Source organism: Paenibacillus germinis, assembly GCF_013141785.1.
Taxonomy (GTDB): domain Bacteria; phylum Bacillota; class Bacilli; order Paenibacillales; family NBRC-103111; genus Paenibacillus_E; species Paenibacillus_E phytorum.
Map to the genome: position 1 here is coordinate 1 of NZ_WHOC01000089.1, position 200151 is coordinate 200151.

At 45.7% G+C, this 200151-nt stretch carries 166 protein-coding genes, 2 pseudogenes, 2 riboswitches and 1 other annotated feature; of the genes and pseudogenes, 30 read left to right on the top strand and 138 right to left on the bottom strand.

Annotated elements, in window-relative coordinates:
* Positions 1–69 precede the first annotated feature (69 nt).
* The 5 genes from GC102_RS17855 to GC102_RS17875 form a co-directional block, all read right to left on the bottom strand.
* Positions 70–2172 (bottom strand): alpha/beta hydrolase, encoded by a 2103-nt coding sequence (locus GC102_RS17855; RefSeq protein WP_246320978.1) that lies wholly within the window; start codon positions 2170–2172, stop codon positions 70–72.
* A 24-nt stretch (positions 2173–2196) separates the two neighbouring features.
* The gene (locus tag GC102_RS17860; RefSeq protein ID WP_171690743.1) at positions 2197–3759 is read right to left on the bottom strand and encodes an extracellular solute-binding protein; all 1563 of its coding nucleotides are present in this window, start codon (positions 3757–3759) and stop codon (positions 2197–2199) included.
* Positions 3760–3771: 12 nt separating this feature from the next.
* Positions 3772–4833, bottom strand: coding sequence for an SGNH/GDSL hydrolase family protein (locus GC102_RS17865; RefSeq protein ID WP_171690744.1), 1062 nt, complete (start codon positions 4831–4833; stop codon positions 3772–3774).
* Positions 4834–5021: 188 nt separating this feature from the next.
* A complete protein-coding gene (locus GC102_RS17870; protein WP_171690745.1) occupies positions 5022–6422 on the bottom strand; it encodes an extracellular solute-binding protein in 1401 nt (466 codons plus the stop codon).
* Between the two features lie 168 nt (positions 6423–6590).
* Positions 6591–8075 (bottom strand): tagaturonate epimerase family protein, encoded by a 1485-nt coding sequence (locus GC102_RS17875; protein ID WP_171690746.1) that lies wholly within the window; start codon positions 8073–8075, stop codon positions 6591–6593.
* A 176-nt stretch (positions 8076–8251) separates the two neighbouring features.
* Here GC102_RS17875 and GC102_RS17880 point away from each other — a divergent pair, with 176 nt between their 5' ends.
* Positions 8252–9097, top strand: a complete 846-nt coding sequence (locus tag GC102_RS17880) for an AraC family transcriptional regulator (protein ID WP_171690747.1) — start codon at positions 8252–8254, stop codon at positions 9095–9097.
* 137 nt (positions 9098–9234) lie between these two features.
* Here GC102_RS17880 and GC102_RS17885 read toward each other — a convergent pair whose 3' ends face one another.
* The 7 genes from GC102_RS17885 to GC102_RS17915 form a co-directional block, all read right to left on the bottom strand.
* The gene (locus tag GC102_RS17885; protein WP_171690748.1) at positions 9235–10110 is read right to left on the bottom strand and encodes an AraC family transcriptional regulator; all 876 of its coding nucleotides are present in this window, start codon (positions 10108–10110) and stop codon (positions 9235–9237) included.
* A 35-nt stretch (positions 10111–10145) separates the two neighbouring features.
* Entirely contained in the window at positions 10146–10520 is a 375-nt protein-coding gene (locus GC102_RS17890) for a Rieske (2Fe-2S) protein (protein WP_171690749.1), read from the bottom strand.
* On the bottom strand, positions 10520–11647 hold the full coding sequence (locus GC102_RS17895; RefSeq protein ID WP_171690750.1) for an amidohydrolase family protein: 1128 nt from the start codon (positions 11645–11647) through the stop codon (positions 10520–10522). Before GC102_RS17895 ends, GC102_RS17890 begins: the two co-directional genes overlap by 1 nt.
* 217 nt (positions 11648–11864) lie before the next feature.
* Positions 11865–17834 (bottom strand): OmpL47-type beta-barrel domain-containing protein, encoded by a 5970-nt coding sequence (locus GC102_RS17900; protein ID WP_171690751.1) that lies wholly within the window; start codon positions 17832–17834, stop codon positions 11865–11867.
* A gap of 164 nt (positions 17835–17998) precedes the next feature.
* Positions 17999–19396, bottom strand: a complete 1398-nt coding sequence (locus tag GC102_RS17905) for an ABC transporter substrate-binding protein (protein ID WP_171690752.1) — start codon at positions 19394–19396, stop codon at positions 17999–18001.
* A 137-nt stretch (positions 19397–19533) separates the two neighbouring features.
* Entirely contained in the window at positions 19534–20403 is an 870-nt protein-coding gene (locus GC102_RS17910) for a carbohydrate ABC transporter permease (protein ID WP_171690753.1), read from the bottom strand.
* Positions 20404–20414: 11 nt separating this feature from the next.
* Positions 20415–21326: a carbohydrate ABC transporter permease gene (locus tag GC102_RS17915; protein ID WP_171690754.1), complete on the bottom strand. Its 912-nt coding sequence runs from the start codon at positions 21324–21326 to the stop codon at positions 20415–20417.
* A gap of 233 nt (positions 21327–21559) precedes the next feature.
* Between GC102_RS17915 and GC102_RS17920 the strand changes: the two genes are divergently transcribed.
* The 3 genes from GC102_RS17920 (at position 21560) to GC102_RS17930 (ending at position 26954) form a co-directional block, all read left to right on the top strand.
* Positions 21560–24016 (top strand): glycoside hydrolase family 2 TIM barrel-domain containing protein, encoded by a 2457-nt coding sequence (locus tag GC102_RS17920; RefSeq protein ID WP_171690755.1) that lies wholly within the window; start codon positions 21560–21562, stop codon positions 24014–24016.
* Positions 24017–24078: 62 nt separating this feature from the next.
* The gene (locus GC102_RS17925; RefSeq protein ID WP_171690756.1) at positions 24079–25893 is read left to right on the top strand and encodes a sensor histidine kinase; all 1815 of its coding nucleotides are present in this window, start codon (positions 24079–24081) and stop codon (positions 25891–25893) included.
* A gap of 5 nt (positions 25894–25898) precedes the next feature.
* Positions 25899–26954, top strand: coding sequence for a response regulator transcription factor (locus tag GC102_RS17930; protein WP_246320986.1), 1056 nt, complete (start codon positions 25899–25901; stop codon positions 26952–26954).
* A gap of 287 nt (positions 26955–27241) precedes the next feature.
* Here the strand turns inward: GC102_RS17930 and GC102_RS17935 are convergent, their stop codons facing one another.
* The 17 genes and pseudogenes from GC102_RS17935 to GC102_RS18010 all read right to left on the bottom strand — a co-directional run bounded on the left by GC102_RS17935 (position 27242) and on the right by GC102_RS18010 (position 52664).
* Positions 27242–32617 carry a polysaccharide lyase family 8 super-sandwich domain-containing protein gene (locus tag GC102_RS17935; RefSeq protein WP_171690758.1) on the bottom strand — a complete coding sequence of 1792 codons (5376 nt, stop codon included), beginning with the start codon at positions 32615–32617 and terminating at the stop codon, positions 27242–27244.
* A gap of 57 nt (positions 32618–32674) precedes the next feature.
* Positions 32675–32776, bottom strand: a pseudogene (locus tag GC102_RS17940) (FAD-dependent oxidoreductase); the annotation flags it as partial.
* A gap of 308 nt (positions 32777–33084) precedes the next feature.
* Complete coding sequence (locus GC102_RS17945; RefSeq protein ID WP_171690759.1) at positions 33085–34464, bottom strand: extracellular solute-binding protein; 1380 nt, start codon at positions 34462–34464, stop codon at positions 33085–33087.
* A gap of 324 nt (positions 34465–34788) precedes the next feature.
* Positions 34789–35709, bottom strand: coding sequence for an ROK family protein (locus GC102_RS17950; RefSeq protein WP_171690760.1), 921 nt, complete (start codon positions 35707–35709; stop codon positions 34789–34791).
* A gap of 2 nt (positions 35710–35711) precedes the next feature.
* Positions 35712–36392, bottom strand: a complete 681-nt coding sequence (locus GC102_RS17955) for an N-acetylmannosamine-6-phosphate 2-epimerase (protein WP_171690761.1) — start codon at positions 36390–36392, stop codon at positions 35712–35714.
* Between the two features lie 33 nt (positions 36393–36425).
* Positions 36426–38000, bottom strand: coding sequence for an FAD-dependent oxidoreductase (locus GC102_RS17960; protein WP_171690762.1), 1575 nt, complete (start codon positions 37998–38000; stop codon positions 36426–36428).
* Positions 38001–38092: 92 nt separating this feature from the next.
* On the bottom strand, positions 38093–38218 hold the full coding sequence (locus GC102_RS40075; protein ID WP_281367674.1) for a hypothetical protein: 126 nt from the start codon (positions 38216–38218) through the stop codon (positions 38093–38095).
* 34 nt (positions 38219–38252) lie between these two features.
* A complete protein-coding gene (locus GC102_RS17965; protein WP_171690763.1) occupies positions 38253–39554 on the bottom strand; it encodes an AGE family epimerase/isomerase in 1302 nt (433 codons plus the stop codon).
* A 178-nt stretch (positions 39555–39732) separates the two neighbouring features.
* Positions 39733–40740 (bottom strand): zinc-dependent alcohol dehydrogenase, encoded by a 1008-nt coding sequence (locus GC102_RS17970; RefSeq protein WP_171690764.1) that lies wholly within the window; start codon positions 40738–40740, stop codon positions 39733–39735.
* Positions 40741–40768: 28 nt separating this feature from the next.
* Complete coding sequence (locus GC102_RS17975; protein WP_171690765.1) at positions 40769–43018, bottom strand: helix-turn-helix transcriptional regulator; 2250 nt, start codon at positions 43016–43018, stop codon at positions 40769–40771.
* 73 nt (positions 43019–43091) lie between these two features.
* Positions 43092–43967, bottom strand: coding sequence for a carbohydrate ABC transporter permease (locus GC102_RS17980; protein ID WP_171646538.1), 876 nt, complete (start codon positions 43965–43967; stop codon positions 43092–43094).
* Entirely contained in the window at positions 43961–44926 is a 966-nt protein-coding gene (locus GC102_RS17985) for an ABC transporter permease (RefSeq protein ID WP_376769382.1), read from the bottom strand. The genes GC102_RS17980 and GC102_RS17985 overlap by 7 nt, the downstream gene beginning before the upstream one ends.
* A 91-nt stretch (positions 44927–45017) precedes the next feature.
* The gene (locus tag GC102_RS17990) at positions 45018–46622 is read right to left on the bottom strand and encodes an extracellular solute-binding protein (protein ID WP_171690766.1); all 1605 of its coding nucleotides are present in this window, start codon (positions 46620–46622) and stop codon (positions 45018–45020) included.
* 608 nt (positions 46623–47230) lie between these two features.
* Complete coding sequence (locus GC102_RS17995; RefSeq protein WP_171690767.1) at positions 47231–48175, bottom strand: 5'-3' exonuclease; 945 nt, start codon at positions 48173–48175, stop codon at positions 47231–47233.
* Between the two features lie 299 nt (positions 48176–48474).
* Positions 48475–49017: an NADPH-dependent FMN reductase gene (gene ssuE / locus GC102_RS18000; RefSeq protein ID WP_171690768.1), complete on the bottom strand. Its 543-nt coding sequence runs from the start codon at positions 49015–49017 to the stop codon at positions 48475–48477.
* A 160-nt stretch (positions 49018–49177) separates the two neighbouring features.
* Entirely contained in the window at positions 49178–52351 is a 3174-nt protein-coding gene (locus tag GC102_RS18005; RefSeq protein ID WP_171690769.1) for a glycosyltransferase family 39 protein, read from the bottom strand.
* Positions 52352–52436: 85 nt separating this feature from the next.
* Entirely contained in the window at positions 52437–52664 is a 228-nt protein-coding gene (locus GC102_RS18010) for a DUF7667 family protein (protein ID WP_029194101.1), read from the bottom strand.
* 55 nt (positions 52665–52719) lie between these two features.
* Between GC102_RS18010 and GC102_RS40610 the strand changes: the two genes are divergently transcribed.
* Positions 52720–52836 carry an alpha-amylase family glycosyl hydrolase gene (locus GC102_RS40610; RefSeq protein ID WP_376769383.1) on the top strand — a complete coding sequence of 39 codons (117 nt, stop codon included), beginning with the start codon at positions 52720–52722 and terminating at the stop codon, positions 52834–52836.
* On the opposite strand, the gene GC102_RS18015 is transcribed toward GC102_RS40610, so the two are convergent.
* The 29 genes from GC102_RS18015 to GC102_RS18155 all read right to left on the bottom strand — a co-directional run bounded on the left by GC102_RS18015 (position 52830) and on the right by GC102_RS18155 (position 80605).
* Complete coding sequence (locus GC102_RS18015; RefSeq protein ID WP_029194100.1) at positions 52830–53180, bottom strand: spore coat protein; 351 nt, start codon at positions 53178–53180, stop codon at positions 52830–52832. The two genes, GC102_RS40610 and GC102_RS18015, sit on opposite strands and share 7 nt — an antisense overlap.
* 13 nt (positions 53181–53193) lie before the next feature.
* Positions 53194–53472 carry a hypothetical protein gene (locus GC102_RS18020; RefSeq protein WP_029194099.1) on the bottom strand — a complete coding sequence of 93 codons (279 nt, stop codon included), beginning with the start codon at positions 53470–53472 and terminating at the stop codon, positions 53194–53196.
* Positions 53473–53854: 382 nt separating this feature from the next.
* Positions 53855–55039, bottom strand: coding sequence for a DNA sulfur modification protein DndB (locus GC102_RS18025; protein ID WP_171690770.1), 1185 nt, complete (start codon positions 55037–55039; stop codon positions 53855–53857).
* Positions 55039–56193, bottom strand: coding sequence for a DNA sulfur modification protein DndB (locus tag GC102_RS18030; protein WP_171690771.1), 1155 nt, complete (start codon positions 56191–56193; stop codon positions 55039–55041). Before GC102_RS18030 ends, GC102_RS18025 begins: the two co-directional genes overlap by 1 nt.
* Positions 56194–56284: 91 nt before the next feature.
* A complete protein-coding gene (locus tag GC102_RS18035) occupies positions 56285–57460 on the bottom strand; it encodes an aminotransferase class I/II-fold pyridoxal phosphate-dependent enzyme (protein ID WP_171690772.1) in 1176 nt (391 codons plus the stop codon).
* A gap of 67 nt (positions 57461–57527) precedes the next feature.
* A complete protein-coding gene (locus GC102_RS18040; RefSeq protein WP_171690773.1) occupies positions 57528–58625 on the bottom strand; it encodes a site-2 protease family protein in 1098 nt (365 codons plus the stop codon).
* Between the two features lie 7 nt (positions 58626–58632).
* The gene (locus GC102_RS18045) at positions 58633–58998 is read right to left on the bottom strand and encodes an arsenate reductase family protein (RefSeq protein WP_216628092.1); all 366 of its coding nucleotides are present in this window, start codon (positions 58996–58998) and stop codon (positions 58633–58635) included.
* Between the two features lie 127 nt (positions 58999–59125).
* Positions 59126–60067, bottom strand: a complete 942-nt coding sequence (locus tag GC102_RS18050; protein WP_171690774.1) for an RluA family pseudouridine synthase — start codon at positions 60065–60067, stop codon at positions 59126–59128.
* Positions 60064–60633 (bottom strand): cob(I)yrinic acid a,c-diamide adenosyltransferase, encoded by a 570-nt coding sequence (locus GC102_RS18055; protein WP_171646524.1) that lies wholly within the window; start codon positions 60631–60633, stop codon positions 60064–60066. Before GC102_RS18055 ends, GC102_RS18050 begins: the two co-directional genes overlap by 4 nt.
* A gap of 2 nt (positions 60634–60635) precedes the next feature.
* On the bottom strand, positions 60636–62240 hold the full coding sequence (locus tag GC102_RS18060) for a cobyric acid synthase (RefSeq protein WP_171690775.1): 1605 nt from the start codon (positions 62238–62240) through the stop codon (positions 60636–60638).
* Positions 62230–63339, bottom strand: a complete 1110-nt coding sequence (gene cobD, locus GC102_RS18065; protein ID WP_171690776.1) for a threonine-phosphate decarboxylase CobD — start codon at positions 63337–63339, stop codon at positions 62230–62232. Before cobD ends, GC102_RS18060 begins: the two co-directional genes overlap by 11 nt.
* Before the next feature lie 387 nt (positions 63340–63726).
* Positions 63727–64578, bottom strand: a complete 852-nt coding sequence (gene cobS, locus GC102_RS18070; protein ID WP_171690777.1) for an adenosylcobinamide-GDP ribazoletransferase — start codon at positions 64576–64578, stop codon at positions 63727–63729.
* Positions 64551–65540, bottom strand: coding sequence for an adenosylcobinamide-phosphate synthase CbiB (gene cbiB, locus GC102_RS18075; RefSeq protein ID WP_171690778.1), 990 nt, complete (start codon positions 65538–65540; stop codon positions 64551–64553). Before cbiB ends, cobS begins: the two co-directional genes overlap by 28 nt.
* Positions 65541–65567: 27 nt before the next feature.
* A complete protein-coding gene (gene cobU, locus GC102_RS18080; RefSeq protein WP_171690779.1) occupies positions 65568–66131 on the bottom strand; it encodes a bifunctional adenosylcobinamide kinase/adenosylcobinamide-phosphate guanylyltransferase in 564 nt (187 codons plus the stop codon).
* Positions 66132–66198: 67 nt separating this feature from the next.
* The gene (gene cobT, locus GC102_RS18085; protein WP_171690780.1) at positions 66199–67272 is read right to left on the bottom strand and encodes a nicotinate-nucleotide--dimethylbenzimidazole phosphoribosyltransferase; all 1074 of its coding nucleotides are present in this window, start codon (positions 67270–67272) and stop codon (positions 66199–66201) included.
* 23 nt (positions 67273–67295) lie between these two features.
* Positions 67296–68072, bottom strand: coding sequence for an ABC transporter ATP-binding protein (locus GC102_RS18090; protein WP_171690781.1), 777 nt, complete (start codon positions 68070–68072; stop codon positions 67296–67298).
* A 5-nt stretch (positions 68073–68077) separates the two neighbouring features.
* A complete protein-coding gene (locus tag GC102_RS18095) occupies positions 68078–69115 on the bottom strand; it encodes a FecCD family ABC transporter permease (protein ID WP_171690782.1) in 1038 nt (345 codons plus the stop codon).
* 1 nt (position 69116) lies between these two features.
* Complete coding sequence (locus tag GC102_RS18100) at positions 69117–70130, bottom strand: ABC transporter substrate-binding protein (protein ID WP_171690783.1); 1014 nt, start codon at positions 70128–70130, stop codon at positions 69117–69119.
* Between the two features lie 243 nt (positions 70131–70373).
* Positions 70374–70527: riboswitch (cobalamin riboswitch) on the bottom strand.
* Positions 70528–70559: 32 nt separating this feature from the next.
* Positions 70560–71087 (bottom strand): hypothetical protein, encoded by a 528-nt coding sequence (locus GC102_RS18105; protein WP_171690784.1) that lies wholly within the window; start codon positions 71085–71087, stop codon positions 70560–70562.
* A 61-nt stretch (positions 71088–71148) separates the two neighbouring features.
* Entirely contained in the window at positions 71149–71415 is a 267-nt protein-coding gene (locus GC102_RS18110; RefSeq protein WP_171690785.1) for an aspartyl-phosphate phosphatase Spo0E family protein, read from the bottom strand.
* A 68-nt stretch (positions 71416–71483) separates the two neighbouring features.
* Positions 71484–72689, bottom strand: coding sequence for an aminotransferase class I/II-fold pyridoxal phosphate-dependent enzyme (locus GC102_RS18115; RefSeq protein ID WP_171690786.1), 1206 nt, complete (start codon positions 72687–72689; stop codon positions 71484–71486).
* A 15-nt stretch (positions 72690–72704) separates the two neighbouring features.
* A complete protein-coding gene (locus tag GC102_RS18120) occupies positions 72705–73196 on the bottom strand; it encodes an Lrp/AsnC family transcriptional regulator (RefSeq protein ID WP_171690787.1) in 492 nt (163 codons plus the stop codon).
* 183 nt (positions 73197–73379) lie between these two features.
* Positions 73380–73676, bottom strand: a complete 297-nt coding sequence (locus GC102_RS18125) for a hypothetical protein (RefSeq protein ID WP_171690788.1) — start codon at positions 73674–73676, stop codon at positions 73380–73382.
* A gap of 180 nt (positions 73677–73856) precedes the next feature.
* Positions 73857–74768, bottom strand: a complete 912-nt coding sequence (gene cysK / locus GC102_RS18130) for a cysteine synthase A (protein ID WP_171690874.1) — start codon at positions 74766–74768, stop codon at positions 73857–73859.
* 83 nt (positions 74769–74851) lie between these two features.
* Positions 74852–76165, bottom strand: a complete 1314-nt coding sequence (locus GC102_RS18135; RefSeq protein WP_171690789.1) for an MFS transporter — start codon at positions 76163–76165, stop codon at positions 74852–74854.
* 118 nt (positions 76166–76283) lie between these two features.
* Positions 76284–76784 (bottom strand): hypothetical protein, encoded by a 501-nt coding sequence (locus GC102_RS18140; RefSeq protein WP_171646511.1) that lies wholly within the window; start codon positions 76782–76784, stop codon positions 76284–76286.
* Positions 76785–76922: 138 nt separating this feature from the next.
* On the bottom strand, positions 76923–77342 hold the full coding sequence (locus GC102_RS18145; RefSeq protein ID WP_057304794.1) for a DUF350 domain-containing protein: 420 nt from the start codon (positions 77340–77342) through the stop codon (positions 76923–76925).
* 79 nt (positions 77343–77421) lie between these two features.
* Positions 77422–78102 carry a PspA/IM30 family protein gene (locus GC102_RS18150; RefSeq protein ID WP_171646510.1) on the bottom strand — a complete coding sequence of 227 codons (681 nt, stop codon included), beginning with the start codon at positions 78100–78102 and terminating at the stop codon, positions 77422–77424.
* 142 nt (positions 78103–78244) lie between these two features.
* Positions 78245–80605 (bottom strand): endonuclease MutS2, encoded by a 2361-nt coding sequence (locus GC102_RS18155; RefSeq protein WP_171690790.1) that lies wholly within the window; start codon positions 80603–80605, stop codon positions 78245–78247.
* A 245-nt stretch (positions 80606–80850) separates the two neighbouring features.
* On the opposite strand from GC102_RS18155, the gene GC102_RS18160 reads away from it, so the two are divergent.
* Both GC102_RS18160 and GC102_RS18165 read left to right on the top strand, forming a co-directional pair.
* The gene (locus tag GC102_RS18160) at positions 80851–81219 is read left to right on the top strand and encodes a phage holin family protein (RefSeq protein WP_171646508.1); all 369 of its coding nucleotides are present in this window, start codon (positions 80851–80853) and stop codon (positions 81217–81219) included.
* Between the two features lie 182 nt (positions 81220–81401).
* Entirely contained in the window at positions 81402–81788 is a 387-nt protein-coding gene (locus GC102_RS18165) for a cupredoxin domain-containing protein (protein ID WP_171690791.1), read from the top strand.
* A gap of 304 nt (positions 81789–82092) precedes the next feature.
* Here GC102_RS18165 and GC102_RS18170 read toward each other — a convergent pair whose 3' ends face one another.
* The 5 genes from GC102_RS18170 to pheS form a co-directional block, all read right to left on the bottom strand.
* Entirely contained in the window at positions 82093–82494 is a 402-nt protein-coding gene (locus GC102_RS18170) for a transposase (protein ID WP_171690792.1), read from the bottom strand.
* Positions 82495–83108: 614 nt separating this feature from the next.
* Entirely contained in the window at positions 83109–83663 is a 555-nt protein-coding gene (locus GC102_RS18175; RefSeq protein WP_312883314.1) for a CvpA family protein, read from the bottom strand.
* A 6-nt stretch (positions 83664–83669) separates the two neighbouring features.
* The gene (locus tag GC102_RS18180; protein WP_171690793.1) at positions 83670–85262 is read right to left on the bottom strand and encodes a cell division protein ZapA; all 1593 of its coding nucleotides are present in this window, start codon (positions 85260–85262) and stop codon (positions 83670–83672) included.
* Positions 85263–85356: 94 nt separating this feature from the next.
* Positions 85357–87810, bottom strand: a complete 2454-nt coding sequence (gene pheT / locus GC102_RS18185) for a phenylalanine--tRNA ligase subunit beta (RefSeq protein ID WP_171690794.1) — start codon at positions 87808–87810, stop codon at positions 85357–85359.
* Between the two features lie 25 nt (positions 87811–87835).
* On the bottom strand, positions 87836–88870 hold the full coding sequence (gene pheS, locus GC102_RS18190) for a phenylalanine--tRNA ligase subunit alpha (protein ID WP_171690795.1): 1035 nt from the start codon (positions 88868–88870) through the stop codon (positions 87836–87838).
* Between the two features lie 70 nt (positions 88871–88940).
* Positions 88941–89196: a binding site (T-box leader), on the bottom strand.
* Between the two features lie 195 nt (positions 89197–89391).
* On the opposite strand from pheS, the gene GC102_RS18195 reads away from it, so the two are divergent.
* From GC102_RS18195 to glsA, 4 genes are all read left to right on the top strand, one after another.
* Entirely contained in the window at positions 89392–89820 is a 429-nt protein-coding gene (locus tag GC102_RS18195) for a MarR family winged helix-turn-helix transcriptional regulator (protein ID WP_171690796.1), read from the top strand.
* 63 nt (positions 89821–89883) lie between these two features.
* Positions 89884–91506 (top strand): MDR family MFS transporter, encoded by a 1623-nt coding sequence (locus tag GC102_RS18200; RefSeq protein WP_312883317.1) that lies wholly within the window; start codon positions 89884–89886, stop codon positions 91504–91506.
* Positions 91507–91619: 113 nt separating this feature from the next.
* Positions 91620–92540 (top strand): aldo/keto reductase, encoded by a 921-nt coding sequence (locus tag GC102_RS18205; RefSeq protein ID WP_171690797.1) that lies wholly within the window; start codon positions 91620–91622, stop codon positions 92538–92540.
* A gap of 26 nt (positions 92541–92566) precedes the next feature.
* Positions 92567–93520 (top strand): glutaminase A, encoded by a 954-nt coding sequence (gene glsA, locus GC102_RS18210; RefSeq protein WP_171690798.1) that lies wholly within the window; start codon positions 92567–92569, stop codon positions 93518–93520.
* 458 nt (positions 93521–93978) lie between these two features.
* Here the strand turns inward: glsA and GC102_RS18215 are convergent, their stop codons facing one another.
* From GC102_RS18215 to GC102_RS18250, 8 genes and pseudogenes are all read right to left on the bottom strand, one after another.
* Positions 93979–94158, bottom strand: coding sequence for a carbohydrate-binding protein (locus GC102_RS18215; protein ID WP_171690799.1), 180 nt, complete (start codon positions 94156–94158; stop codon positions 93979–93981).
* 119 nt (positions 94159–94277) lie between these two features.
* Complete coding sequence (locus GC102_RS18220; protein ID WP_171690800.1) at positions 94278–95309, bottom strand: glycoside hydrolase family 76 protein; 1032 nt, start codon at positions 95307–95309, stop codon at positions 94278–94280.
* Positions 95310–95381: 72 nt separating this feature from the next.
* The gene (locus tag GC102_RS18225) at positions 95382–96560 is read right to left on the bottom strand and encodes a glycoside hydrolase family 76 protein (RefSeq protein ID WP_246320980.1); all 1179 of its coding nucleotides are present in this window, start codon (positions 96558–96560) and stop codon (positions 95382–95384) included.
* Between the two features lie 30 nt (positions 96561–96590).
* Complete coding sequence (locus tag GC102_RS18230; RefSeq protein ID WP_171690878.1) at positions 96591–97427, bottom strand: carbohydrate ABC transporter permease; 837 nt, start codon at positions 97425–97427, stop codon at positions 96591–96593.
* A 45-nt stretch (positions 97428–97472) separates the two neighbouring features.
* Positions 97473–98318 carry a carbohydrate ABC transporter permease gene (locus GC102_RS18235; RefSeq protein WP_171646564.1) on the bottom strand — a complete coding sequence of 282 codons (846 nt, stop codon included), beginning with the start codon at positions 98316–98318 and terminating at the stop codon, positions 97473–97475.
* A 92-nt stretch (positions 98319–98410) separates the two neighbouring features.
* A complete protein-coding gene (locus GC102_RS18240) occupies positions 98411–99739 on the bottom strand; it encodes an ABC transporter substrate-binding protein (protein WP_171690801.1) in 1329 nt (442 codons plus the stop codon).
* A 167-nt stretch (positions 99740–99906) separates the two neighbouring features.
* A pseudogene (locus tag GC102_RS18245) lies at positions 99907–101241 on the bottom strand (glycoside hydrolase family 125 protein).
* Positions 101242–101431: 190 nt separating this feature from the next.
* On the bottom strand, positions 101432–102562 hold the full coding sequence (locus GC102_RS18250; RefSeq protein WP_171690802.1) for a GntR family transcriptional regulator: 1131 nt from the start codon (positions 102560–102562) through the stop codon (positions 101432–101434).
* Between the two features lie 281 nt (positions 102563–102843).
* Here GC102_RS18250 and GC102_RS18255 point away from each other — a divergent pair, with 281 nt between their 5' ends.
* Positions 102844–103587, top strand: a complete 744-nt coding sequence (locus GC102_RS18255; protein WP_171690803.1) for an SDR family oxidoreductase — start codon at positions 102844–102846, stop codon at positions 103585–103587.
* A gap of 57 nt (positions 103588–103644) precedes the next feature.
* On the opposite strand, the gene GC102_RS18260 is transcribed toward GC102_RS18255, so the two are convergent.
* The 4 genes from GC102_RS18260 to nikR are packed head-to-tail and all read right to left on the bottom strand — an operon-like array spanning position 103645 to position 106447.
* Positions 103645–103830 carry a hypothetical protein gene (locus GC102_RS18260; RefSeq protein WP_171690804.1) on the bottom strand — a complete coding sequence of 62 codons (186 nt, stop codon included), beginning with the start codon at positions 103828–103830 and terminating at the stop codon, positions 103645–103647.
* 40 nt (positions 103831–103870) lie between these two features.
* Entirely contained in the window at positions 103871–105523 is a 1653-nt protein-coding gene (locus tag GC102_RS18265) for a copper resistance CopC/CopD family protein (protein ID WP_171690805.1), read from the bottom strand.
* A gap of 12 nt (positions 105524–105535) precedes the next feature.
* On the bottom strand, positions 105536–105940 hold the full coding sequence (locus tag GC102_RS18270) for a DUF2203 domain-containing protein (protein ID WP_171690806.1): 405 nt from the start codon (positions 105938–105940) through the stop codon (positions 105536–105538).
* Positions 105941–105991: 51 nt separating this feature from the next.
* On the bottom strand, positions 105992–106447 hold the full coding sequence (gene nikR / locus GC102_RS18275; RefSeq protein WP_171690807.1) for a nickel-responsive transcriptional regulator NikR: 456 nt from the start codon (positions 106445–106447) through the stop codon (positions 105992–105994).
* 156 nt (positions 106448–106603) lie between these two features.
* Between nikR and GC102_RS18280 the strand changes: the two genes are divergently transcribed.
* Positions 106604–107485 carry a PhzF family protein gene (locus GC102_RS18280; protein ID WP_171690879.1) on the top strand — a complete coding sequence of 294 codons (882 nt, stop codon included), beginning with the start codon at positions 106604–106606 and terminating at the stop codon, positions 107483–107485.
* 77 nt (positions 107486–107562) lie between these two features.
* On the opposite strand, the gene GC102_RS18285 is transcribed toward GC102_RS18280, so the two are convergent.
* From GC102_RS18285 to GC102_RS18330, 10 genes are all read right to left on the bottom strand, one after another.
* Complete coding sequence (locus tag GC102_RS18285; RefSeq protein WP_246320981.1) at positions 107563–107901, bottom strand: DoxX family protein; 339 nt, start codon at positions 107899–107901, stop codon at positions 107563–107565.
* 242 nt (positions 107902–108143) lie between these two features.
* Positions 108144–108602: a MarR family winged helix-turn-helix transcriptional regulator gene (locus GC102_RS18290; protein WP_171690808.1), complete on the bottom strand. Its 459-nt coding sequence runs from the start codon at positions 108600–108602 to the stop codon at positions 108144–108146.
* 116 nt (positions 108603–108718) lie between these two features.
* Positions 108719–110350, bottom strand: a complete 1632-nt coding sequence (locus GC102_RS18295) for a PAS domain-containing sensor histidine kinase (protein ID WP_171690809.1) — start codon at positions 110348–110350, stop codon at positions 108719–108721.
* 264 nt (positions 110351–110614) lie between these two features.
* Positions 110615–112018: a M56 family metallopeptidase gene (locus GC102_RS18300; RefSeq protein WP_171690810.1), complete on the bottom strand. Its 1404-nt coding sequence runs from the start codon at positions 112016–112018 to the stop codon at positions 110615–110617.
* Between the two features lie 62 nt (positions 112019–112080).
* The gene (gene blaI / locus GC102_RS18305) at positions 112081–112455 is read right to left on the bottom strand and encodes a penicillinase repressor BlaI (protein ID WP_171690811.1); all 375 of its coding nucleotides are present in this window, start codon (positions 112453–112455) and stop codon (positions 112081–112083) included.
* A gap of 151 nt (positions 112456–112606) precedes the next feature.
* Positions 112607–114364, bottom strand: a complete 1758-nt coding sequence (locus tag GC102_RS18310) for a response regulator (RefSeq protein ID WP_171690812.1) — start codon at positions 114362–114364, stop codon at positions 112607–112609.
* A gap of 51 nt (positions 114365–114415) precedes the next feature.
* Complete coding sequence (locus tag GC102_RS18315) at positions 114416–114790, bottom strand: response regulator (RefSeq protein ID WP_171690813.1); 375 nt, start codon at positions 114788–114790, stop codon at positions 114416–114418.
* An 88-nt stretch (positions 114791–114878) separates the two neighbouring features.
* Positions 114879–115259: a gamma-glutamylcyclotransferase family protein gene (locus GC102_RS18320; protein ID WP_171690814.1), complete on the bottom strand. Its 381-nt coding sequence runs from the start codon at positions 115257–115259 to the stop codon at positions 114879–114881.
* A gap of 354 nt (positions 115260–115613) precedes the next feature.
* On the bottom strand, positions 115614–117644 hold the full coding sequence (locus GC102_RS18325; RefSeq protein WP_171690815.1) for an S-layer homology domain-containing protein: 2031 nt from the start codon (positions 117642–117644) through the stop codon (positions 115614–115616).
* Positions 117626–118915 carry an NHL repeat-containing protein gene (locus GC102_RS18330; RefSeq protein WP_171690816.1) on the bottom strand — a complete coding sequence of 430 codons (1290 nt, stop codon included), beginning with the start codon at positions 118913–118915 and terminating at the stop codon, positions 117626–117628. The genes GC102_RS18325 and GC102_RS18330 overlap by 19 nt, the downstream gene beginning before the upstream one ends.
* Positions 118916–119355: 440 nt before the next feature.
* Here GC102_RS18330 and GC102_RS18335 point away from each other — a divergent pair, with 440 nt between their 5' ends.
* Positions 119356–119709 carry a hypothetical protein gene (locus tag GC102_RS18335; protein WP_171690817.1) on the top strand — a complete coding sequence of 118 codons (354 nt, stop codon included), beginning with the start codon at positions 119356–119358 and terminating at the stop codon, positions 119707–119709.
* A gap of 75 nt (positions 119710–119784) precedes the next feature.
* Here the strand turns inward: GC102_RS18335 and GC102_RS18340 are convergent, their stop codons facing one another.
* The 4 genes from GC102_RS18340 to GC102_RS18355 form a co-directional block, all read right to left on the bottom strand.
* Positions 119785–120615: a sugar phosphate isomerase/epimerase family protein gene (locus GC102_RS18340; RefSeq protein ID WP_171690818.1), complete on the bottom strand. Its 831-nt coding sequence runs from the start codon at positions 120613–120615 to the stop codon at positions 119785–119787.
* A gap of 45 nt (positions 120616–120660) precedes the next feature.
* The gene (locus tag GC102_RS18345; protein ID WP_171690819.1) at positions 120661–121638 is read right to left on the bottom strand and encodes a Gfo/Idh/MocA family protein; all 978 of its coding nucleotides are present in this window, start codon (positions 121636–121638) and stop codon (positions 120661–120663) included.
* Positions 121639–121740: 102 nt separating this feature from the next.
* Positions 121741–122571 (bottom strand): AraC family transcriptional regulator, encoded by an 831-nt coding sequence (locus tag GC102_RS18350; RefSeq protein ID WP_171690820.1) that lies wholly within the window; start codon positions 122569–122571, stop codon positions 121741–121743.
* Positions 122572–122722: 151 nt separating this feature from the next.
* A complete protein-coding gene (locus GC102_RS18355) occupies positions 122723–123010 on the bottom strand; it encodes a CD3324 family protein (RefSeq protein WP_029194044.1) in 288 nt (95 codons plus the stop codon).
* 895 nt (positions 123011–123905) lie between these two features.
* Between GC102_RS18355 and GC102_RS18360 the strand changes: the two genes are divergently transcribed.
* Positions 123906–124865, top strand: coding sequence for a C40 family peptidase (locus GC102_RS18360; protein ID WP_171690821.1), 960 nt, complete (start codon positions 123906–123908; stop codon positions 124863–124865).
* A gap of 236 nt (positions 124866–125101) precedes the next feature.
* Here the strand turns inward: GC102_RS18360 and GC102_RS18365 are convergent, their stop codons facing one another.
* From GC102_RS18365 to GC102_RS18385, 5 genes are all read right to left on the bottom strand, one after another.
* Complete coding sequence (locus GC102_RS18365) at positions 125102–125545, bottom strand: hypothetical protein (protein ID WP_171690822.1); 444 nt, start codon at positions 125543–125545, stop codon at positions 125102–125104.
* An 847-nt stretch (positions 125546–126392) separates the two neighbouring features.
* Positions 126393–127154: a LamB/YcsF family protein gene (locus tag GC102_RS18370; RefSeq protein ID WP_171690881.1), complete on the bottom strand. Its 762-nt coding sequence runs from the start codon at positions 127152–127154 to the stop codon at positions 126393–126395.
* Positions 127155–127453: 299 nt separating this feature from the next.
* Positions 127454–128428, bottom strand: coding sequence for a 5-oxoprolinase subunit C family protein (locus GC102_RS18375; protein WP_171690823.1), 975 nt, complete (start codon positions 128426–128428; stop codon positions 127454–127456).
* Positions 128418–129239, bottom strand: a complete 822-nt coding sequence (gene pxpB, locus GC102_RS18380; protein WP_446686379.1) for a 5-oxoprolinase subunit PxpB — start codon at positions 129237–129239, stop codon at positions 128418–128420. The genes GC102_RS18375 and pxpB overlap by 11 nt, the downstream gene beginning before the upstream one ends.
* Positions 129203–130003 carry an alpha/beta hydrolase gene (locus GC102_RS18385; protein WP_171690882.1) on the bottom strand — a complete coding sequence of 267 codons (801 nt, stop codon included), beginning with the start codon at positions 130001–130003 and terminating at the stop codon, positions 129203–129205. The genes pxpB and GC102_RS18385 overlap by 37 nt, the downstream gene beginning before the upstream one ends.
* Positions 130004–130106: 103 nt before the next feature.
* Between GC102_RS18385 and GC102_RS18390 the strand changes: the two genes are divergently transcribed.
* Positions 130107–130427, top strand: a complete 321-nt coding sequence (locus GC102_RS18390; protein WP_029194039.1) for a heavy metal-binding domain-containing protein — start codon at positions 130107–130109, stop codon at positions 130425–130427.
* Positions 130424–130669 (top strand): hypothetical protein, encoded by a 246-nt coding sequence (locus GC102_RS18395; protein ID WP_051253192.1) that lies wholly within the window; start codon positions 130424–130426, stop codon positions 130667–130669. The genes GC102_RS18390 and GC102_RS18395 overlap by 4 nt, the downstream gene beginning before the upstream one ends.
* A 174-nt stretch (positions 130670–130843) precedes the next feature.
* Here the strand turns inward: GC102_RS18395 and GC102_RS18400 are convergent, their stop codons facing one another.
* Positions 130844–132421, bottom strand: a complete 1578-nt coding sequence (locus GC102_RS18400; RefSeq protein ID WP_171690883.1) for a bifunctional metallophosphatase/5'-nucleotidase — start codon at positions 132419–132421, stop codon at positions 130844–130846.
* A gap of 166 nt (positions 132422–132587) precedes the next feature.
* On the opposite strand from GC102_RS18400, the gene GC102_RS18405 reads away from it, so the two are divergent.
* Positions 132588–133556: a phosphate/phosphite/phosphonate ABC transporter substrate-binding protein gene (locus GC102_RS18405; protein WP_171690825.1), complete on the top strand. Its 969-nt coding sequence runs from the start codon at positions 132588–132590 to the stop codon at positions 133554–133556.
* A 967-nt stretch (positions 133557–134523) separates the two neighbouring features.
* Here the strand turns inward: GC102_RS18405 and phnE are convergent.
* The 3 genes from phnE to GC102_RS18425 all read right to left on the bottom strand — a co-directional run bounded on the left by phnE (position 134524) and on the right by GC102_RS18425 (position 138070).
* Positions 134524–136098, bottom strand: coding sequence for a phosphonate ABC transporter, permease protein PhnE (gene phnE / locus GC102_RS40615; protein WP_376769384.1), 1575 nt, complete (start codon positions 136096–136098; stop codon positions 134524–134526).
* On the bottom strand, positions 136095–136868 hold the full coding sequence (gene phnC, locus GC102_RS18420; protein ID WP_029198595.1) for a phosphonate ABC transporter ATP-binding protein: 774 nt from the start codon (positions 136866–136868) through the stop codon (positions 136095–136097). The genes phnE and phnC overlap by 4 nt, the downstream gene beginning before the upstream one ends.
* A 173-nt stretch (positions 136869–137041) precedes the next feature.
* Positions 137042–138070 carry a HoxN/HupN/NixA family nickel/cobalt transporter gene (locus tag GC102_RS18425; RefSeq protein WP_246320982.1) on the bottom strand — a complete coding sequence of 343 codons (1029 nt, stop codon included), beginning with the start codon at positions 138068–138070 and terminating at the stop codon, positions 137042–137044.
* 165 nt (positions 138071–138235) lie between these two features.
* Here GC102_RS18425 and GC102_RS18430 point away from each other — a divergent pair, with 165 nt between their 5' ends.
* The 3 genes from GC102_RS18430 to GC102_RS18440 all read left to right on the top strand — a co-directional run bounded on the left by GC102_RS18430 (position 138236) and on the right by GC102_RS18440 (position 140442).
* Positions 138236–139048, top strand: coding sequence for a sensor histidine kinase (locus tag GC102_RS18430; RefSeq protein ID WP_171690826.1), 813 nt, complete (start codon positions 138236–138238; stop codon positions 139046–139048).
* Positions 139048–139719, top strand: a complete 672-nt coding sequence (locus GC102_RS18435) for a response regulator (RefSeq protein WP_171690827.1) — start codon at positions 139048–139050, stop codon at positions 139717–139719. Before GC102_RS18430 ends, GC102_RS18435 begins: the two co-directional genes overlap by 1 nt.
* A gap of 96 nt (positions 139720–139815) precedes the next feature.
* A complete protein-coding gene (locus GC102_RS18440; RefSeq protein ID WP_171690828.1) occupies positions 139816–140442 on the top strand; it encodes a YcnI family copper-binding membrane protein in 627 nt (208 codons plus the stop codon).
* A gap of 60 nt (positions 140443–140502) precedes the next feature.
* Here GC102_RS18440 and GC102_RS18445 read toward each other — a convergent pair whose 3' ends face one another.
* Together GC102_RS18445 and GC102_RS18450 are read right to left on the bottom strand one after the other, a co-directional pair.
* Entirely contained in the window at positions 140503–140991 is a 489-nt protein-coding gene (locus GC102_RS18445) for a dihydrofolate reductase (RefSeq protein WP_171690829.1), read from the bottom strand.
* Between the two features lie 30 nt (positions 140992–141021).
* Positions 141022–141966 carry a thymidylate synthase gene (locus tag GC102_RS18450; RefSeq protein ID WP_171690830.1) on the bottom strand — a complete coding sequence of 315 codons (945 nt, stop codon included), beginning with the start codon at positions 141964–141966 and terminating at the stop codon, positions 141022–141024.
* A 188-nt stretch (positions 141967–142154) separates the two neighbouring features.
* Positions 142155–142198, top strand: a riboswitch (PreQ1 riboswitch).
* Positions 142199–142209: 11 nt separating this feature from the next.
* Here GC102_RS18450 and queF point away from each other — a divergent pair.
* On the top strand, positions 142210–142710 hold the full coding sequence (gene queF, locus GC102_RS18455; protein WP_029198588.1) for a preQ(1) synthase: 501 nt from the start codon (positions 142210–142212) through the stop codon (positions 142708–142710).
* 63 nt (positions 142711–142773) lie between these two features.
* On the opposite strand, the gene GC102_RS18460 is transcribed toward queF, so the two are convergent.
* From GC102_RS18460 to GC102_RS18485, 6 genes are all read right to left on the bottom strand, one after another.
* Positions 142774–143475: a DUF421 domain-containing protein gene (locus GC102_RS18460; protein ID WP_312883318.1), complete on the bottom strand. Its 702-nt coding sequence runs from the start codon at positions 143473–143475 to the stop codon at positions 142774–142776.
* Positions 143476–143585: 110 nt separating this feature from the next.
* A complete protein-coding gene (locus GC102_RS18465; RefSeq protein WP_171690831.1) occupies positions 143586–144830 on the bottom strand; it encodes an ATP-binding protein in 1245 nt (414 codons plus the stop codon).
* 153 nt (positions 144831–144983) lie between these two features.
* Complete coding sequence (locus GC102_RS18470) at positions 144984–145691, bottom strand: DNA alkylation repair protein (protein ID WP_171690832.1); 708 nt, start codon at positions 145689–145691, stop codon at positions 144984–144986.
* A 59-nt stretch (positions 145692–145750) separates the two neighbouring features.
* Positions 145751–149149, bottom strand: coding sequence for a cadherin-like beta sandwich domain-containing protein (locus GC102_RS18475; RefSeq protein WP_171690833.1), 3399 nt, complete (start codon positions 149147–149149; stop codon positions 145751–145753).
* Between the two features lie 1023 nt (positions 149150–150172).
* A complete protein-coding gene (locus GC102_RS18480) occupies positions 150173–152224 on the bottom strand; it encodes a molybdopterin-containing oxidoreductase family protein (RefSeq protein WP_171690834.1) in 2052 nt (683 codons plus the stop codon).
* A 74-nt stretch (positions 152225–152298) separates the two neighbouring features.
* Positions 152299–153486, bottom strand: coding sequence for a helix-turn-helix domain-containing protein (locus GC102_RS18485; protein WP_171690835.1), 1188 nt, complete (start codon positions 153484–153486; stop codon positions 152299–152301).
* A 217-nt stretch (positions 153487–153703) separates the two neighbouring features.
* On the opposite strand from GC102_RS18485, the gene GC102_RS18490 reads away from it, so the two are divergent.
* From GC102_RS18490 to GC102_RS18510, 5 genes are read left to right on the top strand one after another with little or no spacing between them, the layout of a single operon-like run.
* Positions 153704–154744, top strand: coding sequence for an ABC transporter substrate-binding protein (locus GC102_RS18490; protein WP_171690836.1), 1041 nt, complete (start codon positions 153704–153706; stop codon positions 154742–154744).
* A gap of 52 nt (positions 154745–154796) precedes the next feature.
* Complete coding sequence (locus GC102_RS18495) at positions 154797–155675, top strand: ABC transporter ATP-binding protein (RefSeq protein ID WP_171690837.1); 879 nt, start codon at positions 154797–154799, stop codon at positions 155673–155675.
* Complete coding sequence (locus GC102_RS18500; protein WP_171690838.1) at positions 155668–156504, top strand: ABC transporter permease; 837 nt, start codon at positions 155668–155670, stop codon at positions 156502–156504. Before GC102_RS18495 ends, GC102_RS18500 begins: the two co-directional genes overlap by 8 nt.
* A gap of 26 nt (positions 156505–156530) precedes the next feature.
* Positions 156531–157874, top strand: coding sequence for an LLM class flavin-dependent oxidoreductase (locus tag GC102_RS18505; protein WP_171690839.1), 1344 nt, complete (start codon positions 156531–156533; stop codon positions 157872–157874).
* A gap of 25 nt (positions 157875–157899) precedes the next feature.
* Positions 157900–158832, top strand: coding sequence for a TauD/TfdA dioxygenase family protein (locus tag GC102_RS18510; RefSeq protein ID WP_171690840.1), 933 nt, complete (start codon positions 157900–157902; stop codon positions 158830–158832).
* Positions 158833–158883: 51 nt separating this feature from the next.
* Here the strand turns inward: GC102_RS18510 and GC102_RS18515 are convergent, their stop codons facing one another.
* The 21 genes from GC102_RS18515 to GC102_RS18615 all read right to left on the bottom strand — a co-directional run bounded on the left by GC102_RS18515 (position 158884) and on the right by GC102_RS18615 (position 184131).
* Positions 158884–159675 carry a C40 family peptidase gene (locus tag GC102_RS18515; RefSeq protein WP_246320984.1) on the bottom strand — a complete coding sequence of 264 codons (792 nt, stop codon included), beginning with the start codon at positions 159673–159675 and terminating at the stop codon, positions 158884–158886.
* Between the two features lie 114 nt (positions 159676–159789).
* Positions 159790–160008: a hypothetical protein gene (locus GC102_RS18520; protein WP_171690841.1), complete on the bottom strand. Its 219-nt coding sequence runs from the start codon at positions 160006–160008 to the stop codon at positions 159790–159792.
* 483 nt (positions 160009–160491) lie between these two features.
* Complete coding sequence (sdaAA, locus tag GC102_RS18525) at positions 160492–161379, bottom strand: L-serine ammonia-lyase, iron-sulfur-dependent, subunit alpha (protein ID WP_171690842.1); 888 nt, start codon at positions 161377–161379, stop codon at positions 160492–160494.
* The gene (gene sdaAB / locus GC102_RS18530; RefSeq protein ID WP_171690888.1) at positions 161380–162057 is read right to left on the bottom strand and encodes an L-serine ammonia-lyase, iron-sulfur-dependent subunit beta; all 678 of its coding nucleotides are present in this window, start codon (positions 162055–162057) and stop codon (positions 161380–161382) included.
* Between the two features lie 231 nt (positions 162058–162288).
* The gene (locus tag GC102_RS18535; protein ID WP_171690843.1) at positions 162289–163164 is read right to left on the bottom strand and encodes an SMP-30/gluconolactonase/LRE family protein; all 876 of its coding nucleotides are present in this window, start codon (positions 163162–163164) and stop codon (positions 162289–162291) included.
* A 7-nt stretch (positions 163165–163171) separates the two neighbouring features.
* Entirely contained in the window at positions 163172–164074 is a 903-nt protein-coding gene (locus GC102_RS18540; RefSeq protein ID WP_171690844.1) for a fumarylacetoacetate hydrolase family protein, read from the bottom strand.
* A gap of 20 nt (positions 164075–164094) precedes the next feature.
* Positions 164095–165384, bottom strand: a complete 1290-nt coding sequence (locus GC102_RS18545; protein ID WP_171690845.1) for an aspartate aminotransferase family protein — start codon at positions 165382–165384, stop codon at positions 164095–164097.
* A 27-nt stretch (positions 165385–165411) separates the two neighbouring features.
* Complete coding sequence (locus GC102_RS18550) at positions 165412–166263, bottom strand: amidohydrolase family protein (RefSeq protein WP_171690846.1); 852 nt, start codon at positions 166261–166263, stop codon at positions 165412–165414.
* 20 nt (positions 166264–166283) lie between these two features.
* Entirely contained in the window at positions 166284–167057 is a 774-nt protein-coding gene (locus GC102_RS18555) for an IclR family transcriptional regulator (protein ID WP_171690847.1), read from the bottom strand.
* A 370-nt stretch (positions 167058–167427) separates the two neighbouring features.
* On the bottom strand, positions 167428–167640 hold the full coding sequence (locus GC102_RS18560; RefSeq protein ID WP_312883316.1) for a twin-arginine translocase TatA/TatE family subunit: 213 nt from the start codon (positions 167638–167640) through the stop codon (positions 167428–167430).
* 34 nt (positions 167641–167674) lie between these two features.
* On the bottom strand, positions 167675–169054 hold the full coding sequence (locus GC102_RS18565; RefSeq protein WP_171690849.1) for an extracellular solute-binding protein: 1380 nt from the start codon (positions 169052–169054) through the stop codon (positions 167675–167677).
* Positions 169055–169219: 165 nt separating this feature from the next.
* Entirely contained in the window at positions 169220–171631 is a 2412-nt protein-coding gene (locus tag GC102_RS18570) for a putative phage tail protein (RefSeq protein WP_171690850.1), read from the bottom strand.
* 52 nt (positions 171632–171683) lie between these two features.
* The gene (locus tag GC102_RS18575) at positions 171684–173411 is read right to left on the bottom strand and encodes an IlvD/Edd family dehydratase (RefSeq protein ID WP_171690851.1); all 1728 of its coding nucleotides are present in this window, start codon (positions 173409–173411) and stop codon (positions 171684–171686) included.
* 36 nt (positions 173412–173447) lie between these two features.
* Positions 173448–174284 carry an SDR family NAD(P)-dependent oxidoreductase gene (locus GC102_RS18580; RefSeq protein ID WP_171690852.1) on the bottom strand — a complete coding sequence of 279 codons (837 nt, stop codon included), beginning with the start codon at positions 174282–174284 and terminating at the stop codon, positions 173448–173450.
* Between the two features lie 516 nt (positions 174285–174800).
* Positions 174801–176402: a type 2 periplasmic-binding domain-containing protein gene (locus tag GC102_RS18585; RefSeq protein WP_171690853.1), complete on the bottom strand. Its 1602-nt coding sequence runs from the start codon at positions 176400–176402 to the stop codon at positions 174801–174803.
* Positions 176403–176590: 188 nt separating this feature from the next.
* A complete protein-coding gene (locus tag GC102_RS18590) occupies positions 176591–177478 on the bottom strand; it encodes a carbohydrate ABC transporter permease (protein WP_171690854.1) in 888 nt (295 codons plus the stop codon).
* 13 nt (positions 177479–177491) lie between these two features.
* A complete protein-coding gene (locus tag GC102_RS18595) occupies positions 177492–178451 on the bottom strand; it encodes an ABC transporter permease (protein ID WP_246320985.1) in 960 nt (319 codons plus the stop codon).
* 15 nt (positions 178452–178466) lie between these two features.
* Entirely contained in the window at positions 178467–179495 is a 1029-nt protein-coding gene (locus GC102_RS18600) for a zinc-dependent alcohol dehydrogenase (protein WP_171690855.1), read from the bottom strand.
* 270 nt (positions 179496–179765) lie between these two features.
* Positions 179766–181880 carry a putative phage tail protein gene (locus GC102_RS18605; RefSeq protein WP_171690856.1) on the bottom strand — a complete coding sequence of 705 codons (2115 nt, stop codon included), beginning with the start codon at positions 181878–181880 and terminating at the stop codon, positions 179766–179768.
* A gap of 44 nt (positions 181881–181924) precedes the next feature.
* Positions 181925–183070: a GNAT family N-acetyltransferase gene (locus tag GC102_RS18610; protein WP_171690857.1), complete on the bottom strand. Its 1146-nt coding sequence runs from the start codon at positions 183068–183070 to the stop codon at positions 181925–181927.
* Between the two features lie 170 nt (positions 183071–183240).
* On the bottom strand, positions 183241–184131 hold the full coding sequence (locus tag GC102_RS18615) for a helix-turn-helix domain-containing protein (protein WP_171690858.1): 891 nt from the start codon (positions 184129–184131) through the stop codon (positions 183241–183243).
* A 140-nt stretch (positions 184132–184271) separates the two neighbouring features.
* Between GC102_RS18615 and GC102_RS18620 the strand changes: the two genes are divergently transcribed.
* Positions 184272–185282, top strand: a complete 1011-nt coding sequence (locus GC102_RS18620; RefSeq protein WP_171690859.1) for a Gfo/Idh/MocA family protein — start codon at positions 184272–184274, stop codon at positions 185280–185282.
* Positions 185279–186265 (top strand): Gfo/Idh/MocA family protein, encoded by a 987-nt coding sequence (locus GC102_RS18625; protein WP_171690860.1) that lies wholly within the window; start codon positions 185279–185281, stop codon positions 186263–186265. Before GC102_RS18620 ends, GC102_RS18625 begins: the two co-directional genes overlap by 4 nt.
* 82 nt (positions 186266–186347) lie before the next feature.
* Here GC102_RS18625 and GC102_RS39105 read toward each other — a convergent pair whose 3' ends face one another.
* The 10 genes from GC102_RS39105 to GC102_RS18680 all read right to left on the bottom strand — a co-directional run bounded on the left by GC102_RS39105 (position 186348) and on the right by GC102_RS18680 (position 198797).
* Positions 186348–187682, bottom strand: a complete 1335-nt coding sequence (locus GC102_RS39105; protein ID WP_216628095.1) for a redoxin domain-containing protein — start codon at positions 187680–187682, stop codon at positions 186348–186350.
* A 168-nt stretch (positions 187683–187850) separates the two neighbouring features.
* Positions 187851–188063: a hypothetical protein gene (locus GC102_RS18640; RefSeq protein ID WP_171690861.1), complete on the bottom strand. Its 213-nt coding sequence runs from the start codon at positions 188061–188063 to the stop codon at positions 187851–187853.
* Complete coding sequence (locus GC102_RS18645) at positions 188060–189910, bottom strand: glycosyl hydrolase (RefSeq protein ID WP_171690862.1); 1851 nt, start codon at positions 189908–189910, stop codon at positions 188060–188062. Before GC102_RS18645 ends, GC102_RS18640 begins: the two co-directional genes overlap by 4 nt.
* On the bottom strand, positions 189907–190869 hold the full coding sequence (locus GC102_RS18650) for a glycosyl hydrolase (RefSeq protein ID WP_171690863.1): 963 nt from the start codon (positions 190867–190869) through the stop codon (positions 189907–189909). Before GC102_RS18650 ends, GC102_RS18645 begins: the two co-directional genes overlap by 4 nt.
* 12 nt (positions 190870–190881) lie before the next feature.
* Positions 190882–191883 carry a glycoside hydrolase family 130 protein gene (locus GC102_RS18655; protein WP_171690864.1) on the bottom strand — a complete coding sequence of 334 codons (1002 nt, stop codon included), beginning with the start codon at positions 191881–191883 and terminating at the stop codon, positions 190882–190884.
* 30 nt (positions 191884–191913) lie between these two features.
* Positions 191914–192804: a carbohydrate ABC transporter permease gene (locus GC102_RS18660; protein WP_171690865.1), complete on the bottom strand. Its 891-nt coding sequence runs from the start codon at positions 192802–192804 to the stop codon at positions 191914–191916.
* Between the two features lie 17 nt (positions 192805–192821).
* Positions 192822–193718, bottom strand: a complete 897-nt coding sequence (locus GC102_RS18665) for a carbohydrate ABC transporter permease (protein ID WP_171690866.1) — start codon at positions 193716–193718, stop codon at positions 192822–192824.
* Positions 193719–193796: 78 nt separating this feature from the next.
* A complete protein-coding gene (locus GC102_RS18670) occupies positions 193797–195194 on the bottom strand; it encodes an ABC transporter substrate-binding protein (protein WP_171690867.1) in 1398 nt (465 codons plus the stop codon).
* 167 nt (positions 195195–195361) lie between these two features.
* The gene (locus GC102_RS18675; protein WP_171690868.1) at positions 195362–196993 is read right to left on the bottom strand and encodes a response regulator; all 1632 of its coding nucleotides are present in this window, start codon (positions 196991–196993) and stop codon (positions 195362–195364) included.
* Positions 196971–198797: a sensor histidine kinase gene (locus GC102_RS18680; protein WP_171690869.1), complete on the bottom strand. Its 1827-nt coding sequence runs from the start codon at positions 198795–198797 to the stop codon at positions 196971–196973. Before GC102_RS18680 ends, GC102_RS18675 begins: the two co-directional genes overlap by 23 nt.
* A 236-nt stretch (positions 198798–199033) precedes the next feature.
* Between GC102_RS18680 and GC102_RS18685 the strand changes: the two genes are divergently transcribed.
* Positions 199034–199465, top strand: a complete 432-nt coding sequence (locus tag GC102_RS18685) for a VOC family protein (protein ID WP_171690870.1) — start codon at positions 199034–199036, stop codon at positions 199463–199465.
* Positions 199466–199521: 56 nt separating this feature from the next.
* Here GC102_RS18685 and GC102_RS18690 read toward each other — a convergent pair whose 3' ends face one another.
* Positions 199522–200022, bottom strand: coding sequence for a DinB family protein (locus GC102_RS18690; RefSeq protein ID WP_171690871.1), 501 nt, complete (start codon positions 200020–200022; stop codon positions 199522–199524).
* Positions 200023–200151: the final 129 nt, after the last annotated feature.

Genomic DNA, 200151 nt, shown 5'->3' on the forward strand with positions numbered 1-200151 from the left:
CTACAACATTCTCACCTATTTTACTTAGAAAAAGGGATAGTGCTGATATGCGGCGCCGGGCCAGGGGGATTAGGATCCATTGGATCCGCCCGGGTCGTAACCATTTTTGTATAAAATGTGTTCTGTCACGGTTCTATTCTTAACATACTGATCCATGAATGCCCATGCCTCCGCATTGGCTGTTTCTGATGCTGTTCCTGTGAACCCGTGGCCCTGCCCAGGGACAGCTTTGAAGTCAACAACAGGAACACCCGCGGCTGTTAGTTGATTGGCAAATGTAACGCTATCTGTATAGGGAATCGTAGAATCCGCGTCCCCGTGCCGGATCCAGAAAGGCGGATCATCCGGAGAGGCATACGTACCGGGCATGGCGAGTCTTGCCTGATCTGGCACCATGAAGGCTTGGTTCCCGCCTAGAAGCGCTGTTACAGAGCTATAATTATTCGCAAAAGCAGTTGTGAAATCAGCAGGCCCAAACCAGTCAGCCACTGCTTGCACTTTATCTGAATATTCATGCCAGCCTCCTAAGCCTTCCAGATCTGGCACATTTACCGTATTTTCATTATCGAGAACCACCTGATCACTCGTTAAGAGATCCCCTGAAGTACCGAGCAGCGAAGCAAGATGGCCTCCCGCCGAAGAGCCCCATACACCGATACGGTCAGGATCAATATGATACTCAGCGGCATGTGCTCGCAAATAGCGAATGGCCAGTTTCACATCCTGAATCTGGGCCGGATAAGGCGCTTCAGGAGTGAGGCGGTAGTCTAGCGAAACGCCGATATATCCTCTCTTGGTCACATATCCGCATATGTTAGCTAGCGCTTGTTTCCTGTCCCCGTGATTCCAGCCTCCACCATGAATATAAACTACGACAGGCAATGGAGCAGCAGGCAAAGTTTCGGGCACTGCAATCGACGTATATAGGGGGCGGTTGCCCGCTGTTCCTATTTCAACATCTTCATACAAAGTAACACCATCTGGTACGGGAAAAGGTACCGGGTCCGTGGATGGTGGAGGTGCGGGTACCGGTGTGACAGCAGGCGGGATCCCCGGAATAGCTTGCCCTGCAATTGATACACTGTCCATGTACATATTCGCCTGCATAGGATCTCCCACTCTGAATCTTATCTTAAGGTTAGCGTTGTTGTTGGCATCCGCTCCTAATGTCCACGTTTTCAGTTTGTTGGATTCGTTGTTTTTTTGCTCAGCAGTGCCTTGGGTTAGCTTGAATTCTTCTAAAGTCGTCCAACTGCTTCCTCCGTTCCCTGACCACTCCACAACCATACTTCCGCTAATATAAGAGGATGCTCTTGTAAAATAGCTCAGCTTAATGTTTCCATATCCAGTCGTATTGAGCGGTAAAGCTAGTGCATCGTTAGAATCAATTTTGACAAAATTGGGTAGCGATGGAGCACTCGTTGACGTTGAAGTTTTGGCGGCGCTTCCCACAGCACCTTCCTGTAACCAAGGGGACGGTATGGATACACTGCCCTCTGAACCGTAATTATCAGGATCATCGAAATTGTCGGAGAAAAATTCGATTTCCGGTCCTACGGGCTGTGGGGTTGAAGGCTCTTCCGGTGTACTGGAAATAGCTGTACCACTAACTACCACATCATCGATATAGATGTTGCCTGTTAGTGCTGAGTCCACGCTGAATCTCACTCTAACATCCGGAAGATTATCAATAGGTGTGTACGTTGCTGCCGTAATGGTGTACATTCTTTGTGCGAAAGAGCCCTGCGCTTTATTAATGGGATCCAAAGCAAACCAATCGGAACCTCCGTTTGCGGAATACTCCACCTTTACGCTACCTGCTGTAACACTTGATTTGTACCAGTAACTCAACTGAATATTTTGGTATCCAACCGTACTAAGACGTAGGCTTAGCGAATCAGTGGCATCTATTTTTATACCATAGGTACCTGAATGCATGCCGCTAGTTGTCGTCTTCACCAAACTTCCATTCAGACCTTCTTGTGACCACTGGGATGGCGAAGTTGTTGGGACTGCAACGCCGTTACCATATTCAAAGCTGTCATAAAAGAGCTGTGTGTCTACCGGGTCAGCCGAAAGCGATTTCATTTCAAATATTGGTGAAACAACGGTCAACAACAGCATGATACATAGAGCTATACGTATCTCAATACTTCGCAGAAAGTACTTCATTTATCTCCCTCGCTTTCCTAGTTATCAGTTCTTCGTTCTCGATAGATTAACGCCATCATTTTTGTTAAATCTTTCCGTAGCTTCTTTGATGACATCATTGCCGCCTTTTTGCTTCCACTCTTCTAAAACTTTCGGATAGTCAGAGATCGGTTCCTTTCCATAAACCATTTTCAAAACATGAGTAAGAATAACAGGCGGAAGCTTATCTCCCGTTGGCGCAAGATCAGGATTCTTCAAATATCCCTTCAGCTGAGGATCGAACTGGATACCGTCACGTCCTTCTTTGGCCAACACTGTATCATACAGTTTCATCAGATCTTGCCCCTCAGGCGTAAGACTCAAAGTTCCTTTGTTATAAGTCGTATCCTGAACTAACCAGAGTAAAATTTGTCTATAAGTCTCCTCATCTACATCCTTAGCGTTCGTTGGCGCTTTATAATTGAGTTTGCCATTCTCTTCCGTGTAATTCTCACCTTTAATACCAAAGGTAAAAAATTTCTCTGCCTCGTCACTAACCATCCAATCGAAAAATTTAATGATACCCGCTGGATCCTTTGCACTTTTATTAATCAAATAAGCTCTAGTCACGTTACCGACAAGCCGCAATCCGCCCTTGCCGTCAGGTCCAGTTGGAGATGAAATCAATTTCATCTTCCCGGTTGCCACGTTTTCTCTCAACTGCTGATCCCATTGAATCAACAAGTTGGCATTCATGTTCCATATCCCTGCTTTTCCGGCTAAAATATCGTTTTTGAACTTGGTCGGATTGATGGTTTCAAACTCTTTATTCATCAAGCCTTCATCCACCATCGTTTTATAGGTTTGAATGGCCTTTTGCATATTTTCTACATTAAAGAACTTAGGAACGATTTGATCACCCTGCTTCATAAAGAAGTTACCGAAAACATCATAAGCCCCGAAGAAAGCATCCGCATACACGAAATCTTCTCGTCCCATATATGGATTCTCAACACCTAGTTTCTTGAACGCACGCATAACGTTGAGGTAATCATCAACCGTTTTGGGCTCTGGCAGGCCTGTTTTTTCTAATAAATCTGTACGGATCCAAGTCGCTCTTCTGGACGGATTCGATAACCACTCTGGTATCGCGTAGATATTCCCTTTGGCGTCCGTTTCTTTTTCCCATGCTTCTTTCGGTATTTTTTTCAAAAGGTTCTTGCCGTGCTTTTCTAATAAATCGTTTAGAGGTAGAAATACACCAGCCTGCACCGACCCTGCCAATTGCGGATTCGTCAAGCCCGAGCTCGCCTGAACAACATCGGGTATATCATGGATGGCGAACATCTGGATCATCTTTTGATCGAATTCTTTGTGAGACATTAAGCGAATGTCCAAATCTGTATTCGTTAGCTCCTCCAGCTTCTTTACCCATTTCTCTTCGTTAATGTTCGGGTGATTTTCCGCATACGAAATATTCCCGGACCGGAAGGATATCGAGAAGGCCGCCTTCCCACCCTCAGGCTTGCCTGCGGTTGCCGTTTCCTGTTTCCCTGCCTGCGAGCATCCTGCTGCGGTTGTGGCAAGCAAAGATGCACTGATTATGGATAAAAGCCACTTCTTTCTCATATCAATCTCCTCCTATTTGGAAATAACGCCATGTTTCACTTGCCGTTCTCGCAGCTTATTTACAGTTGGAAGCATGAAGCCTGCCAACTTCTCCCCCATTCGAATATGGCCATAATCAGAAGGATGAATGAGATCGCTAGTCAACGAAGTAAAGTCATCCACGATCTTGCTCCCGTCCAACAAGTGCAGGAAAGGGTGGCTTCTATTTGCCGTATATTGCGCTAAGATTTCGTTATAGCGTCTTTCAGCCTCGCTGTAATCATGGTTATAATCACTGAAATACGTAGCCCGATTTGGATAAATATAGGTCAGAAATACAGGCTTCTCCGGATGCCGTTCAATGATACGGTCCAGTAAATAAGATGAGCGTTGTTCAAATTCCTCCGTAGAAACTACCGCTCGCATGTTGACACCGATCTCAAGATAGACCATATCCCAGTCATTGCGTTCCGCAATATGATCTGACAACTCTTTTTCGCAAAAGCAGGATCCGCTAAGTCCCAAGTTACATGCATCAATTTCTAGACGTCGGGCAGCTTGCTGTATATAGCCGTTGTAATGGCTTAAAGCTCCTGCCCCTTGCGTTATCGATGAGCCGTAAGCTAGAAGTGTCAACTGAGGCATCTCATGCTTATGAGGAGGCCTCACTTCAAACCCGAACGCATCAATATCATAGAATACAGCGCTAAACCGTTCAAAGAAAATGCGCCATACATTAGAAGAGAACGCCCTATTGTTCAGTTTCTCCGGGATTACTTGAGCAAACCTTTCTGGCTCTTCCAGCTGGATGGTTGTTGCAACCGCCGGCTCTAACTGATGAGAAGAATGGAAAAAGTCGCCTTTGAACACCAGCACTTTACCGCTCGTATCCTGCGAAGCCAGCACCACTTGTACATACTTCGCTTCTGTAACAAATCGAAGCTCGCAGCCGTTCGACTGCACCGCCTTCGTTCTGCCCTTCTCCGTTAAACTGTGACGAACCTGCTTCGGAAACCGGTGTAATCGAAGTCCTGGCAGGTATGGCAGCTGTTCAAGTTCCGTGACATTGTGAAAATAAACACCATTATGCTGCATGTTAGTCACCCCGCCTATCATTTCACTTTGTTTCTGACTCGTATCTAACTCATATATTTATGATATCATCAATGTAAGCGCAGCCAATATGGTTTTCTTTGGTTCGACTTGTGATTTTATGGGGTGGAAATAAAAAAAGCACAAGCTCTTTGGATGAGCCTGCACCTGTGTTTACCTATGAAAAACCATTAGGAGGAATGAATGATGTTGCTTTCTTTAGCTTCGATCAACAATTGTTCCAATCTGGAGCTAAGCGCTGCACTATTTTGCAGACCCGATAAAAATAACATAATATCACGCTGGATGCTTTTTAATTGGTAATTGCTGAGGCCCAATTCCGTAATTAGCCGGAATGTCGGGAATATGTCCCTGTATAAAAAAAATCTAGATGGACGATACCCTGACTCCTCTCCCTCCCACTCCATAGCACGTCGATGAGCGGTAATATTCAACGTTTTGCGGCGAAGCAGTAATTGAATCTCGTAGGAGGTCAGAAAGTCGACCAGCAGCTTTGCTGCCTCTTTGTTAGAAGACCGGCTGTTAACAGCCAGTCCATTAATAATGAGCAGCGTACTCGAATCCTGCAAACCTGGCAATGGGGAAACCTCGAAGGGAATATTAGAATCTCGAAGCTGATTTAAGAAAAAATAGGTTGTCATAATAACTGAAACTTTTTCTTCCAGAAAAAGCGCTTCCGCATCGGCATTGCTTTCCGAAAGAATTCTTGGAAATACATCCAGCAGATCTCTGCATGCTTCTAAACTTTCTATGATTTTGCTTCCATGCAATCGGTAGTTTCCGCTGTCATCGGTTTGAAAGCTCGTTCCACTCTGCAGCATGAAGATCGGCCAGCGGTTACGGGAGGGCAAATAAAAATAAAAGCCAAACCGTTCATTCTTCACAGATAATTGTTGACCATATGTAAAAAGATCACGCCATGCCCAACTGCTATCCGGCAGTGGAACTTGGGACTGCTCGAAATGCTTTTTGTTATAGCACAAAACGACAGGCGAATAATTAAACGGACGAACGAGCGTGTGACCTCCTTGTTGAAACGGTTCCGTCAAAAACGGATACAAATCATCCATTTGCTCGATCGGCTCCAATAAATGGGTACAGTCATTTTCCACGAAATCCTGAAAATTATTATTATTAATCATTACACAATCGAGGAGCTCCGCTTCCATATATTGCTTCAATGACTTGGAGTAGCTGCCCGAAGGCAGTTCTATCGGATGGACAACGATATGCGGATATTGCTTAGCGAACTCTTCCAGCAGCTCTTCCATCTCGACAAGTCCAGCAAATGAATGGACATAACCAAATTTGATAACCGTCTTTTGCTCGGAAGAGGGACTTATTATCCTATTTCCTACCCTGGCAATTTTCTCAATAAATCCTTCCTCTACGAGAACTTTCAGACCGTTGCGAACGGATGCATTGCTGAGCTCGAATCGCTTTTCCAGATCACTTTCGGAAGGCAAGTAGCTGCCGATAGCCGCTTTACCAGACAAGATTTCTTGACGCAGCGTAACAATCATATCTTCCAGCCGAACCCGAAAATGTTTGCGGCTTAATCTCTTTTGCATGCAGCTACCTCACTATCTTACTGTCTAACACTCACTTGTTTAATCATACTTAAATCCTTACGGGTCTACAAGCGATGGACGAATATGTCTCACTCCGATTAACGGCATCTTCCCTAACAACTCACCAAATAAAAAGCCGACCTCCTCATCTGGAGATCGACTCTATAATTATTTACCCAGTAGCTCTAAATGTCTGCCAATATGATAGCGGAGACCTTCTGCGAAGGTGTCTTCTTGCTCAGCCAGCGTTTGGAAGAATTCATCCGCAAATTGTTTGCTGCCATCCGCATTCTTCGCTTGCAGAAGCAAGCCGTACGTGATGTGCAGCAGTTGGCGAGCATTGTTTTCTTCCATATAATCCGGCAGACCAGCATCCGTCACCTCAGCAAGTGGAGCGATAGCCCCGATGTCTGTCGTAACATGGTAATAGGCCGTTGCTTCTGCAAAATGATCAAGCGCATACTGATGCATGCGGCGGTATAGAGATGGATAAACCTTCGCTACGACGCGTACCGCTTCGAGCCAGTTCGTTCCTGCTGTTTTGATATGGAATAGGCCGTTCGTGTACTGTCCGATGAGCGGGAATACGCTGAATTTATCGCTGCCGGAATGGATGCTAAGCTTGTATTCGAAATGCACAGCAATCGCGGCATGGCTAGCTAATTCACGTTCAAACTGAGCGATATCACCGATATAGTCAATTCCTTTCTGGAATTCACCACAGAAGCGCGGAGCCATACTGAAAATTGTAACCCCGCGATCGCGAAGCTCGTTAGCTACCAAGTAGTGTGCTTCTGGAGATGTCGGTGTAGCCGTTTCATCGATAGAGATTTCAAAATCGACAGCGCGATCAAGCGTCGCGATATACTTACGGAAGATAGCTTCCATGAAATTAATCGCTGCGTCGTAGATCAGGACATCTTTCTGTAAAGCTTGACGTGTATAGTTAAGCGTTGCTCCAGGAACATTAGCTGCTGTCTCTAGGTAACGCTTTTCATAATGATTACGCAAGCTAGCTGGCAGCTGTTCATATTTTGCAGCGATTTCAGCTTCGGACATAGATTCAATGGTATTGTCGATATTTTCCGAGCAATCCAGTGTCAGCATCGTAAAACCAAGACGCAGCGCATACTCGATGTCTTCTTCTTTCTTCAAATGATCTCCGTCTGCGCCATACCCATCTTTGTAGCCCTCTTGGAATACAGCATAAGCAGCCGCGTCCAAAACATCCTCATACGTTCGTCCTGTTAGCGCGAGTTCACGAATACTTTGCTGTGCAAGTACAGGGCGAATCTCTTTGCCGCGAATCGTTTGAATATGTCCAGGGCTTGCAATCCCAAGTCGATCCCCTAAACCCATTGTAGCTACTTGTGTACCAAATGCTTGTGGAGCCGTATATGGAAGGAATTGATTAAGTGTTAGACGGTTTTCGTGAGATAACGAAGCCACTTTGCCGCCGTCCACGTTTTCCCCAATGAGTTGGTCGTATAGTTCTCCCTCGCCTGCGGCGATAAGCTTCTTACCTGCCGCTGTTCGCACCATTAGAAGAGAAGTGTTACCTACTTGCGTATAGGATGATACATACACTTTCACATCGGGTGAAGTAAATGTTGTTATATTTCCTGATTTAATAGCTTCGATAAGCTGTTTCATTGTGTAAATCCTCCCTTGTTTTGCAAGCGTTTACTCATTTCTCATAGCTTAATCATATCGCAAGGTACGAAAACTTTCTCATCATCTCTTCTTATTTTTCGTTAAAACTATTCATATTTTTCACAAAAATCATGCTATACTTCAAATAATCATAGAGAACCAAAGGAGTCCTACCTATGTCACGAACTGTCACCTTCGGCAATGAAGAAGAAGGCCCATTTTATATCCAACATATTCATCGTTCTGGTTCCTTCGAGAGGACTCAACACATGCATGACATGTACGAGCTTTACTATTTGTACGAAGGTGAGCGTATGTACTTCATTCGTGATCGTTCATATCTCATTCTTCCTGGAGACCTTGTGCTCATTAATCGGCGTGAGCTTCATGCGACATCAGACTCTGACAACTTAGGACATGCGCGTGTAGTGATTAATTTCGATGACAGCTTTTTAGCGAATACCAAAGAGGATGCTCCATTTCTTCTCGATGCTTTCACGTATGCTACGCCCGTTTTGCGACTGGATTTGCCTACTCGCCGGTTGGTCGAAGACATTCTTGGTAAATTGATTCATGAAGCGAAGGAGCCGCAGCTTGGGCAAACTTTCGCATTGCGGCAATATTTAACTGAGCTTCTGCTATTCACGGCACGTTTCGTCCTTATGCATCCGTCCACATCTCCCGAACACGTTTCCCCTCTGCATCGGAAAATTTCCACCATCGTGAGATTTATCAATATTCATTATCCTGAACCAATCCGTCTGGAAGAGCTGTCTGAGCGATTCGAAATCAGCCCGGCCTATTTAAGCCGGATGTTCAAGGAAATCACTGGATTTTCACTTGTTGAATATGTGAATCTCGTTCGTGTGCAAGAAGCGCAGCGACTGCTGACAACTACGAAACTAAAAGTGATTTTGATCGCTGAGCAGGTAGGCTTCGGTTCACTTGTGCAGTTCGGACGTGTTTTCCGTCAAATGACCAAAACGACACCTCTTCGCTATCGGCAATCGGCGGTTACTTAAGTGTGAAAGCCGTTGACATTGAGCTTGGAACCGAGACACTGGAACCAATCGAAGTCATCCTCAAACAGGTTGCCAATTTCTCGCCTGCACGTTAAAAAAGAAGGGACAAGATGCGAAACTCGCACTTGTCCCTTCTTTCACAATTGCTCACTAATCACTTTTCTAGCTTCTCCGTGCATTGACCTCCGCCAATTTCCTGGAGGGGTACCATGATAATTACGGAAAGCATGCGTAAAGGCGTAAGGATCAGAGTAGCCGAGCATCAACGAAATTTCACTGATCGTATAACTCGATTTAAGCAGCTCCTCTGCTTTGTTCATGCGCAGCTTTTGCAAATAGTGTACAGGGGATATCCCCATCTGCCCAGAAAATAGCTTGGAGAAATATGCCCGATGAACGGACAGATAATCCGCAACATCTCGTACTGAAATTTTCTCCATATAGTGGGTATCCATGTAATCGACGCTTCTGGAAATCCAATTTTCTCTGCCTTGTTTATGCTTGTCGGATTCGTCTAAAGGAATCATAAGACTAAACACCCGATAGATGATGGAACATAACTCAGTATGGCGCTTTAGATCGTACTTCTTAGAAAGGAACAGTTGACGAAGCGTGACTTCCAACTCTTTAGACATCACTCCAAACAGGTAAGGAGACAACTTGCTAAAACCAGCCGAAGCAAATAGATCGGATGCTTGCGCGCCGTCCATGGAAATCCAAATCATCTGCAAAGGTGTTTCACTTGGGGCAAGGCGATAACGGAAAGTACTACCTGGAAACATACTGAACGCATCGCCCTTGGACAGCACGATATTCTCCTTGTCAAAGGTGAACTCAACCTTCCCCTCCATGATAAAATGCATATTGTAATACTCGAGGACAACAGGCCCTGATTGATAATTAGGCTTAGCTATATTTCGTCCGAGACGAAGCGGCCAGACTCCACCTCTTCGGGCAAATTCGTCAGGAATAAATAGCTTCGATTCGAAAAATTCGTTTGCAGTCTCCTGCATCCCTAACACCATCCCATTTGAGAAAGGTTTTTACTCTATTGCATATGAATCAGAACATAGTCGTTATCAATCGAGACTCCGAATTTCTCCACCGTTACATCATACGTTTTCGTGCGCATGGATGAGTCGATGATCATGCAGCCTGTCTGGATGTCAAATTCCCATTGATGCCATGGACAGCGCACGATTTCGCCTTCCCTCTCGAACTGAAAGTCACCGGGCCCCGAGGAGACGACGGCTGCTGTTACCATCCCTTTGCACAGTTCTGCTCCCTGATGCGGGCAAATGTTGCGCAGCGCATGAAATCCCCCATTGATATTGTAAATACCAACACTGCGCCCTTCTACCTCCACAATTTTATGGGTGCCGGGTGGAATATCCCCTACGATTGCTACAATATGCTTCTTCATTAAAGTCCCTCCTTTCTGCGTGGAGGCAGACCGTATAGCTTTGCTGCATTCTGATAATAAATGTTATCCCACAGCTCATTAGCTAGCTTGGGAAGAGCTTGACTCGGTGAATCATAATCCCAATGCGGGTAATCACTGCAAAACATCAACGTCTCTTTGGCATAGATACTCTCAAGCAGATGATCGAATATCTCACGGCTTGGCGTCTCCTCAATCGGCTGTGTGGTAACACGGACATGCTCGCGGAAATACTCACTCGGTTTTTTGCGGACCCACGGTGTTTGTACACGCAGCCCTTTCCACTCTTGGTCAAGCTTCCACAAGTAAGGGGCAAGCCAGAGTACGCCGGACTCCTGTAAGACGACCTTCAACGTGGGAAAACGCTCGAATACCCCTTCGAAGATGAAACTGGCCAAATGTGCGGCCATCACCGCCGGACGCGCACAGCGTGTCTCAATGTAGTGAGTCACATAACCTGCCCCTGTAGGAGGACTATTGATGCCTTCGCCTTCCAATCCGACATGAATAGTGAATGGTAAGTTATGGCGAACGCATGCTGCATAAATCGGATCATAATAGCGATTTCCGTAAGGAAGCGTGGCTCCGTTCGACACGATGACTTGCACCATATCGGATCGTCCTCCGACACGGTCAATTTCTTTAGCCGAAAGATTGGGCTCCTGTTTCGGAATAAACACCGAGCCTCTCAGCCTACTGTCTCGTGAGAGCCAATGGTCAATCGTACAATCATTAATCGCGCTGCAAAGTGCCGCAGCATAATCATAATTGATGGTAGTGTGCACGGCATATCCTTCACCGGTCAAGATGCCGTATTCAATATTGTAGCGATCCAGATGCTGCTTCCGCATCAAATCCAGATCACTGCCAGCAGAGCCCCCTTCTTCTGGGAACGCATCGACCATTCGGCCGCCTAACCCTCCATTAAAATGCATGCCGCTTGGCAGAGCAAGCCCGTATAACTTCACTAACTCCTGATAAGCTCGTGGTAAATACGGCTTTAAGATATCAATTCCCGTACTTTGATGAATGTCGCAATCAATAATCGATCGTTTCAGCTTCGGGCGTTTGTCCGCCGGTAACTTCGTGTCGGTATTTGTAGTCTGCATATGATTACCCCTCCAAAGTTTCACATTGGATAGCCGGATGACGGGATTATTGGTTCTAGCCATCCTTGTTACTTAACTTTAATGTTAAGGATCCGGCGTGGAAACAACAATGCTGTCGTGTCTTCTGTGATTTGCGATTTTGTAACAAATAGGAAAAGGGGAGCGGCAAATTCCCGCTCCCCCTTCCCTATGCCGGTCGTGGAGCATCAGCCCGAGATCACTGTTGGAACACGACGACGGGATCCGTTCCGATGTTCTGAAATTTCTCCTGGTAGGTCCCAGTGTAGGTCATGGCGAACATGTAGGAGCCAGGCAGCAATTCCTTACCGATTTCTCCGCCGCTTGTATGTCCAATCGGTCTCCAGCTCTCTGCATAGTAGGTTGCCGTCCCGTTGTCCAGCGGGTTGCCTTGACTGTCCTTCAACTGCACTTTGGCGTTGACTGTCTGGAAGACGACGGCGGGGTCCGTTTCGATGTTTTGAACCTTCTCCTGGTAGGTCCCCGCATAGGTCATGGCGAACGTGTAAGAGCCAGGCAGCAATTCCTTGCTAATTTTTCCGCCGTTTGTATTTCCGATCGTTCTCCAGCTCCCTGCGTAATAGGTCGCCGCCCCGTTGTCTAGCGGGTTGCCATGACTGTCTTTCAGCTGCACTTTGGTGTTGACCGTCTGGAACGTAACGACGGAGTCCGTTCCGGTGTTTTGCGCCTTCTCCTGGTAGGTCCCAGCATAGGTCATGGCGAACGTATAGCCTTTATCCGGCAGCGACTTGCTTGCCGTTCCGGAAGCATCAGTTACGCCAAAGTCCTTCCATCCGCCGTCATAGTATTTGATTGCTCCGCCGGTGAGCGGATTACCGCTGCTGTCTTTCAGCTGCAAATTGACGGATGTCGCAGCGATCGTAAAGCCAATGCTTTGCGGAGGCTCAGCGTTGCCCGCAAGGTCCGTCGATTTGTATTTCATCGTGTACTGGCCTTTTTTGTTGAACGAGGCCGGGCCCGTATAAAGCTGCCACGTCGTCCCGTTATCGAGGCTGGTTTCGGTTTTGGCCGCTCCCGATAAAGGGTCGGCTGCACTCACCGTCACTGTGACGGGATTTGCGTAGGCTCCATCCGGCCCATCCGGTTGCTCAGGCGACAGTATTGACGTGGATACCGGAGCCGTCGTATCAATCCGAACCGTCGTGCTACGCGCAGCCTCAAGATTGCCCGCCGTATCGGTCGAGCGATAACGAATCGTTTGTACGCCCTCTTGCTCCAAGTGAAACGACTGAACATAGGGGAGCCAACTCGTTCCGTCGTCGAGACTATATTCTGTTTGGGCTACGGCAGTCAATTCGTCCGCAGCGGCAAGCGTAATGAATAGCGGATGCGTGTACCAACCGTTGATAGGCGTCCCATCGATGGAAATCGATGTCACAGGAGGAACTGTATCCGTAACCTGCTGATCAAGAGTGAAACTTGGCCCGTCCGTCGACCAGAATCCAGCTGCATTTCCCGCCTCCACTTTGAATATATACTTGTGGCCCGTTTGAAGATTGCTGACTTCGTATGAGGTTATGTTCCCAGAAACAGTGCCGACGAGTACGCCGTCTTGATAGATACGGTAATTTTGCACGATGAGTTCGTCGTTTGCCCCGCTCCAGGTCAGCGTCATTTTTCCCGCCTGCAGTGCCGATGGCGTCAAGCTGCCGCTCATCCAGCGCTGCGCCGTTGCATTATTCACCATCACGTTATCAAACTTCACTTTTTGTAAATGCGCGTACAGCCCCATTTTTCCGTTTGCAAAGGCTGTATCCGTTGTAGATAAGATCATTGCACCATCTACAAAACCGTATAATGAGCTGCCATTGGCCGCAATCGAAAAACGGTGATATGTTCCTGAGGCAAGAGGAGTTGCAAACGACTTGTTTTTCAATATGGTTTGCACGCCGTTTTGTATCCGGGCGATTTGCAAAAGCTTGTAGGTCGAATTATAGGACAGGTAATAATAATTTTGGCTATCCTTATACCTGGCGATCAACCCCACTTCCGACTTCCAAGCGTCCACTTTCACATCCGCGCTTACGCTGTAGTCCGTCCATCCGCTTTGGCCGGCGACCAGTTTCAGTCCGCCCTTCGTATCGTCACCGTTGTCATACGTATGGTTGGTGCCGCCGTCTGATACGATGCTCCACGTGTGATAGCCATTGATATCTTGCCAGTTGTGGAGGTTGCCATGTTCGAAGTCGTCCTGTAAGAGCGAACTGTATGTCGCTGCGGTAACCGTACCGCCTGAAGCCGACAGTTTGCCCGCCGTATCCACCGCTTTCACCTCATAGGCATAAGTCGTTCTTGGCGACAATGCACTGTCCAAATACGTTAGTGTCTTCGCGTTGACTGTGGCAATTTGCGCATTGTCTCTGTATACCGCATAACTGACGACACCCGTATCGTCCGACGATGGTCCCCACGACAAGTACGTTTGCGAACCGCTGAGCGGAATTGCGGTCAATGCGCTTGGTGTTGTTGGCGCTTCACTGTCTTCTTTTACCTTCACATTGTCGAAACTGACTTTTTGCATGTGCGCATAAAAGCCTATCTTCCCTTTTGCGAAGCTCGTATCCGTTGCGGATACAACAAGTTCGCCGTCCAAAAACGCGAATAGGGAGCTGCCCTGAACTGTAAATGAAACCTGATGATACATCCCAACTGTTGGTGAAGAAGCAAGCGTCTTGTTCGCCAGTACGGTCTGTGTGCCGTTCTGCACGCGGCAAATTTGCAAAATGTTGTATTGCGAATTATAGGAGACATAATAGTAGTTTAGACTGTCCTTGTACCTGGCGATTAGCCCAGCTTCAGATTTCCAAGCGTCTACTTTCACATCCGCGCTCACACTGTAGTCATTCCATTCACTTTGGCCGGCAACAAGCTTCAGTGCGCCCTTCGTGTCATCACTGTTGTAATACGCATGGTTAGCGCCGCCATCCTCTACAATGTTCCAAGTCTTCCAGCCGTTGATATCTTTCCATTCGTTCAAATTCCCAAGCTCGAAATCGTCATTCAGCAGCGCGTTGAACGTTGTGACGCTGATCTCATTACTGGCCGCCGACAAATTGCCCGCCATATCGGCCGCTTTGATCGTATACGTATACGTAGTCCCTCGCGACAAACCGCTGTCTGTATACGTCAGCGACATCGAACCGCTGGAGGCGATTAGCGTACCATTCCGGTATATTTGGTATTGCGTCACGCCCACGTTGTCCGTCGACGGACCCCATGATAAATTCACTTGCGAGCTATTCAAAGATTGGCCGGCGACATTGACTGGCGCCGTTGGTGGCGTAGCATCCATGTCAACCACAACAAAGTTGTCAAAACTCACCTTCTGCAGGTGTGCGAACAGCCCCGTTTTTCCGCTTGTAAAGGCTGTATCGGTTGTGGACAGCTTCTGCACCCCATCCAAGTACCCGATAAGTGAATTCCCTTTCACCTCAAGCTTTAACCGATGATAGTCCGCAGCAGTAGGCGGCGATACAAACCAAACCGTCTTGAGCACCGTCTGCGTGCCGTTAAGCATGCGACAGATTTGCAGTATGCTGTATTGCGAATTATAGGACATATAGTAATAATTTTGCGAGTCCTGGTACCTGGCGATTATGCCTGCTTCTGCTGTCCATGTACCCGCCCGGACATCTGCACTCACGCTATAGTCAGTCCATGCACTTTGTCCGGCAACCAGCTTCAACCCGCCCTTGGTGTTATCATTGTTGGCATACACATGATTGTTTGCGCTTTCATTTATGATGCTCCATGTTCCAAAGCCGTTAACATCCTGCCAACCATGGACGTTGCCCTGTTCATAATCGTCCTCCATCAGAGGCGCATAAACAAGTTCAAAAGCAAATCCTTTATCCGTCGTTAACTGCACCTTGACGCCATCCGCTGCTGCTAATACGGGCAGTTCTTCAAGTCGCTCGCTATTCATGGCAAGCTTGTATGCCTTGAATCCCTCTGCTTCCCTTGTGGTTTTAAGGTTAAATTGGACCGAGTTCATTTTGCCCAAAGTAGGCAACGTACCCATATAATATTTAACTGTTCCATCTGGCTGTGGTACCGTCTGCTCTCCAGTAGCCTTCACATCTGTTGTATAGCTCGCTAAGATTCGATTGCTGTTTGCGAGTGCTTTATCATCTAATGATGCTGCAAAGAAGGTCCCTTTATCGACATCGCCTTTAACAGAGCCTTGATCAAAATTGAAGGTATTGTTATTAAGCACTCCAGCCGCTGCAATTGCTTTAGGGGTGTTAACCAAATAGGTATTTAAGTTTAAGTCAAAAACAAGCTCTCCCGTATCGGAAATCAATTTATTCTGATTCAGATTTGTAAGCATTTTATTCTTTAAAATGGCATCGTCCAAAGAATTAATCAGGACTTCAGCAGCTTGCTTGAACGTCATGGCATCTGTGATGTTGAGCTTATTCTCTAGCGGAATATCGCCGCTCACAATTTGCTGTGCAGTCAATTCTGGTGTGATCTTATAGATCGCAAAGGGCTGTCCAGGCTTGTCAGCAAATACCGTTTGCGTATTAAACAAATGCGGAATATAGGACAAATTGACGATGTTTTCTACAAATTGATTAGCCTGCCCAGTCGTATGTGACCAGGTTGTGTCGCGTACAATCACAAAAGTAGGATTGCTTGGTGTTAGCATGTTGCTGCGGAACAACAGAGTAGCTTCGATTTCTGATAATATGCCTAGGGGATCTCCTGTCATCTTCAGCCAATTATTAGCGTAGGGAACGTTATCTATTAAATCTCGTACATCTACTTCCCCGCCATATTCAAACCTGTTCATCACATCCCAATTCTGATAAGCGGCTGTTGCACTTGCGATAACGCCAATCTCCTCTCTGCCTTTTACGGGAAGCCCGTCATTAAACTCCGTTAATTCAAAAGGCTTCTTATCCTGCTGTCTCAACGACAAGGTTGGATAATAATAGAAGAATGGGCTGTCGGTGTCAAAATCCTTCTTGTAACTGGTTGCTGTCTCCTGTGAAAAAGTGGAACTGAGCCTAGGGTATTTCAGCGGATTATAAACGAAGCCTTTACCGAGGCTATCACTGAATTTTGTTTGCACTAAGGCATGGTACATATGTGTTTCATAGGCATCGGCATGGGTCCGCCAATAGCCTTCCAGGGGAGCGTCTCCCATGTTCATGCCACCGATGGGAGCCTTGACACCCAATTGAATTTTCAAGTAATTTTTCATTTGGTCATAGGCAGTTAATGTTTTCAGCGTCAAGTATTCAGCCAGAGAGTTCTGGACATCTCCCGATACGGACCAATAGGCAGTAGGGAATGCACTTACCGGCATCCGGCCTTTACTAGTTAAAAACAGATTGAAATCGGTTAGCAGCCAATTTTTAAGTTCGGGTTTGAACATCGTGTCATTCAGGTTTAGGTTTGAAAGTATGCTTTCGTTCCACGGACTTACACCAATCAGTACAGGATCGTTTTTCAAAGCCATTTGGGTATAGGGATTGACGTGGCTCAACCACTTATCAACGGCTGATTGCCAAACCTGATAGGCCGAAGGCATCAGCTGAATCAACGTATTTGAGGCTTGATCCCTATTCATGTAAGGCGCTATTTCCGGAATCTGCGACATGTCAAAAAAAGTCATACCATCAATTTTGACATAAATCCCACGCTGCTTCAGTTGAGCAATCAAATATTCCAGTTTATCTAACTTATCTGTATTCAACTCCACATTCATGGAGGTTGGCTTATTGAATATCCCTTGTCCCCAGTCATACATCCAGTCATGTGCATGTAAACGTATGACATTATAACCCATCTTCGCCATCCGGTCCGCAATCACAATAGCTTGTTCCTGAGTGCCAAATAATCCCGAGCTAACGAGGTTTGCTCCGTAGAAACGCACTTTTTTCCCAGGATCATTCTCAAAAAAGTAATCACCGTCTGTGTCGATTTTAATAAAACCATGTTTACCTGCTGGCGCATCATTCATGAAGGACAAATCAAGTGCGCTGTTTGGTGCAACAATCGGACTTGTATCGATGGCATTCCATACTTCATCTGAAGCATGGGCACTTTCCAAATGAAAACAGCCAATAACAAGTGAAAAAACGAAAACAAACACAGTCAAAAGAATTGAATGTTTAACTATTTTTCTTGGTTCATTCATTATATTTTACCTCCTAATTGATGAATACGTGCCGTTCTCACACTCCGCCTGCCCTTCACCACACTTCTATACATGTAATTAAAAACAAAACGCAGCGTCTGACAGTTCAATGCCGCCGCTGCGTTGTAAATCATGAAACTTGAGATGCGTGGTCTTTGATGAATTTATCTTGTATAATCTTCTTTCTTAAATTTGCCTGCGGCAAGTGCCGTATCGTAAGCGCCATTATAGGTGTCGTTCAATTGCTGCAGAGCGGGCTCAATTGGCTTATCCGTCAGGAATAGCTCAATGATTGTGTCACGATATGTTTTGCCCTTTATCTCCATAAAAGAACTTGGCGGCCACATCATCGAACGCTCATTCGGCTTAACCAGGAAACCTACCGAGCCTTTGACGTTCGAGGCAAATTTAGGGTCAGCCGCTTCCGGATTCAGCGCAATAATTTTCCCCGACTTTTGCAAAACCTGGCTCATTTGAGAGCCGTTAAAAAACTCGAAGACTTTCGCCGCTTCTTTCGGATGTTTGTTTCCGGACCAGATCGACCAGGAACCGCCGGTTGATGCTACGCCCCCTGAATGAACCGTCCCGTCAGGTACTGGCAGCGGCGCTACGCCCCAATCCGCTTTGCTCTTGAACTGATCGTTCAACACGCCGACATCCCAGGTTTGGGCAATGAACATACCGATTTTCCCATCGGCAAATGCGGAGCGCATCGGATCGTTGTCCAGGCTGCTCGCACCCGGAAAAGCCCATTTGTTTTTGATGATCTCACGAACCATTTCTACTGCCGGCTTGTATTTGTCCATTTCAAACTTGCCGGTTTTTACATTGTACGTAGAGGACGAGAGATCACCGTTCCCTGCTGCGATAAGCGGGTCAATCCCCCAATCGACATAGCCGACATATTTAAGCGGAATGCCTATTCCATAGGACACACCTTTACCCGCTTCCGTAATCTTTTGGGCCGCTGCCTTCATTTCACTGAAGGTAACAGGCGGTTTTTCCGGATCAAGTCCGGCACTTCGGAATAAATCCTTATTGTAAATCAGACGCGAGGTGATAGCCGTCGTTGGCAGCGAGTACAACTTCCCATCAGGACTCTTGCCAGAGGTGAAAGGTTTGAGCGTGCTAATCAGCTTCTGGTCAACGAGCCCTTCAATCGGAAGCACCCACTTATTCTTGACATAGTCGATGCCGCCGACTCTGGTGAACACATCCGGAGCTTGATTGGTTTGCAGAGCAAGCGTAAGCACCTTGGCATAATCATCGCTTTGCACGACGTAGTTTATCTGAACATCTTTATTTGCGCTATTAAATTGCTTAACTTGTTCGGTCACGACATCCATGGCCGATCTGTCGTTGGACCAGGCCGTTATCGTAACCGGTTCTTTGGCAGGAGCTGTTGCGACGGGTTGACCGCTAGCTGTCGGGGAAGCGCTTGCATTTCCACCCTTATTGTTTGTAGTTGAATTGCCGCAAGCGCCAAGTACACTGACCATCATAACGCCAACAACGATTACGGGTAACACCGACTTCATTTTCCTGTTGCCATTAGTTAACATTGTTTCGTATCCCCCTACGGATTAATAGATATTGCTTGAATAATTGAAACAACCTGTCAACTTCATATGACTTACTTCTTCAACGTAGTTACCAGCTATCCCTTTACACGGGGACCACCTCCTTTTCCTCATCCTACTCACCCCTTAATCGCTCCACCCGATAACGATGTGATAAATTGCTTCTGCAACAAGAGAAACAACAGAACAATCGGCGTTAAAGCAATCATGGAACCCGCCATCATAAAATGCCAGGATGTAGCACCTGCTGCGCTGCTTCTGAGCGAGTAAACACCAATAATAACAGTCCGCCAATCCGGATTGGCGAGCGTAAAGACAAGCGGTAGCAGAAAATCATTCCACGAAGCCTGAAAAGAAAACAACGCAACACTAGCCAGCATTGGTCGCATAATCGGCAGGGCTATCAAACGGTAAATTTGAAAGAAGCTTGCACCGTCAATGACCGCCGCTTCGTCAATTTCCTTGCTGATCGTCTGCATGAACGATTTGATCAAGAAGGTATTAACTAGCAATCCACCGGCAGCTTGCACGATAACAACGCCAGAGAGATTCAGAATGTGAAACTGCAAGGCAATTTTCATAATCGGAAATAGAAGCGCCGAGCCGAAGCTGGCAAATATGGTGGCTGAGAATAAGCCTTCCACGATCCGCGTTGCCAGCAACCTTTTTCTAGCAAGCACGAATCCAAACATCGAAGAGTTAATCATAATAATAACGACGCTAAAGAAGGTAACGAAAATACTGTTCTTGAAATACCTTGCAAAATTGGACAGCTCCCACACTTCACGATAGTTCGCCCAACGCCACGTTTTCGGGAGAAGTGAAGATCCATCCGACATGAGCTCGTGAAGCGGTTTAAAGGAAGCAAAGAAAGCATACACAATTGGAAATAGTGTGATAACAGCTACAATGACCAGAAAGCTTATTTTCAAAAAAGACGGGAATAGGAGTTTTAGCCTCACTCTTTGAACTTTGGTTGTTGCGTTCATGTCGGTACCTCTCATTCTTGGTGCTGTGTTTTGCGCTGCATTCGGAAATATAAGATGGAGATAACGCCAATAATGACGGTTGCCATAATGCTGAGAGCTGAACCGTAGCCTTGCTGCTGTGAGGTCGTCGAATCACTGAAAAAATAACGATATATGTATGTAAACATAATTTCGGTCTTTCCGTACGGTCCGCCATCCGTGAGTACTTTGACGATATCGAATGTTTTCAGCGTGTAAACGATCATCATCATCACAACAATGGAGAAGATTGGGCCTAGCATTGGAATGGTGATACTGATCAATTTTCTAGACTCGCTAGCTCCCTCCAGATCTGCGCACTCATAGAGCTCTTTCGGAATCGTTTGCAGTCCAATCAGAAAATAAATCATATTGACGCCAAAACCGCTCCAGATCCCAATCAGAATCAGACTTGTCATTGACCAGAAGGGTGAACCCAAATAATCGACAGGTGCCCCAATCACATGAAGCATCTGCAAAACACCGTTGATAACGCCATCAACCGGACGCAGCAGAAAATAAAAAATGACACCCATAACAGCCATGCTCACCAAATGCGGTAAAAAGAAGATCGTTCGAAACCAATTGGCTGCGAATACTTTTTTGTTCAAAATGACCGCTAGAATAAGCGCAAGCGGCGCTTCAATCAAAATTTTAAACAATGCGAAAATGAATGTATTCCATACCGCATTCCACCATACCCGATCTTTTAACGCATAAGCGAAATTGTCTATCCCGACCCACCGAGGCGTCCCTGCGCCGTCATAGCTTGTAAAACTGATATAGAGCACCCACATCATGGGGAGAAAGACAAACACGACGTACAACACAAATCCAGGCGTCATCATCATATAAGCAGATAGATTGTCTGTTCTTCGCCACTTCGAGCTTGCAGTTCTATTCATTTCCTTCTATCCCTTCCCTCGTTTTCTCTCTGTTGATTGGAGTACACGTTTATCATATTGGACGTCCACTTAACGGTCGATGTCATCCAACGACATCTCTTGTGCTACAAAAATCAATACAGACTAAGCCTGAAGACGTCGTTAATTAAGCGTGATATTCTTTAGTTATTCCGGCACATTCGCGGAGAATTGGTGATTTCAAATAAACACGCACAGGGGAAGGGGCTCGCATTATGCTAACAGGAAGAAACAAAGAAATCTTCGATTCGGGTTGGATGTTTGTTCAGGAGGATATTCATGAAGGGCAGCGGCCAGACCTGGACGATTCAGGTTGGCGAACAATCGGTTTGCCTCATGATTGGAGTATTGAAGGCTCATTCGACGAGAAACATCCTGCTGGAGGTGACGGCGCCTATTTGCCAACGGGAATCGGTTGGTATCGGAAAACTTTTCTGATCCCGGACGATTATCGCGCCAAAAAGGTGTACATCATCTTTGATGGTATTTATATGAATAGCGATGTATGGGTGAACGGTCATCACCTCTGCCGACACATAAACGGTTACACCGGATTTATTTGCGACCTTACTCCTTACTTAAATAACAGCCAGAGCAATACCTTAGCTGTAAGGGTCGACAATTCCCAGCAGCCCAACTCCAGATGGTATAGCGGCTCAGGCATTTACAGACATACATGGCTGCTGGTCGCAGACAAGCTTCACATTCCTAACTGGGGGACATTTGTCACCACGCCCGAGATATCCGGACAATCAGCGACCGTTGCGATTAGCACGAAAGTCACCAATGAGCATGATGAGAAAAGAGACGTCCTCCTGGTGACTACGATCGTCGACGAGCATGACGCCATCGTCAGCCAAACCAATAGTCGACTATATCTTGAAGCGAACGGTAAAGCCGAATCAAACGAACAATTGTATATTCAGGAACCCCATCTGTGGACTGTCGATCAGCCCTATCTATACAAAGCCTATACGCAGATTCAATGCAATGATCATGTCATCGATACCGTGGAAACGCTATTTGGCATCAGAAGCATCCGTTTTGACTGTGACAACGGCTTTTTCCTCAACGATGTTTCCCTTAAATTGAATGGTGTTTGTCTGCACCATGATGGCGGATGTGTAGGAGCTTCCGTTCCAGAACGAGTACTTCAAAGGAGACTGGACATACTCAAGACCATGGGTTGCAACGCCATCCGGATGAGTCATAATCCTCCGTCTCCGGAAATGTTGGATATGTGTGACCGTATGGGCTTTCTCGTCATGAACGAAGCGTTCGACGAATGGACGATCAGCAAAGAAAAAAATTTCACCCATGATGATCCGGGGGACACGCGCTTCGGCTACTATCAGCATTTCCCAAGCTGTGCAGAGGATGATCTGATAAGCATGATCCATCGAGACCGGAATCATCCCAGTATTATTCTGTGGAGTGTCGGCAATGAAATTCGTGATCAGATGACGGAGGAAGGGGCTGAGACGCTTAAACGTCTGGCGGACATCTGCCATCGGGAAGATCCTACCCGTCTGGTCACTTCCGCCTGCGACTGTATCGAGGCGCAGCCCGTGGCTACGACGGAATCTTTTCTGACAGCGCTCGATGTCGTAGGTTATAATTACATCGATCGTTGGGGAACTCGTAGAGAAACCTTATATGCGGATGACAGACATCGCAATCCAGAGCGTATTATCATTGGCAGTGAAAACGCCGCCATTTATGGGGCAAGAGGCGAATACGAGCTGAATAATCCTCCATCTCATTTGGCACGGAGAAACTATAGAAGCAATATGCTGCAAGCCGAGCATTTATGGAAATTCACACGAATGCATGACTACGTTGCCGGTGACTTCATGTGGACAGGCATTGATTATCTCGGCGAAGCGCGTTGGCCAGACAAAAATGCGAGCTTTGCTCCAATCGACACATGCGGCTTTCCCAAAGATGCGTATTATTTCTACCAAAGCCAATGGAGCCAGTCCGATGTTCTCCATCTGTTTCCCCATTGGACCTGGTCGGGCAAAGAAGGCACTGTTATACCCGTGCTATGTTATACAAACTGCGACAGCGTAGAGCTGTTCGTTAACGGTAAATCCTATGGCCAAAAAAGCTATCAGTTTCCATATCCGGGGATGTCAGGAAACTACGGTCATTACGACCCGCTGCGCCTACAGACAGTAACGTCCGATTTACATCTCTCTTGGGACGTGATTTATGAGCCGGGTGTTCTTCGGGCAGTTGGCAAACGTCAAGGAAATATAGTAAGTGTGAAGGAAATTCGTACAGCGGGACTACCAAACCGAATTGAACTTATTCCTGACCGTGAAGCCATTACGGCTGATGGAAGGGATGTCGTCCATGTCGTTGTATCCATTAAAGATGAAGATGGCAACACCGTACCCGATGCCGAATCTCTCGTATCCTTCGTTATTGAAGGGGAAGGCCGCTTAATTGGCGTTGATAACGGTAAACCAGATAGCCATGAAAGCTTCAAAGCTACGGAGCGTCACGCATTTCACGGGCTATGTATGGCAATTGTTCAATCTTCCTCCAGTTCCGGTGAAATACGGATAACTGCTGCATCTTCGGGTATACGTCCGGATACGGTATCCATTCGTACATTAGCTGAATCCAGTGAACCGTTGATTCCAGCATTATTTTCACCAAAATGAATCAATTCTGATTACAAACAAACCTGTTCTCAATCTTGTTTAGTAAGGATGTGTCGCCTTCCATGCAGCTCATCGTACAACTATGGATGAATCGATCGTTGCGAACCAAGCTATTTGTACTGATGATTGTTGTTGCTGTTATTCCGAACATCATTACCAATATGATTACTCAGGTTTACTATCGGGACATAACCAAGGAAATTGAAATTGACCGCATGCAGCGATCGATTAATCAAACAAGCTCCAATCTGGATGCTACACTGAAGACGATTGTATCCGATATGTTTTATTTCATCGCTTACTCCGATCAAGGCGACGAACTCTTACAAGCAGATGCTGCTCCCGGAGGGCTGACTGAAGACATGCGCAAAGCTTCGAAGCAACTGGGCAATTTCCGTATGCGTTACCCCGGCGACGTAGACTCCGTCTTTTTCTACAGAGACGACGGCGTCTTCTTTCACGACTATGGATTATCCATGAATGAAAGCGTGGATCCATATCACATGCAGTGGTATTCCCACTTTCAGCAGAAATCAAGTGAAATCTGGGGGCAGCCTTCCAACGAATTGCTTTTTAATCAAGATAAATCCGCCAAAACCGTCTATATCATGATGGGCATGTATGGCTTACAGGGGCACGATGGCATGCTTGTCGTACGGCTTAATCCGGACATATTCGGCAAGTATTTTCAACATTTGACTAGCGTCAACACTGCGATCCAAATTCAAAATAAGCTTGGCGACACGCTTTACGTCTCGTCCAACGAATTTAAGAATGTTTCAGACGGACACCTCGTTCAGTTTCAAGAGCATGTGGCTGATGGTGAATTTCTGATCAATGTCAGCATAAGCGAGGAATTAATTTACAAGCGTATTAATCAAATCAAGAAGATCAACACAATCATTGTCAGCCTCTCGATCATTTTAGCTTTTATGCTGTCCCTTCTGTTTTCCTCAAAATTAACAAGGCAGCTGAGAAATTTGCTCCATGTTATGCGCAAAGTAGAGAAAGGCGACTTCCAGGTAGCCGCCCCTGTTCCTTATCAGGATGAAATCAGCAAGCTAAGTCTTGTCTTTAACCAAATGGTCAAGAAGATCTCCCTACTGATCGGAGAAGTGTATGATACGCGCATGGAGAAAATGGCTGCACAGCTTCGTCAGCGAGAAGCCGTTATTCTAGCCCTGCAAAACCAGATAAATCCACATTTTTTATACAATACCCTTGAAACCATAAACTGCCGTGCCATTATTCATCAGACGCCGGACATCAGCGTCATGTGTACGTCACTTGCCCAATTCTTTCGTTATGCCATCGAGAAGCGGCAAGTTATTGTACCGCTCCACAAAGAAATTGAACATGTAAGGACATATTTGCGCATACAGGAAGAAAGATTCGGCGAGCTGCTGGTCGATATCGAAATACCGGATGAACTGCTCCCTTGCCCAATCGTTAAGCTAACGTTGCAGCCATTGCTTGAGAACGCATTCAATTATGGCTTTACAGAGGAAGGAGAATATGGACTTCGAATATGGGGTGAAGAATGCGATGGAAACTGCGTACTCTTTGTTGAAGATAACGGGGTGGGAATATCGGAGGAGAAGCGTGAACATTTTAATCGTTTATTTGCCGATACCGGAAACGAAGAGACAGATATCCAGGAAGCTGGAGCAACGCCATTGTTAACTGACGAAGAGGAACCTTCCCCTTTAGCCAATTCCGCGATGCCCCGTACCACGGGAATCGGCCTGCTGAACGTCCATCGCCGCATCCGTCTATTATTTGGCAAGCCGTATGGGTTGTATCTTCTACCCACACCAGGCGGCGGGGTCACCGTCCAAATGACAGTGCCGTGGAAAAACAAGGAGGTGCCTCTGTGAATATCATGATTGTCGATGATGAGCCGACGATTCGTGCCGGTCTGCGTGTTTTACTTACCAACAGCTTCGAAAGCTTAGTCGTTACCGGTGAGGCCCGAAATGGCAAAGAAGCATTGCAATTGCTGGAAGGAACCCGCACAGATGTTATGCTGACAGATATCCGCATGCCGGTCATGGATGGTTTGCAGTTGATTCAAACGGTCAAGGAGCGTTATCCGCATATGGAATGCATCATATTGACCGGTCATTCCGATTTTGAGTATGCGAGACTTGCGCTGCAGTCCGGTGTTGCTGATTATCTGGTCAAACCGATCACACAAGAAAAAATGAATGAAGCTATTCTCAGAGTTATTGGTCGAAATCAGAATCACTGGATTACGCAATTATCAGCGAACATCATGCTCGATCTCAAAAGGACAGTCGATTCCATCGTCAAATTTATCGCATCCGGAGACCATATAAACCTTCTTCAAACAGTCACCAACTGGCAAAACAAATGTCAAGACTGGGATCTTAATCCCACCCTGCAAAAACATCTAATTGGCTATATCAAACTAGCCTACGAAACAGAACTACTCGCATCCTGGCCCTCCATGCCCGTTCTGGGAAGCACTTTTGGAAGCGCTGAGATGAATGATCAGCAAGCTTACGAGCGCTGGAAAATCGACCTAACTGACAAGGCAAGCTGGATTGCAGCGCGAACTTCCCCGCGCAATAGAAGAATCTATGAACAAGTCGTGACTTATTTGAATAAACATTATGCAAACCCGGCCTTAACGATCCATGACATCGCCGCTCATTGCGGCATTACAGCGGCCTATTTAAGCAAACTAATCCGTGATACCGCCAATCATCCGCTTACCGCACTGCTTTCTGAGCTTCGAATGGAAAAGGCAAAGGAACAATTACGGCAGAACGACGATAGTAAGCTTTCTGCCGTGGCCGAAAACTGCGGCTTTGGCGACTATCCTCACTTCTCCAAATTGTTCAAAAAAATGTACGGTATTTCTCCTCAAGAATTCAGGGATAAGCAGCGCAACAACTGGTCAACGGAAGAATAGACCCTAGGACAGGGGGATTCCGTGCAGAATCGAGTTAAAAAAGGGACAGGGCCATTGATAACGGCCTAAAAGGTTTGGACGCTTTCCGAAAAGAACACCGTAATAATATCCGCCCCCGCTGGGTATTTCTATATGCTCTTCAAGAAAGCGGTCGGCATCACGCCAACGCAATATCGACAAAAACAACCTCCCAAAGGCTAGACTGCCCACGAGAGGTTGTTTTTTCAAGATTCTAATATAAGTATCGATTTCGGATAGGCGTAATACGTCATAATTTGATACGGATATTACTTCTGAAATACAATCGTTGTATTCAAACTCATGTTCTGCGTTTTCTCCTGATAGGTGCCCAAGTAAGACAGGCTGAAGGTATAGTTGCCAGGCAATAATTCCTTGCTTGCCATTCCGCCAACCGTTGTCCCCAGGTCCTTCCACCCTCCGGCGTAATATTTCACCGTTCCTCCGTCGAGCGGGTTCCCCAAGCTATCCTTCAGCTGTACCGTCGTGTTCACCGTCTGGAATACAATAGTCGCTGTCAAACCCGTGTTCTGCGTTTTCTCCTGATAGGTGCCTAAGTAAGACATGCTGAAGGTGTAGTTGCCAGGCAATAACTCCTTGCTTGCCGTTCCGCCAACCGTAGTCCCCAGCTCCTTCCACCCTCCGGCGTAATATTTCACCGTTCCTCCGTCGAGCAGGTTCCCCAAGCTGTCCTTCAACTGTACCGTCGTGTTCACCGTCTGGAATACAACCATCTCAGTCAAACCCGTGTTCTGCGTTTTCTCCTGATAGGTGCCCAAGTAAGACATGCTGAAGGTGTAGTTGCCAGGCAATAATTCCTTGCTTGCCATTCCGCCAACCGTAGTCCCCAGGTCTTTCCACCCTCCGGCGTAATATTTTACCGTTCCTCCGTTGAGCGGATTCCCCGAACTGTCCTTCAACTGTACCGTCGTGTTCACCGTCTGGAATACAACGATGGGGCTAGTGCCTGTATTCTGTGCCTTTTCCATGTATGTTCCTTCGTATGACATGCTAAAGGTGTATACTTTATCAGGCAAGTCCTTACTAATTAATCCAAAAGCGTCGGTTACCCCAAAATCCTTCCATCCGCCATCGTAGTATTTAACGATTCCACCGCTTATCGGATTCCCGCTGCTGTCCTGCAACTTAACGACTGCGGCAGTCATATTTATTTTAAAACTAACATGGTTGTCAGGTTCAACATTCCCCGCTTTATCGGTCGATCGATACAAAATGCCGTAATTGCCGCTCTGATCAAACGTAACGGGTGCCGTATAAGGCTGCCACGTAGTCCCGTTATCCAGACTATACTCCGTCTTCTCCATACCCGATACATGATCGGTGGCGGTTAAAGTTACCGTTACCGGATTTACGTACCAACCATTTTGTCCATCCGGTTGTGCCGGAGACACGGAAGCTGTCGTAACTGGTGCAGCCTCGTCGCCTCCGCTGCAGTCCGAGCAAACATAGGGCAGCGTGCTGACCGACAGCTGTGGACCGTCCTCGCTCCACTGGCCGTAAGCGTCCATGGCATGCAGCTGAACCCGGTATGTGGCCCCTGCACTCAATCCGGTAATAGAGGTACCGTATACATCACCGCCAACCGTCTGTTTGCCTCCATCCCAGCGTACTTCATAAGTGCTGACCGGCGTTCCGTTCACTGCGGGATCCCAGCTCAGCTTCACCGAGCTTTGCGTCACGTCGGACGCCGTAAGCAAGCTGCCGGCCGGCCATTTGGGTCCGCTATGCAAGGTCGTAAACGAGGAGCCGGGTCCGTCCGTCGACCATAAGCCGGCGGCATTGCCTGCTTGAACACGTACGGTATAGGCACTTGCCGGCGTCAAGCTGGACAGTGCATATTCGTACACTTGGCCGCTCACGGTTTGATGCAGCTCTCCGTTCAGCCATACCGCGTATTCGGTAACTCCGACCGGATCGTCGGCCGCTGTCCACTGCAGCTTGGCCGCCGTTGAAGTCACGCTGTCCACGGTAAGCTCCGCATTCGTCCAAGCCGGCGATTGCGGCTCGTTCCCGGTTGCGGCGTCCGCCTTCTTGACCACGACCGTAAATGTCCGTTCAGCGCTTGCTTCTCCTTTGCGGATCGTCGCCGCCAAGACTACCTGTACGTCACCTTGTTCATTAGACGGCCGCGTTACCGAACCGTTCGAGGAGACGACGGCTTCGTCCCCCGATGTCCAGTCAATCGCCGTTCCGTTCGCTCCAGCTGCAGGCAAAATCAAATGCCTGGTAACCGATTCAGCCACATCGCCGACGGCAAAACCGATCGCGACGCTTTGACTGTCCAGCGTTACATCCGCCCGATCGCTTGCGTCCATCGGCCTTAATTTGGCGCTAAACGATTGCCCGTAAGACTGAGCCGCATCGATAGTCAATTGAACGGTCGGAGACAGCCGCTCGATACGGATACGCGGATCATTCGATATGACCCCCGCCGCCTCCCTGTCGAGTTCGATCCGGATGCTTCCGGCATTTTCTTGCGTAGGGTCGGAAACCGAAATTTCCAGCTCGTTCGCGTCCTCTTTAAGCAAAACGGAAGCTTTGCTGTCGCTCGTAATGCCGCCCGCCGTCGCCGTCGCATTCTCCCAAAAGTTCGCTCCCGTCAAATGCAGCGTACGATGCCGGGCGGCTTGTACCGAGGCCGTATTAGCAAGTATGGAAATAGCCGGATTGCTCGCATAGGCGCCGACTTCATCGCTCGTACGATTCGGTAGAATGACGTATGCATAGCTGCTGTCAGCAGGATTCGTCCCGTGGCCGAACCATATCGTTTCGTAGGTTGCCGTTTGAGTATCGTTTACGGACAACGGAACGTTGCCGATCGTGCTCCACGTACCGGTCCGCTGCTCGCGCAGCATATGAACGCCGGATGGCTCGGGGAAGTAATAGCCGACATCCGAGCCGGTTGCCGTATTGCCCGTTACGTGCACCCAGGAAACTTGCTCGAGGAGCTGCGGTCCTGCCGTCAGCGCATTCGGCTGTATGCTCCCGTCTACCGTAACGACGTTTGCATTATCATTGCGCAGCTTGCGGTTGTCGACGATCGTTTCGATCGTCCTCCCTTCGGAGCTGTTGATCCCCGCACCTATGGCGACGACTTCATCGTCGAACATGAACCATGATTTTCTGGCCTCCACCGCTTCTCCATTGCCGTCGGCATCGAAGCCGCGGTAATCCATCCCGGCTATGCCATACGCTCCGAGCGTCGTCCCTCCGGCCCAAGTCAAGGGGCTGATCTTCTTGAATCCCGAAGAATCGGTTCTCGCTTGCGTGTCGACCGTCGTTCCGGGCAGCCGGTAAGGGTCGACCGTCGGCCAGTAATTACCGTCGAATTGCCCATGATCCTCATTGTATAGATAGGTCATGCCGTCAGCGGTAAACCAGCCGCGCTTATTTTCCCCGACGGTGAATTCATAGTTCGGAATCCGCTTGGAATGCATGCTGATGCCGAAGCCGAAGTCCGGCCGAAGGTGAACGGCTCTATCCATCTTCGGGAATACCTTGCTCAGCATAAGTCCGTCGGCAGGAGCGACGGTCCCGTCCTCCAGCAAGCTTTTAACGCGTACCGCATTGTAAATGCTGCCCGTTTTGCTGATGTAAGACTGATACGTATCCTCCTGCACCCACTTTTTGATCATCCGCTTGTAGTTCTCCTTGTGCTGGGATGGCGCGGAATGGGAGAGAAGCGTCATTGCGTTAATCAGCGTCATACCCGAATCGTGACTGTTGGTGTCCCCTTTGGCAATAACCCTGCCTCTCGTCATGTCCATGAAACCGCCTTTGTGCATAAAGGGCTCGAAAGAATCGTATATCCATTGATACACGTTATCGACATCCGGATCGTCGATTGCCCACTCCGAATCGTTTACAAGATACAGCGCCGTACCCACCGTATACAGCAAGCTCAAGCCGTACCCGCCGTTATAAGGAATCGATTCGTGCTGAATGAAGGAGCCGTCAGGGTAAAAGCCATCCCCCTTCGAAACATACTTGAACAAGCTATATGTTCCGTTCCCTGAAGTCGGTTCCGCGCTCTTGTATGCGTCGCTCAGGAGAAGCTTGCCTGTCGCAACGATCCCGCTGTCCTTGTTCAAAATGCCCGCCAAAATATAAATCTGGCTCAACCACGCTCGATTGGCCCCTGTCGCGACCGTCTTGCCGGCGTTGTACTTATTCGGATCTTTTATATAGAAATACATGGCGTTCGACCAATCGGCAATCCGGGAACCGGGCAACTGGTCGTAAAGCAGCACCATGATGTCGTTCAGCAGCATCGGGATACCCATCTCCCAGTAATAAGGATTATCGGAGAGGGGGGAGACGCCATCGTACCAATTGCGGTGCAGCCAGCCAAGCGCATCGGTCATTTCCTTTAGAAGTTCGCTATCCCGATAATACGTCGAGCCTTTCGTGGAATAAGCTAGCGCCATCGACCGCAGCCGGGAATAAGAATTAGACATATTGACGGCGGTGTCCGATCCGCCCGGCACGTACATTAAATCTTCCCATACGGCTGCGTCCGGACGAACGAGGTTCACATAGTCGACGAAAAAGCCGAAGCCGGTGCTTTTATCGTTCTTGCCTACCGATTTTAGCCGAAGTTTATGCGTTCCCGCTTCCAGGAATCGCGTCCCCAAAGCCTGCATAACAACCGTTCCCGCAGCAGTGGAAATGTAATGGTCCTGAGGCGAGCCCTGAGGTACGCCGTCGATCTCCGCCTGAATGATCCCCCCGCTGGTCAAGGTTCTCGCTCTGACCCACACTCCATACGTCCCGGCAGCAGGAACCGTTATCGTATATTCGATATAGTCATCGGGCTTGTTCAGCGTAACCCGGTCCCCTTTTCCGCCGCTTAACCGCGCATCGTTAGCCGTCTGCCGCTTTACCCCGGCCGACATGACTGCCGTGAGACCTTCTCCCTCGAGGAACGGAGCCCGCTCGGTTCTTGCAGGCAAAGCGCCCTGCAGAGGTGTCTTGACCAATTGGATGCTATCGATCGCCAATTGGTAATTACTGCTCGCGTCATTGCGGTCTGTAATCGTAAAACGGAATTTGCTCTCGCCGGAAGCTGCGCTCAAGCTCCCCAAATTTAGTGTTTCCACGACTCCCGGCGCCGCGTTCGGGTAATACGTATCCTGCGGCTCGCTCTGCTCTTGCCCGTTCACGGAAAGCTGGAACCGGCCGTAGTTCGAAGCTTTTTTGACCCTTACAAGCACCTCATATAAGCCTGCTCTGGGAACGTTCAACGTGTACTCGATGTAATCCCCGACGGCATTGAGATTGACCTTATCCCCTTTGCCGTTGCTGAATCTGCCGTCTGCAAACACGACATGGGTATCGGCGGACGATAATTCCGCCTGCAGATCCTCCGCTTCGTAAATCGGCAAGGGCGGTTCTTCCCTAAGTATTTTGTCGTAATACCCCTTAGCCGTCCTATCGATATAGTCGATTTTGTCCCGAATGTCCGAATCGTCCGGATTGTACGACTCCCCTCCCGTCAGCAACTCGTACCAACGGCCGCGGAGCTCGTCAAACCGGTCGGCCGACGATGCCGAAGCCGGCAATGCAGCTAAATTCGAAAGAAGCAGCAAACATGCCAGCATGGCGCAAAGCGATTTTCTTTTCATCTCCTGGTTCCCCCTTCAAAAATCAATCTCTTAAGACAGCGCTTTCATTCGGCCCTACTCCAAGCAGTCCGCGGCTAAATAGCCCGCGGCCTCCCCGATAATCCATTCCACAGGATGCAGCCGGTAACAGCCGTTCGTAATATGCATTGTACCGATATTTTAATTGATTCCCTCCTAATTCCCTTGAACTAGAATTTCAAACATTTTTATTAAACTGATTCCTTTCTGATTTACTCAAAATTATAGCTAAAGCCGGAATAACTGTCAACCTTCATTCTGCCTGTCTCTCCGGACACGAGAAAGGCTCATCGACCCTCCATACAGCCCGATGTGAATGTATAGCGGCAGCTCTAAAACCTAGCAGGACATTCTCCTTCGATGTGACGCCGGACAAAATAAAAAGCAGAACAAGCGATTCGCTTGCCCTGCAGTGCTGTGTGCTGTGTGCTGTGCCGGTTTCCTTTTCTCTACAGTTTCATATCTTTACTCAAAAGCAAATCCGCCACACTGTCCTGGAACTGCCGTTCATCCAGCACGCCGGACCAGTAATATTTAATCTTCTGCTCGACGGCTTTAAGCGTTTGAATGGAAACGCCCAGATCGCGATGGTAGGCATACGTCGGGAAAAGCTCCCGGTACATCATATATCTGGATGGACGATTCAACCCGTTTGCGGCAGGCTTGTCCGCAATGCTTTTGAAAGCAGGTATGCTGACTGTCCGCTCATGAATCATGCGCTGCGCGTGCGGGGAGGAAAGAAACCGCAGAAGCTGGCGGCCCGCCTCCTTCGACCTCGAGTTTTTCATGATGGCCGTACCGAACGTAACGAGAAGCGATTTTTGCGAATCGCCGCGGCGAAATGTCGGCAAAGGCGCAATATCGTAATCCAAGGGAAGTTCGTTAAACTGGTTAAGGTTGTAATAGGTAGACAAGATCATCGAAACGTCGCCGCGAATAAACAACTGATTCGTTTCCTCGTTGCTGGCCGCAAAATATTTCGGAAAAATGTCCTGGTCGCCGATCATCCGGCAAAAGGTCCGAATGCTATCGACCAGCATCTCCCGGGACCCAGCCCGTTCTTCGCCATCCTTCAATACCTGAATTCCGGCTTGCAGCAAAAAGACCGGATACCGGTTTCGCGACAGAACCTGAAAGTAAAAACCGTGTTTATTGCGGTATTCCGCCAGGCTTCGCCCCGCAGCAATGACATCGTCCCACGTCCAATAGCTGTCCGGCTCCTGCAAGCCGACCTCTGCAAAATGCTGCCGGTTATAACAAAGGAGAACGGGCGACAGTGAAATCGGACTTGCGTACATGCGGTTATCGTATCGGAAGGCCTCATTCGCAATTGGATACAGCTCATCGTTCGTCTCTACCGGCTCGAGCAGGGAAAGCATGCCGGACTCCGCCATATCCTGCAGCATCGCACTATTAAGGCACACGACATCGAGCATGTCGTTCGCAGACATTTCTTTGATCGATTTAACGTAATGGTGGATATCGAGTGACACCTTTTTGATGTGGATGGACGGATGAAGACGGGTGAACTCGGCCAGCAATTCGTCCAAGAGAATGTCATTGTTCATGGAATAGCTGCATCCGAAATTGAGCGTGATCGTTTGCGCCTTGCTCTCGGCTACTACGCTTCCGACCCTGTCGATTTTGACAATCAGCCCTTCCTCGACCAATATATCCAGACCTTTGCGAACGGATTTATTGCTCATCTGAAAGTCTTTGGCCAACTGGCTCTCCGCGGGCAGGAAAGAGCCCGGCTTGCGCATGCCGCTCACGATTTCCGTACGCAGCTTGTCGACCATTGCCTCTAATTTTATTTGGAATGCATTCATAGTTAATTCCTCTCTAATGTATATGTAAATGATATTATTCTTAAATATACATCAATAGATACATTCTCTCTTTTCGAGGCAGTTTTGTCAACATTCTGCCAATTCGTCAGAGTGAGAGGATTTCATTCCGGGACGTTCACGAAAGCGACTGGTATTATGCTCCGGTTCGTGCCGCACTGCGTATGCTTCAACAACCGGTCGCAGAACCTCGTTCGTCCATCGTTCCATTTGCAAAGCCACTCCGTTAAATACAAAAAGGACACCACTTAAGGTGTTCCTTCTGATAAGTCATATGGAGCAGGGCTCATTATAACGCTAGAAGCCTTACTGCATTTTGTCAGCAAGCATCGCTAATCGGGCTGCTCCAATTATCCCAGCTCGGTTTCCTAACAACGCAGGCTGAAGACGCAGCTTTAAATTCGTATGTTCAGTTACAGCTTGCAATAAAGCATCCCACCAGCTGTTCCGAGCTTCAATTAAGCCACCGCCTAGTACAATGAGATCAGGATCCAACATTCTCTGTACGTTGATTAGACCTACAGCCAGATTGGCCACAAATCTGTCAATTACCTTCCGTGCCTGCGCGTCACCAAGCATGCTGGCTTCTACCAAACGTCGGCTATCCCAATCGGAAGCAATCTCCTGAGCATGCCGATTCAATGCAGTACCTGAAGCGTATTGCTCCAAGCAGCCTTTTTGCCCACAGTTACAGGCAGCTCCTCCAGGTATGATAATCAGATGGCCCAGATCGCCTTCGCCACCCTGATGACCATGAATCAAGGCTCCATCCACGACCACCGCGCCCCCCACACCTGTGCCAAGCGCCATCAATACAAAAGATTTCTGCTCGGTGGCTGCACCTATCCAGCTTTCGCCGACAGCAGCAGCATTAACGTCATTATCGACAACGACTGGATAGGGAAAGCGCTGCTCTATTTCCTTAGCAATCTGAGTCCCCGTCCAGCCTGGCAGGTTTTCTGTAGCGTACAATACAGAACCACTCATCGAATCTATTCTTCCAGCAGAGCCTATACCAATGCCAGCCACATTCAATTCCCCAGCCAGCTCAAGCAGGCTTGAAATCAGGTCCACTAGCGCTTGGATAATGCCATTCCTGCCAAGCTCAATGGGCGTTCTCACCATATGTATGGCAACAAGGCTGCCATCTATATGCACAAGGCTGCCCTTAATTGCCGTCCCCCCAAGGTCAATACCCAGATAAGCACGACTAGACTTATCGTCCATAGCTAAGCCTGCCTCCCTCGCTGTATCCCCGTTACAAAGCTGGCCGTGATCAACTGAGGTCTTGTTATAGCTCCCCCCACGACTACGAATTCGGCACCGGCCTCTAACGCTGCCCTCGCTTCGCCAGGCGTTCCGATACCACCTTCTGCTACAACAGGTACCTGAAGCGAGCCCGCAAGCTGTTGGACCAACTCGAGGTTCGGAAGCTTAACCTGTGAATATGGCGTATAGCCGGACAGCGTTGTCGATATGTAATCAGCTCCCCACTGGGCAGCCGAAACACCTTCCTCGTATGTCGAAATATCCGCCATAACCGTGACACCAGCCTTTTTAAGCATGCTTAAGGTCTGACGTAAACTCAGACCATCGGGTCTAGGACGCCCAGTAGCATCTATCGCTACAATATCAGCTCCTGCCTTTGCGATGGCAAGAGCATCTTCAAGGGTAGGTGTAATATAGATATCATAGCCTTCATAATCTTTCTTCCATAAGCCAATTACCGGCAGATCCACCGCCTGCTTGATCGCACGAACATCTTCTACGCTATTCGCTCGAATACCTTGGGCACCTCCTTCAGCGGCTGCACGAGCCATTACGGCCATATGGATCGATCCATGGAGCGGCTCATCGGAGAGTGCTTGACAGGAAACAACTAAGCTATGTTTTGGAATCCTACTTTTCATGATGAGCTTTCCTCCTTAACTTCCTTGTACGAGTTATACAGCATGGATCGATGGCCACTTCAGCTCGATACCCGCTTGAACAAGCTTAGCTTGATAAGCCGCCAGAAGCTCCCTGTTATCTCGTACTTCTTGAGGCTGCACTTGGCGCTCTAAACAAAATGCGGCTAAATACCCTGCTGATTCCCCAATATTCCACTCTACAGGGTGCAGACGGTAGCAGCCATTCGTAATATGAGTCGTTCCGATATTTTTACCAGCCGGCAATACGTTTTTGACCCGGATCGGGATTAAGCTTCCCAGTGGAATCTGAAAAGGCAGGCTCGACACGTCAATATAGGTGCGCAAGCTAGTGCTAGGATGTAGATCGATGCGGTAACAGCCAATACCGACCGAGTCAAAATAATCCTCGGCAGCACCATTCGGTCGACAGGCCGGATTTAAGTGCTGCTCCACAACCGTAAATTGTGCTCGTATTCGGCGGGATTCACGAATATAAGGGCTTTTGGCGAGTCCATCCTTCGTCCCTACAATATCTGGGCGTAACCGAAGCCCCGGGTACCCTTGCTTCCCGTCGGGTCTAGGCGCTTCCGTCTGCATCCAATACAGCAATGATAAGCTTAGCTGCTTCGCATTCTCTAGATGCCTCTCCCGCTCCTCCGCACTCACATCAATGACAGAGCCAAGCCAATAGTCGTTTTGCGGCCAATTGACGAGCGTGATATCGCTAGCATAAGTTCCTTCTATGAATTGTTTGCGGTCGATAATTCTACGATATTTCCAAAGTGAGAATGACTTACCGTCAGGAAATAGGCTGTAAAGGACTGGCTCCAAGGTGTGCGGTACAAGTCCTGACCAGCTTAGTTGCTGATCCGGCCAAAAATCGGCCTTGTACTGCTTCCAGAATTCATACTGCTCCGGCTTCGGGATCGTGTGATCCTCCCCATCGATGTAGTCCATGGCGAAGCAGTAGGTAAATGCCTGCATGTCCTGCGGATCGGCTTGCCCTGACATGGCATGTGGTTCTCCCGTATCCGCCATCGATTCCGCCCCGGTCACATATTCCACGCCTCCGAGCGGCAATAGCTCTCCTTCTTCCGTTGCATCCAGAAAGTAAGGCGCCGTTAATACAATCTTATCTGGAGAGGCCAATTCACGTACGGTAACAGACAGGATCTCATCACCAGACGTTTCCACACTTTCAGCCTTGTATCCGGTATATATATGCAGTCTTCCGCTATGCACATAAGGTGCCAGCATCTCATGCAGAACAGCAAGCGCTGTCCTTGGCTCATGAGCAATCAAACTCACAATGGCATTCCCCGGATCAAAGGGTTTAAGGGGATCTACCGTCTGCGCCAGTGGAAAATGGCGTTTATAATAATCCCGGACACCCGTTCGGAAGCTTCGAAAGCTCGCTGTACAGCCGAATTGCTCAATCCATGGATTTTCATCTGGCGGCACCGCTTGGCTTGTTAGCTGTCCCCCAATCCAATCGGTTTCTTCCGTCATGATCACAGTTTTCCCAGCTTTGGCAGCGGCTAGAGCGGCTGCACAACCTCCCGTTCCTCCCCCGATAATCACAACGTCTGCGTGAACCTTATTATTCATGTTCCTTATCCTCCTTAGTGTTTTGCTTTAACAAAACTAACATCGAAGCATTATCTTAGAGTTTTCATAAGAAAACTGGCATCGTAAGCATCTTATTGGTGCTTCTGTGTATCCTTGATATATTCATACAACAAGGTCAGCCGGTGCTCCGACTTTAATTCCTTCATGTGTAGGAAGTCGTAATCAATAGTTTTGGTGTGTAATGGCCGAATCGTCATGCTCAATCCCATCTCCCTCTTCGAATAATGGATCTTATACCCTAACGGCTTCCATTTGTTTTCTGATTTTATCCGCATACAATTCAATGATTAACAGTACGTTCCGAATAATATGAAAAGGATCTTTTACCGGTAGAGCAACCACTTTCTCCAGGGGAAAGCCTTTACGGTCTAGAATCTGAATCCACTCACCGATTTGCTTATCTGAATTTGGGAATTTCTCAAAAACGTACTGCTGTGTTTTTTCGTACAAGGTAACAAACTCTTTATCCTTAGAAAGCTCATAAGCCAATAAAGAACAGTATAATGCTTCCGAATGAGGCCACCACAGTTTAGAATCCCACGTGTCCAGGATTAAGGCTTCATATGTGTCCCCGGTTTCAAATCCTTTAGGCTTACCGCCCTCGCGATCCACAAAACGCAGCAGACCACCCTCATTAGAATCCCAGCCTAATTCATAGGCTTTCTTAATAACGGGAATGACTTTATCTATAAGATCCGCTCTGTTTAACTTGGCTGCCGTGTTCATAATAAACCACATGCATTCTAGGGTATGTCCAGGGTTTACGTGTCGGCATAGAACAGAGTCGGGGACTACTCCTTGAATGGGAAGGATCTCAGCAATCCGATGATCCGACATTGCGAACTCTCCCATAATCTGTTCCATATATAAGAGACAGTTATCCCTCATGCTACCATACTGAGGATGATCCATCGCTTCCAGAGTATCCATCAGTTGTTGAGATACATTTAATAAAATCATCGGCACAGAATGGGCTTTAAACCCTTCAGGAATGGGATACGGTTCACTACGAACATCGCTTGTTTGAAGTCTTTGTCTGACACGGTTGTAGAGTTGCAAAGCATCTTCCACAATATCGACTCGTCGACTTACGCGCCCAAACTCCGCAAATCCTAATACAACAAAACAGTCTGCATAGAAGCTCGTATCGTACCCTGCACCTGGAATGCTTTCTTTCTTGTCTCCAGACTCCGTTATTAGAAAGGCACAGTTTCCGCTTTCCATGATGGCATACTTCTTTAGAAAATGGACAGTTTTCTCGGCTTGATCCAAATAATCAACAGCATTTCCCCGCAGTATCCCTTGGCTAATCATGGATGCTATTCTTGCCCATAACCATACAAATCTGCCTTGAGACCACGTGTACTTGTCTGTACTGATCGATTCTGTTCCCGCATTGTTAAAGCATGTGAAGACGCCACCGTTTTTCTTGTCTAAAGCTCGATTCCAAAAAGGCAGCAAATCTTGAACCAAATGTTGTTCATAAAATTTAAGTAATGCCACATTATCTAGCTCGTCATCAGCGAAAATCATGGATATCCCCCTAAATATTATGTTCTATCCGGTTAACAGGCTGTGATCGTCAATCCTAAGGCTAGCCATCTCTCTACGAGTTTATATTTAACATTATTGTAATATAATTACATCTTTTCGCAAACGAAGTCCTCCTCATAACAGCAGAATTAATGCCGAATGCGCCTTCGTCTGTTATTTACTTGTATTTAGGATATTGAATCAGAGTCCCCATAGTCGAAGATGATATCGAGTAATTCTTGTAGGCCTCCGCAGCTTGCTCAATTGGGTATATACCACTGATCAGATGCTGTACGCTAATACGTTTCTCTGCCAGCAGTCGTATATATTCCCGAGTATTTCGTCCTTCTGTCCATCTCACATACCCGATTGGATAATCCTTGTTATCCTGCTCGTACTGCTTGTCATACCGTCCGGGGCCACCTGCTCGGGATATAAGCACCTGGGCTTCCTTTCGGAACATCTTATTTCTTGAAAAATTCGTGGATATATCTCCAACAATAATGATTTTCCCTCTATCGCGAATCCAGTCCAATGAGCTGTTAATCAACGACTCTCCATCTCCGCTTGCACATAATAGAACGCTATCTGCACCAATCCCTTCGGTTGCTGCCCATAGTCCTGCCTCCAGATCTGCTTGACTGACATAGGCATGGCGGAAGCCGCTTTGTCTTAGAATGGCAACACGGTCGGCATTCAAATCATAACCAAGGGTTGTATAAGCGGCAGCGGCAGCAATCTGGGCACTAATGTTACCCAAGATACCCAAACCGACGATGATCAATGACTCGCCGAATCTCAGATCGGCTATCCGTAACGCGTGAATGGCGATTGCCCCTAATCCAGCGAAGGCGGCCTCTTCCGGACTGACATGCTCGGGAACGAGCGCGGTCAGGTTAACAGGAACGGATAATACCTCCGCATGCCGAACATAAGGAGCTCCATAGCAGGCAACCCGTTGTCCTATCTTCAGCTCCGTTACATCGTCAGCCACCTGCTCAATGATACCAACCGCACTGTAACCTATTGCTAGCGGGTTATCCGCTGATTTCTTAGCCATACTCAGCTCAGTTCCTGGACTGATCGCTGAATATTCGGTACGTATCCGTACATGCCCTGCAAGGAGCTTAGGCTCGTCAGCATGTATCCAACCAATGGTCCCCTTTTGAGCGGCAACGGCTTTCATTATGATCTCCTCCTGAGGGAACGGGAAGTTAAGCCAAGATATTTTTACGATAGTCGCTTGGCGAAATCCCATGATATTTTTTAAATGTGCTCGTAAATGTAGATGAATTTAAATAACCGGTTTTTTCACCGATTTCAGCAACCGACAGCTCCGTCTTCTTCAACAGCTCTTTAGCATGAGACAAACGTACTCGATTTAAATATTCTACAAAATTAATATCGAATGTTTTTTTAAAATAACTCGAAAAATATTTAGGAGACGTCTCAAGCATTTCTGCCATATGGTCTAAATGTAAGTTTTTCATATAATTAAGCTCTATATAGGTAGCAATAGACGTTGGATTCAATTTGCTTTTTTGTTCGGTCTTATTGTGTTCCATGATGACTCTGATTGCTTGAACGAGTGCGCCCCGGATGCTCTCATAGCTGAAGGCGGCTTCTACCTTTTGGTTAAATTCCAGTTCCAGCGCAAGAATGTCCTTCGATTCAAAGTCACTCGTATCCAGATGCTTTACCATATAATAGAAGATGGTTTTGGCAATCGGCATCAGCTGATAGTGATGGATTTGGCGTTCCACATTCGTAGTAAAAACATGATCAATAATTTGAATACATTCGGCTTCATTGCCGCTCACAAGAAAATTAGATGCCCTCTCGATTTCGTCAAGCGGTACATAGACTTTCCAGGTATATCTGATCGCTTGAAAATCGGTAACTAGATCGTCTGCATGGATGTTGCGATACAGCAAGCATTCAGTTAGATCCCGATAGGCTTTATGACAGTTCACTGTTTTGGATGAATAGAGCCGACTGATTCCAGTCAACATAGAACTGCATAACCAACCATCCTCTTGTACCTGTTTCACAAAACTCTTCAATTGTTTAACGACATGCTCACGATCAGAAGGATGATGAATCGCAATTACCGCGATAAACCTCATGTTAGTCATATGAAAAACAAAGGTCTTTCCCACTCTTTCCTCTAGCCCCGTCTGGATGGCGTGAACAAATTCTTCGATCTGAAGCATCTCGGTCTGCTCACTGTTAGGATTAAGCCGCAGCTGAAAGTCTGCCATAAGGAAATATTTGTTTTGGAAAAATTCAGCAAAATATTGCTGCATCCGAAGCTCAGCTTCCTGGGAGCGTGAATCATCATCGAGCGTATTGAGAAAAGCGCTTCTCCTCATTTCCCAGTTGACCCCTGTTAATTGCGCTTTAATGAGTTCATTTTCATCTTGAATCTTAGCTATCCCCGTAAGGATGTTGCGAAAATCGGCGCCTCGCTGGTCCATAACACCCATCAGCTTGAGAATAACTCGTATTGGTTTATACAAATAAAGACTCAGGAAAGCCGACAACAGAACCGCACAGGCAATGGCAATCATAATGATTTGACGGTTCGCATCCGTGACCGATTGCAGATTGGTGAATTCGTATGGCGACTTGTTGATATAAATGAATTCATTAAAATCGGATTTATAAACATTATATTCAAAATCCTTTTTCTTCAGAGTTGCTTCAGGATCTGTCTTAATATTCAGATCGTTTAACACTTCAACGAGATTCCAGCTTTCTTCCGTATTCAGGAACATATTGCGATTCTCATCCATCACGATTAAAGTGCTTCCCTGCATCATAGCCGCTTGATTGACATGCTGCAGCAGCTTATTCACATTCAAAAAGATCAATATGTTCTGGTTATAGGTTTTATTGTTGCCGGTTAAGACAATAAGTTTCCTTTTCCCTTCACTGTCTGAGCCAGACCCGCTGTACCACTGAGCAGGAAATACCTGAAGCGGATGTGGTTTACTCATAAGGGTCTTCCAAAAATCAGCATTGTACGTTATATTATTAAACTTTTTTCGAAACAGCTCCTCCAGTGAAATTGTCCCCGCAGAGGTGACAGCAATGTCGAAATTATTATGGAATACGACGATCTCTTCGATATATTCATTAGAGGATATGAACGGGCGAATATCTTTGTACAACTTAGAGGCTTCACTGAAATCGACAGAATCACCTTCGAATGAACCCCATATATTGTTAGATGACTGCACCATATAAATAATATCGTTGATATCCTTGAAGACGTCGTCAAAGGAGCGTATCAGGTTTTTAACAACGAGCTTATTGTTTTCGCTAACCTGATGATAAATACTCGAAAGCGAGTTCTTGTACACCAAATAATTCGATACAAACATAATGGTCACTACCAATAGTAAAGCAGAAAAAATCTGCAGAAAACCTTTGTTCGCAACCATTTTCCATTTCGTCTTCATAGCTGCCCCACCCCACTAAAGTCACAGGGATATCCATTCGTCTGTGTTCAAGTCATATTCGACAAAGAATGGCCTACCCCTTCTCTGAACCGAGCATGATACCCTTAGCAAAATATTTTTGAGCGAATGGGTAAATCAGCAGTACAGGTATCATGGAGATGAAGATGGTAGCATTCTTCAGCGCCTGCGGAGCCAATGCAACCTGATCGACTAAACCAGTTCCTTTGGTGGTGTCAAAAAACAGCATATCCCTCAGGACAACCTGCAGCGGATACAGCTTGGCATCGTTTAAGTAGATCATCGGAATAAAGAAACTGTTCCAATGTCCCATGAAATAAAACAATCCAATAGACGCGAGTGCTGGCTTCGACAGAGGAATGATAATACTAAACAAAATCCGATACTCCGAAGCGCCGTCGATTACGGCAGATTCACGAAGAGAGCTTGACATAGCCTCGTAAAAACTTTTTAGAATTAACAGCTCAATCGTCCAGATTGCATTAGGTAAAACCAACGCCCACATCGAGTCAATAAGATGCAGCTGCTGTACGATTAGATAAGAAGGGATGATACCTCCTGAGAGAAACATGGTCAGCACGATGGCGATCATGAAATATTTTCTGCCGAAAAATCCAGGTCTGGATAAAGGATATGCGGCGACAGATGTCATCAATAGATTGATCCCCGTGCCCACAACGGTATAAATAATAGTGTTCATATAAGCTCTGGGAATACGAGGGCTTTCCAGAATGTTCTTGTAGGCATCCAGGTTAAAACCTTTGGGCCATAAAAACACTTTGTTTTGCACGATATAGACCGTATCACTGAAAGAGATAGCTACGATATAAACAACCGGATAAACAGTCACTATGGCGACTAGAGTTAGAACTACGGTAAGAATAATATCGAAGAGGGTCCATCTTGACTCTAATGATTTTGTTTTTACCATAGTCCCTTCCCTCCTGCCCTTCTACTCACGGTGTTGGAAATCAGCAGCATAATTAGAGCCACTATGGCTTCAAAAAAGCCTACCGCCGCTGCATAGCTGTAGTTCGTTTCCAACAACCCTTTCCGGTATACATAGGTGGAGAATACATCGGCTACCTCATAGGTCATTGGGTTGTAGAGCAAAAGCACCTTCTCATACCCGATTCTGAATATGGAGCCACTTTTGATAATGAACAAAATAAGAATGGTCGGCATGATACTGGGTATCGTGATGTAGCGCATCATTTGGAAACGCTTCGCGCCATCCACTTTGGCTGCCTCGTACAGGGTAGGATCAATACTGGCGACCGCAGCTAGATAAATAATCGCTTCATAGCCCATATGCTGCCAAATCTCGGTGGAGATGAAGATGGTACGGAACCATTCAGGTGCAGCCAAGAAGTATACACCATTGAAGCCCATGGCTTTAAGAACTTGATTGACTACTCCGTTGGTAGGCGAAAGAAAGTCAACAATCATACTGGTGACGATAACTACAGATAAAAAAGCGGGAAGATAACTGAAGGTCTGTACCATCTTTTTGAATCTTATGAATCGGGATTCATTCAGTAATAGGGCAAACATAATCGGGAATGGAAATGCCCACAGCATCGTGAACACACCTAATAAAAATGTATTCTTAAATAATAACCAAAAGTCAGGACTGTCAAAAAATCGTTGGAAATGCTTCAATCCGACCCAATCACTTTTCATAATCCCTTCGTATACACTGTAATCTTTGAAGGCAATAATCAAGCCATATAACGGGCCATAACGGAACAAAATATAAAAGATGATACAAGGGATAAATAGAATAAGCAGTTGCCGATCACGCTTGATATGTTTCAACATTGAAGCGAAGCGAGACATGGGAGCACGGTCGGTCTGTTTGGGTACGAGCTCTGTTGATGTTGACTGCAATGGACTTTCCTCCCATCTCAATATTGTAAGAATAGGGCACCCGGATATAGACACATCCAGGTGCCGCTGGCTCATCACATGATTGGCTTAATTATTTGGCTTCATTGAAACGTTTTTGTGCAGCGTTGTACGCATCGATGTATTTGGACGCACCCAGCTTTTCAGCATTTTGCTGCCATTCTTTCCACTGGCTTTCTCCAAATTCTTTCTTAATTACGTATTTGGTATTGAATTCATTAGAGGCTTTCTCAAGCTGCACTCTAAACTCAGCCAAAATTTTTGTTTCTTCGTCTGTAAATTTCAAAACGGGATCTGCCACTTCAAACTTGTTATTTTTAAGAATCTTATCCTGTGCTTCCTTCTCTTTTTCCGTAAAGTTGTAATAAACGCTGCTTTTGTTAGGACGCAGATACATGACTTCCAGCCACATGCCGTATTTTTTCTCAAGAACCTTAATGTCTACAAGTGGAAGTTCCTTCAGTTCAGGATACACGGGCTTGCCGTTCTCCATCTTGTAGGTTTCACCTTCTATCCCCATTGTTACAAGGGAAGACCCGGATGGACTGGTCAAATAATCAAGAAGCTTGAGTGCGGCTTCTTTTTTATCATTGTTGGATACCACAATACCGAATTGGTCAATTTTGGGCAGTGTGCGGATATTCCCTGTAGGACCTACAGGATTTCCATAACGTAGATTGTAATCTGGATTTTGTGATTTCACTTGATTCGCGAACGAATCCAATCTTCCAATCCAGTCGAAGGTAACAAACGATTTGTTATTCGTTGTCATTTTTGCTGTCCAAGAAGCATCTGTATCCGTAATGAATTCTGGATCCATAAGTCCTTCGTTGTAAAGCTTTTTCATAAAATCAAGCATCTCTTTAAATTCCGGTTGGGTATACGCAAGCTTCCAGGTCTTTGCTTTCTCGTCGAAATAAGCCGGATAACTTACTCCGCCCACTCCCCAGCCATAAGTCCAATCCTTGAAAATAACTTCCTTCGTTTTGGAAGCGTAAGGATAGGAGTCGGGATATGCTGCTTTCAGCTTTTTAAGCGCTTGGTAAAATTCTTCGTTATTCGTCCATTCTTTGATTCCAAGTTTATCAAATACATCCTTACGGTAAAGGAATCCGTGGTTCACATCACGCTGTAACCCGTAGACCGGCCAAGTATATAAATTATTTTTGTCATCGGACCATGATTTCATGACCCAATTGTTATCTTTATCATCCACATAAAGTTTTTTGAAGTTAGGAAGTTTATCCAGGTATTGGTTAATCGGTACTAAGGCTCCCTGTCCGCCCATCTTGTTCAGCTCTGGTATCGTTTGTGAGTGGAAAATATCAGGAAGCTTACCGGAGGCAAGTACAACTTTGAGCTTGTCCTTGTAGCTCTGAGAGGAATAAGCCTGAACCTCTACTTTAATACCTGTACGCTTCTCAATTTCTTTGATGACCATCGAATCTTGTAAGTTGGTATTTTCGCTAACCAGCATCCATGTAAGCGTTGTCGGTTTATCTACAATAGGAAGCTTGATTCCTCCTGTATCACCATATTGTTGGGGATTAGCCGAAGCACTTGCACTTGGTGTAGTAGAAGCATTTCCTGCATTTCCACCATTTCCCGCTCCACACCCTGCGAGAAGTGAACCTGCTAGGGTAAGAGATGAGAGTGCTACTAAAAGCTTTCGAGACATTTTTTTTCCTCCCTTTTTATGTTTAAGACTTGTGCTATCGCCGCTCTAATCTGGTTGGTAGGGGCTTGTAGTAGGATCGACACCAGCACTAACCCCATTATAGGAGACTTACAACAAGAGTAAATTAACCGTTTTCATTAAATTTCGTTATTTTTTATTTCGTCCAGAAATTTCCCGAAAAACCTTATAGATTAAGGATTTTTTCAGTGTGGAAAATGAACAACAGGTGGAAAATGATCAAATTTAACATGCTGATGATACACGCGAAAATGTCCTCATTTAGCTTTTTCTACAATTCCTAGTGCACTATTAATCTACATTTTACTGCTGGATTGTGAGTATCTTTTAATATCCTCAATCATCAAATGTGGCTGTGTCCAATCATCCGCTTCTGGATCTTCGAGTCTGAATATTTCCGAATGGCCCTCCGTGAAATAATTTAATTATAGTACGACAATGCCAACAGGAAATCTATGCATTTTATTCTTAAATATCAAATATAGTTAAACTTTATTACAGTTAGGTTTCAACTCGCATATTATCTAATATGGAAATTATGAAACAAATAAAGGAGGCCCTAATGGCCTCCTTTATTTGTTTCAAGCATACTAAGATTTAGAAACAGCTACCTCACTTGTCATTATCACAAACGGGTCCTCCGTTGATGAATCATCAATTTCACCTAGTAGTTTCGTAAGGCCTCCAAATTCTAACTCCATGAATTTTTTTGTTGCGGCCTCACGTCTCAAATCCCAAATACATTCATGTAATTCGCACTCAATTGGTACATCTAATCGTATCCGAGCTAAATCCCTTGATAGATGTAACATTTCCAAATTTTCTTTAATTTTGTTTTTAATGCTTTTTGGGAGAAGTTCAATATTTTCAAGACAACCTTCAATTGATTTATACTCAGCTAGTAACTTTTGTGCAGTTTTCTCTCCTATGCCTTTAACCCCTGGATAATTATCAGCAGTATCCCCCATGAATCCTTTCAAATCGATAATCTGCAAAGGTGTTAATTGCTTTTCGGAATAAAGCGTCTCGAGGTCATAAATAGAGTAATTTAATTTACCTTTTTTCATTATTATGACTTTTACTCGTTCAGTAATTAACTGAAGCATATCATGATCCCCAGTTAATATAAATACCTCAGAATCATTCTGAAGACTATTTGATAGAGTTCCAATACAATCGTCAGCTTCGTAGCCTACTAAGCCGATATTGGGGATCCCCATTTCTGCAACGACTTCTTTTACCAAATCAAACTGCGGCAAAAGCTCAAGAGGAGCTTCCGCACGATTTTGTTTATATTCGCTATAATTCTCATTTCGAAAAGTGCTACTACCCATATCCCAACAACAAATTACATGCGTTGGGTTAAAAGTGTTAATAGCATCAAAAAAATATTGAATAAATCCATATACAGCATTTGTTGGCAATCCATAGCTAGTTTTTCGAATATAACCTGAGTAAGAAGTCGCATAAAACGCTCTGAAAAGTATAGCCATTCCGTCAACTAAAAGCACTCTTTTTTTAATTTCATCATTCAACCTAAATCTCCCCAATCCAAACTTTATTTATTGCTGCCTCGGAATATTAAATACCCATGGAATTGAAAATTTATCCAAACTATAAAACAATAATATTAAACCTTTTGCAAATGCTCAATCATTTTCCTTAGCAAAATTATGAGTCATTTTCGATGTTTCGGACAAAATAATCGCTCCTATTCTATAAATCATAACGTATAAGTTCTACCAGTAGTATAGCATGGGAACGGTTGTTCAGGACACAAAAAACCACTACTAGTAAAAGGTACCAGCAGCGGTTTTCCATTATTTATTCGTTTTTAACGGCTCGTATGCCATTTAATTTCTTGAATAAATTCAGTCACGGATTCTTGCAGTCGATCTGCAATTTCGTCGTCCAATATGGCTTGTCCTTGATCGCCCCATGTTACTTGTTTATCGAGCACGTAAACCCCTTGCAGAATGTTCTGCGCGCCTAATGCAGACAGCACCGGTTTTAAAGCGTAATCGATAGCTAGCAAGTGAGATATCGTCCCTCCAACGGCTAACGGAAGCACGACTTTACGATCGAGGCCTTTTTGCGGGAGCAGGTCGAGGAAAGCTTTTAATACGCCTGTGTAAGAGGCTTTATAAACCGGCGTAGCGACGAATACGGCATCTGCCTCGGCAACATGCGCGTTCGCTTTCACAATAGCTTCGCTGTCAAATTTGGCATATAACAAATCCTCAGCCGGGATGTCGCGTACCTTAATCCATTCCACTTCCAAGCCCGCTTTCAATAGTTCACTTTTTGCCACTTCGATAACGCCATGCAAACGGGACGTAGGTGTTGGACTTCCAGAAATAATAACAACTTTAGCCATTTGATTCACTCTCCATTAGGGTTTGGATGAAAAAAAGACTCCGCTGCCTTTGCTCTGTACAAAGTGGGAGTCTCCTGTTGTTGGGTCGACTTTATTAATTCATAGTAATTTACTTGGGTTTATATTACCATTGCCTTTTATGAACGTCAATACTTTTTGTTTAAAAGAAATTCCATCCCGGCAGCCACCGGAGGAAGAAGGAATATTTGGATGGAATGATCATCCCCGAAAGAATCGGATAGAAGAGAACAAACAGAACGAATACGGCAATTAAATATCCGTAGACCCATCTTTTCTTATGAAGCGGTCCTTCTTCTAAATACTCTTTGATGTAATAGGTCAAGATCAGTACAAGGAATGGCACCATCGCGAAATAGTGATAAATAAATGTGAGCCTTGGTACTAAAATCCATGGTAAATACTGCGAGCAGTACGCGATTAGCAGCATCCGCAGTAACTTATCCTTACGTGTAACTGCTACATAAAACGAAAGAATGACGGCAATGAAGCCCGGCCACCATACTAGCGGATTCCCGAACGAGACGATGCTCGAAATCATGCCTTGCGGCATGAGCTTAGCTTGATAATACCATATCGGGCGGAGCATCATCGGCCACTCCCACCATGGGGAAGAGAAAGGATGCGTTGCGACCAAATCTTTATGATATTTGTACATGTGAACCTGATAGGTGACCACATCCTTCAGATTGTGCCCCGGTCCGGGAACCATCATGAACGGAATATAGGATAACGTATATACACCTAGCGGTACAATGACAAATGTGAGTACGCACCACAGTAAAGTAAGCAGCGTGTTTCGAATGAAAAGCTTCTCTACAAGCTGCAGTCGGCTGCGCTCCGGTTCTGTAAGTGGAGGCTCATTCTCCGCCTCCCGCAGCAAACTTCGTGCGAATCGATATTCACTGAACCGCTCTAATAAGGATAATAGCAGCAGTACCGCAAGTCCTGCACCGCCATAGATAACAATCCACTTGGATGCAGCTCCAATTCCGAAGAAAAGACCTGATAGCCCTAAGGGGATTAACGTAGTCCAAAGCTTTTCCCTATAAAAGCTAAGCGTTGTGTAACGATACATGAAATAGAACATCAGCATGATGAAGAATACGCCGTAAACATCTATCGTCGCAATTCGCGTCTGCGCAAAGTGCATGAAATCAAAGGTAAGCAGGAAAGCAGCGATAAAGGCATATTCTGAACGCCCGAACATTCGCTTAGCGAACACATACATGATTGGAATCATACCGACGCCGAACAGCGTTCCGATGATTCTCCAGCCAAACGGATTCAATCCAAACACATAAATGCCAATCGACATTAGAACTTTACCCAGCGGTGGATGCGTGCTTTCATAGGGCTCTATTTGATGAAGATGCTCATAGGCAGTTCTAGCATGATAGATCTCATCAAAGTACGCCCCATTCATATAGGTAGGCGTGTAAGGTACTGTAGCAGATTCATCGAACAAATTAGCTGTCGCACCTTCATCAGCCGCGTTTACATCTTGTTCCGATACCTTAGCAATCGGCAAAATAGCCGTGTTGCCATCTCCGAAAATACCAACTTCATGAAGATGCAGCGCCGCTCCTTCCTGCGTATCCATGACCATTTTAACGTAACGCGCATCTTTCTTAGGCTCGACTGTGTTCCAAGTGAATACCTTGGTGTGGTCGGATTTCACCGATATTTGATCCTGCCACTGCGTACCGTCCTGTGAAAACCAGAACGAATATGCCCCTTCACCTACACCTGCAAAGGTGTTAATTCTCGTAATGTTGTGCGAGCTGCCAAGGTCAGCAATGACCGCTTCTCCTGCGCTTGTTGGCTTCCAGAACGTTGTAGGAGCCTTATGCCCACCTAGATGGAACAAAGCAATGATCGTGTAAACCAACACTAAAGCGCCAAGATAAAGCGCATCCTTTTTCGTGAAAAAACGTCCCCTTGTGCTTCTTTCTACCTCATCCCTACTTGGTTTAAAAATCGCATTCCACCGTTCGGATTCTGTGTGAATTTCTTGCTCGGTTGGCAGCGGAACTAGCGGAACTGGCTCCTCCACCTTCTGTTCTTGTTGTGATTCCACGAAAAGCCTCCATCCCAATAAACATGCATAGGCAAACATCATAACATTGATGGCCGAAACGACCAACATCAAAGGATCATATCGCGGAATGTGATAATCCTGATGAAAACTGCGTAACAGCACATCGGCGATATTAATAAAATGAGTGATGCTAAAACCAATAAAGAGTCCTAGAATCCGGCGATCTTTTATGTAAATGAAGCTGGTTAGCGCTAGCAATAACCCATAGTGCAAATAGCGCTCGTGCATTTTGGTCATACATATGAAAACGGCCGTGATAAATAAGAAAGCCACATACAGTAAGGCGCCACGCTGTCCTTTGCTGCGAACATATAAATAGCAAACATAGACGATGGATAGCACCATAAGCACCCACCCAATCAATTGGTAAGAGATGTGCAGGATACTGCTATTCATATCGATAAAATTGCCACCTAAGAGTGCCATAAGATTGAACGCGTTCAAGGAGGCATACGGATATGAAGATAAGGTGCCTGAGTATAGAGCGATCAACCAGCCATACCCTCTGCCAACGGCAAAAGGGAGTGAAATCACGGCCATCGTTGCAGCTCCGCTTAGAACACTCAACAACAATACCATCATGCTGCGCTTTCGTAAAACGTCGATAAGCAGAAAAATACCGAAAAGAAGTGCCTGTGGCTTAAGAAGGAGAGCTAGTGCTATAAATACCGCGGCTTGTGGGAGTTTCCCCCGCTGTTGTAGTAACAAAGTTGCAAGAATAAATAACATAAAAAAGGAGTCAACCTGTCCCCATATCGCGGAGTTCGACCAAATCGCTGGATTGAAGGCAAATAAAGCAGCAATTAGAATGCCTTGTATCCATGTCCGTGCCCCGCCTCTACGACTAACCGCTAGCTGAAACAAGAGGTAAACCGTGACTAGGTCAGCCAGGATGGCAGGAAGCTTCAGAATGACCAGTGACCCTGCACTCTCCCAGGGGATCGACAGCTTGTGGTGCAGTAAGCCAACGAGATACAAGACATACATGTACCCAGGAGGATAATCGAGAAAGTAGTCTTTGGCGTTCGTGTACAATCCGGATAAACCTACTGAATATGCGCGATCTGCCCACGCTAGGAACGTTCGTACATCAGTATCATAGCCCACCCAGAGGGGAGCTAGATATAATCTTAGTAATAACGCGGTTAATAGCAGTAAACCCAGAAGAAAGAATTTATGGGGAGCCCCCCACAATTGCTTGAACCAGCTTACCATGTCACAGCTCCTTAGATTTAGACTACTACCATTATACCCGTCCACTCTCTTGCAGAAAAGGAAAAAAGCACCGACCGGAAATAGGTCAGTGCTTGGGTTCAAGCTTTTCGATGCGCTCGCAAATTTCATGCAGCCAATCATAGTCTCCAGTGAGCGAAGCACAGAGCGATAAATTTTCCAGCTTCAAACGGTTCCATACATATGTCGCGTTAGCTTCCATACACAGCAGTAATTCATCTTGCTCTGCACGTGTTAACTCTCGCGCTCTGCGTAATGTCCATAACTCCGCCATACGTTGATGAACGGCCAACATGGTCTGGGATACCCTCCTGCTAGTTAAGTAGCTACATTATGCAGTATGGTCAAAAATGGGAAGACTGAAACAATATGTGCAGCATCTTGATCATCTGGTCCAGCTTGGCATTACGGCAATTTATTTTACGCCATTTTTTGATTTAATTCCTGCCGCAAGCAACCTCTATTGAATGGTTGTGCCTTGATATGGGAATTGCGTTGAATAATTAGAAAACTGTTGAAAGGCTTGATCCAGTTTCGTTTGTTCTTCGGCCTCTAATTTGTAGTGCCCTTTTCTGAACATCATTTCAAATAGTTCATATTGACATTGATGTGTCTCGTTCAAAATCGTCATAATATCCTGGTGTAGGGAAGTGTGACTTGCTTCTCTGGCAGATACGTTAAAGCTATCCGTTAAGTATTTTTCCGTCGCCAAAATATCGTTTACCCGGTCACGATCATTCAATTCGGGACCTTTGACTTGCGGCTCATTGGCAGGTTTAGGATTCTTGATGACTTGTGGATTCTGATTCATATACGATCCTCCTTCATTGTTGCGTTTGAGGAACTTTTTTCATTTCCTCTGTATTATTGTTTTGCAGGTGTTTTAATAAGAGCATGTAATGTTTTTGATGCATTTGACCGGCCTTATCAATCAATTGTCTAATTTCTGAATCCGAGCACTCCTGTGCAAAATGGCGGCATTTTTTCATAGCTAAGAGCTCCCACGATAATTGGTCCTTTAAATACTGAGAGTCCTTGGTTGTAATTACCTGAGGTGGTACCTGCATAATGGCGTTTTGTTGTTGTTCTTGTTGAGTTTGCATGTTGTCTCCTTTGTTTTTTCGAGATTACGTATAGCATGTACATATTAATAAATTTTTATGACAAAGTTTGGATAATCAGGGAATGTTGTGTTTTGTACAACATTATTCAAGCTAATCAGCTCTATCCTAGGAGAATGTTGCAGGAAATACAACAATTACCCCAAAAATGTGCCGATTTGGATGAAAAATGGTTTAATTCTTGTACATAATACAACATCTTCGATTTTCCGGGAAAATATCAAGGAAATTGTTGTACGCCGTACAACTTCCAGGCAAACAAGCAGGAAAAATCAGTCACATTTGCATTCATTCTCCCCCCGCGTCCCTTAAACAAAAAAAAGACAAATGAGATCAATCTCTCATTTGTCTTTTTGCCTGCGTTTTATGAAGCTGAAGAAGCCACATCATCCTCATCCGCACTTGCGCTATCCGTGCCTTCAAGGAAGAATTGAACAAGCTTCACATGCTTTTTCAGCGATTTCTCGTGGATCAGATTGATCTTACCATTATCCAACGCGCCAAATACGTAGATCAATTCCTCATTGTCATGCGACCAATCGAAGCCTTCCAGAAGCTGCAAAGAATTCGTCCATTCCTCGTTATACTCACCGTTCGGGAATAAGAAGCGATTAGCATACAGCGCAATACTTTCTTGAATCACACGGTTGGCAGATGTATACTGCGCCAAGCCCGGTTGCTCTGGCATCATCGGCAGGACCGTATTAAAAAATTGGTGCAAAATTTCTACATACGTCGATGGATCGTGGCGAATTTTACGTTGAAGCTCATAGGATGGCTGCATTCTGCCTGAAAAGAGCATCGTCGCTGTCGCATATAACCAGCTGAAACAAGTAAAGTTACGATTGAACGAAGTCAAATTGTTGCGACGCTCAACACCAGCTGCTTTGAGATAGACATTATGATCGACAACCTGTTGTATAACCAGATTTAATGGATCAATGGAATCGAAGGAGTGACCAAGCTCTTTACTCACCAGCTGGACTTTAGAGTTAATGTCGCCGAACAACTGCTGCTCTTCTTCCTCCGTTAAGCCAATATAGATTTGCACAGCAAGCTGTGTTTCCATCAAATCTAGACGTCTTCCCTCAAGCTGATTAATTGTACCTTCTGTTTCCTCAACCTCTTGCCTAATTTCAGTATCCTCTGGAAACTTCCGTTGTTTGATCTTTAGCACGACTAATTTTTTCTCATACCGTCTAACTTCCTTTTGCATCTGATCATTCACATAGCCTAGTGCTAGGATACGATGCTGACCGTCCAGAATAGACAGCTTGGAGCCATGCTTCAAAAGGAATTCCTTCTCGCCCTTGGACAGTTGATTCACTTCGCGCAATGACAGCGTAACAGGTCCGAAGAACACATGATCGAGCTCCCGCTCCTGCAAATAGGTGGAGATTTTGCGTCTTTGCATATTACTCAGCTTACGCTGCACCATAGGGTCAATCATCGTATAATTCAACAGATCCTGAACGCGTAAAGCTACAGTTGAAAGTCCGAACTTATCGCAAAAAGGATGAATGGTCATCTTAAGGCGTAATCCTTCCATTAGCTCACGTCCTCCTTGGAATTGTAAGAATCGGCATCGCTGATTAGAAATGCATTCTGATCTTGATAAAAGTTTTTAATATGGTTGTAGGCTTTCATAATGCGAGTCCGTCTCGGCAACCGATCCTTCTCTTCACCCGCATAAATGCTGTTCCAATTCACATGAGGAAGTATTTTCAATACGTGCTCAAGTGCATAGCGATTAAATTTACCTGGTTTCGTAGCTTCTTCATGCATAAACATGGCTAGAGCAATTTGGATATTCTCAGACCATACGATTTCACCCTTAGCTGGCTCGGGCAAGTAATTCAGTAAGCCATTGAAATAGGTTCCCGCCAAGGATACAAGTTCCTGCAGCTCTTTATCCTCATATTGATAGCCATTATTACGCGCTGCTGATTTCATTCTGCCTTCAAACAAAGCAATCAATATTTCAATCAGCAAGTGATAGGAGAACAAATACTCTGGTGACTTCCCGCGTTCAGAGAACATATCTACGGTCAGCTTCTGCATAGCTGGCGCTTTGGCTGCAAGCTCCGACGCAGCAACGTGATAGAATCTGCGCTGATCGCGAAGCACCGCCAGGTTGCCGCCAAGCTTGCGCGGAAGCTTATTAATGTCAGAGAACAACTGACGCTCTTGACGAGCATTAATGTCCAAATAGGTCATGGTTGAGATAGGGAAAGCGTACAAACGGCGCAGCTTCTCTGTGATCTCTTCCATCTTGTCGTACTCACGACGATCCTTGGCACGAGCCATTTGACTTTGTAACGTCTCCATTATACGTTGGAAAGCGGCCAAGCGATGCTGACCATCAACTACATACAATTTCTCAATTGGCTGCAAACGAAGCGCTTGTTGATCTTCGTCATAGTGACCTGCACCTCTTGCCGAGAAAATGATTCCCGGGAAATAAATAGGTTGGCGATCTTCTAAATACAAATTAACGTAATCAATTAGTTTAGAAAGATTACGCGGAATAATCGCACGTTGAACTTCTAAATCTACTTCATAGATTGAAAATAGCTTGCTCATGGGCAGTGTAGCTGCAATTGTCGCTTGCCCAAATGTTTGCCCCAAAATTCCGGGAATTTCTACGAACGATGAAGGCTTCTGCTCAGCTAAAAGCTCCGATAATGAGGAAATGGCATCCATATGCTTACCCCTTTCAACAAATAAGTTTTATTTCATTACGTAAACATCTATATGTCTCTCATTCTCCTATTTTTACCAATATCTCTAATTTTCATTCTAACGTGCGAAGCCAATCTCCTATTCGCTTTGCCGCCTCAAGTAATCGACCCTCTTCTTGTACCAATGCGATTCGCACAAAGCCTTCTCCCTCGGCCCCGAAAGCGTCTCCAGGAATAACGACAACACCAGCATGAAATAACATTTCCCGGGAAATTTGTCGAGATGTCCATCCTTTTGGAATTGGAGCCCAGATAAACATAGTTGCCTTGGGTGGTGGTATGATCCAACCCGCTTCCGCTAGTGCCGAGATCAACACATTTCGTCTTCTTTCATACACATGGGCAACGGAGTGATTATGCTCCATGTCTTCCTCTAATGCTGCAATTCCAGCCGCTTGAATGGCGCTGAATACACCGTAATCGATATTGGATTTCAGCGTTTTAAGAGCATTCACTGCGCTTGCATTTCCGGTTAAAAAAGCGATTCGACAACCTGCCATATTAAAACTTTTTGACAGTGAATGAAACTCGACAGCAACCTCCTTAGCGCCTTCTATCTCCAAAATGCTTATAGGCCGGTAGCCGTCAAAAGCCATTTCGGAGTAGGCAAGATCGTGTACGACAAGCAAGTCGTGCTTCTTGGCATAAGTAATCAAATGCTCAAAGAAAGCGCGATCTGCAACAGCAGACAATGGATTGCTTGGATAGTTAAGCAGGATGAATTTAGCCTTAGCAGCCACGTCTACTGGGATGTCCTCTAATTGGGGTAAAAAGTTGTGTTCTGCGCGCAGCGGCAACAAGTAAGGTTCGACTCCCGCCAGCACGAGACTTGCCGAATATATGGGGTAACCTGGATCAGGGACAATGGCAATGTCCCCAGGATCACAGAGTGAAAGCGCTAAGTGAGCAAGACCATCTTGTGAGCCCATCAGAGTTAATATTTCACTTTCCGGACTCAGCTCCACACCGAATCTATAGCGGTACCATTTGGCAACCGTTTCTCGAAATGCTAAACTTCCTTCAGATGTTGGATACCCGTAATGCGCAGGGTTACGAACGGCTTCAGTAATTGCTTCAATAATTCGATCAGAAGGAGGTAGATCAGGACTTCCTATACCTAAATCTATGACGTCTACCCCTTGGTTCATAACCTCTCTCTTCCAATCTGCTACTTCTGAAAAAATAGCCGATCCTAGTTGACTAAGTCTCTTTGATCCTGTAATTTTCATGGTTTATATCCTCTTTATGATAAATTCACTTCATATCAGTAATTAATAGGGCGAGAACTCTAAAGCGTTAGTCGATAATTCCCACTTGATGAACAAGTCTTATCATATAAAGCAAAAACAAAACGAGCGCAAGATAAGCGATTCCGAATTTCCAACGTGTTTTCGCAGGGACATCATAATAAAGCTCCTGTATCCCTAGAGGTGAGTAATCCACTTTTATTTGTAACCCTAAATAAAAACCATTCTCTTTCTGCATACGTTCCACTTTAATTAACTGAACTCTTTTAATGATGGATTGTTGAGGTAATAAAGCATGGCCCTCGAATCCGATCCCTTGCCAGTACATCACAATGGTTTGTCTACTTTCCGCAGGGCCCTGCAAATCCGAGTAAGTCATATATTCTAGATCTCTTGTGTGATTCTCCCCCGGAATGATATATCCCTGCTGGAGCAAATGATCAGCCCCAAAATCAAACCGAGTGGAAACCGAAAGAAGCTCTTCTCGATTTCTGTATTTCACGTATTTTTTATACAAATCCCAAGCGAACATGGCCCATATCACAAAGAAAATCAATTGACTTACACGGCTATTTATATAATAAATAAATACCAAACCGCCTATTAAACCTAGAATCCATAACCAACGAGTTACTGCTGTAGAAATTCGCCCACCATCTAATGGATGAATAGGGAGTAAATTAATTAAATTTAAATAGAATGCGGCATAGGCAACCGAAACAATGACAGGAGAATCGGTATATACCCCCAAACCAAAAGCGGCAACACCACCAATGGTCCCAAGAATAGGGCCTCCAATTCCAATGAACGCTTCTGTTGCTGCATCGGTAGGATTCTTTTTCATTGTAATCAGTGCTCCAAGAAAAGGAATAAAAACTGGCGCTGACACTGGAAGCCCCTTCATCTTGGCAGCGAAAACATGACCGAGCTCATGTATGAGAATCATCAGAACAATGCCGATCGCAAAGGGCAATGGGGCAAGATAGGCATAAGCCCAAATTGTAATGAACATCGAGATGATGGCTCCGCCAGCTTTACCAAGCTTTAATAAGCCTAAAAGCAATTTCCCTTGTGATAATAGAACAGCTATAAAACCGCCAATGGCTAGTGGTGACTTTTTACCTGCTGGTTTCTTCTTCTCTTCCAACCTAAGATCACCCCTTCGCCCATACTTCGTCATATACTGCTTCCTTGAAGCCCACTGTTACTTTATGACCATCGGTTACGATCGGACGCTTAATCAACCTGCCGTTAGAAGCGAGCAATTCGAGCATTTGCTCTTGCGACATGCTGGGAAGTTTGTCTTTCAGGTTCATCTCTTTATATACTTCTCCGGAAGTATTAAAAAACTTTTTGATTTCCAAACCGCTATCACGAAGCAGCTTAGCCAATTCCTTGGCAGAGGGCGGCGTTTCGAATAAAGGGACATTTTCTGTAATATCTACATGATGCTCTTTCAACCACTTTACGGCACTACGGCATGTTCCGCATTTATCATAACAAAATATTTTTACTCCCATGATGTTTAAAGCTCCTTTAAGTCTAAGTTGAAATGAAACGAACTACTTAAAATTCTGAGGTAATTGATACGGAAAGTCAAGTTATAACAAAGAAAAACCATCCTAGAAAGGGATGGTTTCTGTTTATCTAGTTACTTTTCTGCAGCCATGCTTGCAAAACAGTTAAATCCGCAGGCAGAGGAGCATGAAACTCCGTCCATTCCCTTGTTCCTGGATGCACAAAACCCAGTTTATATGCATGCAAAGCCTGGCGACCCAGCCGTTCACTGGCTTCTACTGCTGATAAACTCTGCTCAAACTCTGGAAGTGTGTACATTTTATCTCCAAGCAGCGGATGACCCAAATGGCGCATATGCACACGAATTTGATGTGTCCGACCGGTTTCAAGCCATATCCGAACTAAAGCGGCATGCGCGAACTGTTCCACGACCTCATAATGAGTTACTGCCGAATATCCGTCAGGGGTAACGATACGAACATGCGGCTGTTCAGGATCGCGATCAATGGGTTCATTGATCGTTCCGCTTTTTGCTGTGATGACGCCCCACACAAAGGCTAGGTATTCTTTTTTCACCTGATGCTGAATCATCTGCTCTGATATTTGCTGGTGCACATAGGGCGTTTTTGCAATAGCAAGTACACCTGACGTTTCTTGGTCAAGCCTATGCACGGGACGGAAACGGCACGTAATACCCGCTTGCTGCCAGTGATACACAACGCCATTAGCGATCGTATTCAAATAATGCCCATGCGTCGGATGTACGATGATACCGGCATCCTTGGCTAGTATCAACAGATGCTCATCTTCATGCAGAATGTGCAGCGGAAGATCCTGAGGCAAGATATCCTCGGATTGCTCTTCTTCCATACGAATCTCTACACGATCGCCGGCCTTCACCTTAATGTTGATGTATTGTCTAACCCCATTCACCGTTATGCCCTGCTCGGTTAGTTTAATCCGGGATAGCAGTTTGCGAGAGACCATCAATCTTTTTTGCAGCACCGTCTTAAGTATAAAGCCCTCTTCCTCCGGCGGTACGATGTATACTAACGGTTCATAATAACTCATGATTTACGTCTAAACACCTCAGCGCTGCGCACATATTCCACATCCGTAATACCTTCACGGTGATTCGCAGTGCGGGCAATCGTGAAGAATAAATCGGACAGTCGGTTCAAGTATCTGCGCACTTCTGGATTAATCGCCTGTGTTCGCGCAAGCGTTACCACCCGGCGTTCTGCTCTACGACATACGGTACGGCAAACATGAAGTGTGGATGAAACAGTACCTCCGCCCGGCAAAATGAATCGTGTAATGTCCGGTGTTTCGGCATCGTATTTATCAATCCAAGTCTCCAGCATATCGACCATTTCCGCTGTTACTTTATAAGGGCGCAGCTCTTGCTTCAAGAGCGCAAGATCTGAACCGCAATCAAACAATTCATGCTGCACCTGCAGCAAATCCGGGAGTAAATCGGGGTACTTCGCAGGATCCATAAAGCTCATCGCCTGACCCACATAACAATTCAGTTCATCCGTTGTGCCATAAGCCTCAACACGATCATCATCTTTATCGACACGACCACCAATTACGCCTGTTTGCCCCGCATCTCCAGTTCGAGTATAAATTTTCATTTTTAAGCATCCTCCCTTTTCCAAGGCTTTGATAACTCCATCATCTCATAAACTCGATTCATATCCAAGTGACATCTAACGTGGTCAGCCAATCTATCGAAAGCAGCTTCTCGACGTTCTTTAAAACGAAGGCCATCCTCAATAAGAGATAATCCTTTATGCATGCGAATACGATTTAACCAGGCTCTGCGGAAGTCATCATTATGCAAAATCCCGTGTAAATACGTCCCCCAAACACGCCCATGATCCGAAGCTGCCCCGTCCCCGTGCAGAACGTTGTCAGAGCTTTCATCATCCAGGCTGGTAAGCGCCTTAATCTGGAAAGGCGTTACCATTTCTTGCAAATAACGCGTCCGCCCCATGTGGATTTCATAGCCATCAATGACAATCTCAGAATTATTTTCAGCAAAAAGTGTGCTGCTTCCCTGAACTTGAACGGTCCGTTTTTCGGAAGTAAAGATAGTCTCCGTTGGTAAAAGCCCTAGTCCCTCTAGCTCAGGATGATCTGATTCGTAGCCGTTTGGATCAAGCAGCTTGGCGCCTAACATCTGGTAGCCTGCACAAATACCGGCAACCCAACCATTCTCTGTTTGCGCGAAAACCTTCACCCGTTCTGCCAAACCAGATTCGTTCAAATACCGTAAATCGTCCATGGTATTCTTGCTGCCTGGGAGCAAAACGACATCAGGCTCCCCCCACTCGGAGAGGTGTGTAATATAGCGGAAATGGACATCTTTCTCCTCTTGCAGAGGATCGAAATCCGTAAAATTAGAGAGGCGTGGCAAGCGAATGACCGCGATATCCAGCTGATCTGCCCGTTTCCCTTGTGAGCTTTCATTCCGCTTATTCTGCATGCGCTTGGAATCTAGTGAAGCTGAGTCCTCATCCTCAATGCCTAACTGAGGCAGAAAAGGAATGACCCCAAGAACAGGTTTCCCCGTCTTCTCTTCTAGCCAATCCAAGCCCGGTTTCAGTAGACTAACATCTCCACGAAACTTATTAATAATAAAGCCTTTAACCCGGTCTCTTTCCTCCGGAGTCAAGATCTCCAGTGTCCCTACAATTGAGGCAAATACGCCTCCACGATCAATATCAGCAACGAGAAGCACAGGGGCGTCCGCCCAACCTGCTAGCCGCATATTTACAATATCGCGATCCTTCAGATTAACCTCAGCTGGACTTCCCGCCCCCTCTAGCACCACAACATCATATTGACTTCGCAGTCGGATTAAAGCTTCCTTCACAATGACTTCAGCCTGTGGCAAATAGGTCTCTCTATACGTCCTTGCATCTAGATCAGAGTATGGCTTCCCGTGAACAACAACCTGAGCAACCATGTCTTGCTTCGGCTTAAGCAGGATCGGATTCATATCCGTTGTGGCTAAAATACGACAGGCATCCGCCTGCACACCTTGTGCTCGGCCAATCTCTTTGCCATCAAAAGTAACATAAGAATTAAGGGACATATTTTGCGACTTAAATGGCGCCGTTTGCCAGCCGTCTTGAACTAGAATGCGGCACAGTGCGGCCGTTAAAATGCTTTTACCCACATCGGAAGCTGTGCCCTGGACCATTAATGTTGCAGCTTGCACAGTCTTATTCGTCATCAGCTTGCCCCCGGTTCTGCATGAATTCTGCCATCATGTGACGTAACCTAGCTATTAACCGTTCATTGTCTTCGCGAAGACGTATCGCAACCCGGCAATAGTGTTTATTGAGACCTTCAAAAAGGGAAGCATCTCGGATCAATATCCCTTGATGTCCCAAATGCTTCTGCGCCATCTTCACATCGATGCCCATCCGCTCAGGAAACGAAAAAAGCAAAAAATTCACATCACTAGGCACGACCTCAAGACCCAATTGCTGAAGCTGCTGGCTAAGCCATGGCTTCTCTTCCTCCAGCCACTGCCAGCTAGACTGCTCAAAATCCAAATCATCAAGCACGGCTGTTCCGATACGCTGCGCTAAATAGTTTACGCTCCACTGCACCTGAAGATGTTGGATTTGCCGAATACTATCGGGATGAGCCACCATGAAGCCTAAGCGTATACCCGGGATAGAATAAAATTTCGTCATCGATCGGATGACGACAAGCTGCTGACTGGTGGAAGCGAGTTTGAGTAAAGAGTGCTCATGCTCATTCGGTACAAAATCCATGAAGGCCTCATCAAGCACCAATCTACGGTTACTCTGCATAAGCATGTCCAACACTTGACGAGGAACCAGCTTCCCTGTTGGATTATTCGGATGTCCTAGAAAGAACAAGTCCACATCCGGATAGGCGGCTTCAATATCTTGCTTCTGCAAGTCAAAATAGTGCATTGGCGTAAGAGGGATGTTGTAAATACCGCCACCTGATTTATGAACCGCTTCCTCATATTCACTAAAAGAAGGCCTCGCTATTCCGGTAACAGTAGGCTTTAACACTCGCGCGGTCAGATCGATCAGTTCCGCTGCCCCGTTGCCAACCAGAATGCTTTCCACGCCGATATCATACTTCAATGATAGCTTGTTTCTCAGCTCACGCACGGCGGGGTCGGGATATTTGACCATATCGCGCCACCCGTCTCTGAGAATATGCTTAACAACCGAAGGAGGACCTAACGGATTCATATTCGAGCTGAAATCCAAGAATTGCTCCTTCGGACGGCCAAAGGCTTCTTCTGCCGTCCAGAGGTCGCCTCCATGCCCATAGCGTTCTAGCATGATATTCACTCCTTTCTCTGTGTTATAAATATTTGGAGATGCGATTATCTTAGATCCGTTGGAGACTGATTTCCCGATTGATGCTTGCCGGATGAATGAATCCTATTCTCGGGTGAATGATGTTGTAAAAAGTGCAACAATTGCGGCCTAGATCGCGCCATTCTCCCTTCATTGTTGCATGTTGTACAACAATTTGGCCCAATTCAGGCCATTTCGCAACAAATGGGGGAGAAATGTTGTACAAACTGCAACTTCAACATGCAAAATAGCCTTCAGGCGTGTGAATTGTTGTAGAAATTACAACATTGGTAACTACTGTAGCCCCTTTAACCTCATGAAACTGCTGATTTATCCCCAGGCATTTTTCTTATTCGGGATGTAACAAACTTACATGTGGTAAGCAGTGAAAATGGTAATGCCCAACAAAAGTAGTGTTTCGAGGAGTTCATTCAAGGCACCATATGTATCTCCAGTTAAACCGCCTAATTTACGGCTTATATACGTGGCCACAATCCAGCCTGTTAGAATCGTGCTTGTTGCAAAGCTAAAAGTGATAGTTAAACCATTGGTGAAGGAGAACAATGAAACGCTAGAGCCAGCTTGCCACATGGAAAAAATTTCAATAAAAAGCGTAGTTGTAAAAAGGGCTACTAATCCAGACAAAGTCACATGCCATATGGTAACTCCGCGAAAAAAACTCCCTAATCCTGAGTCTCGCCGGGCATAGGGCCAACCATGAATAGCTGCAACCATAAACCAACGGCTCCAGATGGGAACGATGGCAAGCAAGAAGTATCCACCGCCTATTCCACCAGTACCTAGCAAGGTGTAAAGAAGCGAAAATTTGAGAAGCAGGTGGAGAACACAAACGATGACCCCCATGGCTCCTACGCGACTGTCTTTCATGATTTCTAGCATTTGCTCACGGGGTCTGTGACTAAGGATACCATCAGCGGTATCCATTAACCCGTCTAGATGAAGGCCCCCTGTTAAGACGACCCAGAACCCAAGCAGCAGGACGGCTGCGGGCATCGCAGGCAGGATGAGGCTTAACCCCTCGCCTGCTAGGAGTAAAAGAAGACCGATGACGAAACCCGCTAGCGGATAGAATATCACGCTTCTTTGGAATACTCGGTCAGTATAGTCAATTTGCACAGGAATCGGCAAACGGGTTAAAAACTGAAAGGCTGCTATGCAAGCACGCAGCCAGTCTAGTAAAACAGTACGAGTAGTATGCACAGCAATCCTCCCATCACTACAAAGCTGACGCCGTAGAGCATCCTCACGCCGTAGACAATATCCTGCTGCGTCCGTGGACGCAGCGGCCAGCCCAGGCGGGCGCGCTCACTCGCAGCGCCGCCATAGACGTTCAGCCCGCCCAGCTCAATTCCGAGTGCCCCGGCTACCGCCGACTCCGGAATTCCGCTATTCGGGCTGGGGTGCAGGTGCGCGAAGCGGCGAATCGCTGCCGCTGCGCGCTTCGCCGAGAGGCCCGGCTGCAGCAGGGCGACGAGGATCAACAGGAGGCCGGTCAGCCGAGCCGGGATCCAGTTCATAACGTCGTCCCAGCGAGCCGACGCCCAGCCGAAATGACGGTATCTGTCATTTCGGTAGCCGACCATCGAATCCAGTGTATTCGATGCCCGGTACAACATCGCGAGCGGTGCTCCGCCGATCAGCGCATAGAACAAGGGCGCGATGACCGCGTCGACGATGTTCTCCGCCACGGTCTCCACGACCGCGCGCGTCAGTTCTTCCTCACCGAGCTCATCCGTATCGCGGCCTACGATGTAGCCCGTGTACTTACGAGCATCTGCGAGATTCCCTGTACGCAGCGGAATGTATACCAGATATGCGGCATCTTTTAATCCTTTTATAGCTATCGTTGTGGAAATGAACCACGTAGAAACCAAATATCCGAGCCACTCATGAATCGAGCGAGCAGTAAGAATGAGCAGCAGCATCACGCTAAAGCTAAGCACTACTGTAGAAACAGTAAGCACGACACCTTTCGTTCGCACCCATCCAGACGATATAACTGGCGTCTCTTTTCCTTTATGTAACTTGCCTTCTACCCACCGAATGAAGCGTCCAACGAGAATAACCGGATGTGTCGGCCACTTCGGATCACCAATCAGCCAATCCAGTACAATGGCAGCAGCCGTCATACTAACGATTTCCTGCCAAGAATATATCCACATAATGATCACCGTTCCATGCCTAAAGACTTATTGTTCCAGTCGATAAGCTCTGCTTTTTAACTCCATGGGTATGCCTACCGTGACAAGGAATACCTGCTCACATACCTCGGCTAAGCGTTGATTCATTCGTCCTGCCAAATCACGAAAATGGCGGCCAAGTGGATATTCCGGCACAATGCCGTCACCAACTTCATTCGTAACCAAGATGAGGTGTCCACGGTAAGAGGACACTGCTTCTACAAGCTCGTCAATTCGTTTCATTACCTGAGCAGAAGCACCTACTTCTCCTTCATGATGGAGTAACCAGTTGGACAGCCAAAGTGTTAAACAGTCGACCAAGACCACGGCATCCTCCCCGCTCTCCTGCAGCTGAAGCAGTAATTCCCTCAGTTGGAAAGGCTCCTCCCGAGTATCCCATGGATACCCCGAGGCAAGCCTCATCTGCTGATGCAGCTCAACCCGCTCCTTCATTTCCTCATCGTAGATGTGGGAAGTCGCGATATAAATCCCTCGCTCGCTGCCATGCATAGCGAGCTTCTCCGCGAAAGAACTCTTGCCGCTGCGCGCGCCGCCCGTAACCAAAACCGCCATGGCGCCTTCGCCTCCTTATCCATGCTTACTGCGTAAGATTGCCTTTTACCGGCATATCGCCAAGAGGCTAACCCCGAGACACGCCTGCGCTTTCGAATGTCGCCATTTCCTTCATGATCTTGCCTGCGGCATCGATCAAGTTAAAGGCAAGCACCGCGCCCGTTCCTTCGCCCAGGCGCATATCCATCTGCAGCATCGCTGCGAGGCCAACTGCTTCGAGCAGCTTCGCATGCCCCTGCTCCTGCGATAAGTGCGAGGCGAGCATGTAGGACGCGCTTAGCGGTGCTAATCGGCTCGCCACGAGTGCAGCTGCCGACGAAATAAAGCCGTCGACGACTACCGGACAGCGATTCTTCGCTGCGCCGAGAATCACACCAACAAGTCCGGCGATCTCCAATCCGCCGACCTTCATTAACACATCGAGCGCATACTCAGCGCTTGATCGATTCACCTCATCCACACGAAGCCCATTCACTTCCAGCGCCTTATTCACAACGGACACTTTATGCAACCATTTGCCATCATCAATGCCTGTTCCGCGGCCAACAGCAATGCTGGTATTCAAGCCCGTCAAAGCGCACAGAATCGCGGCGCTGGCCGTTGTATTGCCAATCCCCATCTCTCCCATAGCAAAGAGTCGGTAGCCCTTTTCCACCAACTCGTCCACAATTTCTACACCAGCTTGTATCGCTTGCACAGTCTCATCCAGCGTTAATGCCGCTTCTCGCGCCATATTGCGCGTCCCTTTTCTTACTTTGCGAGAAACGAGATCAGGATGCTCAAGGTCAGCATTTACCCCCATATCGACACAGAAAACTTCAGCACCAGCATGTCTGGCAAGAACGTTGACAGCAGCCCCACCATAAAGGAAGTTAAGCACCATTTGAGGCGTTACTTCCGCCGGAAATGCACTAATTCCTTCTTCACATACGCCGTGATCCCCGGCCATTACGATGACCGCTTTTTTATCAAAAATCGGCATCACTTCGCCCGTAATTCCGGCAACCTGACGCGCAATATCTTCCAGTTTCCCGAGGCTTCCCTGTGGTTTCGTCAACTGATTCAAATGCTCATTCGCTTGGTTCACTACCTCCTGATAAACAGGCCTAATGCTATCTATAATCTCTTGCATCCTATTCATGATTCTGTCCTCCGATAGCTCAACTATTTTCCTGGCTGTAATAAAATTTGCGGCGCATCGTTAACGGGGTGCTGTAGGACAATCGGTTCTGTTCCATATACTTCGCTGATTAATCCGCTAGTAATGATTTCATCAGGTGTTCCTATCGCTGCAAGTTCGCCATTATGTACAACCATTAATCTCGTGCAGTACTGCGCAGCCAAATTCAAGTCATGCAGGACAGCTACAACCGTCAACTCGGATTCTCGCTGCCATTCCTTGATGTAGTCCATCATCTGTACTTGATATCCGATATCCAAGAACGTTGTTGGTTCATCCAGCATAAGCAGCCGCGGCTGCTGCGCCATCACTTTAGCAAGAGCGACACGCTGTCGTTCACCGCCGCTGAGGCGCTCGATTGTTCGATCAATCAGCGGTTCCAAGTGCAGCTTCCGGACAATGCCATCAATTAAACCTTCCGCATCAGCCGACTCCTCACCAAGCCAATTCTGAAAAGGATATCGGCCCATTTCCACCACTTCACGGACTGTAAAGCCTACAGGAGGCAGCGCATCCTGCTGGAGGACAGCAAGCCATCTAGCTAGCTCTTTTCGTGAATAGGAGGATACTAGCCGGCCATCTAGGTCAACCTTTCCGTTTTTAACAGGATCAATCCCTGATACTAGACGGAGTAACGTCGACTTACCGCTGCCGTTTGGCCCAATAATGCCAAAAAATTCACCCTGCTTGATCTCAAAGCTGATGTTCTCCAGCACTTGCTGTTCCCTAAAGCTTTGGGAAAGGTGCTCCACTTTAATCATCTTGATCAACCTCTTAACGTTTTCTTATCCTTGTGGAGCAAATAAGCAAAAAATGGCGCGCCCAGAAATGCCGTGATAACCCCAAGTGGAATTTCGGTTGGACTCAGCAGGGTACGGGCAAGTGTATCTGCCCAGAGGACATAAATGCCGCCACCAATTGCGGACAATGGAATAATCAACCGATAATCCGGACCTACTAATAGTCGCACTAAATGTGGCACGATGAGCCCTACAAAACCGATTACACCAGCCACCGATACTGCAGCGGCAGTAAGGAATGTAGCCACAATAAGTACAATCAGCTTCGTACGCTCTACACTCACACCGAGATGTGATGCCTGACGCTCACCCAGAGCCAGTAAATTTAACGACCTCGCATAGCTAAGCAGCACGATAAAACCGATAATTAAATAGGGTGAAATGATATAGGTATACGACCAACCTCGCATGGCCAAGCTGCCCATTAGCCAGAAAATGATTTCATTTATGACTTGATTGGAAATAGACACCATAAAGGATACAATTGCCCCTAGAAATGCCTGCATGACCACGCCTGATAAAATAAGCGTCTCCATCTTCAGCTTCCCTTCGATCTGGGCCAGCTTTAGAACTAGAAATAAAGAAATAAGTCCGGTTACGAAGGCAACAATAGGGATCGACCATTGCCCAAACCACGCTACTTGCAGTCCAAAATAGATTAAAAATGCGGCTCCTACAGAAGCCCCCGAGGATACACCGAGTGCATAAGGATCCGCAAGCGGATTGCGCAGCACACCTTGAAAAGCTGCCCCTGCAATAGAGAGTGAGGCCCCTACAAGAATCCCCAGTAATACACGAGGAAATCGTACTTTATTAATGATTTGTTCCGACGACTGCGGCCAGGTGACATCGATGTGATCTCCCAGCCAAGGGATATGCTTGGCGAGAATACTGGCAATTTGCAGAACGGGGAGATTAGCGGTACCCAGCGACAAACTCGCCACAATAGAAAGAAGAAGGAGTATAACCCCTACTCCTCCCCATAGCATTAATTTTCTTTTCATTTTATTTCACCAGTTCGGGATAAATGCCTTTCGCCATTTCAAGCAGTCCATCGGTCATTCTTGGACCGGGACGACTGAGCATGTTCTGGTCGAGGCCAATCACCTGCTTGTTCTTCACGGCATCAATGGCATCCCAGCCGCTTCGCGTGCGGATAATTTCCTCTAGTGGTTTCTTGCTTTTAGTATCGACGACCCCATTGGCGAACAAAATTACACCTGGGTTTTGTTGAATGATTTTCTCTTCACTGATTTGATACCAGCCTTTTCCGTCTCCTGCGACGTTAATCCCGCCAGAAAGCTTGATCAATTCATCCATGTATTCGCCACTGCCCACTGTCCATCCCGGAGCAAATTCAATGTATACCTTTTTCTTGTTCTCTTGCTTGACGTCTTTCACTGCATTAACAACCTTTTGACGGTCCGCTTTCATCTTAGCAACCACTTTTTCCGCTTGCTCCTGATGATCTGTAATCAATCCGTAGGTTTGAATGTTAGCAATGGCATCATCCAAGGTTTTCGGCTCCACTTTAAACACGTTAATATTCAAAGTACGCAGCTTTTCTACCGTATCAGCTTTCATCGAAACCCCTGTGAATACGACATTCGCGTTAGCTGCAATAACTGCTTCTTGGTTAGGCTTCGTTATACTGCCAAGCTTCGGTTTTGTTTTAGCCGCTTCTGGATAATCATCAAAATCAGATACACCAACAATATTAGCCTCCAGCCCAATTGCAAAAAGAGCTTCAGTTTCCGCCGGGGACACGGATGCAATACGCTCAGGCGCTTTATCAAAGGTAAACTCCTTGCCCGTTGCATCCTTTATTTTCAAAGGATAGACCGTCTTTTTGGCTGCCGTTGATGGGGCCGTCGTTGCAGCAGGAGCTTTCGTCCCTTCCCCGCCAAGCTTAGACGGATTGGAAATTTCCGTTTCCTTTTTACCACAAGCTGCGAGACTAATTGCTGTTACTAGCGCTACTGTAAGAATAAATGCTTTTTTTACTGAATTCCTTTTCATCTAATAAACCCTCTCTCTGAACAATTATTTCGATTGACCCCAAGGATAAACGGCTGCGACGTCTCTCAGAGACGAGCGCGTTTGTCAAGGTTGATGTGGAGCAAAGTATAAAACTTATACTTTCTTATCAACTAACAAAAAAGCCCCTTTGTTCTCGAAGGAACAAAAGGGACGATAAATCGCGGTGCTCAGCAACCCTAAGGTTACTTCCTGATTTAACGCGATCCTTTTCCTCGAAGGATGTCGTAAACGGCACCATGGGCAGGTATCCTGACTCTCCCGGCAACTCAATGCCTGGATTACAGTGGCGGGACCGTGCCGGACTTTAACCGGCTTCCCTTTTAAGCGGCAATCTCTTCTTAATGAGCTTACCAGCACCTATGGCTGCATATTTTACTATCAATCTATTTGTCGATTATAGACTTCTTGTTACTTTTGTGCAATTACTTTGAGCACTTGCTTTGACTCATTCAACTTCGGAGCATTTTGAGGAATAAAAGCCACCAAGCCTTTTCCTTCAAAGCCTTGCTCTTTCATCCATTTGTTTCCTGTAAGAGGAATACCATAGAGATGCTTTTCAGCAGGCTTACCTTCTTCAGCGATTTGAATAACGCCATCCGGATAATCTTCCGGTTTGATCGTATCATCCAAAGAAACGAAACCCGCTTGATTACTTAGTGATTTGAATTGATCTTCGGCAAGTATGAAGATGCCGTTGCCTCCTGCAGCTAGCTCCACAATCATTTTTTCCAACGAAAATATAGGGGATGTATTGATTTTGACTGTAGGAACCTCGCCCACCTTGGACTTCAAGGAACTCTCCAGCTTGTCCCCCGCTTCACTTGGAAAACCATTAGAGCCCATCATAAATATAGAAACATCCGGCTTCGGCCCGCCGCAACCCGTAAGGAACACCATAAGTCCCATCATCATAACCAACAGCCATTTCACTTTCATGTTGTAAGCGTACCTCCGTTTGTTATCTGAATCCATCGATAGTCGCGAGAAAAGTCGGTTTTCACCGACTTTTTTTCCCATTATGCATATATTCATTTATTTTTTGGTCTAGGATTGTGCTTAATTCAACGACGGTATCAGATGTCATTTCTTCCCCATCAAAAACCATCTTTTCTAACCTTCGTCGCAGAGAATGAATCTCTTCTTCTAATAAGGTAAGGGAGTTTTGCTTCTTCGCACGCTTGGTCAACCAACTTTGTCCGAAATCCTGTTCACGAATTTGAAAATGTTTTTGATAGGTTGATAGTTGATATTCCATAAAAGCCATGCTCATCCCTCCTTACTACAAGAATACCAGTTTTCATCAATAATGAACATATTTATTTACGTTATTCTTTACAATTTTCTCATAAAATTTCCAATTCTCTCTAAAGCTTCATTTAGTTGAGAAACACTATAAGCATATGAACAACGTAAGAAGCCTTCTCCACCTAAACCAAACACATCTCCAGGCACAGCAGCAACCTTTGACTCAAATAATAGCCGCTGGGCAAACTCTTCTGAAGTTAATCCTGTAGCAACAATACTTGGAAATGCATAGAAAGCGCCTTGCGGCTCATGGCATTCTAGACCAATATCTCGGAACCCTTTTACAATTAGACGTCTGCGCTGGTTATAGGACTCGATCATCCGATCTTTTTCTTCCATGCCATTCGTCAACGCCTCGTGAGCAGCAACTTGACCCATGACAGGTGCGCACATCACGGTATATTGATGAATTTTGGTCATCGCCGAAATCAGTTCCTGGTGACCGCAGGCATATCCCATCCGCCAGCCTGTCATGGCAAAAGCTTTAGAGAAACCGCTAACCAAGATTGTCCGATCTTTCATACCAGGAATAGCCGCAAAGCTCACATGCTTCTGACCATAAGTCAGCTCTGCATATATCTCATCGGAAATGACAATAAGATCATTTTCTTCAATGACTTTGGCAATCGGCAGCCAATCCTCATAGGTCATAATACCGCCTGTTGGATTGCTAGGATAGCAGAGAATTAATATTTTAGAACGTGGCGTAATCGCGTCGCGAAGTGCTTTCTCAGTCAGCTTGAACTGGTCCTTCGCGAAGGTCTCGATCCCAACAGCTACACCGCCACTTATGCTCGTAATTGGGGAATACGAAATATAACAAGGTTCAGGTATAAGAATCTCGTCACCCGGCGTTATCAAAGCTCGGAGTGCTAAGTCAATCGCTTCACTGCCGCCTACCGTAACAAGAACCTCATTCGATGGCTCATATTTCACTTTAAACGACGTATGAAGGTAATCGGCAATCGCTTCACGAAGCTCAGGAATACCTGAGTTTGGCGTGTATTTCGTTCTACCGCGTTCCAAGGAATGCACAGCCGCTTCACGAACATGCCAAGGCGTTGAGAAATCCGGTTCCCCTACACCAAGAGAAATTATATCTTCCTTGCTGTTACTCACCAAATCAAAAAACTTCCGAATACCTGAAGGCTTCATTTCACGTACGGCAGGAGCGAGGTAGTCCTTCATCGATTTTCCCTTATTCTGCTGGATCGTTATCTCATCTTTGATCATGGCGTTCCCTCTTCTTTACGGCGAAACGAGCATTCGGTGATCATCTTCCTGATCCTCGAATATAATGCCGTCTTGTTTGTATTTTTTTAATATAAAATTCGTCTTTGTTGAAAGTACACGGTCAATCGGCGAAAGCTTGTTGGACACGAAAGAAGCGACTTGTTTGAGGGAACTGCCCTCAATTTCTACAAGCAAATCATAAGCGCCAGACATGAGATAAACCGATTTGACTTCTGGATATAAATAGATCCGTTCCGCGATAGCATCAAACCCGTGTCCGCGTTCCGGCGTAATTTGCACTTCAATTAGGGCGGTAACCTTTTCGTCATCCACTTTACTCCAGTTAACTACTGTCGCGTATTTGACGATGACCTTATCCGCTTCCATCTCGCTTATCGCTCGCGCCACCTCGGCCTCCGCCGTTCCTAGCATAGTGGCGATCAAGTCCGCACTCCTGCGGGCATCTTCCTTCAGTAGTTCGAGAATATTAAGCTTCAAAGCATCCATGGTTAAACCTACCTTTCTGAAATCTGATTCGTTCATCCTTTAATCTTACAATGAATTGCTGTCCTAATTCAATTACTGAGCTTGTTTTAGAGCGGAATATTTTTGTATAACCGAAATTTCCACCTCACAAATAAGAAAAAGGCCACCGGGACCTCCCGAGTAGCCTCTGCCTACAAGTAATTATCAGGATTGTCCGTGAACCAAACTAACCTTCGATTCGGCTTGCAGCAACTTGTTCATCATAGTTTCAATTTCACGATGCTCATACGTAGGACGCACATGGACATGATATTCTCCCGTCAAACAACCGATTCCGACAAGTTTATTCTCATCATAAACCGAGATAACATGCTCCGATTGGAAATCGTTCCAATTCACAATGGCTTGAGCTCCAAATGTTATGCATTCTTCTGTATATGTCTGTATAAATTCCTGGAATTGACCTTCTTCAGGAAACGCATTAATGTAGGCTAATTTCACTGTATTTCCACCTTTCACCCCAAACCTTCTTATACTTATAATTATACTCAAATATGAATTTTTATTCAATATTCTTTTATTATCTTTTTTTTAAGAAATAATGAAGAACGGCCCATCCGATCATTTGGATCCGGTGGGCCGCTCATATTTGCTAACTTATCCATGAATTTAATCATGTATTTAATCAAAAATGTCCATACTCAAATATCTTTCGCCCGTATCCGGTGCAATACAGAGCACTCTCTTGCCCACTCCTAGCTTACGAGCTACCTGCATACCTGTCCACACGGAGGCTCCGGCCGAAGGTCCCACAAGGATGCCTTCCTTGCTGGCCAGATCTTTCATGGTTCGAATTGCATCTTCGTCAGTCACCTGCACGATCTGATCGTATACGTTTGTGTTCAGAATAGCCGGTACGAAGCCTGGACTCGTACCAACGAGTTTATGCGGACCTGGACTTCCTCCAGACAGTACCGGTGAACCCTTCGGCTCCACCACATAAATCTGGATATCCGGCAGCTTTTCCCGGAGCACCTCGCCCGTTCCGGTGATCGTTCCGCCCGTGCCTGAAGTTGCTACGAAAGCATCCAGACGCCCGTCCATTTGCTCCAGAATTTCGGGAGCTGTTGTCGTCCGATGAATGCTCGGATTCGCTGGATTTTCGAACTGCTGCGGGATATAGCTGCCAGGTATCTGATCCCTCAGCTCCTTCGCTTTCTCAATCGCACCCGGCATCCGCAGCGCGGCGGGAGTGAGTACGACCTCTGCGCCATAGGCCTTGAGCAGATTAATCCGTTCTTTGGTCATATTGTCCGGCATGATTAGAATAGCCTTGTAGCCTCTAGCAGCTGCATTCATGGCAAGTCCAATGCCAGTATTACCGCTAGTCGGCTCAATAATCGTAGCGCCAGGACGAAGCAGTCCATCTTTCTCCGCCTGTTCGATTAAATTAAACGCAGCGCGGTCTTTTACACTGCCGCTTGGATTAAAGTATTCAAGCTTCACGTAGAGCTCCGCATCATTCGGACCTACCAATCGGTTAATCCGCACGGCCGGTGTATCACCAATCAGCTCTGTGATGCTATTCACCATTTTTTTATGTGTCAAGGGTTACCCCCTCCTCTTCCCAATAAAACAATCTATACCCACATTTTTATCGGGAAGCGTGAAAGATGTCAAGTTCTAATTACAGTTAACTGCTTCTTCATAAAGTACCAGCTGACCAGCGGAGAGCTGCCAATGATCAACAACAGTACGTTTATCACAAGAGGCGCCTTACTCCACGAAATGACACAAATGAATAAGAGCACCCCACACACACGCCCCACATTAAGGGAAAGCTCACGAAGTACAATGTACTCCTCCCGCTGCTTAGCGCTGGCTTCATTTGAACCAATAAGATCGAATACTGCCGATACCATAGGTACCGAATACATCGGAAAGAAGAGCGAAGCTCCTATGCCGAAGATAAGTAAAGTGCTATACCCCATTTTCCAGAAAAAAGGAATAATAACGGTTACGATCATAGCAGCGCCAATCAGCATACTGATCTTTCGAAAATGCGGCTTAATAAATCGTCCCGCCGCCCAGAAACTCACTAAAGATACCGCAGAAGTAATCAGTACGAAACTCCCTAAGCTAGCTTCACTTGATGTGGATATGTAGACGAGAAGTGCAATCATGAAACCAAAGACACCCTCTCGAACTCCTTGAAAAACCAAGGCTAAGCATACGCGCTTCCAGGGTGTTTCAGCTTGCCTAAGACAACGCAAGGGAAACAACCATTCGTAGGCACCTTGTACTTTCCTTTTTTTCAAGAAGAAACTGATAACCACACCTAGCAAAAAGATACCTAACGAGATGGAAAAGATTAATCGATACCCAGCTCCATCTCCCAGACTCACAATTAGTAAACCGGAGATCCATGGTGCTACTATTCCTGCGCCTGAGCCCAATAGCCCAATCCAGCCATTGAACCGATCTCGATTATCGGGGTCCGTCACTTCAAAATATACAACATTAAAAGCCACCCAGAATAAGCCAGCAGAAATTCCCTGGACCATACCTAACCAAACAAAATAGTGAAAGCTGTTTGCTCCAAGCCACAATACCAGCATATAAAAGCCCGCGGAAACTGCTACACCGAGCCGTAAGCAGTTCATTTTATTGTGTTCCTTCACCCATTTACCTGCCAACCAAAAGGTAAGCGCCATTGTCAAATGCGTCGTTAACGTAAACCAACCGATTAAAGCGTAGTCATTTTTGGCCTTCCACAAATACACTCCCACAAAAGTTCCTGACAAGGCATTTGCACTGCCAAATAACGTGTGAACGATCAGTAAAAGAATCGCCTGAGCATCTAGCCGACCTTTCTTCTGTGAACCCTTAACTTCTACGGCTCCACTTCCACGGTCTTCAAAATAATTGGTTTTAGTTGCTTCCTTTGCCCTACCTTGTTGAACAAAATGCTTACTCTGATCCTTTTGCATACTCCTCCTCACCTTTCCCCACAGATCGAAATAGTTCTTGTTAAGCTTCCCCAATCGAGTGAAAATATGAGGCAAGACATATAAAAAAACCGAATCCATAAGGGACTCGGTTCTACCGCTACTCCGATTTAATACGTTCAACCATGAGCAGTCGATCTGTATCAGATAAGATTTTCTCCACCTTAAAGCAAGACGGACATACAAAGACATTCGAAGTAAAGGGACCTGTTAGGAAAGCACTTCCTAACGTTTTGGGAATAACAGGCGTGAAAGAGGAGCCACTCGTGACCTCAGTACCTGCAAACAACAATAGTTCATGACAGCTCGAGCACTCAGGTGCCTCTTCTTGTTCGTCTGTTATATGCTGAACTTTTTCTCCGTATTTATCGAGAGGTTCATCCGAATCATCCCAAGCCAATGATAAATCTTCATCCGAATCGGCATATTCTTGTTCATCAAAGCGGAGCGGTTGACCTGTTTGTTTCACCTTTAAATCGATGCTCCTATAATCGTTCAGTTCATTAAAACAGTGCGGACATTCGTCCTCAGGTCCAATTTCCGGATCCCAAACGATCTCTGTTTGGCACCATGGACAAACTATTTCTTCATTGGTACTCATTACGTAATCCTCCAACCTAATGCATTCATGCATATTTCAATAAATAATAAACCCCTGCCGCCATAAATACAAACGCGATGGCAAACAAAGTGCCCCACAGGTATTTCATTGTTCAAGCCTCCAAGATTATGTATGGATCTAAGTTACACAAGCTCCGACCACGTAGGAAAGGGAGACAGACAGCGTCAAGGACAAGAAACCTACAGCGCGATTATCTTTCTTGATTTCCTCATCGATTTTGAAATAAGGCGTCAAGAATTCAAAAATGAAGTAGGCAGCCAGCAAAAGCAAGAATCCGTACCCTGCCCAGATGAGGGAATGAATCATCGTGTCATTGTTTAGGATAGCGAACCGGAACAGATTACAAATCCCAAAAATCTTCCCACCTGTAGCCATCGCTACAGATAAGTTGCCTTTTTTGATCTCTGCCCAGTCATCATATTTGGTGACCATTTCAAAAATCGTTAGAAATACAACTAACGCGATCACAGCAACTGCAAAAAAGGCAAGCGTCGATAAATACGGGTTACTTAGCAATACATCCACCTCTTCGTTCATATCGTCTCCTGCCTTCCTTCGCGAAAGATAGAAGAGACTGAGTTTGACTCAGTCTCTCGCAGGTACTATTAGTATAACATTAGGATTGTTTTTTTTCAGCAAGCTTTGCTCTCATAGCTGCTAATTCGTCATCAATTCCGCTGCTGCTTGCGCCAAGTCCGTCAAGCTCATCATCTAAGCTGCGGTTTTTAGCACGGATTTCACCGCTTGCTTGCGCTTCAGCTTCCATTTGAAGCACTTTCTCGCTCATACGGTCAAAACCTTTAGCTGCATTGTCTGTACCAAAACCAGACATCGCTTGATTGATTTGTTTTTGAGCTTTTGCTGTTTCAGCACGAGCAATCAACAAATCCTTCTTGTTCTTCATTTTGTTGAACTCGTCTTTCATTTCCGTCAATTGGCTGCGAAGTTGATCAGCATTCGTTTTCGCAAGATCATATTGGCGTTTCAATTCATCATAACGTCCTTGGTGCTCTTTCTTGTCTTCCAAAGCGCGGCGAGCCAGGTCTTCATTGCCTGATTCAAGGGCTTTCATAGCTTGCTCAGTACGTTTCGTAACCATCTCTTCGGATTCTTCAAACTGAAGCTTGAATTTCTTCTCAATTGCGATCTGCTTAGCTACTGCAGACTCAGCCTCCATGATATCTTCTTCCATGTCACGCAGAAACTGATTTAACATCTTAATAGGATCTTCTGCTTTGTCCAGCAAGTCATTAACCGAAGCCATTGTCATATCACGAAGTCTTTTAAAAATTCCCATTTTTGAATTCCTCCTAAGGTTTATAAACATGTATTTTAAAATTTGGGTATTGCGAATGCTAATTTTTTAATCACCGGTGCTTACACATATTACATACGCAGTCCCATAGAATGAGTTTCAAAAAGATGAAAAAATTTAAAAGTTATTTCAGTTCAACGATTGTAACTCCTGCTCCGCCTTCATTGTAATTCCCCATGCGGTAACTCTTCACATGCTTATGACGGCGCAAATATTCCTGCATTCCAGTACGGAGCACACCTGTTCCTTTACCGTGAATTAAATATACTTGACCCAGGTTGCCCAAGAAAGATTCATCCAGGAATCGATCAGCCTCTATCAGGGCGTCCTCCATGTTGAGACCGCGCATATCCAGTTCCATCCGAATGTTATCATCTCGGGTTCTTTTAACGGTTGTAGCCACCTGATGAGCTGGCTTTTTCTGAGCCGTGCTGCCGATCTTTTCGAGATTCGACAACTCGACTTTCATTTTCATAATTCCCAACTGCACCGTTGCTTCTGTGGCGCTAACAATCTCTACGACGTGACCCTTCTGACCCAGGGTCACGACACGCACTTCATCCCCGGCCTCGATTCTCTCTGGCCGCTTCTTCGCCGCGCGAACCTGCTTCTCGCGCAGTTCAGGCGCCGCCTGATCAAGGCGGCGCTTCGCTTCTACCAACCGGTGATCCTTGACTCCACCGGCTTCCTCCTGCGCCATGCGCCGCAGCTCGGCGATGATTTCATCTGCCTCGCGACGTGCCTTGGCGACAGCCTCACGCGCGTCGCGCTCGGCCTTCTCGAGCAGCTTATCGCGCTGCTCGTCGAACTTGGCCTGCTGAGCCTCTAACGTTAGGCGCATCTCTTCCGCCTCTCGTCGCATCCTCTCAGCGCTTTCGCGCTCAGCTTCCGCAATCAGGCGGTTTTCTTCAAGCGACGCGATCATTGATTCGACTCGCTTATCCTCCTCGCCAACCTGCGTACGTGCATGCTCAATAATGCGCTTTGATAAGCCCAGACGCTCTGCAATCGCAAACGCATTACTTCGACCAGGAACACCTACAAGCAAGCGGTAAGTCGGACTTAACGTTTGTATATCAAATTCCATGCTTGCGTTAATGGTGCCTTGCTTTTGGTAAGCATAAGCCTTTAACTCCGAATAGTGCGTTGTTGCAATGATTCGACAACCAATTTGATGAATATAATCCAAAATGGAGATCGCTAAAGCCGAACCTTCAGCAGGATCAGTACCTGCTCCAAGTTCATCAAGTAAAACCAAACTTTTTGGTGTCATATCCCTCAAAATGCTGATGATATTCGTCATATGACTCGAAAAAGTACTTAAATTCTGCTCAATGCTCTGCTCATCGCCAATATCCGCATAAATGGCATCGAACACACACAACTGACTGCCTTCCTCAGCTGGTACAAACAACCCTGACATCGCCATTAAGCTAAGGAGTCCCACTGTTTTGAGGGAAACTGTTTTACCACCTGTATTAGGCCCGGTCACAATGATTTGTGAGAAATCATTGCCCAACTCCAAATCAAGCGGCACAACGGAATCAGCCGCGATAAGCGGATGCCGGCCTCGCTTTATTTTAATGAAGCCTCGATCATTTAATCTAGGCATTGTAGCTTTCAGTTCTCTTGCTAAACCAGCTTTAGCAAAAGTAAAATCAAGCTCAGCCAATTGATCCACATCCAGCACAAGCAAATCCACTTGTTCGGCAACCAGCTCAGTGAGTGCGCGTAAAATCTTCTCAATCTCAACTTCTTCCTTAAACTTTAATTCACGAATTTTGTTATTTAATTGAACAATAGCATCTGGCTCAATATATAGCGTCGCACCTGATGCTGACTGATCGTGAATCATTCCGCCAAAGCTGGATCGATACTCCGATTTAACGGGAATCACAAAACGGTCATTACGAATAGTGATCAATACGTCCTGTAACATTTTCTGAACAGATGAATTGCGAAGCATTTGCTCTAACCTCTCGCGGACTCTTCCTTCACCTGTGCGTAGTTCGCTTCGCACACGCCCCAGTTCAGGGCTCGCACCGTCAACAACAACAGCATTCTCATCTATACAGCTATTAATTTTATCTTCTAATTGCTTATTTTCTGTGAGTAATTCAACCTGCTCTTTGAGCATTGGAATTGCGTATTCCTCATGAACCGCAAGAACAAATCGCTTTAACCTGCGCGTACCGAACATCGTCGTCGAAATATCGAGCAGCTCCGTAGGGTTTAACATCCCACCAATTCTAACCCGGTGCAAGGAAGATCTAATATCACGAATCCCACCAAAAGGGGCATTCCCTTTCAATCGTTCTACATTAACAGCCTCATCAGTTGCTTGCAGCCGAAGCTTGACGAGTTCAAAATCACCTTTAGGCTCAAGCTTTTCCACGGCATCCTTACCAAGCGAAGTTGACGCATGATGAGCAAGTTTATGTAAAATCTTCTGATAATCTAATGTTTTAATTATTTTCTTATTCAACTATCCCAACCTCATTTCTCTAACCTATATTATAAACCAAAACAAGCCTGATTAGCTACGGAGACAATCATTATATGGAAGATGCTGCCTACCATAATATTCACTCGAATTGGATACAATAAGCTGTGCACCTATCCTCCTGCCAAAAGGAATTGCAAGACTTAGACACACCAAGCAATAGTTCAAAAAATCACTTCTTGTTATGAGAACTTAATCTCATCACAAAAAGAAGGAGGTTTCACGAGATGCATCTTCTCGGACATCTGGTAAGGTTTATTGTTTCTGCCTTGGTTTTAATGTTTGTCAGCTGGTTAGTTCCAGGGTTTAAAGTCGGTGGTTTCTGGAGCGCATTTTTTCTAGCTTTGGTCATTGCTGTTGCTGCTTGGATCATTGAAGGGATCTTCGGCAAACAAATCACTCCCTTTGGCAGGGGAATCGTAGGCTTTCTGGTAAGCGCGCTTGTCATTTGGGCCGCCCAGTTTGTCGTAAGCAATGTATCTACGAGCATAATAGGTGCCGTTTTAGCTGCTTTAGTCATCGGAATCATCGACCTGTTCATCCCTGTGAAAACCCCTTTTGAACAAGGGATCTCAGGAAAAGAAAATCGTCGATAAAAACCTATCAGTTTCGATAACTGATACCCATGCTAAAGCCCAAAAAAGATCGGTCTGCCGCGTATCCACTCGCCGGACCGATCTTTTCTTTTAACAATTTCTTTCACGAGTTTGTCACTGTTTTTTCGGAAGCGGTCGTGTACAATGATGAGGGAAACCAATTCAATTCCGGAGGGATATACATGAAGAAATTACTCGTTCTTTTTATGGGAATAGTCTTAGTCATTGCGATAGCAGCTTGCGGAAACAAAGATACGAAATCAGCACAATCCTCTACATCTCCCGCCGCAACTACGCAAGCTACAGGCCAGCAAGTTTTATTGAAAGCCACTAACTTCAAATTTGACCAATCCGAATATCGTGTCAAAAAAGGAGAGCCCGTTACAATTACGCTTGATAATGCTCAAGGTGTTCATGGTGCTTCCATTAAAGAATTTAAAATAAACCTCGATAATAGCAACAAAACAGTTACCTTTACGCCAGATAAAGCGGGTTCTTTCCCAATTAACTGTTCCATCATGTGTGGCAGTGGTCACGCTAATATGAAAACAACATTGATTGTTGAATAGTTTAAATTATCAGTTCATAAGTCCTTATCGCGGCAATAAAGCGGTAAGGCTTTTTTGTATTTGGATGATGGTGTAACATTTCCTGTGAAGCAAGTTTATTTATGCTTCATAAGTGACAATAACGTTGCGTCAAAGCACTTGACAGTACCTTAAAAAGACAGGAAACAAATAAACGGATAAGAAAGCATCCATCCACTTTCTAAACAAAACATCCTCAACATACTTTATGTTCTTGGAATTTGTGAACATATACGCACAAAAGTTAGTGTTGATCTTTCGAGAGTTAAAAGTTGTATGCTTTCTTTTATTTTTGCTGGATACTACTTTTTGTTTGCGATTTCTGTCCGCATAATGCTAGTTGCAGCTTCTCCAGCATTAACTTAGCAGTTCGATAATTTACTCCAAGCAAGCTTGCAAACGCTGCAATTGAGTAGGTTTGACCATCTTGGATCAATGCTCGTATAGCTTTGAACCAAAGCATCAAGGAAAGCTTTGATTTATGCATAACCGTTCCAGCCGTTAATGAAATTTGCGTGCGGCATTCTTTACACTCCAATAAATTGCGAGTCTTAATTATATAAAATAAATGATAATCACAATTTGGGCAACAAAACCCACCCGCCCACCGTCTTTTCGTCAAAAATCTTACACAATCTTCCTCTGTCTTGAAAGTGTCATCCAACGATTCAAATAAATATGTTTCCATGAATTGACCCCTCTCGATTGCAAAGCGAGCTTAAATAATTTCCTATATTTGTATTATACAGAACGTTTGTTTGCATGTAAAGCAGTTTTTGTTTCCGAGATTAATATCATGAATATTCATTTTCTGTAGTATCTACATTGTTAAAAAGCAAGTATTCGACTAATCAATATCAACAATTTGAAGCTTTTTTGAGCTTTTGCTATAGTACTGCTCTCATCTCCGTCAGGGACATAGAATGTTTTAATGCATCAGCAAGGTTTTTTGGATGATTGTAGATACCACAGAAAACATAATTTTAAAGTGTAAGGATTCGAGTGAAGGTATTATTTTCGGATTTATAAAGCCAGTTGTTCTTGCCACTTCGTAAAGGGTTATTTGACTTGGATATCCCCTGTTAAAAAGCATGTTCCTAGCCTCAATTTCTGGAGTAATGTTTACGAAGCTCGTTAGTTGTAGTCGGTGTGGTTGTGGTTGTCGGTGTGGTTAAGGTATTTCGTGGCATTGTAGATACTACAGAACTCATATGTTTAGTGGATGAAAGTCGGGGAGTGCCGGTGCTGTGTGGTGGAAACTGATAAAAGCTGCCCTTTCTATATTAGAAAAGTAGGCAGCTTCTATAGGGGAATTCCTTGTTTCCAGAGTTCTTGGAGTTTTCCTGCTATATTGGGTAATTCGTTAATTAAATATGGAGCTATGGTTGAGCTTGAGAGCAGCTTTTGAAGTCCATCTGCGGGCATGATGGTGATAACATTGACAGCTATAATGATGATCAAAAGTGCTTCTGCTAAGCCCAACAATGCGCCGCTCCAACGGTTGATGAAGTTCAGGCCTGGGGTTTTTGCTAGAATATTAAGTGCTCTTCCTACGATGACTAGTGCAAATTTTACGCCAAAAAACAATATTGCAAAGGCTAAAGCGTTCAGGATATAGGTATCCAAATTAAGGCCTTTTACGATAAATTCGTATTTTTGGTAATTTTGATAGGTAGGCAATGCAACTGCATTTCGAAGCAGAGGGGCAAAATCCCTGTAGAAATAAAATGCAACGAGGTAGGCGAGAACAAAACCTGAGAGCGAAACAATCTGGGCAATAAATCCTCTAAAGTAACCAAGCAGCAGACCCAAAGCTACTATCGACAACATGACATAGTCTAGTGTATTCAGTGTCACTGTGGATTACCTGCCAGGACTGTCTGTTTCTACAAGCTCGATCCACTCATTGTATTCATTCTGCAGCTTAGCATATTCCTCGCGCAATTCTTTATACTCTTCTTTGATATTTTGAAGTTCTTTTTGCTGAGCTTCATCGTTCAAGCTTTGGTGCATTAACTCTTCTTTCTCTCTGCGGGCTTGGGCTAAAATCTGTTCTTTTTCTTCTTCAAAATGTTGAGCAAGGGTACTTCGTTCTAATTGCTGCTGCTCTAGTAAGGCATCAATTTGCGCTTGATATTGTGTAATAATGGTTGATTTTTGGTCTTCAAGCTGTTGAATAATGTTTGTTTGTCGTGCTTGGAATTCCCCAACTAGATTGCCTTTATCTTGCTCAAAACGTAGAACCTTAGCATCAGCCTCGTCCTGGTAAATGACGGTGAGTGTTTCTATTTCCTCTTGGTGTGCAGTTGTGAGTGTTTCTATTTCCTTCTGGTGTGCGGTTGTGAGTGTTTCTATTTCTTCTTGATGTTGATTTGTAATTATATTTAATTTCTCTTTATGTTGGTTTGAAATTGTATTTATTCTTTCTTGAAGTTGGTTCGTAATTGTATCTATTCTCTCTTGAAGTTGGTTTGTGATATTTTCTAGTTCCTCTTGATGTTGATTCGTGATGTTTTCTAGTTCCTCTTGATGTTGATTAACGAGTATTTCTTTTTCCGTTAGATACTGATTCGAAAGCTTAAAGATCTCTTCTTGATGTTGCATGTTTATGATTTCTTTATCCTGCAGATGTTGCTGCATTAGTGCTTCTTTGTCTTGTTGATATTGCTGATGTAACATTTCTTTGTCTTGCAAGTGGATTTCTGAGAGGGACTGTTTTTCGACTCTGTGTTGTTCGTTCAGCTTTTGAAGCTGATGTGCCTTTTGTTGTTTCTCTTGTTCGAATTGTTGCTTTGTTTGTTGGTGCTGTTGTTTTTCTTGGTCTAGCTGTTGTCTTACTTGTATTTGTTGACGTTTTTCCTGCTCTAGCTGTTGTTTGACTTGTTCTAGTTGTTGCTTGACTTGCTCCTGTTGCTGTTTAGCTTGTTCTTGCTGTTGTTTAGCCTGCTCATGTTGTTGTTGTTTAACTTGCTCTTGTTGTTGCTTAGCTTGCTCTTGCTGTTGTTTAGCTTGTTGTAGTTGTTGCCTCAATTGTTCTTGTTCTTGCTTTGCTTTCTGCACTTCTTGTTTCATTTGCTCTTGCGCTTGGTTAGCTTGTACTAGCTTAGCATTTTGTTCACTTATGGATGTCTGTTGTTGCTCGTATTCTTGTTTCAATTCGTTAAAGGTAACGTTTAATTTGTCATAGGCAGCTTTGGTCGCTTCTTGGTTCTTTTGGGTTTTGGTCAGTTCTTCCATGATTTCATTCATACGGAAGCACTCATCTGCCATGTTCACGGCAGCCAGAACGGCGATTTTCTGTGAATCTAGCCGCGGATAGCCCTTTGCAATACGAAACATTTGGTCGTTCACGTATTCAGCTACTCGCTTCATGTAATTGGTGCTTGTGCTTGCTTTTAATTTGTATTGGTGACCATATATATCAACGGTAATCCTCGTTTTATCTTCAGCGTTCACTTTTTTATATCCTCCCTTAGATGAAAGGCTGGCCCTATCGAGTGTAATTTCGATAAGACCAGCCTGTTTTCCTGCAACTTAAATGAAAGTTACACTATTTTCTTAACTCTGCCTCATATTGTTGTTCAAGGGTTTGAACAACTTTGGCATGAAGCTCTGTTACTTCTTCATCCAGCAGTGTTCTCTCTGCGTGACGGTATACTAAGGCAATGGCTACGCTTTTGCGATTTGCGCCTAAACGTTCTCCTGTATAGATATCGAATACTTGAATGGATTCTAACAAGTCTCCGGCAACTTCGGTGATGGTTTGCTCCATTAAACCTACTGGTACACTAGCATTCACTACTACAGCAAGATCGCGACCAATGGACGGATAACGCGGCAGCAATTTATATACAATTGCATCTCCAGCAGCTTCTAAGATTGGTGAAAGCTCAACCTCAAGTACGTAAGTGTCATCAAGATCACGCTGCTGTTGGACTGTAGGATGCAGTTGACCGATTCGACCTATTACTTGCTCACCTTCAGCTGTTTTTAGGAGGAGCTCGGCGGTTCGGCCCGGATGGAAACCATCTGGTGATGCAGATTGATAGCTGAGTCCTTTAACGCCTAGGTAGCTTACAAGACGGTCAAAAACGCCTTTGATATCATAAAAGTCGACAGCCTCGGACTTCTGTGCCCAATGTGCTTGACGGCGTTTGCCTGTCAATACAATGGAGAGGAGAAGCTTCTCTTGCGGCAAATCTGTTAGTGAAGACTCATCTGTAATGAATACTTTGCCGATTTCGAAAATAGCCACGTCATCCATCGTACGGTTACGATTGTAGCTAACAACGTCTAGCAGATGCGGCAGCAAGCTAGTACGCAGTTGGCTGCGATCCTCGCTCATTGGCATAGCGAGCGAGATTGGCTTTGCCGCTGGGTATAGACCCGGCAGCGAAACGGTTTGATCCGGCTGCGTGAAGGAATAAGTGATGACTTCATGCAGTCCGCTCTGAGTCAGGAGATTCCGTGTAATTCGACGGATCGACTGCTCTTTGGACAAGGAACCGGGCGTCGTCACGCCGGTCATTAAGGTTGTCGGGATGTTGTCGTAGCCGAATAGGCGAGCTACTTCTTCGATCAAATCGACATCCCGTGTGATGTCTCCGCGGCGGCTCGGCACATGCACGAGCAGCTTGCCTTCGCCTGCCTGCTCGAAGGTGAAGTGCAGGCGCTCTATGATTTGACCCATCTCGGCCAAGGAAAGTTCAGTGCCGAGATAATTGTTCACACGGTCAGCAGCAAGGTAGATAGCGACCGGCTTGTGTGTGCCCGCCTCGGCTTGGGCGATGCCGTCAGCGACTTGACCTGATGCGTACTGAGCCATTAACGCAGCAGCACGGTTTAATGCCGGAAGCACGGCTTCCGGGTTCACTTCTTTCTCGAAGCGAAGACTCGCTTCGGAGCGGAGCCCTAGCTGGCGCGACGTTCGGCGCACAGAGCTGCCTGCGAACTTAGCGGATTCAAGCAGAATCCGTGTTGTGCCTTCTGTTACTTCGGAGTTAGCGCCGCCCATAACACCAGCTATCCCTACTGGCTTCGTGCCGTCCGTGATAAGCAGCATGTGCGGCTCTAGTGAACGCTCTACATCGTCGAGCGTGACGAGCTTCTCGCCGGCCTCAGCAAGGCGTACATCGATGTGGCCATTGTTCAACTGCTCAGCATCGAAAGCGTGAAGCGGTTGGCCGTATTCAAGCATCACGAAATTCGTGATGTCTACGATGTTGTTGATCGGGCGGATACCAGCCGCCATCAAACGGTTCTGCATCCACAGCGGAGAAGTGCCGACGCGCACGCCTTCGATAAGGCGAGCCGCGTAGTGCGAGCACTGCTCCGTCGCTGTGATCTTCACACTGATGCGATCAGCAGCTTTCACTGCGGCTGTTCCAGCCGCTTGAATTGCTGTTTCCGCATCAGGCAGTTTGACGCCGCGTCCTAGGATCGCTGCGATCTCATAAGCAGCTCCGAGCATGCTCAAGCAATCGGAGCGGTTTGGTGTCAGATCAAGCTCTAATACCTTGTCGCTGATTGCAAGGACATCAAGAATTGAGCTGCCGATTTCGGTATCTTCAGGCAGAACTAGGATGCCTTCTTGAATTTCCTTCGGCAGCAGTTTGTCGTTCAGACCAAGCTCTTTGGCTGAACAAATCATGCCTTGTGATTCTACGCCGCGCAGCTTAGCGCGTTTGATTTGTAATCCGTCAGGTAGCACGGCCCCAATCATGGCGACTGGCACCTTTTGTCCCGCATCTATATTTTTAGCCCCGCAAACGATTTGTAAGTCTTCGCCTTGTCCGGCATCAATGATACACACGCTTAATTTATCTGCGTCTGGGTGTTTTTCGCGTGATTTTACAAATCCAACGACTACGTTCGTTACACCCTTATTGCGATCTTCCACGATATCCACTTCGATGCCGCTTCGGGTAAGTTTTTCTGCTAATTCCTCGGCTGTGAAGCCTGATACATCGACATATTCCGATAACCATTGATAAGAAACCTTCATGCTTAACCCCTCCTTTTCCTGATGCTTACAAGTGTAAGAATTGCTTTAAGAACCGCAAATCGTTCGTGTAGAAATGACGAATATCTTCAATTCCATATTTCAGCATCGCAATGCGCTCAACGCCCATTCCAAATGCAAATCCTGTGTATTCTTTCGGATCATATCCACCCATCTCCAGAACGCGCGGATGTACCATGCCCGCTCCGAGGATTTCTAACCAGCCAGTTTGTTTGCATGTACGGCAGCCAACGCCACCACACATCGCACAGCTCACGTCCACTTCAACGCTTGGCTCTGTGAACGGGAAAAAGCTTGGACGCAAGCGAATTCTCGTCTTTTTGCCGTACATTTCTTGAACGAATTGAAGCAAAGTTCCTTTCAGATCACTCATCCGTACATTACGGTCGATGACTAGACCCTCAATTTGGGTAAACATATGTGAATGTGTTGCATCATCGTCATCGCGGCGGTATACTTTGCCCGGACAAATGATTTTGATCGGAACTTCCCCTTTGCGTTTCTCCATCGTTCTAACTTGAACTGGGGAGGTTTGTGTACGCATTAGAATCTCATCCGTGATATAGAAAGAGTCCTGCATATCGCGAGCTGGATGATCCTTCGGAAGATTAAGCGCCTCAAAATTGTAGTAATCCTGCTCTACCTCTGGACCTTCAGCAACGGTGTACCCCATTCCAATGAAAATGTCTTCAATTTCTTGAATAACTTTGCTTAAAGGATGCACGGCACCTTGCTGCGATGGACGACCCGGCAGTGTTACGTCAATCATTTCTGCACGCAATCTGTTCTCGGTTTCTTGCTGTTGGTACGCTGCTTGCTTCTCTTCAATAACGGTCTCAATTGCTGCACGAACGTCGTTCGCTACTTGGCCGATGATCGGTCTCTCTTCCGCACTTAATGCGCCCATACCGCGTAGCACCTCGGTTAGAGGCCCTTTTTTACCCAAATACTTAATACGTAAATCGTTCAGCTCCTGCTGACTTTGTACGTCGCTCAGCTCCTGCAGCGCTTCCTGCTTTAAAGCTTCTAACCGCTCTTTCATCGAAATCCCTCCTGAATTAGGCCCCTGAATCACCCTAAATGAAAACACAAAAAAGACTTTCCGCTCCCTTACAAGGGACGAAAAGCCGTGGTACCACCCTAATTAGATTCGTTCACTGGCAAGGCCAAATAAACGATTCTCACTTCATTTCAGATAACGGACGATGTGTCCGGTTCCTTCTATTTAGAAGCCTTTGGTTAAGCTTCCGTTCAAAGGACTGCTCGGGAGTGAACTTCAGCAGCCTGATTCTCGGGGATAGCTCTCAATCATCGGCTTTCCCTCCCTGTCAAGAAGCACTGCGTACTCTTCTCCGTCAAAGCATTTTCACATATATGTACCAGTTATTATATGCAAGATATGCCTGATATGCAAGTGAACTAGCCTCGGGTACTGAATTTTCCTATTGACTTCGAATCCTCATCGGCGTATATTTTATTTAAACAGTTTAAACATTAATTCGTATAAACATTTTATTATTTAATTATTTGATACTTTAATAAAGTGGTAAGGAGGATTTCGATATGGAAGATGAATTGATAGCCTATACCAATCGTTTCCGAACAACATTTGAAACCGCACATCGAAAAATTAGTCACACCGTACTTACCCAGTTAGATTCGGAGTTAACAGGGCCACAATTATTCATGTTATTCATGATATCGAAAGAAGGCACGCCGAAACAAACTCATCTCGCTGAGAAACTGGGCGTTAAACCAAGTGCGATCACCGTTATGATTGATCGACTTGTCCAAAGTGGGCATGTTATTAGGAAACACCATGAGACAGATCGACGGATTGTGCTGGTTGAAATAACCGAAACCGGGAAAGCCATACTCAAACAAGCTGAAGATGTTCAGAAAGAAGTAATTGCTCGTGGACTTTCACAGCTCCCCCCGGAGGAAATGCGCATTCTTGTGAGTGCCTTTGAAAAGCTTACTAATTTTTATTAATTTCATCTTATTCAAGGAGTGGTACAAGTGGAAAACATACAAAAAACAGCTTCAGAGAAATCCATAGAAGCAGAAGGACCAGAACTCAAAAATCGAGGTCTCTTGCTCACCGGTCTTATCATTGCTATGCTATTTGGCGCTTTGGACGGTACAATTGTTGGAACGGCTATGCCGCGTATCGTTGGTGAATTCGGCGGTCTCGGTCTCATGGCTTGGTTGACTACTGCTTACATGTTGACATCAACAGTTGTCGTTCCAATTGCAGGTAAACTTGCTGATTTAATTGGTCGTCGAGTCATCTATGTAACAGGTTTAGTTATCTTTATCGCGGCTTCAGCCCTATGTGGGATGTCTCAAAACATGACCGAACTGATCCTGTTCCGCGGTTTGCAAGGTCTTGGCGGCGGTATTATGATGCCCATGGCGATGATTATTATCGGGGACTTATTTACGGGTAAACAACGTGCCAAATGGCAGGGCGTATTCGGTGCGATCTTCGGTTTATCATCAGTTATTGGCCCCCAAGTCGGTGGTTGGATCGTTGACGCATTGAACTGGCGTTGGGTATTCTACATCAACCTTCCTGTAGGTATCCTTGCTGTTGTCTTAATTGCAATTGCATTACCGAAGCACAAAGCAAACGGCAAAGTAAAGTTCGATATTCCGGGTATTGTCACCATGATTGTCGGGGTCGTCAGCTTACTGCTTGCCTTAACATTTGGCGGTAAAGATTTTGCTTGGTTCTCTTGGCAAATCATAGGGCTTTTTGTGCTGGCCATTGTATCCTTGGTTTCCTTCGTTATTATTGAAAGTAAAGCCGAAGAGCCGATCCTTCCTGTTCGGTTATTTAAAAATAGAACATTTACAACAATTAACGGTGTAGGGTTCCTTATGGCTGTCGGTATGTTCGGAGCTATTATGTTCGTTCCTCTCTTTATGCAAGGCATCGTCGGTATCAGTGCTTCAGCATCAGGTACAGTGATGACGCCACTTATGATTACGATGATTGCTGCTAGCGTTGTTTCCGGTCAATTCATTCAAAAAATCGGTGTTCGTAAACAAATGCTTGGTGGTATGATTATTATGGCTATTGGCTTCTATTTCCTTGGTACCATGGGCATAAGCACGACGAAGTTGATTGCTTCAAGTTATATGCTGATTCTTGGTCTGGGAATGGGTCTCGTCATGCCAATCCTAACACTTGCTTTACAAGAGAGCTTCCCGAAATCCGAGCTAGGTGTCGTTACGTCTTCCAGTCAATTCTTCCGCCAAATTGGCGGTACATTCGGTATGACGATTCTCGGAGCCATTATGAACCACAAGTCAACAGTGCTGTTAGAACAAGATTTAACTCCTGTTGTCAATCAGCTTCCCGCGGAAGCAAGTGGGCTGGCTACACAAATGACGGATATGATCCATACCAATCCACAAGCCTTATATTCCTCACTTCTAAGTCCTGAAACCTTGGCCAAAATGCCAAAAGAATTCGTGGAGCACATGCTGCCAATTCTAAAAAATGCCCTGGTTACATCGCTTCACCAAGTGTTTATTGTAGGCTTAGTGTTCGTTTTACTCGGAGCTGTTCTGACTCTCTTTATTGGTAACATTAAAGTATCCGACCGTAAATCTAAGAAATCAGATGACAAAAAAGAAAACGAAAATGAACTTTCGCCAGGAATCGCTTAATACAAAAAGGCTCTTTTCTCTAATTGGAGAGGAAAGAGTCTTTTTCTTTTTGACACGAAGCAAGCTATAGCGTTTAATAAACTTGGATACCTTAAAAAAGGAGAGTGCTCGCCATGAAATATCGCAGACTTGGTAAAACGGATTTGAAAGTTTCCATTGTAGGTGTTGGGACTTGGCAGTTCGGCGGAGAGTGGGGACTTACTTACACACAAGCTGAAGCAGATGCTATTCTCGATCAAGCAGCCGATCTTGGTATAAATTTGATCGATACAGCAGAATGCTATGGTGACCATCTATCGGAATCTCTTATCGGTAATTACTTATCCCGCCGCAATCGCGAGAACTGGATCGTGGCTACGAAATTTGGCCACCATTTCCACGATCTGTTCACCCGAACAGATGATTTCAGTTCCGAAGGCGTTGTCAAACAACTGGACGATTCTCTAAAAGCTTTACAAACGGACTATATTGACTTATATCAATTCCATTCCGGACCTGATGATTTATTTGATAATGATGTGCTTTGGACAACTTTGGACAAACAAGTTCAAGCCGGGAAAATCCGTCATTTGGGAACATCCATTGGTAGTAATGCTAATATTCATCAAACAGAAGCTTCCAGCAAGGTCAATTCCAAAGCCATTCAAGTCGTGTACAACCGATTGGATCGTGCCCCAGAAGAGCTTGTTTTCCCTTCCTGTGTGAATCAAGATCTTGGCGTATTAGCACGTGTCCCATTGGCTAGCGGCTATTTGAGCGGCAAGTATAAGCCTGGTGCAGTGTTCAGCAACACAGACGTTCGCCATCGTCATGATGCCGAGAGTGTGAAACAGAAGCTCGAGGACGTGCAGCGCATCCAGAAAGAAGAAGTTCCTGAAGGAATGGACATGGCCAAATGGGCATTAGCTTGGTGTTTGAAAAATGATGCCGTTACAACGGTCATTCCAGGCTGTAAAAACCCTGAACAGGTTATTGCGAATGCAAGCGCAACGGAGCTTATCAGCGATAACCACCCACAGGCTTGGAAAGCTTAAGAGAATGAGGAAGGAATGACTTCTGAATGAGTCATACACAACACGCAGAAACATGGAAGCAACTCAAAGATCACTTGCCTCAGTGGGTTACGGAGAGCAAGGCACATACATCAGACGGACATGTTGCTTCCTACATTCCTGAACTTGCTAACGCTCCAGCCGATGTTCTAGGTATCTGTATTATGGATACTGAAGGAAATATCTCTGTAGCAGGAGAATCTGATTTCCGTTTTACTTTGCAAAGTATTTCGAAAGTATTTACTTTAATTTTGGCGTTGATGGATAACGGTGAAGAGATTGTTTTCTCCAAGGTGGGAATGGAGCCAACCGGAGATGATTTCAACTCAATGCTGAAGCTCGAACTCGTCGAGCCCGGCATCCCCTTTAACCCGCTTATCAATGCTGGGGCAATTGCGATATCATCCTTGATTGCAGGTAGTAATCCTACGGAGCAGGTCGAGCGGATTCTCCATTTTTTCCGAGACATCGCTCATAATCCTTCACTTGAAATTAATCAAAGTGTGTTCCGATCTGAGTCGGATACTGCACACCGGAATCGTTCGTTAGCTTACTTCTTGAAAGATAACGGTGTGCTGGATCGCGAGGTTGACGACGTTCTCCACGTCTATTTCAGCCATTGTTCCGTTGAGGTGAACTGTACCGACTTGGCTAGAATGGCCCTCGTTCTTGCGCATAACGGCGTAGATCCGATTCGTAATCAACGCCTTATACCGCGGCGATTCGTGCAGATCGCTAAGACGTTCATGTTTACCTGTGGTATGTACAATGCCTCAGGTGAATTCGCCATGAACGTTGGGCTGCCTGCCAAAAGCGGCGTGTCTGGCAGCATTTTGACGATGGTGCCCGGACAATACGGGATCGGTTTGGTCGGCCCGGCGTTGAACCGCAAGGGTAACAGCACAGCTGGGGTTCACCTTCTAGGCACGCTATCGCAGGAATTTGACTGGAGCTTATTTTAGAAAGTGCCTAACATTCGCTTGTATATCCCTGTAAAGTTGTACGTTGTACAACTTTACGCAAGCTAATCCACATTTCCCCCGCGAATGTTGTAAAAACTACAACAATTCCTGCCAAAAGTAGCTCAAAAGCCTCTAAAAAGGCTAAATTGTTGTACAACATACAACATCCTGAGCTTATCAAGAAGAAATCAAGGAAATTGTTGTACGCAATACAACTTGCGCTTCTTTTTCTTCATTTTTTCAAAATTCACAAACACCAATGCAATACAGTCGCTACCGAATCATGCATCCACAATCTCACTCAGATGCTTAAAAAGAACCTTCCCATTTGTTAGGAAAGGTTCTTTGCCCTTTTTGAATATGTTAGAAAACGGAGCGTCATATTACCGCCGCGGATACAGCAACTGAATCATTTAACGCCAGCGACTAGCGAGTTATCGGCTACATTTATTTTGGCTTTACAAGCCATACAGTTGGTCCACATTCAGCCAGTTATTGTTTCCTTTCGAGGTGTCATAACCACGTTGTATCGTATTCGATCCTGCCTGAAGGGATACCGTCAAAGAAACGGTGTTCCAGCTGCTCCAGCCGGAGGTTCCAGAAAAGTTCAAATTGGCAGCGACGTCTACACCAACCATTTGACAGCTGATCTTCTTTGCATGATCACATAAAACAACTCCTTTTCTCTTTGAAATTAGTTAATATGAATGCGCTTTCAATTCTGTAACTTTCACCTCACTTCAGCTCCAATATGTCGCTACTTCGTTTGAAGTGATGCATACGCCTCCAGTAACATAACGCCACTTAGCATAATACTTAGCTGAATGGAACCTTCAGGGGGCTTTCTCCAATCTGTACCGACACGTCCGATGCCGTCTAGGCCATGCTCCATTAGCATTATCGCATTTTGTTCAATAATCTCAGCCGGCAGCTCAAATTCGGGGTAAATCTCTACCAACTTCAACAGATATCGGATTAGTATTCCTTTGAATAAACCTGTATCGTCGATTCCTTCATCGGGCAGCATCCCCGTAGCACTGTCGCACAATCGGCTCTTCACCGCAGTTGCCGTGCGGCAGGCATCCTCTAGATAAGTTGAATCCCTTGTGCAGGTGTATAATTCGAGTCCTGCCCCAATGAAGACGCCCTGACAATAAGTAAACTGCCAGTCCCTATCTATTTTCTCGTCCCCGAGTCGATTGATGCCATCCCACACGAACCCGTCGGCGGGATCGGTTAACATCCTTTTGTTCCAATCATAGATTTCTTGTGCCCACGCCAGATCAGCCTCATCGCCAAATCGTTGAAATAAGCGTGCAGCTAGGATAGCCGCTGGAGCGTTAGCTGGCGTGTTTTTGTAATCGAGTTGATTTTTTCGCCAAGCAATCCCTCCGCCCATATACGCATTCCATCCGCCTCGGATGTCTTCCCACAAGTCGGTAACGCTCTCCCGGTACATCTGAGCTCCTGTCATGTCATAAGCCCTTAGCCAAGCTAGCGCCATCCACTGCATATCATCATAGTATTGATGGCGAAACGTTCCTCCATTAGAGCGAAGAATGCCGTGGAACAGCTGCTCTAAACGGTTCGAATATGCCACATTACCGGTTCGCGCATAGCCGTCAAGGATGACATCCGCAGCATGTGCTTGCCACCAATAATAGTAATTTTCATCAGCGCGATTAACAGTTAAACTGTCGTCCCATTGATTCATAATCTGTGTATCCAGATTCCAATACAGCTTGTGCAAAGTCGTTTGCAGTTGTTCTGCCATCGCTGCTGCATTCATCTATCCCTCGACTCCTCTGTGCCTAAAAATAAAGGGGCAGATTTTCGGCTGCCCCTGAACTCACTTAATACTTTAGTTCTGTTTCAGCAATCCCTGTTTCTCCAGCTCAGCCATACGCTCCAGCAGCATAACGCCGCTCAGATTCACGCTCAAATCCTCAGCAGGCTCAGGTGTTGCCGCCCATGATTTACTAAACATGACGCGCTGCTCATCTCTACCGTACTTCCAGAGACTGTCTGCATTCGTTACAAGAAGCTCAAGCGACTCCTTCTGACCAGGGTCTGCAAGAACGAGCTCCGCCAAATAACGAACATATATCCCTTTGAACAAGCCTCCGTCTCCATTGCTTTCACTTGGCAGCATGCCTGTTGCCGGACTTGTCAGCCTGAGCTTCGATGCTTGTGCTGTCCGAGCCGCATCCGCTAGATAGCTCTTGTCCCCAGTCGCCTGATAAAGCGCTACTCCTGCTCCGATGTAAACACCTTGGCAATAGGAGAATTCCCACCCCTTATCAATCTTGCCGTCTCCCTCGCGGTTTTTCCCATCCCAGACAAAGCCCGTGTCCGGATCAACGAGATTAGCCTTCTGCCAATCGTAAATCTTTTTCGCCCAAGCTAGATCCTCTGACTTGCCGAACTGTTTATATAATCTAGCAGCTAGAATGACTGCTGGAGCATTCGCCGGCGTATTCTTATAATCAAGCTGCGGCTTGCGCCATGCAATGCCCCCGCCTTGCTCTTCGTTCCAGCCCGTCTTAATATCTTCCCAAAGCTCAAGCGCGGCTTCCTTGTATTTCTCTTCGCTTGTAGCGTTATAAGCACGGAGCCAAGCTAAAGCCAACCACTCCATATCATCGATAAAATCATTCGGCCATACGCCGCCATTGCGGTCTAACATACCCTGATACATGTTCGCCAGGTAGCCCTTATACGACGCATCACCGGTTCTTGCATAAGCGTCCACCAGCGTATCTACACCATGTGCTTGCCACCAGTAATGGAACTTCTCATTACATAGATCGTTGCAAGGCGACAAATTATCGAATAAGTTCAGCTTTCCGTTCCAATATTGCTTAAGCAGCCCCGCTTGCGCTAGATCCGCACGCTGCTCCCAGGTTTCTCTCTTTGTGCTCACTTGCACATCGGTCATTTTATTGTTTTTGTCCATTGTCTCCACTCCCCAGCTAGCAGCCACGATGATGCCTATCCCAACAATCATCAGGGCTATGATCATTTTTAATCGAATTGTCAATTCGCTTCACCTATCTGTCCGACTTGCGTACTATCCTTTCGTTCCTGTAAAAGCGATTCCTTGCACAAAATACTTCTGCAGCAGCAGGAACAAGATCAGTATCGGCACTACCGCAATTAAAGCACCTGCCATCAACGGGCCGAAGTCGACCTGTTTGTTATAAGTAAAAGCAGCTAAGCCTAGCTGAATCGTTTTCTTGGCAGGGTCGTTAAGCATAATGAGCGGGCCGAGAAAGCTGTTCCAGCCTGCTTGAAAGGTAAATATGCCGAGTGTAGCCAACGCCGGCTTCGCGAGCGGAATATAAATGTTCCAAAAGATACGAAGCTCACCGCTGCCTTCAATTCGAGCTACTTCTTGCAAATCACTTGGTAAAGAGACGAAAAATTGCCTCATAAAAAATACCGCAAAAGATCCCGACGCTCCTGGCAAAATAATCGCCCAAAATGAATTGAGCAAGCCGTTGCCGCCACCGCCAAGCCAATCATTTCCTCCCATGAAAGGAATGTGCTTCAGCACGAAAAATTGCGGGATCATCGTCACAACACCAGGTATCATCATGGCTGCGAGCAGAATTTTGAACATCGTATCTCTTCCACGGAAATGAAGCTTAGCGAAGGCATAGCCGCTCAAAGAGCCAAAAAGCAAGTTGAAGAGCACACCCATGAACGCAAGGTAAAAAGAATTCCAGAAATACAGAGCAAATGGAACGAGCTCAAACGCCTTGCGATAATGCTCCAACGTTATGCTGGAAGGAATCCATTGAATCGGCAGCATGAAAATCTCTTCATCCGGACGGATGGAAGTGATAAGACTCCATACAAACGGGACGACCATGACGATGCAGACGGCGATGGAAATGATATACATGATTGTCGTTTGCCAATAGGCTTGTTGTTTCACTTTCCATCCCTCCTAGATCACGGATTCCTCTTTGTTTAGTCTCATATTAATGAGCGAAAATACTAAAATAATGATAGACAGCGCAAATGCCATGGCATCGGCATAGCCCATTTGGAGCTGGTTGAAGCCCTGCTGATAAATATGATACACCGTTGTTTTCGTCGAGTTGGCGGGACCGCCCTTGGTCAATACGAACGCTTGGTCAAACAGCTGCAGCGCGCCAATAATGGCCATTGTACTTACGAAAAAGGTGGTCGGTCTCAGCACTGGCCAAGTAATATAACGAAAGGACTGCCAAGCATTAGCTCCGTCCAGCTTTGCAGATTCATACAGATGATCGGGAACTCCATTTAGTCCCGCTAAATAAATGATCATGTTCGCTCCAACGGATTGCCACAAGGTCACTAACACAATGGACAGCATGGCGTAAGGCATTTCAGCCAACCATGAAGGTCCAGTGATTCCAAACTTGCTCAGAATATCGTTCACGAGTCCGAACTCTGGGTTTAGCAGCCATATCCATACCGTAGCCGCAGCAACGCCAGAAGTTAGTGTTGGCAAATACCCAGCTGTACGAAACAGCTTTACACCGAACCGGCTGCGCATAAACAGCAAGGCCATCGATAAAGAGATGGCAATATTCAGCGGAATATAAAGGACGGAATAAAACAAAACGTTCTTCAGCGTCGTCCAAAAGATATTATCCTCGGCCAGGCGCTTATAGTTATCCAATCCAACGAAATCGTTTTTACTCACAATGTCATAATTCGTGAAGCTTAGATAGAACGCCATGATGACCGGAATGATTGTAAAAATAATAAATAGCAAAATCGTTGGCGTAATAAAGAGATAACCCATCCTAGCTTGATGTCGACCCAGCTTGGTTATCGATGCCAAGAGAATTCCCCCTTCCACAAAAAGGGAGGGATAACCCTCCCCCACATTTCTAGTTACTTCCCTGCTGCGTTCTGATCCAACAGCTTATCGCCCTGCTCTTGCCCCTTCTTGAGCGTCGTAGCCGCATCCTGCTTGCCTTGAATGAATAGCTCAATATTCGGCATCAGACCGTCGCCTTCCATAACCGAGTATCCTGGATGCTGCGGACGAATTTTCGCGAATTCCAATGTATCCATGAATGGCTTCCAGTTCGGATCGTCCTTGAAAAACGGATCCTGCAGCGCCGGTTTGAAACCCGGAAGATTTAAGCTTGTTTTTGCCCATAGCAGCGTGTTGTCTTTATTTGCTAACCACCACTTCTCAAATTCCCATGCCTCGTCTTTATGCTTGGAACCTGCTGGAATCACGAGACCGAAGCCGCCCATTACGCTTCCTTTGGCGCCGCCAGGTCCAGCTGGAGGAGGAACAACACCGAAATCAAGATCCTTGCCGTATTTCTTATAAGTCGATAGCATCCATGGACCTGTATATGTCATAGCTACTTTTCCGGTCACAAAAGCATCCGTGCCTTCGCCAAGACCTTTTTCAAACCCAACTTTATAAACCTTATCCTTATTGATCAATTTATCCCAGAAATCGAGGACCTGCTTACCCTGGTCATTATTGAAATTCGTTTTCTTCAGATCGCTGGTCATCATAGAACCGCCTGCTTGCTGCAGCCACATATTGAACAGACCATTATCCTGCATCGACATACCGGAACGAACCAGCTTATCGCCTTCCCATACCGTTAACTGCTTAGCTGCGTTTTCCAGCTCATCCCAAGTTTTCGGAGGTTGCAGTCCTTTCTCAGCAAACAATTTCTTATTATAAAACAATGCGCGCGCATCAACCGTCAAAGGAAGACCATACAATTTACCGCCAGAGGAAAGCTCCTTCAAGGCTTCATCGTAATAATCGCCACGGTTAATGTTGTCTTTTTTCAAATAATCATCGATCGGGTGAAGCACGTTCTTGGATGCATACAGCGAAGTCCGCCATCTGTCCCAGAACATAATATCAGGTGAGCCGCCAGAGGTAGCCGCTGTCAGAAACTTCGTGATCATATCTTCCTGCAGAACATATTTAACTTTAATCTTGTCTTGCGATTTATTAAAAGCATCAGCCATCATCACAAACTGCTTTTCGCCTTCTCCACCCCAGTCTCCCCAGAACGTAATTTCTACCGGTGCTCCTTTGGTGGCGGCTGTCGATGCTGCCGGTGCTGTCGTGGCCTCAGGCTTCTTGCTTTCTGCCGTTTGATCCCCGCCAGTTTTTGTGCTGCATGCTGCCAAACTGAACGTGAGCGAGAGAGCAGTTAAAACGGTCATCCATTTTTTCATGTTTCTTCCTCCCTTTTTAAGTAAATGTTACAAGTGCAGTTGCTACAAGATAAACGACTCCATCGTCCTTCAGGGACGAGTGCGTTTGTCAAGGTAGATGCGAAGCAAAAGTATAAAACTTATACTTTCTTATCTACTGTTAAAAGGGGTTCCACCCCCTGTATAACCTAAGATGAGTGCGATGCGTTCACGCGATCTTTCAGCAGCTTCTTAATCGATAGGCCACACGCGTCTAATACCAACTCACTGAACATGGAGTTTGCCCAAGAAAACCATGGCCGCGTATATTGCGACGGATCGTCTACGTGGAACCCCTCATGCATCAGACCCGTTCCTGCATCGGTGTCAGCCAATAAATCAAGGATACGCAGCTTTTCCTCCCGGCTTGAAGCAGTAAGACCTTGAACCGCAAGCGAAATATGCCAAATATAACGATCCGGCGTATGCGGACTGCCGATTCCCTGAGCTGTCTTTCCCTTATAAAAGTAAGGGTTTTCATCACTAAGTATAAAGCTGCGTGTATGCTGATAAATGGGATCGGATTCGGCGACATATCCCAAGTATGGAATCGAGAGCAAGCTGGGCACGTTGGCATCATCCATTAGATTGAAGTTGCCAAGTCCGTCCGTCTCATAGGCAAACATCGTACCGAGCTTGGGATGCTCAATCGTTCCGAAAGCTTCTATTCCCTGTTTAATTTCAGCGGCCAGCTTAAGCGATTCACGGCTAAGACTGGCATCCTGCCATACCTGCTCTGCGATTTCAGCGATATAACCGAGCACCACAACGGCAAACATATTTGCGGGAATCAAATATCCGTACGAACAAGCATCGTCGCTAGGGCGGAAACCTGACCATGTCATTCCTGTATAGCCTACTGGACTGCCCTTTCCATCACTCGTTAACGTGTCTGTCGGAGGACAATTCAATCGTTGGAAGCGATAAGGAGACTTCGTCTCATGTTCTTGTTCAACCCGCCAAAGATGAAGGATCGCACGAACAGCAGATCGATAGGCATCATTGAAATGTGTGATTCTCCCTGTTGCTTTCCAAAGTAAATAACTGAGCTGAATAGGATAACATAGCGAATCGATTTCGTATTTGCGCTCCCAGATCCATGGGCTCATTTGGGTCAAGTCCTGCTGATGCCCTGCACTGGTTGGGTCCATATTAAATGCATTGGCATACGGATCAAGTTGTATATATTGCATTTACCGCTTAACCACGCCTTCAATCATATCCGCCAAGCTGGAATCCTCATTCGCCAGAAGCAGATAAGCTCGAACCTGAGCCGATGAGTCACGGAGCCACATGGCTGGTATATCACCGGTGATTACGAAAGTTGATCCGTCCTCTAGTCTTTGAATCGTTGTTTGATACGTGTTGGAGAAGCAATCGCGGAACATGGCAGCTAATTTCGGCCGTTGTTCCTTCAGTAATTCGTCACTTACTTGCTCAATGAGTTTACTCATCGATGCAGGTAACTTAGCCTCATTCGTCATCGCGTTCGCTCCTCTCTATTCCGATAATAAACCGCTTACATTTACGATTATATTGGTATACACACAGTATGTCAATATATATTTATCATACTATTTACATATCATTTAAATCGTTTTATATACCAATCAAAAAGAGACTACTAGATTAGCAGTCTCAAGTTTTGATATCCATGATGATGTATCCACCGTGTCATTTGGAGGGTCCTGTTGACTCCCCAATGATTAGTTTGGCGTCCAGACTTATTTTATTGGCCACCTTCTCGCCTCGCTTCAGCTTTAACACATTCTCTACAGCAAGCTTGCCAATTTCGTCTTCCGCTTGGATCAGATGGGTAAAGCGATAGCCGCTGCCAAGCGTCGTAGGAGGGCTATCAAAACAAATAATTGATATATCCTCAGGTATCTGAAGTCCCATTTGTTCCACAGCAGCCTTAGCTAATAGTGCAATGTTATATTCCATAGCGAACAAGGCGGTAATTTGCGGATTGCTTCGCAGGTGCTCACTAATCATATGGATATCTTTATCAATATTAGGTGAATGAAATGAATTTGGCAGCGTTGAGGTAATTTCATCTAACCAAAGTGACCGGTCAACCATGACCCCTCGTTCCGCATGAGCTCGGACGAAGCCTTCAATACGGTCCTCAATAGCTGTTGTATCCATAGGCGGCGGCGTAAGTAAGCAAATCTGCTTATGCCCCAAATCAAGTAAATAGTCAGCACCCGTGCGAGCAGCGGTTATGTTATCTGTACTAATCGAAGCCGCGGCTACCCCTTTGAGATGACGGTCAACGAGAACTAAAGGAAATTGCTGTATGACCAACTTAAGAAGTTCATCATTATAGAACTCCCCTTGTGCAGGAAACACAATAATGCCATCTACGCCTAATTCAAGAAACGATCGAATAGCTTTTACTTCATTCTCAGGCACTCCAAACGATCTGCGCAGTACTAGGAAGCTATCGTGCTCAGCGGAAGCCTGCTCCATGCCATAAATCATCTCCGTACCGAAGGTATTGCCGAAATCCGTTATGACTAGGCCAATCAACGTATGCTTGGTTCTCTCACCCGTAGATGGTCCTTCAGATTGAATCCCCCCTCCTTCCATGACAAAGGAGCCTCTCCCCGGCTTTCGCACGATGAGACGTTCTTCTGCCAGCATTTCCAGCGCCTTCTTACTCGTAATACGGCTCACGTTATATTCATCCGCCAGTTCCTTCTCTGAAGGAACGCGGTCTCCAACGTTATATTTACGTTGTATAATTTCTTCACGCAGCGTTTCGAATATTCGCTCGTAAATCGGTCTCGAATCCGTTGACAATGCTACCTACCCCCTGCACCCAACCAAATGTTATATCATACAATACCATTAATATATCATGATATACGTTTTTTGGATAGAGTCCGAAGCTAAGCTACTATCTCTAAGATGACTTGATGGAATACTATCATCCAATCCTATTTATGGGCAGTAACATCTAACGTAATGACAAAAATATAATATTGTCACTTGAATTTTGTTTTTAACCTGTTATAATCAAATCAATATCAATCAAGTTTGAATCAACGGATCTGTATGACCCAATATGAGGAGGAATTACAATGGAGAAGAAATTAGAAGGTAAAGTAGCGTTAGTCACAGGAGCATCTAGAGGAATGGGTCGTGAGATCGCAGAGGAGTTGGCTCGAAATGGAGCCAAGGTTGTTGTAAACTACGCCAGTAATCCAGCGAAAGCTGCAGAGGTCGTTCATGGGATTGAACAGAATGGTGGTATCGCAACAGCCATTCACGCTGATATTAGCCGCATATCGGACATTGAACTGATGTTCCAGAAAACGATTGAAGCCTATGGTAAGGTTGATATTCTTGTTAATAACGCAGGCCTCTTGATCACTAAACCTATAGCTAACATCACAGAAGAAGATTTCGACAAGCAGTTTAATGTCAATGTCAAAGGTACCTTCTTTGCTTGCCAACAAGCAGCCAAATATTTGAGTAATAATGGCCGAATCATTAACTTCTCAACTTCTGTCCTCGGTAGTATGTTCCCGACTTACAGCGTTTATGCCGGCACCAAAGGAGCTGTTGAACAGTTCACTCGCCAACTCGCGAAGGAATTTGGCCCGAAAGGCATTACGATTAACGCAGTAGCTCCCGGTCCAGTTAATACAGAACTTTTTACTGCGGGTAAAACGGAAGAGCAAATTGAAGGTATGCGCAAAATGAACGCTTTCGGGCGAATCGGTGAGCCTGACGATATTTCAGGCGTTGTCTTATTCTTGGCAAGTGAAGAGTCCCAATGGATTACGGGTCAAACGATTCGCGCCAATGGCGGGTTTATCTAAACGGGAGTCAACGCAAAAAAGGGGCACAATGTGCCCCTTCTCCTACACAAACCATCACTATTGAATGGCTTGTTTAATTCGTTGTAAAGCCTCGATCAGATCATCAATCTCCGTTTCATTTAAACGAATGGTTACATAATTAGGCGAGATGCCGCCATCGTTAATCTCCAGCAATGCCACTTCATCCTTGTTATCAAATTTGACCGACAAATTTTCTTTATCGAGCACTTGAATCCATGCCATTATCGCCACCCACTTTCAACCATCATATATTCAAACCATGTTAATACACCATGAATTCTTTGTTGTACACCGTTTCATTATCATCGGCATCCATAACACGCATCTCTAATTCCCAATTGCCTCGGAACGGCAGGTAAGCCCCCTGCGCTTTGTAGCTGAATTTCACAAAGCCGTAAGATTCTTCTTGTGTGCTATCTTCGAACATGGTTATTGGCACAGAAATAGGCGCCATTTCTTTATCGTCTAAATAATGAAGCAGCATGAGCACTTGCTTCGGTTTCCCAGCTTTTTCTGGAAGCCATACTTTCGCCACAAAGGTATTGGTTCCCTGAACTTTAGGTGTAATATCAGCAGATACATGGACCTTTTCACCCATCTGATGCCACGCTAGCGGCTCGTTGACAGGAATTGGCGCCATATAAGTGATGAGCCCTACCAGCAGCACGATTATGACCATAAAGGTTAGATCAATCTTTACCCAGATAACAGATTGTTTGGCCTTCTGTTTGCGTAAATTGAGCCGAATAATAAAACCAATGAGTACAACAAGTGCAACAGCACCAATTTTCACAAGCATCAATATTCCCCACGAAGTGTAAAGCAAGTAACGTAAGTTCGGCAGGAACAATAAGACGGATAAAGATCCGGTTAGGGTAAGTACAAGGATGGAGACCAAAGCCATTTTAGAAAATTGCTGCATATAGGCACTGACATCATCACTTTTCTGACGCCATTTCGCATAAAGCAGCACCAAGCCCCCTACCCAACATGCCGCGCCGACCAAGTGAATAAAATCTAGCCCAATTGTTGCCCATAAGGGAGTGAATGAAGCCGCGTGACCGCTAAAGCTTTTCACCGCTAGGAAACTTAAAGGCCATAATAAATCTAGCCACTTTGCCCTACCTATAAGTACAAATCCAAGGAAGGATAGTACTAGCATAAGCGCCCAGGAAATACCGATACTGGTTGCACTAAATAGTTTCCAAATCTCCTCCACCCCACCGCCACCAAGCAGATCTTCGATGTGTGTGAAAATGAGCAGCAATAAGGCCACTAATTGTGCACGCTGGAGATTGAGAGTCCAAGCTGAAAGTGATTTCCGAGTCTCTGCCCTTCTAGCTCCCAATAACCTTAACCAGATTACCCATCCAGTCAACGCCAAAATCATCAAATACCAAAATCCGCGAGACGCATATTGCAGGATATCTTTCGTTGTCAACTGACCCGTCCCATGATCGTGCCCACCATATACAGAAGGCAGATCGAGAGCTTCTTCTTGCGGTGGATTGCCAATCGTTATCGGATAACTCCCTGCAACAGGGTGTCCGTCTGCGGAAATGACGTGATAGCTGATCAAATAAAAGCCCTCAGTTAACTTCGGCAGATCAAGAATTATACCCGTCTGCTCTTTGTTCATATATGCTTTATTACTCGTAATCTCGTCACCATTATGATCCAACACTTTGATATAGAAGAGTCCTGCATCTAACTGTTCATTAAAAGTAACGGCTACTTGAGGCGGTGAGTTTTCAAGCTTGGTGCCCGATTCAGGTTGTGCCTGAACTAATGACGCATGAGCAGAGGCTGTCTGAGGAACAACAACTGCACTCAAGAGAATTAAAGCGAGCATGCATACAAACAATGAAGGCATGAACAAAAAACGTTTGGCCGTGTATCGTAAAGATCTTTGCATCGTAAGTTTCCTCTATTCCGAAATCGGTTTACGTCCAGCAAAACCATCCTGATTGCCATGGTAAAAACGAATTCTATCCTCTCCTTGTTTCCAACAAAGCAGTACTTCTTGTCCTTCCATCAACGCCGGAAAATCAACAAGACCTGTATCAATATCCTTGAGTTCCACACCCGTAAGCTGAAAATTTTGAATAAGCCCGCGCGCTTCGATTTGAAGGAATTCCAGCTCTGCTTCCAGGACGAAAAACGGATCCTTCTCAGCGCCGGGTTTCTCTGCATGCTCGTTTTTCTTTATACGGAGCTCTGCATATTTTTCCTCAAAATTGTGCTTCAATGCTTGCATTTTCTTCAATTCCTGATCAACAAACGGTAGCATTTCATTTGCCTCTTCTAAACTGAACCATTTTTTAACCGACATATCGCACCTCCGTGCCCTAATTTTAACAAAAAAACATGACAACTACGAATTCTACAAATGAGAATGAGGATGCTCATGCGAGTGCCCCTGCTCGTCCACATGAGTGACAGATAACTCCGCATATCCTACACCTTTGAGTACTTGAATCCGCTGTTGAAGCTCTCTAAGCTTTTGTACCTTACCGCGAACAACTAATATTTCCAAGCATTGCTGATGGTTTAAATGGATATGCATCGTTGAAATAATCGCATGGTGATAATCATGTTGAAGATCCATCAATGTAATCGGCAAATCGCGAATATGATGGTCGTACACCATCACAATCGTTCCAGCTACGGTTTCGTCCAGCTGCATGCTGCTAGACGTTAACAGCGCTTTGCGCGTAAGATCACGTATGGCTTCAGATCGATTATCATAGCCCTGCAAGGCAATGAGCCGGTCATATTGCTCTATGAGAGATTGCGGCATGGAGATACCGAAGCGCACCAGATTTTCTTTGTCAGACATCCGCCCCACTCCTTTTCGTGTAACATTTCCTATACCCTTACTCTAGCAGAAAGCAGCTCTGTCGCAAACCTTACCCGGAGCGAATTCGCAAATTAAACACAATATGGTAAGGTGTATTCATCTATAATTTCATTCATAGGAGTGGGAATCATGTCTATACAGCCATTATCTTTTTCGATCGTTGATGTATTTGCCGAGCATAAATATGAAGGCAATCAGCTCGCCGTTTTTCGTCATGCTGCCCACCTATCCACAGAGGAGATGCTGGCCATTACTCGTGAGATGAACTTCTCCGAAACAACCTTTATCTTGTCTGAAGAGCCTGTTAATGGTGGATATGATGTGCGTATCTTCACCCCGAAAGAAGAGGTTGAATTCGCTGGACATCCAACTTTGGGGTCAGCGTACATCATTCAAAAAGATATCATAGGACACCCAGTCCAGCAAATTGTGCTTAACTTAAAAATCGGTCAAATACCGGTCACTTTTGATGAAAAGAATCCCGGCATGGCTTGGATGCAGCAGAAGCCGCCGATATTTGGAGAAATTATCGATCTAGATTCGATCGCAGCTGTTTTAGGAATTCCAGCATCGTCCATTGATCCGCGGTATCCCATTCAAGAGGTTTCCACTGGCCTGCCAGCCCTTATTGTCCCTCTAAAAAGCTTGAAAGACGTTCAGCGCTGTAAGGTGAATCGTGATCTATATTTCCAACTCATTGAGCCGCTTTCAGCTAAAATGATTTTAGTCTTTTGTCCAGAGACTTATCAGGCTGGTAACTCTTTAAATGCAAGGGTGTTCGGTGACTATTATGGTGCTCCCGAAGATCCAGCTACCGGTAGTGCCAATGGCGATTTGGCTGGATACTTAGTCAAATATCGCTATTTCGGCAATGAGTCCATCGATATCAGCGTTGAGCAAGGCTTTGAGATCATGCGTCCTTCCATTCTGTATCATCGGGCATCTCAGAAGGATGATCTCATCTCTATTCAGATCGGCGGTAAAACCATCTATACAGCAAAAGGCGAGTGGGTATAAGCAAAGTAACAATAAAATGCCGGATCCTATTGAATAGGACCCGGCATTTATTATTTCGAATATTACAGCAATACTTATCAATTTATGAATACGATAACCAACGTAAGGATTAATAAAATAATAGGCATACCTATTTTAGATATAGGATCCTTAATACGTAGATGCGTTATGACAGCTCCAGCCATAATAACAGCCAACAACAATCCGCCAATTGCAATAAGACTGTGGTTCCAAAATCCTGCAATCAGGAGTGAGGCACCGGCAATTTCGAGCAAGCCAGTGATTACCCTAAACCACAGAGGCATCCCGTAACGAGTAAATTCATCCACCATTTGCTTTGAACCGAGCTTAGAGGCTCCAAACATCAGAAACCCAAGTGCTAAAATGATTTGAATAATAATAGATACCATATTCATCTAACTCTCCCCTTTTTCACCTAATCATAAATAAACTATGATTATATATCCTAATATTATTATAATATACACTAACATTAGGATAATTATTTGTCAACCATTTTCAACAAGATGCCTAAACAAAATAAAGAATCTATGTTCCACTAAAATCTGGTGAAGTTGATTCCACCCAAATAAGAAAAACCGTCAGGGAAGATCACCCTGACGGCCCTTTTAGGTTTTAGCGGATATCCGTAATTTTCTTAACTATCCTTACTGAGTTCTTGTGCTCCAAACCCCAGTTTCTTAAATAGATCGATCATCTGAAGTTTATCTTCATTGCTTATAAAGGAGAAATTCTCAGATATAACGGCTACATGTTTCGGGAAAATCTCATTAAATAAGTTTTCCCCCTTCTCAGTAAGGGCGACATTGGAGGTTCTTCTATCGGTAGGACTTGATTGTCGTCTTACATAATCTTTCTGTTCAAGCTTATCTACCACATAGGTAATACTCCCGCTTGGAATACTAAATATTTCACTAATCCTTTGGATAGGATGAGGTCCTTTGTTATAGAGGAGCTCTAGAATCATAAAATGGTCCGGACTAATTCCATGACTTTCGATATCTCGTTTGGTATTATCAGCTATAGCTTTAGTAGCTCTACTCCAGATTCGGAATAATCTTAAATCAATCTGGCTTTGTTCGTCTCCCTGGTACATGATCGTTCCTCCTTTGGATAATAATACTATGCTAACTTTAGGCTAATTTATTTGTCAAGTCATCGTCTTTTTTTTATAAAAAATAAACTCCTCTTCAGGAGTTCATTATCGCAAGCCTATCTATTCGGATCTAATGGTAAAATAAGATCAACCGTTGTTCCTATATTGATCTGGCTCTTTATTTGAAGACTCCCGTGATGGGCTTCAATGATTTTTTGACTCACCATTAATCCTAATCCAGTCCCTTTTTCTTTTGTCGTATAAAAGGGTTCTCCTAACATCCCTATTCGTTCCTCAGGAATTCCACACCCCTGATCAATAAAACATATTACGATTTTATTGTCGTCTACCTTCATCAGAATTTCGATAGTACCGCCTTCTGTCATCGCTTCAATCGCATTTTTAAGAATATTAATTACGACCTGTTTTAATTGATTTTCTTCACAATTGATTAACGGAATGTCTGAATCAAACGTCGTATGAATTTGCACATCGCTAAGAATTGCTTGTGTGTCAAGCAGCGATATCACATCATGAAGAATTTTACGAAGATCCTTCATCTCAAAACTCACTGCCTGCGGCTTGGCAATAACCAAAAACTCGCTCACGATATAATTAATTCGGTCTAATTCAGTCAACATGATTTGAAAATACTCATTATAATTATCCATTTTGGTTTGTAATAATTGGACAAATCCTCTGAGAGAAGTTAATGGATTTCGAATCTCGTGAGCAACTCCGGCGGCTAGCTGCCCCACTACCGATAGCTTTTCTGATTTAATCAGAAGCTCATCTGTCCTTTTACGTTCGGTTATGTCTCTTGCAATGCCATAAACACCATCGATCCTATCATTTATGATAATAGGAACCGTCTTTAAATTTAAGTCGACACCGTAGCCTCGTTTATTCGTAATGGCGACTTCGATGTTGTTTGATTCACCTTTAGCCGACGCTTCAAACAGATTTGATGCTTTAAGGTGATCTTCGCCTACCATCAAATGACAAAAGGATTGATTCAGCAGCTCTTCCTGCTGATAGCCCGTAATCCTTTCAGTAGCAGGATTCATATTAAGTATTCGTCCATTTAGATCTAATTCAAATATAGCATCGGGGTTATTTTCAACAAGTGACTTATAACTCTGCTCTCTCTCTTCCAGCAAACGTTGGGCTCGTTTACGCTCAGTGATATCCTTACATATAAGCTGAACTGCCGGTTTACCTAAGTAAATAATAGGTACCGCTCTGACCTCTACATCAATAACTTGACGATCAACACGAAGAAATTTCTGCTGGGTGGGAGCAGTCGGAATCCTCTCTTCTTCGATCAGCCTAATTCGTTCCTTCGCAATGTCTATATAATCGGGATGCACCAAATTCATTATTGGATAATCAATAAGTTCCTCTGGGCTAGCTGCCCCAAATATCTCAGCACCGGCCGGATTGATATAGACTATTCTCCCTTTACTATGAACAACTAACGGTTCTGGTGAGTGTTCTACAAGTATTCGGTATCGTTCATCGCTTTCTGTAAGGGCTTTCTTCAAACGTGTTACCCACCAATATAGAACCAATGCCGTAAGTAATACATAAAATAGACCCTTAGTTGAATGAATAGTGATTGCCCCAGATAAGTTAAGAATGCCCATAACTCTATCGGACAGGATAATCCATAGACTTCCAACAAGCATATAGACCAAAGAAATTTTAAAAGGAGTTCTGAGATTTAGTGCCTTTGACCAATTATGCATATCATTCTTCCTTAACCTTCCTTTTTTCACTCTAACTGAACACAATGGATAATTAACTAGCCGTCATTATACACAGACGCTTCTGATTATAACATTTATTTTTCGAAATGATTATCGGTTTTTTATTCCACATAGAAAAAGACCTCGACCTCTAGCAAACAAAAAAAGGAGCCGCCAATTAGCAACTCCTCCACTTAACAATTATTTAAATTTGGTCGTTCTCTTCTTCATAATAAATCTTCTATCTTTATAAAAACAGTTAGATTAGTCAGTGGCAGCCGCGGCCGTTGGTTGTGGACCTACGGGTGACACCACTCTCGGTTTGTCTTGCACTGCTCTTGGCTCCGGACTTACCGGTGCCGTTCTCGGCTTGTCATCCAATACTCTTGGCTCCGGACTTACCGGCGCCGTTCTCGGCTTGTCATCCAATACTCTTGGCTCTGAACTTACCGGCGCCGTTCTCGGCTTGTCATCCGACACCGTTGGCTGCACGCCTTCGGAAGTCGCCGTTCTCGACTTCTCATCCGAGGGAGTTGCCTGCGGTACTACGGAAACGGCCACTTTCGACGTCTCTTGGGAAACTATTGTATTTGAGTCTACAGAATCCTGCTGTTTTACTTTTTCTTCGGAAACTGCCGAACTTTGCAATGGGGTAGCTGTTGAACTGTCCTTAGGATTCGTTAACGCGCATCCACTTATGAAGATGATGGTTGCTATCCCAAGAAACGACAAACGATATGAATTTGTTTTAAATTGTTTGATCATTTTAATTCTCCTTTGCAGTTGTATTTTGCTTCCAGCTAGATTTACGTTTCCAACAGTTTGAACAGGTTGCGAGAAATTTTCCAACAATTTGATAAGCGTATATCCATAGTCCTGGCTTTTATCAGATGTAAGGCAGCTGAGAGCGAGGGCATCACTGGCGATTTCCTGGTCTTCACGCATTCGGCGATAAGCATACCAAAGAACTGGATTAAACCAATGAATAATCAGCAAAGCATGCATGAACCAATTGACCCCAATATCATTACGTTTGCTATGAGCCAGTTCATGTAGGAACACATGCTGTAATTGATCGTCATTCAAGCTGTTTAAAATGGTTTTGGGCATAATCAATTGGGGTTTTACAAAACCGAATAGGGTTGGTGTTGCCAAATTGCATGATTCAACGAGAGCAATGGGTTTATGTATCGACATCATTTTTTTGCATTGATTGAAAAGCTCCAGTATTCTTTCATCGGTTATCGCAACCGTCTCATTTTTCATTTTTCGGGCAAATTTCCTGTTGATCCGGATTGTATATATCCCCAAAAAACACACGCCTACCAGCCATACAACAACTAAATTCCGATAAATAGATTGGGCAGCAGATTCCGATACAACAGCTCTTGTAAGTAGTTCTTCCTGATTAACTTGCACGGCCGAATGAACGGCATCGGTGTAGCCGATCCAATTATAAATACTGAATTCGCTCTCTGGGCCCCACGGCAAAATTAATCGAACAATAACCAGCAGCCACATCAAGTAGTGCCATCTTGGTTTTAAGCGATGCCTTAGCAAGTGCTGCATGACTACAATCAACACAACCAAAACACTTGCCATAGTCGAGACAGACCAAACCCAATCAAAGAGATCAATAAGGTGTTCCGTTAATCGTTTCACATTCACCCTGCCCTTTCCTTCACCATGTCAAAGAGATAACAGCTGGCACGATGCAAACCACAAATCCATCATTTTGTTTTGTCATCAAGGATATTTTTCAATTCCTTAATATCTTCCGCTGACAACTGTTCTTCCTTCAAAAAGTTAACAAGCAGCGGCTTAAAAGCACCGCCATAAATTCTCTTCAGGAAGGATTGCGTTTCTGATTTCACACATTCGTCTTCGGATACTAATGGAAAATAGGCATACACCCTGTTTTCTTGTGAATACGAAATAGCTTGTTTTTGGGCTAATCTGTTTAAAAGCGTTCTTACTGTTTTCGGTTTCCAATCCGTTCGGACTTCTAAAGCTTCAATCACTTCATTTGCCGTACATGGTGTCTTAGCCCAGAGAACTTTCATTACTTCCCATTCCGCATCGGATATTTGGGGAACACTTTTCACAGGCTTACCTCCTAACTTTTTCGAGGATTACATATGTAATACAATTGTTATATTACAACTGTAATCCACAGAAGTCAAATACAAGTTCAATTGACGAGAAAAAAGCTGCTCGCCATATAAATAGCAGAAGCAGCTTTGAGTTTTTTATTTATCACACTATATTCATTAACTGTCTCACGCGAACTTCCAACTCAACGAGTGAGAACGGCTTCGTCATATAGTCGTCAGCTCCCATTTGAAAGCCTTTGGCTAGATCATCTTCCTTCTTCTTGCCTGAAAGCATAAGTACCTTCATGTCCCGAACGGTTAGACGCGGATCCTTCTTTATCTGCGACAACAATGAAAACCCATCCAACTTCGGCATCATGCCATCGAGAATACAAGCATCATAGGTATTGTCATGCAGCAAGCCGAGTGCGATTTCACCATCTGAAGCATGAGTAATAGTAATCGGTAAATGCTCCAAATGTGAGGTGAGAATCGCTCGTAAAATCGGATCATCGTCCACGATGAGCAGATTTTTCTTGTCAATTTGCGGACTCGCCGCTAACTTACGATGCTCTGTTTCTTCATCCTCTTCCAAAGCGCTAACAATCCTATCCCTGCCTTGTTGCTTAGCATGGTACATCGCATCGTCAGCCTTAGCTACCCACTCCGCAACCGTCATCCCCTCATGCCACTCTGCAACACCTGCTGAAAAGGTGATCGAAAAGGTTTGGCCCTCGTACTGTGCAACAGCATTTAAACGAACTTTATTAAGTATGGACTGCATAGTTGCAAGTGCCTGTTCCACCGTAGTATTCGGAAGGGCAATAACAAACTCTTCGCCGCCAAAACGTGCTAGCAGGTCTGTCGAACGCAAGTTCACTTGCAGCAAATGAGCCAAGCCTTGGAGCACCAAGTCTCCCACGTGATGCCCATAACTATCATTGATCCGTTTAAAGCAATCAATATCTATAAAAACAAGTGAGATTGGTGCCGGATAGCGCTCAATACGCTGTAATTCCATACCAATCTGAAGATCGAAATAGCGGCGATTGAACACCCCGGTCAGCGGATCACGGAAGGCAAGCTGCTCGAAATTTTTGGTCCTTTTGAGCAGTCCATAGATTCTTGCGGCCAATTCCTCATACTGAAATGGCTTCGTCACATAATCATCGGCTCCCAAGTGAAAACAGCGGACTTTATCATTCAAATCGTTACGTCCCGACAATACAATAAGCGGTAACCATTTCAATGTCGGATCCTCTTTGAGAAATTCAAAGAGTTCATACCCAGACTGAGGATGCATCATGAGATCCAGCGTCACTAAATCATACGTATGTTCACGTAATAATTTCATGGCGCTCTCCACATCGGCTGCTTCATCAACAATACAATCATCGAGTTGAAGTCGACGGGTCAAATAATTGCGCAGCACCTCGTCATCATCCACAAGCAGCAATCGACTTTTCATGGACCCAAGCAGAGAGCCTCCTCCAGGATCCTGCTGTTCATCCATCTGGATTTCCGTCACACTGATTTCATATTCCATATTCATTTCTCGAAGTGAATGAATACTGCGTTCTGAGCTTTCAATAATCGGATTGATCGCCATGAGCAACTCTTCTCCGTCAATATCCATGGATTGCGTCCACTCCCAGGCTCGAACCATATCCTCAGCCAGCTTACCGATCCGGACATAACCAAAAATAGGCGCACTGCCTTTAAGCGTATGTACAATGCGATAAAACTGTTTTAAATCATCAGCTACAGCCGCCATCTGGATCGTATCAAGCAGCAAGTCAAGCTGTTTAAGCTGCTTTTCAAATTCACGAATAAACAGCTTTCTTCCTTGTCTAAGAATTCTTGCATCTCTATCCGATACTGACTTGGAGTCCTTCAACCCCTCTAGATTCGTATTACTCATGACAGCCAATCACCCTTTTTTATATATAAAATAATCTCTATATAGTTCGAATTAACGTTGTAATAATTGTCCGACCGTATCAATTAATTGAAGAGGGCTGAATGGTTTAACAATATAGGTTGTTACGCCTGCTGCTTTGGCTTTTTCTTTGTCCTTCTCTAAGGCTTTAGCTGTCAGTAAAATAACCGGTATATCCCGATTGGCATTATCGCTATGTCGCAGCCATTCACAGACTTCAACACCCGTCCGCTCCGGCATCATATAGTCAAGTATGATAAGATCGTAGGTTTCTTTTTGCAATTGCTCCATCGCTTGTTGACCATCTTCAGCTTCCGAGATGGCATAACCTTCATCAGAAAGAGTTTCAGTAAGCAGAAAACGCAGCGCGATTTCGTCATCTGCAAGTAATATTTTATAAACAGACATGGCGTTCTCCTCAACCTAAATAGATTAACTTAATTATAACATCATGCATTCTGGCAGGATAGAAATTTGTCGAAATAAACCGAACTTTTCACTTGTTTTTTTGGGCTGAGTAGGCTCTCCATGAGGAGCTATTAATCTCTTTGAGCCCGCTAATGGTTTCCCAGATATAAGCCCAGCCTTCACGCAAGCCATTAACATCGCTGACCCACACTCTTTCATACTCATTTGAGGCACCGGGACCGTTGTACCCCTCCAGAATATCCATCGCTTGCAGCCCTTCCTCTGTTACTTCGAACCACTCGCCAATCACTTTATGATCCCCTTCAGTAAGAGTAAGAGCTGGATATGGGCCTACATCATATAGACGACCAAATATCGAACCCGGTTGTACGGAGATTAAAAAAGGTGCAGCAACATGATGATTACTCTCTCCCGCAAGCAATGTTCCGTAAACGAATACGGAAATCATAATGACTCCTCCTACCTAACCGATGAATTCAGATGTTTCACATTTAATTCCATTAATTCGCTGAGACATGAAAACATCCCTTCTATCAAGTGCACAAAAGACATACTACATGACAGTATGTCTCATTAAGGCTAGGTTTGCACCCACACTTTTCAAAGATTTGCATAATGTCCACGCACGTCTTTTCTTACTAAAATAAAAAATAGCAATAAGAACTTTTGATTTATAGCAAAAAAAGGGACTATCCTCCGGCAATCATTATGCCTGCGAATAGTCCCTTTTCCATGCGTTTATCTGAAATTTTTGCTGCCGATCAGTTTGGCGCTCAACAGCAGCAGCCCCGCATCAGAAGCATTACGGTTTCGCTTGTAAAGCTCTGAGAATGACCGTGACCGCTTCGGCGCGGGTCGTGTTCACTTTCGGTTTCACTGTGCCGTCTCCATAACCGTTGATCAAGCCCTTGGCTGTCGCCGTTGCAAGAGCCGTACGCGCCCAGTCGGATATATTAGCGCTGTCCGGGAAGTTGACGCTCTTGTCCGTCGCAGCCAGCTTGGCGGCGCGAACGACGATCGCCGCCATTTGCTCGCGGGTAATGAGATCGTCCGGCCCGAAACTGTTGTCGTTATACCCGGCAACAATGCCTGCCGCTGCGGCAGTTGCAATCGCGCTCTTGGCCCAGTGGTTTTCTGTATCGGCAAAGGTTTTGCCTTCTTGCGCCCCAAGATGGAATGCTTTGACGATGACAGTCACGAATTCCGCTCTTGTGATGTTCGCATTCGGCTTAAACGTATTGTCCGCATAGCCGTTAATCGCGCCCAGCTTCACCAGTTCCCGCACGTTCGCTTCGGACCAATGTCCTTTGATATCGGCAAAGTCCGCTTCGTTCGTTTGCGGCTGCGCGATCTTCGCTTTATCCGATGCCAGAACGGCGAATTTCGTAAAATGGCTCACCGATCCGGATGCCGTCCCGTTCGCTTCATCGACTTTCGGGCTGTCGAGTGGCACCCATTTATGGGTTTGTTCGTTCAGCCAATATACGCCTGCCGTCGACTTCGTAAAGTCCACCTTCGTCTTGTCGAAAGGTAGTGTAATAACGACCGGCTTGCTAAAGTCGCCAACCTTGTCTTTCTTAATCTCGTACACCTCGCTGACCAATTGCAAAGCGTTCTCTTCGGGCAGGATCGAGGTATCGTTCACTTTATCTACCGTAACTTGAATGTTGCTAGCCATCGCTCCGGCTGGAACTTCGATGGTAGCTCCGTTCAACGTTACCGTTCCGCCGTTGGCGGCCGCAATCGTTGCGGAGTTGGTCGCGGCACCGCCGCCACTGGTTACGGTTGTGCCCGTAGTCGTACCCGTCGTATAGATGACAAATTGGGTAAAGTGTTTCGTCCAAACCACTAGGTCATTGCCCACCGTGTTTTTTTTGTCTCCGCCTGCGGCAATTTCGCTGTCTGCCGCTGCTTGGGTGTCTGTGGATACCGTCCCCGTGATCTCGGTAAATACGCCATTTCGTACAAAACCGACCTGTTTGCCCTTTTGGTCCGGGAGTAGCAATCGCACCGCCTTATCGAACGTTAACGATACATCCGTCGATCCGATTTCAATGACGGCGCTCACGTTGCCGCTATTGACCGTTACGCTGCTGTTGCTTTGCACTTGCGGCAGCTTGATCGCGCCGTCCCAATTGGCGGGAGCTGTAATTTTCGCTCCGTCTGGAATCGTTACGCTCACATTGCCCAGAGTGGTAGCCGCTTGCACTTCCACTAACGGGAGTGTCGCTTCTTTGTTCAATCCTGCCGTTGTTGTTGCGACCACAATCTCGGCATTCGTTACGCTCGCAGGGACGGTAATGGATACAGGTTTAGTCGTCACCTGAATCGGTGCAGTAGAACTGGCCGTTATCGCTTCTGCTCTAGTCACGATCACGGTGTAGGTTTGCGTGGTCTTTCCATCTTGAGCCGTCACTACCACGGTGATCGGATTGATACCCACGTTTAGGCTGATCGCCCCCGAAGATAGTCCGCTCGTCACTGCCGTTCTGTTCACCTTCACTGTCGCGTTGCTATCCGATATTGTTGGCGTCACTGTCACCAACGTTACACCATTCGCCACGCTCGCTGTGTAGGAAAATGTCCTCGTATCAAACGATGGACTCAACGTTAGCCCTGATACTGCCATGCTGCTCAGATTCGCATTACTGGATGCGCTCGGTATTGCGGCTTGAGGTGTTGCGACGACTTCGTTGGAGTAGCCGCTGTTTCCTCTTGCGTTGTTCGACTCTACCGCGAAATAATAAGTCGTGCCGTTCGTCAGGCCCGTTGCTGTGTAGCTGTAGGTCGCGCCGCTCACTGTCACTATGGGGGTTAAGTCATAGTGTTCCAACCCGCGAACGTGTAACCCGTCTTCACTAGGCCTCCCGTGTTGTCCTGAACCATGGCCGTCTTTCCAGACTGATAGTTGGTGCTGTCCGTCGGCGCGCTTCCGGACGCAGCGAAGTTGCCGTCATACGTCAACGTACATGTCATTGTAAGCTTCTTGACGGGTACTTTATAGTTGTTACCCACATCCGAATACACAACATAGGGCGTGCCACTACTGTCGATGGCTATACTTGTAGACTCGGCGCGATCTGCCGAAAAACCGACGGAGCCTACATTTACCCACGAGCTTCCGTTATATTTCATGACGGTTGCTTTACCACTGTTACCCCAATCCTGATACACAACATAGGGTGTGCTGCTGCTGTCGATGACTATACTAATTTGGTTTGCAGGACCTGCCGAAAAACCGGCGGAGCCTACATTCACCCATGAGCTTCCGTTATATTTCATGACGGTTGCTTTTTCGCTGTTCATATAATCCTTAAACACAACATAGAGTGTGCCGCTGCTGTCGATGGCTATCCTTGTAAAATTTGCATTACCTGCCGAAACACCGGCGGAGCCTACATTCACCCACGCGCTTCCGTTATATTTCTTGACGGTTGCTTTATAGCTATTACCAGCGTCCCAATACACAACATAGGGCGTGCCGCTGTTGTCGATGGCCATACTTGTATTACTTGCAACACCTGCCGTAAAACCGGCGGAGCCTACATTCACCCACGAGCTTCCGTCATATTTCATGACGGTTGCTTTATTGCTATTACCCCCATCACTATACACAACATAGGGCGTGCCGCTGCTGTCGATGGCTATACTAGTATAATTTGCAACACCTGCCGAAAAACCGGCGGATCCTACATTTACCCACGAGCTTCCGTTATATTTCTTGACGGTTACTTTTTCGCTGTAACCCCCATCCGCAAACGCAACATAGGGCGTGTCGCTGCTGTCGATGGCTATACTTATATTAATTGAACCACCAAAACCGAGGGAGCCTACATTCACCCACGCGCTTCCGTTATATTTCTTGACGGCTGGATTACCCCCATAACTAAACGCAACATAGGGCGTGCCTCTGCTGTCGATGGTTATCATTGTATTACCTCCACTAGATTGCGTAACACCAGCGGAGCCTACATCGACCCATTGTTCAGCCGCCGCTTGGACAACCATTGGCGCGCCCATATTGGGTACGCCTGACAAAAAAATCAGCGTTCCCAGCAGGAAACTTAATAAGTTATGATTAGTCTGCTTTACTTTTCGATTCATTTTCCTCTCACTCCCCATCTATAATAAATCAATAGTAATATTCTGGTATCCAACACTACCGAGAGCCGTAAAAAATCCCCCTTTGCAACGATTTCCACGTCCGACCGTATTCCACGATTTTCGTCGCGTTAAACTTAACTTTAGTAAACTTCAAATCATCCCTTTATAAGTGTACTAAAGCTAAATAAAAGAATAATGAAAGATTAGGCCATAAATAGACAAAAACCGCGCAGCATTAAGCCTTCGCGGTTTTTGTCAAATGTTTTAATTCTTTATTTTCTGTCGGCGAACCCTCTCATCAACGAATCGTATTAGGGGCGATCTCCCTTTTCTTTCGTATCTTGTTATACACTGATTCTTAACAATGAGCAAAGTTAGCCGTGACGATCTATGATTCATAACATAAAATGTTCCATCTGAAGATGGAGGTGTATGAATCATTGGCAATGATAAAATATTCAACCGGCCCCTTAAATAACCTTGCTTTCCGCAACAAGATTGTTTCGAAAAATATTATTATTAATGCCGCTCATCGTGGTCGGAACGATCAGGGAAAAGTTCACGTCAAAGTATTTGCCCTAAATGGAAGACGGCGATTGATTGCCTCTCTCTCTTTTGTAGTCGGTCCGTTGTCTTCTGCGATTAAAATCATTGATGTTTCCAAGACGAAGGCGTACGAGGTGCAATTTTCGTCGAGCGATAGGGATATACTGTTTGCTGTATTCGGAATCAGCCCTAAAAACAAATATGTTGCAGCACATCGCGTCGTTCATTCGGAGCTGACACGTATATAAGAATATTGAAGACCCCGACACATGATGTGCCGGGGTCTTCTTATGAAGCAGGAAGCGATTCTTCTGACTTCCCTATTATCGCGCAGCTCCGCCAAGAATAATATCCAAGTGCCGAGAAGTGTCATACACCGTCTGCAGCGGAGTTTCTGCGTACAGACCTACTTCAGCCGTTACCGTATCGGTATACCCGATGTCCTCTAGTGCTGTGCGGACTGCCGTCCAATTGACATCTCCTGCGAGCAGCGGGACAAAGCCATTGCCATTGCCTACGCTTGGCCGATAATCCTTCACATGGATTTTGAAGATACGGGAACCAAGAATTTTGATCCACTGCTGCGGATAACCGTTATGCAAAATATTGCCTACATCAAAGTAAACCCCGAGATAAGGAGATTGAAGATCGTCGACATAAGCACGCATTTCAAGCGGCGAAAGCAAAAATTTGTTCCACACGTTTTCGATGCCAATGCGAACGCGCCGTCTTTCCGCTTCTTTCACCAGCAAAGCTAATTCCGCACGGCTGCGGTCGTAGCACTCATCGTACGAAGTCTCTTCGTTGACAGCTCCAGGCACGACAAGCACCGTATCGATACCTAGCAGCTCCGCTAGCTCCAGCTGTTTTTCAACAACTCGACGGCCCTGCTCACGTACAGACGCGTCCGCCGAAGATAACGGAGTTTGCCACAGCAGAGAAGTAGACAAGCTTCGCAGCTGAATACCGTACTCTTTTGCCATGCGGCCAATCTCCTCTGCCTCCGCAGCAATCGTCTCCATGGTCAAACCAACGCCGCCTAATGGATTAACATTCAGCTCAACCGCGTCATAACCAGCCTCACGGCTAATCGAGAATAATTGCTGAAGGGGAAGCCCTTCAGGGAAGCACCATTGATTTACTCCTTTTAACATGCCTTAACCTCCTTCGTGTATTTTAAAATGTAAACATTCGTTCTCTTATGCCGAAGTGATCTTTATCGTTTGCTTCGCAACGGCCGAATCATTCGCCGCCAGTGTAACCTCAAGTGTCGCTGCCGCTTCGCTATAATCACCAAGCACTAGCTCCTGCCGTCCTGTTTTCACAGCTGCGACAAACGCCCGATTCTGCTCGAGGTAAAAATCCATCTCCGACGTCAAAGTCACGTCTTGCGTGTCATCTACAATCCGAACCGTCATACCGCTTATTGATACGTAGAAGTCATGCCCGAAAAACTCCACATCCCCGCGTCCAATTTTACGGGACAAGACCGTATTGCTGATCGTGCCTAGCGCCCCGCTGCGGAGGCCGAAAGACACGATACCCACATCATACACTGTCGCCTCTGGATAATTTCGATGGATGTGCCGCTGCTCGTAGTTCGCTTGGACGTAGTCAAACTCACCTGCCAAATAACGAATTAAGTCCACTTGATGTGTCGATTGCTCTACAAGTTGACCGCCCGAAAGATTCATAAGCCTCCACCAACCTACTTCTGGCATGCCGCCAATTCGGTACGCAAGCACCATATCTACTTGCTTATCAGCCAAATACTGCTTTGCCTTCTGCACAGTGTCCAGATAGCGCAAGCAATAGCCAGACGAATGAATGATGCCCGACTCACGAATGATCTGCTCTTTACGACGCACTTCCTCCATTTGCAAGCCGGTAGGTTTCTCCGATAACAGATGTATGCCCCGTGCGGCAGCCGCTTCTTCAATCCCTTCTCTAGCAAAAGGTGGCGTGCATATATAAAGCGCATCGATTACTCCTGCATCCAACATTTCTTCCAAAGTGCCGTACGGCTTTGCGCCGAAAGTTTCAGCTATCTCCCTCGCCCGATCCGCGTTCATGTCGCATACAGCCGTAATCACTGCGTCATCGATTTGCTGCAATGTTTTCATGTGGTACTCCGCCATGCCGCCTACACCGATAAATCCAATTCTTACTTTTTCCATCCGTCGTTGCCTCCCTATGTGTTTACGTTTACTCCATTAGCATATCGAATCAGAAAGCGCTTGTATTTAGGGAAACCGAACTGCAATTTACGCAAAACGCAACTAGTCCAACATCGAACCGTGCTGCAACCGTTGACTTTTTCGCCAAACCGTAGGCGGGAGACCCTCTTGTTCCTTAAACCACTGTGAAAAGGAATGCAACCTGAAAAATCCAACTTGCTCGGCTATTTCACGTATATCCTTATCTGTTGAGCTAAGCAGCCATTTTGCCTCCTGCAAACGGCACTGCTGCTGATATTGCTTTGGGCTAACGCCATACATTTGTTCAAAGACACGGCGAAAGGCAGGCTCCGTAAAACCGGCCATCTCTGCCAAATCAGAAATGTGAACAGATTCCTGCACATTTTCACGCATGTAATCAGCCGCTTTCGTCACCGTCATCCCCTGCAAATCCTGCTGCGAGTGTTCAAGCAAAAATAGCAGCAGCACTTCCATCCATGCGGAATAATTGGCTTGTTTTTCCTTTAAGAACGACGCTTTCATCCGTAGCCACTCCCGGAACAATCGTTCGAATCGCTCTTTATCCAGTCGGGATAGAGCAAGGAATAAAGGCGATCTATCTGCGCCGCCCCCTTCGCCAGTAAATCCGCTTCCTCCGAGCTTCGCGACCAACTCCATTGTACGCGCCGTTACTCCCTGCAGCAAAATAACCCCAAACCTAACATTCGTCACCGCTTCAAACCTGTGTGACAAGTCTGACGGGATAATAACGATATGGCCTGCTTCCATCCAACTTCGCTTCGACCACTCGAACAAGCACCGTCCTTCTAGCACGATACTGACTTCAACGGCCGAATGACGGTGAAATCCATCATCATAAAAATCAGCATCATGTGTGCCGATAAAACTGCGGATATCCAGCTCATCCTGCATTGGTCTTGTATCACCTCCAAAGCGATCAGACGTGTACTACGTTTTCTTTCTTTTTAATTTCAATAAAATAAAGGCATTTCCTTCAATTTGACGGCAATCTATACTAAGCAGGCTCAACGAAAAAAAAGCAGCACCTCTAGGGATGCTGCTTCTATGCTTGATTGGCTGTTAATTCGCGTGTTTTCACGATGATTTTGCGGATGCTGTCTTCCGATAAATGAAAGACTTTGATGAGTTCCATCACAGTGGAACCCGTTTGGTACAACCGGAAAATTTCTCGATTTCTACGCTCAATGATAATGCGTGTTCCGTTATTTTCTCCCCATCCAGCGCGCTTCTGCTCTTTCTTAGGGATATATACAATTTCACCTTGGATATATTCTTGTAATTGTTTTAATAGGTTAGGGGGAAGAACGTCTTTCCCGTTCTTGTAACTCATGGATGAAAACCTCCTCAAATTGTCGAGCAAAGTTAAACTTTGTCTGATTTGCAGAGAGTATCTTCATCGCCCCATAACCTCCTACCATTCTCAAAAAATGGAATAAAAAAAACACGATCATAATCGTGCCTGTCGGTTGTATATGCAATTATACACTTCAGGTGAACGGTTATTCCACGAATGATATTCAGTTAGGAGACGAGTACCTCTGCGGCGGCCGCAACATTCATCGCTACTGTCATTGTGTTCATTAAAAAGCACTCCTTTCACCAGATAGTTTAATTTTTGAATTTGGGTTGGAGAGCAAAGTCTCTCCTAATTTATGGTGTTCACTACGTGTTCACATTCTCATTATATGTAAAAAGCATCTCGCTGTCTACTCATTCAGGAAAAATATGCGGGGGCCTAGCGACCCCCGTTTGGAACGATGGACTCTGCTTACGCAGAGACCACCTCTGCTTTTGTTGTAATCACTTTGATCACTCCTTTCCGAAGTAATTAGCCCGGCCGGCTACCTCTATATTTACTCATATTTCCAGCTTGTTCTCAAGTGAAAGAATGGTTATATTCGTTTTCTCCTAGTTACAACATTCCTGATACGACTGAGGTATGGTTTGAAATGCTTAACCATACCACAAGTGAGTCGAAATTTTTGGAATTTACGCTCACTGGACGTGGAAAGTTGCCCCGGAAGGGGAGGGTGGGGGTATCTAATTATACAGTCCCTTCGCCTTCATACTGAGTCAAAAATTTCTGATCGGGCGATTGTAGCGAGATTTGTAGTCTTTCTCGGCAAATTCACGGATGATCTGAGATTGTAGCGAGTCTATTTCATGCATAAATTTTTTTTCCTGACAAAAACTACCCCATAACAACTGGTAAAGGGGGTTTGTTTATGATGCTTCAAAAGAAAACGCAATGGCAGGTTGTTTTAACCACCCTTTGTATCACTATGATCTTCATGGGTGGAGGTTGTACAAATAAACAAACCCAAAACATCGGAGCGCCTACGACTACCCCTGCCCAAGCCGGCCAGAGTGCCAGCATGTTTGTATCAGACAATTCGACATTTTCCAATGTTAAGGTTTACAGTGAAACAAACGGACTAGTCTGGGTACCGCTGGAGGAAACCTCTGCATCGATAGATTTTGATTTGCACTACGTAGGCGACAGTTTCACAATGGGTGCCACGGACCCCGTTTATTCCGTTAAAGTGAATCAAACTCAAGCTTTAGTAGGCGATAAACCCATCGAACTTCCGCAGGCTCCGAGATTATTCGATCACAAACCTTATATGACAACACAGGCGTTATCAACATTGATGGGTACCCCAGTAAATTGGAACCCTCAAAATTCGCAGGTTGTCTTTAATCCGATCAATGACAATGCGTTGTCCGAACAACAAAGTGCATCTGCACAGCAGCACGGAAATTCAACAAAACAATTACAGAGCCTTTCTGTGAATAATGTAGATAAAAGTAACTTAATAAGCTATGCCCAGAACTTTTTAGGAACGCCGTACGTATTTTCATCGGGACCCTACGATAGTACGCATACGTTTGACTGTTCTTCCTTCGTCCAGTATGTGTATTCCCATTTCGGCGTTGATCTGCCAAGATCCTCACTTTCTCAAGCGCAAGTAGGACAAACCGTAGACATCAATAACCTGCAAACCGGTGACCTGATGTTCTTTTACACACCTGGGCGGTTTGCCAGCAATCACATTGTAGGCCATGTGGGGATATATGCGGGTAATGGGCGATTCATTAATACGTACGGGCAACCCGGGGTTACGTTTACCGATTTTAATACGTATTGGAGAGGTCGCTTTTTGTTTGCAAAACGTGTTGCTTAGCGAAGCTTGTATGGCGGTACGACAGCGCATAACATAGAACTAGTGAAGAAAGGGAATATATGGATGATTTCCGGAATAAACGCTCTATTTTCTATACGAAGAGAACGCCATTTCAATGTCCAAGCGAATAAGCAACGTGATTCTAACTGATCAAAAACTGTAAACATAAAAAAATAAGCAGTCAATTACTTAAACTCGCAGAAAGTTAAGTAATTGACTGCAATATATTTTCCCTTTCATTTATGGTCATATTTAAATCCCCCATAATCAATGACCACGATCTGATTATTCCGCTTTAAACGCAGGTTAGGCGTATGGGGGTTATGATACTGACCCACACCATTTGATGGAATGATGCCATTGCCCAAAAATTTCTTTACTATTTTCATAAGTTCTCGTCTATATATTGGAGAATTGGGGAATTTTCGATCATATTTTTTCATGGTTACCCAGCGATATGCCCCGTCGTAATCAATAATTTGCGCAAGATATTTTTTTATCGGTTTCAAAGATGATTTATACAGGTTTACTTCCATCTGGTTGCATATGATCCCTTTTTTTGATTTTGCTATCTTCAACACATACCCGTTACCTAAATCGAATACAACTCTCGTTCCCCCAGCCCCAATGTATTTCTTCCCTTTTATTTTCCTTTTCATGTACTCGTCCATTTTAATCAAGGCAGCATCCCCCGTTCAAGTAACTGACATCTCGACAGAGCAATTTACGGATATTAGCGTCAACTTATTCTATGTCGAGAACCACAACCTGATTGGACATTCAAAATAAATGGTAGAAGAGAAAAAGCCACCGACCTAATGCCAGCAGCCTCTATTGTTTGAACTCTCGTTAGTCTAAGAAAAATTTATGTGGAAAATTTGTTGAAGTCTATAACTCTTCTTAATGTTTTTGAATAAGTTAAATAAATTATTCATTCAATATTTAGGGGGTCTCCTTAAAAAAATGAAAAAATACATTGAAATTATTAGGAAGAAAATTCATCGGATTGGGTTCATGACGTGGTTAATCATGGGGAAATATAATCGGAATTTCCCGAAATCTAAAGAATATAAGCGAAAACTTTACGAAATGAGAACCCTATTTAAGGAAAATGGAATCATACCTTATGAAATTGTAAACCGTCAGGGTGAACCAAATTTTCAAAACATACGTCCTATCCCTTTATATCTTTCCTCAATCTATTTTTCATCTATAAGTTCTGAGCACACTTTTTTGCGATGATAGATGGAAAAACTCCCGTTAATTTATTGGATATTTCGTTTGGTAGTCCTTTAACCGGAAAACCTACCTTTAATTAAGCAGAAATCAGCTAAATGACGCATTAACACTGAATGTAGCTGGAGGTTTTCCCGTTAAATGTACGTTCAACGATGTCCTAGTGAAATTAACAGGAGGAATTCCATCTGTATCTACTTACAGGTCTTCCGTAATCTGTGCAGCTTCCTTCGGGTGACAAGACTTCTTTCAAACATTGGAGCTCCGTCGCGGTGAGGGCAAACACGCTGACTACTGGCCGAGCGCCACAACTGCGATGCCGCTGCTGTTTAGCAGCGCGCGGATGTCGCGCGCGAACTCCACGGCGTGCGCACCATCGCCGTGGATGCAGATCGTGTCCGCGCGCATGCTCAGATCCTCTCCCTCCTGGGAGAGGACCTTCCCTTCGCGGACGAGCCTTACGACCTGCGCCGCAGCGTCGGCGGCGCTGAAGAGCAGCGCCCCCGGCTGATCGCGGGGCGTCAACGTGCCGTCCCGCTGGTAGCTGCGGTCCGCGAAGGCTTCGCTCGCGGTCCGCAGCCCCGCGGCGGCACCCGCCCGCAGCAGCTCGCTGCCGGGCGGGCCGAACAGCGTCAGCTCCGCGCTGACGCTGGCGGTCGCAGCCGCAATGGCCGCGGCGAGATCATGGCGCTTCGCAGCCATGTGATAGAGCGCGCCATGCGGCTTGACGTGCTGCAGGCGTCCGCCTTCGGCGTGGACGAACGCCTGCAGCGCCCCGAGCTGATACAGCGTCAGCTCGTATGCCTCCGCCGACGAGATCGCGATCTCGCGCCGGCCGAAGCCCTGTAGATCGGGAAGGCCCGGATGGGCCCCGATCGCAACGCCCTTGCGCAAGCACAGCTGTACAGTGCTGCGCATGGTTGCGGGATCGCCTGCGTGGAACCCGCAGGCGATGTTGGCGGAGCTGACGAAGTCGAGCAGCTCCTCGTCCCGCCCAAGGCGATAAGCGCCGAAGCCTTCACCCATATCACAATTCAAGTCAATACGCAGAATTCTCACTCCCAGTTCTTCAATTTCCCATTCCTTCAGTCCTTCAGCTCCTCAGCTCTTCAGCTCTTCAGCTCTTCAGCTCTCAGCTCTCAGCTCTCAGCTCTCAGCTCTCAGCTCTTCAGCTCTTCAGCTCTTCAGCCCTTCAGCCCTTCAGCTCTTCAGCTCTCAGCCCTCAGCTCTTCAGATTCTTCAGCTCTTCAGCTCTTCAGCTTTTCAGCTCGCTCTCAGCCCTCAACTCTAAAGCTCTTCAATCCTTCAGCTCTTCAACACTTCAGCTCTTCAACACTTCAGCCCTCGACTCTTTATCCACGATCCCGCACCCAAGCCCGAACCCCAGCCTCAAGCAGCCGCAAATCCATCGCCTGCAGCAAGATCTGCTCCTGGGCTTCACGGTGGCTGACCTCCCGGAAACGAATCTTTCCGCCTGGTTTCACCTGAGCTACTAAGGGAAGATCTGCCGTGATGACGTGCGCGATGCGCGGGTAGCCTCCCGTTGTTTGGCAGTCCGCCATCAGTAGGATGGGCTGTCCACTTGGGGGCACTTGAATCGTCCCTTGGACGACCGCTTCTGAGATCATCTCACTCGGTACGCCATCAGATAGTTCTAGCTCCTTCCCTTCCAAGCGATAACCCATTCGATCTGACTGTACGGTAACGATATAGCTTTGAGCCAGAAAGCTACGTACACTTGCTTCGGTGAAAAGGGCAGCTTCCTTCCCTTTTACGACTCTTATAACTGGATTTTCTTCATAGCCCGGACGAATAAAAGCACTCACAGACCCTGGATGGTGAAGATAATCGCCTGCCACGTCTTGTCTTACCGGCAAATCATCTCCCGCTTGGAGTGCTCTACCTTGGTGACCGCCGATGCCCGCACGTAAATAGGTGCTTCTGCTGCCCATTACAGGTTTCACCTCGAAACCACCATACACAGCTAAGTAGGCTCTGCATCCCTTAACTGCATAATGAACATTTAACTGGTCTCCTTTACGGATCAAAAAAGGTCGCCATAGTGGCACTCGAATACCATCCCTATCTGCTTCCATATCAGCTCCGCATAAAGATAGCAGCATATCCTTCTGGGCAACCATGCTCGGTCCTAGCAGTGTCATTTCTAGAGCAGCGGCCCCCGTATTATTCCCAACGAGTATATTGGCTGCTCGATGCGCAAAGAGGTCCATGGGGCCTGATGTAATGACGCCATATTTCCGCTGTCCGTACCGCCCCTCATCCTGCAAGGTTGATAATAATCCCGGCTTGATGACCTCAAACCCCATTTCCCATGTTCCTCTCCTTTTCATATTGGAACTGCTCTGCCGTGATGGATACAAATCTTACTTGATCTCCTACCTTCAATAGAGATGGAGGATCGGATTCTGGACGAAATAATGCTAACGGGGTCCGACCAATTAAATTCCAGCCGCCCGGCGTTTCAAAGGGGTAAATGCCGGTTTGAGCACCGCCAATGCCTACTGAACCAACAGGTATCTTCGTCCGAGGTACCGATTTTCTTGGTGTAGCTAGCTGGTCATCCAATCCACCCAAATAAGGAAATCCAGGTGCAAAGCCAATCATATATACCGGATAAATCTGTGAAGTATGCAGGTGCACAATCTCTTCCTTGCTAACACGATGATAGGCCGCAACATCCGCAAGATCCGGACCATAATCCTCACCGTAACAAACAGGGATATCAATAGTTCTCCTAGGCTCGTTAGTATGAACCTCATTTTTATGTTCAAAGTTATCCAAGAGATGTTGTATATGTAATAAGACAATGTCATAGGGTAGTAACGTATTCGTCCAGCTGACACGTCCATTTTTTCGGGTGGTTCCCTCTTCTGAATAATGGTTGTAAACCTGGAAGCTGTCATAATAAATCGTGATTGTTGTATACGCCGTTACTATTTCAATAAAACCTTCAAAACGATTATTCTCTAGGTAAGCTGTTAACTGACGTACACGATTCAGAATGGATAAATCAATGTCCGTACCAAGCCTAATCACAATAGCCGAATCTCCAAGCATATGGCATTCGTAAAAGAGCTTGGTCATGCAAATTGTTGCTTTTTGAGCCAATTCGCACATATTTCAGGCCAAATGTAAGCTTCCTGATGATCATCAGCTATTCCAATACCATGACGCCCGCTCTCAAACACGTGCAGATCAAAAGGCACTTTATGACGACTAAGCGCCCCTGCAAATAGCAAACTGTTCTCGACGGGAACGGCCGCATCATCTGCTGTATGCCAGAGAAAAGTCGGTGGCGTATGCGCAGTTACTTGTTGGTCATTAGATAGCAGCGAGACCAACTTCTCATCCGGTGTTTTGCCCAGTAAATTAATCTTTGAACCTTCATGTCCATACTCTCCGGAGAATGTAATAACGGGATAACAAAGCACCATCACATTGGGACGACTGCTTTGTCTTTCGATCGGATCGACGGACTCCTGATCCCCTGAATCATAATGTGTACCGGCTGTAGAAGCTAGGTGTCCACCTGCCGAGAAGCCGAGAATACCAATGCGGTTCGGATCGATCTGCCATTCTTCCGCATGATGCCTTACTGTTCGAATTGCCCGCTGTGCATCTTGGAGTGGAATTGGATGTTCGTAAGGAGCTACACGGTAATTCAAAACAAAAGCCGAAATCCCAAGTCCATTTAACCATTTCGCAATAGGCTCTCCCTCATGAGCAGCACGCGTACCGTAGCCTCCTCCGGGAAATACTATAACTGCAGAGCTCAGGCCTCCATTAGACACAGGGTATACAGTCAAACTCGGACATCCTTGGTTATTTTCACCTATGCTAATCTTGGATGCTCCGGGCCATAACTCAATCGTTTTTATCATACTCAATGTGAAACCCCCTATTTTAAATTTCGTACTAAGTTAATAATATCGAATCTCAATCAAGTAGCAAGAGTCTATTTTACAAAAAAAGGAGATGATCTTCATGATCGTAGCTACAACAGAAAACATCGCAGGCTATGAAGTCACGGAAGTATTAGGCAGTACATTTGGGGTCGTTGTGCGAGCCAGAGGGATTGGCGGTGATATTCTTGCCTCTCTAAAGGGGCTTGTCGGCGGGGAAGTCACGCAGTACACCCAGATGGTAGAAGACGGGCGAAAGCAAGCCATGGACCGATTAGTCAAAAATGCTGCAGCCATGGGCGCTGATGCTATTGTAATGATGCGTTTCGATAGCGGTGACATCGGACAAAATATGAGTGAAATTGTCGCTTATGGCACCGCCGTCCGGACACGAAGGCTATGAGTGGACTCGGTCCAATTTTACTTATCTATGGAACATGGGTCATCGGCTTTATCATTCTCCTTCTTCTCGGCTATCTCATTTATGACAAACGCTATAAGAACAACGGTTCAACGACGCCTAGTAAGCCTTCAAACGGCTTTGTCTCAACATCAGAGGTGTTCATTGATCCAAAGGATGGATTCACTTATCGCGTTTATTACAATCCTAGGTCAGGGGACCGGGAATACATTCGCGAATCCTAACGCCATTCAAACAAAAAAGCCGTACACAAGTAAGAGTCCATTACACTCTCTCTTATGTGCGGCTTTATTTAGTAGATAAGAAAGTATAAGTTTTATACTTTTGCTTCGCATCTACCTTGACAAACGCGCTCGTTCCAGTGGGACGACGGAGTCGTTTATCCTTGTGACAACAACCTAGTCCCAGATGACTTCCCAATTTTCGTTCACGCTGGCTTCAATGGTACCACGCTCCATGATGTAGCCTGCCAATAGTTCGGCTACGTCCGTCGGGATATCCTTGATGACCGGTTTATCCTGGAACATCGCATAATTGCCTCCGCCTGCAGATCGGTAATTATTCATAACCACATCGTATGAAGCTTTGAGATCCAGCGGTTTCCCTTCATATTCCAGTTGTACGACACGCATGCCGATTGGACGGGATATATTCAATTTATAGGTAATCCCTTCCCACATATCATAGTTATAATGCGACGGCTTTGGGTCTCTAAACTTGCTGCTTACTTGAACTTCACCAGCTACTGTTAATTCAAAGTATTCTGCTGACTGCTCTAACGCATCCTTGATGTCTTGTCCGGAAATCCGAATCACTTTTAAAGTATTCGGATAAATGTAGTTGGAGACGATGTCTCTCATTGTAATATCGGCTGGAAACCCGGGCGATACGTTATCAAACAGCGCTGTATTTGAAATGGCTGCTCCCGAGAGCTCCATCTGAACACGATTGATGAACTCGATTAGCGCATTGTCTTTTAAGCGAATTTGCATGGGATCTTTGACGAGCATATCTCCGGACAGCTTACCAATTGGTTGGTCGAGCCACTCCTGAGTCTTCGCTTCATACGCACTGACAACATCAATTAATTTCTGGTCCGCTTCAATATTAGCCACAGAAAGCAGCTCCGATTTCTTGGCATCGATGCGCCATTTGTCATTTACCTTCGAGAATTCTAATTCAACTTTACCAAGTGTTACACCTGCAGTTCCTGGTTGAACAATGATGACATCATTGATTTCTACTCCCGCAATGCTTCGGTGTTGGTGCCCTGTAAGCAGAACATCTATCCCTTCCACTTCCATACATAGTTGGTAGCCTTGGTTCTCTCCCGTTAGAGGCTCCGTAGGCTCACCCGTCGTTAGATGTCTTTCAAAACCGCCATGGTAGGAGACAACAACAGCATCCACTTGCTCATGCTCCTTGAGTACCTTTACCCATTTCTTAGCTGACTCTAGAGCATCTTCGAACCCCAGACCCTTGATATGATCGGGATTCTCCCAATTCGGAATATAGGGAGTTGTCAATCCCAGAATACCTATGCGAACGCCGTCCGGTAACTCTTTAATCAAATATGGCTTTCCTAGGAACGGTTCACCGCTTTCCGCATCCACAATGTTGGCGCATAACCAAGGAAACTTTGATTCCTGAACCGCTTTTTGCAGTACACGAAGTCCATAGTTAAATTCATGATTGCCAATAACGGCCGCATCATGACCCACATAGTTCAGACCAAGGACCATCGGGTTCATCGGCTCGTTATCTAATCTAGCATGATGATACGCAAGTGGTGTTCCTTGAATCAGGTCCCCATTATCGATCACAATAACATGGGGATCTTTCTTGCGTTCTGCTGCAATTAGCGCAGCCAATTTAGATAACCCGACATCGTTTGGTTGATTGTTTGCATAATGAATAGGCAGCATATTTCCATGCAGGTCACTTGTTTCTAATATAGTTACTCTACTTTTCTCCAGCTTGCTAGATTGAGTCAAATTACCCACTCCAAGATGTTATTTTGTAACGCCATACATATCAATTGTCATAGATTAACAAATACTTCACACTATCTTCCATATATTATATGATAATGTTATAGTACATCATAGATAAAAGTAAACAATTAAACGGAGGTCAAAAAAGATGATGAAAAAATTTACTGTCATTAGCTTGTCCATGATTGTTGCTGCAGGTGTTCTTGCAGGCTGTGCAAAAAAAGAGGAAACAGCTCCTGCTGCATCCGCATCTACGAAAGCTTCCGCTACACCGGCTGCAGCTGCAGGCTTCGTACCTAAAGAGCTTAAAGTACAGTTCGTACCTTCCCAAAATGCAGAGACGCTTGAAGCAAAAGCAAAGCCACTAGAGAAGCTTCTTACAGACAAGCTTGGTATCCCGGTTAAGGTTTCCGTTTCAACGGATTATAACGTAGTTATCGAAGCTATGGCTTCCAAACAAGTTGATGTTGGCTTCTTGCCACCAAGCAATTACGTTGTTGCCCATGACACTCGTAAAGCAGCAGACCTGCTTTTACAAGCAACGCGCTTAGGCGTTGACGATGCAACAGGCCAACCAACGAAGGATCTAGTTGATTTCTATAAATCAGAGATTCTAGTTAAAGCAGATTCCCCAATCAAAACAGTTGCAGATCTAAAAGGCAAAAAAATGGGCTGGCAAGGTGTTACATCCGCTGCTGGTTACACTTACCCTGGATTCGTACTGAAAAAAGCTGGCGTAGATCCAGTTAAAGATGTAACTGGCGTTCCATTCCAAGGCCATGATAAAGCAGTTATCGCTCTTCTTAACGGTCAAGTTGACGCTGTAGGCGTATTCCAAGACATCCGTACGAATATGACTAAAGATTATCCAGATGTATTCAAACAAACTCGTGTCCTTAGCTACTCTGACAAAATTCCTAATGATACCATCGCTGTTCGTTCCGATATGGATGCAGCATGGAAAAAGAAAATCCAAGACGCATTCATCGCTATTGGTAACGACCCAGATGGTCAAAAAATCATTTTCGATGTTTACTCACACAAAGGCTATGTAGTTTCTGACGATGCGAAATTCGACATCGTTCGTAGCGTTAACAAAGAAATGGGCTTGAAATAAGCCCTAGCTCTTCGTTTCAAATGAAAATACCTTGCATGCATTCTTCTGAAGCATGTAGAGGTATTTTTTTTGTATTCTACTCCGAACCTCCCTTGCATACTATGAATGTGGCACATCCGTGTAAATGTTTTTTTACTTTTGCATGACAAACGTTTACCTGGACCTGTCATATATCATAGTGAGGTGAAAAATTGGATGTTCGAAATGCTTATTAGCTGCAAAAAAGAAGTCTCTATCCGGTGCGGTAAAGACGAGATAAGGGGGGTCATTACGAATTACCATCCTACTTTTCGACTTTTGAAATTGAATAATGTCTTGATTCCTATAGAGCTAATCGAACAAATTGAGGTGTTAGAACCAGTCTTGGATTCATTAGCCCAATCACACAATCGACGTGAAAATAGGTCACTTCGCTTGGTTGCCCAAGGAAGTCATTACAGCTAAATTTTAGATAGAAAAACCCCCTCAAGGATTTGATTTTAGAGTCATTCAGCTTTTCGTGAGAGCAAATGGGCTATAGTGGGTTACCAATGTTGTATTTTCTACAGCATTTCACACGCCTAAAGGCTATTTAGCAACTTGAAGTTGCAGTTGGTACAACATTTTTAGCCCATTTGTTGAGAAATGGCCTGTTTAGGACCAAATTGTTGTACATGTTGCAACAACGAAGGGAAAAAGGCGTGATTTAGGCAGAATTGTTGCACGTTATACAACTTCCCAGCTCATTAGCGGGTTACAATCAATTTGCCAGTAAATAATCTTCCTCTGAACCGATTTTCCACAATCCACGAAATCCGATAGACATTTTCCTGTTATCCTAAAACCAACACAACGGTTCTGCCCCAAAAAGAACCATCCTAATAAAAAGCCCATTTATGAACAAATAAGCCTCCAAACCCACTATGATAGCTGGTGTTGGAGGCTTATTTTTCAATTAAATTTCACTTATAAAGACTTTCCCATGTCCTCATACAATGCGTTTGCGGAGTGTCCCTGAGATGTAGTCAATGACAGAGACGGTGACAATAATCCCAATGAGGATGATACCAACTCGCGGCCACTGCCTCGCGTTGAGTGCAAAGATGAGTGGCGTACCGATACCTCCTGCACCAATAACACCTAGCAATGTCGCTGAACGGACATTAATCTCAAAGCGATATAAGGTATACGAAATGAAATCAGGAATGACCTGCGGCACCACGGCAAACGCCATCCGCTGCCAAATGTTTGCACCTACAGCCGTCATGGCTTCCGTAGGTCCCATATCCATATTCTCAATGGCTTCTGCATAAAGCTTGCCGAGCATCCCTACAGAGTGAAGTCCTAATGCCATAACCCCAGCAAAGGCATTTGGTCCTACTGCTTTAATAAAGATCAAAGCCATAATAATCTCCGGTATTGTTCGTACGACACTCAAGAACAATTTCCCTGTGCTTGAAACTGCACGAAATCGACTCATATTAGCTGCTGCCCAGAAGGCAAACGGGAGACAGACAATCGCTGAAACAAAGTTACCTAAGTAGGAAATAGATAAGGTTTCAAGCAAGGATCGAAGTAAATCTTCACCTTCTGGGATATACACATAAGCCCAGTCAGGATGTACTAAACCGGATAACATGGATTTCGTGAGAATCCAAGTCGTTGGTTGGAAGCCTGTCAGCTCAAGGCCAGTTAATGCCCATATGAACAAGGCAACAACGGCCACCCAACCGATTATCTTATACGTAGTTGAACGCGTAGCTGACATCGGTTTCGCGCTGCCTTTTAGCAAATAGGAACGGAATCGTGTACTGACCAAATCAATAATAACAACAACTAATAAGGTATAGATAACAATGGCACAGGACTGATCGTAACGGAACAGATCCAGCGTGTTTTTGAGCAGCAAGCCAATACCACCGGCTCCAACCAATCCGAGAATAGCTGAGGCCCGAATGCTAACTTCGAATGTGTACAATAAATGAGCCAAGTACGTAGGCGCAACCTGAGGAATGACGCCGAAACGAATGAGTTTGAGTTTGTTAGCGCCAACAGCCGTCATGGCTTCAAGCGGTCCGGGGTCAATAGCTTCCGTTGATTCGTAAGAAAGCTTAGATATAATACCAAAGGTGAAGAAAATTAGTGCAAGTGTACCGGCCGTTGGGCCAAAGCCTACCAAAACGGCAAACAACGCTGCGTACAGCAAATCTGGAATTGTACGGAATAGATTCATGATAAGTCTAGCTGGGTAGAACAGCCATGGCGCCGTAGTAACATTACGAGCTGCTAGCAGTGCCATCGGAAAAGCAAACAAGGCTCCAATTGCTGTACCAATAATGGACATCTGCAGCGTTTGTGCCATTGGCTTCCATATATCAGCGAAAAACAGCCAATCCGGCGGAAACATCTCGGCTATGAATTTAACAATCTCCGGAGTACCGGTAACGAGTTTCGTCAGCGTCGCATCTGTCTGATAAATACTCCCAATCAGGAAAAGCACCATGATTAGGGCAATGAGATAGATTTTCGTACGAGGAGGCTTCTTGACTGTCGCTACACTCATTCCTCCAGCACCCCCAAGAGCTCGTCTTTCTTAATCGCACGGCCATAAATCTCGGAGAATACATCATCCGTTGCTTCCGAGACGGGTCCGTCGTATACGACTTTACCTGCGCGAAGTCCGATAATTCGAGTTGCATATTCACGTGCGAGGTCAATAAAGTGAAGGTTAACGACAGTCGTTATACCAAGCTCTGTATTGATCCGCTTCAAGTCGTCCATAACTTGTCTCGTCGTTAATGGATCAAGGGAGGCTACTGGTTCATCTGCTAAAATGATTTTCGCTTCTTGTGCCAGCGCTCTCGCGATGGAAACACGCTGCTGTTGACCGCCGGACAATTCATCGGCGCGTGAATAAGCTTTTTCCCGAATATTGACTCTCTCCAGTGCTTTCAAGGAAAGTTCGATATCGTGTTTAGGAAACAATCCGAGCACTGTACGCAAGGTAGAATGATAGCCTACACGTCCGGATAATACGTTTCGAATCACGGTAGAACGCTTAACTAGATTAAAGGTTTGGAAGATCATCCCGATATCTCTGCGCATACGGCGTAATTCGGCACCGTTCGCCTTTGTTATGGATTTGCCATCGATTAATATTTCTCCATCTGTCGTCTCATGCAAACGGTTAATCGCACGCAGCAAGGTGGATTTACCTGCTCCTGATAGACCTACAATAACAACGAATTCTCCGGGATGAATAGTTAAATTAATGTCATTCAACCCAATAGTTCCGTTAGGATATACTTTGGAAATATGTTTAAACTCAATCATATAAGTCCTACTTTCTTTTACAGAGTATCTGAAGTTCAGACAGACTACTTTCAACATATTTCAGCAAAATCCTTTTTTCAATCATAACCTTTAGAAAATATTCATATTCCATTGTTATCCATAACAAAAAAGTGGTCTCATAGGCTATCAGAGACCACTTTTTTCACGATGATTTATACTTTTGCACGCCAGCGTTCTTCAATCTTCATCCCTTTCCAAACCGCAATGGAAATGGCCCATGCCACCACAAACAGAGTAACTAAGATATAGCCTAATGTCCCGAAATCAATCTCCTGCAGCCACGTCCAGAAGGTGCCTTCCAACCTGAATTCTTCGGAGAGAACTTGACCTAGCTCAATCACACCAATGATTAAAGCAGCAATGACAGCCAATGCGGTCACTGTTAAATTGTAATAAAGCTTACGTACCGGTGTATGAAATGCCCATTTGTAAGCTTTGGTCATGAACATCCCATCGGCTGTATCGAAGAGGCTCATTCCTGCCGCGAACAACAGCGGAAGTGATATGACGCCAATGAAAGGGATAGCTTCCTTCGCCGCATGGGCAGAGATCGCTAGGAGCGCAATTTCACTCGCTGTATCAAAACCTAATCCAAAGAGAAAACCTAACGGATATACATGCCAGCTTTTGCCTATGAAAGAGAAAAGTGGTTTGATCATTCGAGCAATGAATCCACGGGACTCGAGAAGCTCCTCGAACTCTTTATCATCATTCGTGCTGCCACGAAATTTCAAGAACATTTTATATAGATTAATAAGAATGAGTAAATTTAAAATGCCAATAATGACAAGAAACAGACCGGAAACCGAAGCGCCGATAACACCTCCAAAACGCTGCATCCAAGGAAGCTCACGCGCTGCCCATTGTACAGAGAATGCCGTCACAATGGCCATGATGAAGACGACAGAGGAGTGTCCCAAAGAAAAGTAGAAACCAACACCTAATGGATTCTTCTTCTGCTGAACGAGCTTGCGCACGGTATTGTCGATCGCCGCAATATGGTCAACGTCGAATGCATGCCGCATCCCTAATGTGTAGGCAAGGAGCCCAATCCCCCAAAAGGCAGGCGTCATTTTCGCGACACTATATAATCCGATAAGCCCAAGTATATGTAAGAGGACGATCACACCAACATACCCAGCCCAGCTTCTTCTCTGCTGTAGTATTGATTTCCACATCATTGACACCCTGCCTTTCTTTTCGTGTTACGATTTAATAATAATGTAGCACACGTGTGCATGACTTGAGAAGTACCTACCTCATTTTTTTGTGAAGAAATCTAACACATATCTGATATAATAGAAACCGTTCCAAAGATGGACTACGGAAAGGAATGGATCGGCCCTATGTCTCTTCGTATTTTCAAGCTTTTTACGATTCTAGTGCCTGTTCTCATCATCGGCGGCTTTGAGTATATTCGTCATGAATTTTTACTTAATTATTTAACCATGGAAGCTGGTAATTTCACGATTACCATCATTACTTTGCTGCTTTCCTATCTCTTTGCTTCATGGATGTTTCAAAGTATTGAGCGCAGCAATGAGAAAGTGACAATCGGTGAAGCCCGCAGAGCCGTGTATGAAGAACGCGAGCGTTTGGCCAGAGAGCTGCATGATGACTTGGCTCAAACCCTTTTCTTCCTTAATGTGAAGTTGAAGCAAGGAGATTTGGAAGAAGCCAAAGCAGCGGTATCCGAAATCGATAACTCGCTGCGACAAGCCATTTTTAATCTGAGAACACCACCGGAGGAAGGGGCCAACTTCCAGCAGCGCATCCATAAATTTCTGGAGAATTGGCAATTGGTGACGGGTATTGAGCTTCATGAGAAGTTAACCGTGGAAGAGAACAGCTTCTCTTCTGGAGAAGAAGTTCAGCTTTTCGGCATTATACAAGAAGCGTTCACCAATATACGCAAGCATTCCATGGCAACACAAACTTCAATTATTCTGGAAGCTCATCCAGAGGCATGGCGTCTACACATTACCGATAATGGAAATGGATTGCATCACAGAACATCCAAGGGGAAGACCTATGGCGTTGAGTTGATGCAGAAACGCGCAGCCGAGCTAGGTGCATCTTTCGAGCTTAATATGAAGGAATCTGGCGAGTTCCCTACGGGAACTACACTTTTGGTACAAGCAGATAGGAGGAGGAGCTAATGCCGAGCAATCAGCCGTTCCGCGTTCTCATCGTAGACGATCATCCACTGGCTAGGAAAGCGATTCGCAGTATGCTGGAGCCTGTATCCGACTTCTATATTGTAGGAGAAGCAAACAGCGGTGAAGAAGCTATTCTACTTTGCGGAGAGGTCGCGCCTGATGTGGTTTTGATGGATATACATATGTCCCCTATGGATGGACTTGAAGCAACGCGGCGCATTAAGCAAGCATACGGGGCTATACGCATCGTCATGCTCACCGTGTCCGATGATGTAGCTGACCTTTTTACAGCGCTGCAATTCGGAGCTCAAGGCTATTTGTTAAAAAACATGGACCCAGACGAATGGCTCACTTACCTTCGAGCGCTGCTCGACGATAATTCTGAAGCCGCCAGAGGGATGGCGGATAAGCTTTTCCAAAGGTTCCGCGCCCCCATTGGTATGCATACAGAAGGCCCGACACCGAGCATGTTGACCTCTCGGGAACAGGAAATTACCGCCTATGTTGCCTTAGGGGATAACAACAGGCAGATTGCAGAAAAGCTGCTGATATCCGAACATACGGTTAAAAACCACATGAAAAATATATTGGTAAAACTTGGACTCGAGAATCGTGTCCAGCTCACCGCATTCGCCATTAAGCACGGATTGACACGAAAAGGACAAAACTAGTCGAAAAAATAGCCCACTCGAGTCATACTCTTATGCTTGTCGATCAGGTAATATGGACAACATGATAAGAGCTAACTTGAAGGGGGAACACGTTTTATGTTTAAAAAATTGATGTTAAATGCAGGTATTATGTTGATTGGCTCTATGCTTCTCGCGGGTATCGCCAGCGCCCACGTTACTGTATATCCGAAAGAATCCACTCAAGGCAGCTACGAGAAATTCACGGTACGTGTGCCTTCAGAGAAAGACATTCCTACTGTGAAAGTAGAAGTGAAATTCCCTATGGATGCTGTAGCGGTTTCTCGCTTCGAGCCCAAAGCAGGTTGGACCTACGAGCTAGCTAAAGATACAGCTGGTAAAATTACAGGGGTCACTTGGAAAGCAACCGGAGATGGGCTTGCTAGTACGGAATTCGGTGAATTCAACATGCAAGGCAAGGTAGCAGATGCTGCTACCGAGATCGTGTGGAAAGCATACCAAACTTATAAGGATGGCAGCGTAGTTGAATGGGTTGGCGCTAATGGATCTGACAAGCCCGCTTCTGTAACGACAGTCAAAGCCAAATCAGCAGCCGGTGCTACGACAGATAGCCACGGACAGGTAATTGCTGGTAGCGGTGCAGCTAGCAGCACATCATCCAACACTTCTCTCTACCTCTCCATTGCTGCAGTCGTACTTGGAGCTTTATCCCTGATCGTGTCGCTTACAAAAAAGCGTAAATAAAAAAAAAGGCCTTGAGCTCTCTGTGATAATAACAGATAACTCAGGGCCTTATTTATTTCCTTAAGCTTGCTTTCTTTGGTAGATTCGGAAGTAGTACTCGTAAGGATTTTTCTCGTTCCGTTCTCCTTGTTCACTGGACACTAACGTCCACACGGACAAATCTAGTTCGGTCATAAACGTATCCGCTTCAAACTCATGCTCGATGTGCGTAATGTACATGCGGTCTACGACGGAAGTAAACAGTCGGAAGATTTCCGCCCCGCCAATGACGAACAGTTCCTGATCACGGAATTCGTCCACCGCTTCTTGCACAGAATGAATGACTTCACAGCCATCCGCTTCAAACTCTGGATTTTGCGTGAGAATGATGTTGCGTCTGCCCGGTAACGGCTTGCCAATGGAATCATACGTCTTCCGCCCCATAAGAATAGGGTGACCCATCGTCACGGATTTGAAAAACTTCAGATCCCCTGGTAAGTGCCAAGGCAGTGTATTATTCACACCGATGGCTCGGTTGCGATCCATTGCAAAAATAAATGAAATACTCATGCAGGAGCCCCTCCCTTCGTCACATGTTGTTTATACAGCCACTGGTGCTTTAATCGTTGGATGCGGATTGTAATCCAGCATTTCAATATCACTAACGTCGAAATCAAATATAGAAGCAACATCCTTGTTCAGCTTGAGTGTTGGCAATTCGCGCGGCTCGCGGTTGAGCAGTGTTTGAATTTGATCCATATGATTCGTATAAATATGGGCATCTCCGATCGTATGGACGAACTCACCGACGCCTAACCCGCATTCATGTGCAATAAGATGCGTTAGCAGTGCATAGCCAGCGATATTAAAAGGTACGCCAAGGAAAGTATCTGCGCTGCGTTGATATAATTGGCAGGACAGCTTGCCCTCCGCCACATAAAACTGAAACAAGGTGTGACAAGGCGGAAGCGCCATACTGGGTACATCCTCTGGATTCCATGCAGATACGATGAGACGGCGAGAATCAGGGTTCGTTTTGATCATATGAATAACCTCTTTGAGCTGATCAATCGTGCCTCCCTGCGTCGTCGTCCAATCCCTCCATTGTTTGCCATAGACATCCCCGAGCTCACCGTATTGCTTGGCAAACTCGTCATCCTCGAGCACCTTTTTCACAAACTCATCCATTTGCTCATCGTATTGAAGCTTGAAGGTCTCGTCTTGCTGTGAGCGTAACCCGAAGTTACTCATATCCGGTCCCGAATAATCCGCGCTCTCCACCCATTTCTTAAAAGCCCATTCATTCCATATGTGGTTATTATGTTGTAACAGATAACGAATATTCGTGTCGCCTTTAATAAACCACAACATTTCACTAGCGATTAAGCGAAAAGGTACCCTTTTGGTCGTCACCAAAGGAAATCCTGCCGCAAGATCGAAGCGCATCTGTCTGCCAAATACTGAAATTGTTCCTGTCCCCGTTCTATCTTCCTTTTTCGTACCATTAGTAAGAATATCTTGTAATAGTTCCTGATAGGCTTTCAAGCTTACGAACCTCCATCTCTATGTTACACATGTATTTATCTATTTTACCCGCAGAGAGCCCATTTGGCTACCTTTCTACAATCGTGAAATATGCTGAAACTTTCGTATGAAAAAATGGCCTCTCCACGAAATTCCATTAGCGACGAGGATGCATTTTACGTGCGTATATGGTACATTTCTAATGAAAAATACAAGAGGTTCGCGAACTCCCTCTCTAAAAAACTATGAAATGAGGAACCACCCATGTCAGCAGGTAGAAGCAACGAAGATTTGAAAGAGATTACTTTATTAGGCAATCAAGGAACCAAGTATGTGTTCAACTATGATCCCACTTTATTAGAAGCATTCGATAACAAGCACCCGAACAGAGATTACTTTGTTAAGTTTAATTTCCCTGAATTCACTAGCTTGTGTCCAGTAACTGGACAGCCTGATTTTGCTACACTCTACATCTCCTATATTCCGAATATTAAAATGGTGGAGAGCAAATCACTTAAACTGTACCTGTTTAGCTTCCGGAATCACGGTGATTTCCACGAGGACTGCGTCAATATTATTATGAATGATTTGATCGAGCTGATGGCGCCTCGTTATATCGAGGTTTGGGGTAAATTCACCCCGCGCGGCGGCATTTCTATCGATCCTTACTGCAACTGGGGTCAACCCGGCACGAAGTTCGAAGCGATGGCTGAACATCGATTGATGAACCATGACCTCTATCCTGAAAAAATCGATAATCGCTAATTGGCAGATTATAAGCATTAAGCCTAGTCAATCCCTTGGATTGGTTAGGCTTTTTTGCTAAATCTATTTAAGCTGATAGAAAAGTCCGTTTGAATCGGACCATTCGGCAAAAAGAACCCGTTCATGATGGCTGATTCCACTCAGCTGCAATAGCTGCTTCAGCCATTCCGGGTCACGGCCGAGACGCTGCAGCGCTGCTTCATTGATACTCCCATTCTCAATAATACTCTCCGGCAGGCAGACCCTTTTCTTAGGGGAAACCCCATTGTTTTGGCTTTCCGTATCCTTTTGGCGGAGCACACTAATGCTGCCATTCGTCTCAAACAACGCATAGGCGACTTCCCTCATAGAGAACACATCATTTTCCCGCAGCAGCATACTAAGTTGACCAAAGTCCAGATTGTTACGCTTCATCGCCTTGAAGTCAATAACCCCATCACGGATCAGTAAATCGGGTGTTCCGGTTGCATATCGAGAAATCCAAGGGACTGTCCAGATAAACTTCTCAAGGGCAAGTGCAAGCAGTGTCCAGATCACAAGTGCGAATACAAGATGGCTAAGATGAACATTGTCATCATAAATCGTATTTCCAACTAACTCACTGAGCATTAAGGAGGAGACAAAATCAAAAGCCGTAAGCTGAGAAATCTCTTTCTTTCCCAGAAGTCGTGTCATGATCAGCAATCCAACCAAAGCAACAACCAACTTTACGGCTATGCTCACATACATCGTAATTCCCATCATCATCACTCCCAGATCTGTCACCAAGGATAAACGACTCCGTCGTCCTTCAGGGACGAGCGCGTTTGTCAAGGTAGATGCGAAGCAAAAGTATAAAACTTATACTTTCTTATATACTTAAAATGGTATGACTCTTATAAAGGCAAAATGATGATGACAGTCGTACCAACGCCTTCCTCACTTTCGTAGTGCATTTCCCCATTCATCGTTTCTATAATCCGAATGCTAACAGCTGTCCCCAACCCCGTTCCAACATCTTTCGTTGAATAGAACAAATTACCGATACGAGAGAGCTGATCTTTCGTCATTCCCTTGCCATTATCAATAACCTTGATTTCGGCTCGGCCAACCAATCTTTTTAAGCTTACCTGTACCTCTCCGTTGGCGGGCGTCGCTTCAATGGCATTTTTGATCACATTCACCAAGGCTTGCTGCAATTGTCCACGATCCGAAAAGATATAAATTTTGTCCTCAAGATTGACAGTAATCTCAACACCATTCTTCATCGCCATTGGCGTTAGAAGCACAATAATGTTGTTTAATACGTCAGAAAATGAAAAAGTTTCTAATTTGGTTAGTTTTGGCTTGGAAAAATTTAAGTAATCGTTAATAATCGATTCAGCTCTCGCTAGCTCCTCCATGGCAATATGCAGGTATTGTTGATTCTTCCCTTGCTCATTCGGGCGCATAAGCTGCAGAAAACCTTGAACAACAGTTAACGGATTACGAACCTCATGTGCGATGGATGCAGCTAACTCGCCAAGGGTTTTCATTTTTTCAGCTTTTTGAATTTGAACTTTCATTTTAAATCGTTCTTCATGTATTTCTTGCAGCAAGGATGATAACCAGGTTCCTAAAACTAGGAGTATACCAAATGAGATCATAGCAGGAATAGTAGCAAGATCAAACGATTCAAAACCTTTGTAAAGAGACACATAGCTCATTAAAATGAGCAGCATCACCAGTAACGGACTTAGCGAAACCAATATAGTTGCCTTTATTCGTGAGCTTCCTGTTAGTTCTTTGATTTTGTAAGAAGCAACAAAGGGGATAATAAAACTAAGTGTCATACTGATGTACCCAAATATAAGCGCATCGCCACCAAGATACGTACGCATCAACATTATCATAATGTAATTAATTAGACCTGCTAGGGGTCCCCAATAGATGCTCGAAATTACAAGGGGAACATAACGTAGGTCCCAGTACAAATCAAGTTCATAATAAGAAAATAATAAGCAAAGTGAGGAGGCTGTGCCATAAAGCAAGCCCATCACGATCGGTGACTGATCATTGCGCCATCGATCTCCAAAGACACTCTGTAATAAGACAGGAGCAAGAACGATAAGGATGTTCAAAAATAATTTTTCTAATAACATAGCTGACACTGCGCTCCCTTCTATCCACACCTTCAATGTTTCTGCAAGGGTAAGCGTTATCCTTTATTTAACAGGGAAAAAAATGTTAAAAAAGGCTGCAACCGAAGCGGCATCTTACACTGCCGTTCAGTCATAGCCTTGATCAACTCTTTTTTAACAAATACACGTCTTTTTCTTCGTTCCTACTCGGCCCATCGATTCCACTTTATGAATATATTCACTCGCGAGCGGTACTTTACAAGCCGTTTGACCGACGTCGACATGAACCTTGCCGATCTCATTAGCTACTTCCGTCGCAGCTTCTAATAGAGGAAAACAATACGCACCCACCGTAATAACGAAGGTGTTCATTGTATATCTAACACGATTTCTTTCCGCATGAATCGTTGTTCTCACTTGCTCCAATAGCTGCGCAATTTCGTGAAGGTCGAGCTTCTCATCGGGTGTGATACTTATATAGTTTGCATAAGTACTCCATCCGCATGTGGCAATTAATTCGTCGGGAGATTGCAGCCATTCCCTTGCCAATTGGGGCGCGCTGCTGCTTTCTGCAGCCACGCCCGCTACCGTATATTCGGTGAGCATATACCAATAGGCTTGCTTCGCCCAATTCTGAAGTTCTTGCTTCGTCATTGTTTTTGGATTAACGGAGAGTCCAGCCAAATACATCGCATCCGTATTACCTGAATCGTACAGAGCGAGGGTTAGCTCACGGTCTTTTTTGACGAATTTGACCAGCTTCTTCATATCGCCTACTTTAACTCCGAAAAGAGGCTCCTGCGCACCATGCCGAAGCAACGTTTTCTTCGTTTGCTCGCTTCCGAGCTCCTCTAGGTTATTCATTACCTCTTCAAATGTCATAGACTCACCACTTAACATTCATTTTTCCGTATTGTATCATAGTTGAACATTTAATAGCTTTATTTGTCCTTGTCTTTATCCTTTTCGCTGCCTCTCATCACAATGAGCTTGTATGTTTTAGTGGAGTTATCCTCAGTTGTCACCTGAACTTCAATCGTGTTCTCATCCTTTTTCAAGTGAATAACATCAGATGCTGCTCCACTTACAACTACTTCTCCGTTTACCGTTACCTTTGCCCGGCTGTCTGCAACAGTTGGCGTGACGGTGATCTTACTGGTTCCATTTGACACCGAAGCCGTGTATGCTGTTACATTCGCTCCAAATTCCGGACTTAATGTTCCCGCACTAATCGTCAAGCTGCTTAGATTCGCATTGTTTGATAACAGCCGAGTTACTGTCAGTCGATACGTCTTTGTAGAATGATCTTCGGCCGTAACAGTAATGTCGATCCTATTTTCGCCGACACTGAGCTGAATGTCACTGGAAGCCTCTCCATTTACAACTAATGCTCCGTTCACCGTTATCTTCGCTTGACTGTCTGCAGACGTTGAATGGATGCTGATTTGAGCTATCTCATTAGACACACTTGACGTATATTCGGTTACAGCTGAATCAAACGTAGGATTTAATGTACCTGCACTGATTGTCAAAACGCTTAAGGTATTGTCGGCTGAAGGCCATATTTCCGTAACCGTCACACCAGCTGCCTTTTCATAATTGGTCCCGATATTGTTTAAGAAATTCTTACTGACCGTAATGTTTGAGCCTGCCTGCAGCTGAATCCCATTCGTATTTCCTGTTAGCGTATTCCCTGTAATTTGTACGTTTTGAGGATCTCCCTGTCCTACACTATTGGCATTTTGGTCACCGTTATCGTGTTCGAGCAGAATTCCCCAGTAATTGCCCGCTGTATTATTGCGAATTAGATTATTGATAATCCTAGTACCTGGTCCATTTAAAATGTTAATCCCAACACCGTTATTGACAGTTGTCGTGTTTTCAATTGTGTTATGCTCGATCAACGTATCCGGCGTACCCATCGTAACAACAATGCCTTCACGTGAGTTTCGAATGACATTGTCATGAATGTAGTTATTAGGTCCTGTTTTGCTATGGTTGCTTGGCGCTGTACCACCTGTGTTTCCAAGACCTATGCCACCGCCGGTGAAGATGTTTTCGATCGTATTCCCGTGAACTTCGTTCAGGTACTCGAGCTCACCATGAAGATCAATAGCATCCAATTTGGTATTAGTATAGTGATTATTTCTCAGAACGTTATTGTGCGCTACATTTTGGATGAGGGATCCATGACGCAAATACGGCCCTTCAAACGTAGAATTTTCCACCACATTCCAATACGTATCATTATCAAAACCGAGCCTGTCGACCTTCGGCATTCCTTGAATGGATGTTCCGTAGCCAGCTCCGCCGCCACCGAGATCGGTTGCATTTCGGAACGTACTGCCGCGAACTACGACATCATGGCTGTTCTCAATCCGAATCGCCATCCGTCTAAACCGTTCAACAGTAACCTGATCAATGGTCACGTTATAGGACGGATTCTCGCCATAATTCGCTATGGCAATCATACTGTCCGGTCCTCCGGCCTCTGGATTATTCGTAGCATGCTCTAAGGAAAATGTACGATTCCAAGTTGAGGTTACTGTCAGGTTCGAAACGACAATATCGTGTTGATTGGATGATTTCAAGACAGAACTATTCTTGACGTCGTCAATACTTGATTTCAAAAGAGTGCCAGTTTGGCTTTCTCCCCTTACATTCACTCCGGATTTGAGTTTTATGTTAATAAACCCGTCAGGCGACGTTTTCAAGTTATACACACCATTCGGTAAAAAGACTTCATCGCCGAAAGCGGCAGCATTGATGGCATTTTGAATAGCTATCCGGTCATCTTGTTCATTATCCGCTGGGTCGGCGCCATAATCTACTACATTGATGGTATTTCCCGTTACAGCGTTAGGTGTATGCTTGGCATGCTCGGAACCATCTGGTTTCGTCAAGCCAGCCTTCGTGAAAGGAACTGTGCCTGGGGGAGCCGTAGGCGTAATATTTGGAACAATGGCTACCGGTGTATCTCCTGATAAAAATGGTGCATAAATCATCACTTCCGTTAAGCTGGTAAAGGTACTGCCATCCGAGTTACCATGTCCTACCACTCTTAAGAAGCGAGCAGTGGTATCCGGGAAATCAAATGCCTGCATGTTAACCGTACTCCCGCGGCTGCTTCCACTAAACACATTCGTCCATGTGATAGCATCATTTGAAGTCTGAATATCGATAAGGGTAGAACGTTGATCACCTTTATAAAATGCTATGCCCACGTACCCGATACTCTTCGTTTGCCCTAAGTCAAACATCACATATTGACCATCGCCTGAAGCTGACCAACGGCTGTATAAATTGTTATCCAGCGTATTGCTCTCTACATTTCCATCGCTGCTGCTAGCATTAACTTCCACAACCTGTAGGGGAGTAACAGGAGAAGTTAACGTTGTTGCACTATAAGTCAATGGGGTTGAAGAATAGTTTCCTGCCGCGTCTCCAGCGATGATTTTATAGGAATAACTCGTATTTGGTGTTAATCCTTCGACGCTATAAGACGTACTGCCATAAACAGTAGAAAGAACGGAGTCATTTTGATAGACCAAATAGTTGGTTACTAAGGTATCATCTGTAGCTGCTGGCCAAGTTAATTGGACAAAGTCCGTTCCCAGATTGCTTGACTTTAAAACAGCGTTTGCTGGCCAAGTAGGCGGTGTATTATCACCTTGAACCACTCGCTTCACCACCAACTGCGGCTTAGGATTGGATGCCGTCGTTTCTTTGGAATACACATTAACGGATCTGCCTAAGCCTTGTGAATCACCGACAACGAAGGACACTGCGCCATCCGATAAATGCTGTCTTACATAATTGGTTACGTCTACCGTATATAGAGCCGGCTTGGATATCGTATTAGGCTGAGTGACCGTGATTTGCCCTAGTTGATCTAATTGAGCCATATCCGTTTGGGGCGCTGTATTCCAAGTAATGGCTGCTTCCTGCCATGTAATATCGTTCTGAGCGAACACTTGTAAAGCTGTGTCCACGTCATTTGCACCGCTCCCTCGTTTTGCAGAGACCTGCAAATAATACTTGTATGCACTGTCTGAAACCGCAGCCACGTTAAACTTATAGTAGGCCTGTCTTTTGACCGTGCTGCTGGATAAAATGTTGTAAATACCAGTTGTGGTGCTCGTTTTGGTATCAAAGTTAGTATTGGCGATTGCTGCATTCGTAGTGTCCATAGCGATAGCCGCATCCGCTGTAGGCAATAGGGCAGCCACATCCACTTCAACATCAGTCGCTTTCCCTGGCGACGGGATGAGGAGTAATGAGAAAACCATTGAAATCATTAACATCATGGCTAGCTTTCTTTGAATGAGATGAATTTTCATGTCAACAAGCTCCTTATTCTGTTTAATAGTTCGAAACATATATGTAAGCGCATACAAATACCTTGTGACCATCATCATACTCTCTTTCAAACTAATTTTATTGTCATTTATTTAGGTCTTAGAGGGGTATTATTAGGATTTGGTCGTCTTAGGCAGCAAGCCTCTGGCGTGTTACATGCAAAAAGTGCAGCAAAATTTCGCATTTTGAGCAAAAATGGGCAGTTAACCAGCTAACTTACCTACTCACGACAGCTGAGAAGTCCTTTTCAGACGTCTCGTTCCACTTTCGCTCCATCTGGGCCTCCGAGACAGCCTTTTCTGCCCTCTCAGGCCCTCAAACCCGCTAACTCACCTACTCTCGACAGTTGAGAAGTCTTTTTCAGACGTCTGGATTCACTTTCGCTCCATCTGGGCCTCCGAGACAGCCTTTTCTGCCCTCTCAGACCCGCAAACACGCTAACTTGCCTACTCTCAGCGGCTGAGAAGTACTTTTCTGACATCTGGCTCCATCTTCACCCTTCCTCTGAGTCCAAGTACATTTAGCTAGCTGCTCTAAGTGATATAATACTCTGCGTGTGACCTAATTGGACAATCGTGTAACAACAGGCTGAGTTATCGAGAAACTATATTTAAGCGTGCAGCAGTCCGTTTTTCATTTCAAAGGACGGATTGTCCCTAGTAGCTAAAAAGAAAAAAACCGATCCATGAGATCGGCATTTGGAATCTTTTTAAAATAATCTTCTTTTATAAACTAATCTTCTTTTTCAAACTAATATAAAAGTTTCGGTTGGTGCACAGGCGGTTGAGGCTGCGGGCATTGCGGGAAAGGGAGTATATCCCGAATTTGATTGAAGGCATAATGTTTGGTAGCAAATTGGGTGTGGTATAAGTATTCGATCACGTAAATATTCCCACCTTGAATACTGCATAGAATACCTGAAGTACCAGTCCCGTCCATTAGGGATACACCTACTGGGCTTCCGATCCTCCTGAATTACCTTATGCGGCGATGCGCCCAAGGGTTCAGTTTACTTCGCGCTTCTCCACCCGCACACGGCCCGAGAAGAATGTAGCGCCGCCGCCCATATCGGCTACTCGGTCTGGCGTGAGCGCGTTAACCAACGCTTTGTTCCCAGGCAAATCCGCCCAAAGCCCTTGGCTTACAACCACGCCCGGCAGCACATCCGAGCCAGCCGCTACGACTAACTCGCACTCTCCGCGATCATTCCATACACGGGCAACATCGCCACTGACCAAGCCTAATGCGGACGCATCCGCTTCATTCATATGAAGCTTCGGCGTTTTCTCCATTCGAATATGTTTCTCATTATGCGCAAACGTCGAATTCAAGAAGTTATGATTCGGTGCCGGAACGAACAAGAATGGCAGATCACCTTCATCCACAAGTGGCGTATATGTCGGAAGTGGCGGGAATCCTTTACTCTCCATCTCATGAGAATACAGCTCGATCTTCCCGCTCGGTGTCTTTAATTCCCCAGGGAATAATGGCTTAACATCCGCCTTGATAAACAGTTTTTCCAGCAGTGTTTCATATGATATGTTATTCAGAGCTGGGTTTCCAGGATGATCCAAAGCCTGGCGAATCAAAGCTTCATCGGTATCCCCCAAAGCTTCATCCTCATAGCCCATCTCCGCCGCCAACAAACGAAACACATCCACATTCGCTTTGCTTTCCCCATAAGGAGTCATGACGGGAAGCTGAAGGTGCACATATTGATGCCAATAGGAGCGGTAAAAGTCCGTATTTTCAAAGGAGGACGTCGCAGGAAGCACAATGTCCGCGAACTTCGCTGTTTCGGTCAAAAACAGGTCATGAACTACTGTAAACAGATCCTCCCGCTGAAGTCCCTCTCTCACCTTATTCGCATGAGGAGCAACTAACGCCGGGTTTGAATTGTACACATATAGCGAACGAATAGGCGGATCAAGCTCCAGTAAGGCGCTCCCGAGCAAATTCATATTGATTTGGCGAGCTTCCTTCTCCCGCAAATCAGGTCGCTGTAAAGCTGGAATATTGTGCTCCAAGTAGCTGCCATTTCCTTTAATCGCGCCGCCGCCTTTATGCAGCCACTGCCCCGTTAACGCTGGTAAGCAAGCTATGGTCCGCACACACATACCACCGTTATCATGGTGTTGAATGCCGTTGCCAATTCGAATAAAAGATGGCGAAGTCTGGCCGTATAAGCGAGCTAAGCGGTAGATGTCGTGGGCAGGTACACCCGTTATTTTAGATACCACAGAAGGATCATATTGACGCACATGTTCCCTTAGCTCCTCATGCCCAGCGGTAAATTGCTGCAAAAATGCTTCATCTACCAGATTCTCAGCGAACAAGATATGCATGATTCCTAGAGCAAGCGCAGCATCTGTTCCTGGCAAAATCGGAATAAACCAGTCCGCCCAGCGGCCTGTTTGGTTCTTATGAGCGTCAATCACGATGATTTGTGCGCCATTCTTACGGGCTTTCTCAGCCAACATAACCTGATGCATATTCGTGCTGACCGCATTAATGCCCCACATGATGATCAGCTTGGCATGAATCGTATCCTCTGGATCTGTCCCGAAGCTGCCTCCCATCGTATACTTGTAGCCTTCTGTGCCTGCTGATTCGCAGATCGAATAAAGCAGTCGGCTCGCACCCATCCGATTGAAGAATCGACGATCCATCCCTTCCGTCCCAATCCGCCCCATGTTGCCATAGAAGCTGTAAGGCAAGATAGATTCTGCGCCTTCATCCTCGATCAGCTTTTTCCACCGACTTGTAATGGTTTCGATCGCTTCTTCCCAAGTAATTCTTTCAAACTGACTGCCTTCACCTTTAGGGCCCACGCGTTTCATGGGATACTGCAGCCTTTTATCATCATATATACGAGCCGTCATGTTGCGGACTTTATTGCAAATAGCCCCTTGTGTTACCGGGTGATTGGGGTCTCCCTCTATTTTAACGATCTTCCCAGCTTCTTTATGAATCAGCAAGCCGCATTGATCTGGACAATCCAGTGAGCATACGGATGGGAAAATACCATTTTGTTCATCTCGCATTGTTGTAAGCATTCGGCACTCCTTTCAACACTTCAATTCTTTTTTACTATATACCGAAATGAAGCGAAGCGAAAGCCTCTTTGCATTTAGTATAACTGCTCCACGGCCCAATCCCCTTCCAACGGATCGCAGCTCACAAGGGGCAGCTTTAATGCCTTAATAGCTAGTTGCAAATATTCACCTTTGAAACAGATTTCTTTGGATAATGGAAGTGATAACTGCTGTAGAGCGTTCATATCTTTCGAATAAAAAGCAGCGTCCCATCTTACTTTAGCGATTACGCGTGCTGTAATTTCTGGGGGAATTCCTTTAGTCCTGGAAATAAGCTCGGCGGCTGCATAAGGATGATTACGGATAAACGCGTGGACCCGAACATGTGCTTTTAAGTAAGCAACTGCGTCTCCTTCATGATGTCGCGCCCAATTCTCATCAGCAACAATTCCCGTTAAATAATTCTCCCCCATTCCCTCTGGAAAAAGCACCTGACCTACGCCATGGTATTGAGTCAAGCTAATATACGGCTCCCACATGACACTTCCGGCAAGCTCCCGCTTCACGATCCCCGCCATGCATTCATCCATTTCTTTATGTTCAAAATGATTCTCATGATCTCCAAGCGATTGAAGCAGCTTCGATAAACGATAACCTGCACTCGATTGCGCTGCCGATGAAAGCGGCCACCCGCAGATCTCCGAAATATCGTTGATCTCCAGCCCTTTGCGCATCACGAGTGAAATCCCTTGCCCACCGGAGGTTTTGCCGTCAAAGGCGAGTAAAATAGGACGAAATGCAGGCAGTGTCTGACTCAGTGATTGACTAAGCACAATCGGATAGTCTCCCAAGGAAGCAATCTGGATGCTGCCCCCGATCAATCCCTGCAGAAGCAATGTTCCATTAGCTGCATCCAACCATTTTACATGAACAGAACGGTTAGGATTCGCTAAGATGAGTTCTTCCTCTAACCAGCCGAGCTCTTTCATGATGAGCGCTGTCCACATATGGGCCGTTCCGCTTTGATAACCAACCGTTATCGTGGGCATCTCCTTAGATGTGACGTTTCTAGAAGCGCCTGAGACAAATGATGGATTCTGTAAGCTAAAAGAATGATGACGAACCCATTGCTCCAGTTCATTCTTATCAATTAAGATTTCTTTCCCTATTTTCACAAAAGGAAGCTGTTTTAACTTACGCCATCTGTCAAAGGTGGATCGGCTTACACCAAGCAAATCGATCGCATCATGCAAAGAAATGAGGTTGAATCGCTGTAAGGTCATGGTCATCGCGCCTCCTGCCGGGGTTAAGATGGTCATTCATCGTCATTCATGTTCATGTGTTTCCAATTCATTGACAGTTGGGTGGGCTGAGATTATATTTCATTATAGAAATATATTCATAGTAAGTCTATAGGAATTATACAATTTACGACCGGACCTCTGGAGATAACTTGGTTAGAAATCAATGAAAGCAAATTATCGTTAGGGGGAAATGAACATGACTCATTTTGCTAAAAAAGGCTGTACGACAGCCATCGTATTACTTCTTGCTTCCTCTTTCCTATTGACAGCCTGCGGCAAAACAGAGGCGACTGCATCTGCGAGCGGCGGTGCACCTGAAGTAACCGAGCTTCGTTATCAAGGAGGTGTTGGCTCTGTTACTTTTCCAGAATTAGCCGATGATCTGGGGTACTTAGCTCCTTTGAAGCTGAAATTTATCGGCAACACGATCAGTGGCCCTCAAGATATTCAAGCCGTCGTAACGGGGGATACCGATTTTGGCGGAGCTTTTAATGGGGCTATCGTGAAATTGATATCTGCCAAAGCTCCGATCAAGCCAGTTATTGCTTATTATGGCGTCGATGAGAATACGTGGACGGGATATTACGTTTTGGATGGCAGCCCCATCAAATCTGCAAAGGATTTAATTGGTAAGAAAATTGCAGTGAATACACTAGGCGCTCACCATGAATTCGTCATTAAGGAATACTTGCACAGAGCCGGCCTAACAACGGAGGAGATTAAGCAAGTAACGCTAGTTGTCGTACCGCCGGTCACAACGGAACAGACGCTGCGCGCGGAACAGATTGATGTAGCTGCCCTAGGCGGTGTACTGCGTGACAAAGCGCTGGAGCGCGGCGGCATTCATCCTTTGTTTAAGGATATCGATCTGTTTGGCACCTTTAGTGCCGGCAGTTACGTGTTGACTGATAAATTCATCAAAGCGAATCCGAATGCCTCGCGTAAATTTGTTGAAGCAACGGCCAAAGCTATTGAGTGGGCACGGACAACACCACGGGATGAAGTTGTCGCTCGTTATGAGAAAATCATAAACGCACGAGGCAGAAAAGAAGATACTTCTAACGTGAAGTTTTGGAAAAGTACCGGCGTTGCTGGTAAAGGCGGCTTAATCTCCGACAAGGAATTCGATACTTGGATCCATTGGCTTGTGAACGAAGGTGTCATCAAAGATGGGCAATTGAAGATCAAAGGCCTGTACACGAATGAATTCAATCCTTTTGTAAATGAGAAAAAGTAACTGCTTATAAAGCCAGTTTCAGACTGGTGAAACCGTTAAGGAGGTGCTGCAAATGACAGCTAAAATAAGCATTCAGCATGTGCAGAAATCGTTTCGAATCCAAAGAAACCTAGGGCATTTGAAAGAAGATTTACAGCCTATTTCCGCCCTAAAGGATATCAATTTGGAGGTGAAGAAAGGCGAGTTCATGGTCATCGTCGGCCCTAGCGGCTGCGGCAAATCAACATTGCTCGATTTACTTGCGGGCTTAACGAAGCCAAGCAGCGGGCAGATTTTGTTAGATGGCAAGGCCATTACAGGACCGAATCTGGATCGCGGCATCGTGTTTCAGCAGTATGCGCTTTTCCCGTGGAAGACGACGCTTGCGAATGTGGAGTTTGGTCTTGAAGCCAAAGGGGTGGGTCGCAAGGAGCGCCGCAAAACTGCCCAAGAGTTCATTCATCTGGTTGGGCTTGCCGGCTTCGAAAACCGTTATCCCCATGAGATTTCAGGAGGCATGAAACAGCGGGTTGCGATTGCCAGAAGCTTGGCCTACGATCCTGAAGTGCTGCTGATGGATGAACCCTTCGCTGCGCTTGATGCGCAAACACGTGAAACCCTGCAAAGCGAACTGCTGCGTATTTGGGAGGCTACGAAAAAAACGATCATTTTCATCACGCATGGCATTGAAGAAGCGGTTTATTTAGGCCAGCGTGTCGCTGTAATGACCTCTCGTCCAGGAAGAATCAAGAAAGTCATTGATATCCCTTTTGAATCACGAAGAAGTGAAGAAGATTTGCGATCTCATCCTGACTTCGTCAAGCTGCGCCATGAGGTGTGGGATTTGCTTAAAGACGAAGTAACGAGAGCCCAGGAGCAAGAGATAGCCAAAAGCTTGGATGGCTTTGAGCACAATAAATCTGCGTTAAAAGGGGGCGTTATTAATGGCTAGTGTGAATGCGGGGAAAGCCCTGGTTCTTCGTGAAAAAGAAAGCTTTGATGTCGCCCTATGGTCCTTAGCGAAGCTGAGAAAGCTGTTCAAAAATGCCATAGTCATCGTGGCCTTGCTTTTCGTATGGGAAGTGGCGCCTCGTGTAGGACTTGTTGATCGAACGTTCTTCCCTCCGATTTCCGAAATAGCGGCTGCTTGGTGGCAGTTGCTGCTATCGGGTGATCTTACCGAGCATACAATAGCCAGCTTATCGCGTTCTTTGGGCGGATTTACCCTGGCAATCCTCATCAGCATCCCTCTTGGTCTCGCTATCGGTTGGTGGAAGCCTGTATCGGAATATCTCAATCCCTTGCTCGAATTATTGCGAAATACGGCAGCACTTGCCATACTTCCAGTTTTCATCCTATTACTCGGACTTGGTGAAACCTCTAAGATTGCTATCGTGCTGTATGCCTGCACGTTCCCGCTTCTACTGAACACCATTAGCGGTGTCAAAAATGTCGATCCACTTTTGATTAAATCAGCTCGTTCAATGGGTTTATCGCCAGTTAGCTTGTTTCGCAAAGTGATTATCCCTGCTGCAACTCCGACTATTTTCGTAGGCATTCGGCAGGCTGGAGCCGGTTCTATTCTCGTCCTCGTTGCCGCTGAGATGGTCGGTGCGAAGTCCGGTCTCGGTTACTTAATTCAATATACACAGTTCAGCTTTCAAATTACGAATATGTACGCAGGCATTATCTCTATTTCGGTTATTGGTTTAATCATTAATTACCTACTTGTTACGCTAGAGAAGAGATTAACGGGTTGGAAGCAAACTTATAGTGAGTAAAAAAATAAAAGGGTGCGTGAGTGATCATGAGTAAAGCGAAAAGACAGCTGCATTTAAATGTATTCATCATGAATACGGGGCATCACGAAGCATCATGGAGACACAAAAACACAGAGCCGGAGAATATTACGGATATTCGATATTTTCAACGGATTGCGCAAATTGCGGAACAAGCTAAATTCGACTCCCTCTTCTTGGCGGATGGATTGGCGGTCAGTCAGAACATTAAGCATGGCGCGTTTGTTGGACTTGAACCATTCACGTTGTTATCTGCCTTAGCCGCGGTAACCGATCATATCGGACTTATCGGCACCGTCTCTACAACGTATAACGAACCCTTTCATGTTGCGCGCAAATTTGCCTCGTTGGATCACATAAGCAAGGGGCGAGCAGGCTGGAATATCGTCACATCCGGAAGCTCTTTTGAGGCTAGTAATTTCAGCAAAGATGACCATTTGGAGCACAGTAAGCGATATGAACGGGCTAAAGAATTCTTAGACGTAACGACCAGTCTGTGGGACAGCTGGGAAGATGAAGCTCTGATCATTGATCGAGAATCGGGCACCTTCGCAGATCGAAGTAAAGTCCGGGAAATCAATCATGTCGGCGACACCTTCAAAGTACGCGGACCTCTGAATATACCTAGGTCTCCGCAGGGATATCCAGTGCTTGTTCAAGCCGGTTCTTCCGAATCTGGCAAAGAATTCGCCGCTCAGTATGCGGAGGCCATTTTCACTGCTCAGCAAACACTCGTAGAGGCCCAACAGTTTTATTCGGATGTAAAATCAAGACTTGCCAAGTATGGCCGTTCTCCTGAGCAGTTGAAAATCTTACCGGGCATCTGCCCCATTATCGGTCGTACCGAATCAGAAGCCAAAGAAAAAGAGCAAGAATTAAACGAATTAACCGTTCCGGAATATGGGCTAAATCAATTGTCCAATATGTTGAACATTGATTTATTCTCATATCCGTTGGATGGACCTCTGCCGGAGCTGCCAAGCTTGTCCGACATCAATGGGAATAAAAGCCGCTTCCAGCTTGTCGCTGATTTAGCGAAGCGCGACAATTTAACCATTCGCGGGCTGCTTCATCGTCTAGCTGGCGGACGCGGTCATCGTACGTTTGCTGGTACGCCTATCCAAATAGCTGACCAGTTGGAAGAGTGGTTCTTACACGGCGGCAGTGACGGCTTTAATGTGATGCCGCCTTATTTACCAGCTGGTTTGGAAGAATTCGCGCAGCTCGTCATACCCGAGCTGCAACGAAGAGGATTATTCCGAACAGAATATTCTGGAACTACCCTGCGGGGACATTTGGGCTTGTCCCGACCTGCTAATCAGTATGCGACTGCTGCCGTTGGAGGCGCATAAATATAATAAAATGGAGGTAATTCGTATGAGTACAAATGAACAAGTTAAGGTAACTCCCGGTCACATTGAGGTGCTTCCGATTGCAGGCAGAATTGGTGCAGAAATAAAAGGGGTGAGCCTTAACGCTGATCTGGATACTCAGACGGTTAAGACGATCCGCGAGGCGTTATTGCAGCACAAAGTCATTTTCCTTCGTGATCAGCAACAGTTAGATGATGTGGGGCAGGAGGCTTTTGCTCGCCTGCTTGGTGACCCTGTTGCTCATCCGACGGTGCCAATTAAAACTGGAACTGATTATGTCCTTGAGCTTGATTCCACTCATGGCGGACGGGCCGATTCTTGGCATACCGATGTGACCTTCGTCGATGCTTACCCGCAGGCCTCCGTTCTTCGTGCCGTTGTCGTTCCCGCTTCCGGCGGTGACACGGTTTGGGCGAATACCGCTGCCGCTTATGAGCACCTTCCCTCTGAACTGCGTACTCTCGTGGATCAGCTGTGGGCCCTGCATAGTAACGACTACGATTATGCCGCGCAGCGTCCTGAAGTCTCTCCCGAGAAGGAGCGTCATCATCGGGAAGTTTTTGCCTCCACGGTGTATGAAACTGAGCATCCGATCGTTCGTGTGCATCCAGAGACGGGTGAACGCACCCTTGTGCTTGGTCATTTCGCGAAGAAAATTTTGGGCCTTTCTTCAGTAGATTCTGCCCAACTATTGTCTTTACTTCAGGGGCATATTACTAAGTTGGAAAATACAGTTCGTTGGCGCTGGTCTGCCGGCGATGTCGTGATCTGGGACAATCGCGCAACACAGCACTACGCGATCAACGATTACGGTGACCAGCATCGGATTGTGCGCCGAGTCACTGTAGACGGTGATATTCCAGTGGCTATCGATGGCCGGAAGAGTGTAACACGCGTCAAACAACCGTCCGAGTCGTTAACTAAAACGAGCGCTTAAATAAATGACCCACTACAAGGCTAATTGTCCTTGTAGTGGGTCATTTATTTGCTAATCCAGTATCCCGCCGCCCAATATAAAGCGGTATTGCAAATGAAAATTCTTTTCAATAATCTTATCGATCCGAACCCCGCCTGTTTTCTTCGATGCCGAATGAATAATCTTCCCGTTGCCTAAACAAATCCCCATATGAGTAATCGGCTTCTGGGAAGCAGTAAGTCCTGCGTAATCCGCTGCCCGATTGCCTCGAAAGCTCGTAAAGAACAATAAATCTCCCCGCCGCGCCTTGCTTATATCATGATACTTGCGTTTAGACAAGGCATCTACATAGGCGGCCTGATTTTTGGCATCCCAAGGCAAATCCATCCCGAGTGCATACAAATACACCCAACGTGTGAAATCAGAGCAGTCAAACGAAGAGGGCTCCAATCTGTTCGAGCCATACACATAAGGTGTCCCTAGGTAGCTGATGGCCGTATCTATCACGTTCTCTACATAACTTCCTTGTTTCGGAACGATGGCAGGATTGGGGAAAGCCTGAATCAAGGGGAAGCCGTTAGGTAAAAGCGCCTGCTTCGTACTTCCAGTCGTCAAGCTCCTCACCTGGTTGCTTGTATAGAGCTGATCTACCCCCAAATCACCTATATACAGCTCCGCATCGCTGCTCGTTAAATTCCAGTCCGACATTTTGTTATCGGTTTCACGCTCTATGGCAAGGTTCGAATGCTCCTTACTGCCTTGCGCCTCCATTTTTGATTTCTGGGAGCATCCACCACCAAGTATAGAGAATGTGCAGGACAACAATAAACTAAACACGATTTTTTTCCGCATCATCAAACTCATCAAATATACCCCTTGTTAATGTGATGCAGTTAGGATGCCAAATTTTTGTAGAAACAAACATGAAAAAATCCAATTTCTACCTCTCCAGACACTTTAACGATGAGAAACATCGTCTCAGCAGCATTCTGCGCCAGACGGGGCGGTTCCAACGACTTTAAGCATGTTTTTCATCGTTACGGAGCTAATTTCTCTCACTCCCTCCACTGTAACGATGAAAAACATCGCCTCAACAGCATCTGCGTCAGGTGGGGCGAATCCAGCGACTTTAAGCATGTTTTTCATCGTTACGGAGCAGATTTCTCTCTCTTCCTCCACTGTAACGATGAAAAACATCGTCTCAGCTGCATTCTGCGTCAGACGGGGCGGTTCCAACGACTTTAAGCATGTTTTTCATCGTTACTGAGCTAATTTCTTGCGCTCCCTCCACTGTAACGATGAAAAACATCGTCTCAGCTGCATTCTGCGTCAGACGGGGCGATTCCAGCGACTTTAAGCATGTTTTTCATTGTTACGGAGTTGATTTCTGGCGCTCCCCACACTTTAACGATGAAAAACATCGTCTCTGCAGCATTCTGCGTCAGACGGGGCGGTTCCAACGACTTTAAGCATGTTTTTCATCGTTAGGGAGTTAATTTCTAGCGCCCCCTACACTGTAACGATGAAAAACATCGTCTCAGCAGCATTCTGCGTCAGATGTGGCGAATTAAGAACAAAACAACCTTCGGGTGACGAACAACTGTATCCACTAAAGGCCGGAATTCATATTTTCAATACAAAAAAAGCCCGCAGGCGAAAACCTCACCCACAGACTTGATACTAACGCTGCTTCTTACCCAGATTCAGCTCTTTCATGATTTGTTGGCCTGTCGGTGTCTGAGCTAAGCCACCTTTGGCCGTCTCCCGGTGTTTCTCCGGCATTGCCGTTCCTACTTCATACATCACTTGAACGACTTCATCCGATGGGATGACGGATCTGACACCAGCCAAGGCCATATCAGCTGCTGCCATTGCATTAACCGCCCCAAATCCATTACGGACAATACAAGGAATTTCAACCAAACCGCCAACGGGGTCGCATATGAGTCCCAAGGTGTTCTTCAGCGCAAGCCCAACTGCGTGCATCGCCTGTTCAGGCGTACCGCCGCGAAGCTCCACGAGCGCACCTGCTGCCATACCAATGGCAGATCCAACTTCAGCCTGGCATCCTCCTTCTGCACCGGAGACGAAGGAGTTGTTGGCGATTACATAACCGATCGCGCCAGCGCTTAACAAGCCATTGACCATATGGTCATCATCCCATCCAAATCGCTGCTGACTGCTAATGAAAACACCTGGGATAATCCCGCAGGAGCCAGCCGTCGGCGTGGCAATGATTCGTCCCATGGAAGCGTTAACTTCTGAAACGGCGAGTGCATAAGCCATCGCTTTGCAGGCCTCTTCGCCTAAAGATGCTTCTGTCGTTGTCATATAGCTCGCAACACGCTGAGCGTCTTTCCCCGTCAACCCGCTTCGGGATGTTGTATCTTCCGTCATTCCTTTGGCGACGGCTTCTTTCATGATTTGGTAATACGCTCGCATCTTTTCAAAGACATACTCAGGTGATTTGCCTGATTCTTGGCTTTGATCAGCAAGCATGACTTCTGCAATGGTTAATCCTTCGGAAGCACACACTTCCGTTAATTGTTTCAATGTCCGGAATCTCATTTATTCGCCTCTTTCTGCGAGGTCTACTTTTTTTATTTCGTGTATCATACTTAAATTTTTAAGCTCTTCTATAAGCGAATCTGGAATCGATACATCCGTCTCGATCACTGTCATCGCTTCCCGATCGCGGCCCTTCCGATCCAAATCCATGAAACCGATATTGATTTCACTGCGCCCCAATAAGGCGGTAATATCTGCAATCATCCCCGGACGATCATGATGGGAAATAACTAACGTAGGGTATACCGCAGTAAATTTTACATCAAATTGATTCACATTAACAATCTCAACATTGCCTCCGCCGATCGATGCTCCCGTCATACTCAATTCCCTTGTTTCGGATGAAAGATGGAATCGAACGGTGTTGGGATGATCAGCTTTATCTTTACTTGTAAGGAAGGCAATCTCCACACCAAGCGCTTCAGCCTCTTCCGCAGCAACAGGAATACGCGGATCATCGGTTTCATAATCCAGTAGACCGCCAATTAATGCCAAATCGGTGCCATGCCCCCGGTAGGTATCCGCGAAAGAACCGTATAGTGTGATTTCAACCTTCTTCGGCTGTTCGCCAAGCAGTTGTCTGGCAACACGTCCTAGCCGGACCGCTCCTGCGGTGTGAGAGCTTGATGGACCGATCATAGATGGTCCGATGATCGAAAACACATCTTTAAAACGCATCATGCAGCTCTCCTAACATATAGTGTTGTTCCCTTTACTCCCATTGTATGAAGCCAATACAATAAAGACAAGTCTTCAATGCGTCCTTATATTCGCATATTATATTCAAAGGCAGAGCCCTCCATCATAGTAACATATTCAACAATCTTTATATATGAAAAAGCGATCTATCTCTTGTGGTCTAAGAGAAAAAGATCGCTTTTCGAAAGCATATTAACATTTACTATTTCACTAGCCAAATTTATGAAACGGCATCCCTTTTACTTTTAATTGCGCACTAAAGATGGCCCCTGCATAAGGCTGTTCCACTTTTTGCTGCGGATTTAATCCCTGCCATGCACTAGTAATGAAGAGTTGATCAAGGGGTTCTCCGCCAAAAACACACGATGTGACCTGAGCAGCCGGCACTTTTATTTCATCCAATAGACTTCCATTCATGGGGTTCCATCTGGATACTTTATATCCACCCCATTGTGCGATCCACAGCATACCCTCCGTATCTGTCGTCATTCCATCAGGAATGTCTTGACCTTCCGGAATTTGGATAACAATCCTGGGATTGCTTATCTCCCCTGTTTCAAGCTCGTAATCAAATGCGTTTACCTGCTTCGTCAATGAATCAATATAGTACATGATGCGGTTATTGGGGCTCCAGGAAATTCCGTTTGAAACACTAACATTTCCCAACATCTTTCGTACTGACATGTCCTGATCCATGCAATAAAGAGAGCCTTCCTCTTTCTTTCCATTCATACTCATGGTTCCCGCCCAAAATCTCCCCCTCGCATCGCACTTACCATCATTAAACCGATTATCGGGCAAATGAGCTTCCGGGTCTGCAAGATGAACTAATTTTTCTGTATCGAGATCGAGAAAATAAAACCCATGCTGAGCGGCGAGAATAGCTCCACCCGACTTTCTTAGCGCAATTGCACCTACTTGTTGTCCAATGGCAATTATTTTTTCCACTTGAGTTTCCAGGTTCAAAATATGGATTTTCCCTACCGGAATGTCGGTCCAATACAATTGCTTGCCATCGACATCCCAACAAGGCCCTTCTGCAAGTTCAGCTGTTTGGGAATGAACTATTTCCAAATTGTGTGTCATTTTGCCACTACTCCGCAACGAACTGATTGGTCAGTGTTCCGAGCTTTTCAATTTCGATCGACACGATATCCCCGTCCTTCAAATACACTTGCTTTTCTGGCGGATACCCAAGTACAACCCCTTCAGGTGTTCCTGTTAAAATAATATCGCCCGGCACTAACGTCATATGCTGGGATATGTAGCTGACGATTTCATCGCAATGAAAAATCATATCCGATGTATTCGAATGCTGACGCACTTCTCCATTTACATACGTTTTAATTTCAAGATCATTCGGATTGCCCACTTCATCTGCCGTCACGATATATGGACCGAGTGGCGCAAATTTATCGCAAGATTTACCCAACAGCCATTGTTGTGTCCTCACCTGCAAATCGCGTGCTGATAGATCATTAGCATTACAGTAGCCAAAGACGTGACCCGGCGCTTGCTCCTTGGAAATATATTTGGCTGTTTTACCAATGACAATAGCTAATTCTGCCTCATAGTCAACTTTCTCCGAAACCTTGGGTAAAGGTATGTCGTCGCCATGACCTGCCAATGTGTTGTTGAATTTATTGAACAGAATCGGATATTGTGGAATCTGTGAACCTGTTTCCTCCGCATGTCTGCGATAATTAAGTCCAACGCAAATGATTTTATTCGGATGCGTAACGCTAGGCCCTAAAACTAAAGTAGATTCGTCCAATACATACGCTGTTTTGTCGTTATCCAAAGCAAGAACCATATCTATATATTCACGCAGTTCGTTTAACGCACCAGTCCCACCTTCAATAACTTCGTGTAGGGTAGCAGGTATTGTTTTTTCTGTGGAGATAGATGATAACGCCGCCAATACGTCGACCACGCCTTGATCCATTTTCACACCTAAGCGGTAAGTACCGTTTTGAATAAACGTTAATAATTTCATATTCAAGTACTCCTAACTTGTTATTTGATGATTAGCTCTTTCAATACGGATTCAATGATTTCAAGTGTTGTATCAATATCCTGATCTGTATGGCTATAACTGATATGATTGCGTTTAATGTTCATTGGCATCTTATAGATGCCCTTTTCGATTAATTTCTTACGATAAGCTACGTATAACTCCGCGTCATTTTGCTGTAAATCAGAGTAGTTCTTCGGCTCGCTTGTCATAAAATAAGTCGTCCACACCGAACCGAAACCTGCCACATAGGCCTCGATGCCAAGCCTCTCGTGAATGCCACGAATGCCGGAACGCATCTTCTCACCCAATCGGAAAATGTGCTCATGTACCGGTTCGTTCTCCATCAGTTCAAGTGTCGCTATAGAAGCAGCTGTGCCTACGGCATGACCGTTATAGGTTCCCGCAAACCAGACATCTCCGCCTGGATACGTATTGAATCGCTGCATATACTCACGTTTTCCAGCAACAGCGGCGATTGGGTAACCGTTCGCCATCGCTTTGCCCATCGTTGTCAAATCAGGTGTAACACCTGCCACTTTCTGAAAACCGCCGATATCATGTCGGAATCCGGTAATGACTTCGTCAAAGATCAGCAGCGCTCCATGTGCCGTACAAAGCTCACGAAGCCCTTCCAAGAATCCAGGCTGCGGCATAACACACCCGATATTGTGAGGAATCGGCTCCACTATCAAAGACGCGATTTGCCCTTTATTCTCACGGAAGGTCCTTTCTACATCATCAAGATCATTGAACGTACAGACCAACGTATTGTCGATCGCTTCGTCCATCATGCCGGCTGATCCGGGATCGCGTTTACCGATCATGTCCCAAGCGCTGAGCATGTTGCGAGCGACATAATCGTGCCAGCCGTGATAGCAGCCTTGAAATTTGATCAGTTTGTTGCGTCCTGTTACCGCACGCGATAATCGAATCGCATGATAAGTAGCTTCAGATCCTGAATTACAAAACAGCACCTGCTCTGACGAAGGGACGTGTTTACAAATTTTGCGTGCTAGTTCCACTTCCAGATCCGTACAACCAACGCCGTACAAATCAGTTCGCTGAATAGCTTCAATCACTTTTCCATTGACATACGGATGGCTATGTCCAAGAATAATCGGGCCGAATGCACCTTGATAATCAATGTACTTGTTACCTTCCGCATCATATATGTAAGCGCCTTCACCTTTAGTAAAAACCTTCATTGGATTCACGTTACGAATGGACGTATGAACCCCGCCTGGCGAGTAAAGTTTCGATTCTTCATAAAGTTCTGCATTTTTGGACATGTCTCATTGCCTCCTCTTAATTATGATTTACTTTACAATCTTGGTCAGGCCGAGTAACTCCGGCGTGTTGCGATGAATAATATCCTCGATGATTTGTTCCGGAATACGCGGCATCTTAGTGCCTTCCACCAAGTGGTTAATATTCCGAAACAGGTCTATCGTTTGCTGCGTTGTGAAGAAAGGATAATCGGAGCCGAATAAAATCTTGTGCGTGACCCCATACTCCATAGCAGAAACTAGCGCATTATAAAACTGCCACGGTCGTGAACCTAGTGCCGACAAATCCATATACATATTGACGTTTTTACGAACAACGGCAATGCACTCATCCACCCACGGATGTCCCATGTGAGCAATGATCATTTTGAGGTTAGGAAAAGCACGGGCTATCGGGTCTAATGATGCCGGTCTGGAGGCGTCGAGATACCCTTCTGGTACGAAGGACGTGCCTTGGTGCCACAAAATCGGCAATCCCAATTCGTCAGCTTTGGCATATAGATCAAAATGACTCCGATCACCCGGGTAAAAATTTTGATAAATCGGTCCAAGTTTAAGTCCGCAAAGCCCAAATTCCTTGATAGCTTCTTCCAACAGACGAGCGGCATTAGGCCTGTTTGGATCGATGCTTGCAAACCCGTACAAGCGTCCAGGATGTTTTGCTACATACTCAGCTACAACTTGGTTAGGTACGCGGATGCCCGTTGCCGGAGCGTCGAAAGCAAGTACAATAGCTCCATCAAATTGTTGTATGTTTTCTTCATGCTGCTCCGGAGTAGCGATGATGTCCATATCTTCACCCCAACTGCGCTTGACAGCGGCTAGGAAAGGCCCTTCGGTTTGTCCTGGAAGAAACAAATGGGTATGGCAATCGAATATCATAATTCTGTCCCGCCTTTCATTTATTTGCTACCGAGGTATCCCATCGCACGTGAAATTTGCCCGGCCGTTTCTTTTACTAAATTCCCAATTGTCAAAAACTTGATAGCCGGCAAATCTTTAACTAACGAGGTAATGCTGATGGATGCGATGATTTCCCCGCTGGAGTTTCGGATTGGAGCACCAATACAGCGGATACCCTCTTCAAATTCCTGATCTTCAATAACGAAACCATGTTCACGAACGAAAAGCACATCGCCTCTTATTTTTTCAAGCATTCGATCAATTTGCTGCGCAGAAAGAGTGGCATCTTGATTCAAAATATGGACAATTTCTTCCTCTGTCATGTCAGCGGCAATCGCCTTCCCAACACTCGACCGGAACAGTGGTTGGGCTTGACCGATTGTCGTGGCGAAACGAACAAAACCTTTGCCTTCCACTTTATCTGCATAGACCGGTTTGTTCTCTACTGGCACTGCCAAATGAGCCGTAAATGGCGTGTCTTGGGCTAAGCTTTCCAAAAATGGACGTGCAATTCTTACTAAGTCCATTGCTTTAAAATAACTGATGCCCCATCGCAAAACACCGTGTCCGAGCCGGTATTTCCCTTCCGGCGTTTTCTGGATAAGGTCGTTTTGTTCAAGTGTATTTATGATTACAAATGTCGTTGACTTCGGAAGCTTTAATTGAATATGCAAATCACTTGCTGAAAGCTCAGCCTCTGCGAGCGCATTCAGAATTAGAATGGTTTTCTCAATTGCTGGAACCGAATACTCTTTCGTTCCTTGGGTCATCATGTTTCCTCCATTGTTTATTGATCATCTATAAGATAAATCCGATATATTGAACGACGTCTATAAATAATATAGGATTTCCACACCATATTTGCAACTACTTTTTCATGAAAAACACGTCTATAAATCGTCTAAAAAGCTAGGAATTCCGTGTTTATATAAAACAAAAAGAACTTCTGGCTATTATTGATCCGTCAAGTCCATTCTACATATTAAACAAAGTTCAATATATTAGAATTCATTCAACAGAATCATGCGCGAAGCTAAATATCTTTCCCTGAAATTTTACCAAAATAGGAAGAAGACCGTCCTCCATCCGGCAAACCTGGCCCCAGAGAGAACGATCTGTTTAACTGCTTCTTTGGAAAGTTGTTTAAAGTTTGTTGGCTTCTTCCACACGAGTTTCCTTACGAGTCTGCAGTGGAGGGTGTGATTCATCGTCCCCTATTAATTCCTTGGTTCCTTTTTTAAACTCCTTCAAGGTCTTGCCAAACGCACGACCTAATTCTGGCAGCTTGCTGGGGCCGAACAATACAAGTGCAGTTATAACTATTAACATAATAGTTGAAGCACTAAAATGCGGCACAAAACTCACCCCTTTTTGGTTAAAGGTACTCATCTTATAAGGAACTAACGGTTAGACGCTCTTCGATATGTGAACACAGGACCTCTTCGGTTTCCAAGCCGGCCCAATACATCTTTAGTTCCTGGTTTATTTCGGATAGTTCTCTCGCGCTAATCGCTAAGTCCGTGAAATATCTAAAGCCGGGTATCGTTTCGCGAAATAGCGAAAATCTAGAAGGAAGATAGCGTTTCTCTTCCCCTACCCACTCTGCGGCCGACTTTCTGGCTGGAAGACTGTATGTGTTCTGCCGAACGAAAAGTTGGGCCTTACTACTGGTTAAAAATTCCACCAACTTAACGGCGGCGTCCTTGACCTGCGACTGACGGTTGACAGCAAACCCCGTGTTAAGCAGCATCGTCATTGGCGTACCAAAATGCGGTACGGGCGCGATATCAAAGGACAATCGCTCGCCAAGTAAATAATTTAAATAAAAGTAACTGGTCATGATCATCGACGCTTTGCCTTTGGCCAGAAGCAGCTCCGATTCGCCTGTCGTAATCCCTTCCGATAAAGATGGAATACTATGCTTCATCTCCCCGCAGTAGCGAAGCGCATCCATCATATGCGTACCGGCAAGCTTAAGTCGACCGTCTTCATGCCGCTCGAATTTCCCTCCGGTTTGCAGCAGAAGAAGAGGCCAACGGTTCGATGAATACAAGTCGCAGTGAAAGCCAAGCCGTTCATTCGGAATGGCAAGCCGTGACGAATATTCGATCAGATCCTTCCACTGCCAACTGCTATCTGGCTCGGACAAATTAGCTGCTTGAAAGTGTTCCCGGTTATAACAGAGAATAAGCGGTGAAAAAATAAACGGCTGAACGAGCTGCCGGCCATCCACTTTAAATGCGTCTGACAAGAACGAATATATCTCTGGATTGCGTTCCATCGGCTCCAGCAATCCTTCATCTCCGTTTTCCACACATTCCTGAAAATTCTTAAAGTTCATCATGACTACATCGAGAATGCCGCTGGACAAGTAATCGCTGATATAACTGTAGCTGTCGCTGGATGTAGGCACTGCTTGTACCCGAATATGCGGGTTTTCCTTTTGAAAAAGGGAAAGCAGCCGGTGAATATCCGCCTCGCCGGTGACGGAGCTATGGAAGCCTAGCTTCACAGTGACGAAAGCGCCGTCCGGAGGACCAACAACCTTGGTTCCGACACGCGGTATTTTCTCGATCAGCCCTTCTGCGACAAGGACTTCGAGTCCTTTTCGCACAGATTGGTTGCTTAAATTGAATTGCGCAGCGAATGTTTTTTCGGAAGGCAAATATTCGCCTACCGACCGCTTTCCTGTCAATATTTCTTCCCGCAGCGTGTTGACGAGTTCACTCAACCGCTCGCGTGACGATTTGCGAGTTGTCCGTTCTTCCATCTATAGACCTCTTTTCCATCCGATACACTGTCAAGAACAGGAATAAATGGACGCATCCTGTATCCGCATTGATATAAGTCATTATAGCAATGTTCCACTATTGCATGTCAATGTACTTAGGATTCACGACATAACTATGCCTGTATGTCGTGAATCCCGTAAATTTTAAATAATTGAAAAATTGCCTACACTGTGTTTCACCGTTTCATTTTCTGTCGGCAGCGCTGCTCGGTTGACTCCCTCTTCCACGCAAGACGTCATGAAGAAGTACGTGCTATTTCCGAATGCACCATCCGCCACTTCATATTTACCACTCGTAAAATGGGAACCGATCGCTTTCAACTTGTTCGTTCCGCCTTGAATGTGGAAATGTCCCGTGTTCACATCCGCTGCGATACTCGTGTAGTTCCCGAAATTCCAGGTAACGACATTGGACGGATCCACGCTCTTCAGGAATGCCTTCTCACCATTCACTCCGCTAAATACGGCGCCACCGTCGATCGTGACCCACTGATCGGGCTTATTCTTCGCATTGTTGACGTCGCCAACCTTGTCCCAAGCGCCTGTGAATAAGAAGCAGCAATCCACTAGTCCGCCTCCCTGCATGATAATTTCACGGGTGCCGACCTTGACCGTGCCTCCCACCTGAGGCAAACCCTTAAACCACGTATTAATGAGTGTCAGCTTATTGATACTTCCGAGGGTGACGTCCTCGACGTTGTAAAATTCACTGTTAAGGATCGTCAACTCCCCGTTGCTCGGCGTAAAACCAACCTGCGTCGTCCCCGAGCGAATCGGACGGGCGATTTCATACCCCTTCAGCATGCCGAAGGAACAGCTGTCGATAATGTTTTTCCTTTTGCCGCGGGAGGAGCTCTTCGATATCGTTACCATCTCTTGCGCGGTGCAGCCCCTCATTTGCAGGCCGTCCATGTTGACCCAGAATGAACCGGAATTCGCCATTTTCACCCCGGGCTTCGTGTATGTCACGACGGCATGGCAATCTTCAAGCGTCAGGTCAGTCAACCGCTTGTGCGCGACGATCCGCGATGCGATATGCTTCTTAACCGTCACCCGCTTGGCGCTGTCACCCCAGGTCGTACCGCTGTTCGCGAACGACAACAGACCGGAGTTGTTGATGTACGTCAGATCGTGCTCGAATTGGCCGTGCGTGACGAACGGGCCGTACTCATCACCGTCACCATGGCAGTTCTCAACCATGCAATAGGCAGCGCATGTAAAGTCATTCAAATGACGCGCGTTGCTCGTGTTGCAATCTCTGACATGCCCGTACAGCACGTTGATCTGCTGCGTCAAATAGCCAGTTCCACCCCAATCGCGTTCTTCTGGGTTCATCAATTGACAGCGTTCCGTTACAAAATGGGTGTTGTATCTCCGCATGACGACCGGCCAGAACACTTTGGTAGCCTTGATGCCTGATGCATCGCATTCGACCGCGAATTCGTACGCGACTGGGTTCGATCCAATCTGGTCCCAAGTCGGGAATGGTCTGAGGCTAGTACCGTTAGGCGGTACCGGTATGCCGATAAAACTCATGTTCCGCACATTGCAGCGGAAGGCTGGGTTGATCTTTTTATAGGTAATCGGACGTCCTTTGGCAAGCTGCCAGCCAAGCTTATAATTGAAGCGGACGTGAGTGGCATCAAGAATTTCCGTTACTTTGATCAGGTAATCGAGCTCGCGCTGCGCCCCTCCGCTTGGATTGTTCTTTATTTGCGTGTGCCACCAGCTGTCAACCTCGAAGATCGACGAATCAGCCACTTCAAAAATGTCTGAGTATTCAGATAAATCTTCCGTTAGCGTCACGATTTGTGTCACACCGGTTATAACTCCTTGGAAAAAAAGGACGGCTCCGAATGGATTGTCCAACGTGTTCAGCTCGATTCCCACGGTCGTCACCGTATGGCCGTGGAAATCAACCTCGATGTCGCTGCGATGGAACACATGGCGCTTCACGAAGTTCAGGTCCGAGTGTGCTTCGACACGATGAATCGAAAGATCGTTGATTAGCGCATCCAGTGCATCATCTGCATTCTTGCTCCCGTCGAAAATCCCGAACCAACGGAAATCTCCCACGCCGTTATGTATGACTTCAAAGCAGCCTTCACCTTTAGGCGGCTTATGCCCCTTATCATCGTCATTTTGCTCGCGTCCCCTACTGCCTTTCGTCGGCCTGTGCACCGTGCCGCCGTTATCAGCTTTAGTGCTCCCCTCCACAAAGCGAACCAGCTTGCCACCTCCGTCGCCGTTGTTGTTGTAGCCGCCAACGAACACATACAGGCCGTCCGTTAGCTGGCCTGATGGTAGGGATTTCAGCTCCTCCACGTTGTTGACCCGCAGCACCTGAGTATCCCCATTGCTGTTCGATTGTGCGTTATCAGCCGAGGCGAACCGGGGGGCTAAGGCGCTGCCAGCCAACATAGCGCCGCCAAGTCCTATCGTTGCCAACACTTTTCGTCTACTGATGGTTTCGTTTGCCTTATCGTTCGTCAGATTCTCCTCGTTGCTTACGTTTGTCGCATTCGATTTTTCCTTTTTGTCATTTAGGAAGAACATCGTTCAACAGCTCCTTTTCGTAAGGGGGTTAGGTAAGCCCAGTACTTATTTGCTATTTGCGAAGCTCTGGCGGCAGCAGGAAGTCGAAATCGCATCCCTCGTCCGCTTGAAGCACACGCTCCAAGAACAGAAGTCCGTATCCGCGATCGTACGCAGGGGTAGGGGCCTGCCACTCCGCTTTGCGTTCACGGAGCGTCTCTTCATCTACGTGAAGCTCCAGCTTGCGCATGTCGATATCGAGCTCGATATCATCGCCGTTCCGCACGAGCCCAAGCGGTCCGCCGATGGCTGCTTCCGGAGCAACGTGCACAATCAAAGTGCCGTACGAAGTGCCGCTGATGCGGGCATCGGAAATTCGCACCATATCGCGCACGCCGCGTTTCAACAGCTTTTGTGGAATCGGGATTTGCCCGATTTCCGGCATTGCCGGGGCGCCTTTCGGTCCGGCATTTTTCAGCACGAGTACGCTGTTCTCATCGACGTCCAAGTTCGGATCGTCGATCCGTGCGTTCAGATCGGCTGGCGATTCGAAGACGACGGCTCGGCCACGGTGCTTTTTGAGATGCGGTGAAACCGCCGTTTGCTTGATCAGCGCGCCGTTCGGGGCGAGGTTTCCGCGCAGCACGGCAATGCCTCCTTGTGGGGCAATGGGCTGCTCCAGCGGATAAATCAGTTCCCGGTCGGGGACCAGCACGCCTCGCAGGTTTTCGGTAACGCTTTGGCCTGTAACCGTCAAACAATCACCGTTCAGCAGCGGCTCAATCTCCTTCATGAGCGACGGTACGCCGCCAGCTTCGAAAAACTCCTCCATCTGGTATTTCCCGGATGGACGGACATTGAGAATAAACGGCGTCGTTGCGCTGATTTCGTCGAAGCGTTCAAGCGGCAGTCGGTAGCCGAGCCGTCCCGCGATGGCTACCAAATGGATGATCGCGTTGGTCGAGCCTGCGCACGCCATCGTAACACGAATCGCGTTGTCCAGTGATTCCTGCGTAATGATGTCACGCGGACGGATGTTGCGACGGACGAGTTCAACGATCTGTTTGCCGGTCTGCTCCGACATATGGCGGCGCCTGGAATCTGGCGCAGGAATTGCCGCACAGCCCGGAAGCGCCATACCAAGCGCTTCGGCGATCGCTGCCATTGTGCTGGCTGTGCCCATCACCATGCAGTGCCCGTCACTGCGGCAAATTGCATTCTCGGCGACCGTGAGCTGCTCATCTGTTATGTTGCCCGCTTTATGTTCGAGCGTAAACTGATAACAGTCTGTGCAGGCACCAAGCGTTTGCCCGTTTAATTTGCCGTTCAGCATCGGCCCACCCGTAAGCACAATCGCTGGTATGTTGGCGCTGACAGCAGCCATAAGCTGCGCCGGTACCGTCTTGTCGCAACCGCCGATCAGCACGACGCCATCGATTGGATGGGCTTTTACCATTTCTTCCGTATCCATCGCCATCAGATTGCGCAGCAGCATCGTGGTCGGCTTCACGTAAGGCTCGCCGATCGAAATGGTCGGGAACTCCATCGGCAGACCGCCCGCCTGCCAAACACCGCGCTTGACGTATTCGGTCAGCTCTCGAAAGTGGGAGTGGCATTTGTTCAGCTCGCTGAACGTGTTGCAAATGCCGATGACCGGCTTTTTCAAATCGTCGTCTGTGTAGCCCATTGATTTCGTGAACGAACGATGGATAAACCCCCAAAGTCCCGTATCGTTAAAATATTTTTCTCCACGAAGTTTGTCTTCACCGTTTGTTCCCAGATTATTGTCCTGTTCCGCCATGTTCGTAAGTCCTCCCTGAACGTTGTCTCGATATGTTTACAAATCGCTGGCATTGGCGAGATGGCCGCCATCTACAACAAGCGTCGTTCCCGTAATGTAGGACGCCTCGTCGGATGCCAGAAACAGAAAAGTGTTCGCCACTTCCTCTATGGTTCCTAGCCGGCGCATCGGCGTACGTTCGGTCAGCGTAAGCAGCCCATCCGATTTCTCCTTCAACTCGCGGTCAAGCGGCGTATCGATGAAACCGGGGGCAACCGCATTGACGCGAATGCCATTTCCGGCCAGATCAACGGCCATCGATTGTGTAAGCAGAACAACACCGCCTTTCGATGCGTTGTAGTGAGCCAATACAGCGCTACCGGCCAAACCGTTCTTCGAGGCCATATTGACGATCGAACCCTTTACTGCACTCGCGATCATCTTCTTGGCCACCCATTGACTCAGTTGGAACATTGCGTTCAAGTTGATGTTGATCACCTGCTGCCAACGTGACAACGGAATGTCTACAAACGGCTCGCGCGTTGCGATGCCCGCGTTGTTCACCAGAATGTCGATGCCGGCCCAGCAGTCCCAAGCCGATTGTGCAGCATTATCCACCTGCTCCGGTACACTCAAATCACAGACAACCGTTGCGACCTGAGCTACTTGCCCCCGTTCTAACGCAAGTCTCCGGATCGTGTCTGCGGATACTTCAAGCTGATCCGCTCGGTAGTCAAGCAGTACAACGCTTGCCCCCTCCTGCACGAATTTATCGGCGATGCCTTGACCAATACCTCTGGCACTCCCCGTAATCAGTGCCCGTTTTCCTTGCAAACGCACGTTAAAAGCCTCCCTTCTGTTGCAGTAGGGATCATCTAAAAGACAGTCCCGCACATCCGTGCCTGATTAAGCGCGGAAACCGCGCTTAACCAGGCACCTCCGAACAAATAGACGCGGAAATCGCGCTTTCAGCGAGAGCTCGGCGAGCCGGGGCTCGTCAGTTGAGTCTGAGAAGCCGAAAATCGACTTCTCAGCAGACCATCCCGCACGTCCGTGACGATTAAGCGCTGAAATCGCGCTTAATCAGGCACCTCCGATCAAATAGGCGCTGAAATCGCGCTTTCAGAGAAAGCTCCGCAAGCCGAAGCTCGTCTGTTGAGTCTGAGAAGCCGAAAATCGACTTCTCAGCAGACCATCCCGCACGTCCGTGCCTGATTAAGCGCGGAAAACGCGCTTAATCAGGCACCTCCGAACAAATAGGCGCGGAAATCGCACTTTCAGCGAGAGCTCGGCAAGCCGAAGCTCGTCAGTTGAGTCTGAGAAGCCGAAAATCGACTTCTCAGCACCATCAAAGTGGCGAACATGTGGATCATTGGCCACTCTGACTTTGACCCAAACGACGATAGCGTACTAGTTTTCCGATTTGAACTTAATCGTTTTGCCTTTCGCCGTAGAAGCAAGTTCGGCATAGTTGTCGAAAATCGCTTTACCGCCGAATTTCGTCATGATCTCTTGGCGATATTGCGGCCAACTGGAAGCATCCTTATCTTTATACACGACTTGTACGTGCAGCTCGTTCATTCGCTTACGCATTGCGCCTAGATCCATGCCTTCCTTGACAGTGAGGGCGGTACCAACGGACGGAAGAATTTTGTACGAGTTAATTTTCTCGACGATTTTCTTATCGCGCTCGGTAATTTTCGGGTCGACGACATTAAGCCCGAATACCTCAGGTTTACGAGGCGTGAACCAACCGTATATTTCAAGGAAGTTGTTGTTGTCGATTATGTCTTTTTTATAAGCATCTTGATTGACTTCTATCGTCTTACCGCTGCGCTTATAATGAACGCCTTCTTTGCCATATCGCGTCAGCAGAAAGCCTTCTTCGCCGGCGAGCCAGTCGAGAATTTCGATCGAGCGCTGCACTTTCGCATCGGAAGCTTTGGAGCTGATCAGGAACGGATTGCCTGGAATCGTTTCGACCCATGTGCCGGTTTTTTCCCACGGATGGAACGGCTGCCAATCTGCGGTCGCTTGACCCGCTTGCTTGGATTTCATTTGCAGGCCTGCCGGGTTGTTATCGAAAGCAAGGTCTCTGCCTTGACCGATCACGATGCCCGCTTTGCCTTGCGCCGCTTTGTCAAAGTGTTGGCCGTATTTGTTCAGGAACCAATCTGGATCTACAACCTTCAGATCAAGCAGTTTCTTTATATCGGCAAGAACATTTTGCATGCGGATGTCGGAACGGACGTCGATGAACTGGTCGCCTTCTACGTAAGTGTCACCGACCAAGCCGTTATTCAAGAATTCCGGGAAGTCCATCGAAACACTTGCGCCGCCGCCTGCCGCTGTAAAACCGTATGTGTCGTTCTTGCCGTTGCCGTCCGGATCGTTGAACGTGAAGGCTTTCATGACGCTGACGAGTTCATCGTAGTTCGTCGGCATTTTCAAGTTAAGCTTCTCGAGCCAGTCTTTTCGAATATAGAAAGTACGGTAGTAACTCGTTTCATACGGAACGGGCGCACGCTTAAACGCGCTTTGCACCTGATACGATTTCAAATTGGCTTCGGTTACCCAGTTTTTAAAGTAGTTCGGCATTTTCGCTGGTGTGACAATTCCGGTCAAGTCGCGCGCGACTCCGTCCCGAATGTAGTTGTTGGAAGGTACGCCTTCTGCGTAGAAAACGTCCGAAATGTCGCCGGAAGCGATCATTGTATTCAGCTTGTTGGTGTAGTCTTGACCGAGCGGCAAGTAATTCATTTTCAGAGTGACATTGAACTTCTCTTCGATCGCATTCTTCACGAAATCTTTATCAGCCGAAGGAAGCTGGGAACTTGCGTCCGCAATGACCATCCATTTCAGATCAAGCTTTTCCTTCTTGGTATCCGGGCTGGACGAAGCGTTCGTATTGCCCGCTGGGGACGGAGACGCCCCTTCTTTCGCATCCGAGCATGCAGCAAGCACGAGTGTAGACGCCAATAATACGGCAGTTACTTTTGAAAACGTTTTCAAACTAATGACCTCCCTAATTCGTTTTCGAAGAATGAGAATAAACCACCATCAAGCACAATTACTTACGTCAGTAAATTAATTCGAATCGTTTGATCGCAAACCGCTGCAGATCCTCCCCCCAACTTGTCACCTCCCCATTCAAAATAAGCGGTTTTCAAAACTGCCTTACAGTAAAGCCGCTACCAGGCTTACCCTTTGACGGCACCCAGCAGCATGCCCTTGACGAAATATTTTTGCAGGAACGGATAAATGATCAGAACCGGTACGATTGCTACCACAACGGTCGCCATCTTGATCGTTTCCGGCGGCATCGTGTTCAGCGAAGATTGCGGAACCGCAAGCTCCTGGCTGATGGCTGGCGACACAATCATGTTGCGCAGCACGACCTGCAGCGGATACAGACTACGGTCATTCAAATACATGACCCCGCCGAAGTACGCGTTCCAGTGATTTACACCGTAAAACAGTCCGAGTGTTGCCATAATCGGCATCGAGAGCGGCAGCACGATTCGAATGAGCGTACCGATATCACTGCAGCCATCCACCTTCGCCGCCTCCTCGATTTCGTACGGAAGACCTTCGAAGAAAGTCTTCATGATCAGAATATTAAACGACGAGACGAGACCCGGAATGATAAGTGCCCAGAGCGTATCCATCAAGCCGGTTGCCTTGACGGTCAGGTAGATCGGTATGATGCCGCCCGAGAACAGCATGGTGAACACGATGCCCATCAGAACGATGTTGCGCCCTGGCAGAAATTTCTTCGATAACGGATAAGCCAGCATCGTTGTAATCGCCAGATTGCATGCCGTGCCGACGACCGTGATAAATATCGTCACTTGAAGCGCTTTGGGAACAGTATTACTGGAAAAAATCGTTTTGAACGCATCGAACGTGACGGCATGCGGTAATATGATAAAACCGCCGTTCTTGAGTACTTCCGTATAAGGCGTGATCGACATGACGAAAACAAAATAGATCGGAAACAGTGTCGCCAAACAGAAAAGTGCGAGCACGGTGTAAAGAACGGCATCCACGATGCGGTCTGATTTGGTTTTCTTGAGTATGAATGGCATAACGATGCCTCCTTTACCAGATGCCGGACCCGCCGACTTTTTTGGCCAGTTTGTTCGCTCCAATAACGAGTACCAGACCGATCACTGATTTGAACACGCCCATGGCCGCCGGAACACTGAATTCCATTTGCTCAATACCACGACGGAAAATCCAGGTGTCCAGAATGTCACCAACATCGTAAACACGAGCGTTCAGGAAAATGTATACCTGCTCGAAGCCAGCATCCATAATATGCCCGATCCGTAAGATCAACAGTAAAATGAACACTTCGCGAATACCTGGCAGCGTAATATGCCACATCTGCCTCCAGCGGCCAGCGCCGTCGACGACGGCCGCTTCATACAATTCGTGGTTGATCGAGGCCAGTGCTGCCAAATAGATGATTGCACCGAAACCGGTGCTTTTCCAAATATCCGACGTGACTAGCAGCGGACGGAAATATTCCGAGTTGGCAAGCACATCCAGTTCTCCCCAGCCCATATCGCGAAAGAACGTCGTAACCAGCCCCGCTCCTGGTGCAAAGAAAGAAAATACAAGACCGTACACAATAATCCACGACAAGAAGTGAGGTCCATACGTGATCGTCTGCACGACCCTTTTAAACCATGGAGCACGAATCTCATTAAGTATAAGGGCCAACATAACGTCTGGAAGCATATTGAACAAAATGCGGTACACGCTGATCAGGATCGTATTACGCATCAGACTCGGAAATTCCGGCGACGAGAATATCATCCGAAAGTTGTCGAACCCAACCCATTCACTTCCCCATAATCCCTTCATCAGGTTATACTTCTTAAACGCGATTACAAGTCCGAACATCGGCACATAGTGATAAATGATGTAATAGGCGATTCCCGGAACCATAAGTAAATACAGCCATTTATAGCGGAGAAATGTTTTCGAAAAATGAGTGCTCATCCGTTTCTTTACGGTATGGTCTTCGGAAATCGCATTAACGTTTGCTCGCATTTCCCATCACCCCCTTCATAGTTTGTCAAAGGAATCCGATAGTTGAGCGGGATCTGGTTTGGCGTATCGAACGACAATCCCCATTGATTTCTGCGGTTTTTCTAAGCAGCTTTGATACATGGAGGGCAAGTCGTCGAGTGCACATTCATTGGTGATGAGCGATTGAATATCAATTCGCTTCTGCGCCATCAAACGTAAGAACTCCCCCATATTTCTGCCCTCGGTCCAGCGAACGTAGCCTATCGGGTAATCGACCCCTCGCTGCTCATAGGTATCCTCATAGCGTCCGGGGCCGCCCGCACGTGAGATATGTACACTAGCTTCTTTCATAAAAAGCAGATCCCGATCGAATTCCGTTCCTGTGTCCCCGACAATCACCACACGACCTCGGTCACGCAGCCAACCAATCGCATCATCCATCATACTGTACTTCCGATTGCTCGCACAGAGCATGACAGCATCCGCACCGATAATGGAAGGATCAGATTCAACGACCCTCTGAAGTTCATCTCGTGAGCGGCAGGCTATCGCCCCGATTGCTTCGAGTGTGCGGCACCGTTCCTCCATCAGCTCTAAACCAATCACCCTGTAGGACGCTGCATGCGCGATTCGGGCGATCACCTGCCCTAGTATGCCAAGCCCCGCTATGATAATCGTTTCTCCGAAGCTCAGTTCAGCTTGACGCAGGGCATGAATCGCAATCGCGCCGATACCGACAAATGCGGCTTCCTGCTGTGTGACGCCTTCCGGTATCGGCGCTACCAAATACTTCGGTACGAGAAGAAACTCTCGGTGGGCAGGTACTCCATAACAAGCGACTCGTTGTCCGGGAACGACATGAGTCACCCCCTCCCCGACCTCCATTACAATGCCGCTTGCGCTGTAGCCCAAATTTGCATCCCCATTATTTTGTATCATCATCAGCTCGGTACCTACGCTCACGACGGAATAATCCGTTCTCACTTTGACGAATTGAGATATCATTTCCGGGTTCGGAAGTTCTAATAATTGTGCTGACCCGTTTATGCCTTTTACTGCTTTCATTATGTCTACCTCTTTCTGGTTTGTATCTGATTTAATAAATGCACTAGAAAGAACATCAATTACCTTTTGTGATTTGTTTCTGATTTATTTTCATTATAAATAACCTATATGTTTATTGTCAATCAATTTTTTAGGTTGAAATCGCTTTCAATGTTAGGTTATCTAACTTAACTTCAAACTAACCAATTCAATGTTATATTGTTTAACATATACATCGCAAAAGAAGCCTGCCTAATGAAAGACAGACTCCAACAATTATTACAACGATTTTTAGGAAATAATCATGTTTCCTTCTTTGTGTTTCAATATATCACTTTCAGCCGGGAGAGAGGTCCGGTCGACACCTTCTTCGATGCAGGCCATCATGAGCAAATACGAACCATTGCCAAACGATTCATCCGCAACTTCATACTTCCCGCCCGAAAAGCGTGAGCCAATCACTCTCATTTTATTGCAGCCGCCTTGGATGCTAAAATGTGCCGTTTCAGCATCAGATGCCATGCTGTTGCAATCGCCGAAGATCCACGTCACGTCCCCCCTCGTATTCCCGCTCTTTACAAACGCCTTCTCCGCATTCGTTCCGCTGAACAACACGCCGCCATCTACCGTAATAGACTGGTCGTTCGTTCCCGTCACATCCGGATCAAATACGCCCACTAGCTTGATGCCGCAATTGTCGAAACCGCCGCCCTGAATGATTACCTCGGCACTCCCGACATGAATCGGTCTTACTTCAGGTGAAGCTCCTTTAAACCATGTGTTAATCAACACCAGACGGTTTATGCTGCCGATCGTATTATTATCTACGTTATGAAAATGACAATTTTGCATGACGAAATCCGTTATGACTGGACGAAAGCCTGCATGGGTGGTTCCGGGAAGCCGAGCGATTTCAGCATCCTTCGTCAATCCAAAAGAACAACCGTCAGCGAGATTGCCTCGCTTCGATCGAGATGAGCTCTGCGAGAGAGTAAGCATCGTGTCAGCTGTACATCCCCTCATTTGCAAGCCATCCGCATTAGCCCAAATCGTACCGGAATCGACCAGTCCTTCTTTCCAGACAGCATGAACATCCTCCAGATTCAAATCGGTAATTCGCTTATGAGCAACCACTCGCGAAGCGACGTGCTTTTTGACAGTGATCCGTTTAGCACTATCTCCCCACGTCGTACCGCTGTTGGCAAACGATAGCAAACCCGAATTGCCGATATACATGAGGTCATGCTCATATTGGCCGTGTGTAACGAACGAACCGTGTTCGTCGCCATCACCGTGGCAGTTCTCAACCATGCAGTAAGCGGCACATGTGAAATCGTTCAAATGACGCGCATTGCTTGTATGGCAATCACGGACATGTCCGTACAGCACGTTAAGCTGCTGCGTCAAGTAACCGGTGCCGCCCCAAATCACTTCCTCGGGGTTGATTAACCTACAGCGCTCCGTTACATAATGCGTGCAGTAACGCCGCTCGATGACGGGCCAGAACACCTTCGTCGCTTTGATATCGAAGACGTTACACTCTACGGCGAATTCATAAGCGATCGGATGTGAACCTATTTGGTCCCATGTATCAAATGGTTTTTCGCTTGTAGAGCCATTATCGGGAACCGAGACACCGATAAAATTCATATTCCGCACATGGCTGCGGAAGACAGGATTCATCTTCTTGAAAGTGATCTCCCGCCCAGCGGCAAGTGTCCAGCCGAGCTTATAGTTAACCCGGATATGGCTGCCATCCATTATTTCTGTTATCTGCAGCATATAATCCAACTCGCGCTGCGCATTGCCTTCTGGGTTGTTCTTAACCCTAACTAGCCACCAGTCTTCTACCTCAAAGGATGCCGAATCAAACACTTCCAGTACATCCGTTTGCTCCGGAAGCTCTGCAGAAAGCGTAAGAGTTTGCACTTCGCCAGACGCCTTCCCTTGGAAGAAAATAACGGCCCCGAATGGATTGCTTTTCGTATTTAACTCGATGCCTTCCGTTGTGACGGTATGTCCGTAAAAATTGAGCTCGATGTTGCTGCGGTCGTACGTATGCCGTCTGACAAAGTTAATGTCCGTATGCGCCTCGATCAGGTGAATCGAAGAATCGTTCACCATCACGTCCATCGCGTCGTCCGCATTCTTTGTCGCATCCAGAATACCGAACCATCGGAAATCACCTACTCCGTTATGAACCGTTTCCCATCGACCGCTGCTTCCGAAATGAGGATCATGAATCGTCCCACCGTTGTCGGCTTTGGTGCTGCAAGCCATCCAGCGAACAAGCTTGCCGCCACCGTCACCTTTTTGATAATAACCATCTACATACACAAGCTGTCCATCATCATTAGGATTGGGTTTATACGCTAGCAGTTCTTCCAAGTTTGATAGTTGGATCATTTCATGGCCTCCGATTACTACACTTTGCTTTCCAAACGAATGACTTAAACAAAATTCAACCCTCCTGCATGTGGAAACGGAACGGGAAACAGCTTGCCTAACAGGTCTTCTAACGGCTTGGGAACGTTAATCTCAGCTTCCGGATCAAACAATAACGCAACAAGCTCCTCCCCGTTCAAGATTGCCGTTTCCTCGCCGTCCATCATGAGAATGACCCCTCCGTCAGACGATCTGCGAAGGCTTAATCTGGATGCGGCCGCAGGGGCTTTCTCTGACAAATAAGGCAATAGTTCGCTGTACAACCGCTCCGGATTAACGATATGGACGGTTCCATGGTTCCTCATCTTCTTGTTCGGGAACTCCGCCAGTACACTCAGCAGCTTGGTTTCGTACCACATAACCGGAACTTCCAGGCAATCCAGTTTCTGCTCACGTAAAACATGATGGAGAACAGACGCTAATGCTTCCGCATTACCACCCCACTCCACAACAAAAGGAGTTTCTCCTTTAACATCTGCCTCCTGCTTAGGTACGGCAATAACAGCATAGGCAGCGATACAGTCAGATTCGAACGCTGCAAACACAGCATGCTGCATATGACAACAGCTGGCGATGGCTTCGCTGTCGATCAAGCCTGCAAGCTCTGTCACCCCTTGCTCATACCTTGCTGTACGTTTGGAAGCAGTATCATGAAGTCGAAACCAATCTTCTGAACCGATACGCCGAATGGCAATGCCGGGACTGGCAGATGACGACGGAAGCTTCTCATGACTAGCAGATAGAATGAAGCGTGTACCTCTGCCAAAATAATGGCAGCCATTACGCATATAGAGCGAACGGTCTCCCGAAACCAGCAGCATACTTGATCCGATGCGATCGGCTTGTGCTAATACCTCATGCAGCATATTAGAAGCAATTTCCATTCCCCTATAGTTCGGGTGTGTGCATACGGAGCCAAGTGATAGCACGCTCAGTTTAGCGGCTTCGATACGTATGACGGAGGGAACAAGTCCCATGAAAGCGACAAGCTCCTGACCCTCAAATGCGCCTAATGACTGTTTGAGACGTGCGTCAAACGCAGCCGGAAACGCTTTCAACATCGAAACTTGTTCAGCATCACGAAACGTCTCATCTGAAAGACGAACAGCCTGTTCCATTTCGTTTGTATTCACTTTACGAATCTCAATCATGGAATTTCCTCCTTGCGATCTGATAGCCCTTTTATCATCTGATTTCATTCTGATTCATTATCAAACTAAAAATACTTAAAAACTCATAACTTCTAGTTTGTTTCAGGTTTGTTTTATGTAAATAATTAATCAATTCCTGGTGGTTGTCAACCTTTTTTTGAACCATAGACTTATTTGATTTGGCTGTCCACACTCATTTTTCGAAGATATTGTTTAGGTGTACATCCGTTAAATCGTTTAAACAACTCATAGAAATGGGCCATATTCTCTATCCCAACAGAATCGGCAATTTCGTTCACACTACGGTTTTCGGTAACGAGCAGCCGTTCCGCTTTAGAAATACGCTTTTGATTAACGTAATCGGTAAACGATGATCCCATCTTTTTTTTGAAATATTTCGAGAAATAAGAGTAACTCATACCGGCGATTCGGCTCACCGCCCCCATGTCTATTTTCTCAGTCAAATGGTCATCCACAAAAGCTACAAGCGACCGAATGATATCGCTATCTGCATCCACATTGACATGCGTCGTTAACAACTCCCGGTTGTCATACCGAAGCAGCATCAAGAGCAGATGCTTGATATGCATGCTGACTGCGATCTCATAGCCTTTATTTTTCCCCATAACCTCACTATGTGTATCCGTGATAATCATGCCAATTTCCTTCTTCACCTTTTCGTTTTCCCTAAAAATGTAATTCAGCTCTTCTAAAGGATGAAGTATTTCTAAAAAATGTCGGTAATACATCATCATAGCCGGATCGAAATAAGGCTGCAGGTCTATGTGCAGCACGATGTAGACGAGATCCTTATCGCCGATTTTTCGTCCTCTGTGCAATTGGGAAGAACCGATAACCACCACATCCCCGGCATTAAGCGAGTAGACGTGATTAGGCGTCTGAATTTCGTGAGTCCCTTCTTCTACCAAAATGAACTCAACCTCTTTATGGTAGTGCCAGGGATTGGCGTCTTTTTGTTCTTTTCCCGACTGGGTAAATCTCCACACCTTCATACATAACGACGCGTTTTGATAGGGGATCGGCTCTTTAAAAATGTCCATAAATTTCAATCACCGCACTTTCAATCAGCACTAATATGGATATAAAAAGAATAAATGTCCGCATATACGGTAACCAGTAATACGCATATGATATAACTTAGTTAGAATTAATTATACATCAAAGTGAGGAGTGAGTTTGCATGAAAGTAGCCATTATTGGTTGCGGGGGGATGGGAAATGTACACGCCCTCAGTTACGTTAACATGCCGGATGTGGAGCTGGTGGGCGTCTGCGATACGGATTTCAAGCTAGCGCAAGAACTTTCCACGAAAACAGGGGCACGTGCGTTTACTTCCTTTGAAGCCATGCTGGAAGAGACTGATTTCGATGTCGTCAGTGTGACATTGCCAAGCTTCCTACATAAAGAATATACGTTGAAAGCAGCAGAAGTCGGAAAACATGTGATTTGTGAAAAACCGCTTGCGCTTAATTTAGAAGATGCAGAAGCTATGATCCAATGCTGCGAACAAAATGGCGTTCGTCTTTTTGTCGGACACGTTGTTCGTTTTTTCCCCGAATATGTGCAAATGAAACAAGCCATTGATGAGGGGAAGTTAGGCCGAGTCGGCGTAGCTCATGCCAAACGGATAGGCTCACATCCTGGGAATCTCAGACCTTGGTTCTACGATATGGATAAAAGCGGCGGCGTCATTGCCGATCTCATGATACACGATATTGACTTTTTTCGCTGGGCGGTCGGTGAAGTTAAGTCGGTATACGGCTTGAATCAACGTGTAAATGACATCGACTACGCGCTGGTCACTCTTCTTTTTGAGAACGGGGCAGTTGCCAATCTGGAAGCATTTTGGGGATATCATGGACCCTTCCAAACTGCCGTGGAAATTGCGGGGAGCAAAGGCATAATACGCGGCGACAGCCAAAAAAGCAGTTCTCTACAAATCTGCAAAGCCCCTTCCAATTCAGATGACAGACGTTTCGCCGAAGTTCCGCAAAGTCCAGGATTCTCTAGCCCCTATGACTTGGAGATAGCTCATTTCATTCAATGCATTCGAGATGGAAGCGAATCCATCGTAACGCCTAACGATGCTTATAAAGCGTTGGAAATTACCATGGCTGCGCTGGAATCGGTACGGACAGGGAAGTCTGTGGGGCTGCAGCTAAGCTCAAAGCTCGGGGAGGAGACAGTATGAAGAAATTAAAAGTAGGTATGATCAGTTTTGCGCACGGCCATGCATACTCTTATTTGAATTCGCTCAGGGCCATGTCGAATGTCGAAATCACCGGTATTGCTGACGAGATCAAAAGCCGCGTAGAAGATGTAACGACCAATTATGGACTGCCCTATTATGAAAATTATGAGGATTTGCTCGCCACAGATCTTGACGCCGTTGTCATTTGCTCGGAAAATGTCCGTCACGCAGAGATAACGATAGCGGCTGCGAGATCCGGCAAGCATGTGCTTTGTGAAAAGCCGCTTGGCATTTCCGTCTCCGAAATGGAGTCCATGATTTCCACTTGTAAGGAAAACGGGGTTCAGCTTATGACTGCGTTTCCATGCCGGTATTTGGCTTCGGTTATTAAAGCGAAGGAAGCGGTCGAACAGGGAGAGATCGGCGATATCATAGCCATTAAGGGCACCAACCGCGGTTCGCTTCCTTCAGGTTGGTTCCTCCAATCAGAGTTATCCGGTGGCGGAGCTTTGTTGGATCATACCGTACACGTCATGGACTTGATGAACTGGATTACCAAATCCGAAGTGAAAGAAGTATACGCCTATTCAGCTACTTTATTTAACGATAATTTAGAAATTGATGATACGGGTATGATTCATGTCAAGTTCGCAAATGGGGTGTTTGGCGTCTTAGATACAAGCTGGTCACGGAACGCGTCATTCCCTACCTGGGGAGACGTGACGATGACGATCATCGGTACGAAAGGGACCATTTCCATCGATGGTTTTGCTCAAAAAAATGAGCTATATAGTATGGAAAATGGAAAAGGCGTATGGAATTTCTGGGGTGACAATATGGATGATTACTTAGTGAAGGCCTTTGTTCATGCCCTGCTCAATGATAAACAGGTACCGATCACTGGGGAAGATGGCTTACGTTCAACTGTTGTCGCCTTAGCGGGTTACAAATCCGTGGAACTGGGGCAACCCGTTTTGTTATAAGGGCGAAATGTTAAAAAAACACCTTTTCAAAATACGCTAGAATGCGTACATGAAAAGGTGTTTTCAATTACTCTGGTAAACATTATTTCGTCTTTTTCGTTCTCTCATCCAAAGCATTCAATTGATCCACATGATAGTGCATATCCTGTAAGATCTCACTTACTTCACTATTTATCGTCGTTTCAACTTCCCCAATTTTACTCAGATCAATTTGTGCTTGGTGCTGGCTATCCTTGATGTGGTTCAGTTCGGTACCTAGCTGCAGCGTGTCATTAGCAATCACTTTAACGCCATCCGATATGGTAAGGATATGAGCTGAGTTTACGGAAATTCGCTCTCTAACCGTATCCATCGTTTCTTCAAACGTAGAGAAAGACGAAAAGCTTTCATTAATTTTCTCATCAATCGCTTGCAGCTGCGCTGTGATGTTACCTGCCGACTCCTCCGTTCCATGAGCCAGTTTGCTCACTTCTTGGGCGACAACGGCGAAGCCTTTGCCATGCTCGCCAGCACGAGCAGCTTCAATGGATGCGTTTAGCGCTAGAATTTTGGTTTGTCTGGAAATTTTGGAGATGACTTCACTCATCTCATTAACGACAAGGGTCATACTAATTAATTCATTCATCAATCCGCGTGTCGTTTGAATGTTATGACTTAGTTGTTGATTCAACTGCTGAATATCCGTGAATTCATCGGATGTTGTGTTCAGCTGATGACTATATTGGTTTAATTCCTCAGCCTTTTTCTCATAAACGCTCACAAACTCCTCTAATTGCTCATAATTACCTAGAGAAGATTTCTTAAGTCCTTCAATATTATGTAGATTGTCCTCTATACTCTTCGTCACATAGGCAGCAGAAGTATTCACGTGCTGAAGGGTGGATTTCATATTCGCTAAGAAAACAGGAAGCTCCTCTTGAATCGAGTTACCTTGGTCAGAGACAATAGAAAGGGTATCTATCACTTCTAAAATCTCCTTCGCAGATGGTCGATCCGCTTGGTTCTCACCAATATAGGAATAGCGAATGGTTTGATGTTCATCAATAATATAAGTGCTTGGAATCGCAATTCGGAATGAGTCCCATTTAATTGGCGTAAAAACTTCATAAGACTTTATGATTTCTCTCGTTTCGTCCGAAAGAATGGGGAATTTGATGCCGTTCGCGTTAACATAATCTTTGATGTTGACTAGCTTTTGTCCAGCGATAGCAATGAGATTTACGCCCTTTTCCAAAAATCGTTCATAATACTCATTTAACTCTGGCATCTGTTTCTGGCAATTGTGGCACCATGTTCCACGTAAGAAAATAATAACTAACGGCTTGCCCTTGAAATCTTCAAGTCCCTTAATACCTTGTGTAGAATCTAAGCGAAATGGTGCTGCTTTCTTCCCTATAGATAAACCTTTCTTAGCCATGCTGCCACCCCAATTTAACATTATATTCGTAAATAACTTACTTCAGTCTAGCTGAAAACTAGAGGGATTGCTACCTTATTTTGGACAAGAAGTTTAAAAATCCGACAAAAAATGACCCACTTCTAGGCCATCAGCCTTAGCGGGTCATTTCGCACATATTACTTTTATTTATTTCAGTTCAATACACGGCGAATCATGTAAACCGAATCGAACGAACGTGTATCGATCCGTGTAAATAGGCGTATTCTGCTCTATATCTTTATCCGTCCAACCGGGCTTATCTTTAAAGCTGTCAGGTCCTACCTTATAGAGCTCGCCTTTTATGTGATGATGTGGACCTAGCAGATTCCTACAGCTGTTTGCCATTTCTACCGCGATCAAATTATCGCCCTGACGCAGGAATGGAGTGATGTCCGCCTCATAAGGCTCCCAGAGAAACGTCGAACCTCTTGACCGTTAATAAACAACCGACTGACAATGGTATCTGGTGGTGTAGAAAAGCTCCACTTGGCCTCCATCCAATCGTTTCTATCGATATATACCTTTTGCTGCATATGAATTTTACCGCTATAGAAGGGAAATCCTTGACTAACGAGATCCCCAGTGTGCACGGAATCAGGTAGTTCCATAAGGACAAACGGACCCATCGTATGAACCGCTTGACGCTCTCCGTTCAGGTACGGCGAACTTGACTCTACACCGAAAGATCCAATGATGTAGATATTTTCGATTTCTGTTTCAAATGTCAGCTTATTTCCTTCCGATTCAAACAGTCGCGCATGCTCAATTGCTGCGTAAGTCTGAGAAGAGTTGTAGAAATAAGATTGAAGGCGCATTCGATTTACTCCTGGAACGATCATGTCGCTAATATCAACTTTTTGGAAAGAAATATCTCGCCACCAGCCAGAGCTTATTGATTCAATTGGTCGCCCGTTCAACTCGATTTTGATACCTTCCGGCTTCTCTAAGACCACATATAATTCGCGCGAAAGATCAACATCAAACGCAACCTGGAATTCGAACTCTAGTTCGATATCAACAGGTCGACCAAAAGCTAAAAGCTGCTCTTGAATGAAAACCACCGGCAGAGGTCCTGACCAAGCTCCGTCTTCAACACGTAAACGGCATGTATCCAGCGTCAAACTGTTTGCCTCTATTTTCGAAATCTTCCAAATATGATCTAAAATGATTTTCGATTCTGGTTGCCAGGAGGTCGTTCTTTTTATACCAAAAATCTCTTTACTTTGCGCTGCTTCTTCAGGCACAATCTTCACGACATAGGACTGCCCCGGATGAATGGTCAATGGAATGCATACGCCACAATCGGTATCATCCTGTTCGATAGGTGTAGCCCCGCCTGTTTCCAGGTCAATTAAAGATACTCTTCCTTTTCGGAACAACTCAACCTGTGTGGACTCATAGCGTTCCTTACCGGAATTTACTATGTAGTACATAATCGCGCCGTCCAAAGCTAATGTCTGAACATTCATTGTATCCTCAGTTATCGCTTCTCCGGCATGATCCAACATACGAATGGATGGGGATACGATGCTGGACAAGGCGTTTAGCAGCGCACTAGAATTCCATTCGGGTTTGAGCGCGCTCTCAATCAGCTGATCTAACTCTTTATCCAGTTGTCCATTAATAAGCATCGGAAATGGCGCAAATGCAACAAGGCAGCCGCCTTGAAGGACGAATTCCTTCAACAAATCCACCGTAACGCGATTTAAGGTTACACTTGGCGGAATGATGACAACGCGATAGGCCGCTTCGCCGATAATAAAGTTGCCGTTACTGACATTACCATGACGTTCAATAATGCTTTCACTGCCGTAATCATGCTCTACGAATGTTTGGCACATCCAACGCGAAAGCTGGGTAAAAGCTTTATGATGAGATTCGATTTCTGAAGAATCCTCGCCACATTGTTGAACCCAAGCAGACCGGATCGGGTGCAGAAGCAATACTTCGGTCTGAAGAGTTCCTTCTGAAAGCAACATCGACAACCTCGCGAAGTAATCATTAAATGCTTTATAATCCTCCCACCAAGGCTGCTGATAAAATAGGGAAGGCGGGTAGTCACGTTTTCGTAGGCCTCTCAAGCTATATCCTTGCAAATGCTGACACATCAAATTAATACCGTGGACTAATTGCCATTCGCCAATGCGCTTAAGATCCTCAAAGCTGACATTCCAACCTGAACACCCGAAGCTTTCCGTAATGGTCATCTTTTTCCCAGAACAATAGGCTCTTCGCTAATAAACCGGCCTAACCAATCACAACCCGGAATTTGCAAATACTCATAAAAAGCCATCGGATCCCCGACTGAAGTCACTTGATGCATGAGCACTTGTTCATCTACAACGTGACCTGTTGCTGACCATCCCTTGCTATTACACCAATCCCCAATTTGTTTCGCATAGCTTTGAGTGAACATCGTGGTTACGCATTCCCAATAGTCATACCTTGCTTTACTGCAGCCTTCCACATTCATAAACAAAGCGGGAAGAGCTTCCTTCAGGTCATAGCCATATCTGGACTCAAAAGCTTGCTCCAAATCAAACGACCAGGGCAATTGTCCGCGAGCAAACTGCGGTTCGTCCGTAAACACGCCTTTCAGATCATCTCCGAACTCTCCGCCGAAGCGTTCCCAATATGCCTCGTAAGTCGTTTCAATGAAAGCACGAACGGTTTCCATACTTAGCGTATCAATATAATAAGGATTTACTTCATAGAAAAATCTTAAATCTGCGCTGCTCTCATCTGCTGCTGATAATAAAGAATAACCATGATCTGATTTGGCATAGAAACCGATCGTTCTCTCAGCCGGGCTCTGAAAAGGGGCTTGCTCATAGGCCAGTCTTTTTTGCTGGTAAGCGATCCCCATTGCTGGAACTTTACCATCTGCGAAGCCACTCGGCCATCCATTTTCATCATATAACCATGGGGTCATACCGAGCTCTTTGCTTTTCTCGATACAAGTCCGCACAGCTGACATCCACTCCTCACCCATATACGGAGTAAGGAGTCCTCCTCTGGCATGCATAAAAAATCCACCTATCCCGGCTTTATGCATTTCCTCGATCTGTCGTTCCAACTCCTCCGATTCCAATTTATCATTCCATGACCACAGCGGCACAGATCGATATTGGATAGGAGGATTATGAAGTTGATCCCAAATAGTCATCTTACCTTCACCTCATGCTTTCAAGCATAACTGAACTAAATCATCCACATGTGCTGTAGCCAAACAGACCACCGCATCAGCAGCGCCATAATAGATTTTCACTTCACCCGATGGTTCCAAAATCATGCCTCCAGGGAAAATGACATTGTTGCGGAATCCGCCGTCGATCTCATAGCTGGCTTCTGGCGCAAGCAAGGGCTCTTGATACATGCCGATTACCTTTTTCGGATTGTGGAGATCGAGCAGCATGAGACCTGCTGTATACCTTTTTTTCCAAGTAGGTTCCCAGCCGTTCTTGCCTCTTGTCGGATCAATATCAACCGCATGAAACGTGGTCAACCAGCCTTTTTCTGTTTTTATAGGAGGAGCGGCAGGCCCGATTTTATCATTGGCGAAGGGAACATGCTCAACCGCCAGCAGGAGATCGGAATTACCCCAATATTTCAAATCCGGAGAGTCGGAGATCCATGTGTCAAAACGGTCAGCTCCCCCACGGCTGTATACGGTAAAGGGCCTTTCCAAACGAACGTATTTGCCGCCGATTTTCTCCGGGAACAGCACCATATTACGAAGATCCGGCGTCGATAGACTGAGCACTTCGAAGTTTTCAAAGTCATCGGTAACTGCGATACCGCCTCGAATACCATGCTGCGTATCCACAGCAAAGCACATGTAACATCGACCGTCCATAACCGTCAATCGAGGGTCATAGGCCCGAATAATTTCTCCATCATTCATCTTGAAACAAGGCTTAGGTCCAGCCTCCCAATGGATCCCATCACGACTGTACGCAATCCCAAGATCCGTTGTGGAATGCGGCTCAAGTGTTTGTTCGCTACTGGAACCATAATCATTGCGGAATACCATGACATATTGACCGTTAAATTTGGTAACGCCAGCGTTAAATACAAGCGCAGTCGGGTAAGGAACCCTATCAGCGTCCAGAATCGGATTAGCAGGATGACGATGAATCACTTGACTCGATTTCAATATTCCAGATACAGGTAAGACCATAGTAGACAACCTCCAGATGATATTTGTATTCTAGCCTTTCAATGAACCAGCCGTCATTTGCATAAACGATTTATTCGCGATCATATACACGACGAGCAGCGGTAAGATCGATAAACAAGCTCCTGCCAGCATATAATGCGTTTGAACCGCAGCCGATGCCCCATACCGGAGATAGGATAATCCAACGGTTAACGTTTGCAGCTTGGGATTGGTCATCGTAAATACTAATGGACGTAAATATTCATTCCAGGCTCCGCAAAAAGTAAACAGTGCCCCTACACCCAATCCCGGACGCATCAATGGTAAAATAATTCGCCAGAATATCCCGCCGTTCGAGCAGCCATCTATACGCGCAGCCTCATCTAATTCCCGGGAAATACCTTGTAAAAAGCTCAGTAAAATAAAGAAAATATACGCGTGGCCACTCACCAGAATGAGGACGACACCCCATAAATTTGTGTGCAAGTGGAGTTTGACCATAAGCTCAAATTGTGGCCGGATGACAACAGCGCCTATCGATATGAACATGGTAGATGCTTGAATTGCGACGAAAATGGCTTTACCGGGGAAATTAATCCGGTCAACCACATAAGCGGCCATCGAGGCTACGATTAGCGTTCCGATGGTCGTTGCTCCACTTAGAAAGAGACTGTTCCATGTAAACCGAGCGAAGTTGGCTTGCACCCAGGCTTCTTTATAATTCACGAATTGCCAGGAGGATGGAAAAATATTTCCACCTTTCGTAATCTCGATATTAGACATGAAGGAGCCAAGAAAAGTAACAACAATAGGAAACACAATCAGTAAGGCTGTTACTAGTAAAAAGATCCACAGCAGTACTCTTCCGCCTATTCTCGTAAATGAAAATGGCTGGGTTTGTTTATTTATCAGTACATTCGATAACGTTTCTGTAACTTCCATTTTCCCAGCATCCTCCCTCATTGAAGTTTGTTCAGACGTCTAGACATCGCATGATAAGCTAGTGTGATGATGCCTACAATGACGGCTGTAACGAATCCAACGGCACTTCCGTAGCCGAATTGTTGGTCCACAAGTGTCCCTGATGGTGTCGGGAAGAAAAGCTTATATACGTACAAATACATAACTTCCGTCTTTCCTACCGGACCGCCTTCGGTCAAAACCATAATGCTTTCATACCCTTTAAGCGAATTAATAATCGCCAGCATGATCACGATTTGCAGCACTGGCCCTAACATCGGAATGGTTAAGTACCAGAATTGCTGCCATTTATTGGCGCCGTCCAGCGAAGAGCTTTCATACACATCGTTCGGGATATTTTGAAGACCGGCAAGGAACAGCAGCATGTAGTTGCCTACCGCACCCCATACAGCGATAATGATCGTCGTAAACAGGGCGTGTTTGGGACCGAGCCAATCGATTCTTTCGGAAATGATGTGAAACTTCAGCAAATATTGATTGAGAATGCCGTTATAGGAGTCGAAAATAATGAAAAATACGACAGCCATGACAGATGAACTAATGATCGTCGGCATGAAATAGATGGCTCTTAGCCAATTGCGGCCGCGCAGCTTTTGATTCAGAATAACGGCTAACACCAAGCATAATGGTAAAGTAATGATTAACTTACCGCCTGCATAAATGAATGTATTCAAGACAGAGTGCCAATACTCCGTGTCCTGCCAAAGCCTCCTGAAATTATCAAACCCAATAAAAGATGCTTCCCCGAACCCCTTGTAGTCATAAAACATATATCGAATAGCCCAAGCAATCGGATAGACGCCTAGCACCATGGTCAGTAGAAAACTTGGAAATAAAAATAAATATGAAAACCCGATCTGGCGTGTCCTGTTCATCCCGTTCCCTCCTGTAACATCTATACTTAGAGAGCGAGAGTGGAGCTATTCACTCCACTCTCGCTGTATCAATAGCTATTATTTCATCATCAGCTTCATCGGATCGAAGCTTGGATTTGGCTGCACCTTCACTGTACCTTTAGCTACGGCTTTATCGAGAGCATCATTGTAGCGCTTATTCAGATCTTGAATAATTTGATCCAAGTTCCCACCACTGATCATGTATTTGAAAAATGCATCATCTTTTTTCATACCTTCAACAGTTACAGTAGGCTGCAGCGGCCAAGTGCCGTCGTTTCCAACTGGAAGGAAGCCATCAATACCTTTGATTTCCGGTTTTTTCGCTACGGAAGAAACCGATGGCACCATGGATAGACCGAAACCTTTTTCATGGTACGTTTTCAAGACTTCGTCCGTATACATGAACTGCATGAATTTCCATGCTTGGTCTGCATTTTTGGTTGTGTTGCTAATGGCTAACCATTGCCCGCCCAAGAAGGAGGTAGCGCCTTTAATCGTACCATCGATCGTTGGAACCGGTGCGGCTGCCCATTCGATTTTGGCCGGGAACTGATTCGCATACACGCCTGGTTCCGATGAGAATGAAATGTACATCCCGATTTTGCCTTCTGCGAATTGCGCACGCAGCGGGTCAATATCCAGCGATTCCATACCTGGCAGCGTGCTGCCGTCATCTACCATCTGTTTGAACGATGAAATGACATCTTTGAATCCTGTGAAATCAAACTTTGCTGTTTTGAAATCAAAGCCAAGTCCGCCGTAACCGCTCGCTTCAGCGATAACCCTTGCCGATCGACCAAGTGCACTTTCCGGGCTTTTGAAATTTTGAGCAAAACCATAAGAGCCGGAAGCTTTACCTACTGCTGTAATTTTCTTAGCATCCTCGACCATTTCCTTCAATGTTTTCGGAGGAGCAGCAATGCCCGCTTTGGCGAAAAGCTCTTTATTGTAAACAAGTCTCAGTGTTGAACCATAGTTCGGAAGACTGTACATTTTCCCATCAATCCTGTTGAAATCATCAATGACTGGGAATTTCTTTTTGATCGCATCATCAAGGTAAGAATCAATTGGCTTCAAGTATCCTTTTTGCGCAAATGGTTGGATCGTATTTTCTTTCACGCGGATAATATCAGGTGCCTGTCCGGAAGCGAAGGCCAAATCAATCGCCTGGTTGAAATCTTCCGTCTTCACAACCATTTCGACTTCAATGTTCTCGCCGTTCGTTTCGTTAAATTTCTGCACGACACCTTTAATGTAATCCATATCATGACGATCACCCGTCCAATAAGTCAGCTTCGTCTTATCTTTCTTTACAGGAGCTGCGCTAGCGGGTTGTTCAGATGGCTTGGTGGATGCAGCCGGGCTAGTTGCCGCATTGTTGCTTCCGTTGCTGCAAGCAACCAGGCTGCCTGCCAGTAAAACGCTTAAAGTGACCGTCCCAATTCTTTTTACCATTTGTAATCCTCCCTTTTTGTTTGCGAACACGTTGTTTCGTTCTGGAAATGCTTTTGTTTACACTTTTATACTAAAAGAATTCGTTCATTCTGATAATGAGGTCAACTCATGAACAAGGGCAGATATTTCTACATTTTACCCCATCCAGTAATAAAAAAAGCAAACCCTCATAGCTTCGAGGACTTGCCCAGAGACATATCTTTAAATTCAGTCGGTGTGAAGCCTGTTTGCTTTTTGAAAACTTCACTGAAATATCGCCTATGCTCATAGCCAAGCTGCTGCGCGATTTCCTGCACTTGGTAGTCTTCAATGAGCATCGATTTCGCACGTTCTATCTTCGCTATGGTTACGAACTGCTGAAAGGCAGTTCCGGTTACCTTCTTGAACAAATTCGAATAGTACCCCCAACTTAAGTTAGCCTGTTTCGCGCAATGCTCCAAAGTCAAATCCAAATGGAGATTCGATTTGATGTACTCCGCAGAGCGATAAATGATTTTCTGAGACTCGCTTGCTCGCTCCTGATTAATCATGCGGCAGCCGATATCGCACAATTGAACGAACCATTCTCGATACTCTTGCAGATCCGCACCACTCTCACCTCTAATTCTATGGACTTTCGACTCGAAATCGACCATGCTCGCCCGAGGAAATTTTTCCAAGAGTACTCGTAACATCCGTAATACTAGTCCTTGCAGCAAACGTTCGACGACACCAGGCTCAGGCAAAACAGACGCCTTGCCCATCTCGTTGAAAATACCCTTCGCCCATTCCACACATTTATCCAAATTACCTGAACGGAAAGCGAACAGAAACTCATTCTCGCTATCCTCGGTATAAATCCACTCCACGGGGAGATCTGGCGAATCGGCGTTGTAACTGAACGCACCATTGCCTCCTGTATAGAAATGATACGACAACGCGCTTAGCGACTGCTGATAGCTTTTCGGAAGCTCCTGCACCGCACTCACTCTTTGACCGATGCCAATTGAAATCGTGAACTTGGTGTGTCTCGCGATATTTGCACAGCAGTGATCTGCAATTTCAACCAGAAACTCGTCAGACTCCATATTCAAAATGCAAATGTATCGATTAAACGCTTCCCTGAACACGACAGCCGTCGTATAGAAGGAAATCGTTTCCTCCACGATATTTTGCAGAGAGAACCGTGCAAGCTCAAGCTCCTTAACAGGGACCTCGCCGTACTTGTCCGTGAACTGATCGATCTGAATCGTCATCACCACAAAGGGAGGATTCAGTTCATTAATGTCCAGGAAGTCCGACAATCTAGCCAACTCCGCTTCACTGGTTTGATGATGGACGAGCAGAGATAAGTATTCCTGCCGCAGAGCTGGCATACTTTCTTTGATCTTCTGCTGAAGCCCAAGCACGTGCTTACGGCTAAGATTTTCCTGCTCCCATACTTCTTTGGCTTTCACAACGGCTTTCACGATTTGATCAACGGAGAAAGGTTTTTTCACATAATCAAGCGCGCCATATTGAATGGCTTTTTGAGCATAATCAAAATCCGTATAAGCACTTAAAATAATGACCTTACTGTTAGGCAGCACCTCTAATATACTGCGTGTCATCTCTAATCCGTCCATCTTGGGCATCCGAATATCGGTTAGAATAATATCAGGCAAGCTTTCACGAATGACCGACAACCCTTCCTCACCATTGGTCGCGCTTCCCACGATTTCGATGCCGTGTTCGTGCCAAGGGATCTTCTTCGTAATCATGTCCACAACGCTTCGGATATCATCAACGACACATAGTTTAACCGGTCGGTTCATGTTCATGGAAATCCTCCTCTCCTTCATAGCTTGGGATCCATAGTTCAATTCGTGCTCCCCCTAAGTCGTTATTGGTGATCTCCATTCGCTGTTGATCGCCAAAATACAGCTGTAAGCGGGTATAAATATTGCGCAGCGCGTAGCCATGCTTGGACGTTGTAGGGTGAACAATACCCTGAAGGAGCTTCTCCGGCACTAGCCCCTGTCCGTTGTCTTCCACCGTTATATGCAGCCAGTCCCCTTCGGTACAAGCGCTAATCTGAATGTCCCCTCCTGATGTCATATCTTTAAAACCGTGTAAAATACAGTTTTCAACAAGTGGTTGAATCATAATCTTCGGTACCAAGCATGTAAGTAGCTCCGGTTCCACCTCGAATTGGCACACGAACAAATTCTCATAGGACCTTTGCTGAATGGCCAAATATTGACGAACATGCTCCAACTCATCACCCAGTGTAATCAGATCGCGCCCGCCGCTAAGGCTTAATTGGAACATTTGCGACAGCGCCAGGATCATTTCGTTCACGTCGTCGTTTTCGCCCAAAACTGATTTGCAGTAAATGGTATTCAGCGTATTATAGAAAAAATGCGGGTCCATCTGGGCCGATAGCGCCTTAATTTCAGCCTTCCTCTTATCGCGCTCACGGTTCTTCACATCTTCAATCAGCTGTTTGATTTCGTCCAGCATCCGGTTAAAACGGAACCCTACCTGGGATACCTCATCCTTATAAACGCTTTCAAAACGAACAGAAAGATCATTCTCTTCCACTCGCTTCATCAGCTTTTGAAGTCTGTATAGCGGTTTTAAAAGTAGATAGGTTAAATTATTCGTTATGAATAGCGATAAAATAATAAACCCGATAATCACATAGGTGGTGGCTCTTTTAATCCCATTTAATTTGGCCAATAAGTCATCCTTCGCTTGAACACTGACAATCATCCAATCGTCCTTTACATCCAGTCGCGAATAGTTAACTAAGTAGTCCTTTTTATCATTCGAGTAAAAAAAAGAACCTTTCATTTGATCACTTAATTGCTCAAAAAATGCGGGCTTTTGAATAAAATGGTCATTACTCGTCCTATCCGCGTAATTCACATCTTCTCCTTTGGCATCGATGAAATAATATTGTTTATTCGTTTTGGTCAAATTCTCCATAAAGAGATCCCGTAGGTCATCTTCTTTCACATTGACTACGACGTATACATTGGTAGGTTCATAGACCATGAAAGAGTCTTCGCCAACGCCTTCTGTAACGAGCGATATTACCCTTTGCTTGCCTGTAAAAAAGGGATCGACATGCCCTTGACTCCAGAAGCCACGATTCAGTTGCTTGAAGTGCTCATACATCTCCGATTTATAAAATGAATTCGCCGTGTTCCGCACACTGGAGGTCGGATAAAAATCTCCGATCGGCGTGGCGATCAGAATGCTATCAATCATTGAATCATTGAATTTCACCTGGGAAAAAACATACTGCAAGGAGGTCAATGACTTATAGTAGCTAGATCTATCATTCGTTTGTACATCCTTCATTAATTGTTTGAAAGCATCGCTGAACATCAACGCCCTTATGGCAATACCAATGTTCTTCAACCGTTCATTCACGATTTGCGCCGATTGATTAACGGTATCTTGACTAGACTGCAGGGCATTACGCTGAATCTCCTTTGAAGCGATCAAATAAGCAATACTGCCCGTTGCCATAAGACCTAAGGTGATCAGAACAACAAATGTAAGCCATATTCTTTGTTTTAAAGAGAAGGAATGGAATATTTTTTGAATTGGCGACCACACTCGAGACTTGTTCATGGGTGTCTCCATCACCTTTCGTGTTGTGAGAATACGGACTTCATCTATTTTATTATAGTATAGGATGCTTATTTTCGACATGAGGGAAAATCATGAAGGAGGGCAGCTTTTTCAATATGCGGGAGGAAACGGTGTGATTTTCTCGAATACGAACAAATGTTCTTTATTTTTTGATGAAAATATGGTAATAATAAGAGGTAACCTATTTTCGTGTGAAAACCAAGGAGGCATTTATAATGACAGTGAGATTAACCCCCTATCTAGTAATGGAAGGCAATGCGAAGGAAGCTATTCAATTTTACGAAAAAGCATTAGGTGCCCAAGTTCTTTTTTCTCAATCTTTCGGTGAGATGCCGGCGAACCCTGATTTTCCTTTACCGTCAGAAGCTATGGAACTCGTCGGACACGCGATGCTGCAAGTTGGTGAATCCAGCCTGATGCTATCCGACACATTTCCGGGCCAAACCGTTCAAAAGGGAGAAAACGTAACCATCTGTATTACATCAAAAGACGCGGAGAAATCAAAGCAGTTTTATGAAGCTTTGAAGCAAGGCGGTCGAGTAATCATGGAGCTCCAAGAGACTCATTTTAGCCCTGCGTATGGACAAGTTACCGACAAGTTCGGCGTATCTTTCCAAATTTTCACTGAAGGAACATCTATGAATTAAGGTTATTAGCTCAAAAAGGCCCTGTTCGCATCCACTGCGACAGAGCCGTTTTATGTTTAGGAGTACCAATAAAGCGCATACTCGGTCATCACGGATGTATGCCCCATTTGACGCAGCATAGCTGTAATATTACCGCGATGATAGGTTGCGTGATTGACGACCTGCAGAACCATTTCAGATAAGCTGGTATCACGCGGTCTCGTATAAGGATTATCTAGCATAATCCTCTTCTCCATATTTTCCTGTTGGTTCAAAAGTGTCTTAAACTGCTCTGATATCTGGACGTACATCTTCTCCATTTCCTCAATGCCTTTCGACTCTACGCCAGCAGTCAATTGAGCTGAATCGGCCATTGCTTCCCTCATGCTTTTACCGGAAATAATGTCTAACCAACACGCATCCACCAGGTAAATATGAGCGATCGCCTTCGATATTGTAGAAAAAACGCTTTGAATCTCTTTATTATATACGTCCTGTGGAAGTTCTTTTAATCGATTCAGCATAGTTTGGTTCGCCCATACGTGGTAATCGTACATTTGTATTGCAGGATGAGTCATAGAATCGTCTCCTTTTTTTAGCTTTTCTTGCGTCATTTCAAGTGTTACCTTTATCATACAGCAAATACCCTGACAGCATTATGTCAGGGTATATAAATAAGCGCGAAAATCGCGCTTTCAGTGAGTGCT

Excerpts from the sequence above, each read along its gene's own strand:
- GC102_RS18500 (WP_171690838.1), top strand. The coding sequence starts at position 155,668 with ATGGCTAGTGTGAATGCGGGGAAAGCCCTGGTTCTTCGTGAAAAAGAA.
- GC102_RS18005 (WP_171690769.1), bottom strand. The coding sequence starts at position 52,351 with ATGGTAAGCTGGTTCAAGCAATTGTGGGGGGCTCCCCATAAATTCTTT.
- GC102_RS18505 (WP_171690839.1), top strand. The coding sequence starts at position 156,531 with ATGAGTAAAGCGAAAAGACAGCTGCATTTAAATGTATTCATCATGAAT.
- GC102_RS18675 (WP_171690868.1), bottom strand. The coding sequence starts at position 196,993 with ATGAACATGAACCGACCGGTTAAACTATGTGTCGTTGATGATATCCGA.
- GC102_RS18035 (WP_171690772.1), bottom strand. The coding sequence starts at position 57,460 with ATGAAAATTACAGGATCAAAGAGACTTAGTCAACTAGGATCGGCTATT.
- GC102_RS18600 (WP_171690855.1), bottom strand. The coding sequence starts at position 179,495 with ATGAAAGCAGTAAAAGGCATAAACGGGTCAGCACAATTATTAGAACTT.
- GC102_RS18465 (WP_171690831.1), bottom strand. The coding sequence starts at position 144,830 with ATGTTATTAGAAAAATTATTTTTGAACATCCTTATCGTTCTTGCTCCT.
- GC102_RS18120 (WP_171690787.1), bottom strand. The coding sequence starts at position 73,196 with ATGGATGCTTTGAAGCTTAATATTCTCGAACTACTGAAGGAAGATGCC.
- GC102_RS18620 (WP_171690859.1), top strand. The coding sequence starts at position 184,272 with ATGAAAGTAGCCATTATTGGTTGCGGGGGGATGGGAAATGTACACGCC.
- GC102_RS17930 (WP_246320986.1), top strand. The coding sequence starts at position 25,899 with ATGATTGTCGATGATGAGCCGACGATTCGTGCCGGTCTGCGTGTTTTA.
- GC102_RS18195 (WP_171690796.1), top strand. The coding sequence starts at position 89,392 with ATGGAAGATGAATTGATAGCCTATACCAATCGTTTCCGAACAACATTT.
- GC102_RS18010 (WP_029194101.1), bottom strand. The coding sequence starts at position 52,664 with ATGTTGGCCGTTCATCAACGTATGGCGGAGTTATGGACATTACGCAGA.
- GC102_RS18670 (WP_171690867.1), bottom strand. The coding sequence starts at position 195,194 with ATGGTAAAAAGAATTGGGACGGTCACTTTAAGCGTTTTACTGGCAGGC.
- GC102_RS17915 (WP_171690754.1), bottom strand. The coding sequence starts at position 21,326 with ATGAATAGAACTGCAAGCTCGAAGTGGCGAAGAACAGACAATCTATCT.
- GC102_RS39105 (WP_216628095.1), bottom strand. The coding sequence starts at position 187,682 with ATGGCTAAGAAAGGTTTATCTATAGGGAAGAAAGCAGCACCATTTCGC.
- GC102_RS18320 (WP_171690814.1), bottom strand. The coding sequence starts at position 115,259 with ATGATTTCCGTATTCGTTTACGGAACATTGCTTGCGGGAGAGAGTAAT.
- GC102_RS17935 (WP_171690758.1), bottom strand. The coding sequence starts at position 32,617 with ATGAAAAGAAAATCGCTTTGCGCCATGCTGGCATGTTTGCTGCTTCTT.
- GC102_RS18650 (WP_171690863.1), bottom strand. The coding sequence starts at position 190,869 with ATGACTATTTGGGATCAACTTCATAATCCTCCTATCCAATATCGATCT.
- GC102_RS18170 (WP_171690792.1), bottom strand. The coding sequence starts at position 82,494 with ATGGAAACATATTTATTTGAATCGTTGGATGACACTTTCAAGACAGAG.
- GC102_RS18660 (WP_171690865.1), bottom strand. The coding sequence starts at position 192,804 with ATGGAAGTTACAGAAACGTTATCGAATGTACTGATAAATAAACAAACC.
- cbiB (WP_171690778.1), bottom strand. The coding sequence starts at position 65,540 with ATGTGGATATATTCTTGGCAGGAAATCGTTAGTATGACGGCTGCTGCC.
- GC102_RS18290 (WP_171690808.1), bottom strand. The coding sequence starts at position 108,602 with ATGTACCAGGGAGACGAACAAAGCCAGATTGATTTAAGATTATTCCGA.
- GC102_RS18490 (WP_171690836.1), top strand. The coding sequence starts at position 153,704 with ATGACTCATTTTGCTAAAAAAGGCTGTACGACAGCCATCGTATTACTT.
- GC102_RS18570 (WP_171690850.1), bottom strand. The coding sequence starts at position 171,631 with ATGTTCTTCCTAAATGACAAAAAGGAAAAATCGAATGCGACAAACGTA.
- GC102_RS17945 (WP_171690759.1), bottom strand. The coding sequence starts at position 34,464 with ATGAATGCATTCCAAATAAAATTAGAGGCAATGGTCGACAAGCTGCGT.
- GC102_RS17900 (WP_171690751.1), bottom strand. The coding sequence starts at position 17,834 with ATGAATGAACCAAGAAAAATAGTTAAACATTCAATTCTTTTGACTGTG.
- GC102_RS18050 (WP_171690774.1), bottom strand. The coding sequence starts at position 60,067 with ATGAGTTATTATGAACCGTTAGTATACATCGTACCGCCGGAGGAAGAG.
- GC102_RS18555 (WP_171690847.1), bottom strand. The coding sequence starts at position 167,057 with ATGATGACCCAAGGAACGAAAGAGTATTCGGTTCCAGCAATTGAGAAA.
- GC102_RS17875 (WP_171690746.1), bottom strand. The coding sequence starts at position 8,075 with ATGAAACAGCTTATCGAAGCTATTAAATCAGGAAATATAACAACATTT.
- GC102_RS18435 (WP_171690827.1), top strand. The coding sequence starts at position 139,048 with ATGCCGAGCAATCAGCCGTTCCGCGTTCTCATCGTAGACGATCATCCA.
- pxpB (WP_446686379.1), bottom strand. The coding sequence starts at position 129,239 with ATGTGCGAATTGGCTCAAAAAGCAACAATTTGCATGACCAAGCTCTTT.
- GC102_RS18665 (WP_171690866.1), bottom strand. The coding sequence starts at position 193,718 with ATGAACAGGACACGCCAGATCGGGTTTTCATATTTATTTTTATTTCCA.
- GC102_RS18575 (WP_171690851.1), bottom strand. The coding sequence starts at position 173,411 with ATGGCGGAACAGGACAATAATCTGGGAACAAACGGTGAAGACAAACTT.
- GC102_RS18090 (WP_171690781.1), bottom strand. The coding sequence starts at position 68,072 with ATGATTAAAGTGGAGCACCTTTCCCAAAGCTTTAGGGAACAGCAAGTG.
- GC102_RS18205 (WP_171690797.1), top strand. The coding sequence starts at position 91,620 with ATGAAATATCGCAGACTTGGTAAAACGGATTTGAAAGTTTCCATTGTA.
- sdaAA (WP_171690842.1), bottom strand. The coding sequence starts at position 161,379 with ATGAGATTCCGGACATTGAAACAATTAACGGAAGTGTGTGCTTCCGAA.
- GC102_RS17860 (WP_171690743.1), bottom strand. The coding sequence starts at position 3,759 with ATGAGAAAGAAGTGGCTTTTATCCATAATCAGTGCATCTTTGCTTGCC.
- GC102_RS18215 (WP_171690799.1), bottom strand. The coding sequence starts at position 94,158 with ATGGTTGGTGTAGACGTCGCTGCCAATTTGAACTTTTCTGGAACCTCC.
- GC102_RS18565 (WP_171690849.1), bottom strand. The coding sequence starts at position 169,054 with ATGGAAGAACGGACAACTCGCAAATCGTCACGCGAGCGGTTGAGTGAA.
- GC102_RS18395 (WP_051253192.1), top strand. The coding sequence starts at position 130,424 with ATGAGTGGACTCGGTCCAATTTTACTTATCTATGGAACATGGGTCATC.
- GC102_RS18055 (WP_171646524.1), bottom strand. The coding sequence starts at position 60,633 with ATGAAAATTTATACTCGAACTGGAGATGCGGGGCAAACAGGCGTAATT.
- GC102_RS18615 (WP_171690858.1), bottom strand. The coding sequence starts at position 184,131 with ATGGACATTTTTAAAGAGCCGATCCCCTATCAAAACGCGTCGTTATGT.
- GC102_RS18135 (WP_171690789.1), bottom strand. The coding sequence starts at position 76,165 with ATGCAAAAGGATCAGAGTAAGCATTTTGTTCAACAAGGTAGGGCAAAG.
- cobT (WP_171690780.1), bottom strand. The coding sequence starts at position 67,272 with ATGAATAGGATGCAAGAGATTATAGATAGCATTAGGCCTGTTTATCAG.
- GC102_RS18345 (WP_171690819.1), bottom strand. The coding sequence starts at position 121,638 with ATGGAAAAAGTAAGAATTGGATTTATCGGTGTAGGCGGCATGGCGGAG.
- GC102_RS18405 (WP_171690825.1), top strand. The coding sequence starts at position 132,588 with ATGATGAAAAAATTTACTGTCATTAGCTTGTCCATGATTGTTGCTGCA.
- GC102_RS18020 (WP_029194099.1), bottom strand. The coding sequence starts at position 53,472 with ATGCAAACTCAACAAGAACAACAACAAAACGCCATTATGCAGGTACCA.
- GC102_RS17865 (WP_171690744.1), bottom strand. The coding sequence starts at position 4,833 with ATGCAGCATAATGGTGTTTATTTTCACAATGTCACGGAACTTGAACAG.
- GC102_RS17965 (WP_171690763.1), bottom strand. The coding sequence starts at position 39,554 with ATGATTTTCGCTGATGACGAGCTAGATAATGTGGCATTACTTAAATTT.
- GC102_RS18315 (WP_171690813.1), bottom strand. The coding sequence starts at position 114,790 with ATGTCTGTTTATAAAATATTACTTGCAGATGACGAAATCGCGCTGCGT.
- GC102_RS17870 (WP_171690745.1), bottom strand. The coding sequence starts at position 6,422 with ATGCAAAAGAGATTAAGCCGCAAACATTTTCGGGTTCGGCTGGAAGAT.
- GC102_RS18535 (WP_171690843.1), bottom strand. The coding sequence starts at position 163,164 with ATGACACACAATTTGGAAATAGTTCATTCCCAAACAGCTGAACTTGCA.
- GC102_RS18470 (WP_171690832.1), bottom strand. The coding sequence starts at position 145,691 with ATGACATTTGAAGAGGTAATGAATAACCTAGAGGAGCTCGGAAGCGAG.
- GC102_RS18015 (WP_029194100.1), bottom strand. The coding sequence starts at position 53,180 with ATGAATCAGAATCCACAAGTCATCAAGAATCCTAAACCTGCCAATGAG.
- GC102_RS18690 (WP_171690871.1), bottom strand. The coding sequence starts at position 200,022 with ATGACTCATCCTGCAATACAAATGTACGATTACCACGTATGGGCGAAC.
- GC102_RS18515 (WP_246320984.1), bottom strand. The coding sequence starts at position 159,675 with ATGAGTTTGATGATGCGGAAAAAAATCGTGTTTAGTTTATTGTTGTCC.
- GC102_RS18685 (WP_171690870.1), top strand. The coding sequence starts at position 199,034 with ATGACAGTGAGATTAACCCCCTATCTAGTAATGGAAGGCAATGCGAAG.
- pheS (WP_171690795.1), bottom strand. The coding sequence starts at position 88,870 with ATGAAAGAGCGGTTAGAAGCTTTAAAGCAGGAAGCGCTGCAGGAGCTG.
- GC102_RS18270 (WP_171690806.1), bottom strand. The coding sequence starts at position 105,940 with ATGTCGGTTAAAAAATGGTTCAGTTTAGAAGAGGCAAATGAAATGCTA.
- GC102_RS18285 (WP_246320981.1), bottom strand. The coding sequence starts at position 107,901 with ATGAATATGGTATCTATTATTATTCAAATCATTTTAGCACTTGGGTTT.
- GC102_RS17950 (WP_171690760.1), bottom strand. The coding sequence starts at position 35,709 with ATGGACGATAAGTCTAGTCGTGCTTATCTGGGTATTGACCTTGGGGGG.
- GC102_RS18295 (WP_171690809.1), bottom strand. The coding sequence starts at position 110,350 with ATGCATAATTGGTCAAAGGCACTAAATCTCAGAACTCCTTTTAAAATT.
- GC102_RS18375 (WP_171690823.1), bottom strand. The coding sequence starts at position 128,428 with ATGGGGTTTGAGGTCATCAAGCCGGGATTATTATCAACCTTGCAGGAT.
- GC102_RS18235 (WP_171646564.1), bottom strand. The coding sequence starts at position 98,318 with ATGGGTTATCTCTTTATTACGCCAACGATTTTGCTATTTATTATTTTT.
- GC102_RS18430 (WP_171690826.1), top strand. The coding sequence starts at position 138,236 with ATGTCTCTTCGTATTTTCAAGCTTTTTACGATTCTAGTGCCTGTTCTC.
- GC102_RS18590 (WP_171690854.1), bottom strand. The coding sequence starts at position 177,478 with ATGCCATTCATACTCAAGAAAACCAAATCAGACCGCATCGTGGATGCC.
- GC102_RS18255 (WP_171690803.1), top strand. The coding sequence starts at position 102,844 with ATGGAGAAGAAATTAGAAGGTAAAGTAGCGTTAGTCACAGGAGCATCT.
- pheT (WP_171690794.1), bottom strand. The coding sequence starts at position 87,810 with ATGAAGGTTTCTTATCAATGGTTATCGGAATATGTCGATGTATCAGGC.
- GC102_RS17960 (WP_171690762.1), bottom strand. The coding sequence starts at position 38,000 with ATGAATAATAAGGTTCACGCAGACGTTGTGATTATCGGGGGAGGAACG.
- GC102_RS17925 (WP_171690756.1), top strand. The coding sequence starts at position 24,079 with ATGCAGCTCATCGTACAACTATGGATGAATCGATCGTTGCGAACCAAG.
- GC102_RS18095 (WP_171690782.1), bottom strand. The coding sequence starts at position 69,115 with ATGAAAAGAAAATTAATGCTATGGGGAGGAGTAGGGGTTATACTCCTT.
- GC102_RS18060 (WP_171690775.1), bottom strand. The coding sequence starts at position 62,240 with ATGACGAATAAGACTGTGCAAGCTGCAACATTAATGGTCCAGGGCACA.
- GC102_RS18545 (WP_171690845.1), bottom strand. The coding sequence starts at position 165,384 with ATGTCCAAAAATGCAGAACTTTATGAAGAATCGAAACTTTACTCGCCA.
- GC102_RS18495 (WP_171690837.1), top strand. The coding sequence starts at position 154,797 with ATGACAGCTAAAATAAGCATTCAGCATGTGCAGAAATCGTTTCGAATC.
- cobU (WP_171690779.1), bottom strand. The coding sequence starts at position 66,131 with ATGGCGGTTTTGGTTACGGGCGGCGCGCGCAGCGGCAAGAGTTCTTTC.
- GC102_RS18645 (WP_171690862.1), bottom strand. The coding sequence starts at position 189,910 with ATGACCATTACGGAAAGCTTCGGGTGTTCAGGTTGGAATGTCAGCTTT.
- GC102_RS18440 (WP_171690828.1), top strand. The coding sequence starts at position 139,816 with ATGTTTAAAAAATTGATGTTAAATGCAGGTATTATGTTGATTGGCTCT.
- GC102_RS18355 (WP_029194044.1), bottom strand. The coding sequence starts at position 123,010 with ATGAGTTACAAGAACGGGAAAGACGTTCTTCCCCCTAACCTATTAAAA.
- GC102_RS18655 (WP_171690864.1), bottom strand. The coding sequence starts at position 191,883 with ATGGTCTTACCTGTATCTGGAATATTGAAATCGAGTCAAGTGATTCAT.
- GC102_RS18385 (WP_171690882.1), bottom strand. The coding sequence starts at position 130,003 with ATGATAAAAACGATTGAGTTATGGCCCGGAGCATCCAAGATTAGCATA.
- GC102_RS18625 (WP_171690860.1), top strand. The coding sequence starts at position 185,279 with ATGAAGAAATTAAAAGTAGGTATGATCAGTTTTGCGCACGGCCATGCA.
- GC102_RS17885 (WP_171690748.1), bottom strand. The coding sequence starts at position 10,110 with ATGCAGGAGACTGCAAACGAATTTTTCGAATCGAAGCTATTTATTCCT.
- GC102_RS18340 (WP_171690818.1), bottom strand. The coding sequence starts at position 120,615 with ATGTTAAAAGGAGTAAATCAATGGTGCTTCCCTGAAGGGCTTCCCCTT.
- GC102_RS40610 (WP_376769383.1), top strand. The coding sequence starts at position 52,720 with ATGGGAAGACTGAAACAATATGTGCAGCATCTTGATCATCTGGTCCAG.
- cobD (WP_171690776.1), bottom strand. The coding sequence starts at position 63,339 with ATGCTAGAACGCTATGGGCATGGAGGCGACCTCTGGACGGCAGAAGAA.
- ssuE (WP_171690768.1), bottom strand. The coding sequence starts at position 49,017 with ATGGCTAAAGTTGTTATTATTTCTGGAAGTCCAACACCTACGTCCCGT.
- GC102_RS18480 (WP_171690834.1), bottom strand. The coding sequence starts at position 152,224 with ATGCTTACAACAATGCGAGATGAACAAAATGGTATTTTCCCATCCGTA.
- GC102_RS18265 (WP_171690805.1), bottom strand. The coding sequence starts at position 105,523 with ATGCAAAGATCTTTACGATACACGGCCAAACGTTTTTTGTTCATGCCT.
- GC102_RS17975 (WP_171690765.1), bottom strand. The coding sequence starts at position 43,018 with ATGAAGACGAAATGGAAAATGGTTGCGAACAAAGGTTTTCTGCAGATT.
- GC102_RS17890 (WP_171690749.1), bottom strand. The coding sequence starts at position 10,520 with ATGAAGAAGCATATTGTAGCAATCGTAGGGGATATTCCACCCGGCACC.
- sdaAB (WP_171690888.1), bottom strand. The coding sequence starts at position 162,057 with ATGCGTTTTAAAGATGTGTTTTCGATCATCGGACCATCTATGATCGGT.
- GC102_RS18045 (WP_216628092.1), bottom strand. The coding sequence starts at position 58,998 with ATGGGAGTAAAAATATTTTGTTATGATAAATGCGGAACATGCCGTAGT.
- phnE (WP_376769384.1), bottom strand. The coding sequence starts at position 136,098 with ATGAGTGTAGCGACAGTCAAGAAGCCTCCTCGTACGAAAATCTATCTC.
- GC102_RS18350 (WP_171690820.1), bottom strand. The coding sequence starts at position 122,571 with ATGCAGGATGAGCTGGATATCCGCAGTTTTATCGGCACACATGATGCT.
- GC102_RS18110 (WP_171690785.1), bottom strand. The coding sequence starts at position 71,415 with ATGGCTTTTATGGAATATCAACTATCAACCTATCAAAAACATTTTCAA.
- GC102_RS17955 (WP_171690761.1), bottom strand. The coding sequence starts at position 36,392 with ATGAAAAGTAGGATTCCAAAACATAGCTTAGTTGTTTCCTGTCAAGCA.
- GC102_RS18140 (WP_171646511.1), bottom strand. The coding sequence starts at position 76,784 with ATGAGTACCAATGAAGAAATAGTTTGTCCATGGTGCCAAACAGAGATC.
- GC102_RS18260 (WP_171690804.1), bottom strand. The coding sequence starts at position 103,830 with ATGGCATGGATTCAAGTGCTCGATAAAGAAAATTTGTCGGTCAAATTT.
- GC102_RS18310 (WP_171690812.1), bottom strand. The coding sequence starts at position 114,364 with ATGAGTAATACGAATCTAGAGGGGTTGAAGGACTCCAAGTCAGTATCG.
- GC102_RS18240 (WP_171690801.1), bottom strand. The coding sequence starts at position 99,739 with ATGAAAAAATGGATGACCGTTTTAACTGCTCTCTCGCTCACGTTCAGT.
- GC102_RS40075 (WP_281367674.1), bottom strand. The coding sequence starts at position 38,218 with ATGACGATTCGGCCATTACACACCAAAACTATTGATTACGACTTCCTA.
- GC102_RS18160 (WP_171646508.1), top strand. The coding sequence starts at position 80,851 with ATGCATCTTCTCGGACATCTGGTAAGGTTTATTGTTTCTGCCTTGGTT.
- cysK (WP_171690874.1), bottom strand. The coding sequence starts at position 74,768 with ATGGTGAATAGCATCACAGAGCTGATTGGTGATACACCGGCCGTGCGG.
- GC102_RS17880 (WP_171690747.1), top strand. The coding sequence starts at position 8,252 with ATGTCACGAACTGTCACCTTCGGCAATGAAGAAGAAGGCCCATTTTAT.
- GC102_RS18540 (WP_171690844.1), bottom strand. The coding sequence starts at position 164,074 with ATGAAATTATTAACGTTTATTCAAAACGGTACTTACCGCTTAGGTGTG.
- GC102_RS17920 (WP_171690755.1), top strand. The coding sequence starts at position 21,560 with ATGCTAACAGGAAGAAACAAAGAAATCTTCGATTCGGGTTGGATGTTT.
- GC102_RS17895 (WP_171690750.1), bottom strand. The coding sequence starts at position 11,647 with ATGCAGACTACAAATACCGACACGAAGTTACCGGCGGACAAACGCCCG.
- GC102_RS18115 (WP_171690786.1), bottom strand. The coding sequence starts at position 72,689 with ATGATCAAAGATGAGATAACGATCCAGCAGAATAAGGGAAAATCGATG.
- GC102_RS18150 (WP_171646510.1), bottom strand. The coding sequence starts at position 78,102 with ATGGGAATTTTTAAAAGACTTCGTGATATGACAATGGCTTCGGTTAAT.
- GC102_RS18425 (WP_246320982.1), bottom strand. The coding sequence starts at position 138,070 with ATGATGTGGAAATCAATACTACAGCAGAGAAGAAGCTGGGCTGGGTAT.
- GC102_RS18550 (WP_171690846.1), bottom strand. The coding sequence starts at position 166,263 with ATGATATTCGATTGCCATACCCATTTGTTTCTTCCAGGACAAACCGAA.
- GC102_RS18605 (WP_171690856.1), bottom strand. The coding sequence starts at position 181,880 with ATGATCCAACTATCAAACTTGGAAGAACTGCTAGCGTATAAACCCAAT.
- glsA (WP_171690798.1), top strand. The coding sequence starts at position 92,567 with ATGAGTCATACACAACACGCAGAAACATGGAAGCAACTCAAAGATCAC.
- GC102_RS17990 (WP_171690766.1), bottom strand. The coding sequence starts at position 46,622 with ATGTCTCGAAAGCTTTTAGTAGCACTCTCATCTCTTACCCTAGCAGGT.
- GC102_RS18390 (WP_029194039.1), top strand. The coding sequence starts at position 130,107 with ATGATCGTAGCTACAACAGAAAACATCGCAGGCTATGAAGTCACGGAA.
- GC102_RS18025 (WP_171690770.1), bottom strand. The coding sequence starts at position 55,039 with ATGGAAGGATTACGCCTTAAGATGACCATTCATCCTTTTTGCGATAAG.
- GC102_RS18165 (WP_171690791.1), top strand. The coding sequence starts at position 81,402 with ATGAAGAAATTACTCGTTCTTTTTATGGGAATAGTCTTAGTCATTGCG.
- GC102_RS18145 (WP_057304794.1), bottom strand. The coding sequence starts at position 77,342 with ATGAACGAAGAGGTGGATGTATTGCTAAGTAACCCGTATTTATCGACG.
- queF (WP_029198588.1), top strand. The coding sequence starts at position 142,210 with ATGTCAGCAGGTAGAAGCAACGAAGATTTGAAAGAGATTACTTTATTA.
- GC102_RS18030 (WP_171690771.1), bottom strand. The coding sequence starts at position 56,193 with ATGGATGCCATTTCCTCATTATCGGAGCTTTTAGCTGAGCAGAAGCCT.
- phnC (WP_029198595.1), bottom strand. The coding sequence starts at position 136,868 with ATGATTGAGTTTAAACATATTTCCAAAGTATATCCTAACGGAACTATT.
- GC102_RS17855 (WP_246320978.1), bottom strand. The coding sequence starts at position 2,172 with ATGAAGTACTTTCTGCGAAGTATTGAGATACGTATAGCTCTATGTATC.
- GC102_RS18520 (WP_171690841.1), bottom strand. The coding sequence starts at position 160,008 with ATGTTTTTCATCGTTACAGTGGAGGAAGAGAGAGAAATCTGCTCCGTA.
- GC102_RS18510 (WP_171690840.1), top strand. The coding sequence starts at position 157,900 with ATGAGTACAAATGAACAAGTTAAGGTAACTCCCGGTCACATTGAGGTG.
- GC102_RS17910 (WP_171690753.1), bottom strand. The coding sequence starts at position 20,403 with ATGAACGCAACAACCAAAGTTCAAAGAGTGAGGCTAAAACTCCTATTC.
- GC102_RS18105 (WP_171690784.1), bottom strand. The coding sequence starts at position 71,087 with ATGAAAGTGAAATGGCTGTTGGTTATGATGATGGGACTTATGGTGTTC.
- GC102_RS18485 (WP_171690835.1), bottom strand. The coding sequence starts at position 153,486 with ATGACCTTACAGCGATTCAACCTCATTTCTTTGCATGATGCGATCGAT.
- GC102_RS18445 (WP_171690829.1), bottom strand. The coding sequence starts at position 140,991 with ATGAGTATTTCATTTATTTTTGCAATGGATCGCAACCGAGCCATCGGT.
- GC102_RS17905 (WP_171690752.1), bottom strand. The coding sequence starts at position 19,396 with ATGTTAACTAATGGCAACAGGAAAATGAAGTCGGTGTTACCCGTAATC.
- GC102_RS18475 (WP_171690833.1), bottom strand. The coding sequence starts at position 149,149 with ATGAAAATTCATCTCATTCAAAGAAAGCTAGCCATGATGTTAATGATT.
- GC102_RS17980 (WP_171646538.1), bottom strand. The coding sequence starts at position 43,967 with ATGGTAAAAACAAAATCATTAGAGTCAAGATGGACCCTCTTCGATATT.
- GC102_RS18220 (WP_171690800.1), bottom strand. The coding sequence starts at position 95,309 with ATGAATGCAGCAGCGATGGCAGAACAACTGCAAACGACTTTGCACAAG.
- GC102_RS18360 (WP_171690821.1), top strand. The coding sequence starts at position 123,906 with ATGATGCTTCAAAAGAAAACGCAATGGCAGGTTGTTTTAACCACCCTT.
- GC102_RS18230 (WP_171690878.1), bottom strand. The coding sequence starts at position 97,427 with ATGTATATCATTTCCATCGCCGTCTGCATCGTCATGGTCGTCCCGTTT.
- GC102_RS18680 (WP_171690869.1), bottom strand. The coding sequence starts at position 198,797 with ATGAACAAGTCTCGAGTGTGGTCGCCAATTCAAAAAATATTCCATTCC.
- GC102_RS18100 (WP_171690783.1), bottom strand. The coding sequence starts at position 70,130 with ATGAAAAGGAATTCAGTAAAAAAAGCATTTATTCTTACAGTAGCGCTA.
- GC102_RS17970 (WP_171690764.1), bottom strand. The coding sequence starts at position 40,740 with ATGAAAGCCGTTGCCGCTCAAAAGGGGACCATTGGTTGGATACATGCT.
- GC102_RS18610 (WP_171690857.1), bottom strand. The coding sequence starts at position 183,070 with ATGATTGAGATTCGTAAAGTGAATACAAACGAAATGGAACAGGCTGTT.
- GC102_RS18595 (WP_246320985.1), bottom strand. The coding sequence starts at position 178,451 with ATGCGAGCAAACGTTAATGCGATTTCCGAAGACCATACCGTAAAGAAA.
- GC102_RS18330 (WP_171690816.1), bottom strand. The coding sequence starts at position 118,915 with ATGAATCGAAAAGTAAAGCAGACTAATCATAACTTATTAAGTTTCCTG.
- nikR (WP_171690807.1), bottom strand. The coding sequence starts at position 106,447 with ATGTCTGACAAAGAAAATCTGGTGCGCTTCGGTATCTCCATGCCGCAA.